At 52.6% G+C, this 230,686-nt stretch carries 204 protein-coding genes, 3 tRNA genes, 3 pseudogenes, 1 riboswitch and 1 other annotated feature (2 of these 212 running past the window's edge); of the genes and pseudogenes, 94 read left to right on the top strand and 116 right to left on the bottom strand.

The window, feature by feature from the left end:
- The 16 genes from murC to leuO form a co-directional block, all read right to left on the bottom strand.
- A protein-coding gene (gene murC / locus HU143_RS18445; RefSeq protein WP_023218408.1) for a UDP-N-acetylmuramate--L-alanine ligase crosses the window boundary here: on the bottom strand, positions 1-532 show its beginning. The gene continues 944 nt to the left of window position 1, outside the view; the window shows 532 of its 1,476 coding nt (coding positions 1-532); it begins with the start codon at positions 530-532; the stop codon falls past the left edge of the window.
- A 118-nt stretch (positions 533-650) separates the two neighbouring features.
- Positions 651-1,718 (bottom strand): undecaprenyldiphospho-muramoylpentapeptide beta-N-acetylglucosaminyltransferase, encoded by a 1,068-nt coding sequence (gene murG, locus HU143_RS18450; RefSeq protein ID WP_000016613.1) that lies wholly within the window; start codon positions 1,716-1,718, stop codon positions 651-653.
- Entirely contained in the window at positions 1,715-2,959 is a 1,245-nt protein-coding gene (gene ftsW, locus HU143_RS18455; RefSeq protein WP_001239803.1) for a cell division protein FtsW, read from the bottom strand. Before ftsW ends, murG begins: the two co-directional genes overlap by 4 nt.
- Positions 2,959-4,275 (bottom strand): UDP-N-acetylmuramoyl-L-alanine--D-glutamate ligase, encoded by a 1,317-nt coding sequence (gene murD / locus HU143_RS18460; RefSeq protein ID WP_023227652.1) that lies wholly within the window; start codon positions 4,273-4,275, stop codon positions 2,959-2,961. Before murD ends, ftsW begins: the two co-directional genes overlap by 1 nt.
- Positions 4,276-4,277: 2 nt before the next feature.
- Positions 4,278-5,360 carry a phospho-N-acetylmuramoyl-pentapeptide-transferase gene (mraY, locus tag HU143_RS18465; protein ID WP_185191063.1) on the bottom strand — a complete coding sequence of 361 codons (1,083 nt, stop codon included), beginning with the start codon at positions 5,358-5,360 and terminating at the stop codon, positions 4,278-4,280.
- Positions 5,354-6,712 carry a UDP-N-acetylmuramoyl-tripeptide--D-alanyl-D-alanine ligase gene (gene murF / locus HU143_RS18470; RefSeq protein WP_000626636.1) on the bottom strand — a complete coding sequence of 453 codons (1,359 nt, stop codon included), beginning with the start codon at positions 6,710-6,712 and terminating at the stop codon, positions 5,354-5,356. Before murF ends, mraY begins: the two co-directional genes overlap by 7 nt.
- The gene (gene murE, locus HU143_RS18475) at positions 6,709-8,196 is read right to left on the bottom strand and encodes a UDP-N-acetylmuramoyl-L-alanyl-D-glutamate--2,6-diaminopimelate ligase (RefSeq protein WP_000775084.1); all 1,488 of its coding nucleotides are present in this window, start codon (positions 8,194-8,196) and stop codon (positions 6,709-6,711) included. Before murE ends, murF begins: the two co-directional genes overlap by 4 nt.
- Positions 8,183-9,949 (bottom strand): peptidoglycan glycosyltransferase FtsI, encoded by a 1,767-nt coding sequence (ftsI, locus tag HU143_RS18480; protein WP_000642235.1) that lies wholly within the window; start codon positions 9,947-9,949, stop codon positions 8,183-8,185. Before ftsI ends, murE begins: the two co-directional genes overlap by 14 nt.
- A 15-nt stretch (positions 9,950-9,964) precedes the next feature.
- Positions 9,965-10,330, bottom strand: a complete 366-nt coding sequence (gene ftsL / locus HU143_RS18485; protein ID WP_000625651.1) for a cell division protein FtsL — start codon at positions 10,328-10,330, stop codon at positions 9,965-9,967.
- Positions 10,327-11,268 carry a 16S rRNA (cytosine(1402)-N(4))-methyltransferase RsmH gene (gene rsmH, locus HU143_RS18490; protein WP_000970429.1) on the bottom strand — a complete coding sequence of 314 codons (942 nt, stop codon included), beginning with the start codon at positions 11,266-11,268 and terminating at the stop codon, positions 10,327-10,329. The genes ftsL and rsmH overlap by 4 nt, the downstream gene beginning before the upstream one ends.
- Position 11,269: 1 nt before the next feature.
- Positions 11,270-11,728, bottom strand: a complete 459-nt coding sequence (mraZ, locus tag HU143_RS18495) for a division/cell wall cluster transcriptional repressor MraZ (RefSeq protein WP_000488294.1) — start codon at positions 11,726-11,728, stop codon at positions 11,270-11,272.
- A 605-nt stretch (positions 11,729-12,333) separates the two neighbouring features.
- On the bottom strand, positions 12,334-13,338 hold the full coding sequence (cra, locus tag HU143_RS18500) for a catabolite repressor/activator (RefSeq protein ID WP_000762406.1): 1,005 nt from the start codon (positions 13,336-13,338) through the stop codon (positions 12,334-12,336).
- Between the two features lie 257 nt (positions 13,339-13,595).
- Positions 13,596-14,582, bottom strand: a complete 987-nt coding sequence (locus tag HU143_RS18505; protein WP_023226548.1) for an IS110 family transposase — start codon at positions 14,580-14,582, stop codon at positions 13,596-13,598.
- 250 nt (positions 14,583-14,832) lie between these two features.
- Positions 14,833-15,324, bottom strand: coding sequence for an acetolactate synthase small subunit (gene ilvN, locus HU143_RS18510; RefSeq protein ID WP_001563086.1), 492 nt, complete (start codon positions 15,322-15,324; stop codon positions 14,833-14,835).
- Positions 15,325-15,326: 2 nt separating this feature from the next.
- Positions 15,327-17,051, bottom strand: coding sequence for an acetolactate synthase 3 large subunit (gene ilvI, locus HU143_RS18515; RefSeq protein WP_000425612.1), 1,725 nt, complete (start codon positions 17,049-17,051; stop codon positions 15,327-15,329).
- 321 nt (positions 17,052-17,372) lie between these two features.
- Positions 17,373-18,317 carry a transcriptional regulator LeuO gene (leuO, locus tag HU143_RS18520; protein WP_001115420.1) on the bottom strand — a complete coding sequence of 315 codons (945 nt, stop codon included), beginning with the start codon at positions 18,315-18,317 and terminating at the stop codon, positions 17,373-17,375.
- A 656-nt stretch (positions 18,318-18,973) separates the two neighbouring features.
- Between leuO and leuL the strand changes: the two genes are divergently transcribed.
- From leuL to leuD, 5 genes are all read left to right on the top strand, one after another.
- Positions 18,974-19,060 carry a leu operon leader peptide gene (gene leuL / locus HU143_RS18525; RefSeq protein WP_001575587.1) on the top strand — a complete coding sequence of 29 codons (87 nt, stop codon included), beginning with the start codon at positions 18,974-18,976 and terminating at the stop codon, positions 19,058-19,060.
- Between the two features lie 87 nt (positions 19,061-19,147).
- The gene (leuA, locus tag HU143_RS18530; protein WP_000082819.1) at positions 19,148-20,719 is read left to right on the top strand and encodes a 2-isopropylmalate synthase; all 1,572 of its coding nucleotides are present in this window, start codon (positions 19,148-19,150) and stop codon (positions 20,717-20,719) included.
- The gene (leuB, locus tag HU143_RS18535; protein WP_000042336.1) at positions 20,719-21,810 is read left to right on the top strand and encodes a 3-isopropylmalate dehydrogenase; all 1,092 of its coding nucleotides are present in this window, start codon (positions 20,719-20,721) and stop codon (positions 21,808-21,810) included. Before leuA ends, leuB begins: the two co-directional genes overlap by 1 nt.
- A gap of 2 nt (positions 21,811-21,812) precedes the next feature.
- Positions 21,813-23,213, top strand: coding sequence for a 3-isopropylmalate dehydratase large subunit (gene leuC, locus HU143_RS18540; RefSeq protein WP_001140629.1), 1,401 nt, complete (start codon positions 21,813-21,815; stop codon positions 23,211-23,213).
- A gap of 10 nt (positions 23,214-23,223) precedes the next feature.
- Positions 23,224-23,829 (top strand): 3-isopropylmalate dehydratase small subunit, encoded by a 606-nt coding sequence (gene leuD / locus HU143_RS18545; RefSeq protein ID WP_000818261.1) that lies wholly within the window; start codon positions 23,224-23,226, stop codon positions 23,827-23,829.
- Between the two features lie 53 nt (positions 23,830-23,882).
- Here the strand turns inward: leuD and HU143_RS18550 are convergent, their stop codons facing one another.
- Together HU143_RS18550 and sgrT are read right to left on the bottom strand one after the other, a co-directional pair.
- A complete protein-coding gene (locus tag HU143_RS18550; RefSeq protein WP_000755258.1) occupies positions 23,883-24,164 on the bottom strand; it encodes a DUF5339 family protein in 282 nt (93 codons plus the stop codon).
- A gap of 319 nt (positions 24,165-24,483) precedes the next feature.
- Positions 24,484-24,606, bottom strand: coding sequence for a glucose uptake inhibitor SgrT (gene sgrT / locus HU143_RS18555; protein WP_001248755.1), 123 nt, complete (start codon positions 24,604-24,606; stop codon positions 24,484-24,486).
- A gap of 92 nt (positions 24,607-24,698) precedes the next feature.
- On the opposite strand from sgrT, the gene sgrR reads away from it, so the two are divergent.
- From sgrR to thiQ, 4 genes are all read left to right on the top strand, one after another.
- On the top strand, positions 24,699-26,357 hold the full coding sequence (gene sgrR / locus HU143_RS18560) for an HTH-type transcriptional regulator SgrR (protein WP_001139044.1): 1,659 nt from the start codon (positions 24,699-24,701) through the stop codon (positions 26,355-26,357).
- Positions 26,358-26,403: 46 nt separating this feature from the next.
- Positions 26,404-26,503, top strand: a riboswitch (TPP riboswitch).
- A gap of 31 nt (positions 26,504-26,534) precedes the next feature.
- The gene (gene thiB, locus HU143_RS18565) at positions 26,535-27,518 is read left to right on the top strand and encodes a thiamine ABC transporter substrate binding subunit (protein ID WP_023227653.1); all 984 of its coding nucleotides are present in this window, start codon (positions 26,535-26,537) and stop codon (positions 27,516-27,518) included.
- Positions 27,494-29,104 carry a thiamine/thiamine pyrophosphate ABC transporter permease ThiP gene (gene thiP, locus HU143_RS18570; RefSeq protein WP_001647644.1) on the top strand — a complete coding sequence of 537 codons (1,611 nt, stop codon included), beginning with the start codon at positions 27,494-27,496 and terminating at the stop codon, positions 29,102-29,104. The genes thiB and thiP overlap by 25 nt, the downstream gene beginning before the upstream one ends.
- A complete protein-coding gene (thiQ, locus tag HU143_RS18575) occupies positions 29,088-29,795 on the top strand; it encodes a thiamine ABC transporter ATP-binding protein ThiQ (RefSeq protein ID WP_023227654.1) in 708 nt (235 codons plus the stop codon). Before thiP ends, thiQ begins: the two co-directional genes overlap by 17 nt.
- Positions 29,796-29,833: 38 nt before the next feature.
- On the opposite strand, the gene HU143_RS18580 is transcribed toward thiQ, so the two are convergent.
- A complete protein-coding gene (locus tag HU143_RS18580) occupies positions 29,834-30,601 on the bottom strand; it encodes a DedA family protein (protein WP_001148367.1) in 768 nt (255 codons plus the stop codon).
- 118 nt (positions 30,602-30,719) lie between these two features.
- Positions 30,720-31,565, bottom strand: a complete 846-nt coding sequence (araC, locus tag HU143_RS18585; protein ID WP_000852387.1) for an arabinose operon transcriptional regulator AraC — start codon at positions 31,563-31,565, stop codon at positions 30,720-30,722.
- A gap of 340 nt (positions 31,566-31,905) precedes the next feature.
- Between araC and araB the strand changes: the two genes are divergently transcribed.
- The 3 genes from araB (at position 31,906) to araD (ending at position 35,964) form a co-directional block, all read left to right on the top strand.
- Entirely contained in the window at positions 31,906-33,615 is a 1,710-nt protein-coding gene (gene araB / locus HU143_RS18590) for a ribulokinase (RefSeq protein WP_023227655.1), read from the top strand.
- Positions 33,616-33,625: 10 nt separating this feature from the next.
- Positions 33,626-35,128, top strand: coding sequence for an L-arabinose isomerase (gene araA, locus HU143_RS18595; protein ID WP_000151693.1), 1,503 nt, complete (start codon positions 33,626-33,628; stop codon positions 35,126-35,128).
- Positions 35,129-35,268: 140 nt separating this feature from the next.
- A complete protein-coding gene (gene araD / locus HU143_RS18600; RefSeq protein ID WP_000888690.1) occupies positions 35,269-35,964 on the top strand; it encodes an L-ribulose-5-phosphate 4-epimerase in 696 nt (231 codons plus the stop codon).
- Positions 35,965-35,969: 5 nt separating this feature from the next.
- On the opposite strand, the gene HU143_RS18605 is transcribed toward araD, so the two are convergent.
- On the bottom strand, positions 35,970-36,389 hold the full coding sequence (locus HU143_RS18605) for a DUF4751 family protein (RefSeq protein WP_024148226.1): 420 nt from the start codon (positions 36,387-36,389) through the stop codon (positions 35,970-35,972).
- A gap of 718 nt (positions 36,390-37,107) precedes the next feature.
- On the opposite strand from HU143_RS18605, the gene HU143_RS18615 reads away from it, so the two are divergent.
- From HU143_RS18615 to rluA, 4 genes are all read left to right on the top strand, one after another.
- Positions 37,108-37,728, top strand: a complete 621-nt coding sequence (locus HU143_RS18615; protein ID WP_000877514.1) for a YdcF family protein — start codon at positions 37,108-37,110, stop codon at positions 37,726-37,728.
- A gap of 43 nt (positions 37,729-37,771) precedes the next feature.
- Positions 37,772-40,123: a DNA polymerase II gene (gene polB, locus HU143_RS18620; RefSeq protein ID WP_023227656.1), complete on the top strand. Its 2,352-nt coding sequence runs from the start codon at positions 37,772-37,774 to the stop codon at positions 40,121-40,123.
- Positions 40,124-40,296: 173 nt separating this feature from the next.
- A complete protein-coding gene (rapA, locus tag HU143_RS18625) occupies positions 40,297-43,203 on the top strand; it encodes an RNA polymerase-associated protein RapA (RefSeq protein WP_001116966.1) in 2,907 nt (968 codons plus the stop codon).
- An 11-nt stretch (positions 43,204-43,214) separates the two neighbouring features.
- The gene (rluA, locus tag HU143_RS18630; protein ID WP_000525198.1) at positions 43,215-43,874 is read left to right on the top strand and encodes a bifunctional tRNA pseudouridine(32) synthase/23S rRNA pseudouridine(746) synthase RluA; all 660 of its coding nucleotides are present in this window, start codon (positions 43,215-43,217) and stop codon (positions 43,872-43,874) included.
- Positions 43,875-43,968: 94 nt separating this feature from the next.
- Here the strand turns inward: rluA and djlA are convergent, their stop codons facing one another.
- Positions 43,969-44,781, bottom strand: coding sequence for a co-chaperone DjlA (gene djlA / locus HU143_RS18635; RefSeq protein WP_001200595.1), 813 nt, complete (start codon positions 44,779-44,781; stop codon positions 43,969-43,971).
- A 253-nt stretch (positions 44,782-45,034) separates the two neighbouring features.
- Between djlA and lptD the strand changes: the two genes are divergently transcribed.
- Genes lptD through apaH form a run of 6 tightly spaced genes read left to right on the top strand, consistent with a single transcriptional unit; the run spans position 45,035 to position 51,775 of the window.
- Positions 45,035-47,389, top strand: a complete 2,355-nt coding sequence (gene lptD / locus HU143_RS18640) for an LPS assembly protein LptD (protein ID WP_023227657.1) — start codon at positions 45,035-45,037, stop codon at positions 47,387-47,389.
- 53 nt (positions 47,390-47,442) lie between these two features.
- The gene (gene surA, locus HU143_RS18645) at positions 47,443-48,729 is read left to right on the top strand and encodes a peptidylprolyl isomerase SurA (protein ID WP_000800482.1); all 1,287 of its coding nucleotides are present in this window, start codon (positions 47,443-47,445) and stop codon (positions 48,727-48,729) included.
- Positions 48,729-49,718 (top strand): 4-hydroxythreonine-4-phosphate dehydrogenase PdxA, encoded by a 990-nt coding sequence (gene pdxA / locus HU143_RS18650; protein ID WP_000092999.1) that lies wholly within the window; start codon positions 48,729-48,731, stop codon positions 49,716-49,718. The genes surA and pdxA overlap by 1 nt, the downstream gene beginning before the upstream one ends.
- Complete coding sequence (rsmA, locus tag HU143_RS18655; RefSeq protein ID WP_001065397.1) at positions 49,715-50,536, top strand: 16S rRNA (adenine(1518)-N(6)/adenine(1519)-N(6))-dimethyltransferase RsmA; 822 nt, start codon at positions 49,715-49,717, stop codon at positions 50,534-50,536. The genes pdxA and rsmA overlap by 4 nt, the downstream gene beginning before the upstream one ends.
- Before the next feature lie 2 nt (positions 50,537-50,538).
- Positions 50,539-50,916 carry a Co2+/Mg2+ efflux protein ApaG gene (apaG, locus tag HU143_RS18660; protein WP_000610894.1) on the top strand — a complete coding sequence of 126 codons (378 nt, stop codon included), beginning with the start codon at positions 50,539-50,541 and terminating at the stop codon, positions 50,914-50,916.
- Between the two features lie 10 nt (positions 50,917-50,926).
- A complete protein-coding gene (gene apaH, locus HU143_RS18665) occupies positions 50,927-51,775 on the top strand; it encodes a bis(5'-nucleosyl)-tetraphosphatase (symmetrical) ApaH (RefSeq protein WP_000257211.1) in 849 nt (282 codons plus the stop codon).
- A 105-nt stretch (positions 51,776-51,880) separates the two neighbouring features.
- On the opposite strand, the gene folA is transcribed toward apaH, so the two are convergent.
- The 3 genes from folA to kefF form a co-directional block, all read right to left on the bottom strand.
- On the bottom strand, positions 51,881-52,360 hold the full coding sequence (gene folA, locus HU143_RS18670; RefSeq protein WP_000624379.1) for a type 3 dihydrofolate reductase: 480 nt from the start codon (positions 52,358-52,360) through the stop codon (positions 51,881-51,883).
- Positions 52,361-52,558: 198 nt separating this feature from the next.
- The gene (kefC, locus tag HU143_RS18675; protein ID WP_023227658.1) at positions 52,559-54,421 is read right to left on the bottom strand and encodes a glutathione-regulated potassium-efflux system protein KefC; all 1,863 of its coding nucleotides are present in this window, start codon (positions 54,419-54,421) and stop codon (positions 52,559-52,561) included.
- Positions 54,414-54,944: a glutathione-regulated potassium-efflux system oxidoreductase KefF gene (gene kefF / locus HU143_RS18680; RefSeq protein ID WP_058679824.1), complete on the bottom strand. Its 531-nt coding sequence runs from the start codon at positions 54,942-54,944 to the stop codon at positions 54,414-54,416. Before kefF ends, kefC begins: the two co-directional genes overlap by 8 nt.
- 121 nt (positions 54,945-55,065) lie before the next feature.
- On the opposite strand from kefF, the pseudogene HU143_RS24855 reads away from it, so the two are divergent.
- Positions 55,066-55,146 (top strand): annotated as a pseudogene (locus HU143_RS24855) (hypothetical protein); the annotation flags it as partial.
- Positions 55,147-55,497: 351 nt separating this feature from the next.
- Here the strand turns inward: HU143_RS24855 and HU143_RS18685 are convergent.
- Complete coding sequence (locus HU143_RS18685) at positions 55,498-57,387, bottom strand: sulfatase-like hydrolase/transferase (protein WP_023227659.1); 1,890 nt, start codon at positions 57,385-57,387, stop codon at positions 55,498-55,500.
- A gap of 896 nt (positions 57,388-58,283) precedes the next feature.
- On the opposite strand from HU143_RS18685, the gene srfN reads away from it, so the two are divergent.
- On the top strand, positions 58,284-58,574 hold the full coding sequence (gene srfN, locus HU143_RS18690; RefSeq protein ID WP_000710533.1) for a DUF1471 family virulence protein SrfN: 291 nt from the start codon (positions 58,284-58,286) through the stop codon (positions 58,572-58,574).
- 223 nt (positions 58,575-58,797) lie between these two features.
- On the opposite strand, the gene HU143_RS18695 is transcribed toward srfN, so the two are convergent.
- The 7 genes from HU143_RS18695 to HU143_RS18725 all read right to left on the bottom strand — a co-directional run bounded on the left by HU143_RS18695 (position 58,798) and on the right by HU143_RS18725 (position 64,667).
- Positions 58,798-59,214 carry a hypothetical protein gene (locus HU143_RS18695; RefSeq protein ID WP_052932291.1) on the bottom strand — a complete coding sequence of 139 codons (417 nt, stop codon included), beginning with the start codon at positions 59,212-59,214 and terminating at the stop codon, positions 58,798-58,800.
- A 299-nt stretch (positions 59,215-59,513) separates the two neighbouring features.
- Positions 59,514-59,744, bottom strand: coding sequence for a YgdI/YgdR family lipoprotein (locus tag HU143_RS18700; protein WP_001172089.1), 231 nt, complete (start codon positions 59,742-59,744; stop codon positions 59,514-59,516).
- Positions 59,745-59,832: 88 nt separating this feature from the next.
- Positions 59,833-61,173 carry an MFS transporter gene (locus HU143_RS18705; RefSeq protein WP_001187057.1) on the bottom strand — a complete coding sequence of 447 codons (1,341 nt, stop codon included), beginning with the start codon at positions 61,171-61,173 and terminating at the stop codon, positions 59,833-59,835.
- A 146-nt stretch (positions 61,174-61,319) separates the two neighbouring features.
- Complete coding sequence (fixX, locus tag HU143_RS18710; protein WP_000203736.1) at positions 61,320-61,607, bottom strand: ferredoxin-like protein FixX; 288 nt, start codon at positions 61,605-61,607, stop codon at positions 61,320-61,322.
- Entirely contained in the window at positions 61,604-62,890 is a 1,287-nt protein-coding gene (locus HU143_RS18715; RefSeq protein ID WP_001287758.1) for an FAD-dependent oxidoreductase, read from the bottom strand. The genes fixX and HU143_RS18715 overlap by 4 nt, the downstream gene beginning before the upstream one ends.
- Before the next feature lie 49 nt (positions 62,891-62,939).
- Complete coding sequence (locus HU143_RS18720) at positions 62,940-63,881, bottom strand: electron transfer flavoprotein subunit alpha/FixB family protein (RefSeq protein ID WP_023227660.1); 942 nt, start codon at positions 63,879-63,881, stop codon at positions 62,940-62,942.
- 15 nt (positions 63,882-63,896) lie between these two features.
- Positions 63,897-64,667: an electron transfer flavoprotein FixA gene (locus HU143_RS18725; protein ID WP_064441818.1), complete on the bottom strand. Its 771-nt coding sequence runs from the start codon at positions 64,665-64,667 to the stop codon at positions 63,897-63,899.
- Between the two features lie 480 nt (positions 64,668-65,147).
- Between HU143_RS18725 and caiT the strand changes: the two genes are divergently transcribed.
- The 6 genes from caiT (at position 65,148) to caiE (ending at position 72,332) form a co-directional block, all read left to right on the top strand.
- Positions 65,148-66,665: an L-carnitine/gamma-butyrobetaine antiporter gene (gene caiT / locus HU143_RS18730; protein WP_000787073.1), complete on the top strand. Its 1,518-nt coding sequence runs from the start codon at positions 65,148-65,150 to the stop codon at positions 66,663-66,665.
- Between the two features lie 34 nt (positions 66,666-66,699).
- Positions 66,700-67,842, top strand: a complete 1,143-nt coding sequence (gene caiA / locus HU143_RS18735) for a crotonobetainyl-CoA dehydrogenase (protein ID WP_000347134.1) — start codon at positions 66,700-66,702, stop codon at positions 67,840-67,842.
- Positions 67,843-67,953: 111 nt separating this feature from the next.
- Positions 67,954-69,171 (top strand): L-carnitine CoA-transferase, encoded by a 1,218-nt coding sequence (gene caiB, locus HU143_RS18740; protein ID WP_023227662.1) that lies wholly within the window; start codon positions 67,954-67,956, stop codon positions 69,169-69,171.
- A 62-nt stretch (positions 69,172-69,233) separates the two neighbouring features.
- Complete coding sequence (gene caiC, locus HU143_RS18745; RefSeq protein ID WP_023227663.1) at positions 69,234-70,787, top strand: crotonobetaine/carnitine-CoA ligase; 1,554 nt, start codon at positions 69,234-69,236, stop codon at positions 70,785-70,787.
- A 53-nt stretch (positions 70,788-70,840) separates the two neighbouring features.
- Positions 70,841-71,626, top strand: coding sequence for a crotonobetainyl-CoA hydratase (caiD, locus tag HU143_RS18750; RefSeq protein ID WP_000004376.1), 786 nt, complete (start codon positions 70,841-70,843; stop codon positions 71,624-71,626).
- A gap of 109 nt (positions 71,627-71,735) precedes the next feature.
- Positions 71,736-72,332 (top strand): carnitine operon protein CaiE, encoded by a 597-nt coding sequence (gene caiE, locus HU143_RS18755; RefSeq protein WP_000122863.1) that lies wholly within the window; start codon positions 71,736-71,738, stop codon positions 72,330-72,332.
- A 77-nt stretch (positions 72,333-72,409) separates the two neighbouring features.
- Here caiE and caiF read toward each other — a convergent pair whose 3' ends face one another.
- The 3 genes from caiF to carA form a co-directional block, all read right to left on the bottom strand.
- Complete coding sequence (gene caiF / locus HU143_RS18760) at positions 72,410-72,805, bottom strand: carnitine metabolism transcriptional regulator CaiF (RefSeq protein WP_000333324.1); 396 nt, start codon at positions 72,803-72,805, stop codon at positions 72,410-72,412.
- 274 nt (positions 72,806-73,079) lie between these two features.
- Positions 73,080-76,307: a carbamoyl-phosphate synthase large subunit gene (gene carB, locus HU143_RS18765; RefSeq protein WP_001126310.1), complete on the bottom strand. Its 3,228-nt coding sequence runs from the start codon at positions 76,305-76,307 to the stop codon at positions 73,080-73,082.
- An 18-nt stretch (positions 76,308-76,325) separates the two neighbouring features.
- Positions 76,326-77,474, bottom strand: a complete 1,149-nt coding sequence (carA, locus tag HU143_RS18770; protein ID WP_000597280.1) for a glutamine-hydrolyzing carbamoyl-phosphate synthase small subunit — start codon at positions 77,472-77,474, stop codon at positions 76,326-76,328.
- Between the two features lie 636 nt (positions 77,475-78,110).
- Here carA and HU143_RS24630 point away from each other — a divergent pair.
- Positions 78,111-78,386, top strand: coding sequence for a hypothetical protein (locus HU143_RS24630; RefSeq protein WP_001748914.1), 276 nt, complete (start codon positions 78,111-78,113; stop codon positions 78,384-78,386).
- 127 nt (positions 78,387-78,513) lie between these two features.
- On the opposite strand, the gene dapB is transcribed toward HU143_RS24630, so the two are convergent.
- The 7 genes from dapB to citC all read right to left on the bottom strand — a co-directional run bounded on the left by dapB (position 78,514) and on the right by citC (position 84,715).
- A complete protein-coding gene (dapB, locus tag HU143_RS18780) occupies positions 78,514-79,335 on the bottom strand; it encodes a 4-hydroxy-tetrahydrodipicolinate reductase (protein ID WP_000544032.1) in 822 nt (273 codons plus the stop codon).
- Positions 79,336-79,514: 179 nt separating this feature from the next.
- On the bottom strand, positions 79,515-80,423 hold the full coding sequence (gene citG, locus HU143_RS18785; RefSeq protein WP_001103238.1) for a triphosphoribosyl-dephospho-CoA synthase CitG: 909 nt from the start codon (positions 80,421-80,423) through the stop codon (positions 79,515-79,517).
- Entirely contained in the window at positions 80,401-80,952 is a 552-nt protein-coding gene (citX, locus tag HU143_RS18790) for a citrate lyase holo-[acyl-carrier protein] synthase (protein WP_000679039.1), read from the bottom strand. The genes citG and citX overlap by 23 nt, the downstream gene beginning before the upstream one ends.
- A complete protein-coding gene (gene citF / locus HU143_RS18795; protein ID WP_000665574.1) occupies positions 80,952-82,472 on the bottom strand; it encodes a citrate lyase subunit alpha in 1,521 nt (506 codons plus the stop codon). Before citF ends, citX begins: the two co-directional genes overlap by 1 nt.
- Positions 82,473-82,482: 10 nt before the next feature.
- Positions 82,483-83,352 (bottom strand): citrate (pro-3S)-lyase subunit beta, encoded by an 870-nt coding sequence (gene citE, locus HU143_RS18800; protein WP_023227665.1) that lies wholly within the window; start codon positions 83,350-83,352, stop codon positions 82,483-82,485.
- Entirely contained in the window at positions 83,349-83,642 is a 294-nt protein-coding gene (gene citD / locus HU143_RS18805) for a citrate lyase acyl carrier protein (protein ID WP_023227666.1), read from the bottom strand. Before citD ends, citE begins: the two co-directional genes overlap by 4 nt.
- Positions 83,643-83,671: 29 nt before the next feature.
- Positions 83,672-84,715 (bottom strand): [citrate (pro-3S)-lyase] ligase, encoded by a 1,044-nt coding sequence (gene citC / locus HU143_RS18810; protein WP_072162115.1) that lies wholly within the window; start codon positions 84,713-84,715, stop codon positions 83,672-83,674.
- Positions 84,716-84,959: 244 nt separating this feature from the next.
- Here citC and citS point away from each other — a divergent pair, with 244 nt between their 5' ends.
- The 6 genes from citS to HU143_RS18840 all read left to right on the top strand — a co-directional run bounded on the left by citS (position 84,960) and on the right by HU143_RS18840 (position 92,242).
- A complete protein-coding gene (citS, locus tag HU143_RS18815; protein WP_000183596.1) occupies positions 84,960-86,300 on the top strand; it encodes a citrate/sodium symporter CitS in 1,341 nt (446 codons plus the stop codon).
- 158 nt (positions 86,301-86,458) lie between these two features.
- Complete coding sequence (locus HU143_RS18820; protein WP_001001155.1) at positions 86,459-86,698, top strand: oxaloacetate decarboxylase subunit gamma; 240 nt, start codon at positions 86,459-86,461, stop codon at positions 86,696-86,698.
- Positions 86,699-86,713: 15 nt separating this feature from the next.
- Entirely contained in the window at positions 86,714-88,483 is a 1,770-nt protein-coding gene (gene oadA, locus HU143_RS18825; protein WP_023227668.1) for a sodium-extruding oxaloacetate decarboxylase subunit alpha, read from the top strand.
- A gap of 15 nt (positions 88,484-88,498) precedes the next feature.
- On the top strand, positions 88,499-89,800 hold the full coding sequence (locus HU143_RS18830; RefSeq protein WP_064441820.1) for an oxalacetate decarboxylase subunit beta: 1,302 nt from the start codon (positions 88,499-88,501) through the stop codon (positions 89,798-89,800).
- Between the two features lie 134 nt (positions 89,801-89,934).
- Complete coding sequence (locus tag HU143_RS18835; RefSeq protein WP_023194337.1) at positions 89,935-91,554, top strand: ATP-binding protein; 1,620 nt, start codon at positions 89,935-89,937, stop codon at positions 91,552-91,554.
- 1 nt (position 91,555) lies between these two features.
- Complete coding sequence (locus HU143_RS18840; protein ID WP_000377415.1) at positions 91,556-92,242, top strand: response regulator; 687 nt, start codon at positions 91,556-91,558, stop codon at positions 92,240-92,242.
- 21 nt (positions 92,243-92,263) lie between these two features.
- On the opposite strand, the gene rihC is transcribed toward HU143_RS18840, so the two are convergent.
- The 8 genes from rihC to HU143_RS18880 form a co-directional block, all read right to left on the bottom strand.
- Complete coding sequence (gene rihC, locus HU143_RS18845) at positions 92,264-93,184, bottom strand: ribonucleoside hydrolase RihC (protein WP_023226871.1); 921 nt, start codon at positions 93,182-93,184, stop codon at positions 92,264-92,266.
- A 15-nt stretch (positions 93,185-93,199) separates the two neighbouring features.
- A complete protein-coding gene (locus HU143_RS18850; protein ID WP_023226872.1) occupies positions 93,200-94,402 on the bottom strand; it encodes an XAC2610-related protein in 1,203 nt (400 codons plus the stop codon).
- Positions 94,403-94,601: 199 nt separating this feature from the next.
- Positions 94,602-95,552, bottom strand: coding sequence for a 4-hydroxy-3-methylbut-2-enyl diphosphate reductase (gene ispH / locus HU143_RS18855; protein WP_001166422.1), 951 nt, complete (start codon positions 95,550-95,552; stop codon positions 94,602-94,604).
- A 2-nt stretch (positions 95,553-95,554) separates the two neighbouring features.
- Positions 95,555-96,004 carry an FKBP-type peptidyl-prolyl cis-trans isomerase gene (gene fkpB, locus HU143_RS18860; RefSeq protein ID WP_000047269.1) on the bottom strand — a complete coding sequence of 150 codons (450 nt, stop codon included), beginning with the start codon at positions 96,002-96,004 and terminating at the stop codon, positions 95,555-95,557.
- A 154-nt stretch (positions 96,005-96,158) separates the two neighbouring features.
- Complete coding sequence (gene lspA / locus HU143_RS18865) at positions 96,159-96,659, bottom strand: signal peptidase II (RefSeq protein WP_000042736.1); 501 nt, start codon at positions 96,657-96,659, stop codon at positions 96,159-96,161.
- Positions 96,659-99,493, bottom strand: a complete 2,835-nt coding sequence (gene ileS / locus HU143_RS18870; RefSeq protein WP_001674865.1) for an isoleucine--tRNA ligase — start codon at positions 99,491-99,493, stop codon at positions 96,659-96,661. Before ileS ends, lspA begins: the two co-directional genes overlap by 1 nt.
- A gap of 44 nt (positions 99,494-99,537) precedes the next feature.
- Positions 99,538-100,476, bottom strand: a complete 939-nt coding sequence (gene ribF, locus HU143_RS18875) for a bifunctional riboflavin kinase/FAD synthetase (protein ID WP_000767318.1) — start codon at positions 100,474-100,476, stop codon at positions 99,538-99,540.
- A gap of 7 nt (positions 100,477-100,483) precedes the next feature.
- The gene (locus HU143_RS18880; RefSeq protein ID WP_001575565.1) at positions 100,484-100,699 is read right to left on the bottom strand and encodes a YaaY family protein; all 216 of its coding nucleotides are present in this window, start codon (positions 100,697-100,699) and stop codon (positions 100,484-100,486) included.
- A 105-nt stretch (positions 100,700-100,804) separates the two neighbouring features.
- Between HU143_RS18880 and rpsT the strand changes: the two genes are divergently transcribed.
- The 3 genes from rpsT to HU143_RS18895 all read left to right on the top strand — a co-directional run bounded on the left by rpsT (position 100,805) and on the right by HU143_RS18895 (position 104,976).
- Positions 100,805-101,068 (top strand): 30S ribosomal protein S20, encoded by a 264-nt coding sequence (gene rpsT / locus HU143_RS18885; protein ID WP_001518655.1) that lies wholly within the window; start codon positions 100,805-100,807, stop codon positions 101,066-101,068.
- 455 nt (positions 101,069-101,523) lie between these two features.
- Positions 101,524-102,897 carry an MFS transporter gene (locus HU143_RS18890; protein ID WP_000099989.1) on the top strand — a complete coding sequence of 458 codons (1,374 nt, stop codon included), beginning with the start codon at positions 101,524-101,526 and terminating at the stop codon, positions 102,895-102,897.
- A 39-nt stretch (positions 102,898-102,936) separates the two neighbouring features.
- Positions 102,937-104,976, top strand: a complete 2,040-nt coding sequence (locus HU143_RS18895; protein ID WP_023226873.1) for a TIM-barrel domain-containing protein — start codon at positions 102,937-102,939, stop codon at positions 104,974-104,976.
- Between the two features lie 54 nt (positions 104,977-105,030).
- Here HU143_RS18895 and nhaR read toward each other — a convergent pair whose 3' ends face one another.
- The 6 genes from nhaR to HU143_RS18925 all read right to left on the bottom strand — a co-directional run bounded on the left by nhaR (position 105,031) and on the right by HU143_RS18925 (position 113,217).
- A complete protein-coding gene (nhaR, locus tag HU143_RS18900; protein WP_000062872.1) occupies positions 105,031-105,930 on the bottom strand; it encodes a transcriptional activator NhaR in 900 nt (299 codons plus the stop codon).
- Between the two features lie 61 nt (positions 105,931-105,991).
- Entirely contained in the window at positions 105,992-107,158 is a 1,167-nt protein-coding gene (gene nhaA, locus HU143_RS18905; protein WP_000681340.1) for a Na+/H+ antiporter NhaA, read from the bottom strand.
- A gap of 162 nt (positions 107,159-107,320) precedes the next feature.
- Positions 107,321-109,036 carry an aryl-sulfate sulfotransferase gene (locus HU143_RS18910; protein WP_023226874.1) on the bottom strand — a complete coding sequence of 572 codons (1,716 nt, stop codon included), beginning with the start codon at positions 109,034-109,036 and terminating at the stop codon, positions 107,321-107,323.
- 117 nt (positions 109,037-109,153) lie between these two features.
- Positions 109,154-110,416 (bottom strand): transposase-like zinc-binding domain-containing protein, encoded by a 1,263-nt coding sequence (locus tag HU143_RS18915; RefSeq protein ID WP_185191064.1) that lies wholly within the window; start codon positions 110,414-110,416, stop codon positions 109,154-109,156.
- An 18-nt stretch (positions 110,417-110,434) separates the two neighbouring features.
- Complete coding sequence (locus HU143_RS18920) at positions 110,435-111,625, bottom strand: anaerobic sulfatase maturase (RefSeq protein WP_000971148.1); 1,191 nt, start codon at positions 111,623-111,625, stop codon at positions 110,435-110,437.
- Between the two features lie 98 nt (positions 111,626-111,723).
- Positions 111,724-113,217, bottom strand: a complete 1,494-nt coding sequence (locus HU143_RS18925) for a sulfatase (RefSeq protein ID WP_020839613.1) — start codon at positions 113,215-113,217, stop codon at positions 111,724-111,726.
- Positions 113,218-113,811: 594 nt separating this feature from the next.
- Here HU143_RS18925 and HU143_RS18930 point away from each other — a divergent pair.
- On the top strand, positions 113,812-114,573 hold the full coding sequence (locus tag HU143_RS18930) for an outer membrane protein OmpK (RefSeq protein ID WP_000791534.1): 762 nt from the start codon (positions 113,812-113,814) through the stop codon (positions 114,571-114,573).
- 98 nt (positions 114,574-114,671) lie between these two features.
- Positions 114,672-116,243 carry a bifunctional metallophosphatase/5'-nucleotidase gene (locus HU143_RS18935; protein ID WP_000262866.1) on the top strand — a complete coding sequence of 524 codons (1,572 nt, stop codon included), beginning with the start codon at positions 114,672-114,674 and terminating at the stop codon, positions 116,241-116,243.
- A gap of 45 nt (positions 116,244-116,288) precedes the next feature.
- On the opposite strand, the gene HU143_RS18940 is transcribed toward HU143_RS18935, so the two are convergent.
- A complete protein-coding gene (locus HU143_RS18940) occupies positions 116,289-118,007 on the bottom strand; it encodes an aryl-sulfate sulfotransferase (RefSeq protein WP_023226876.1) in 1,719 nt (572 codons plus the stop codon).
- A gap of 522 nt (positions 118,008-118,529) precedes the next feature.
- Between HU143_RS18940 and HU143_RS18945 the strand changes: the two genes are divergently transcribed.
- On the top strand, positions 118,530-118,970 hold the full coding sequence (locus tag HU143_RS18945) for a winged helix-turn-helix domain-containing protein (protein ID WP_023226877.1): 441 nt from the start codon (positions 118,530-118,532) through the stop codon (positions 118,968-118,970).
- A gap of 7 nt (positions 118,971-118,977) precedes the next feature.
- Here the strand turns inward: HU143_RS18945 and HU143_RS18950 are convergent.
- Positions 118,978-119,981, bottom strand: a pseudogene (locus tag HU143_RS18950) (LysR family transcriptional regulator).
- A 369-nt stretch (positions 119,982-120,350) separates the two neighbouring features.
- Between HU143_RS18950 and HU143_RS18955 the strand changes: the two are divergent.
- The gene (locus tag HU143_RS18955; RefSeq protein ID WP_001250363.1) at positions 120,351-120,800 is read left to right on the top strand and encodes a winged helix-turn-helix domain-containing protein; all 450 of its coding nucleotides are present in this window, start codon (positions 120,351-120,353) and stop codon (positions 120,798-120,800) included.
- 99 nt (positions 120,801-120,899) lie between these two features.
- Here HU143_RS18955 and HU143_RS18960 read toward each other — a convergent pair whose 3' ends face one another.
- The 12 genes from HU143_RS18960 to HU143_RS19015 form a co-directional block, all read right to left on the bottom strand.
- Positions 120,900-121,187, bottom strand: a complete 288-nt coding sequence (locus HU143_RS18960) for a hypothetical protein (protein ID WP_000839833.1) — start codon at positions 121,185-121,187, stop codon at positions 120,900-120,902.
- Between the two features lie 38 nt (positions 121,188-121,225).
- Positions 121,226-122,071: a DsbA family protein gene (locus tag HU143_RS18965; protein WP_051129330.1), complete on the bottom strand. Its 846-nt coding sequence runs from the start codon at positions 122,069-122,071 to the stop codon at positions 121,226-121,228.
- Between the two features lie 63 nt (positions 122,072-122,134).
- Positions 122,135-122,866 carry a fimbrial chaperone BcfG gene (gene bcfG, locus HU143_RS18970; protein ID WP_017466055.1) on the bottom strand — a complete coding sequence of 244 codons (732 nt, stop codon included), beginning with the start codon at positions 122,864-122,866 and terminating at the stop codon, positions 122,135-122,137.
- Positions 122,832-123,350, bottom strand: coding sequence for a fimbrial protein BcfF (locus HU143_RS18975; RefSeq protein WP_023226881.1), 519 nt, complete (start codon positions 123,348-123,350; stop codon positions 122,832-122,834). Before HU143_RS18975 ends, bcfG begins: the two co-directional genes overlap by 35 nt.
- Positions 123,351-123,365: 15 nt before the next feature.
- Positions 123,366-123,911: a fimbrial protein BcfE gene (locus HU143_RS18980; protein WP_023226882.1), complete on the bottom strand. Its 546-nt coding sequence runs from the start codon at positions 123,909-123,911 to the stop codon at positions 123,366-123,368.
- Positions 123,912-124,919, bottom strand: a complete 1,008-nt coding sequence (locus tag HU143_RS18985) for a fimbrial protein BcfD (protein ID WP_023226883.1) — start codon at positions 124,917-124,919, stop codon at positions 123,912-123,914. It abuts the gene before it with no gap.
- Complete coding sequence (gene bcfC, locus HU143_RS18990; RefSeq protein ID WP_023226884.1) at positions 124,920-127,541, bottom strand: fimbrial usher BcfC; 2,622 nt, start codon at positions 127,539-127,541, stop codon at positions 124,920-124,922.
- Between the two features lie 4 nt (positions 127,542-127,545).
- Positions 127,546-128,232 (bottom strand): fimbrial biogenesis chaperone BcfB, encoded by a 687-nt coding sequence (gene bcfB, locus HU143_RS18995; RefSeq protein WP_000742551.1) that lies wholly within the window; start codon positions 128,230-128,232, stop codon positions 127,546-127,548.
- A gap of 100 nt (positions 128,233-128,332) precedes the next feature.
- On the bottom strand, positions 128,333-128,875 hold the full coding sequence (locus HU143_RS19000) for a fimbrial protein BcfA (protein ID WP_023226885.1): 543 nt from the start codon (positions 128,873-128,875) through the stop codon (positions 128,333-128,335).
- A 428-nt stretch (positions 128,876-129,303) separates the two neighbouring features.
- On the bottom strand, positions 129,304-130,008 hold the full coding sequence (locus tag HU143_RS19005) for a winged helix-turn-helix transcriptional regulator (protein WP_001576712.1): 705 nt from the start codon (positions 130,006-130,008) through the stop codon (positions 129,304-129,306).
- Between the two features lie 280 nt (positions 130,009-130,288).
- Positions 130,289-133,285 (bottom strand): hypothetical protein, encoded by a 2,997-nt coding sequence (locus HU143_RS19010; protein WP_023226886.1) that lies wholly within the window; start codon positions 133,283-133,285, stop codon positions 130,289-130,291.
- A 91-nt stretch (positions 133,286-133,376) separates the two neighbouring features.
- Entirely contained in the window at positions 133,377-135,470 is a 2,094-nt protein-coding gene (locus tag HU143_RS19015; protein WP_023226887.1) for a glycosyl hydrolase family 18 protein, read from the bottom strand.
- 380 nt (positions 135,471-135,850) lie between these two features.
- Here HU143_RS19015 and HU143_RS19020 point away from each other — a divergent pair, with 380 nt between their 5' ends.
- Positions 135,851-136,294 carry a winged helix-turn-helix domain-containing protein gene (locus tag HU143_RS19020; RefSeq protein ID WP_000860682.1) on the top strand — a complete coding sequence of 148 codons (444 nt, stop codon included), beginning with the start codon at positions 135,851-135,853 and terminating at the stop codon, positions 136,292-136,294.
- A gap of 16 nt (positions 136,295-136,310) precedes the next feature.
- Entirely contained in the window at positions 136,311-136,844 is a 534-nt protein-coding gene (locus HU143_RS19025; protein ID WP_001068132.1) for a glycoside hydrolase family 108 protein, read from the top strand.
- A gap of 60 nt (positions 136,845-136,904) precedes the next feature.
- Here HU143_RS19025 and HU143_RS19030 read toward each other — a convergent pair whose 3' ends face one another.
- The 4 genes from HU143_RS19030 to dnaK form a co-directional block, all read right to left on the bottom strand.
- On the bottom strand, positions 136,905-137,249 hold the full coding sequence (locus HU143_RS19030; RefSeq protein WP_000026889.1) for a phage holin family protein: 345 nt from the start codon (positions 137,247-137,249) through the stop codon (positions 136,905-136,907).
- A gap of 126 nt (positions 137,250-137,375) precedes the next feature.
- On the bottom strand, positions 137,376-138,323 hold the full coding sequence (locus HU143_RS19035; protein WP_000534910.1) for a LysR family transcriptional regulator: 948 nt from the start codon (positions 138,321-138,323) through the stop codon (positions 137,376-137,378).
- 280 nt (positions 138,324-138,603) lie between these two features.
- Positions 138,604-139,743 (bottom strand): molecular chaperone DnaJ, encoded by a 1,140-nt coding sequence (dnaJ, locus tag HU143_RS19040; protein WP_195184458.1) that lies wholly within the window; start codon positions 139,741-139,743, stop codon positions 138,604-138,606.
- A gap of 85 nt (positions 139,744-139,828) precedes the next feature.
- On the bottom strand, positions 139,829-141,745 hold the full coding sequence (gene dnaK / locus HU143_RS19045) for a molecular chaperone DnaK (RefSeq protein WP_000516126.1): 1,917 nt from the start codon (positions 141,743-141,745) through the stop codon (positions 139,829-139,831).
- 348 nt (positions 141,746-142,093) lie between these two features.
- Between dnaK and HU143_RS19050 the strand changes: the two genes are divergently transcribed.
- The 3 genes from HU143_RS19050 (at position 142,094) to satP (ending at position 143,963) form a co-directional block, all read left to right on the top strand.
- On the top strand, positions 142,094-142,498 hold the full coding sequence (locus tag HU143_RS19050; RefSeq protein ID WP_001258094.1) for a DUF2541 family protein: 405 nt from the start codon (positions 142,094-142,096) through the stop codon (positions 142,496-142,498).
- A 35-nt stretch (positions 142,499-142,533) separates the two neighbouring features.
- Positions 142,534-143,247, top strand: coding sequence for an acidic protein MsyB (gene msyB, locus HU143_RS19055; protein ID WP_001103477.1), 714 nt, complete (start codon positions 142,534-142,536; stop codon positions 143,245-143,247).
- Between the two features lie 149 nt (positions 143,248-143,396).
- A complete protein-coding gene (gene satP / locus HU143_RS19060) occupies positions 143,397-143,963 on the top strand; it encodes an acetate uptake transporter (RefSeq protein WP_000528525.1) in 567 nt (188 codons plus the stop codon).
- Positions 143,964-144,019: 56 nt separating this feature from the next.
- On the opposite strand, the gene mog is transcribed toward satP, so the two are convergent.
- Entirely contained in the window at positions 144,020-144,610 is a 591-nt protein-coding gene (gene mog, locus HU143_RS19065; protein ID WP_000380373.1) for a molybdopterin adenylyltransferase, read from the bottom strand.
- 110 nt (positions 144,611-144,720) lie between these two features.
- On the bottom strand, positions 144,721-145,674 hold the full coding sequence (tal, locus tag HU143_RS19070) for a transaldolase (protein WP_000130175.1): 954 nt from the start codon (positions 145,672-145,674) through the stop codon (positions 144,721-144,723).
- A 268-nt stretch (positions 145,675-145,942) separates the two neighbouring features.
- Between tal and HU143_RS19075 the strand changes: the two genes are divergently transcribed.
- Positions 145,943-147,373: an alanine/glycine:cation symporter family protein gene (locus tag HU143_RS19075; protein WP_001113816.1), complete on the top strand. Its 1,431-nt coding sequence runs from the start codon at positions 145,943-145,945 to the stop codon at positions 147,371-147,373.
- A gap of 78 nt (positions 147,374-147,451) precedes the next feature.
- On the top strand, positions 147,452-148,225 hold the full coding sequence (gene yaaA / locus HU143_RS19080; protein ID WP_023226889.1) for a peroxide stress protein YaaA: 774 nt from the start codon (positions 147,452-147,454) through the stop codon (positions 148,223-148,225).
- A gap of 93 nt (positions 148,226-148,318) precedes the next feature.
- Here the strand turns inward: yaaA and thrC are convergent, their stop codons facing one another.
- From thrC to yjjY, 6 genes are all read right to left on the bottom strand, one after another.
- On the bottom strand, positions 148,319-149,605 hold the full coding sequence (gene thrC, locus HU143_RS19085) for a threonine synthase (protein WP_000781105.1): 1,287 nt from the start codon (positions 149,603-149,605) through the stop codon (positions 148,319-148,321).
- Between the two features lie 3 nt (positions 149,606-149,608).
- Positions 149,609-150,538 (bottom strand): homoserine kinase, encoded by a 930-nt coding sequence (thrB, locus tag HU143_RS19090; protein WP_000241685.1) that lies wholly within the window; start codon positions 150,536-150,538, stop codon positions 149,609-149,611.
- A 1-nt stretch (position 150,539) separates the two neighbouring features.
- Positions 150,540-153,002, bottom strand: coding sequence for a bifunctional aspartate kinase/homoserine dehydrogenase I (gene thrA / locus HU143_RS19095; RefSeq protein WP_023226890.1), 2,463 nt, complete (start codon positions 153,000-153,002; stop codon positions 150,540-150,542).
- 25 nt (positions 153,003-153,027) lie between these two features.
- Positions 153,028-153,148: a sequence feature (Thr leader region), on the bottom strand.
- A complete protein-coding gene (thrL, locus tag HU143_RS19100) occupies positions 153,084-153,149 on the bottom strand; it encodes a thr operon leader peptide (RefSeq protein WP_001575544.1) in 66 nt (21 codons plus the stop codon). It overlaps the preceding feature by 65 nt.
- 213 nt (positions 153,150-153,362) lie before the next feature.
- Complete coding sequence (locus HU143_RS19105) at positions 153,363-154,049, bottom strand: tRNA/rRNA methyltransferase (RefSeq protein ID WP_001266769.1); 687 nt, start codon at positions 154,047-154,049, stop codon at positions 153,363-153,365.
- Positions 154,050-154,448: 399 nt separating this feature from the next.
- Positions 154,449-154,589, bottom strand: coding sequence for a protein YjjY (gene yjjY, locus HU143_RS19110; protein WP_001541509.1), 141 nt, complete (start codon positions 154,587-154,589; stop codon positions 154,449-154,451).
- A gap of 95 nt (positions 154,590-154,684) precedes the next feature.
- On the opposite strand from yjjY, the gene arcA reads away from it, so the two are divergent.
- The 8 genes from arcA to sthE all read left to right on the top strand — a co-directional run bounded on the left by arcA (position 154,685) and on the right by sthE (position 162,960).
- Complete coding sequence (gene arcA, locus HU143_RS19115) at positions 154,685-155,401, top strand: two-component system response regulator ArcA (protein ID WP_001194359.1); 717 nt, start codon at positions 154,685-154,687, stop codon at positions 155,399-155,401.
- Between the two features lie 266 nt (positions 155,402-155,667).
- Positions 155,668-155,982 carry a hypothetical protein gene (locus tag HU143_RS19120; protein WP_000749515.1) on the top strand — a complete coding sequence of 105 codons (315 nt, stop codon included), beginning with the start codon at positions 155,668-155,670 and terminating at the stop codon, positions 155,980-155,982.
- A 384-nt stretch (positions 155,983-156,366) separates the two neighbouring features.
- Entirely contained in the window at positions 156,367-157,038 is a 672-nt protein-coding gene (locus HU143_RS19125; RefSeq protein ID WP_000811637.1) for a winged helix-turn-helix transcriptional regulator, read from the top strand.
- A gap of 338 nt (positions 157,039-157,376) precedes the next feature.
- Positions 157,377-157,922 (top strand): fimbrial protein, encoded by a 546-nt coding sequence (locus tag HU143_RS19130; RefSeq protein WP_023226891.1) that lies wholly within the window; start codon positions 157,377-157,379, stop codon positions 157,920-157,922.
- Between the two features lie 70 nt (positions 157,923-157,992).
- Entirely contained in the window at positions 157,993-158,676 is a 684-nt protein-coding gene (gene sthA / locus HU143_RS19135; protein ID WP_000680522.1) for a fimbrial biogenesis chaperone SthA, read from the top strand.
- A 45-nt stretch (positions 158,677-158,721) separates the two neighbouring features.
- A complete protein-coding gene (locus tag HU143_RS19140) occupies positions 158,722-161,259 on the top strand; it encodes a fimbrial outer membrane usher protein (protein WP_001160706.1) in 2,538 nt (845 codons plus the stop codon).
- Positions 161,260-161,276: 17 nt separating this feature from the next.
- The gene (locus HU143_RS19145) at positions 161,277-161,834 is read left to right on the top strand and encodes a fimbrial protein (protein WP_001056980.1); all 558 of its coding nucleotides are present in this window, start codon (positions 161,277-161,279) and stop codon (positions 161,832-161,834) included.
- 40 nt (positions 161,835-161,874) lie between these two features.
- Complete coding sequence (gene sthE, locus HU143_RS19150; protein ID WP_021001129.1) at positions 161,875-162,960, top strand: fimbrial major subunit SthE; 1,086 nt, start codon at positions 161,875-161,877, stop codon at positions 162,958-162,960.
- A 57-nt stretch (positions 162,961-163,017) separates the two neighbouring features.
- Here the strand turns inward: sthE and creD are convergent, their stop codons facing one another.
- Genes creD through creA form a run of 4 tightly spaced genes read right to left on the bottom strand, consistent with a single transcriptional unit; the run spans position 163,018 to position 167,024 of the window.
- Positions 163,018-164,367, bottom strand: coding sequence for a cell envelope integrity protein CreD (gene creD, locus HU143_RS19155; RefSeq protein WP_023226892.1), 1,350 nt, complete (start codon positions 164,365-164,367; stop codon positions 163,018-163,020).
- 57 nt (positions 164,368-164,424) lie between these two features.
- The gene (creC, locus tag HU143_RS19160; RefSeq protein ID WP_001219537.1) at positions 164,425-165,849 is read right to left on the bottom strand and encodes a two-component system sensor histidine kinase CreC; all 1,425 of its coding nucleotides are present in this window, start codon (positions 165,847-165,849) and stop codon (positions 164,425-164,427) included.
- Positions 165,849-166,538: a two-component system response regulator CreB gene (creB, locus tag HU143_RS19165; protein ID WP_023226893.1), complete on the bottom strand. Its 690-nt coding sequence runs from the start codon at positions 166,536-166,538 to the stop codon at positions 165,849-165,851. Before creB ends, creC begins: the two co-directional genes overlap by 1 nt.
- A gap of 12 nt (positions 166,539-166,550) precedes the next feature.
- Positions 166,551-167,024: a protein CreA gene (gene creA / locus HU143_RS19170; RefSeq protein ID WP_000875811.1), complete on the bottom strand. Its 474-nt coding sequence runs from the start codon at positions 167,022-167,024 to the stop codon at positions 166,551-166,553.
- Positions 167,025-167,235: 211 nt separating this feature from the next.
- On the opposite strand from creA, the gene robA reads away from it, so the two are divergent.
- Positions 167,236-168,105 carry an MDR efflux pump AcrAB transcriptional activator RobA gene (robA, locus tag HU143_RS19175; RefSeq protein WP_000371685.1) on the top strand — a complete coding sequence of 290 codons (870 nt, stop codon included), beginning with the start codon at positions 167,236-167,238 and terminating at the stop codon, positions 168,103-168,105.
- Here robA and gpmB read toward each other — a convergent pair.
- Positions 168,102-168,749 carry a 2,3-diphosphoglycerate-dependent phosphoglycerate mutase GpmB gene (gene gpmB, locus HU143_RS19180; RefSeq protein ID WP_000942363.1) on the bottom strand — a complete coding sequence of 216 codons (648 nt, stop codon included), beginning with the start codon at positions 168,747-168,749 and terminating at the stop codon, positions 168,102-168,104. The genes robA and gpmB overlap by 4 nt on opposite strands.
- A 48-nt stretch (positions 168,750-168,797) precedes the next feature.
- Here gpmB and yjjX point away from each other — a divergent pair, with 48 nt between their 5' ends.
- Entirely contained in the window at positions 168,798-169,313 is a 516-nt protein-coding gene (gene yjjX, locus HU143_RS19185) for an inosine/xanthosine triphosphatase (protein ID WP_023226894.1), read from the top strand.
- 101 nt (positions 169,314-169,414) lie between these two features.
- Here yjjX and trpR read toward each other — a convergent pair whose 3' ends face one another.
- Positions 169,415-169,741 carry a trp operon repressor gene (trpR, locus tag HU143_RS19190; RefSeq protein WP_000192005.1) on the bottom strand — a complete coding sequence of 109 codons (327 nt, stop codon included), beginning with the start codon at positions 169,739-169,741 and terminating at the stop codon, positions 169,415-169,417.
- Positions 169,742-169,798: 57 nt separating this feature from the next.
- Complete coding sequence (sltY, locus tag HU143_RS19195) at positions 169,799-171,736, bottom strand: murein transglycosylase (protein ID WP_000373272.1); 1,938 nt, start codon at positions 171,734-171,736, stop codon at positions 169,799-169,801.
- A gap of 208 nt (positions 171,737-171,944) precedes the next feature.
- On the opposite strand from sltY, the gene ettA reads away from it, so the two are divergent.
- Positions 171,945-173,612 carry an energy-dependent translational throttle protein EttA gene (gene ettA, locus HU143_RS19200; protein WP_000046770.1) on the top strand — a complete coding sequence of 556 codons (1,668 nt, stop codon included), beginning with the start codon at positions 171,945-171,947 and terminating at the stop codon, positions 173,610-173,612.
- Positions 173,613-173,729: 117 nt separating this feature from the next.
- On the opposite strand, the gene nadR is transcribed toward ettA, so the two are convergent.
- The 3 genes from nadR to serB all read right to left on the bottom strand — a co-directional run bounded on the left by nadR (position 173,730) and on the right by serB (position 177,537).
- A complete protein-coding gene (nadR, locus tag HU143_RS19205; protein WP_001532645.1) occupies positions 173,730-174,962 on the bottom strand; it encodes a multifunctional transcriptional regulator/nicotinamide-nucleotide adenylyltransferase/ribosylnicotinamide kinase NadR in 1,233 nt (410 codons plus the stop codon).
- Positions 174,963-175,102: 140 nt separating this feature from the next.
- Positions 175,103-176,485 (bottom strand): DNA repair protein RadA, encoded by a 1,383-nt coding sequence (radA, locus tag HU143_RS19210; RefSeq protein WP_001029710.1) that lies wholly within the window; start codon positions 176,483-176,485, stop codon positions 175,103-175,105.
- 83 nt (positions 176,486-176,568) lie between these two features.
- The gene (serB, locus tag HU143_RS19215) at positions 176,569-177,537 is read right to left on the bottom strand and encodes a phosphoserine phosphatase (RefSeq protein ID WP_001132983.1); all 969 of its coding nucleotides are present in this window, start codon (positions 177,535-177,537) and stop codon (positions 176,569-176,571) included.
- A 116-nt stretch (positions 177,538-177,653) separates the two neighbouring features.
- Between serB and HU143_RS19220 the strand changes: the two genes are divergently transcribed.
- Positions 177,654-178,298 carry a YtjB family periplasmic protein gene (locus HU143_RS19220; protein ID WP_000090067.1) on the top strand — a complete coding sequence of 215 codons (645 nt, stop codon included), beginning with the start codon at positions 177,654-177,656 and terminating at the stop codon, positions 178,296-178,298.
- Positions 178,299-178,331: 33 nt separating this feature from the next.
- Positions 178,332-179,348, top strand: coding sequence for a lipoate--protein ligase LplA (gene lplA, locus HU143_RS19225; RefSeq protein ID WP_023226895.1), 1,017 nt, complete (start codon positions 178,332-178,334; stop codon positions 179,346-179,348).
- Between the two features lie 4 nt (positions 179,349-179,352).
- Here the strand turns inward: lplA and yjjJ are convergent.
- From yjjJ to deoC, 5 genes and pseudogenes are all read right to left on the bottom strand, one after another.
- Positions 179,353-180,674: pseudogene (gene yjjJ / locus HU143_RS19230) on the bottom strand (type II toxin-antitoxin system HipA family toxin YjjJ).
- 178 nt (positions 180,675-180,852) lie between these two features.
- Entirely contained in the window at positions 180,853-181,572 is a 720-nt protein-coding gene (gene deoD, locus HU143_RS19235) for a purine-nucleoside phosphorylase (protein WP_000224865.1), read from the bottom strand.
- Positions 181,573-181,781: 209 nt separating this feature from the next.
- Positions 181,782-183,005: a phosphopentomutase gene (deoB, locus tag HU143_RS19240; RefSeq protein WP_000816454.1), complete on the bottom strand. Its 1,224-nt coding sequence runs from the start codon at positions 183,003-183,005 to the stop codon at positions 181,782-181,784.
- Between the two features lie 51 nt (positions 183,006-183,056).
- Entirely contained in the window at positions 183,057-184,379 is a 1,323-nt protein-coding gene (gene deoA / locus HU143_RS19245; RefSeq protein WP_000477840.1) for a thymidine phosphorylase, read from the bottom strand.
- A gap of 123 nt (positions 184,380-184,502) precedes the next feature.
- A complete protein-coding gene (gene deoC, locus HU143_RS19250) occupies positions 184,503-185,282 on the bottom strand; it encodes a deoxyribose-phosphate aldolase (RefSeq protein ID WP_001519713.1) in 780 nt (259 codons plus the stop codon).
- 259 nt (positions 185,283-185,541) lie between these two features.
- On the opposite strand from deoC, the gene HU143_RS19255 reads away from it, so the two are divergent.
- Positions 185,542-187,092 carry a YjjI family glycine radical enzyme gene (locus tag HU143_RS19255; protein WP_001111686.1) on the top strand — a complete coding sequence of 517 codons (1,551 nt, stop codon included), beginning with the start codon at positions 185,542-185,544 and terminating at the stop codon, positions 187,090-187,092.
- The gene (locus HU143_RS19260) at positions 187,064-187,927 is read left to right on the top strand and encodes a YjjW family glycine radical enzyme activase (RefSeq protein WP_001064945.1); all 864 of its coding nucleotides are present in this window, start codon (positions 187,064-187,066) and stop codon (positions 187,925-187,927) included. The genes HU143_RS19255 and HU143_RS19260 overlap by 29 nt, the downstream gene beginning before the upstream one ends.
- Before the next feature lie 32 nt (positions 187,928-187,959).
- Here the strand turns inward: HU143_RS19260 and HU143_RS19265 are convergent, their stop codons facing one another.
- The 8 genes from HU143_RS19265 to HU143_RS19300 all read right to left on the bottom strand — a co-directional run bounded on the left by HU143_RS19265 (position 187,960) and on the right by HU143_RS19300 (position 194,444).
- Positions 187,960-188,733 (bottom strand): metal-dependent hydrolase, encoded by a 774-nt coding sequence (locus HU143_RS19265; protein ID WP_023226897.1) that lies wholly within the window; start codon positions 188,731-188,733, stop codon positions 187,960-187,962.
- Entirely contained in the window at positions 188,730-189,803 is a 1,074-nt protein-coding gene (locus HU143_RS19270; protein ID WP_000531545.1) for a patatin-like phospholipase family protein, read from the bottom strand. The genes HU143_RS19265 and HU143_RS19270 overlap by 4 nt, the downstream gene beginning before the upstream one ends.
- 123 nt (positions 189,804-189,926) lie before the next feature.
- Entirely contained in the window at positions 189,927-190,088 is a 162-nt protein-coding gene (locus tag HU143_RS19275; protein ID WP_000490276.1) for a DUF1328 domain-containing protein, read from the bottom strand.
- Positions 190,089-190,216: 128 nt separating this feature from the next.
- Complete coding sequence (gene osmY / locus HU143_RS19280; RefSeq protein ID WP_023226898.1) at positions 190,217-190,834, bottom strand: molecular chaperone OsmY; 618 nt, start codon at positions 190,832-190,834, stop codon at positions 190,217-190,219.
- A gap of 401 nt (positions 190,835-191,235) precedes the next feature.
- On the bottom strand, positions 191,236-192,825 hold the full coding sequence (gene prfC, locus HU143_RS19285) for a peptide chain release factor 3 (RefSeq protein ID WP_000175965.1): 1,590 nt from the start codon (positions 192,823-192,825) through the stop codon (positions 191,236-191,238).
- 91 nt (positions 192,826-192,916) lie between these two features.
- Positions 192,917-193,594 carry a pyrimidine 5'-nucleotidase gene (yjjG, locus tag HU143_RS19290; RefSeq protein ID WP_000870686.1) on the bottom strand — a complete coding sequence of 226 codons (678 nt, stop codon included), beginning with the start codon at positions 193,592-193,594 and terminating at the stop codon, positions 192,917-192,919.
- A gap of 21 nt (positions 193,595-193,615) precedes the next feature.
- Positions 193,616-194,062 carry a ribosomal protein S18-alanine N-acetyltransferase gene (gene rimI, locus HU143_RS19295; protein ID WP_051129195.1) on the bottom strand — a complete coding sequence of 149 codons (447 nt, stop codon included), beginning with the start codon at positions 194,060-194,062 and terminating at the stop codon, positions 193,616-193,618.
- Complete coding sequence (locus HU143_RS19300; RefSeq protein ID WP_000203998.1) at positions 194,007-194,444, bottom strand: DNA polymerase III subunit psi; 438 nt, start codon at positions 194,442-194,444, stop codon at positions 194,007-194,009. Before HU143_RS19300 ends, rimI begins: the two co-directional genes overlap by 56 nt.
- A 102-nt stretch (positions 194,445-194,546) precedes the next feature.
- Here HU143_RS19300 and rsmC point away from each other — a divergent pair, with 102 nt between their 5' ends.
- The 4 genes from rsmC to HU143_RS19320 all read left to right on the top strand — a co-directional run bounded on the left by rsmC (position 194,547) and on the right by HU143_RS19320 (position 196,084).
- Entirely contained in the window at positions 194,547-195,575 is a 1,029-nt protein-coding gene (rsmC, locus tag HU143_RS19305; protein ID WP_023207069.1) for a 16S rRNA (guanine(1207)-N(2))-methyltransferase RsmC, read from the top strand.
- A gap of 190 nt (positions 195,576-195,765) precedes the next feature.
- Positions 195,766-195,852, top strand: a tRNA-Leu gene (locus tag HU143_RS19310).
- 27 nt (positions 195,853-195,879) lie between these two features.
- Positions 195,880-195,966, top strand: a tRNA-Leu gene (locus HU143_RS19315).
- 31 nt (positions 195,967-195,997) lie between these two features.
- Positions 195,998-196,084: transfer RNA gene (locus tag HU143_RS19320), tRNA-Leu, on the top strand.
- 31 nt (positions 196,085-196,115) lie between these two features.
- Here HU143_RS19320 and HU143_RS19325 read toward each other — a convergent pair.
- Entirely contained in the window at positions 196,116-196,352 is a 237-nt protein-coding gene (locus tag HU143_RS19325) for a DUF1435 domain-containing protein (RefSeq protein ID WP_000941878.1), read from the bottom strand.
- A gap of 251 nt (positions 196,353-196,603) precedes the next feature.
- Here HU143_RS19325 and HU143_RS19330 point away from each other — a divergent pair, with 251 nt between their 5' ends.
- The 3 genes from HU143_RS19330 (at position 196,604) to HU143_RS19340 (ending at position 199,186) form a co-directional block, all read left to right on the top strand.
- A complete protein-coding gene (locus HU143_RS19330; protein ID WP_000211212.1) occupies positions 196,604-197,668 on the top strand; it encodes a GGDEF domain-containing protein in 1,065 nt (354 codons plus the stop codon).
- Positions 197,669-197,788: 120 nt separating this feature from the next.
- A complete protein-coding gene (fhuF, locus tag HU143_RS19335) occupies positions 197,789-198,577 on the top strand; it encodes a siderophore-iron reductase FhuF (protein WP_023226899.1) in 789 nt (262 codons plus the stop codon).
- Between the two features lie 150 nt (positions 198,578-198,727).
- Positions 198,728-199,186: a YbaK/EbsC family protein gene (locus HU143_RS19340; RefSeq protein ID WP_000058274.1), complete on the top strand. Its 459-nt coding sequence runs from the start codon at positions 198,728-198,730 to the stop codon at positions 199,184-199,186.
- A gap of 50 nt (positions 199,187-199,236) precedes the next feature.
- Here HU143_RS19340 and bglJ read toward each other — a convergent pair whose 3' ends face one another.
- Complete coding sequence (gene bglJ, locus HU143_RS19345) at positions 199,237-199,911, bottom strand: DNA-binding transcriptional activator BglJ (protein WP_000431546.1); 675 nt, start codon at positions 199,909-199,911, stop codon at positions 199,237-199,239.
- The gene (locus HU143_RS19350; RefSeq protein WP_000936661.1) at positions 199,872-200,597 is read right to left on the bottom strand and encodes a helix-turn-helix transcriptional regulator; all 726 of its coding nucleotides are present in this window, start codon (positions 200,595-200,597) and stop codon (positions 199,872-199,874) included. The genes bglJ and HU143_RS19350 overlap by 40 nt, the downstream gene beginning before the upstream one ends.
- A 712-nt stretch (positions 200,598-201,309) precedes the next feature.
- On the opposite strand from HU143_RS19350, the gene HU143_RS19355 reads away from it, so the two are divergent.
- The 6 genes from HU143_RS19355 to opgB all read left to right on the top strand — a co-directional run bounded on the left by HU143_RS19355 (position 201,310) and on the right by opgB (position 207,015).
- Positions 201,310-202,086: a threonine/serine ThrE exporter family protein gene (locus tag HU143_RS19355; protein ID WP_001747536.1), complete on the top strand. Its 777-nt coding sequence runs from the start codon at positions 201,310-201,312 to the stop codon at positions 202,084-202,086.
- Positions 202,077-202,550 (top strand): threonine/serine exporter, encoded by a 474-nt coding sequence (locus HU143_RS19360; RefSeq protein ID WP_000511329.1) that lies wholly within the window; start codon positions 202,077-202,079, stop codon positions 202,548-202,550. Before HU143_RS19355 ends, HU143_RS19360 begins: the two co-directional genes overlap by 10 nt.
- 92 nt (positions 202,551-202,642) lie before the next feature.
- Positions 202,643-203,182 carry a primosomal protein DnaT gene (dnaT, locus tag HU143_RS19365; protein WP_023226901.1) on the top strand — a complete coding sequence of 180 codons (540 nt, stop codon included), beginning with the start codon at positions 202,643-202,645 and terminating at the stop codon, positions 203,180-203,182.
- 2 nt (positions 203,183-203,184) lie between these two features.
- Positions 203,185-203,922, top strand: a complete 738-nt coding sequence (dnaC, locus tag HU143_RS19370; RefSeq protein ID WP_000799924.1) for a DNA replication protein DnaC — start codon at positions 203,185-203,187, stop codon at positions 203,920-203,922.
- Positions 203,923-203,979: 57 nt separating this feature from the next.
- On the top strand, positions 203,980-204,441 hold the full coding sequence (locus HU143_RS19375; protein ID WP_001090314.1) for a DUF2501 domain-containing protein: 462 nt from the start codon (positions 203,980-203,982) through the stop codon (positions 204,439-204,441).
- Positions 204,442-204,723: 282 nt separating this feature from the next.
- Positions 204,724-207,015, top strand: coding sequence for a phosphatidylglycerol--membrane-oligosaccharide glycerophosphotransferase (gene opgB, locus HU143_RS19380; protein ID WP_001292725.1), 2,292 nt, complete (start codon positions 204,724-204,726; stop codon positions 207,013-207,015).
- Between the two features lie 169 nt (positions 207,016-207,184).
- On the opposite strand, the gene tsr is transcribed toward opgB, so the two are convergent.
- Positions 207,185-208,846, bottom strand: a complete 1,662-nt coding sequence (gene tsr / locus HU143_RS19385; protein WP_023227019.1) for a methyl-accepting chemotaxis protein — start codon at positions 208,844-208,846, stop codon at positions 207,185-207,187.
- 366 nt (positions 208,847-209,212) lie between these two features.
- On the opposite strand from tsr, the gene btsT reads away from it, so the two are divergent.
- The 6 genes from btsT to HU143_RS19415 all read left to right on the top strand — a co-directional run bounded on the left by btsT (position 209,213) and on the right by HU143_RS19415 (position 215,501).
- Positions 209,213-211,363 carry a pyruvate/proton symporter BtsT gene (gene btsT / locus HU143_RS19390; protein WP_023227018.1) on the top strand — a complete coding sequence of 717 codons (2,151 nt, stop codon included), beginning with the start codon at positions 209,213-209,215 and terminating at the stop codon, positions 211,361-211,363.
- Between the two features lie 94 nt (positions 211,364-211,457).
- Entirely contained in the window at positions 211,458-211,661 is a 204-nt protein-coding gene (locus HU143_RS19395) for a YbdD/YjiX family protein (RefSeq protein WP_000460616.1), read from the top strand.
- 10 nt (positions 211,662-211,671) lie between these two features.
- Entirely contained in the window at positions 211,672-212,628 is a 957-nt protein-coding gene (gene yjiA, locus HU143_RS19400; protein WP_023227017.1) for a GTPase, read from the top strand.
- A 37-nt stretch (positions 212,629-212,665) separates the two neighbouring features.
- A complete protein-coding gene (locus HU143_RS19405; RefSeq protein WP_023227016.1) occupies positions 212,666-213,481 on the top strand; it encodes an AraC family transcriptional regulator in 816 nt (271 codons plus the stop codon).
- 47 nt (positions 213,482-213,528) lie between these two features.
- Entirely contained in the window at positions 213,529-214,170 is a 642-nt protein-coding gene (locus HU143_RS19410; RefSeq protein ID WP_000438687.1) for a LysE family translocator, read from the top strand.
- Between the two features lie 410 nt (positions 214,171-214,580).
- Entirely contained in the window at positions 214,581-215,501 is a 921-nt protein-coding gene (locus tag HU143_RS19415) for a DUF5655 domain-containing protein (RefSeq protein ID WP_023227015.1), read from the top strand.
- Positions 215,502-215,577: 76 nt separating this feature from the next.
- Here HU143_RS19415 and yjiS read toward each other — a convergent pair whose 3' ends face one another.
- Positions 215,578-215,742: a DUF1127 domain-containing protein YjiS gene (yjiS, locus tag HU143_RS19420; protein WP_000397918.1), complete on the bottom strand. Its 165-nt coding sequence runs from the start codon at positions 215,740-215,742 to the stop codon at positions 215,578-215,580.
- On the opposite strand from yjiS, the gene HU143_RS19425 reads away from it, so the two are divergent.
- Positions 215,709-215,852, top strand: coding sequence for a hypothetical protein (locus tag HU143_RS19425; protein WP_001581776.1), 144 nt, complete (start codon positions 215,709-215,711; stop codon positions 215,850-215,852). The genes yjiS and HU143_RS19425 overlap by 34 nt on opposite strands.
- A gap of 95 nt (positions 215,853-215,947) precedes the next feature.
- Here HU143_RS19425 and HU143_RS19430 read toward each other — a convergent pair whose 3' ends face one another.
- On the bottom strand, positions 215,948-217,318 hold the full coding sequence (locus HU143_RS19430) for an NAD-dependent succinate-semialdehyde dehydrogenase (RefSeq protein ID WP_023227014.1): 1,371 nt from the start codon (positions 217,316-217,318) through the stop codon (positions 215,948-215,950).
- 180 nt (positions 217,319-217,498) lie between these two features.
- Positions 217,499-218,452 (bottom strand): Rpn family recombination-promoting nuclease/putative transposase, encoded by a 954-nt coding sequence (locus HU143_RS19435; RefSeq protein ID WP_000749994.1) that lies wholly within the window; start codon positions 218,450-218,452, stop codon positions 217,499-217,501.
- A gap of 478 nt (positions 218,453-218,930) precedes the next feature.
- Here HU143_RS19435 and mdtM point away from each other — a divergent pair, with 478 nt between their 5' ends.
- The 7 genes from mdtM to hypT all read left to right on the top strand — a co-directional run bounded on the left by mdtM (position 218,931) and on the right by hypT (position 227,147).
- Positions 218,931-220,172, top strand: a complete 1,242-nt coding sequence (gene mdtM / locus HU143_RS19440; RefSeq protein ID WP_001188918.1) for a multidrug efflux MFS transporter MdtM — start codon at positions 218,931-218,933, stop codon at positions 220,170-220,172.
- A gap of 86 nt (positions 220,173-220,258) precedes the next feature.
- Positions 220,259-221,530: a DUF445 domain-containing protein gene (locus HU143_RS19445; RefSeq protein ID WP_001033033.1), complete on the top strand. Its 1,272-nt coding sequence runs from the start codon at positions 220,259-220,261 to the stop codon at positions 221,528-221,530.
- Positions 221,531-221,749: 219 nt separating this feature from the next.
- Positions 221,750-222,934: an MFS transporter gene (locus tag HU143_RS19450; RefSeq protein WP_023227013.1), complete on the top strand. Its 1,185-nt coding sequence runs from the start codon at positions 221,750-221,752 to the stop codon at positions 222,932-222,934.
- Positions 222,935-223,805: 871 nt separating this feature from the next.
- A complete protein-coding gene (locus HU143_RS19455) occupies positions 223,806-224,477 on the top strand; it encodes a nucleoside recognition domain-containing protein (RefSeq protein ID WP_000068752.1) in 672 nt (223 codons plus the stop codon).
- Positions 224,474-224,935, top strand: coding sequence for a YjiG family protein (locus tag HU143_RS19460; RefSeq protein WP_000211979.1), 462 nt, complete (start codon positions 224,474-224,476; stop codon positions 224,933-224,935). Before HU143_RS19455 ends, HU143_RS19460 begins: the two co-directional genes overlap by 4 nt.
- Positions 224,936-224,947: 12 nt before the next feature.
- Complete coding sequence (gene iadA, locus HU143_RS19465) at positions 224,948-226,120, top strand: beta-aspartyl-peptidase (protein ID WP_023227012.1); 1,173 nt, start codon at positions 224,948-224,950, stop codon at positions 226,118-226,120.
- 118 nt (positions 226,121-226,238) lie between these two features.
- Positions 226,239-227,147, top strand: coding sequence for a hypochlorite stress DNA-binding transcriptional regulator HypT (hypT, locus tag HU143_RS19470; RefSeq protein WP_000383509.1), 909 nt, complete (start codon positions 226,239-226,241; stop codon positions 227,145-227,147).
- A gap of 5 nt (positions 227,148-227,152) precedes the next feature.
- Here the strand turns inward: hypT and HU143_RS19475 are convergent, their stop codons facing one another.
- Together HU143_RS19475 and HU143_RS19480 are read right to left on the bottom strand one after the other, a co-directional pair.
- Positions 227,153-227,887, bottom strand: a complete 735-nt coding sequence (locus HU143_RS19475; RefSeq protein WP_023227011.1) for an aspartate/glutamate racemase family protein — start codon at positions 227,885-227,887, stop codon at positions 227,153-227,155.
- A 238-nt stretch (positions 227,888-228,125) separates the two neighbouring features.
- Entirely contained in the window at positions 228,126-228,656 is a 531-nt protein-coding gene (locus HU143_RS19480; RefSeq protein ID WP_000907671.1) for an Hcp family type VI secretion system effector, read from the bottom strand.
- 717 nt (positions 228,657-229,373) lie between these two features.
- Here HU143_RS19480 and trpS point away from each other — a divergent pair.
- Positions 229,374-230,387: a tryptophan--tRNA ligase gene (gene trpS / locus HU143_RS19485; protein ID WP_023227010.1), complete on the top strand. Its 1,014-nt coding sequence runs from the start codon at positions 229,374-229,376 to the stop codon at positions 230,385-230,387.
- Here the strand turns inward: trpS and uxuR are convergent, their stop codons facing one another.
- Positions 230,388-230,686, bottom strand: partial view of a Uxu operon transcriptional regulator gene (gene uxuR / locus HU143_RS19490; protein ID WP_000841640.1) — the 3' end only. Its footprint extends 475 nt past the window's final position; only the last 299 of its 774 coding nucleotides appear in the window; the start codon falls outside the window, past its right edge; it ends in the stop codon at positions 230,388-230,390. It lies immediately after the preceding gene.

Genomic DNA, 230,686 nt, shown 5'->3' on the forward strand with positions numbered 1-230,686 from the left:
TCTCATCTGCCTCGGCAATCAGGTAACGACTATGGCCCAGACGCGCATGAACGCCTGCGGCTTTCACCAATCCGCCATTCACGAAAGTCGGGTCCAGCCCCGCTTCGGCATAAATACTGGACACCATCGCGGTCGTTGTGGTTTTTCCGTGCGTCCCGGCAATGGCGATGCCGTGGCGAAAACGCATCAGTTCCGCCAGCATTTCCGCACGGCGAATAACCGGAATACGCGCTTCATGCGCCGCGACAATTTCCGGGTTATCCGCGGAAATTGCGCTGGAAACGACGACCACGCTGGCATCACGCACATTTTCCGGACGATGGTTAAAGAAAATCGTCGCCCCCAGGCTCGTCAACTGCTGGGTCACCGGATTCGGCGCTAAATCGGAACCACTGATCTGATACCCTTCATTGGCCAGAACTTCGGCAATACCGCCCATACCAGCACCACCGATGCCGACAAAGTGAATGTGCCGAACGCGACGCATTTCGGGCACGATGGAACGCAGTTTTGCCAGTTGTTGTGTATTCATTCTTTACGCCATTAACTCCAATACCCGCCATACTTCAAATTGCAGATGCGTTGGCTTGCCTGCAACCCAAATTATTGAGGGTAGAAAAACCCTGCGATGCAAAAGGCACCGCCACAAATTATGTCCGGGCAACCCGGCTGACTTCACTGGCGACGCGCTCGGTAGCATCCGGAATGGATACCGCGCGGGCACGCTCCGCCATGGTTAACAACGCCTCGCGCGACCACCCCGCCAGGGTGTCGGCGACAGCCTCTACAGTAAACTGCGGCTGCTCAAAAATCTTAGCTGCGCCGGCGTTTTCTAACGGCAGCGCATTCCAGTACTGCTGCCTGTCTTTATGCTGAAACGGCACGAATATCGCCGGTAACCCGGCGGCGGCGATCTCGCTCACCGTTAAAGCGCCGGAACGGCACACCACCACATCCGCCCACGCATAGGCGGCGGCCATGTCATCGATAAATTCCGTTACCTTATGCTGCGGTTGTCCTGCCCCGGCATATGCCTGCTCTACCGTGAGCTGCGCGCCTTTTCCGCTTTGATGCCAGATTGTAACCGTATCGCCCAGTCTGGCGGCAACCTGCGGCATCGTCTGGTTCAGGACTCGCGCCCCCTGAGAACCGCCGACCACCAACACGCGAATCGGGCCGTCACGACCGGCCAGACGCACCTGCGGCAACGGCAACGCCAGTACGTCGGTACGCACCGGGTTACCCACCACTTCCGCGTTCGGGAACGCACCGGGAAACGCCTGCATCACCGTGGTCGCGATTTTGGCCAGCCACTGATTGGTTAGCCCGGCGATACCGTTTTGCTCATGCAAAACGACCGGAATACCCAATGACCAGGCGGCAAGACCGCCGGGGCCGGAAACATAACCGCCCATTCCCAGCACGACATCCGGCTTAAACCGCTTCATGATCGCCCGCGCCTGCCGCCAGGCGTTAAAAATCCGCAGCGGCGCCGCCAGAAGCGCTTTTACGCCTTTACCGCGCAGACCGGAGATCCGAATAAAGTCAATATCGATGCCATGCTTCGGCACTAAATCCGCTTCCATACGATCGGCGGTACCCAGCCAGCGAACTTGCCAGCCCTGGGCCATTAAATGATGCGCAACGGCCAGTCCCGGGAACACGTGCCCGCCGGTACCGCCCGCCATCACCATTAACCGCTTCGGTTGACCACTCATCGAGAACCTCGTGTAAACGCCTGCGCTTTTTCCAGACGCGTTTCATAATCAATACGTAATAAAAACATAATGGCCGTCGACATAATCAACAGACTCGACCCGCCATAACTGATCAGCGGCAGCGTAAGACCTTTGGTCGGCAGCATCCCCGCGGCCGCGCCAACGTTTACCAGCGCCTGGAAACTAAACCAGATACCGATAGAACACGCTAAAAATCCGGAAAAACGGTGGTCAATCTCCAATGCCTTACGGCCAATCGACATCGCGCGAAAAGCGACGAAGAATACCATTAAAAGCGCCAATACCACACCGATATAACCCAGTTCTTCCCCAATAATGGCGAAGATGAAATCGGTGTGCGCCTCCGGCAAATACTCCAGTTTCTGCACCGAATTCCCCAGCCCTTGCCCCCATATCTCACCGCGACCAAAAGCCATCAGCGACTGCGTCAGCTGATAACCGCTGCCGAACGGATCTTCCCAGGGGTTCCAGAACGAGGTAACGCGACGAATACGATACGGTTCGGCGAGGATTAACAGAATCACCGCCGAGATGCCCATCCCGATAATGGCGATGAACTGCCATAATTTCGCCCCGGCGAGAAACAGCATCGCCAGCGTGGTGACAAACAGTACGACCACCGTCCCGAGGTCAGGCTGCGCCAGCAGTAACACCGCCAGCACCAGAATCACGCCCATTGGTTTTAAAAAGCCGCGCAGGTTATTTCGCACCTCATCAACCTTACGCACCAGATAGTTCGCGAGGTAGCAGAACAGCGACAGCTTGGTAAACTCCGCAGGCTGAATACGCAGCGGCCCCAGCGCAATCCAGCGCGACGCCCCGTTGACCGAGCTCCCGACGACCAGCACGATAAGCAGCATAATGATCGACGCAATCAGCATCGTCGTGCTGTATTTTTGCCAGAAGGTCATGGGCAAACGTAGCGTGACCATCGCCAGACAAAATGCCAGGAAGATATAGAGCGCATCACGTTTGGCAAACAAAAACGGATCGTTCGCCAGGCGCTGCCCGACTGGCATGGAGGCCGACGTCACCATGACAAAACCAATCGCCGCCAGCCCGAAGGTCAGCCATAGCAGCGTGCGGTCATACATGATCAGACTGTCGGCGTCTTTATCGCGCGAAGCCATCACCCAGCCTTTAAGCGCCGCAAACAGCCAGGCCAGGAGGCCAAAGCCTGGTACGCGCGGCATTCTCAGACGGGGGAGAGATAAACGCATCAACCTAACTCCTTCGCCAGACGGGTAAAGACATCGCCCCGTTGCTCAAAATTTTTAAACTGATCGAGGCTGGCGCAGGCGGGCGACAGCAGCACCATATCACCCGGCTGAACGCGCGGCGCCAGCAAACGCATCGCCTCTTCCATCGTCTCAGTCTGTTGGGCGATTTCCGGACGCAGCGCGGCAAGCTGCGCGCCATCGCGCCCAAAGCAATACAGGCGGATACGATCGCCGGTCAGATAGCGCGCCAGCGGAGAAAAGTCTGCCGACTTACCGTCGCCGCCCAGCAGCAGATGCAGCGTACCGTCCACATGCAAACCGTCTAGCGCCGCTTCGGTACTGCCGACATTGGTCGCTTTCGAGTCGTTGATCCAACGTACGCCGTTATGCTCCAACGCCAGCTGGAAGCGATGCGCCAGACCGGTAAATGTCGTCAACGCCTTCAAACTGCTGGCGCGCGGCAGACCTACGGCATCCGCCAGCGCCAGCGCCGCTAACGCATTGGTATAGTTATGCTGCCCGGAAAGCTTCATCTCTTTCACGTTCAGCACCTTCTCGCCTTTGACTCGCAGCCAGGTTTCGCCCTGCTGACGATTAAGGTGATAATCACCCATATTGACGCCAAAGCTGACGCAGCGCTCATCGGCCCCACGAACCGGCATCGTCAACGCATCATCGGCATTCACTACGCACACTTTCGCCTTCTCGTAGACGCGCAGTTTCGCCGCCCGGTACTGTTGCAAACCAAACGGATACCGGTCCATATGATCTTCAGTGACGTTGAGCACCGTTGCCGCCGCCGCTTGCAAACTTGACGTGGTTTCCAGTTGGAAACTGGATAATTCCAGCACGTACAATTCGCGATCGGCATCCAGCAGCATCAGCGCCGGAAGACCGATATTGCCGCCAACGCCGACATTGACGCCCGCCGCCTTCGCCATCTCGCCCACTAAGGTGGTCACGGTGCTTTTGCCATTCGAGCCGGTGATGGCCACAATCGGCGCTTGCGCTTCGCGGCAAAACAGTTCGATATCGCCGACAATTTCCACTCCAGCGCTGGCGGCAGCGCTAAGAGAGGGATGCGCCAGAGCGATGCCAGGGCTGGCGACGATTAAATCCGCCGCTAAGAGCCACTCGTCGTTCAGGCCGCCAACGTGACGCTCAACCTCTTGCGGCAGCTTATCCAGACCCGGCGGCGTCACGCGAGTATCCATCACCCGCGGCGTCACGCCGCGGGCGAGAAAAAAGTCCACGCAAGAGAGTCCGGTTAAGCCCAGACCAATAATGACGACGTTTTTGTCCTGGTAATCAGCCATGATTAACGTACCTTCAGCGTTGCCAGGCCAATCAGCACCAGCATCAGCGAAATAATCCAGAAGCGCACAATCACGCGCGGTTCCGGCCAGCCTTTCAGTTCATAGTGGTGATGGATAGGCGCCATACGGAAAATACGCTGTCCGCGTAGTTTAAAGGAACCCACCTGCAGGATGACCGACAGAGTTTCCACCACAAAGACGCCGCCCATGATCACCAGCAGGAACTCCTGACGCAGCAGCACGGCGATAATGCCCAACGCGCCGCCCAACGCCAGCGATCCGACATCGCCCATAAAAACCTGCGCCGGATAGGTGTTAAACCACAAGAATCCTAATCCCGCGCCGACAATCGCCGTACAGACAATCACCAGCTCGCCCGCATGGCGTAAATACGGAATATGCAGGTAATTGGCGAAGTTCATGTTCCCGGTCGCCCAGGCCACCAGCGCAAAGCCGGCGGCAACGAAGACAGTCGGCATAATCGCCAGACCATCAAGCCCGTCGGTCAGGTTTACGGCGTTACCCGTACCGACGATGACAAAGTAGGACAGCAGAATGTAAAACAGCCCCAATTGCGGCATAACATCTTTAAAGAACGGCACCACCAGTTGGGTCGCGGGCGTGTCTTTCCCGACAAGATAAAGCGCAAAGGCCACGCCGAGCGCGATAACCGACATCCAGAAATATTTCCAGCGCGCAATCAGCCCTTTGGTATCTTTCCGCACCACTTTGCGGTAGTCATCGACAAAACCGATAATGCCGTAGCCGATCAATACCACCAGCACGCACCAGACGTACCGGTTAGACGGGTAAGCCCATAACAGAACGGAAATCACAATCGCCGTCAGGATCATGATGCCGCCCATCGTCGGCGTACCGCGTTTACTGAAGTGCGATTCCGGGCCATCGTTACGTACCACCTGGCCAAAAGAGAGTTTTTGCAGACGAGCGATCATACGCGGGCCCATCCATAAAGAGATGAACAGCGCGGTCAACAGGCTGACGATGGCGCGAAACGTCAGATAAGAAAAGACGTTAAAGCCGGAATAATATTTGACCAAATGCTCGGCCAGCCAAACTAACATGAACCTTTCTCCTGTAACGCATGAACCACATCTTCCATCGCGGCGCTGCGTGATCCTTTCACTAAAATAGTCATCATTGGTTGCTCCTGAAGCAGAGCGTGTAAACGCGCAATGAGCGCGGCTTTATCGGCAAAATGTTCGCCGACGCCGCTGGCGTGGCTGATAGCCTGACTGAGTTTTCCGGTGCTTAACACGCGATCAATACCCGCCGCTTTTGCGGCCTCGCCAACCTGGATGTGGCACGCTTCGCTTTCTGCGCCCAGCTCGGCCATATCGCCTACCACCAGCACACGGTAGCCGGGCATTTCAGAAAGGACCTGCACTGCGGCGGTCATCGAACCGACGTTGGCGTTATAAGCGTCATCCAGTACCAGTTGGTTTTCACTTAGCTGAATCGGGAACAGACGCCCGGGTACGGCTTTTAACGCCGCCAGCCCTGCTTTAATCGCCGTCAGCGTAGCCCCCACCGCCATTGATAAAGCAGCGGCCGCCAGCGCGTTGGCAATATTGTGCCGCCCCGGCAACGGCAGCAGCACATCAATGCTACCCATCGGCGTTTGCAGGGTAAATTCAGTACCGTGTGACGTCACGTGGATATTCGCAGCGGTAAAGTCGCTGTTTGCCGCATTCGGCGAAAAGCGCCACACCTGACGATCGCCAATAATGCTTTGCCAGTTCAGCCAGTCATTATTATCGGCATTCATAATCGCGATACCGTTCTCAGGCAAACCGGTATAGATTTCGCCTTTCGCTTTCGCCACGCCGGCCAACGAGCCGAAACCTTCCAGATGCGCCGCCGCCAGGTTATTGACCAGCGCCGCTTCCGGGCGCGTCAGGCTAACGGTCCAGGCGATTTCTCCCTGGTGATTAGCGCCTAACTCGATTACCGCATAGTCATAATCATGGTTTAAGCGCAGCAGCGTTATCGGCACGCCGATGTCGTTGTTAAAATTGCCTGCGGTATACAAAGTATTTCCGCACTGGCTAAGAATCGCGGCGGTCATCTCTTTGACCGAGGTTTTGCCGGACGAACCGGTTAACGCCACCACCCGCGCCGGTACCTGCATACGTACCCAGGCGGCCAGTTGACCAAATGCCTGACGCGTGTCTTTTACAATCACCTGCGGAAGATCGATATCCAGAGGACGACTGACCAGCAGGGCGCCAGCGCCGTTCGCTTTTGCTTTATCAGCAAAATCATGCGCATCAAAGCGTTCCCCTTTCAGCGCCACGAACAGGCATCCCGGCGTCACTTTCCGTGTGTCGGTAATGACCGTATCGAGCGTGAGATCCGCCCCGCGGTGTTCGGCGCCAAGGACATCGGCAATTTTGCTGAGCGTTACGCTAATCATGCGATCACCCCCAGCAAACGCGCTGCGGTCACGCGGTCTGAATAATCAAGACGCTGCGTGCCGACAATCTGGTAATCCTCGTGCCCTTTACCTGCAATCAGCACGACGTCATTGTCTTTTGCCTGCATAATGGCATTGGTTACCGCCTCAGCGCGGCCTTCCATTACCCTGACCTGCCCGGCGTCCAGCATTCCGGCCAGAATATCGTTGATAATGGCGCGCGGCTCCTCGGTACGCGGGTTATCGTCAGTCACCACGACGATATCCGCGAATTCTTCGGCAATGGCCCCCATGAGTGGGCGCTTACCTTTGTCACGATCCCCGCCACAGCCAAAGACGCACCACAATTTTCCGGCGCAGTGCAGGCGCGCCGCCTGCAACGCTTTTTCCAGCGCATCCGGCGTGTGCGCGTAATCCACCACCACCGTCGGTTTGCCTGGCGCAGTGAACACTTCCATACGCCCGCAAACCGGCTGCAAACGCGCGGCGGTTTTCAGCAAATCCGTTAACGGATAGCCCAGCGCCAGCAGCGTCGCCAATGCCAGCAGTAAGTTGCTGACGTTAAACGCGCCCATCAGGCGGCTTTCGATTTCGCCTTCACCCCAACTTGAAGCAAAACGAATCGTCGCTCCGCGGTCGTGGTACTCCACCGCCTCCGCTTTCAGCCAACGACCGTGACAGTTAGGGTTGATATGCCCTTCCATTGATACCGCGACCGCATCGGGTAGCGATGCCAGCCAGCGGCGTCCAACTTCATCATCGGCGTTGACGATTGCCTGACCGTGATGGTGGGTGGAATAAAGCATCCATTTTGCCGCCTCGTAATGCGCCATATCGCCATGATAGTCGAGATGGTCGCGGCTCAAATTAGTAAACACGGAGGCGGCAAATTTCAGCGCCGCCACGCGATGCTGCACCAGGCCGTGAGAAGAGACTTCCATCGCGCCGAAGGTCGCGCCCTGCGCAACCAGACTGGCCAGCACATGCTGAACATCCACAGCGGAACCGGTTGTGTTCTCCGTCGGGATCACTTTACCCAACAGTCCGTTGCCTACCGTTCCCATCACTGCGCTGGTTTCGCCGAGCAACTGGCTCCACTGCGCCAGTAGTTGGGTGGTGGTGGTCTTGCCATTGGTGCCGGTCACCGCCACCAGACGCATGTTTTCAGATGGCTCATGGTAAAAGCGGCCCGCCAGCGCAGATAAACGCTCATTGAGCTGGCTGAGATAGACAACCGGTACGCCGTGCATTTCGCGAATCTCACCGTCGGTCGCCTCGTCTTTCGCCTCTGCAATAATGGCAGCTACGCCTTGCGCTATCGCCTGCGGGATATATCGACGCCCGTCCGCCTGATGACCCACCACTGCCACAAAGAGATCGCCCGCCGCAGCCACACGGCTGTCGAGCGTCATCTCTCGCAGTTCTCGCGCGGGTAGTCCAGCCACCCACGGAGCAAGAAGGTCGCGCAAATTACGATCTGCCACCTGTTCCCTCGCCTTGATTAATTACGAATTCATTTTTTTCGCCCGTTGCCAGCGCGTCCGGTTCGATGTTCATGGTGCGCAGAACGCCGCCCATGATGGCACCAAATACCGGCGCGGAAACGGCGCCGCCGTAGTATTTACCCGCCTGCGGATCGTTGATGACAACCACCAGCGCGAAGCGCGGCTGACTCGCAGGCGCGACGCCTGCGGTGTAAGCAATGTATTTGTTGATGTAGCGACCGTCCGGCCCCACTTTTTTCGCCGTACCGGTTTTAATCGCGATACGGTAGCCTTTAATTGCCGCCTTCACGCCGCCGCCGCCCGGCAGCGCCACGCTTTCCATCATATGCACCACGGTGCGTACGGTGGATTCAGGGAAGATGCGCTCGCCGGGTACAGGCGGATCAACTTTGGTAATCGACAGCGGGCGATAAATGCCATAGCTGCCGATCGTTGCATAGACTCGCGCTAACTGTAACGGCGTTACCATTAGCCCGTAGCCGAAAGAGAAGGTGGCCCTCTCTATGTCGGACCACCGTTGTTTTTGAGGATATAAGCCACTGCGTTCTCCGACCAACCCCAAATTGGTCGCCTTTCCTAGCCCAAAACGTGAGTAAGTATCTACTAACGCTGAGGACGGCATCGCTAACGCCAGTTTGGATACACCGACGTTACTCGACTTCTGTAGAACCCCAGTCAGGGTTAATTCGCTGTAGCGCGCCACGTCTTTAATTTCGTGGCCGTTAATTCGGTATGGAACGGTATTCAACACCGTATTTTCGTTGACGATACCGCGCTGAAGCGCAGTCATTACCACCATCGGCTTAACCGTAGAACCCGGTTCAAACACGTCGGTGATGGTACGGTTACGCATCGCGTCTTTCGGCGTACCGGCAAGGTTGTTGGGGTTATAGGAAGGGCTATTCGCCATCGCCAGTACTTCACCGGTATTGACATCGACCAGCACCGCGCTACCGGATTCCGCCTTGTTAAACGCCACCGCGTTATTCAGTTCGCGGTAAACCAGCGCCTGTAAGCGTTCATCAATGCTTAACGCCAGGTTGTGCGCTGCCTGACTGTCAGTGGAGGAGATATCCTCAATCACGCGACCATAGCGGTCTTTACGCACAATTCGCTCGCCAGGCTGACCGGTAAGCCACTTATCAAAGCTCTTTTCAACGCCTTCAATCCCCTGACTGTCGACGTTGGTAAAACCGATGAGGTGAGCGGTTACTTCTCCTGACGGGTAGTAGCGGCGTGATTCTTCACGCAAATGAATCCCCGGCAGTTTGAGTTTTTTGATGTAGTCCGCCATGTCAGGATTTACCTGGCGCGCCAGATAAATAAAACGCCCTTTCGGGTTGGCGTTGATACGGGCGGAGAGCTGATCGAGCGGAATATTGAGCGCAGTAGAAAGCGCTTTCCAGCGATCGCCGACGCTGATGCCGCCGGCGTCATGAACTTCTTTCGGGTCGGCCCAGATCGCCTTAACCGGTACGCTGACCGCCAGTGGACGCCCGGAACGGTCGGTAATCATACCACGTGAGGTGGAGACTTCCTGAACACGCAGCGAACGCATATCGCCCTGACGCACCAGCATATCCGGGGCGATAATCTGTAGCCACGCCGCGCGTCCAAGTAAAAAAACCAGCGCCAGTAAAATACAGCCGCACAGCAACGCAAAACGCCAACTGATGAAGTTGGTCTGTTCTTCCTGGCGTTTCGATTTTTGCGTTTTTGCCGCTGCTTTCATGCGTCGCGTTTATCCTTATTTTTGCACTACGATATTTTCTTGGGACGGATCAACATGCTGCATTTGCAGCTTTTCCGTTGCGATCCGCTCTACCCGGCTGTGATCGCCGAGCGCATTTTCTTCAAGGATCAGGTTGCGCCATTCAATATCCAATGCATCGCGCTCCAGAACCAGTTGTTCACGCTGCGCGGTGAGTAAACGAGTATGGTGCGCCGTCGTGACCACCGTCACCGCCGTTAAAATGATGCAAATGAACAAGCAGAGTGGCAGCTTCCCGAACCGCAAAAGATCGTCACCGATCACGCCAGGCAAGGCATGGCGCTCGTTGCTTCCTATCGATCCCTTCACTTTGCTTAGGGCTTCTGTCACTCTGCTGATCATGCGTTCGTCCTCTCTGCGATACGCAGAACTGAACTACGGGCCCGAGGATTTTCAGCTACCTCTTTTTCACCCGGCATCAACTTGCCTAACGCTCGTAACTCACGACCGCCCAGTTTTTTGAGCTGCGCTTCCGTCATCGGTAATCCCGCCGGTACCTGCGGACCGCGGCTTTGCTCACGCATAAAGCGTTTCACAATACGGTCTTCCAGAGAGTGGAAACTGATGATTGAAAGCCGCCCGCCTGGGGCCAGTACGCTGAGCGAGCTTTTTAGCGCCTGCTCTATCTCCTCCAGTTCACTGTTTACCCAGATGCGCACCGCCTGGAAGGTACGGGTCGCGGGATGTTTGAATTTGTCTTTTACCGGGGTCGCCGCCGCAACCACTTCAGCCAGCTCTTTGGTGCGGGTCATCGGCTGTTCGCGATTGCGCTCAACAATGGCGCGAGCAATACGTTTGGCAAAACGCTCCTCGCCGAATGTTTTCAGCACCCAGGCGATATCCGCCTCCTCCGCCGTTTGTAACCACTCGGCGGCAGACTGGCCGCGCGTCGGGTCCATTCGCATATCCAGCGGACCGTCGCGCATAAATGAAAAACCGCGCTCCGCATCGTCAAGCTGCGGAGAAGAGACGCCAAGATCGAGAAGGATCCCGTCAATCTTGCCGGTAAGCTCGCGCTCGGCGACATAATCAGCCAGCGCGGAAAAAGGTCCATGAATGATGGAGAAGCGAGGATCATTAATGGTCTGCGCAACGGCGATCGCCTGCGGATCGCGATCGATCGCCAGCAAGCGCCCCTCTTCGCCCAGTTGCGCGAGGATCAGGCGCGAGTGGCCGCCGCGACCAAATGTGCCATCAATATAGATACCATCCGGACGAATATTCAGCCCATTAACGGCTTCATCCAACAGTACCGTAGTGTGTTTAAAATTTTCCATCATCTTATAGAGACAAGTCCTGCAGCCGCTCCGATAACGTTTCGGTAGCTGACTGTTCAGCGTCGATATCTTCCTTGACCTGTTGATACCAGGTCGTTTCATCCCACAGCTCAAATTTGTTGAACTGTCCAACCAGCATCACTTCTTTCGTCAGTCCGGCATGTTGCCGCAGAACTGGCGCGATCAGTAATCGACCTGCACCATCCATCTGACATTCGCTGGCATGGCCCAACAGTAAACGCTGTACGCGACGTTCTACCGGGTTCATGCTCGACAGACGAGATAACTTTTGCTCAATAATTTCCCATTCAGGCAGGGGGTAAAGCAGCAGGCATGGGTGATGGATGTCAATGGTACATACCATTTGACCGGTAGCGCTCTCGATCAGTTGTTCCCGATAACGGGTCGGCACGGTCAGGCGCCCTTTACTGTCGAGATTGACTAACGTTGCCCCCCGGAACATGCCAGTCTCACCCCTTCTTACCACTTTATCCCACAAATTCCCACTCGAAGGAGTTTACGGAGCGGAGGAAAAGCTTGTCAAGCAAGTCACAACGCTTACCTAAGTAAAAAAGCCAATGTTTACGGCGAATATCTGCGTTGATTAATTTCCACCCAGCGTGCAAGCCAAATTAACGTTATGAATATTTGTAAGAAAAAAACCAAAGACCCACCGCCGTTTAAAACGGACTCAATATAATCCGAGAAAAATATAAAGTGTCAGTTTGCGACGCGAGCGGCATTTTAGGACATATTGCACCGTGTTAACAGTGCCTGTTTAACGTGTGCGGTGCCTGCTATACCAGCGCCTACGAGCGACTGTCGCGCCAAAGACAAAAAGTGGCTGTTAATTCGACGATTTCTTGCCTGCTTGTAACAAAACAATACAAAGGAAAAGACTCGTTACGTCTTAATTAGTGGAATATGGACGATTTCGGACAAAAGAAAGGTAATAAAAAAGAATTTTCGGATAATTTTAAGGAATAATCTTAATTATTTAAGGGATATTTTTACTGATACGCATTTGTTTGACGGCGGCAGAAGAGAGAGTCTTTTACCGCCGGTCCTTTAGCTACGGCTCAGAATGCCGCGACGATACAGGTTTCGCCGAATACGCGTTAAGCCGGGTTTCGGTTTACGCGGTTCATCAAGACTTGCCAGCACAATCTCCAGCACGCGTTCCGCGACATCACGATGACGCTGCGCCACCGCCAGTACCGGGCATTGCAGAAAATCCAGCAGCTCATGATCGCCGAAGGTCGCAATCGCCAAATCCGAGGGCAGTTTTCCATCGCGCCGCAGCGTTACGTCCATCACGCCCTGTAATAGCGCGAATGATGTCGTAAAGAGCGCCTGCGGCATAGGATGCGTTTCCAGCCATTTCTCAAACAACTGCGCGGCGGCTTCGCGCTCATAGCTGTTGGCATATAAGAAATTCACCTCCCGCGGATCGTCTTTCCATGCGGTGCGGAACCCCTGCTCGCGCAGGAAACTGACGGACAACTCCGGCAGCGCGCCCAAATAAAGCACCGTTTCCGCCGGGAATTTACGCAGCTCTTCCGCCAACATCTCGGCATCATCCTGATCGGCGCCGACCACGCTGGTGAAATGTTCGCGATCCAGCGCGCGGTCGAGCGCGACGATGGGGAACGGATCGTTGGCCCAGCGCTGATAGAAGGGATGCTCCGGCGGTAACGAAGTTGAAACAATGATTGCATCCACCTGGCGTTGCAAAAGGTGCTCAATGCAGCGCATTTCGTTATCCGGCTGATCTTCAGAACAGGCGATCAGCAGTTGGTAGCCACGCTGGCGTGCCTGGCGCTCAAGATAGTTTGCGATACGGGTGTAGCTCGTGTTTTCAAGGTCCGGGATCACCAGACCAATGGAACGTGTGCGTCCAGCACGCAGCCCGGCAGCCACAGCGTTAGGATGGTAATTGTGCTCACGCACTACCGCCATGACTTTTTCTACGGTTTTGTCGCTCACGCGGTATTGCTTTGCTTTACCGTTTATAACGTAGCTTGCAGTTGTGCGCGAGACACCGGCCAGCCGAGCGATTTCATCCAGTTTCACAATTGCCCCTTGTGTAAATTGTACAAACCATAACCTTTATGTCGGCATGGGTTAAAATCGTTAACATCTAAGCGCAGTTTGATCACTCCGGCAACCGCTTTTATTCCGGGTTACCACGGATTTCGCAAAAAAAAGCCCAACCGGTGATATTGGGTTGGGCGATAATTCCTGTTGGCTGATATCCGGCAAACCTGCCTGATGGCGCTACGCTTATCGGACCTGGGCCAGATATCAGCCTGCAGCTACCGTCTTGAACGTCAAGCGGTAGCTACATAATTTTCATCCCACGGAAGCCGCGTTTTCAACACGCCGAAGCATAAATGTACCAGTTTGCGCATCACAGCTCCCAGCGCGGCTTTCTTCGCCTTGCCCTTTGCGACCAGCCTTTCATAGATAGCCTTCGCCTGTTTGTTCCAGCGGCTCGCGGTCAGCGCTGCAACGTACAGCTTAGCCCGCACTCCTGACGGTCCTGTTTTTGACATATGTGGTCTGCCACGCACTGAGCTCCCCGACGTTTTCTCTACCGGTGTCAGTCCCAGATAGGCCGCCACCTGTGAGGCGCTTTTGAACGTCCCGTCTTTCAGCAACGCCAGCATCTCCCGCCCGACCTGATCTTTCACTCCCTTGATTGATTTCAGTAACTCGAGATCAGCCTTCAGCCCCGGATCGTTATCCGTATGATCGGTTATCAGCTTCTCTATCCGGGCCAGTTCCTCGTTCAGCCAGCTCTTTGTTCGCTCAAGTGAACGGATGACCTCCTGTGGTGTGGATGTGGAATTCGCTTTTTCCAGCCGGTTCACCGTACGCTGTACATCCTCTCTCAGCGCATCCCGCTGGCGCAGCAATGCCCTCAGCTTACGTACTTCAGGCGAAGGAGGAACCCAGACAGCCGGGGACTTCAGCTCGCCATAACAGGCCAGCACGAAGGCATCGACAGCATCATTCTTGTTGAGGATATCCATCCCGTGGGCAAATTCGCGGACACGACAGGGGTTGGCCATGCAGACGCTGACACCGGCCTCATGCAGGCCATACGCCAGATTTTCATGGTAAATACCCGTCGCTTCCAGTACGACAGTCACGCTTTCAGGAACACATTTTTGTGCGTTCAGCCAGTCGATAACTTTACGGGCAACGGCGGGTTCGTTAGTCAGAACCTTGTGCTTTTTTTTACCGCCGGGGCCGGCAGTAAGCAGACAAAGATCGATTTTATTTTTACTGACATCAATACCGAGAGTACACACAGAACACCTCCTTTCACCTGAGCCAACACGCCATTCCAGCCTTGTACATACGAAGTCAACGCTTCTGGTTACCGTTCGGATTTTGAGTGACGTGAAAGGTGAAACGGGAGGCTTAAGCTACATCGGAAGCTCAGAGTCTTCAGGCCGGATACAAGCTTCTCCCGTTTCAGATAGCTGACAGCTAATCAGCTATCTGTTCAGGATACAAGGCCGGATAAAACGCAACCGCGTCGTCATCCGGCGAATCTGCTCAGCGCATAATCTTATCGCCGCGCGAAAGCCCGACGACGCCTGAACGCGCCACTTCAACAATTTTCGCCACGTCGCGCAGCGAGGCCAGAAAAGCATCCAGTTTATCGCTGGTGCCCGCCAGTTGAACGGTATACAGCGTTGGCGTGACATCAATAATCTGACCACGGAAAATTTCCGTATTACGCTTCACCTCTTCCCGTCCGTAGCCGCTGGCCTGGATTTTCACCAGCATGATTTCCCGCTCAACGTGCGCTCCCTGTCCCAGCTCGCTGACGCGCAGCACATCAACCAGCTTGTGCAGTTGCTTTTCAATTTGCTCAAGCACTTTTTCATCGCCTACCGTCTGGATAGTCATGCGCGACAACGTCGGATCGTCTGTCGGCGCAACGGTCAGGCTTTCAATATTATATCCGCGTTGCGAAAAGAGGCCGATAACCCGCGATAACGCCCCAGATTCGTTTTCCAGTAATACCGATAAAATCCGGCGCATCATCAGGTCCTCTCCGTTTTGCTTAACCACATTTCGTCCATCCCGCCCCCGCGAATCTGCATCGGATAGACATGCTCGCTGCCATCAACGGTGACATCGACGAACACCAGTCGGTTATTACGCACATGCTCAAGGGCTTCGCTGAGTTTACTTTCCAGCTCATCCGGACGGTTAATCTGCAGCCCAACATGGCCATATGCTTCCGCCAGGCGCACAAAATCCGGTAACGACTGCATATAAGACTGAGAATGGCGACCGGAATAAATCATATCCTGCCACTGTTTCACCATCCCCAGGTAACGGTTGTTCAGGTTCAGAACCAGTACCGGCAGTTCATACTGTAAGGCTGTCGACAGCTCCTGAATGTTCATCTGTATACTGCCATCGCCGGTCACGCAGACCACCATTTCTTTCGGCAGGGCCATTTTAACGCCCAGCGCAGCCGGTAGGCCAAAACCCATCGTGCCGAGCCCGCCGGAATTAATCCAGCGACGTGGTTTATCGAACGGGTAATAGAGGGCGGCAAACATCTGGTGTTGTCCTACATCGGACGTCACGTACGCGTCGCCCTTCGTCAGACGCCAGAGGGTTTCAATCACCGCCTGGGGTTTAATACTTTCGCTTTCCGCGTCATATTTCAGGCACTGACGGGCGCGCCAGATCTCTATCTGCTGCCACCAGTCGCGAATATCATCCTGCGGCTGAGACGGCGCATCCTGCGCCAGTAGCTCCAGCATTTGTTCCAGTACCAGGCGGGCATCGCCCACCACCGGGATATCAGCGTTAACCGTTTTGGATATGGACGTCGGGTCAATGTCGATGTGTAATACCGTCGCGTTCGGACAATATTTAGCGAGATTATTCGTCGTGCGGTCGTCAAATCGTACGCCAACAGCGAAAATCACGTCGGCGTTATGCATGGTCATATTGGCTTCATAAGTGCCATGCATTCCCAGCATTCCTAACGACTGGCGATGAGTAGCAGGAAACGCGCCCAGTCCCATTAATGAAGAGACCACCGGCAGGTTAAAGGTTTCAATGATGTGGCGCAGCGGCGCATAGCAGGCCGCGCTTATCGCCCCTCCCCCAACGTAGACCACCGGTTTTTTTGCCGACGCCAGCGTTTGCAAGGCACGCTTGATTTGCCCTTTATGTCCTGATGTTGTGGGATTGTAAGAGCGCATACTGACCGTTTCCGGCCAGGCATACGGCATTTTTTTCGCCGGATTCAAAATATCTTTCGGCAGATCCACGACCACCGGCCCAGGACGTCCGCTTGCCGCCAGCCAGAAGGCCTTTTTAAGCACCTGGGGAATATCTTCCGTCTGTTTGACCAGGAAGCTATGTTTGACCACCGGTCGGGAAATCCCCACCATGTCGCACTCCTGAAAGGCATCATAGCCAATCAATGAGGTGGCGACCTGGCCGGAAAGAATCACCAGCGGAATGGAATCCATATAGGCCGTAGCAATCCCGGTAATCGCATTGGTCGCTCCCGGTCCGGAAGTCACCAGCACCACGCCAACGTCGCCAGTGGCTCGCGCCAGGCCATCCGCCATATGCACCGCGGCCTGCTCATGACGCACCAGCACATGATCGATCCCTCCAACGGTATGTAGCGCATCATAAATATCAAGCACTGCGCCTCCAGGATAGCCGAACACCTGCTTTACGCCTTGATCGATAAGCGATCGGACGACCATCTCGGCTCCAGACAACATCTCCACGGCTTGCCTCCACTTTATACCTGTCATCACGGTTTGACGGACACCTTAACCGCTCGCTATCACGCCTGGCAATTGGGTGGAATGACGTAAAGATGGGGAAGGTTAGAATAATCAGGAGGCAAGAAGAGAAGAAATGGAGAAATACTCCGTCTGAATCACACCAGGTAATAAATAATCGCTTATAAATGCAGACTTACAGCAATTCATCTATTTTTCACAACGACGAAAAGAATCGCTCACCGTTAATTCAGCATAAAATTTTTGATATACGCTAAAAAGCAGAATAAACCAGAATTTGTTTCTGATTTATTCTGCCCGGTTTTATCGCTTACAAACAGAGACTAATAAATCTTCCATCCATTGATGCCCTTTATCACGCCCAGCCGCTTCATGCCAGGAAAGGTAGCATGTCCGGCTATTCAGTTTTAAAGGCAACGGCAATATTTGCAGATCCAGCGACTCCGCAAACTCTTCCGCCAGCCAGCGCGGGGCAATAGCGACCAAATGCGTCTGCGAAACCACGTTCAGAACGCTGATAAGCGCCATGCCCTGATAAGCCACGCTCGACTGTTTATCCGGCGTGTCATACCACGGCTGACTAAATGACGCATAACGATCGAGAGAAACAACCGCATGTTGTTCATTATAAACATCGCCTTCCAGTAGCGGGCCGCTAATACGCGGGTGTTTTCGGCTGGCGACTAAAACCATTTCATCTTTAAATAGCGGTACGCTGGTAAACTCAGGACGACGGAATTCTTCATAACTAATAACGAACTCGGTTTCCTGATAGCGTAACTGATGCTCAGTATTCTGATTCAACGACGCTTTAAAAACGACATGAATATTTGGCGCAATTTTTTCTACACGATTATAAATCTGTGACGTCAGGATATTATCCAGCGGACTGCACACGCAAAGATTGAATACACGTTCGCTGCTGGTCGGCTCAAACCCCGATCCCGGCAATTCATTTTGCACCAATTGCAACGCCTGACGGACTGAACCAAATAACTGAAATGCACGGGCAGTCGGCTGAATTCCTCGTCCATATCGAACAAAAAGTTCGTCATTAAACATAACCTTCAGACGCGCTACGGCGTTACTGACCGCAGGCTGCGACATTCCCAGCGTGTGGGCGGCGCGCGTAATATTCTGCTCTTGCATTACCGCATCGAACACGGTCAATAGGTTCAAATCAACCATGCGAAGCTGTGGTTTGCCCATATCTAAAAGATGCGGCTTTTCGGTTTTGACCTCTGGCATATTTAACTCCACTGTCACGCTTAACTCCCTTTTTCTGGCTGAAGGCAGAAATAATTCCTGAAAATATGATTTACCATGCATATAAAATAAGAAAAAGGGAAAGCGTTAAAATTCGGAAAACATAAAGACGCTGACAGAGACAAATAGAATGCCAGCGCAAGCGTAATGTGTCCTGAGTCACACCATTGCGATTCATAATGTTTAAATTACGCAAGCAATATAACCATAACTATGGCGAATACACAATCATACACCAAGTGAATGATCATTTAAGTTTCAATTAAATGTTTATATTATTAATAGCTAAAAAGTTAACATTAATTTATCAATAACTTTATCCTTATCCATTAAGTAAACAAGGTTATTTGTTAAAATATAAAACAAATCAAAAAGATAAACCAAACCTTTAGCATACCTTTAACAGGCCATTCCCCTAACCAATTTGCAAACAAAAATGCCTAAATATTTCAAACAATGAAAAGTATGAATGTCCACTCGTTCTTTTATCCTTTATTGGACGCGCAGCCCAGCACAATTAGCTAAAGTACGTATCCGGATATCGTCAACAAAATGCAATGGCGACAGAAAATAGAGTTGACATTAAACGGCATATCCAGTACCACTAAAAGCATAACGCATTCGCTGGAGCTGAATTAATGTCACATATCGTTCGTTTCACTGGGCTACTACTACTCAACGCATTTATTGTGCGCGGTAGACCGGTGGGCGGCATTCAACATTAAGTCAGCTCGAAGTCAAACAAAACCCGCGCCGTTGCGCGGGTTTTTTTATGCCTGACGCAAGGCGCCCCTGGAGACAAGGACCACATCATGAGCCAGCAAGTCATTATTTTTGATACGACCTTACGCGACGGCGAACAAGCGTTACAGGCCAGCCTGAGCGCGAAAGAGAAGCTGCAGATTGCCCTGGCCCTTGAGCGCATGGGTGTTGATGTCATGGAAGTAGGCTTCCCGGTCTCTTCTCCGGGTGATTTTGAATCTGTCCAAACCATCGCCCGCACCATCAAAAACAGTCGCGTTTGCGCCCTGGCGCGTTGTGTAGAAAAAGACATCGACGTCGCGGCACAGGCGCTGAAGGTCGCCGACGCGTTTCGCATCCATACTTTTATCGCCACCTCGCCAATGCACATCGCCACCAAGCTGCGCAGCACGCTGGATGAGGTCATCGAACGCGCGGTATACATGGTTAAGCGGGCGCGTAATTACACTGATGACGTAGAGTTCTCCTGCGAGGATGCTGGCCGGACGCCTGTTGACGATCTGGCGCGCGTGGTGGAAGCCGCTATAAACGCCGGCGCGAGAACCATTAATATTCCCGATACCGTGGGCTATACCATGCCGTTTGAGTTCGCGGGAATCATTTCCGGCCTGTATGAACGTGTCCCCAATATCGACAAAGCTATCATCTCCGTTCATACCCACGACGATTTAGGGATAGCAGTAGGCAACTCGCTGGCGGCAGTACATGCGGGCGCGCGTCAAGTTGAAGGCGCGATGAACGGTATCGGAGAACGTGCCGGTAACTGCGCGCTGGAAGAGGTGATCATGGCGATTAAAGTGCGCAAAGACATCATGAACGTACACACCAACATCAATCACCACGAAATCTGGCGCACCAGCCAGACCGTCAGCCAGATCTGTAACATGCCGATCCCGGCCAACAAAGCGATTGTCGGCAGCGGCGCTTTTGCCCACTCTTCCGGCATCCACCAGGATGGCGTCCTCAAGAACCGCGAAAACTATGAAATCATGACGCCAGAGTCCATCGGTCTGAACCAGATACAGCTGAACCTGACCTCCCGCTCTGGCCGTGCCGCCGTGAAACATCGCATGGAAGAGATGGGTTACAAGGACACAGACTACAACATGGATCACCTGTACGACGCGTTCCTGAAGCTGGCGGACAAAAAAGGCCAGGTGTTCGACTATGACCTGGAAGCGCTGGCGTTTATTAATAAACAGCAAGAAGAACCAGAGCATTTCCGTCTGGATTACTTCAGCGTGCAGTCCGGCTCCAGCGATATCGCCACTGCTTCCGTGAAGCTGGCCTGTGGTGAAGAGATCAAGGCCGAAGCGGCGAACGGCAACGGCCCGGTCGACGCCATCTATCAGGCGATTAACCGCATCACTGGCTACGACGTTGAGTTGGTTAAATACGACCTGAACGCCAAAGGCCAGGGCAAAGACGCGCTGGGTCAGGTCGATATCGTCGTGAATCATCATGGTCGCCGCTTCCACGGCGTCGGGCTGGCGACGGATATCGTCGAATCCTCCGCCAAAGCGATGGTGCACGTACTGAACAATATCTGGCGCGCCGCCGAAGTTGAAAAAGAATTGCAACGCAAAGCTCAAAATAAAGAGAACAACAAGGAAACCGTGTAATGTCGAAGAACTATCATATTGCCGTATTGCCGGGCGACGGCATCGGCCCGGAAGTCATGGCGCAAGCCCTGAAAGTTATGGATGCGGTACGCAGCCGTTTTGATATGCGTATCACCACCAGCCGCTATGACGTCGGCGGTATTGCTATCGACAATCATGGTCATCCACTGCCGAAAGCCACCGTTGAAGGGTGTGAGCAGGCGGATGCCATTCTGTTTGGCTCCGTCGGCGGCCCGAAATGGGAAAATTTGCCCCCGGAAAGCCAGCCAGAGCGCGGCGCTCTGCTGCCGCTGCGCAAACATTTCAAATTATTCAGTAACCTGCGTCCGGCGAAACTGTATCAGGGACTGGAAGCATTTTGCCCGTTGCGCGCCGATATCGCCGCTAACGGTTTCGATATCCTGTGCGTGCGCGAGCTGACCGGCGGGATCTATTTCGGACAGCCAAAAGGCCGTGAAGGCAGCGGTCAGTACGAAAAAGCCTTTGATACCGAAGTTTATCACCGCTTTGAGATCGAGCGCATTGCCCGTATCGCCTTTGAATCGGCGCGTAAACGCCGCCGTAAAGTCACCTCTATTGATAAAGCCAACGTACTGCAAAGCTCTATCCTGTGGCGTGAAATCGTCAATGATGTCGCGAAAACGTATCCCGATGTGGAACTCGCGCACATGTATATCGATAACGCCACCATGCAGTTGATTAAAGACCCGTCGCAGTTTGACGTACTGCTGTGCTCTAACCTGTTCGGCGACATTCTGTCCGACGAATGCGCCATGATCACCGGCTCAATGGGGATGTTGCCCTCCGCCAGCCTGAACGAGCAAGGGTTTGGCCTGTATGAACCGGCTGGCGGCTCCGCGCCGGATATCGCCGGGAAAAATATCGCCAACCCAATTGCGCAGATCCTGTCACTGGCGCTGCTGCTGCGCTACAGCCTGGATGCCAACGATGCGGCAACGGCCATTGAACAGGCGATCAATCGCGCATTAGAAGAGGGCGTTCGCACCGGCGATTTAGCCAGGGGCGCTGCCGCAGTCAGTACCGATGAGATGGGCGATATTATCGCCCGCTATGTCGCAGAAGGGGTGTAATCATGGCCAAAACGTTATACGAAAAATTATTTGATGCCCACGTGGTCTTTGAGGCGCCAAACGAAACGCCGCTGCTGTACATCGACCGCCACCTGGTGCATGAAGTCACCTCTCCGCAGGCGTTTGACGGTCTGCGCGCGCACCATCGTCCGGTACGTCAGCCAGGGAAAACCTTCGCTACGATGGATCACAACGTCTCGACGCAGACTAAAGACATTAATGCTTCCGGTGAAATGGCGCGTATCCAGATGCAGGAGCTGATTAAGAACTGTAACGAGTTCGGCGTCGAGCTGTATGACCTGAATCACCCATATCAGGGCATCGTCCATGTGATGGGGCCGGAACAGGGCGTCACCCTGCCGGGCATGACCATCGTCTGCGGCGACTCCCACACCGCCACCCACGGCGCGTTTGGTGCGCTGGCCTTCGGCATCGGCACTTCTGAGGTAGAACATGTACTGGCGACGCAAACCCTGAAACAGGGACGCGCTAAAACCATGAAGATTGAAGTCACGGGCAACGCCGCGCCGGGCATTACCGCCAAAGACATCGTGCTGGCGATCATCGGTAAAACCGGTAGCGCCGGCGGCACCGGACACGTGGTTGAATTTTGCGGCGACGCTATCCGCGCGCTGAGTATGGAAGGCCGCATGACGCTGTGCAATATGGCGATTGAGATGGGCGCCAAAGCCGGTCTGGTCGCCCCGGATGAAACCACTTTCAACTACGTAAAAGGGCGTTTGCACGCGCCGAAGGGCCGCGATTTTGACGAAGCCGTCGAGTACTGGAAAACGCTGAAAACCGATGACGGCGCGACCTTTGATACTGTCGTCGCCCTGCGAGCAGAAGAGATCGCGCCGCAGGTGACCTGGGGCACGAATCCGGGCCAGGTGATTTCCGTCACCGACATCATCCCCGATCCCGCCTCCTTTAGCGATCCGGTTGAGCGCGCCAGCGCCGAAAAAGCGCTGGCTTATATGGGCTTACAGCCGGGCGTACCGTTAACGGACGTTGCTATCGATAAAGTCTTTATCGGCTCTTGTACCAATTCACGCATTGAAGATTTGCGCGCGGCGGCGGAAGTCGCCAAAGGGCGCAAAGTTGCGCCGGGCGTGCAGGCGCTGGTGGTGCCGGGTTCAGGTCCGGTGAAAGCGCAGGCGGAAGCGGAAGGTCTGGACAAGATCTTTATCGAAGCAGGATTTGAATGGCGCTTACCGGGCTGTTCCATGTGCCTGGCCATGAATAACGACCGCCTGAACCCGGGCGAGCGCTGCGCATCCACCAGCAACCGTAACTTTGAAGGCCGTCAGGGCCGCGGGGGGCGCACTCACCTGGTTAGCCCGGCGATGGCCGCCGCTGCCGCCGTTACCGGCCACTTCGCCGATATTCGCAGCATCAAATAAGGAAACTACCATGGCAGAGAAATTTACCCAGCATACCGGCCTGGTTGTCCCACTGGATGCCGCCAACGTCGATACCGATGCAATTATCCCTAAACAGTTTTTGCAGAAGGTTACGCGCACCGGTTTTGGCGCCCATCTGTTTAACGACTGGCGTTTCCTGGACGAAAAGGGCCAACAACCAAATCCGGAATTCGTGCTGAACTTTCCGGAATATCAAGGCGCGTCGATCCTGTTGGCGCGGGAAAACTTTGGCTGCGGCTCTTCACGCGAACACGCGCCGTGGGCGTTGACCGATTACGGTTTTAAAGTGGTGATCGCGCCAAGCTTCGCCGACATCTTCTACGGCAACAGTTTCAATAACCAACTGCTGCCGGTGAAATTAAGCGACGAACAGGTCGATGAGCTGTTCAGCCTGGTGAAAGCCAATCCGGGCATTCATTTTGAAGTGGATCTGGAAGCACAGGTGGTGAAAGCAGGCGATAAGACCTACAGCTTTAAAATCGACGACTTCCGCCGCCACTGCATGTTGAACGGTCTGGACAGCATCGGGCTGACGCTGCAGCACGAAGACGCGATTGCCGAGTACGAAGACAAGCAGCCTGAGTTTATGCGTTGATACCAAAACGACCAGCAATAAGCGATACTCATCGCTTATTGCTGGTATCTATCTTATTTTAATCCCAGAGCCTGTTTAATCTGAACCATTGACGCCAGAGCCTGCTTACACGCAGCATCCTGGTCAGATGCAGCTACAGTTTCCAACTGTTTTTTTGACGCTTCGAGTTGAGGCTTCATCGCGTCAAATTGCTGTTTTGCCTGTTCACTCGTTGCTGCAGCCTGCTCAACCAGGGCATCAATATCATTAAAATATTGCTGACAACTTTCAGCCATTGCCGCGAAAGAGGAGTTGGACATAGCAAAAAGCGCTGCAAGCAAAAAAACCTTTTTCATTATCATTCCTTTGTACTAAACACGTTAAAGCACCATGCGATAACGCGTATAAGATTAGCGATGATAAAAATAAAAAAAAGTCTGTTTCAGTACCATGCAAAATGGCGCTTGTCACGCAACATTACACGTCTTTTACTCGCCCGCTCACCACCTGCGTGACCACAGAGACCGCCGTATAAATCCCGTTGAGGCGCCGTCCCATCGTCGTCATCCAGAAACAGCCGAAATAAAAAAAGCCAGCAGATATTATCTGCTGGCGGGTGATTTTAGGCTATCGCCTACACCAATACTCAGTCACACATGATGTCTGCAATTGGCTTCAATCGGTCGCCTCCCACTGCATCAGTTCCGCGAGCATTTTTAAGCGCTGCGGCGCGCTCAGGCAAGCCAGCCAGGACGTTTTTTCCGTCGCGGCAAAATATCTCAACCAGAACTGGCGCATAGTGACCTCTTCCTCTTGCTTCATCGAAAGATATTATTGGCCTAATATAGGGATAATAAAATTGCTGAGTTTTTCATCGGAGTTCCCCTTTTATGCCCTCAGGTCGCCTGCAACAACAATTTATCCGTCTCTGGCAATGTTGTGACGGTAAAACGCAAGACACCACGCTTAATGAGCTGGCGGATCTGCTGAACTGTTCGCGTCGCCATATGCGTACGCTGCTAAATACGATGCAGGCGCGCGGTTGGCTAACATGGGAAGCTGAGGTTGGACGCGGAAAGCGTTCGCGTCTGACGTTCCTGTATACCGGACTGGCGCTGCAACAGCAGCGGGCGGAAGACCTGCTGGAACAAGATCGAATCGATCAACTGGTACAACTGGTCGGCGATAAAAGCGCTGTCAGGCAAATGCTGATTTCCCATCTGGGACGCAGCTTCCGCCAGGGGCGGCATATTCTGCGGGTTCTTTACTATCGTCCGATGCACAATCTCCTGCCGGGAACCGCATTACGTCGCTCGGAAACTCATATTGCCCGGCAAATTTTCAGTTCGCTCACGCGGGTAAATGAGGAAAACGGGGAACTGGAAGCGGACATTGCGCACCACTGGCAGCAAATTTCCCCTTTACTGTGGCGCTTCTACCTGCGCCCCGGCATTCATTTTCATCATGGCCGCGAGCTGGAGATGGAAGATGTCATCACCTCGCTGACGCGTATCAATACGCTTCCGCTTTACTCGCACATCACAAAGATAGACTCCCCTACCGCGTGGACGCTGGATATTCATCTTTCCCAGCCGGATCGCTGGTTGCCGTGGCTGCTGGGCCAGGTCCCGGCGATGATTTTGCCGCGGGAGTGGGAAACGCTGGCTAATTTCGCCAGCCACCCTATCGGCACCGGGCCTTATGCCGTGCGGCGTAATACGCCAAACCAGCTCAAGATACTCGCCTTTGATGATTACTTCGGCTATCGGGCGTTGATAGACGAAGTGAACGTCTGGGTACTGCCGGATATCAGTGAAGAACCGGCCTGCGGCTTGATGCTGGAAGGGCCGATACAAGGCGGTGAAAAAGCGATAGAAAGCCGACTGGAAGAGGGGTGCTATTACCTGCTATTCGACGCCAGAACGCCGCGCGGCGCGCATCCGCAGGTCAGAGAATGGGTAAGCCACGTCCTCTCCCCCACCAATTTACTCTATCATGCCGATGAACCGCTACAGCAGCTCTGGTTCCCGGCCTATGGGCTTTTACCGCGCTGGCATCACGCCCGTCCAGGCCCGGGCGAAAAACCCGCCGGGCTGGAAACCCTCACGCTGACCTTCTATCGCGAACACATTGAGCACCGGGTTATCGCCCGTATCATGAGCGCGCTTCTGGCTGAACATCAGGTGCATCTGCATATTCAGGAGATCGACTACGATCAATGGCACGCCGGCGAGATCGAAAGCGATATCTGGCTCAATAGCGCTAACTTTACGCTGCCGCTGGATTTCTCGCTGTTCGCGCACCTGTGCGAAGTACCGCTCTTGCAGAACTGCATTCCGCGCGACTGGCAGGACGACGCCGCGCAGTGGCGCGCTGGCGAGATGAACCTGGCGAACTGGTGCCAGCAACTGCTGGCCAACAAAGCGATTGTGCCGCTGATCCACCACTGGCTGATTATCCAGGGACAGCGCAGTATGCGCGGGCTGCGCATGAATACCCTCGGCTGGTTTGATTTTAAATCGGCGTGGTTTGCGCCGCCAGATCCTTAACGCCAGCTCTTGATTGCTGCCCGGCAACAAAATCACTACACTAACGCCGAACTCAACGGGGTGCCGCGCTCATGCGCGCGCTGAGAAAATACCCGTCGAACCTGATCCGGATAATGCCGGCGAAGGGATTTGAGGTTACCTCTCAAGTCCTTTGCCACTCTTTCACTGAGGTGCAAAGTGTTAAAAAAATATCTTCCGCTTTTACTCCTGTGCGCGGCGCCTGCTTTCGCCAAACCCGTTCTCACCGTCTATACCTACGACTCGTTCGCCGCCGACTGGGGGCCAGGCCCGGCGGTGAAAAAAGCGTTTGAAGCCGATTGCAACTGTGAGCTGAAACTGGTGGCGCTGGAGGATGGCGTTTCGCTGCTCAACCGCCTGCGGATGGAGGGGAAGAACAGCAAAGCCGATGTGGTGTTGGGGCTGGACAATAATCTGCTGGAGGCGGCCACGCAAACTAAACTTTTTGCCAAAAGCGGCGTGGCGAATGAGGCGGTCAAGGTGCCCGGCGGCTGGAAAAACGACACATTTGTGCCGTTCGATTACGGCTATTTCGCCTTTGTCTACGATAAAAGCAAGCTGAAAAATCCGCCGAAAAGCCTGAAAGAACTGGTCGAGAACGATCAAAAATGGCGGGTGATTTATCAGGACCCGCGTACCAGTACGCCAGGGCTGGGGCTGTTACTGTGGATGCGCAAAGTCTATGGCGATAACGCGCCGCAGGCCTGGCAAAAACTGGCGGCCAAAACGGTGACGGTGACGAAAGGCTGGAGCGAGGCCTATGGTTTATTTCTGAAAGGTGAAAGCGATTTGGTGCTCAGTTACACCACCTCTCCGGCGTATCACATTATTGAAGAGAAGAAGGACAATTACGCCGCCGCGAACTTCAGCGAAGGCCATTACTTACAGGTAGAGGTCGCGGCGCGTACCGTCGCCAGTAAGCAGCCGGAACTGGCGGAGAAATTCCTCAAATTTATGGTTTCTCCGGCGTTTCAGAACGCCATACCCACCGGCAACTGGATGTACCCGGTAGCGGACGTCGCCCTACCAGCAGGGTTTGAATCATTGGCAAAACCCGCCACAACGCTGGAATTCACGCCGCAACAAGTGGCAGCACAACGCCAGGCATGGATTAGCGAATGGCAACGCGCCGTCAGCCGTTAATTCCCGGCTGGCTGATTCCGGGGCTGTGCGCCGCCGCGCTGATGATAACCGTCTCGCTGGCGGCCTTTCTGGCGCTTTGGCTGAACGCGCCGTCGGGCGCGTGGTCGACAATCTGGCGGGATAGCTACCTGTGGCATGTGGTGCGCTTCTCATTCTGGCAGGCGTTTCTGTCCGCAGTGCTGTCTGTGGTCCCGGCGGTTTTTCTCGCCCGCGCGCTTTATCGACGCCGTTTTCCTGGACGTCTGGCGCTGCTGCGTCTGTGCGCCATGACGCTGATTCTGCCGGTACTGGTTGCCGTGTTCGGTATTCTTAGCGTGTATGGCCGTCAGGGCTGGCTGGCCTCGCTGTGGCAGATGCTGGGGCTTCAGTGGACATTCTCCCCCTACGGCTTGCAGGGCATTTTACTGGCGCACGTCTTTTTTAACCTGCCAATGGCGAGCCGTTTGTTGCTGCAATCGTTGGAAAGCATTCCCGGCGAGCAGCGCCAGCTCGCCGCCCAGCTCGGTATGCGCGGCTGGCATTTTTTCCGTTTTGTCGAATGGCCGTGGCTGCGCCGCCAAATTCCGCCCGTCGCGGCGCTGATTTTTATGCTCTGCTTCGCCAGTTTCGCAACGGTTCTGTCGCTCGGCGGCGGCCCGCAGGCCACCACTATCGAACTGGCTATCTTTCAGGCGCTTAGTTATGACTACGATCCCGCCCGCGCGGCGATGCTGGCATTAATCCAGATGGTCTGCTGCCTGGCGCTGGTACTGCTAAGCCAACGGTTAAGCAAAGCGATTGCGCCGGGGATGACGCTGACGCAGGGCTGGCGCGATCCTGACGATCGTCTCCACAGCCGTCTGACGGACGCCTTATTAATCGTGCTGGCGCTGCTGCTGCTGCTTCCGCCACTGGTCGCCGTGGTGGTCGATGGCGTCAACCGCAGCCTGCCGGAGGTGCTGGCGCAACCCATTCTGTGGCAGGCTGTCTGGACATCGCTACGCATTGCGCTGGCGGCGGGCGTTCTGTGTGTGGTGCTGACCATGATGCTGCTGTGGAGTAGCCGCGAGCTACGCCAACGCCAGCAACTATTCGCCGGACAAACGCTGGAACTCAGCGGGATGTTGATCCTCGCGATGCCGGGGATCGTACTGGCGACAGGCTTCTTTTTACTGCTCAATAACAGCATTGGCTTACCGGAATCCGCCGACGGCATCGTGATTTTCACCAATGCGCTGATGGCAATCCCCTACGCGCTAAAAGTCCTGGAAAACCCAATGCGCGATATTACCGCCCGTTATGGAATGCTGTGCCAGTCATTAGGAATTGAAGGCTGGTCGCGGTTAAAGGTCGTGGAACTGCGGGCGCTGAAACGTCCGCTGGCGCAGGCGCTGGCGTTTGCCTGCGTACTTTCTATCGGTGATTTTGGCGTCGTCGCGCTTTTCGGCAATGACAATTTCCGCACGCTGCCGTTTTATCTGTATCAGCAGATCGGCTCCTACCGCAGCCAGGACGGCGCGGTGACCGCGCTGATACTATTGCTGCTCTGCTTTACGTTATTTACCCTCATAGAGAAACTACCGGGCCGACATGCTAAAACTGATTGATATCACCTGGCTTTACCACCATTTGCCCATGCGCTTTACGCTGTCGGTCTCGCGCGGTGAGCAGGTCGCAATACTCGGGCCCAGCGGTGCCGGGAAAAGTACGTTGCTGAATCTGATTGCCGGCTTTCTCACGCCTGCCAGCGGCACAATGATGATTGAAGGTGAAGATCACACCGCAACGCCTCCTTCGCGTCGTCCCGTCTCCATGCTGTTTCAGGAAAACAATCTGTTCAGCCATCTGAACGTGCAACAAAACATCGGCCTGGGTCTTAATCCGGGATTAAAACTGAACGCGCTTCAGCGGGAGAAAATGCACAACATCGCCCGGCAAATGGGGCTCGATTCACTGCTGGAGCGACTCCCCGGTGAGCTTTCCGGCGGGCAGCGACAACGCGTGGCGCTGGCGCGTTGTCTGGTGCGGGAGCAACCCATATTGCTGCTCGATGAACCGTTCTCTGCGCTCGATCCCGCCCTGCGTCAGGAGATGTTAACCCTGGTCGCCGAGGTCTGCCGTGATAAGCAGCTTACGCTGCTGATGGTTTCCCACAGCGTAGAAGATGCGGCGCGAATTGCGCCCCGGTCAATCGTCGTCGCCGACGGACGCATTGCATGGCAAGGCAAAACAGACGAGCTACTAAGCGGTCAAGCCAGTGCCTCAGCGCTGTTAGGCATCAACCCTCATATTTCGTAGGCCGGATAAGGCGAAGCCGCCATCCGGCAAAGGAATCGCTAGTAACCCACAACTTTGCGCAGAATATCGATATACACCGGCATCAGTGGGTGACGCAATAACGCCACCAGCGCGACCACGCCGATCCCGAGCGTCAACGGCGCCAGATACAGCAAACGGCTGCGGGGGAAATACGCGGTTAAACGATCGACTGCCGCTTTGCCGCTGCGCCACAGCCGCCAGCATAGCCAGCCTCCGACCCACAGCAGCAACGCCGTCGCCAGCAGCAGCCATTTGAAATCTCCGCTCTGCATATCGGAAGGAATATCGATTGCCGCTCCCGCCAGAATGCCCGGCAGGAAATAAAACGGTGGCCACAGCAAACAGCCAATCAAGTTTGGCCCAATAAATTTCGCCACGGGAAGATCCAGCATCCCTGCCACCATCGGCACCAGCGGCCTCGTCGGACCGACAAAACGTCCGACCAGGATCGTGAACATACTGTGCTGATGCAGCGCGTGTTCGGTTTTATCCAGCAGCGACTTGTTTTTTTTCATAAAAGACCAGCGGTGTAGCGGCTTTTTAAAGCGCCACCCCAGCCAGAACGAAATCCAGTCGCCCATCAGACAGCCGATAATACCCACCAGCCAGGCATGCCAAAAATTGAGCTCGCCGCTGCCGATAAGCGCGCCCAGCCCCGCCATCAGTACCGTGCCGGGTAAAATCAACCCCACCAGCGCCAGCGATTCCAGGAAGGCGACCAGCAACACGGCGATGAGCGAATACAGAGTGGATTGGGTGATAAAGTGTTCCAGCAGTGCTTGCATAGTGTGTCCGTCAGCGTGATGAAGCAGGGATTCTGCTTACCCCGTCCCCCTTCGTCAAGCCGTCAATTATCCGAATAGTTACGGCTTATGACATCTTTGTGGACACATCATTCACTTTTTATTCACATCCGGCCCTGAACTCGCTAGGACTTGCCCCGGTGCATTTTTTAAATACCCGCGAAAAATAGAGCTGATCGTCAAATCCAACATTGCGCCCAACGGTCGCTATCGGCATTCGCGTGGTGCTAAGCAGGAGTTTCGCCTGGCTGATACGCTGATCTTCGCGCCAACTCAATACGCTAATGCCTAACTGCTGGCGGAACAGATGCGATAACCGGGAGGGCGACAGGCAGACATGCTGGGCGACGCTGGCGATATCAAAATGGCTGTCCGCCAGATGGTCGCTGATATACTGGCAGGCATCGCGCACACGGCTATCCATCGGCGGATGCAACGACTCATTAATTACCGCCATACGTCTGAGCAACAGCTGCTCCAGCAGATTGATCGCCAGTAGCTCAGAATAGCGGCCTTCCCCTTGCCCGGCGCTGATGATCTGCCCGAACAGTTCGCTGAAATGCGGCTGGCGCGCCTCGTCCGGGCGGAAAAATCCTGTCTGGGCAAAGATTGTCGGCCAGGTCAGCCACTCCTGCCAGTAGGCGCGAGGCCGGAAATAAACCCACTGGTGATACCACTCGCTGGCGTCCGGATGCCGTCCATAGTGATGAATCTCGCCCGGCGGAAACAATAATATATCGCCAGGCCGACAGACAAACTGCTCGCCATTATTATTAATGACGCCCTCTCCGCGGATGGTCAGGTTAAGAATATATCCCTTCATGCCCAACGGACGATCGATAAAAAAATCCAGATATCCATTCGCTTCAATTGGCGTCAGTCCGGCGACCAGATGGGCATTAAATGAATATCCCGGCAATAGCGGATCATTTTGCGTTTCAGCCATGATTTCTCTACCCCCCGATGTTCAGAGAAGAAACAAATTGTCCATATTGACCAGGACGACAGAGCTTCCGTCTCCGCAAGACCTTGCGCTTGATGAAAGCACGTATCAACCCCGCTTGTGAAAAGCGCTTTGTAACAAAAGCGTACAGTTCAGGCGATAAAATTAAGTAACAGAAGTGTCTATAACTATGGCTGGAATGTCCACATTGAATATTTGCACAGCGTCACACTTTGCAAAGCATTAGCATTTTTGTCCATAAGATTAGCGGATCCTGCCTGACGGTTTTTGCCGCGACTCTCTACTGTTTCTCCATACCTGTTTTTCTGGATGGAGTAAGACGATGGCAATTGCAATTGGCCTCGATTTTGGCAGTGATTCAGTGCGCGCTCTGGCAGTGGACTGCGCCACCGGCGACGAGATCGCCACCAGCGTAGAGTGGTATCCGCGCTGGCAAGAAGGCCGTTATTGCGACGGCCCGAACAACCAGTTCCGTCATCATCCGCGCGACTACATGGAGTCAATGGAGGCCGCGCTGAAAGCCGTTCTGGCACAATTAAGCGCCGCGCAACGCGCAAATGTCGTTGGCATTGGCGTTGACAGCACCGGTTCTACGCCAGCGCCGATTGACGCCGACGGTAACGTCCTGGCGCTGCGTCCGGAGTTCGCCGAGAACCCGAATGCGATGTTTGTGCTGTGGAAAGATCACACCGCGGTGGAAGAGGCCGACGAAATCACTCGTCTGTGCCATAAACCAGGTAAGGTCGACTACTCCCGCTATATTGGCGGCATTTACTCCAGCGAATGGTTCTGGGCGAAGATTCTGCACGTCACCCGCCAGGATAGCGCCGTCGCGCAGGCCGCCGTCTCGTGGATTGAACTGTGTGACTGGGTGCCGGCGCTGCTTTCCGGCACCACTCGCCCGCAGGATATCCGCCGTGGCCGCTGCAGCGCCGGGCACAAAACACTGTGGCATGAAAGCTGGGGCGGTCTGCCGCCTGCGAGCTTCTTTGATGAACTCGATCCGTGCATTAACCGTCATCTGCGCTACCCGTTATTTAGCGAAACCTTCACCGCCGATCTGCCCGTGGGCACCCTGTGCGCCGAATGGGCGCAGCGCCTCGGCTTGCCGGAAAGCGTGGTGATTTCCGGCGGCGCGTTCGACTGCCACATGGGCGCGGTCGGCGCGGGCGCACAGCCCAATACGCTGGTAAAAGTCATCGGCACGTCTACCTGCGACATTCTGATTGCGGATAAACAGAGCGTCGGGGATCGCGCCGTGAAAGGCATTTGCGGTCAGGTTGACGGCAGCGTGGTACCGAACTTTATCGGTCTGGAAGCGGGCCAATCTGCTTTCGGCGACATCTACGCCTGGTTTAGCCGCGTGTTGAGCTGGCCGCTGGAACAACTTGCCGCGCAGCACCCGGAACTGAAACCCCAGATTAACGCCAGCCAGAAGCAGCTACTGCCAGCGCTCACCAACGCCTGGGCGAAAAATCCGTCCCTGGATCACCTGCCGGTGGTGCTCGACTGGTTTAACGGTCGCCGCACGCCAAACGCTAATCAGCGTCTGAAAGGCGTCATTACCGATCTCAATCTCGCCACCGACGCGCCAGCGCTGTTTGGCGGTCTGGTCGCCTCGACCGCCTTCGGCGCGCGCGCCATTCAGGAGTGTTTTACCGATCAGGGTATCGCGGTCAATAACGTGATGGCGCTTGGCGGCATCGCCCGTAAAAATCAGGTCATTATGCAGGTCTGCTGCGACGTACTGAATCGTCCGTTGCAGATCGTCGCTTCCGACCAGTGTTGCGCATTAGGCGCCGCTATCTTTGCCGCCGTCGCTGCGAAAGTCCATGCCGATATTCCTGCCGCCCAGCAAAGCATGGCAAGCGCGGTAGAACGCACTCTGCGTCCCCGCCCTGAACAGGCGCAACGCCTCGAACAGTTTTACCGCCGCTACCAGCAGTGGGCGCTAAGCGCAGAACAACATTATCTTCCGACTGCCGCGCCGGCGCCAACGACCCCGGCCAATCAGGCAATCCTGACTCATTAAGGACACGGCAATGACGATTTTTGATAATTATGAAGTATGGTTTGTGATTGGCAGCCAGCATTTGTATGGCGCAGAAACCCTGCGTCAGGTCACCCAACATGCCGAGCATGTGGTCAACGCGCTGAATACCGAAGCCAAACTGCCATGTAAACTGGTATTAAAACCGCTGGGCACCTCGCCGGATGAGATTACCGCTATTTGTCGTGACGCCAATTATGACGATCGCTGCGCAGGGCTGGTGGTCTGGCTGCACACCTTCTCCCCGGCCAAAATGTGGATCAACGGGCTGAGTATCCTTAACAAACCACTACTGCAATTCCATACCCAATTTAACGCCGCCCTGCCGTGGGACAGCATCGATATGGACTTTATGAACCTGAACCAGACTGCGCACGGCGGCCGCGAGTTCGGTTTTATCGGCGCGCGGATGCGCCAGCAGCACGCGGTCGTCACTGGCCACTGGCAGGATAAAGAGGCCCATACGCGTATCGGCGCCTGGATGCGCCAGGCGGTCTCTAAACAGGATACCCGCCAGCTAAAAGTCTGCCGCTTCGGCGACAATATGCGTGAAGTCGCAGTGACTGACGGTGATAAAGTGGCCGCGCAAATCAAATTTGGCTTTTCGGTCAATACCTGGGCGGTCGGCGATCTGGTGCAGGTGGTGAATTCTATCGGCGACGGCGATATCAACGCTCTGATTGACGAGTATGAAAGCAGCTATACCCTGACGCCCGCCACCCAAATCCACGGCGATAAACGCCAGAACGTGCGAGAAGCGGCGCGTATTGAACTCGGTATGAAGCGTTTCCTGGAACAGGGCGGCTTTCACGCCTTTACGACGACATTTGAAGATTTGCACGGCCTGAAACAACTCCCGGGTCTGGCCGTACAGCGTCTGATGCAACAGGGCTACGGCTTTGCGGGCGAAGGCGACTGGAAAACCGCCGCTCTGCTTCGCATTATGAAAGTGATGTCAACCGGTCTGCAGGGCGGCACCTCATTTATGGAGGATTACACCTACCACTTCGAGAAAGGCAACGATCTAGTGCTCGGCTCGCACATGCTGGAGGTGTGTCCGTCCATCGCGGTGGAAGAGAAACCGATCCTCGACGTCCAGCACCTCGGGATTGGCGGCAAGGAAGATCCGGCGCGTTTGATTTTCAATACCCAAACCGGCCCGGCGATCGTCGCCAGCCTGATCGACCTCGGCGATCGTTATCGCCTGCTGGTCAACTGCATTGACACCGTAAAAACGCCGCACTCCCTGCCGAAACTGCCGGTGGCTAACGCGCTGTGGAAGGCGCAGCCGGATCTGCCGACCGCCTCCGAAGCGTGGATTCTGGCTGGCGGCGCGCATCATACCGTCTTCAGCCACGCGCTGGATCTGAACGATATGCGCCAGTTTGCAGAAATACACGATATCGAAATCGCGGTGATTGATAACGATACCCGTCTGCCGGCCTTTAAGGACGCGCTGCGCTGGAACGAGGTGTATTACGGTTTAAAACGCTAAAAGTGGAGTCTGAATGCCCGGTGGCACTGCGTTTACCGGGCCTACGGTCCTGTAGGCCGAATAAGGCATTTGTGTCGCCATCCGGCACACCGTCGCTCGTAGGCCGGATAAGCGAAGCGCCATCCGGCAGGGAGAAAACAATGTTAGAAGATCTCAAACGCCAGGTACTGGAAGCCAATCTGGCGCTGCCAAAACACAACCTGGTCACCCTCACCTGGGGTAACGTCAGCGCCGTCGATCGCGAACGCGGCGTACTGGTGATTAAGCCGTCCGGCGTCGATTATAGCGTCATGACCGCTGAGGATATGGTGGTGGTCAGTCTGGAGACCGGTGAAGTCGTTGAAGGTCATAAGAAACCGTCGTCCGATACGCCAACCCACCGTCTGTTGTACCAGGCATTTCCGACTATCGGCGGCATCGTACACACCCATTCGCGCCACGCGACTATCTGGGCGCAGGCGGGTCAGCCGATTCCGGCGACGGGAACCACCCATGCCGACTATTTCTACGGTACGATTCCCTGCACTCGCAAAATGACCGAGGCGGAAATTAATGGCGAGTATGAATGGGAAACGGGCAATGTCATTGTTGAAGCCTTTGAAAAACAAGGCATTGACGCCGCTCAAATGCCCGGCGTGCTTGTCCATTCGCACGGCCCGTTTGCCTGGGGTAAAAATGCCGAGGATGCAGTGCATAACGCCATCGTGCTGGAAGAAGTGGCCTATATGGGGATCTTCTGCCGCCAGCTTGCGCCGCAGTTGCCCGACATGCAGCAATCCCTGCTGGATAAACACTATCTACGCAAACACGGCGCAAAAGCCTATTACGGGCAGTAATGCCTCTAAAAACGCGTCCCATTGGGGGCGCGTTGATGAGTCTGGTCGGTGATATATTCAGCAAATGCGCTTTGATAGACGTAATGATCAGAACTCACATATTCAATAATATTATCATAATGTCCCTGCCACGCTTTTCCTTCCAGCGCATGGAAGAAAATATAATCTTCGATTGTTGACTGCCAGCGTTGCCCATTTAACAGATAGTTAATAATGGTATCCCGATGTCCGTTTTTTCTGTCGTGTCCTTGCCAGTGAAAAAAAGCATTGCCGTTTTCAATAATCTCGGTACGCCAAATTTGTTCTGTCCATGTTTTATACTCAAAAAATCGACTCACGGTTTTTATGGAAGGGTTAGCGCGTTGAGTATTGACGAAAAGATAACGGTCATTCCCTACCAGACGCGCCTGCATACTCACATTCATAAAAGATCATTCCCGAATACCACAAATTTTGATAAAAACACCCGCACCCGAAAGTCAAAATAAAATTATATTCTAAAATAAAAATTAAATTATGCAGAGAGTTCCCGACGAATTCGCACTGTAATCCATTTTTATTTAACCATAGAGGCCAATTGGAATATTATATTTCTACCTGACGGTGCGGATGTTCCAAATGAAATTGTTACACTTTTCATTAATTAAAACAAACAAAAAATATCGCTTTTTTGTTAATCCGAGAAATAAGTAACAGATTCGAACAAGCGCCTTTCTGAAAAATACTGAATGTATGAAAACAGACTTGACACAAAACGGCTAATACATGGGTAAAAACTGTAAATAAACATGATTCAAAATTAGCAGTTATAGGATAATTATATCTGCTGTCTACACCAGCATCATTATACCCTTCATACTTCGAGTTGCTTATGTGTTGGCTACGGATTACTCGGCCCATCCATGGGCCTTGCCCTGACGGGCCGTCGCACGCGACGTTCAAATCTGCTCCCGGCAGATTTGTCGCTCACCCCAGTCACATAGTTATCTATGCTCCTGGGGCCTCACTCCCTTGCCGCCTTTAAGCAACTCGAATTATTTTGGGTATATATTGATAAATATACGTCAGCAAAAATATCTGACGCTAAAAGCCCTTTTATCGTTAAAATATCCATTACACCCGTCACGGGGAACGAACTCATTCATGAAATATCGCTACATCCTCAGAATCGCGGCAGGCATCATTCTCATTATGGCCATGGTGTTTATCCATAACGCTATCGCTATTTATCAGTTCAGTCAGCAAAACCAGACGCGCGTAGCTGACTGCGCGATTGTCGCAGGAGCAGGCGTTAGCGGAAAAACGCCTTCTCCCGTTTTTCAGGCCAGACTGGATCATGCCATCTGGCTTTACCAACAACACATTGTCCGCGCGTTGGTATTAACCGGCGGCTACGGCGCTGGCGCAACGGTTTCCGACGCGGCGATAGCCCGTCAATACGTTCTGGAAAAAGGCATTCCGGCTAAGGCGATTTTTATTGAAGAGCGCTCTACCGTGACGCGCGAAAATATTCGTTACGCAAAACAGATACTGCGACAACAACAATGGCGCACAGCGTTACTGGTCAGCGATCCGCTGCATATGCTGCGTCTGAAAACTATCGCTCAGGATAATGGTATCGATAGCCGCTCATCACCCACGCGATCCACCCGCTATAAATCCTGGTGGGCGCAAACCCGCTTCTTACTGCGAGAAACTTTTTATTACAGCGGATATCGGCTTTTACGTTATATGCCTGTACAAAATAACAGTATTACCCCCTAAAACAGGTTATAATTAGCGTGAATTTTTTAGACAGGTAATCATCGTGGCGCAGGCAGGTTTCATTTTAACCCGGCACTGGCGGGATACGCCGCAAGGGACGGAGGTCTCTTTCTGGCTGGCGACAGACAACGGCCCTGTGCAGGCGACGCTGGCGCCGCAAGAGTCCGTGGCGTTTATTCCGACCAGCCAGACCTCCCGCGCCGCCTCGCTGCTACAGGCGGAAAAAGACTATCGCCTGACGCCGCTCCAGCTGCGAGACTTTCATCGTCAGCCGGTCTCCGGTCTGTATTGCCGTACTCACCGCCAGCTTATGCGGATGGAGAAACTGCTGCGCGAAAACGGCGTCACCGTTTATGAAGCGGATGTCCGCCCGCCGGAACGTTACCTGATGGAACGTTTTATTACGTCGCCCGTTTGGGTAGACGGCGAGATGCGCAACGGCGTTATCCGCAATGCGCGTCTTAAACCCCACCCCGACTATCGACCGCCGCTAAAATGGGTCTCGCTGGATATCGAAACCACGCGACACGGCGAACTGTATTGCATTGGTCTGGAAGGCTGCGGCCAGCGTACCGTTTATATGCTGGGCCCGGCGAACGGCGATGACCGCCAACTGGACTTCGAGCTTGTGTATGTCGCCAGCCGCCCGCAGTTGCTGGAAAAACTCAACGCCTGGTTTGCCGAGCATGATCCCGACGTCATCATCGGCTGGAACGTGGTGCAGTTCGACCTGCGTATGCTGCAAAAACATGCCGAACGCTACCGTATCCCTTTACGGCTGGGGCGAGACAATAGCGAACTGGAGTGGCGCGAACATGGCTTCAAAAACGGCGTTTTTTTCGCCCAAGCCAGAGGGCGAGTCATTATCGATGGTATCGACGCGCTTAAATCCGCGTTCTGGAATTTTTCGTCTTTTTCGCTGGAAGCCGTCTCGCAGGAACTGCTCGGCGAAGGAAAATCCATTGATAATCCCTGGGATCGTATGGATGAGATCGATCGCCGCTTTGCCCAGGATAAACCCGCCCTCGCCACCTACAACCTGAAAGACTGCGAGCTGGTCACGCGCATTTTCCATAAAACCGAAATCATGCCGTTTTTGTTGGAACGCGCGACGATCAACGGCCTGCCGGTCGATCGCCACGGCGGTTCGGTCGCCGCATTCGGGCATCTTTACTTTCCGCGAATGCACCGCGCCGGCTATGTCGCGCCCAATCTCGGCGAAGTGCCGCCGCTGGCAAGTCCCGGCGGCTACGTAATGGATTCACAACCCGGATTATACGATTCAGTACTGGTGCTGGATTATAAAAGCCTATACCCGTCGATTATCCGCACGTTTTTGATTGATCCCGTCGGGCTGGTCGAAGGCATGGCGCAGCCGGATCAGGAGCACAGTACCGAAGGTTTCCTTGACGCCTGGTTTTCACGAGAAAAGCACTGCCTGCCGGAAATTGTTAGCCAAATCTGGCACGGGCGCGATGAAGCCAAACGTCAGGGCAATAAACCGCTCTCGCAGGCGCTTAAAATCATTATGAACGCCTTTTATGGCGTACTCGGCACCACGGCCTGTCGCTTTTTCGATCCCCGTCTGGCGTCGTCAATCACCATGCGCGGTCATGCGATTATGCGCCAGACCAAAGCGCTGATTGAGGCGCAGGGTTATGACGTGATCTATGGCGATACCGATTCCACTTTCGTCTGGCTCCGGCGCGCGCATTCAGAAGCCGACGCGGCGGAAATCGGGCACAGGCTGGTGCGTCACGTGAACGAATGGTGGGCGCAAACGTTACAACAGCAAAAGTTGACCAGCGCGCTGGAGCTGGAGTTTGAAACCCACTTTTGCCGTTTTCTGATGCCGACCATCCGCGGCGCGGATACTGGCAGTAAAAAACGCTACGCGGGCCTGATTCAGGAAGGCGACAGCCAGCGCATGGTATTTAAAGGTCTGGAAACGGTGCGGACCGACTGGACGCCGCTGGCGCAGCGCTTTCAACAGGAGCTGTATCTGCGTGTTTTTCGCAATGAACCTTATCAAGACTATGTGCGTGAGACTATCGATAAACTGATGGCGGGCGAACTGGACGCACAGCTGGTTTATCGTAAGCGTCTGCGTCGCCCTTTACATGAGTACCAACGTAACATCCCGCCGCACGTTCGCGCCGCCCGGCTGGCGGATGAACAAAACCTGAAGCAGGGTCGTCCGGCACAGTATCAGAATCGCGGCGCCATAAAATATGTCTGGACTGTTAACGGCCCCGAGCCCCTGGATTACCAGCAGTCGCCGCTGGATTACGAACACTATCTTACCCGCCAGCTACAACCCGTGGCGGAAGGAATTCTTCCCTTCGTTGAAGATAATTTTGCTACACTACTGACCGGGCAACTGGGGTTATTTTGACGCGTGACGAAAGCGCCGCCTTCCAGTACCATAGCGCCCTTTCCATTCCTGGACCTAATTAACGCCACTACCACATTAGCCTGGTAGCGGGGTCGTATACTCGCAATTATCCAGTGCTGTCGCCTGGGAATGGCGAGTAATGCCTGCAATTAAAGATATAGAGCCGAACACATATGCCTTTTACACTTGGTCAACGCTGGATCAGCGATACAGAAAGCGAGCTGGGACTTGGAACCGTTGTTGCGATGGATGCGCGAACCGTCACCTTACTTTTCCCGTCCACGGGGGAAAACCGCCTGTATGCGCGCAGTGATTCTCCCGTGACCCGCGTCATGTTCAACCCTGGCGATACGATTACAAGCCATGAAGGCTGGCAGCTACATATCGATGAAGTAAAAGAAGAAAATGGCCTGCTTGTTTATGTCGGCACCCGCCTGGATACCGAAGAGACCAATGTGACGCTGCGCGAAGTTCTGCTCGACAGCAAGTTGGTTTTCAGTAAGCCCCAGGATCGTCTGTTCGCCGGTCAAATCGATCGAATGGATCGGTTCGCGCTGCGCTATCGCGCCCGTAAATTTCAGAGCGAGCAGTACCGGATGCCATACAGCGGCCTGCGCGGCCAGCGGACCAACCTGATCCCGCATCAGCTTAATATCGCTCATGATGTGGGTCGTCGCCACGCGCCGCGCGTACTGCTGGCGGATGAAGTGGGCTTAGGTAAAACCATTGAAGCCGGGATGATTCTGCATCAACAGTTATTATCCGGCGCGGCGGAACGCGTATTGATCATCGTGCCGGAAACCCTGCAACACCAGTGGCTGGTAGAAATGCTGCGCCGTTTCAACCTGCGCTTCGCGCTGTTCGATGACGAACGCTATACCGAAGCGCAGCACGACGCGTATAACCCGTTTGAAACCGAACAACTGGTGATCTGCTCGCTGGATTTCGCCCGCCGTAATAAGCAGCGTCTGGAACATTTGTGCGACGCCGAGTGGGATTTGCTGGTGGTCGACGAAGCGCATCATCTGGTGTGGAGTACCGATGCGCCGAGCCGTGAATATATGGCCATCGAACAGTTAGCTGAACGCGTACCGGGCGTGCTGCTGCTGACCGCCACGCCAGAACAGCTGGGGATGGAAAGCCATTTCGCCCGTCTGCGCCTGCTCGATCCGAACCGTTTCCACGATTTCGAACAGTTTGTCGAAGAACAGAAAAACTACCGTCCTGTCGCCGATGCGGTGGCCATGCTGCTGGCGGGCAATAAACTCAGCAACGACGAACTGAACAGGCTGGGCGATCTGATCGGCGAACAGGATATTGAACCGCTGTTGCAGGCCGCTAATAGCGATCGCGACGACGCGCAGGCCGCCCGTGATGAGCTGGTGTCGATGCTGATGGATCGCCACGGCACCAGCCGCGTTCTGTTCCGCAACACCCGTAACGGCGTCAAGGGGTTCCCGAAACGTGAACTGCATACGGTAAAACTGCCGCTGCCGACCCAGTATCAGACCGCCATTAAGGTCTCCGGCATTATGGGCGCGCGTAAAAGCGCGGAAGATCGCGCCCGCGATATGCTCTATCCGGAACAAATTTATCAGGAGTTCGAAGGCGATACCGGCACCTGGTGGAACTTCGACCCACGCGTTGAGTGGCTGATGGGCTATCTGACCAGCCATCGTTCGCAAAAAGTGCTGGTGATCTGCGCCAAAGCGACCACCGCGTTACAGCTGGAGCAGGTGCTGCGCGAACGCGAAGGCATCCGCGCCGCCGTGTTCCATGAGGGCATGTCTATTATCGAACGCGACCGCGCCGCCGCCTGGTTCGCCGAAGAAGATACCGGCGCGCAGGTGCTGCTATGTTCCGAAATCGGCTCCGAAGGACGTAACTTCCAGTTTGCCAGCAATCTGGTGATGTTCGACTTGCCGTTTAACCCGGATCTGCTGGAACAGCGTATTGGTCGTCTGGATCGTATCGGCCAGGCGCATGATATCCAGATCCACGTCCCGTACCTGGAAAAAACCGCCCAGTCGGTGCTGGTTCGCTGGTATCACGAAGGGCTGGACGCCTTTGAGCACACCTGCCCGACCGGTCGCGCGATTTATGATTCAGCCTACGCCAGTCTGATTAACTATCTGGCCGCGCCTGAAGAAACCGACGGGTTTGACGATCTGATCAAATCCTGCCGCGAGCAACATGAAGCGCTAAAAGCCCAGTTAGAACAGGGCCGCGACCGCCTGCTGGAGATCCACTCCAACGGCGGAGAAAAAGCCCAACAGCTCGCACAAAGCATTGAAGAACAGGACGACGACACCAACCTGATCGCGTTCGCCATGAACCTGTTCGATATCGTCGGCATTAACCAGGACGATCGCGGCGACAACCTGATCGTGCTGACGCCGTCCGACCACATGTTGGTGCCGGATTTCCCCGGCCTGCCGGAAGACGGCTGTACTATCACGTTTGAACGTGACGTAGCCCTGTCTCGCGAAGATGCGCAGTTTATTACCTGGGAACATCCGCTCATCCGTAACGGACTGGATCTGATCCTCTCCGGCGATACCGGCAGCAGCACCATTTCGCTGTTGAAAAATAAAGCGCTGCCAGTCGGCACGCTGCTGGTCGAACTGGTTTACGTCGTGGAAGCGCAGGCGCCGAAACAGCTACAACTGAACCGCTTCCTGCCGCCGACGCCGGTACGTATGCTGTTAGATAAAAACGGCAACAATCTGGCCGCCCAGGTCGAGTTTGAAACCTTCAACCGTCAGCTCAGCGCCGTGAATCGCCACACCGGTAGCAAACTGGTGAACGCCGTGCAACAGGACGTCCACGCCATTTTGCAACTGGGCGAGACGCAGATTGAAAAGTCCGCCAGAGCGCTGATTGATAACGCGCGCCGCGAGGCGGATGAAAAACTGTCCGGGGAACTGTCGCGTCTGGAAGCGCTGCGCGCCGTCAACCCGAACATTCGCGACGACGAACTTGCCGCTATCGACAGCAACCGTCAGCAGGTGCTGGAAAGCCTGAATCAGGCAGGCTGGCGTCTGGACGCGCTGCGTCTTATCGTCGTCACGCACCAATAACGGAGCCGTACATGGGGATGGAAAACTACAATCCGCCGCAGGAACCCTGGCTGGTTATCCTGTATCAGGATGAGCACATTATGGTGGTCAATAAGCCCAGCGGCCTGTTGTCCGTGCCGGGGCGTCTGGAAGCGCACAAAGACAGCATTATGACGCGTATCCAGCGCGACTACCCGCAGGCAGAATCGGTGCATCGTCTGGATATGGCCACCAGCGGCGTGATTGTAGTGGCGCTGACCAAAGCCGCGGAGCGGGAGCTAAAACGCCAGTTCCGCGAACGTGAGCCGAAAAAGCAGTATGTGGCGCGCGTATGGGGTCATCCCTCCCCGGCGGAAGGGCTGGTTGACTTACCGCTCATCTGCGACTGGCCGAACCGGCCAAAGCAGAAAGTGTGTTATGAAACCGGCAAACCGGCGCAAACGGAATATAACGTGGTGGAGTTTGCGGCGGATAATACCGCCCGCGTGGTGCTCAAGCCGATCACCGGACGTTCGCATCAGCTTCGTGTGCATATGCTGGCGTTAGGCCACCCGATTTTAGGCGATCGGTTTTACGCCTCGCCGGAAGCGTTGTCGCTAGCGCCGCGTTTGCAGTTACACGCCGAAATGCTGACCATTACCCATCCCGCTTACGGCACCAGCATGACGTTTAAAGTCCCGGCAGATTTTTAAATTCTGAGCCAATTTATGCCGGGGCGCTTCGCTTGCCCGGCCTACATTCATTAACGTAGGCCGGATAAGGCGCTAGTCGCATCCGGCAATTCAATCACTTGAAGCCTTTCTGTTCTTTGATTAGCTCATACGCTTTCTGAATTTCCTGCGCTTTTTGCTTCGCCATCTCCATCATCTCCGGCGGCAAACCTTTGGCCACCAGCTTATCGGGATGATGCTCGCTCATCAGTTTGCGATAAGCGCGTTTAATGGTGGTTGCATCGTCGGTGGTTTTAACCCCCAGCACATTACAGGCATCTTCCAGCGTCGGGCCGCGCTGCGCCTGCTGCCAGCCGCCGCCGGACTGTTGATGATAACCGCCGCCAAACTGCGCGCCGCCCTGCATCATGCGCAGAAACTGATCGAACTGTACGCGGGAAATACCTAACTCTTCCGCAATCACATACAGCACTTCCCGCTCATTAGGGTGTAGCGAGCCATCGGCAAACGCCGCCTGGATCTGAATTTCCAGAAACATCCGGATCAGATCAAAACGCCCGAAGCAGACGCTACGAAACTGCCGCATCTTTTCACGTAATGGGTAATTATCCGCTTTTCCGACCCGAAAGGCGTTCTGCGCGGCAGTACGTGAATCGCCGTGTAAATTCATACGATCCATCAACTGACTGGCGATATGAATATCCGCTTCCGTCACCCGTCCTTTTGATTTGGTTAAGTGGCCCATCACCTCAAAGGTGGTGGCAAAAAACAGCGCCTGCCGTTCCCGCTGGTTGGCAAACCACGCCATTTTTCGGCTGCGGGCTTTGTCGAACATATGGCCCACCAGCAGACCCAGGACCACGCCCCAAAAGCCGCCGCCCATCATCAGGGCTACGGCGACGCCAATTATCTTTCCCCAGTACTGCATAGACTCCCCAAAACGTTACGCTATCGGTGAGGCTATCTCCCACAAAATAAGGTGCTTTTCTGCGAATGAAGGCTACGGTCAATTGTGGGACATCGCCTATAATTTGCATTATCATACCTGTCATTCAATGCCGTGCCTAACACCACAGACGCTAAACGGCAGGATTAACACTGGCGCAGCGAAGATGAGTAAGTTAGGCTGTGACCGTTTGTCACGCGCAACGCTACCGATGATGGAACAATAAATACAACGTATGAAAAAACGTATTCCCACTCTTCTGGCCACCATGATCGCCAGCGCCCTTTATAGTCATCAGGGGCTGGCAGCCGATCTCGCCTCACAGTGTATGTTGGGCGTGCCGAGCTACGATCGTCCTCTGGTAAAAGGCGATACCAACGATCTGCCGGTTACTATCAATGCCGATAACGCTAAAGGTAACTACCCGGACGATGCCGTTTTTACCGGCAACGTGGACATTATGCAGGGGAATAGCCGCCTGCAAGCGGATGAAGTGCAGCTTCATCAGAAGCAGGCGGAAGGTCAGCCGGAACCTGTACGCACCGTCGATGCGCTGGGTAATGTGCATTATGATGACAATCAGGTCATCCTTAAAGGGCCGAAGGGCTGGGCGAACCTGAACACCAAAGACACGAACGTCTGGGAAGGCGATTACCAGATGGTGGGCCGTCAGGGGCGCGGTAAAGCTGATCTCATGAAGCAGCGCGGCGAAAACCGCTATACCATTCTGGAAAACGGCAGCTTTACCTCCTGTCTGCCTGGCTCCGATACCTGGAGCGTGGTGGGGAGTGAAGTCATCCATGACCGTGAAGAACAGGTTGCGGAGATCTGGAACGCCCGGTTTAAAGTAGGTCCGGTTCCGATCTTTTATAGCCCCTATTTACAGCTACCCGTCGGTGACAAACGTCGCTCAGGTTTCCTGATCCCGAACGCGAAATACACGACCAAGAACTATTTCGAGTTCTACTTACCGTATTACTGGAACATCGCGCCCAATATGGACGCCACCATCACCCCGCACTATATGCACCGCCGCGGCAATATTATGTGGGAGAACGAATTCCGTTATCTCACTCAGGCGGGCGAGGGAGTGATGGAATTAGATTATCTGCCTTCTGATAAAGTCTACGAGGACGAACATCCCAAAGAGGGCGATAAGCACCGCTGGTTATTCTACTGGCAGCACTCAGGCGTGATGGATCAGGTGTGGCGTTTTAACGTCGATTACACCAAAGTCAGCGACTCCAGCTACTTTAATGATTTCGACAGTAAGTACGGTTCCAGTACCGACGGCTACGCAACGCAGAAATTCAGCGTCGGCTACGCCGTACAAAACTTTGACGCTACGGTGTCGACCAAACAATTCCAGGTCTTTAACGATCAAAACACCAGCAGCTATTCAGCGGAGCCGCAGTTAGACGTTAACTACTACCATAACGATCTCGGCCCGTTTGATACCCGGATTTACGGCCAGGCGGTACATTTCGTCAACACCAAAGACAATATGCCGGAAGCGACCCGCGTCCACCTGGAGCCGACCATTAGTCTGCCGCTCTCCAACCGCTGGGGCAGTCTGAACACCGAAGCGAAGCTGATGGCGACGCACTATCAGCAGACGAATCTGGACTGGTACAACGCCAATAACAGCAAAAAACTGGAAGATTCGGTTAACCGCGTCATGCCGCAGTTTAAAGTCGACGGTAAGCTCGTCTTCGAACGCGATATGGCGATGCTGGCGCCGGGGTATACCCAGACGCTGGAACCACGCGTGCAGTACCTGTATGTGCCGTACCGCGACCAGAGCGGCATCTATAACTACGATTCTTCTTTGCTGCAATCCGACTATAACGGCCTGTTCCGCGACCGCACTTATGGCGGTCTCGACCGTATTGCTTCCGCCAACCAGGTCACGACTGGCGTCACAACACGCATTTATGATGATGCCGCCGTTGAACGTTTTAACGTTTCTGTTGGTCAAATCTACTATTTCACGGAGTCTCGCACCGGCGATGACAACATTAAATGGGAGAATGACGACAAAACCGGTTCGCTGGTTTGGGCAGGCGACACTTACTGGCGTATTTCAGAACGCTGGGGGCTGCGTAGCGGAGTGCAGTACGATACCCGTCTGGATAGCGTCGCTACCAGCAGCAGCAGCCTCGAATACCGTCGGGATCAGGATCGTCTGGTACAGTTGAACTACCGCTATGCCAGCCCGGAATATATTCAGGCTACGTTGCCTTCGTATTATTCCACGGCAGAGCAGTATAAAAACGGCATCAACCAGGTGGGCGCGGTGGCAAGTTGGCCGATTGCCGATCGCTGGTCGATTGTCGGCGCGTACTACTTCGATACCAATTCGAGCAAACCTGCAGACCAGATGCTCGGCTTGCAGTACAACTCTTGCTGCTATGCGATCCGCGTCGGATACGAACGTAAGCTGAACGGTTGGGATAACGATAAACAACACGCGATTTATGATAACGCGATTGGCTTCAACATTGAGCTGCGCGGTTTGAGCTCTAACTACGGCCTCGGCACGCAAGAAATGTTGCGTTCGAACATTCTGCCGTACCAAAGCTCTATGTAATCTGATTGATTTACAACATAATCCGCATTGCGGTTAATTGAAATGGAAAAAGTATGAAGAACTGGAAAACGCTGCTTCTCGGTATCGCCATGATCGCGAATACCAGTTTCGCTGCCCCCCAGGTAGTCGATAAAGTCGCAGCCGTCGTCAATAATGGCGTCGTGCTGGAAAGCGACGTTGATGGCTTAATGCAATCAGTCAAACTCAACGCGGGTCAGGCAGGTCAGCAGCTTCCGGACGACGCCACGCTGCGTCACCAGATCCTGGAACGTTTGATTATGGATCAAATTATCCTGCAGATGGGTCAGAAGATGGGGGTGAAGATCACGGATGAGCAGTTGGATCAGGCCATCGCCAACATCGCCAAACAAAACAATATGACGATGGATCAGATGCGCAGCCGTCTGGCTTACGATGGGCTGAACTATTCAACCTACCGTAACCAGATTCGTAAAGAGATGATTATCTCTGAAGTGCGCAACAATGAGGTTCGTCGCCGTATCACCGTTTTGCCGCAAGAAGTTGACGCGCTGGCAAAACAGATTGGCACCCAAAACGATGCCAGCACCGAGCTGAACCTGAGCCATATCCTGATTGCTCTGCCGGAAAACCCAACCTCCGAGCAGGTTAACGACGCGCAGCGCCAGGCGGAAAGCATTGTTGAAGAAGCGCGTAACGGCGCAGATTTCGGCAAACTGGCGATTACCTACTCTGCCGACCAGCAGGCGCTAAAAGGCGGTCAGATGGGCTGGGGCCGTATCCAGGAGCTGCCGGGGATTTTCGCCCAGGCGCTGAGCACCGCGAAGAAAGGCGACATTGTCGGCCCGATTCGCTCCGGCGTCGGCTTCCACATTCTGAAAGTAAACGACCTGCGCGGTCAGAGCCAGAGTATCTCCGTGACCGAAGTTCACGCTCGTCACATTCTGCTTAAGCCGTCGCCTATCATGAACGATCAGCAGGCGCGCCTGAAGCTGGAAGAAATCGCGGCTGACATTAAGAGTGGTAAAACCACATTTGCCGCTGCGGCGAAAGAGTACTCTCAGGACCCGGGCTCCGCTAACCAGGGCGGTGATTTGGGTTGGGCTACGCCAGATATTTTCGATCCGGCGTTCCGCGACGCGCTGACGAAGCTGCATAAAGGCCAAATAAGCGCGCCGGTACACTCCTCTTTCGGCTGGCATCTGATCGAATTGCTGGATACGCGTAAGGTAGACAAAACCGATGCGGCGCAGAAAGATCGCGCTTATCGTATGCTGATGAACCGTAAGTTCTCAGAAGAAGCGGCGACCTGGATGCAAGAACAGCGCGCCAGCGCTTACGTTAAGATTTTGAGTAACTAATGAGCAGTGCGCAACGCGTTGTTATCACTCCCGGCGAACCCGCCGGGATTGGCCCCGATCTTGTCGTCCAACTGGCGCAACGCGCGTGGCCGATTGAACTGGTCGTCTGTGCGGACGGCGCGCTCCTGACGGAGCGGGCCGCCATGCTCGGCCTGCCCCTCTCGCTTCTCCCTTACTCGCCTGATGTCCCCGCTGCGCCGCAGCCCGCGGGAACGCTGACCCTATTGCCGGTCTCGCTGCACGCGCCTGCCATCCCCGGTCAGTTGACGGTAGAAAATGGCCCCTACGTGGTAGAGACGCTGGCGCGAGCGTGTGATGGCTGTCTGAACGGTGAATTTGCCGCGCTGATCACAGGCCCCGTGCACAAAGGCGTGATCAATGACGCCGGCATTCCGTTTACCGGTCATACCGAGTTTTTCGAAGAGCGTTCGCAGGCGAAAAAAGTCGTGATGATGCTGGCAACCGAAGAACTTCGCGTGGCGCTGGCGACCACGCATCTGCCGCTACGGGCGATTGCAGACGCCATCACCCCTGCGCTTTTGCACGAAGTGATTGCTATTTTGCATCACGATTTGCGGACCAAATTTGGTATTGCCGAACCGCGCATTCTTGTCTGTGGCCTGAATCCGCACGCGGGCGAAGGCGGTCATATGGGCACGGAAGAGATAGACACCATCATTCCGGTGCTCGACGAGCTGCGGGCGCAGGGGATGAAACTCAACGGGCCGCTACCTGCTGATACGCTGTTTCAGCCCAAATATCTCGATAATGCCGACGCGGTGCTGGCAATGTACCACGATCAGGGCCTGCCCGTGCTAAAATACCAGGGATTCGGTCGGGGAGTGAATATTACGCTCGGCCTACCTTTTATTCGAACCTCCGTTGACCACGGCACCGCGCTTGAACTGGCGGGCCGAGGAAAAGCGGATGTCGGCAGTTTTATTACGGCGCTTAATCTCGCCATCAAAATGATTGTTAATACCCAATGAATAATCGAGTCCATCAGGGCCATTTAGCCCGTAAACGCTTCGGGCAAAACTTTCTCAACGATCGGTTTGTGATCGACAGTATTGTTTCTGCTATTAATCCGCAAAAAGGCCAGGCGATGGTTGAAATCGGCCCCGGTCTGGCGGCGCTGACGGAGCCGGTCGGCGAACGACTGGATAAGCTCACGGTCATTGAGCTTGACCGCGATCTGGCGGCGCGTTTGCAAACCCATCCGTTCTTAGGGCCGAAGCTGACTATTTATCAGCAGGACGCCATGACCATGAACTTTGGCGAACTGTCTGCGCAGTTGGGCCAACCGCTGCGTGTGTTCGGCAATCTGCCCTATAATATCTCCACCCCGCTGATGTTCCATCTCTTTAGCTATACTGATGCCATTGCCGACATGCACTTTATGTTGCAAAAAGAAGTGGTAAATCGTCTGGTTGCAGGGCCGAACAGCAAAGCGTATGGTCGTTTAAGCGTGATGGCGCAATATTACTGTCAGGTGATCCCGGTGCTTGAAGTGCCGCCATCCGCCTTCACGCCGCCGCCCAAAGTGGACTCCGCCGTGGTGCGTCTGGTTCCACACGCAACAATGCCTTACCCGGTTAAAGATATTCGCGTGTTGAGCCGTATTACCACCGAGGCCTTTAACCAGCGCCGTAAAACGATCCGTAACAGTCTCGGCAATCTTTTTAGCGTTGAGACGTTGACGGAAATGGGTATTGACCCGGCAATGCGCGCGGAAAATATCTCTGTCGCGCAGTACTGCCAGATGGCCAACTATCTGTCGGAAAACGCGCCTTTGAAGGAGAGTTAAACATGATCAATTCGCCCAGAGTGTGTATTCAGGTGCAAAGCGTCTACATTGAGGCGCAATCCTCACCTGACGATGAACGTTACGTTTTTGCCTATACCGTAACCATCCGCAATCTGGGCCGGGCGCCAGTGCAGCTATTGGGCCGCTACTGGCTGATTACCAATGGTCATGGCCGTGAAACTGAAGTCCAGGGCGAAGGTGTGGTTGGCGTCCAGCCGCGCATTGCGCCTGGCGAAGAGTACCAGTACACCAGCGGCGCGGTAATTGAAACGCCGCTGGGCACCATGCAGGGTCATTACGAAATGATCGATGAAAATGGCGACGCCTTTACCATCGACATCCCCGTGTTTCGACTCGCCGTCCCTACACTCATTCACTAAAATTATAACAATGGCAACTTATCTCATCGGCGACGTTCACGGTTGCTACGACGAACTGATCGCCTTATTACAGCAAGTGGAATTTACGCCAGACACAGACACTCTGTGGCTGACTGGCGATTTGGTCGCCCGCGGTCCTGGTTCGCTGGACGTGTTACGCTACGTCAAATCGCTTGGCAATAGCGTGCGTTTGGTGCTGGGGAATCACGATTTACACCTGTTGGCCGTATTCGCCGGGATTAGCCGCAACAAACCTAAAGACCGGCTGACCCCGCTTCTTGAAGCGCCGGACGCCGATGAGCTGTTGAATTGGTTACGCCGTCAGCCGCTGTTGCAGGTAGATGAAGAGAAAAAGCTGGTCATGGCGCATGCGGGTATTACCCCGCAGTGGGATTTGCAGACGGCAAAAGAGTGCGCCCGCGATGTTGAAGCGGTGCTGTCGAGCGACTCGTACCCGTTTTTCCTCGACGCGATGTATGGCGATATGCCGAATAACTGGTCGCCGGAGTTAAGCGGTCTGGCGCGGCTACGCTTTATTACTAATGCCTTTACCCGTATGCGTTACTGCTTTCCTAACGGTCAACTGGATATGTACAGCAAAGCGTCGCCAGAAAATGCCCCTGCGCCGCTGAAGCCGTGGTTCGCCATTCCGGGGCCGGTGAGCGAGGCTTACAGCATTGCGTTCGGGCACTGGGCGTCGCTGGAAGGGAAAGGGACGCCAGAAGGTATTTACGCGCTGGATACCGGCTGCTGCTGGGGCGGGGAGTTGACCTGTTTACGTTGGGAAGATAAACAGTATTTTGTGCAGCCGTCAAACCGCCAGATGGATATGGGCGAAGGCGAAGCGGTCAACGCCTGATAGGTTTATGCCTGATGGCGCTACGCTTATCAGGCCTACATCCGGCTACATCTGGCTCAAGAGTAGGCCGGATAAGGCGTTTCGCCGCCATCCGGCACTACAGCGTTAACGACGTTCCAGAATCTCGAAACAATAGCTGTGAGAATTCTGCGCGTCGGCATCGTGAAACTCACTGAATACCGATTCCCAGTCATCCGGTTCATAATCCGGAAAATGGGTATCGCCTTCGACTTCCGCATCAATATGCGTCAGATAAAGCTTCTGCGCCTTTGGCAGGAACTGCTCGTACACGCGCCCGCCGCCAATGACCATAATTTCCGGCGCATCGCCGCAAGCGGCAATCGCCTCATCGACAGACTTCACCCACTGCACGCGATCGTCGGTGCCTGGCTGGCTGCTGATAACAATATTTTTACGTCCCGGTAAGGGGCGCCCGATGGACTCCCAGGTGTGACGTCCCATGACGACAGGTTTATTTAACGTGTTACGTTTAAACCAGGCGAGATCGGCAGGCAGGTTCCACGGCATGGCGTTTTCCATACCGATGACGCGATCCACCGCTAACGCCGCAATCAGACTGATCATTAATTATTTCCTGATACAAAAAAAATTGCCGCCACTATACGTAAAGCGCAATCTTTCGTCGACTGACGAAAAGAGGATGAGCACGAAAATTTTTCGTTCTGCTGGCGACGCCACTCATTTGATGTGGAGCGCCAGCATTACAGTAGTTCAAAAACAGCCAATTAGCAGTAAAGTTTGCAGAACATCACATTTTTTACTTTAGATTGACGGTTTGACCTCGGGTTCATCAGCGGCCTCCCCGGAATGTTTGCCCTCAGCCGTTCCCTGCCAGCCGTGGCGCTGAATCAACGACAGATGCTCCCGGTCCTCGGTAATAATTTCGCTCAACATCGCGCTGGTACGTTTATAGGCGGCGGCGCGAGATAACGGATCGTTTTCCCCTTTCGCCATCTCTTCCACCATCCGGGTATTAAAATGACGGAACAGATCCGCGCGCTCGCGGGCTTCATAACGCCCCAGCCCCAGCGCTTCCAGCGCCTGTCGTCCGCTTTTGAGCGCGCCTTCGAAGGTTTCACGTTCGGGCATCGCCACACCAGCCTGGCGCAGGCGAATGTAATGATCGACATCACGGGCGCGGGCGATAATCTGCAGATGCGGGAAATGCGACTTCACCAGTTCACTCAGTTGCAAATTGGTTTGCGGATCGTCAATGGCGTTAATCAATACCTCCGCTTTCGCCGCTCCGGCAGATTCCAGTAAATCCATACGCGTCGCGTCGCCATAAAAAACCTTCATGCCGAATTTACGCAGCGTTTCGATATGATCGGGGTCGTGATCGAGCACCACCATCTTCACCCCGCTCGACAGCAGCAGACGCCCGGCTATCTGCCCAAATCGTCCAAACCCGGCCACAATAACCCGCGGTTGCTCTTCGTCGATTTCATCCGCCTCGCGCGCTTCACCCGTCGCGGTCTTCTCCATGCGCGTCAGCAGCACCAGAAAAATCGGCGTAGCCGCCATCGACAGCGCGACCGCCAGCGTCAGCGCTTTTGCCCATTCCGGCTCAAGTACATCCGCCATTTGCGCCGCGCCAAAAACCACAAACGCAAACTCACTTCCCTGGCCTAATAAGACGGCAAACCAGCGACGCTGTTTTGCCGGTACACCCAGCGGCCTCGCGACCAGCCACAGCATGACGACTTTGATTGCCAGAAAACCGGCCAGCAACAGCAGAATGCGCAGCGGATTCTCCACCAGCGTGCCGAAATCAATCGACATGCCGACACCAATAAAGAACAGCCCCAGCAGCAACCCCTTAAAGGGTTCAATATCACTTTCCAGCGCATGACGATATTCCGAACTCGCCAGCAGAACGCCCGCCAGGAACGCGCCCATCGCCATTGACAGCCCAACCTCTTCCAGCAACAGGCCGAAACCAAACACCAGAAATAGCGCCACGGCGCTGAACACTTCCCGCAAACCAGAACGCGCGACAAAGCGCAGCGCCGGGCGCGTAACGTAGCGTCCCAGCAGCACCACCAGCGCCAACGCGCCTGCGACTTTCAACGCCGATAGCGCAAACGCGCCAAGCGTGGTGGATGCGCCGCTGGCGGCCAGCAGCGGGATCATCGCCACCAGCGGGATCGCCGCGATATCCTGGAACAAGAGCACTGCGAATGCGCTACGTCCTACTTGTGAAACGGTCAGGTTACGCTCATTCATTGCCTGCATGGCGATAGCCGTGGACGAAAGCGCCAGCGTCATGCCAATCAGTTCCGCCACCTGCCAACGCAGGCCAAGAAACATGCAGAACAGACCAATCAGTCCGCCGCAGACCACCATTTGTAACGCGCCGCCGCCAAATACCGAGGCGCGCAGCTTCCATAACCGTTGCGGGTCCAGCTCAAGCCCAATAACAAACAACATCAGCACGACGCCGATTTCCGCAAAATGCAGAATAGATTCGGCGTCCGTTACCAGCCGTAGCCCCCAGGGGCCGATAATGCAACCCGCAATCAGATACCCCAGCACCGATCCTAAGCCCAAACGTACCGCAATCGGCACAATCAGCGCCGCCGAACCAAGATAGATCAGCGCCTGCAGTAGAGTATGGCTATCCATGATTCACCTCCTGCCATGCCAGTAAACGCTGTTTATACTGACGCGCCTGCGCCTGTAAGGTGTCGTCATCGCAAATGAACGTGCAGTGCATGGCAAACGGCGGCAGCCATTTGAGGCCACAATAGAGCGCCGTCGCCTGTAGCGGCTGAGAAAGGACGTCAAATCCCGGATGTGAACCGATAGCAAAGTGGTTTTCACCACCGCCGGTCGTTACCGCCCACAGCAGATGTTTACCATGCAATGCCGTACCGCCATGACCGTAAGCCCAGCCGTGGGTGAGGACTTTATCCATCCATAATTTGAGTAAAGGAGGGACGCTGTACCACTGCATCGGATGCTGCCAGACGATAAGACTCGCGCGCAACAGCGCCTCCTGCTCGGCGGCAACGTCAATATTGAAATCGGGATAGAGGTGATAAAGCGAACGTATTTCGACGTTTTCCAGCGTCCCTGCCTGTTCAAGCATCCGCTTATTCGCATGAGAATGATGCGGATACGGATGCGCATAAATAATGAGGATCATGATTAGCCTGTGATGATCTGTTTTTTATTACAAAGTGTAGTGACAAATTCGCCAGGCTAATAGTGAATATTATTGAGCGGCTAACCAGAAAAAATTGAATTAACGCCAGCCAGGAGTTGACGCCATCCTGCTCCCCGAAGATGCCCTCGAAGGGCCGCAGGCGTTTGCGGAAAAGCGCGATCCGGTGTGGAAAGGTCGGTGATGATAGTAGCCTTAAATCGCTGACCAATCGGTTTAAGGCCTTCTTACCGGGCGGCGCTGCGCTAAATTTGCCTGTAATGACTGTAATATCAATCCATTACATGATGATACAGGCCCAATAAGCGCAGCGCCAACAGCATCTGAACCTCCAGACACGCTGGATGCCAGATCGCCGACGAATAAAATAGCCTAATGGGTCAAACACTTAGAGCCTGGCCCAGTAGGCGTAATTGTTGAAGCCAGTTTGGGGCCGACCAGCGCGCAGAAACCGGAGCGTACACGTAGTACGTGAGGATTTTGAGCACTGCCCGGACCCAAAATGGCGAATAAAATAGCCTAATGGGTCAGGCTCTTAATCTTTCGCCATGCGGTTAAATTGCTCAATAGTAAGATCCCACGGCTCACGGGCCGCATCCGGCATAAAACTGCCGTCATCCACGCCAATTTCGTCTTTGATAATTTTATTCAGTTTTTCATTCATCGTAAGAATGAGATCCTGATATTTCTGTTTATCAGCAGCAAGGTTATGGTTCTCATCGGGATCATTTTTAAGATCGTAAAGTTCAAGATCGTTGTACTTAATAAGATCCTCCCAGGTTTCCGGCGTATTATGCTCCCTTAGCGAGAAATAACGCGCAAACTTATAACGGCCATCGTTAATCATCCGCGTCCCTGAACGATGGCTGAAATCAGGATGCAAATGGGATATTTCCTGCTTGATTTGCGCCACCGTTTTTTGTTTATCTCTTTGTAGCGCGATAACACGGTGGAGATAATGGGCATCGGTATACAAGATCATGCCATAGCAATATAAGCTGGCATTTCTCACCGCATTAACCGCAACGCCTTCCGGGTTTTTTAGCAATCCGCTAAAATTAACGCCTTTGCGGTTGCCTAACGCCTGGTGCTGTTTTTCTTCCGGCAAACCGGTCAGCCCAACTAATGTCGGCGCGATATCAAGATGACAGGTCAACGCCTGACATTTCCTATTACCGGGGTACGCCGGGTGGGAAATAATCATCGGTACATGGATCTGTTCTTTATAAACGGAAGCGCCTTTACCGTGCATCTGATGGCTTCCGCCTAATTCGCCATGATCGGCAGTAAATACAACAATCGTTTTATCAGTTAACTTGAGGGCATCAAGTTCATTTAATATCCGGTCAAGGTGAGTATCACAATCGCGGATACAGTTGAAATAGTAGTCAAGCAGTTTACGCCAACGACGATCTTCATCAGGAAACTGCCCTTCCAGCGCAGCGCGCGCCGTCTGGTATTCAAGATGCGCCGGCGGTCTTCCCTGCTCATTGAATGATTGATGCCTGTTTGCCGGCAGCGGATAGTTCGGCCAGCTTGCCTGATAAAGCTCATTTTCCGGCGGCTGCGTGGGCGCCAGGGTATTATCATCCTGATCCAACTCGCCACGCCACTGTACCTTTTCTCCCTCTTTATCGGTATCAATAAACATGACGTCATGAGGATTAACGAGGTTAACGGCCAGGAACCAGGGCTTGTGTTGGTCATTCAATGGCTGCCCCTTGCATCTTAACCAATTTATAGTCTGAGCCGTGGTGGTTGAATCATAAAAATAGCCGCCTTTACTATGGCCTATAATATCGCCGATGCCGTGATAGTCAGCAAAACCATATTTTTCCATAATTTTATGTAATTCTGGTTCAGGAATATCTCCGACATCAATATCTTCATCTTTTTCGTCAGGCAAAGGCTTCTCCAGTTTTTCTGTAAGATGCCACTTACCTTTATAGGCCGTATAGTATCCCAGTTCCCGCATCATATGGCCTGTGGTTCCAAGAGCGGGGTCAAGGTCATAAGGCATCCAGGGTAATCCCAGATTATCAAACATCTTTGTCTGGGGCATATGTAAGCCGGTATACAATACGGAGCGGGAAGGCGTACAGACATTACTGGTATTCTGATGATTACAGAATGTCACCCCCGTTTTCATGAGCCGCTCTCTGCCGGGTACCGGGAAAGGAAACGTAGGAAAAAAACGCTCCTGGTCGGTCACGACTAACAGAATATTATATCCTTCTGGCAATTTTTCCGGGATTTCGCCGGTAAACGGTTTATCCCACGCTGGTTTCGCCTTGACGGCGCATTTTTCATCAGCCTTTACCGCGCCGGATAGCATACCGCCGGCGGCAAGAATACCGGCGCTGGTTAACAGTTTCCTACGCGTAAGATCCGTCTCTTCTGCGGACAGTTTTTTTTTATTACTCATATTATTATACCTGTAGTCAGTAACTTTATCACATATTCATTTATTACTGTACGAGGAAGCGTGGATATGTATCAATGCCTTCCGGGTAAGAATATGTGTTATAAATTGATTTGTATTTCAAATTAGAAATATATTAATAAATAACCATAATTCACTGAAAAATTATTTAGATGAAAAGTTCATTTTTTTATTTTAGAGATACAACTGCAGACATTACTTCATAAAAAAATACATTATTAAACATACTCTATAGCGCTGTGTTCGTGCCTTTTCCCTTCAGCTACGGTGATTACTCTATGCCGCTACAATAAAATCTCCCCGAAAGAAACACTATCAGTAACAGGCCGCGCAACCATAGACATACAACCGGTAATATCACTCTTGTAAATTAAAACATAACTCAATTCTGTTATGTTGCTTATGAATAAAACTAGCGTATTACCGCGTGATTCAATAAAAATTCCGTCATTACCAGAAATAATATAAAAACTATTATTTACAGTGGGTTAAGTTTCTTTTTAGCTGGTAGTGCATTATTTCACATTGACAACAACATAAAGAGGTGACTATAACAAGATATAAGACGGTCACACCAAATAAGGCTATTTTCAGATAATCAACCGAGGTTATTACCCAAAATAATTCGAGTTGCTTAAAGGCGGCAAGGGAGTGAGTCACCAGGAGCATAGATAATTATGTGACTGAGGTGAGCGACAAATCTGCCGGGAGCAGATTTGAACGTCGCGTGCGACGGCCCGTCAGGGCGAGGCCCATGGATGGGCCGGGTAATCCGTAGCCAACCCGTAAGCCACTTGAAGTATGAAGGGGATAAATAATTTCGTTACGGATTACTGATATTGCGCAAACCTTATCATCAATGCAACAGGAACAGAACCATGAAAAAATGCATTATTGCCGCCGCATTACTGGCAACGGTTGCTTCATTCAGCACGCTTGCTGCAGAGCAGGTCTCTAAGCAAGAAATCAGCCACTTCAAACTGGTTAAGGTCGGCACCATAAATGTGTCCCAGAGTGGCGGGCAGATTTCCTCACCCTCTGATCTACGCGAAAAACTGTCAGAATTAGCCGATGCGAAAGGCGGAAAATATTACCATATTATCGCTGCACGTGAGCATGGTCCGAATTTTGAAGCCGTTGCCGAAGTTTATAACGATGCGACGAAATAAAGCTCTGATTGCGCCATAACGAGGGCACAGGCATGAAATAATAAGAGAGCGCCAGCAAGGTGCCATGTTACGTCACAATCCACTCAGGGCCGTCTGGAAACGGATGCTGGCCCTCTTTTTTATCAACAGTTCATCCGGGGCAGGCAAGCCGTTGGAATGTGCGCGCGCAGGCAGTAAGCCCTTCGTGAATAAGACGGTTTTGCGGGCTGTTTTAAGGTAATATTTAGTGCGCTTTTACCTGCCTGAACCAGTAATTTTCCATTTTCGTTATCCATTTCCCCTTTTTATTTTTCGGTATTACGCCAGCCCAAAGTAATTGCAGCTGTCGGTTATAGGTTCCAATAGCGTGTCCACCATACGCCCCTTCAAATGCTATCACCATGGGTCCCTGCCCTTTTACCCCCTCTTGTCCTTCATGGCAATAAAGCGCGTTGCGGTGAGTCACGTCAAGTTCATACCGTACGTTCAGTTTCACACATTTTTCCCCGCAGCCTTCTACTGGCGGCAATATTGTCATGGTATAAGGCGGGTTATCTGCAGTGGTTTTCCATGTTCCGATCAGGTCTTTGCAGGCGTTTATCTCCGTAGCCCCGGAGGCGGCAGAAAATAGCGCGAGCAAATAAAAAGGTATTAGTTTCAGTTTCATTACAGACTCCGGTTCCTTATACCTCATCATTTATACCTAATCATAAGGATAAATGCCTTGCGATATGTTTTTTTCCGGGAAATGTTGAGCCGCTGTTCAGAGAAATGTCGATGAGTGTAACCTCATGTAAGCGGACAGCGCGGTGGGGAAAGCGGGAACACGGGCGAATGGTCTAACGTATTTCGACGTTTTCCGGCGTCCCTGCCTGTTCAGGCATCCGTTTATTCGCATGGGAATAAATGGATGCGCATAAAGAGAGAATATTATTGAGCGGCTAACCAGAAAAAATTGAATTAATTATCCAGCTCGCTCATATTTTTCAGCTGATCGCGGTTAATCTGTTCGGTTTTCCCGGTGGCGGCGTTTTTGTAAGACACCATACCGGTATCGTTATCGACCTCGGGTTTCCCGTCGGTGACAATAGTTTTGCCATCCGTGGTTTCAACCGCCTGGTTAGAAGAGCATCCTGCGACGGTGAATAGTGTTGCTGCGGTAAACAGTGCGGTCATAAGACGTTTTTGCATGGTGTTCTCCCTGCTTTTCAGTTGTTTTAGCATGTGACTGTTAACTGTAGCGTTATTGGCGAAAAGCAGGGAGAAATGCAGAACACTCTTAACGAGGGTTATCCGATGGCGTTCCGCGCAAAGTCATGTTTCCGGTCTGTGTTAGCGTCAAGCCACGAGTTTCCGGGGCAAACATCACCGATACGCCAAGCCCGACTAACGAAATCAACGCGCCAATCAGCATGACGTTATTAATACCGTAACGAGTAATAAAAATCGGTAATGCCCAGGTGGAGACAATGGTTCCGATACGGCTTAATGACATGATGACCCCCACGGCCGAAGCGCGAATATCCGTCGGGAAGAGTTCATTAGGATAAAGCCATTGCAGTATGCCCGGTCCGCCGGAAAAGAAGGCGTATACCGCAAACGCCACCACGACCAGTATGATGCCCAGATTTGACACCAGCCCCAGCAGCGCCAGCGCGATAGTCATCATGGCGAAGCTGCCAATAAGCAGAGGGCGACGGCCAATACTGTTTAGCCAGAACATCGCCGGTATACAGCCCAGCATAAAAAAGAGGCTAATCACCACATTGCCGAGCGCCGCGTTGCGCCCCTGCTCCCAGCCGAGTAATCCGACGATCTGCGGCCCAAAGGTATAGATAGCGAACATCGGGATTACCTGACAGGTCCAGATAGCCGCAACGAACAGTACAAACGGAAAATGACGGCGGTTAAACAGCTGCAGGAAGCGGGTCTCCTGCGGCGGCTCATCGTCAAAGCAGACCGGTTCGCCGAACAGTTTGATCATCATTTGTTCGCACTCTTTTACCCGTCCTTTTCGCAATAGCCAGCGTGGCGATTCCGGCAGGTCAAAACGGCCAATCAAAATGATTAAGCACGGGATAAAGGCGCTGCCAAGCATCCAGCGCCAGCCGCCTTCCATGTCATACAGCCAGTAGCCCACCAGGTTGGCGCAGGTCGCGCCGACGTACCACATCGCGGCGATAAAACCGATGGAGAACGCGCGCTGGCGGGTGTTGGAAAACTCCGTAATCATGGAAGTGGCGATAGGGTAATCCGCGCCGATAACAATGCCAATTAAAACGCGCATCACCAGCAATTCAAGCGGCGTGGAAACAAACATGGTCGCCACGGAGATAACGCCGATAGCGATAATATCAAGCAGGAACATTTTACGCCGCCCGACTTTATCGCAAATATAGCCAAACAACGAGGTGCCGATAAACAGTCCGGCAAGCGTAGCCGCGCCGAGCGCGCCAATCCATTCAGCATCAAGGTGCAATAGCGGCGTCAGTTGTTCCAGCGCCACGCCAATGATCACCAGCACGTAGCCATCAAGGAACGGGCCGCCGCTTCCCCACAGCATAATTCTGCGATGGATGGAGGAGAATTTAAGGTCATCAAAGTTCCTGGGCTGCTGCATGGTGATGTCCTGTTTCAACACGGGCAAAGCGCATCTGTAGGCCGGATAAGGCGTTTCCGCCGCCATCCGGCATTGGCGCCACATGATTGCCGGATGGCGACGCTACCGCATCTTATCCGGCCAACGGGGGCACAACTTCGTACTTATTAGCCGTAGCGGAACTCCACGCCAAACGTCCCGCGCGGGTATTCCCATTTTTCCAGCGCCGTATCAAGGCCGAGGATCCGGCACGTTCCGCACTCCAGGCACCCGGCATAATCAAAACGAACGCTACCGTCGTCCTGCTTTTTATACAGTCCCGCCGGACAGGCCTTAATCAGCACCTCCAGCGCCTGTTTATCAGGATCGGTTTTGAGAATGATGTGCGGGCTGTCTTCATCCACATTGAACTTATTGACGCCCAGTTTGACGTCCACATTGACGGGAGATGTCATAATACGGTCACTCCTTTCAGGCCATCTTTCATCAGGTTGATGAAGCCCACTTTCTTCGCATGGCGCAGGATTTTTTTACGCATCGGCACCGGAGCGGAGCCATCCACGGTGAACAGGTCGCGCGCGATACTGACCGCCATTTCGGGATAAGCGGTAAACATGCGGGGATTATCAAGAAAAGCTGGCAGTTTCTGATACATACGCATATCGCGCATCGGACCTTCGTCCAGATGCTGACGGTATTCATCCAGCGACTGCTTGCTAAAATCGTCACGCTTCATCGCCGAAAGCACCGTCTTCGCCGCCGCTTCGCCTGCGGATATGGCGAGATCCATACCCCGGATGGTAAAGCCGAGGTTCATACACATGCCGGCAGCATCCCCGGCAATCAGTACGCCATCGCCCACCAGTTCAGGCTGCATATTCATTCCCGCCTCGGGTACAACGTGCGCGGCATATTCCACCAGCTTGCCACCGGCGATCAGCGGCGCAACGGCCGGATGCTGTTTGAAATCTTCCAGCATTTGCGGGACCGATTTTTTCGCGTCTTTCAGATGATGAAGTCCACAGACCAGCCCCAGGGAAAGGGTTGTTTCATTCGTATACAGGAAGCCACCGCCCATCAGACCATCGGTCGGCGCCCCAGCAAACAGACAGGCGGCACCTTCGTTGCCCTGTAGCTGAAAACGATCTTCAATGACCGACTTCGGCAATTCGATCAGTTCCTTCACGCCGACAGCAACATGCGATGCCTCAACACGCTTGGCCATGCCCAGCTTTTCAGCCAGCAGAGAATTTACCCCATCAGCGAGGATCACGACTTTGGCTTCCAGAATATCGCCATCGGCTTCCACGCCCACGACTTTGCCATCACGCTGAACGACGTTATCGACGCGAATACCGGTGATCAGTTGCGCCCCCGCCTCTTCGGCCTGCTCCATCAGCCAGGCGTCAAATTTACTGCGCAAAACGGAATAAGAAACTTGCGACGATGCGGCGTCCTCGCCGTTGCAATAATCCATCGTCATCGCCCCTTTGTCGGTCATAAAGGCGAGTTTTTCGTGGGTGATCATGCGTTCAATGGGGGCCTGATCCGCAAAGCCGGGAATGATGCGTTCCAGGCTATGCGCATACAGACGCCCACCGGTGACATTCTTCGCGCCAGCAGAATTGCCACGCTCGATAACCAGCACCTGTGCACCTTCGCGAGCAAGCACCAGCGCCGCAACCGAACCGGCCAGACCTGCACCCACGATGATGGCATCAAAGATATCTTCGGACATACGTACTCCTGTCAGCGGCAGGATACCTTCGTATCCTGCCCGAAATGGTTTATCGCGCTAAGGCAGCCGTCAGCGCAGGCAGGATCTTCAGCGCATCGCCAACGATGCCAAAATCCGCATACTGGAAGATTGGCGCGTTTTTATCTTTGTTGATGGCGAAAATCGTCTGCGCGCCGTTGGCGCCGACCATGTGTTGGATCTGCCCGGAGATCCCCACCGCCAGATACAGTTCAGGTTTGAGCATCAGGTTGGAGATACCGACGTAGCGCTCGTGCTCCATCCACTTCTCGTTTTCCGCCACCGGGCGGGAACAGGCCAGCTCGGCGCCAATCGTCTGGCACAGCGCTTCGGCCAGCGAGATATTCTCTTTGCTGCCGATGCCGCGTCCCACGCTGACCACCAGACGCGCTTTGTCGAGGTCAACGCTGTTGCTCTGACGCGCCTGGGTTGCGGTGCGGGTCACGGCAGTGGCCGGAGCCTGCCACAGCACGGTGTGCATCTCGCCGCTGCGAGAAGCATCCGGTTGTTGTGCGTCAAACGTTCCGCTGCTGAGTGTGATCACGGCAAACGGCGAAGCGATGGTTTCTGCCCCTATCGCCAGACCGCCGTAGACCATATGTTTAACCGCCGCTTTTCCATCCTGCAGGGAGACGTCGCTGGCATCGTTGGAAACCGCAGCCGACAAGCGATAGCCCAGCTTTGCCGCCAACAGCTTGCCCCGACGCGTATTCGGCAGCAGCACCGCGCCGCCCTCGCTATGCTGACGAATAGTCTCAGCCATCGCAGCAGCGTAGTCTTCGATCATGCGGTCTTCTGGTTTGCCGCTGAGCAGCCAGACATGATCCGCGCCCAAATGACATGCTGTCGCGCTGTCCGCTTCGTTCACTACGAACGCGTTAACTTTTTCACCTACAGCCTGCGCGCCACTCATCAGTTCGGGCAGACGAGAAGGGGTATCGCTGAATACCCAGACACTGGAAAATTTGTTCATAACATCCCCTGATAATTAAATGATTTTGCGCAGATTCTCGACAAACGCGGCGATTTGTTCTTCACCGTCACCTTCAATCACCACGCGCTGACGCTCGCGCTGCTTCGGTGCGGCAACCTGTTGTACGGAATACGCGGGTACGCTGTTCAGCCCGATATCCGCAGGCGACCAGACCTGAACCGGTTTTTTCGCCGCGCCAAGAATGGCTTTCATCGAAGGGATTTGTGGGGTGTTAATGTCGGTGGAAACCGCGATCACCGCCGGGAGCGGGATGCTCAGCGTTTCAACTTCATCTTCCAGTTCGCGTTCTACCGTCAATGTGCTGTCGGTAAGAGAGAGGATTTTACTCACGCCGTTAATCGCCGGAATGTTCAGCGCTTCGCCCACCAGCAAACCAACCTGCTGAGCATAAAGATCGGAAGAATCGTCGCCGCAGATAAGTAGATCGAAACCTGATTTTTGCGCGGCGGCGGCCAGCGCGCTGGCAGTTTGTTGCGGCAGCGCCTGCTCAAATTGATCGTCAATCACCACAATCAGTTCATCAGGGCCACGAGAGAGGACATCTTTGCGCCCTTTTGCATTAGTCAGCGCTTTGCCGCCAACGCTCATGGCGACAACCTGAGCGTCTCCCAACTGCTGTTTTAACTGGCAAGCAGCTTCAATTGCATTCAGATCATATTGGCTGATTTTGCTATCCGCTTTGCTGAAATCGAGTGTTCCGTCAGCATTATTAATCGCAATATCCTGCTCATCAGGTACGCATTTGTAGCAAGTAATTATCTTCATTGCATCTCCAGAAATCATGAAGGAAACGTATTTATATCGGCGGTGTTAAATACAGATATCACGCTCTTTAATTCGGAAATAAAACCTTAATCACCAATATTGAAAATGTCACACATTGATATTCGTAACTTTCAATAGTGTTACGCACCTCACCAATATTGAAAGAAATATGCCAAATATGAAAATTTTCAATATTGTTTGCTGGCTCAACAATATTGAACGTCAGATACTTAAAAAAGTTAAAAAACCACAACCAATCAATTGATAAATAAAGCAAAAATCAAAATTTAAACACAAAATAATCAACGCAAAAAAGTGTGACAAAGATAACAGAATCACCCGAAGTGAATACCCATCATGAGTTACTCATTGAGGCGTCCCAGAGGTTAAAAACTTATCAACAAATCATTAATAATAAATAAACAAACGTTCATGGACTGGCACGCTAAATAAATTTCGTTTTCACACTGGAATTCACTTATGAAAAATGAAAAGAAAAAATCGGGAATTGAACCGAAGGTTTTTTTTCCGCCATTAATAATTGTCGGGATACTTTGCTGGCTAACAGTCAGAGATCTTGATGCCGCTAACGTCGTTATTAATGCGGTATTCAGTTATGTCACCAACGTCTGGGGTTGGGCATTTGAATGGTATATGGTCGTTATGCTCTTCGGCTGGTTCTGGCTGGTTTTTGGCCCCTATGCCAAAAAGAGATTAGGTGACGAAAAACCGGAGTTTAGCACCGCCAGCTGGATTTTCATGATGTTCGCCTCCTGTACATCCGCTGCGGTTCTGTTCTGGGGCTCTATTGAGATCTACTACTATATTTCCACCCCGCCGTTCGGCCTGGAACCAAACTCCACCGGCGCGAAAGAGATAGGCCTGGCGTACAGCCTGTTCCACTGGGGGCCGCTACCGTGGGCAACCTATAGCTTCCTTTCCGTGGCCTTCGCCTACTTCTTCTTTGTACGCAAGATGGATGTCATCCGCCCCAGCTCCACGCTGGTACCGCTCGTCGGTGAAAAGCATGCGAAAGGGTTGTTCGGTACCATCGTCGATAACTTCTACCTGGTGGCGCTGATCTTCGCGATGGGCACCAGCCTCGGTCTGGCTACCCCGCTGGTCACCGAGTGTATGCAATGGCTGTTCGGTATTCCGCATACGCTGCAATTGGATGCCATCATCATTACCTGCTGGATCATTCTGAACGCGATTTGCGTGGCCTGCGGCCTGCAAAAAGGGGTCAGAATCGCCAGCGATGTGCGTAGCTACCTGAGCTTCCTGATGCTCGGCTGGGTGTTTATCGTCAGCGGCGCCAGCTTCATCATGAACTACTTCACCGACTCCGTCGGGATGCTGTTAATGCACCTGCCACGGATGCTGTTCTATACCGACGCCATCGGTAAAGGCGGCTTCCCACAGGGCTGGACCGTTTTCTACTGGGCGTGGTGGGTTATTTACGCCATCCAGATGAGTATCTTCCTGGCCCGTATTTCTCGTGGTCGCACCGTACGTGAACTGTGCTTCGGGATGGTGATGGGCCTGACCGCGTCTACCTGGATCCTGTGGACAGTGCTGGGCAGCAACACGCTGCTGCTGATGGATAAAAACATCCTCAACATTCCGCAGTTGATTGAACAACACGGCGTGGCGCGCGCCATTATCGAAACCTGGGCCGCCTTGCCGCTCAGCACCGCCACCATGTGGGGTTTCTTCATCCTCTGCTTTATTGCCACCGTCACGCTGATTAACGCCTGCTCTTACACCCTGGCGATGTCGACCTGTCGTGAAGTTCGCGATGGTGAAGAGCCGCCTCTGTTAGTGCGTATCGGCTGGTCGGTGCTGGTCGGCATCATCGGTATCGTTCTACTGGCGCTGGGTGGTTTGAAGCCGATTCAGACCGCGATTATCGCCGGAGGATGTCCGCTGTTCTTCGTCAACATTATGGTGACGCTGTCCTTTATTAAAGACGCCAAAGTGCACTGGAAAGACAAGTAATTCTTATTAACCCAATTGATCAAGAGGCTGAAAGATGGATTTCAACTTAAATGACGAACAGGAGCTGTTTGTCGCCGGTATTCGCGAACTGATGGCCAGTGAGAACTGGGAAGCTTATTTTGCCGAGTGCGATCGTGACAGCGTCTACCCTGAGCGTTTTGTAAAAGCGCTGGCGGATATGGGTATTGATAGCCTGCTAATCCCGGAAGAACACGGCGGTCTGGAAGCGGGTTTTGTTACCGTCGCCGCCGTCTGGATGGAACTGGGACGTCTTGGCGCGCCAACTTACGTGTTGTACCAATTGCCAGGAGGTTTTAACACTTTCCTGCGTGAAGGGACTCAGGAGCAAATTGATAAAATCATGGCGTTCCGGGGCACCGGTAAGCAGATGTGGAACTCTGCTATCACCGAACCAGGAGCGGGATCGGATGTTGGTAGTCTGAAAACCACTTATACGCGCAAAAATGGTAAGGTTTATCTCAATGGCAGTAAGTGCTTTATCACCAGTAGCGCCTATACCCCGTACATCGTGGTCATGGCGAGAGACGGTGCATCGCCGGATAAACCGGTTTACACCGAGTGGTTTGTGGACATGAGCAAAGCAGGTATCAAGGTCAACAAACTGGAGAAACTCGGTCTGCGCATGGATAGCTGCTGTGAAATCACCTTTGACGACGTTGAACTGGACGAAAAAGACATGTTCGGTCGGGAAGGTAACGGCTTCAACCGCGTGAAAGAAGAGTTTGACCATGAGCGCTTCCTCGTCGCGCTGACCAACTACGGTACCGCAATGTGCGCTTTTGAAGACGCTGCGCGTTACGCTAATCAGCGCGTGCAGTTTGGTGAAGCTATTGGCCGTTTCCAGCTGATTCAGGAGAAGTTTGCGCATATGGCGATCAAACTGAACTCCATGAAAAATATGCTGCTGGAAGCCGCGTGGAAAGCGGATAACGGCACCATTACCTCCGGCGACGCGGCAATGTGCAAATACTTCTGCGCCAACGCCGCGTTTGAAGTGGTAGACACCGCCATGCAGGTACTGGGAGGTGTTGGTATCGCGGGCAACCACCGCATCACGCGTTTCTGGCGTGACCTGCGCGTTGACCGTGTTTCTGGTGGTTCTGATGAAATGCAGATCCTGACGTTGGGTCGTGCGGTACTTAAGCAATACCGCTAATCGATCCCTTGTAGGCCTGATAAGACGCGGGGCGTCGCCATCAGGCAATCATGCCGGATGGCGCTGTGCTTATCCGGCCTACATACCGCAAAAAATGCCAGGAGAAAAATGATGAATCATTTACCAATGCCAACCTTTGGCCCGCTTGCTGGGGTACGCGTTGTTTTTTCAGGAATCGAAATCGCCGGTCCATTCGCCGGACAGATGTTCGCCGAATGGGGCGCCGAGGTTATCTGGATTGAAAACGTCGCATGGGCCGATACCATTCGCGTACAGCCTAACTACCCGCAGCTCTCACGCCGCAACCTGCACGCCCTGTCGCTGAATATTTTCAAAGATGAAGGTCGGGAAGCGTTTCTGAAACTGATGGAAACCACCGATATTTTCATTGAAGCCAGTAAAGGCCCGGCCTTTACCCGCCGTGGTATTACTGATGAAGTGCTGTGGGAACATAACCCGAAACTGGTCATTGCCCACCTTTCCGGCTTCGGCCAGTATGGTACCGAGGAGTACACCAATCTTCCGGCGTATAACACCATCGCGCAGGCATTCAGTGGTTATCTGATCCAAAACGGCGACGTTGATCAGCCGATGCCAGCCTTCCCGTATACCGCCGATTACTTCTCCGGGATGACCGCGACGACAGCCGCGCTGGCGGCCCTGCACAAAGTACGCGAAACGGGTAAAGGTGAAAGCATCGATATCGCTATGTACGAAGTGATGCTGCGCATGGGTCAGTACTTCATGATGGACTACTTCAACGGCGGCGAAATCTGTCCACGTATGACGAAAGGGAAAGACCCCTACTACGCCGGTTGCGGCCTGTATAAATGCGCCGATGGTTACATCGTCATGGAGTTGGTCGGCATCACGCAAATCAACGAGTGTTTTAAAGATATTGGCCTGGCCCACATTCTCGGTACGCCGGAAGTGCCGGAAGGCACACAGCTCATCCATCGCGTGGAATGCCCTTACGGCCCGCTCGTCGAAGAGAAACTGGACGCCTGGCTGGCAACACACACCATCGCCGACGTTCAGGCGCGCTTTGCTGAGCTGAATATCGCCTGTGCGAAGGTGCTCACCATTCCGGAACTGGAAGGTAACCCGCAGTACGTTGCCCGCGAATCGATTACTCAGTGGCAAACAATGGACGGTCGCACCTGTAAAGGGCCGAACATCATGCCGAAATTTAAAAACAACCCGGGGAAAATCTGGCGTGGCATGCCATCACACGGCATGGATACCGCCGCCATTCTGAAAAACATTGGTTATAGCGAAGCAGATATTAAGGAACTGGTCGGCAAAGGCCTGGCCAAAGTTGAGGATTAAACGCGATGCGCTAATCGGTTTTCCGGTTAGCGCTCACGCCTGATTTCAGTGGATAAAGCAATATGGATATCGTTGGCGGACAAAACTTACGTCAGATGTGGGACGACCTGGCCGGGGTGTACGGAGATAAAACGGCGTTAATTTTCGAATCCTGTGAGGGAATCGTTCGGCAGTTTAGCTATGCTTCGCTCAATGAAGAGATTAACCGCACGGCGAACCTTTTTTACTCCTTAGGGATCCGCAAGGGTGATAGGGTCGCGCTGCATCTGGATAACTGTCCGGAATTCATCTTTTGCTGGTTTGGACTGGCAAAAATCGGCGCCATTATGGTGCCGATTAATGCCCGCTTACTGGGCGAAGAAAGCGCCTGGATCCTGCAAAACAGCCAGGTGAGTCTGCTAGTTACCAGCGCCCAGTTTTATCCTATGTACCGTGAAATACGCCAGGACAATAGCACTCCGCTTAATCATATCTGTCTGATTGGCGATCAGCTTCCGGCTGACGACGGCGTGAGCCACTTTTCCCAACTACAAGCACGCCAGTCGGCCACGCTGTGCTATACGCCCGCGTTATCCACTGACGATACGGCGGAAATTCTGTTTACCTCCGGTACCACCTCGCGTCCAAAAGGGGTGGTGATTACCCACTATAACCTGCGCTTTGCAGGCTATTACTCTGCCTGGCAAATCGCCCTGCGCGATGATGACGTGTACATGACGGTGATGCCCGCTTTTCATATCGACTGCCAGTGTACCGCCGCAATGCCAGCCTTTTCCGCCGGCAGCACCTTTGTACTCCTGGAGAAGTACAGCGCCAGGGCATTCTGGGATCAGGTACGTAAATATCAGGCGACGGTGACCGAGTGCATCCCGATGATGATCCGCACGCTGATGGTCCAGCCCGCCGCACCAACGGACAGGCAGCATCACCTGCGCGAAGTGATGTTCTATCTCAATCTATCCGCGCAGGAAAAAGACGCCTTTACCGAACGCTTTGGCGTCAGGCTGCTGACCTCTTATGGTATGACTGAAACCATTGTCGGAATTATTGGCGACCGTCCCGGAGACAAACGACGCTGGCCTTCCATTGGTCGCGTGGGTTTTAGCTATGAAGCTGAAATTCGCGACGATCAAAATCGCCCGCTGCCCGCCGGAGAAATTGGCGAAATCTGTATTAAAGGCATCCCCGGCAAGACTATCTTCAAAGAGTATTACATGCAGCCGGAGGCAACCGCCAGGGCGCTGGAACCAGAGGGCTGGTTACATACCGGTGATTCGGGTTACCAGGATGAGGATGGCTATTTCTATTTTGTCGACAGACGCTGCAACATGATTAAACGCGGCGGGGAAAATGTCTCCTGCGTCGAGCTGGAAAATATTATTTCTGCGCATCCGAAAATTCAGGACATTGTGGTGGTCGGTATTAAAGACGCGATCCGTGATGAGGCCATTAAAGCGTTTATTGTCCTTAATGAAGGTGAAACATTAAGCGAAGCCGAGTTTTTCAGCTTCTGCGAAAACAATATGGCGAAATTCAAGGTTCCCTCTTTTATGGAGATCAGAACCGACCTGCCGCGCAACTGTTCAGGAAAAATAATCAAAAAAAATCTGAAATAAACCTTCCGGCAGGAATCCCTCCCGCCGGGAAACTATTTATCTGGAGATGAACTATGAGTGAGTCATTACATCTGACCCGTAACGGCCCGATCCTGGAAATTACCCTCGACCGACCTAAAGCGAATGCCATTGACGCCAAAACCAGCTTTGCAATGGGTGAAGCTTTTCTTAATTTCCGTGACGATCCGGAATTACGCGTAGCAATCATTACCGGCGGCGGGGAGAAATTCTTTTCTGCTGGCTGGGACTTAAAAGCGGCAGCGGAAGGTGAAGCGCCGGATGCTGATTTTGGTCCCGGCGGCTTTGCTGGTTTAACCGAAATATTTGACCTCGATAAGCCGGTTATCGCCGCGGTGAACGGCTACGCGTTTGGCGGCGGTTTTGAGCTGGCGCTGGCGGCGGACTTTATTGTCTGCGCCGAAAACGCCAGCTTCGCGCTGCCGGAAGCCAAGCTCGGCATCGTGCCTGACAGCGGCGGCGTATTGCGTCTGCCTAAGCTGCTGCCACCGGCTATCGTCAACGAAATGGTAATGACCGGCAGACGAATGAGCGCCGAAGAAGCGCTGCGTTGGGGGATCGTGAACCGCGTTGTCAGCCAGAGCGAACTGATGGATAGCGCGCGCGAACTGGCGCAACAACTGGTCAATAGCGCCCCGCTGGCTATCGCGGCGCTGAAAGAGATTTATCGCGCGACCAGCGAAATGCCGGTAGAAGAAGGCTACCGCTACATCCGCAGCGGCGTGCTGAAGCATTATCCGTCGGTACTGCATTCAGAAGATGCGCTCGAAGGACCGCAGGCATTTGCCGAAAAACGCGATCCGGTGTGGAAAGGTCGTTAATGTGACTATGCCGGATGGCGCTTCGCTTATCCGGCCTACAGCACATGCGCAACCGTAGGCCGGATAAGGTGTTTACACCGCCATCCGGCAAAAAAAGCGAGGTACAACTATGAGCTATTACGCCTTTGAAGGACTGATCCCGGTGGTGCATCCGGACGCGTTTGTCCATCCCAGCGCCGTGCTGATTGGCGATGTCATCGTGGGCGCCGGTGTTTATATTGGCCCACTCGCGTCATTGCGTGGGGATTATGGTCGCCTGATCCTGGAGGCCGGCTCTAATCTGCAGGATGGCTGCATTATGCATGGCTACTGCGATACCGATACCATCGTGCATGAAAACGGCCATATCGGCCACGGCGCTATTTTACATGGCTGCGTGGTGGGACGGGACGCCCTGGTCGGCATGAATAGCGTCATTATGGACGGCGCAGTGATTGGCGAAGAGAGCATTGTCGCCGCCATGAGTTTTGTCAAAGCCGGATTTCAGGGTGAGGCAAGGCAACTGCTGGTGGGATCACCGGCGCGCGTACTACGCCAGGTTACGGACCAGGAGCTGCACTGGAAACGCCTCAATACCAAAGAATATCAGGATCTTGCGATCCGTTGTCGAACGGGGTTATCTGAAACGAAGCCGTTAACGCAGGTCGAAGAAAACCGACCGCGCCTGAAAGGCACGACGGACGTGAAGCCAAAATCAGCACAGTAATTGATGCCGGATGCGCTCACGCTTATCCGGCCTACGCGTCAATTACCGTTTACCCCGCCATCAGGTTAAACAGACAATTAGCGACGCATACTCTTGGAGAGCATCATCTGCCATTTCTGCTCACGGTTTAGCTCTGTGGGGGGAACGGCAGACAGCCGCGGCGCTTTCGCCACGCTCACTTTTCTTTCCTGCAAATTATGATTCAATCGGCGATAGAGTTGAGAGTCGATACTCACGACTTTCACCAGACGCTGGCACTGGCAGCCTCGTCCTGCAATTTGGTTAGGGATCATCTTCACTTCACAAACAATTTCCCCCACTTCTGACAGAATATAGGAGAGCGTATTAATTGCTTTGCAATGTTCAATATCAAATTGACGGGAAATCTCCCTGGCAGTGATCCATCGGTTCTCTGCCATCATCCAGTCAGCAATTAACAAATAAAGCGGTCTTTCAACATATTTTTCACACATAAGCACACCATTTCACAAATTAAAAATCTGGCTACGGCCTGTCCAAACTAATAAAAACTAAGCCATATTAAAATTGTGGATATGCAAGATAGTATGCGACTTAAATATTGATTAGTGTGAGCAATATCGTGCTTATTACATTGAAAATGTGGTTACGGAAACGGACTTCTCCAGGAATGACCTTACGCAAGATAAAAAAAAGGGTTTCTTTACAGAAACCCTTTCAACATTATATTACAGGTCCGGTTAGAGCAATATCCGCCGAACCCTTTGTTTACGACTTTTTGATCTGCGCGTGCATTTCCTGCACCGAGGTTACCTTCTCGGTGGCATCAGCATTGAGCGCCATCGTCGTGGCAAAACCGCCGTTCAGCGTGGTGTCATAATGCACCTTGTACTGCAGCGCGCTGCGGCGAATCACCCTGGAGTCTTCAATCGCCCGGCGACCTGCGGTGGTGTTGATGATGTAGGTGTATTCGCCATTCTTGATACGGTCCTGAATGTGCGGACGACCTTCATGCACCTTGTTCACCAGACGCGGGTTGATACCGGCTTCGCCCAGCACAATCGCCGTACCGTGGGTGGCATCCAGCTCAAAGCCCTGTTTCAGCAGCTTAGCGGCCAGGTCAACTACGCGCTCTTTGTCGCCTTCGCGAACGGAGAGCAGCGCACGGCCCTGTTTCTTCATGGTGGAGTTACTGCCCAGCTGCGCCTTAGCGAACGCTTCCGCGAAGGTACGGCCCACGCCCATCACTTCCCCGGTGGAGCGCATTTCTGGCCCTAACAGCGGGTCAACGCCGGGGAATTTGTTGAACGGCAGCACCACTTCTTTCACCGAGTAGTACGGCGGGATAATTTCTTGGGTCACGCCCTGCTCGGTCAGCGATTTGCCGGCCATCACGCGCGCCGCCACTTTCGCCAGCGGAACGCCGGTGGCTTTGGAGACGAACGGTACGGTACGCGCCGCACGCGGGTTGACTTCAATCAGGTAGACTTCGTTGTCCTTGACCGCAAACTGCACGTTCATCAGGCCGCGCACCTGCAACTCGAAGGCCAGCTTCTGCACCTGCTGGCGCATCACGTCCTGAATTTCCTGGCTCAGCGTGTAGGCCGGCAGGGAACAGGCGGAGTCGCCGGAGTGTACGCCCGCCTGCTCGATGTGTTCCATGATGCCGCCAATCAGCACCATTTCGCCGTCGCAGATAGCGTCCACGTCCACTTCAACCGCGTCATCAAGGAAGCGGTCCAGCAGCACCGGCGCATCGTTAGAGACGCTGACCGCTGTCTGGAAGTAGCGACGCAGATCGGCTTCGTCATAGACAATTTCCATCGCCCGGCCGCCCAGCACGTAAGAAGGACGCACCACCAGCGGGTAGCCGATCTCTTTCGCTTTTTCGACAGCCTGTTCAATGGCGGTGACGGTGGCGTTGGCCGGTTGCTTCAGCTTCAGACGGTCAACCGCGTGCTGGAAGCGCTCGCGGTCTTCCGCGCGGTCGATGGCGTCCGGGCTGGTGCCGATAACCGGCACGCCTGCCGCTTCCAGCGCGCGCGCCAGCTTCAGCGGGGTCTGGCCGCCGTACTGCACGATAACGCCTTTCGGCTTCTCGATGCGCACGATTTCCAGCACGTCTTCCAGCGTCACCGGCTCGAAGTACAGACGGTCGGAAGTGTCGTAGTCGGTGGAGACGGTTTCCGGGTTACAGTTGACCATGATGGTCTCGTAACCGTCTTCGCGCAGCGCCAGCGAGGCGTGTACGCAGCAGTAGTCAAATTCGATACCCTGGCCGATACGGTTCGGGCCGCCGCCGAGGACCATGATTTTATCGCGGTCAACGGACGGGTTCGCTTCGCACTCATCTTCATAAGTGGAGTACATATAGGCGGTGTCGGTGGCGAATTCCGCCGCGCAGGTATCCACGCGTTTGTAAACCGGGTGCAGGTCATACTGGTCACGCAGCTTACGGATTTCCGCTTCGCGTACGCCCGCCAGTTTCGCCAGACGCGCATCGGCAAAACCTTTGCGTTTCAGCTGGCGCAGGAAGTCGGCGTTGAGGCCAGTAATCCCGACTTCAGCCACTTTCTCTTCCAGACGCACCAGTTCTTCAATCTGTACCAGGAACCAGCGGTCAATGTTGGTCAGGTTGAACACACCATCGACGGAGAGGCCTGCACGGAAAGCATCGGCGATGTACCAGATACGATCTGCGCCCGCATCTTTCAGCTCGCGGCGGATTTTGGTCAGCGCTTCCGGGTCGTCGAGGCTGACTTTCGGGTCGAAACCGGTGGCGCCCACTTCCAGGCCACGCAGCGCTTTCTGCAGGGATTCCTGCTGGGTGCGACCAATCGCCATCACTTCCCCGACCGATTTCATCTGGGTGGTCAGACGGTCGTTGGCACCGGCGAATTTCTCAAAGTTAAAGCGCGGAATTTTGGTGACAACATAGTCGATGGACGGCTCGAAGGAGGCCGGCGTACGGCCACCGGTGATGTCGTTCATCAGCTCGTCGAGGGTATACCCCACCGCCAGTTTGGCCGCCACTTTGGCAATCGGGAAACCGGTGGCTTTCGACGCCAGCGCCGAGGAGCGGGATACGCGCGGGTTCATTTCGATAACGATCAGACGACCGTTTTTCGGGTTCACTGCGAACTGGACGTTAGAACCGCCGGTTTCGACGCCGATTTCACGCAGCACCGCCATCGAGGCGTTACGCATGATTTGATATTCTTTGTCGGTCAGAGTCTGCGCGGGCGCCACGGTGATGGAGTCGCCGGTGTGGATACCCATCGCATCGAAGTTTTCGATAGAGCAGACGATGATGCAGTTGTCGTTTTTATCACGCACCACTTCCATCTCGTACTCTTTCCAGCCGATCAGCGATTCATCAATCAGCAGCTCGTTGGTTGGCGAGAGGTCCAGACCGCGTTCGCAGATTTCTTCGAACTCTTCACGGTTGTAAGCGATACCGCCGCCGGTGCCGCCCATGGTAAAGGACGGACGGATGATGCACGGGAAGCCCACGTCAGCGGCAACCGCCAGCGCTTCTTCCATAGTGTGCGCGATACCGGAACGCGCGGTGTCGAGACCAATTTTCTTCATCGCGATATCGAAGCGACGACGGTCTTCGGCTTTATCAATGGCGTCGGCGGTGGCGCCAATCATGGTGACGCCGAACTCTTCGAGCACGCCCTGCCGCTCCAGCTCCAGCGCACAGTTCAGCGCGGTCTGGCCGCCCATGGTCGGCAGCACTGCATCCGGACGCTCTTTTTCAATGATTTTGCGCACCACTTCCCAGTGAATCGGCTCGATGTAGGTGGCATCGGCCATTTCCGGGTCGGTCATGATGGTGGCCGGGTTGGAGTTCACCAGAATGACGCGATAGCCCTCTTCGCGCAGGGCTTTACACGCCTGAGCGCCGGAGTAGTCAAACTCACACGCCTGACCGATAACAATCGGGCCCGCGCCCAGAATCAGGATGCTTTTTATATCTGTACGTTTTGGCATGGCTCTTATTACTCCTGATTATTTCGCGGACTGACGGTATTGCTCAATAAGCTCGATAAAGTGGTCGAACAGCGGCGCCGCATCGTGCGGGCCCGGGCTCGCCTCCGGGTGACCCTGGAAACTGAACGCCGGTTTGTCGGTACGATGAATCCCCTGCAGGGTGCCGTCGAACAGCGACTTGTGGGTCACGCGTAGATTCGCTGGCAGCGAGTCTTCATCCACCGCAAAGCCGTGGTTCTGCGCGGTGATCATCACCACGTTTCTGTCCATATCTTTTACCGGATGGTTGCCGCCGTGATGGCCGAACTTCATCTTAACGGTCTTCGCACCGCTCGCCAGCGCCAGTAGCTGATGACCGAGGCAGATGCCAAATAGCGGAATGTCGGTTTCGAGGAATTTCTGGATAGCAGTAATCGCGTAGTCGCACGGAGCCGGGTCGCCAGGGCCGTTTGACAGGAAGATGCCGTCCGGATTCATTTTCAGCACCTCTTCAGCAGAGGTTTGCGCTGGCACCACCGTCAGGCGGCAGCCGCGGTCCACCAGCATGCGCAGGATGTTGCGCTTGGCGCCGAAATCATAGGCCACCACATGGAACGGCAGGTCATCCTCAGATTTCGCTTCCGGTAAACCGTCTTTCAGCGTCCAGCTACCCTGCGTCCAACGGTAGGTTTCCGCCGTGGTCACTTCTTTCGCCAGATCCATACCGTTAAGTCCAGGAAATGCTTTCGCTTTTTCCAGCGCCAGCTTCGCATCCGGGCTATCGCCTGCAATGATGCAGCCGTTCTGTGCGCCTTTCTCACGCAGCAGACGCGTCAGCTTGCGGGTATCGATATCAGCAATCGCCACGATGTTATGGCGTTTGAGGTAAGAAGAGAGGTCTTCTGTGTTACGGAAGTTGCTGGCAATCAACGGCAGATCGCGAATCACTAAACCTTGCGCATGAACCTGAGAAGATTCTTCATCGGCTTCATTGGTGCCGACATTACCAATATGGGGATAAGTAAGAGTGACGATTTGGCGGGAATAGGAAGGATCAGTGAGGATTTCTTGATAACCGGTCATTGAAGTATTGAAAACGACTTCCCCAACCGCCGAACCTGTTGCCCCTATGGCCCGACCGTGAAACTGGGTTCCGTCTTCCAGAACCAATAGCGCTGACTTAATCAAAACACCCTCCAGAGAATATTCACTCACTTTATTTGCATATTAATTCATTCAGTCAGTATGAAGCAATGCAAATTTGCTTACCCGTGGATTTCTGGCAAACGGCGGCATTCTGAAGTTAAGCCGGATAAAAGTCAACTTAAAGCGGGTATTTTTTATGTTATTTTGCACATTATAAGTAAGTTATTCTGTTTAAGAGGCAAAAAGATCAACTAAGTGACGATAGAAAACGCTTGCGCTTCCTTGAGTTCGCAAAAAACTGGCTGGCATGATAAAAAGTGGACCAAATGGTCAAATTTCACATTAAAACAACAAAAAACAACGATAAAAATTCATTTAATAACCATTAATGCCATTAAATGCATAAAAATTCAAAATAAATAAAATTTACAACAAAAATAATTTAAAAATCAAGTTGTTATGAAAATAAAAAACAAATCAAACACATCAAAAAATCGACAAAAAACAGCAAATTAAGACAATGTAATAAGAATTACAATCGCGATATAAAGATCCAACTTCTTTTTCTTTAAGACTAGCGCATAAGATTGGAACACAACCAGCCTCACTACAGCATAAAAAAGCTAACCCATTGAAGTAAAAGAGATAAAACGCCCCCGAGGAACAGCACTACCCCCGATGGATATCAGTCTTATCAGTCTGGTCGAGGTGCCTTTTGCATACGGTAAGTCACTGCGGCTGAATATGACTAACGTCAGTTCAGGCAGTAATTTTTTCCCGTTGAACGTAATGACCCGTACCGATGCGTCTGAAGGGCCAATTAACCGCATTTATCGTAATGGCAATTACGTCACGCAAATGGATGCCGTTGGCCCGGATGTCTTTAAACGGACTATTCTTAACGCGAAAACAACGGCAGAACATGTCGTGGGCGAAGAAACTGTCGAAACATGAATGGCGAAAGGCGTTATTTATCTGACCGAATAACCGGGGGGCAAAAAAACAAAAGGGCAATAATATATTGCCCTTTGTAATCAATTAATCTTGATTACCACAACCACATCACGAAGGTATTTAGTCGCTATAATACATCCAGCCCCAGCACATCCCGCATGTCAAATAGCCCATTTTTCTTCGTTTTTAGCCATAACGCCGATCGCAACGCGCCATTTGCAAACGTCATGCGGCTGGAAGCTTTATGCGTAATCTCTACGCGCTCGCCGATATCGGCAAACATCGCGGTATGTTCGCCGACGATGTCGCCCGCGCGTACGGTCGCAAAGCCAATCGTGCCCGGTACGCGCTCGCCGGTATAACCTTCACGCGAGTAGACCGCGCAGTCCTTCAGATTTTTATCCAGCGCCCCGGCGATTGCCTCGCCCATTGCCAGCGCCGTACCCGACGGTGCATCCACTTTATGGCGGTGGTGCGCTTCAATAATTTCAATATCGCTATAGTCGCCCATTACCTTCGCGGCTTTCTCCAGCAGCTTGAGCATGACGTTAACGCCGACGCTAAAGTTTGCGGCGAAAACGATCGCAATCTCTTGCGACGCCTCGCGAATGGCCTGTTTACCGGCGTCGTCAAAGCCGGTAGTACCAATCACCATCCCTTTACCATGCTGGCGGCAAAACGCCAGATGCGTCAACGTGCCTTCCGGACGGGTAAAATCGATGAAAACGTCAAAATCATCTTTTACCGCCTCAAGGCTGCTTTGAACGATCACGCCGGACTTTCCCGCCCCCGCCAGTTCGCCAGCATCGCTGCCCAGCAAGGAAGAGCCTTCGCGCTCCAACGCGGCCCCCAGCTGAACACCTTCCATCGCCATGGCGGCCTGGATTAACTGCCGTCCCATGCGGCCACCGGCGCCGGCAATGGCGACGCGGATTTGTGCTTCATGCATAGCTATTCTCTTTTGTAAAAATTGCGTAAACCGTTTTCAGAGTAACCAGCGCGCCCGGAGGCCGCCATCTAAAATCGCCGATAATTAGAAATTAATGATAAACAGGGAGCGATATCAGTAAAAGACATGATTCATCCCGCAGGATGAATCATTGCTGGAGAGAATGAAAGAAGAAAAACTTACTCAGGATAGAGGGAACCGGCAGGAAAATGACTTAAAAACCAGGTCACTGCCAGTAAATCCGCGCTACCGCCAGGGCTTAAGTTACGCAGGATGAGTTCATCATCGAGGGACTGCATCGCTTCAATGCCCCCCTCAACCAATACGCCCCCTTGCCACAACAATTTTTGTGCCTGCTGCTGCACGTAGTAAAGCCCTTCCAGGCCTCCCCGTGACACCAGATTGGTATCATCATTCCACGCCATCAGATGCAACAATGTTTGCAGTAGGGCAAGATGGGTATCGTCATGCTCCTGCACGACCCGGTTAAACACCGGCAAAGCCTGCGTTCTGACGGTTCGAAAACCGCTTTCCGCTTCTCCCCGCGCGCCCGACAGGCCATAACACTGGAAATGGGTTTCACTCTTTGTCAGTTTTCCCGCTTTTTTTGCTGAGAGCTCGTGGGCAACAATATTCCGACTCAGGCGGGCAACCTGGTCGCAGATACGATTTTGCTCCAACGGTTCTCCCCGCGCGAGAAGTCGGCCAATCGCTGCGCTCAGCAGGCCAAAAGCGAAAATCGCCCCGCGATGGGTATTCACACCATTGGTCGCCTGTAGCATATCGTTCTCACAGGCCATCCCCAGCGGACGCAGCATCACCAGGACATTTTCTGCCGCCAGCGCCGCCGTGTTGTTGCCCATGATAAAAAACTTTTCCATCCACGGAGCAATGGCGGTAGTGCTACGTTCAAATGCCGCCAGATCCATATCCCTATGCGCTCCCGAATTACGAATATCGACCAGACCGGGTTTTGGTGTCAGCCTGGCTTCCGTCAGCAGCGCTCTTGCAACCAACCCATTAAGTTCGCCAGCCGCCAGCGATGAGTACGCTGGCGTACGCCGTTCAGTCACAACGCTCACGTTCATAGCATTCAATCCTTCGTGCAATTTCATCCAACAAAAGGTCAAGGGTGTGATGCTTGCCCCGGGCACAGAGATGAGCATCCTGCTGGCATATCAAACATGGCCGGGCAGGATGCCCGAGTTCACGGCGTGATAGCGACTTACCGTCGCTATCAATAATGTCGATGTCCCAAAGCCGCCCTAACGGATGGCTCATCTCTAGTGTCGACATGTGCTGTTTCAACGCCATTGCCGGCGCACAGACCGCTGCCATCCATTCCGGGCCGCTGCGTTCATTTACCTGCATTTCCCAGACGTTGACCCACTCCTTCTGTTCGCAAAGCGCCAGTATTTCGGCAATTGCGTAATCGGCGACACGCCGCCAGACCGCTGAGTTTTTAACGGCGCCCGGTGCAACCAGCGTGAGGGAAATCAACGGTAGCCGATAGCAGTTCAACGCCTGACGCTGCCTGGCGGCACGTTTATCGCGCGCTTGTAGCATCTCCTCCAGCGTAACTGCCTGGCCCTGGTTCAGCAGGTCTGTGCCCTTCATCAGCCTTTAACCTGGCGAATCACGTCAATCACTGAACCGTCGCGATAACGCACCACAGCCACCACCCGATCGGTAAACTCAATCGGCTGCGGTTTGCCCGTCAGTTGCTCGGCGCGCTGTTGCAGTTGTTCGATGGTCGTCAGCGCCACGCCCGCAGCACGCAGGTTATCAAGCAGATCCTGACGCGCAGGATTCACCGCAATACCATGGTCGGTAACCAGCACATCAACACTTGCCCCAGGCGTGACGGTAGTCAGCACTTTTTCCACCACGCATGGGATTCGGCCACGGACCAGCGGTGCGGTAATAATGGTGAGATCGGCCCCTGCTGCCGTATCGCTATGGCCGCCCGATGCGCCACGCAGTACGCCGTTTGAACCGGTCATCACGTTAACGTTGAAATTCACGTCAATTTCCAGCGCGCTCAGCATCACCACATTCAGGCGTTCGCATGCCGCGCCTTTAGAGGCGGGGTTCGCGTATTGATTGGTTGAGATTTCAATATGATGTGGATTCTGCGCCAGTGAACGGGCTGCATCGCCATCGAATGATTGCGTATCCAGCAGCGCTTTGATCAACCCTTTCTCATGCAGATCCACCATGGTGCCGGTGATCCCGCCCAGGCCAAAACTCGCCGTAATGTTGTGGCGACGCATTTTGTCTTCCAGGAAACGGGTGACCGCCAGAGATGCGCCACCGGTGCCGGTTTGCAGCGAGAAACCATCACAAAAATAACCTGAGTGTTCGATCACATTGGCCGCCTGCCGGGCGATCAATAGTTCACGCGGGTTGCTGGACAGACGAATCGCGCCCGCGGTGATTTTTTCCGGATCCCCTACTTCGTCCACCTGTACGATCAAATCAACCTGATCCTGCGCAATACTGGCCGGATAATTGGGGAATTCGACCCACTCTTCGGTCAGGAGCACCACACATTTAGCGTACTGCGCATCAACCTGCGCATATCCCAAAGAGCCGCAGCGTGACTTGCCGCTAAAGCCGTTCGCATTACCAAATTCATCGCAGCACGGCACGCCGAGGAAAGCGACATCAATATTCAGCTCACCGCTCTGAATCAGTTTTACGCGGCCGCCGTGAGAGTGGATCTGTACCGGGTTTTCCATCAGTCCAGCGGAGATCTCTTCCCCTAACTTGCCGCGCAGCCCGGAGGTGTAAATCTGCCGCACCACGCCATTTTTAATGTGTTCGATAAGCGGCCAGTGGGCATCAATTAATGAGCTGGAGGCAAGCGTCAGATCGCGGAATCCCATTTCCGCCAGTTTCGCCATCACCATATTGACGACTTTGTCGCCACCACGAAACGCATGGTGGAAGGATATCGTCATGCCATTTTTAAGCCCGGAACGACGGATAGCCTCTTCAAGCGAGTCACAAATTTTACGCCGACGCTTTTCCGTTTCACTGGCAAGCCACGGGCTGTTCGCTGTTACCCCCTGGTAGGGCTGTAATCCTTCCGGTACGACATATTGCTGGTTGAGCATGGTTACAGTCTCTTTCATGGTTCCTTCCTTAATCACGAATACCGGAAGCCGACAGCGCCACCACTTTGCGCGCGTGGTCGATAATCGGGCCGTCAATCATTTTGCCGTTGAGTGAAACGACGCCCAGACCGCGAGACTCAGCCTCTTCAGCGGCGGCAATCACCTCATACGCATGCTCAACTTCTTTACGTGTCGGAGAATAAGCCTGATGTAACAGCTCAATCTGACGTGGGTTCACTAAGGACTTACCGTTAAAACCAAGCCCTTTCGCCAACTGCACTTCCTTCAGGAAGCCTTCTTCATTATTGATATCCGACCAAACGACATCATAGGCGGCAATACCCGCAACGCGCGCCGCATGCAGCACTGCGCAGCGGGCGTAGAACAGCTCGGTGCCATCGCCCCGGCAGGTGCCCATATCCATCACGTAATCAAATGCCGCCAGCGCAATTGCCACCATGCGCGGGCTGGAGGTGGCGATGTCGACGGCATTGACCACGCCTTTCGCTGATTCGATCGCCGCCATTAGCCTGGTACTGCCGACTTCGCGTCCGCATTCACGTTCGATCCGTTCGATCTGCGCTTCCAGCTCCAGCACATCGTTTTTGCTGTCGGTTTTCGGCAGACGCACGATATCCGCGCCACCACGCACGACGGCTTCAAGATCGGCCAGACCGAACGGCGTGTTCAGTGGATTAATGCGCACCACTTTTTCAACATCCTGATAGAACGGATGTTGAAGCGCGTGATGAACCAAAAGACGGGCGGTATCTTTCTCACGTAATGCTACGGCGTCTTCTAAGTCGAACATCACCGCGTCCGCATCATAGACAAACGAGGTGCTCAACATGGCCGCATTTGCGCCGGGGATAAACAACATACTGCGACGTGGTCTCATAACGCACTCCATTGAATTTCCGTTTGTTCTGCAGCGCGTAACGCCGCCGCCTGCACTCGGGCGCGTAAAATACACTCCAGCGCGCCTTTGTCATCGACGCTAACCAGCGCGTGTTCGACGCCGAGCTTCGCCAGCGTTTCCCGAACCACCTGCTCAATCGCCGCGCCAAACTGCTGCTTCACCAGACTCTCTAGCTCCAGCCGAATTCCTGGCTCGCTGGATGGACCAATCCTGATCATCACATCGCTGGATTCCAGCGTGCCTGCCAGGGCATCTTTAATGATTTTCATTAGTTATGTTCCTTGTTAACGGTGTTACGTCATATGGTTTCAGTGTGTCTGGCGGCATGCCGCTGCAGATATGCCAGGGTGCCAGCAGGCACCAGCGCGCTTATTGCCGGCCAATTACGTTCGCTATACAGTTTTCTGACGCGAGAGGCGGAAATAGCCATGCCGTTTTTCTCCACCCGCGCCAGCTCGACGACCTCAATAACCAGGCCGCTGCGCTTCGGATCGTGTAAAATGTCGTGCATCCGCTGGTTATAGGCACAGGTCAGAGGACAAAACGGCTCACTGCCGACAAAACGATGGGTAATCCCCAGCGCTGGAGCCAGATGTTCACGGAAGAGTTGCAGATCGATCTGGCAATGGCAGTCGTCCACAACCCCTTTTTCTTTGAGGAAATAGCCGGGAAACGTCGCACGCGAGATCATATAAGCGGAGCCGGAATGCAACGTGACGTTGTCAATGCCCGCGATTCCTTGTTCGATCAGCGCCCAACGGTCGGTATAGGAAAAAAATGAAGCATCTTCTTTGACCACAAACAGATGCAGCCAGTCACAGGCTGCCGCTGCTTGCTCCACCAGATAACGGTGGCCCAATGTAAACGGATTGGCGTTCATGACGATGGCGCCGATCGTTTTTCCCGGTTGACGATAAAGCGCCAGTTGGCGACAAAAGCGCGCTAATCGTTCACTGCTGTTCTCCATTAACACCGCCAGCTCACCTGCCTGCGCAATGGGCCAAAACCCCGCGCCAGAAAACAGCAACCGATTTTGCGGCTTAGTGAACAGGAAAAGCTCGCTGCGGTTTAACTCGTAGGCCAATGTAAGCAGCTCAGTCAGCAGTTTGAGGCTGAGCCCTTCCCCTTGTAAAACCGGGGAAACGGCGATGCATTTCAGTACGTTTCCGGCCAGCGAGCCGCATCCAACTATCTCACCCTGCCAATATGCGCATACCGCGATTTCACAATCATCTTCCAGGGCGAGTCCCACGCCCTCCAGAAACATGGCGACCGACTCGCGACGCAATACATCCTTTTGCAAATAAATGCGTTTAAATATTAGATTCACTCTATTCTGCATCCGTCAGCAAATAACGTCGCATATTTCGCCAGCGTTTGTATTACTCGTCTGGAATAGACATCACACTTTCCCCCTTGCTTTTATAAGCTTTATGGTTTTTATTTCCTTAATTAACCAGAGTTAATAAAAATAATTAAATTAATTAAAAACACAACCATTCAGTGAAGATAGTCACATCTCATGGTTCATTGAATTTATTAGTATGCGCGGGTCTTGTTACCCATCAATACACAGGAAAATGTTTATGACCAACATGACCCAGGCTTCGGCGACGGAGAAAAAGGGGGCTGGCGATTTACTCAGATTCAAAATCTTTGGTATGCCGCTACCGCTTTATGCTTTTGCATTAATTACTTTATTACTGTCTCATTTCTATAACGCTATACCGACTGACTTAGTCGGTGGTTTTGCCCTTATGTTTGTGATGGGGGCCATTTTTGGTGAAATCGGCAAACGTTTACCGATCTTCAATAAATATATTGGCGGCGCACCGGTTATGATATTTCTGGTTGCAGCTTATTTTGTCTATGCTGGCATATTTACGCAGAAAGAAATTGATGCGATCAGCAACGTAATGGATAAAAGCAACTTCCTTAACCTGTTTATCGCAGTGTTGATCACAGGCGCGATCCTGTCGGTAAACCGTAAGCTGCTATTAAAATCACTGCTGGGCTATATTCCAACCATCCTCGCCGGGATTGTCGGCGCGTCCCTTTTCGGTATCGTCATTGGTCTGTGCTTCGGTATCCCGGTCGACCGTATCATGATGCTGTACGTTCTGCCGATTATGGGCGGTGGTAACGGCGCGGGCGCCGTGCCTCTGTCTGAAATTTATCACTCGGTTACCGGACGTTCTCGCGAAGAGTATTACTCAACGGCTATTGCTATTCTGACCATTGCGAATATCTTCGCCATTATTTTCGCCGCCCTCCTCGATATGATAGGCAAAAAATACACCTGGCTTAGCGGTGAAGGTGAATTGGTTCGTAAGGCTTCCTTCAAAACCGAAGATGATGAAAAGGCCGGTCAGATTACCCATCGTGAAACGGCGGTTGGCATGGTGCTATCCACCACCTGCTTCCTGCTGGCCTATGTCGTTGCCAAAAAAATTCTGCCAAGCATCGGCGGCGTCTCTATTCACTACTTCGCCTGGATGGTCCTGATTGTTGCTGCGCTGAACGCATCAGGTCTTTGCTCACCGGAGATTAAAGCCGGGGCGAAACGTCTTTCTGACTTCTTCTCCAAACAGCTACTGTGGGTGCTGATGGTCGGTGTGGGTGTTTGCTACACCGATCTGCAAGAGATTATCGATGCCCTGACGTTCGCGAACGTCGTTATCGCCGCAATCATTGTGGTCGGTGCTGTCGTTGGCGCAGCTATCGGGGGCTGGTTGATTGGCTTCTACCCGATTGAATCATCCATTACTGCGGGTCTTTGTATGGCCAACCGCGGCGGCTCCGGCGATCTGGAAGTGCTCTCCGCCTGTAACCGTATGAACCTCATTTCATATGCACAAATTTCCTCTCGTCTGGGCGGCGGTATTGTGCTGGTTATCGCTAGCATCGTGTTCAGCATGATGGTGTAAAAAAACGCACGGCGGTGTCTTTGCCGCAAACGACCTGGAGAAAAGTAGAGGCCAAAGCCAGAGGTGGCCAAGGGAAATCCACTCTACTCCTTAGCCGGATTCACCAGGAAGGTTGTCGTCAAGGCCACCGTCGTGCCTCTCATTATGGAAAATGATTCATGAATGAAGCTGTATTACTGGGTGAAGGTTTCACCCTGATGTTTTTAGGGATGGGGTTCGTACTGAGCTTTCTGTTCCTGCTGATCTTTGCCATTCGCGGCATGTCTGCCGTGATTACTCGCTTCTTCCCGGAACCCGTCGCCGCGCCCGCACCGCGCGCCGTTCCCGTCGTGGACGACTTCACCCGCTTAAAGCCGGTGATTGCCGCCGCCATTCACCATCACCGCCTTAACGCTTAATTCCCGGAGGGATCCATGACTATTGCCATTACCGACGTCGTCCTGCGTGACGCACACCAGTCTCTGTTCGCCACCCGCCTGCGCCTTGACGATATGCTGCCGATTGCCGCCGCGCTTGATGACGTGGGCTACGGGTCGCTGGAGTGCTGGGGCGGCGCCACCTTTGACGCCTGTATCCGTTTCCTCGGCGAAGACCCGTGGCTGCGCCTGCGCGAACTCAAAAAAGCCATGCCCAAAACCCCGTTGCAGATGCTGCTGCGCGGCCAGAACCTGCTCGGCTACCGCCACTACGCCGATGATGTGGTGGAGCGCTTCGTTGAGCGGGCGGTGAAAAACGGCATGGACGTGTTCCGCGTCTTCGATGCCATGAACGACCCGCGCAATATGAAAGCCGCCCTGCAGGCGGTGCGCAGCCACGGCGCGCACGCCCAGGGCACGCTCTCGTACACCACCAGCCCGGCGCACACCCTGCAGACCTGGCTGGATTTAACGGAGCAACTGCTGGAAACCGGCGTTGACTCGATTGCCATCAAGGATATGTCCGGCATTCTTACACCGATGGCGGCGTATGAGCTGGTTAGTGAGATTAAAAAACGTTTTGAGGTGCGCCTGCATCTGCACTGCCATGCCACCACCGGCATGGCAGAAATGGCGCTGCTGAAAGCCATCGAAGCGGGCGTCGACGGCGTGGACACGGCGATTTCCTCCATGAGCGCCACCTACGGCCACCCGGCCACCGAAGCGCTGGTGGCGACGTTGGCAGGTACTGAGCACGACACCGGGCTGGATATCCTGAAGCTGGAAAATATCGCCGCGTACTTCCGCGAGGTGCGCAAAAAGTACCACGCCTTTGAAGGCCAGCTGAAAGGCTACGACAGCCGCATCCTTGTGGCGCAGGTGCCGGGCGGAATGCTCACTAACCTCGAAAGCCAGCTGAAGCAGCAGAACGCGGCGGACAAACTCGACCAGGTGCTGGCGGAAATCCCCCGCGTGCGCGAGGACCTCGGCTTTATCCCGCTGGTGACCCCGACCTCGCAGATTGTCGGCACCCAGGCGGTGCTCAACGTCCTGACCGGCGAACGCTACAAAACCATCGCCAAAGAAACCGCCGGCATTCTGAAAGGCGAATACGGCCACACCCCGGTGCCGGTTAACGCCGCGCTACAGGCCCGCGTGCTGGAAGGGAGCGCTCCGGTAACCTGCCGTCCGGCGGATTTACTCAAACCGGAACTGGCTGAACTGGAAGCGGACGTCAGGCGCCAGGCGCAGGAGAAGGGCATTCAGCTTGCGGGAAACGCCATCGACGACGTGCTCACCGTGGCGCTGTTCCCGCAAATCGGCCTCAAATTCCTTGAGAACCGCCATAACCCGGCGGCGTTTGAGCCGGTACCGCAGGCGGAAGCCGCGCAGCCGGTGGCAAAAGCAGAGAAGCCTGCAGCTTCCGGTATCTACACCGTGGAAGTGGAAGGCAAAGCCTTTGTGGTGAAGGTCAGCGACGGTGGCGATATCAGCCAGCTCACTGCTGCCACCCCGTCTTCCGCACCGGTTCAGGCAGCCGCCCCGGCGGGCGCCGGCACCCCGGTCACCGCCCCGCTGGCGGGGAATATCTGGAAGGTGATTGCCGCTGAAGGCCAGACGGTGGCCGAAGGTGATGTGCTGCTGATTCTGGAAGCCATGAAAATGGAAACCGAAATCCGCGCCGCGCAGGCCGGGACGGTACGCGGTATCGCGGTGAAGTCCGGCGATGCGGTCTCCGTCGGCGACACCCTGATGACGCTGGCGTAAGGACGAGGAGCGGAAATGGAAAGTCTGAACGCCCTGCTTCAGGGCATGGGGCTGATGCACCTTGGCGCAGGCCAGGCCATCATGCTGCTGGTGAGCCTGCTGCTGCTGTGGCTGGCGATAGCGAAGAAGTTCGAGCCGCTGCTGCTGCTGCCGATTGGCTTCGGCGGGCTGCTCTCCAACATCCCGGAAGCGGGTATGGCGCTGACCGCGCTGGAAAGCCTGCTGGCGCATCACGACGCCGGGCAGCTGGCGGTGATTGCCGCGAAGCTGAACTGCGCGCCGGACGTGCACGCCATTAAAGAGGCATTAGCGCTGGCGCTGCCGTCGGTGCAGAGCCAGATGGAGAACCTGGCGGTGGACATGGGCTACACGCCGGGGGTGCTGGCGCTGTTCTATAAAGTGGCGATTGGCTCCGGTGTCGCGCCGCTGGTCATCTTTATGGGCGTGGGCGCGATGACCGACTTCGGCCCGCTGCTGGCGAATCCGCGCACCCTGCTGCTCGGCGCGGCGGCGCAGTTCGGCATCTTCGCCACCGTGCTGGGGGCGCTGACGCTGAACTACTTCGGCCTGATTGCCTTCACCCTGCCGCAGGCGGCGGCCATCGGCATTATCGGCGGCGCGGACGGCCCGACGGCGATTTATCTGTCGGGCAAGCTGGCGCCGGAGCTGCTGGGGGCCATTGCGGTGGCGGCGTACTCGTATATGGCGCTGGTGCCGTTAATCCAGCCGCCGATTATGCGCGCGCTGACCAGCGAGAAAGAGCGGAAAATCCGCATGGTGCAGCTGCGCACGGTGAGTAAGCGGGAAAAAATCCTCTTCCCGGTGGTGTTGCTCATGCTGGTGGCGCTGCTGCTGCCGGACGCCGCGCCGCTGCTGGGGATGTTCTGCTTTGGCAACCTGATGCGTGAAAGCGGCGTGGTGGAGCGTCTGAGCGACACGGTGCAGAACGGGCTGATTAATATCGTGACCATCTTCCTCGGGCTGTCGGTGGGCGCCAAGCTGGTCGCGGATAAGTTCCTGCAGCCGCAGACGCTGGGCATTCTGCTGCTGGGGGTGATTGCGTTCGGGATTGGGACGGCGGCCGGGGTGCTGATGGCGAAGCTGCTGAACCTGTGCAGTAAGAACAAAATCAACCCGCTTATCGGTTCGGCGGGGGTGTCGGCAGTGCCGATGGCGGCACGCGTATCGAACAAAGTGGGGCTGGAATCAGACCCGCAGAACTTCCTGCTGATGCACGCGATGGGCCCGAACGTGGCGGGGGTTATCGGTTCGGCCATTGCGGCGGGCGTGATGCTGAAATACGTGCTGGCGATGTAATAGTGGATGGGATACGCATGTCGTATCCCATTTTCATCCAAATTTTTTCTGAAAGAAAAGTAAGTATGAACTGGTTCAGGTTCCGGTGATGCCGAATGCAAGAAAATACCGTAATTAAATATTTAAATACCAATATGTTTATACGGGAAATTACACGCTGGTTTGCCAGACGCTCGTTTCAAAACCGGATATTTCTACTGATCCTGTTTACATCCACCATCGTGATGCTGGCAATCACCTGGTATCTGACCGATATCACGAAAGAACGCCTGCATTATCAGGTGGGCCAACGTGCGCTTATTCAGGCAATGCAAATATCCGCTATGCCAGAATTAGTTGAAGCCGTAGAGGCGCATGATTTGTCACGCATCAAAGCGCTGATTGACCCAATGCGCTCGTTTTCGGATGCGACTTACATTACCGTTGGCAACGAAAAAGGTCAGCGACTGTATCACGTCAACCCGGATGAGATCGGCAAATATATGGAGGGCGGCGATAGCGACGACGCGCTGTATAACGCTAAAAGCTACGTATCGGTGCGCAAAGGTTCATTAGGCTCTTCCCTACGTGGTAAATCCCCGATTCAGGACAGTACCGGTAAAGTCATCGGTATTGTTTCCGTCGGCTATACTCTGGAACAGTTGGAGAGCTGGCTTAACTTACAAATCAGCTCGTTGCTGTTCCCGATGGCGTTACTGCTGCTGGTACTGTTGTACTGTGCCCGCCGCTTCTCGCTGCATATTAAAAAGCAGATGCTTAACATGGAGCCGCAGCAGCTTTCACAACTATTAATTCAGCAAAGCGTGTTGTTTGAGTCGGTATTTGAAGGGTTGATCGCCATTGACTCCCATCACCGTATTACCGCCATTAACCAAACGGCTCGCCGCTTACTGAATCTGAGCCAACCGGAGTCTGAACTCATTGGCTATGCAATCCACCATGTCGTGTTGCCGGAGGCCTTCTTTTACGATGCGCCGCAAAAAAACAAAAAAGATGAGATCGTCACCTTTAACCAAATGAAAGTCATCGCCAGTCGCATGGCGGTCATTATTGACAACCAGCCTCAGGGCTGGGTTATTAGCTTTCGCAACAAAGACGATATCAATACACTCAGCCTGCAGTTAAGTCAGGTGCGGCAATACGCCGATAACCTGCGCGCCGTGCAGCATGAGCATCGCAACCTTATTTCCACCATTGCCGGACTGCTGTTCCTGAAGCGCTACGATAATGCGCTGGCGCTGATTCAGCAGCAGTCGGAAAGCCACCAAAAAGTACTCGATTTTATTTCCCATAATTTCCGCGACCACCACCTTGCGGGGCTATTAATCGGTAAATATTATCGGGCAAAAGAGCTGGGGCTGGAGCTGATTTTCGATCCTTCAAGCTTTGTTGAACACCTGCCGTCATCGCTCTCGCATAATGAATGGATTTCGATTGTTGGCAATTTATTGGACAACGCCTATAACGCCACCCTGCTCAATCGCGAAGGCTCGCGACAGATTGAGTGCCTGATCAACAGCGAAGGTAATGAAGTCATTATTGAAGTTGCCGATCAGGGATGTGGTATTGACGAAAATATCCGCCAGCATATTTTCGAGCGTGGAGTGACCACCCACAACAACGGCGATCACGGAATTGGATTATGGTTGGTGCACAGCTACGTCAAGCAGGCCAATGGCGACATTATCGTCGATAACAATAATCCTTTTGGCACCATTTTTACCCTCTATATCCCTTTTACCAGAGAAGAATAACATGGATAGCATTACGACACTCATCGTTGAAGACGAACCGATGCTAGCGGAAATCCTGGTGGACACCATCAAGCTTTTTCCCCAGTTTTCAATCGTCGGCATCGCAGACAAACTGGAAAGTGCAAAGAAGCAAATACGCCTCTATCAACCACAGTTAATTCTATTGGATAATTTTTTACCCGATGGCAAAGGGATCGATTTAATTCGTCATACCATCAGCACCAACTACACGGGGCGAATTATTTTCATTACCGCCGACAATCATATGGATACCATCAGCGATGCCTTACGCATGGGCGTATTCGATTATCTGATTAAGCCGGTACATTATCAGCGCCTGCAGCATACCCTGGAGCGGTTCACCCGTTACCGCAGTTCGTTACGTTCCAGTGAGCAGGCAAACCAGACGCACGTTGATGCCTTATTTAATATCCAGGCCAAAGAACAAACCGCAGAACCGAATAGCGGACTGCGGGGAATTGATGAAAACACCTTCAACCGGGTACGACAAATATTCGCCGACCCGCAGGCAGTACATACAGCAGACACTCTGGCGCAAATTCTGGGCAGCAGTAAAACCACTGCCCGACGCTATCTGGAACAAGGCGTGAAAAATAACTTTCTCGAAGCGGAGATCAGCTACGGGAAAGTGGGCAGGCCGGAGAGACTCTATCGCGGCAAAGTATGAGATTATGGCGCCAACATGTAATTACGGCGCATAGGCAAACACCTCAGCCACCCACTGACGAAAACCGTCCACATCCAGCGCCAGCGCCACCTGCGCGTTGGCGGGCTGCCCCAGACGCCCTTCAATATCCACCACCGTGGTACCGGCGGTATATTCCCCCTGCGTTTCTACGGCCACAAAACAGGATTGCAGGGTAAAAAGCTCCGGACGCACCAGCCAGGCGATCGCGCAGAGATCGTGCATCCGGACGCCAGTGCGCATACTACCGCTGCGATAATGGTTGAACAGGCTGTGCAACATCTTACCGGTGCGATTCAGCGCGGGCAGTTTACTCAGAAAATCTGGCGAGAGCATTGCCTGATTTGTAACGTCCAGCCCACACATCACAATCTCAATGCCGCTACGAAATACGTGGGCGGCGGCTTCCGGATCGACAGCAATGTTAAATTCAGCATTAGGCGTAAAATTGCCGCGCCCTGCGGAACCGCCCATCAACACCAGACGGCGAATGTTACACGCGCACTCCGGATAGTGCATCAGTAGCAACGCAATATTGGTCAATGGCCCAATCGCCACTAATGTCATGGGCTCCGGGGCGTTCATCAACACATCCCGGATAGCGATAAACGCAGGCTTCGCCAACGGTTGGCGCTGATGGTCGACAAAATCATAGCCTTCCATGCCGGATTCGCCGTGGACGTATGCCGCATCGCGTAACGGACGCAGCAGCGGCGTCGCGGCCCCCTGGGCAAGTGGGATATCGCTGTTCCAGAAATGCAGAAGCTGCAACGCATTACGGGTCGTTTTTTCAACGGAAACATTGCCAGCGACGGTGGTTATCAGTTGCAGATCAAGCTCGGGGGCAAACAGCGCAGCGGCAATCGCAGCCGCGTCATCAATGCCCGGATCGGTATCAAGAATAATGTGTAGGGATGCTGTCATTAATGCTCTCCTGACCTATTGTTTTATATCTTCATACTCAGCGCGACTGATACAGGCATCAGGCACATCGTCATCCGTCACCAGACGCGGACTTAGCTTATCACCTTCGATAAACGGAACTAATGGGCAAAAACGCCCTGGCGATGCTTTGTTTTCCTGCCACTGAATCTCAAGCGATTCGGGCTCAGCGCCGGGTTTTTCTGCCTGAATCACGGTACGAACATTACCGGTTAGCCAAAAAGATTGACACGTCCCATCAAGGCTAAGAGGCGGCGTCAAATGACCATTTTTACGTACTAGCGGATAAATAATACGCCCATCAGCGTAGGAAGGTGTCATGTAGCAGTTATACATTTTGCCTTTACTTATCACAGGCTGAAAGTAGCTTTCACCGCGATCGATCAGTTCAATCGTTTTTCCTTTCCAGCGATACACATTGACGCCATGGCTGCAGCAACCGCCGCGCCAATAGCTGACAATCTGTTTATGTTCAGCATCGATCTCTGGTGAAGTGATTTCCTGATAAGACGCTGGCGCATCAACATAACGCTGTTTGGCGGGGTCATAGAGCCATGTTTGTACTGGAGCATCCGGCCCAGCAAGTAACTCTGTTACAATCGATAGATCCGGGTAGCCATCAAAATTGACATCCCCCCATTGAGGCATAAACGGGCTACAAGTGCCCACCGAGGCGGTATCTAAGGTCTGTATGAGTTTACCATCACGGTATAATTTTATCGCCGAAATGGCCGGCGTATTGCCGCAATCAATCTCTTTGGAAGGGTCGTAACCCCCTGCATCGTTCGTGTTCGTGACCAGCACAATATCAGGGGAGTTTTTAGGTTTGTAATAGATAAGGGCAACAGGAAAATGTCGTTTTTTATCTGCGGACGTCCATTCGCCTTTAATCTCACTGCTGGAGATTTCCGCATTCCAGTAACCCGAAAGCGCCTTTACGCGTTCTTCAAGATGCACCTCTTTATCCTGGAGTGAGCCGCGTAGAACAATCACTGCCTTGTGCTGATTGCAAGGTTCATAGCAGTAATACCCATTAAGAGAGTTACCAAATCGCGTGATATTAACGTTTACCGGTTTCCCCGCGATAGTCCCGGTATAGTTTCGCTCCCAGGCAGGTAGCTCCAGCACCGTGGCGCTTGTTGCGTCCATCCAAAAGCCGATGGCGAGTAACGTTGGCAATCCATATTTTATTTTGCCCATTTCCCTTATCCCTGTAGGCATTACAACCAAAAAACCAGCAACGATTGTGCTGGTTTTTCAGATGAATAGCAAAAAGGTGGGGCATTAGCAACGGATGACGACTACGCCTTATTCTTCCTGTCGCACATTGAATATCAAAAGAAATTCTTAAGATCTGGTCAACGTAGCGTCATCAGGCAGATTTCTGAATTATGAAATCTTATTCGACCTCACGAACATCCACACGCAGCTCTTTCGGCACTTCGAAAACAATATTTTCTTCGCGCCCCTCAAGCGTGACGGCTTCGCCGCCGCCAAACTCGCGCAGACGCGCAATAACATTCTGCACCAGAATATCCGGCGCGGAAGCGCCAGCAGTGACGCCGACGCAGGCGGCTTCTTTCACCCACGCCTCCTGGATATCCGCCGCATCGTCGATAAGAAACGCGGTTCTTCCCATCCGTTGGGCCAGTTCCGCCAATCGGTTAGAGTTAGAAGAGTTTTTCGAGCCAACCACCAGCACCACGTCAGCCTGCTCCGCCAGCGCCCGCACCGCTTCCTGACGATTAGTAGTGGCATAGCAAATATCGTCTTTGCGCGGGCCGACGATTTTCGGAAAGCGTTTACGCAGCGCATCAATCACATCGGACGTATCGTCCACGGAAAGCGTGGTTTGCGTCATGAAGGAGAGCTTGCCTTCATTTTTGACATTCAGCGTCCAGACGTCCTCTGGCGACTCCACCAGGTACATCCCCCCTTCCGGGTTGCTGTACTGACCCATGGTGCCTTCCACTTCCGGGTGCCCGGCGTGGCCGATGAGAATAGATTCTTCACCGCGACGGCTGGCGCGCGCCACTTCCATATGGACTTTCGTCACCAGCGGGCAGGTGGCGTCAAAAACGGTAAGATCGCGGCTTTTCGCCTCGTTACGCACCGCCTGGGAAACCCCATGAGCGGAGAAGATCAGAATGGCGCCATCCGGCACTTCGCTAATTTGCTCTATAAAGATCGCCCCGCGCTTGCGCAGGCTGTCCACTACATAGCGGTTATGCACGACTTCGTGCCGAACGTAAATTGGCGCGCCGTAAATGGCGAGCGCATTTTCAACAATGCTGATAGCGCGGTCTACCCCGGCGCAAAAACCGCGTGGGTTGGCCAACAGGATCTGCATGTTTATGCCTCCAGCGCCGGATCGATTTCCAGCACTTCAATATCAAAGTGAACGGTATGCCCGGCCAGCGGATGGTTAAAATCAACGGTAATCGAGTCGCCGTTGATTTCGCGAATCACGCCAGGCATTTCGCTGCCATCCATTGCGGTAAAAAGCATAATCGCCCCGACTTCCGGTTCGCCCGCCGCCATAAACTCACGGCGCGAGAAATACTGGATCAAGTCCGGACTGGGGACGCCAAACGCGGCGTCAGGCTCCAGCGAAAACGCTTTCTTTTCCCCTTCTTTCAACCCCAGAAGCTGCTGCTCCAGACCTTCGGAAAGCGAGGTATCGCCAAGACGGAACAGGGCTGGCTTGCCGTTATTGCGGGTAGATTCCGCCGTTGAGCCATCATCCAGTTTCAGGGTGAAGTGAACGAGGATCGCGCTGTTGCTCTGTACGGATTTAGACATGCAAATTGCTCACGTGTTTTGCCCGGAGGCACAAAGAACGATAAAACCGTAGGCCGGATAAGGTGTTTTCACCGCCATCCGACACCACGTTTGCCTGATGGCGCTGCGCTTATCAGGCCTACAAAACCGGATAAGCGCCACCCGGTATTTACGCTTATGCCTGTTCTTTCGCTGTCGGCTTCGGCAAAAAGCCTTCCAGTACAATCAGCGCCGCGCCGATACAGATCGCGCTATCGGCAAGGTTGAACGTCGCGAAATGCCAGTCGCCGACGTAAAAATCGATCATATCGACAACAAAGCCGTGCCACAGGCGGTCGAACAGGTTACCCAGCGCGCCGCCGATGATTAACGCATAAGCGATGTTATTCAGCTTCTGCGTCGCTTTCGAGCGATACATCATCACCAAAAGAATTACGCAGATCCCTATCGCAATCCCGGCAAAGAACCAGCGCTGCCAGCCGCCGCTATCCGCCAGGAAGCTAAAAGCCGCGCCGTAGTTACGCGCATAATGCAGATTAAGCGACGGGAACAGCCCTACCGTATCCCCCAGAGCGAAATTCTGGAGGATCAGGTATTTGCTGCCCAAATCGATAATCAGCACGACTACTACCAGCCATAGCCAGCGTAGTCCTGTTGAACAGAGTGGTTTACTCATCAGGCAAATTTACGTTGTTCGCCATTACCGGCGATGTTGCTGACACAGCGTCCGCAGATATCTGCATGTTCCGCCACCTTGCCGACATCAGTAGTGTAGTGCCAGCAGCGCGGACACTTATCACCCTCGGCACGCGTTACCACTGCCTGAACTGTCGTATTACCAGCATTGTACTGAATATTTTCATCATCAATACCCCCCGCTTGCTCAGAAATCACGAACTGGGAAGTAATGAAGATAAATCTGACCTCTTCACCCAACAGTTTCAGCTTCTTGATCGTACCGTTAGCATCGTCAGCATATTTCAGCGTCACTTTTGCTTCCAGGTTCGATTTGATGCCATTGGCTTTCTGATTTTCCAACTCTTTGTTGACCTGGTCCTTGATATAGCGGACATCGTCCCAGAATGCGTCATTAAATTCTTCATTCTCTTCCAGGCCAAACAACCCGTCGTACCATTCGCCGGTGAAGACATATTTTTCACGCTCGCCCGGCAGGTAGCCCCAGATTTCATCAGCCGTGAAGGACATGATCGGCGCCATCCAGCGAACCAGCGCTTCTGCGATATGATACAGCGCAGTCTGGCAGCTACGACGCGCGACGCTATCAGCCTTCGCGGTGTACTGGCGGTCTTTGATGATGTCGAGGTAGAACGAACCCATTTCAACGGAGCAGAAGCGCATCAGGCGCTGTACCACTTCATGGAAGTCGTAAGCTTCGTATGCCTTCAGAATCTCTTGCTGCGCCGTTTTCGCGCAGCCCACCGCCCACCTGTCCAGCACCACCATCTCTTCCGGTTTGACCATATCGGTGGCCGGATTGAAGCCATTAAGGTTCGCCAGCAGGAAGCGCGCGGTATTACGGATACGGCGATAGCTGTCGGCAGCACGTTTCAGGATTTCGTCAGAGACCGCCATTTCGCCGGTATAGTCAGTAGACGCTACCCACAGACGCAGGATATCCGCGCCCAGTTTATTCATCACATCCTGCGGCGACACGGTGTTACCGATGGACTTGGACATCTTGCGCCCCTGACCATCGACGGTGAAGCCGTGAGTCAGTACCTGGCGGTATGGCGCTTTGCCTTTCATCGCCACGCTAATCATCAGGGAGGACATAAACCAGCCGCGATGCTGGTCAGACCCTTCCAGATACATATCGGCAGCATGACCGGCGAATTCCGGACGTGCATCAACCACGGAGTAACTGGTGGAACCGGAATCAAACCAAACGTCCAACGTATCCGGAACTTTCTCGTATTGATCAGCATCTTCGCCGAGGATCTCTTTCGGGTCGAGATCCCACCACGCCTGGATACCGTCAACTTCGACGCGTTTCGCTACCTCTTCCATCGCCGCCAGAGTACGCTCAATCGGCAGCAGCTCCTGCGTTTCTTTATGCACGAACAGCGACATCGGTACGCCCCAGGTACGCTGACGTGAGATACACCAGTCAGGACGGTTAGCGACCATTGATTCAATACGCGCCTGACCCCAGTCCGGGATCCACTGAACGCCTTTGATCTCTTTCAGCGACTGTTGACGAAGCCCTTCTTTATCCATGCTGACGAACCACTGCGGGGTCGCGCGGAAAATGATCGGCGTTTTGTGACGCCAACAGCACGGATAGCTGTGCTGCATTTTTTCGACATGCAGTAGCGCGCCTTTTTCTTTCAGCAGTTCAATAACGATATCGTTCGCTTTGAAGACGTTAACACCGTCAAGCGTTGGATATGTGCCTGGCAGGTAAGCGCCGTCCGGCCCAACCGGGTTAGCGGTTTCCAGGCCATACTTTTGACCGATCACGTAGTCATCCGGGCCGTGACCAGGGGCGGTATGTACCGCGCCGGTACCGGCGTCCAGGGTGACGTGATCGCCGAGGATCGCCGGCACGTCAAAGCCCATAAACGGATGGGTAAAGCGCAGCAGTTCCAGCTCCGCGCCTTTAACGGTGCCGAGAATGGTGTATTCAGCCGCGCCAATACGCTGCATGACGCTTTCAACCAGATCTTTCGCCAGAATCACCGCCTGGCCGTCAATCTGCACCAGCGCATAATCAAAGTCCGGCGCCAGGGAGATGGCGCGGTTAGCCGGTAGTGTCCACGGCGTGGTGGTCCAGATAACCAGCGACACAGGGCCGCTCACGCCCGGCAGACCGAACTTCGCTTTCACCGCATCCTGATCGACGGCGCGGAACGCCACGTCGATAGACGGTGAAGTTTTGTCGTAATATTCAACTTCCGCTTCCGCCAGCGCGGAACGGCAGTCAACGCACCAGTGCACCGGCTTAGCGCCTTTGTGCAGATGACCGTTTTTGATAATTCTGCCCAGCGCGCGGATGATGTTGGCTTCGGTTTTGAAGTCCATGGTCAGGTACGGATGCGACCAGTCGCCCAACACGCCCAGACGAATGAAGTCTTTACGCTGGCCGTCAACCTGCGTAGCGGCATATTCGCGGCACTTGGCGCGGAATTCGGCGGCAGTGAATTTCTCGCCCGGCTTACCGAACTCCTGCTCGACTTTCAGCTCGATAGGCAGACCGTGACAGTCCCAGCCCGGCACGTAAGGCGAGTCAAATCCCGACAGCCCTTTGGACTTCACGATAATGTCTTTCAGAATCTTGTTAACTGAGTGACCAATATGAATGCTGCCATTCGCATATGGAGGGCCATCATGCAGAATGAAGGTTTTTTTGCCTTTTTTGGCCGCACGAATGATGCCGTACAGATCATCATCGGTCCAACGCGCCAGCATTCCCGGTTCACGCTTAGCGAGGTCGCCGCGCATCGGGAACCCTGTTTCCGGCAAATTCAGGGTCGATTTATAGTCACTCATCAGATTCTCGGTTCCGTATTTCGGTTTGATAAACACCGTCAGGGTTACACCTGCCCGGCTAGCCCAAAAAACTTGCGGGCCGTTAACTCATCGCGTGCGATTTGCGCTTTTAGCTCATCAAGCGACGCAAATCGCTGCTCATTACGTATCTTTTTACGCAGTATTACATCTATATGGCGACCGTAGAGGTCCATTACAACGTCCAGCAGATGCACTTCCAGTTGTTGACGCACGCCAGCCACCGTTGGACGAGTGCCAATGTTCGCTACGCCGGGTAACGGCTTATCGCCAAGCCCGGTGACTTCCACCGCATAGACCCCTTTGACCGGGGAGACCTGACGGCGCAGCGGTAAGTTCGCCGTCGGGAAGCCAATGGTACGTCCCAGCTCGTCGCCATGAACGACACGCCCGGAAATAGTAAAGGGATGTCCCAGCAGACTTTCGGCAAGCGCCAGGTTATCTTCCGCCAGCGCCTGTCTCACTGCGGTACTACTGATACGCACGCCGCCTTCACAAAAGGTTTGGGTGCTGGAAACCGCAAAACCATACTCCACCCCCGCCTTCTGTAATAACAAGAAATCGCCCGCACGGCTAGCACCAAAGCGGAAATCATCGCCGACGGCAAGAAATTGCACGCCAAGTCGCTCCACCAGCAGTTCGCTGATAAACGTTTGCGCCGTCAAAGCGGCAAAGCGGCGATCGAATTTCACGCACAGCACATAGTCCACGCCGCACTGCGCAAGGTAATGCAGTTTTTCACGCAGGCGCGTCAGGCGGGCGGGCGCTTTATCCGTCGCGAACAGCTCCTGCGGCTGCGGTTCGAAAATCATGACCACCACCGGCAGACCGCGTCTGCGTCCTTCTTCCTGCAAACCCTGCAGTAGAGCGCGATGCCCCCGATGTACGCCGTCGAAATTACCAATGGTCAGCACACACCCATGCGGGGCCTGACTGAGATTATGTATGCCGCGTATCAGCTTCATGTCTGACTCAAAACAGTGAAAATCGCAAGAGTATACCTTGTACAGCGGTCAAGGTTAACCGACGATTGCCCTGATGAAACATAAAGAAGATGCTTTTCATCGCCATGCGGCAAACTCCGCCCCAAAACCCGCCGCTTAATGCAATTTTTCTCATGGAAAGGCTGTATTCACAGCACGCAAGCTGGTAGAATCCTGCGCCATCACTACGCAACGAGTGCTGCAATTTAAACGGCGCTTATTTGCACAAATCCATTGACAAAAGAAGGCTAAAAGGGCATATTCCTCGGCCTTTGAATTGTCCATATAGAACACATTTGGGAGTTGGACCTTGGCTAATATCAAATCAGCTAAGAAGCGCGCCGTTCAGTCTGAAAAGGCTCGTAAGCACAACGCAAGCCGTCGCTCTATGATGCGTACTTTCATCAAGAAAGTATACGCAGCTATCGAAGCTGGCGACAAAGCTGCTGCACTGAAAGCATTTAACGAAATGCAACCGATCGTGGACCGTCAGGCTGCTAAAGGTCTGATCCACAAAAACAAAGCTGCACGTCATAAAGCTAACCTGACTGCACAGATCAACAAACTGGCTTAATCGCCTGCTTGTTATCAGCTTTGTAGAAAAACCCGCGTAAAGCGGGTTTTTTTATGCCTGCTATCTGCCGTTTTGCTCGTCAACCGCTGGCGCTGACCTCACTCGTTCACGCTCTTCCTGACCAGCCTATTTTTTCAGCTACCCCTCCCTTAGTCACGTAATACTTGAAAGTTATTTTCTTTCACTGTTTTCCTTTTCTTATTTCATTACTGAAAAAACTGTGACCACCTTAGCAAATAAAAACATCGCTCATTCAAAAACTAATAAACGCAATCCTGATGTAAGATTTAATAATTGATTGATGCCGTCGGGTTAACTACTTTTCATGTACACCTTACTTACTCATTTTAATCTGAGGTTAAATTCAAAAACGACATAAAAATAATATTCAAAACTTGCTTAGAAAGTAGAGGTTGTTTTTCTGGGCGTATCGTACCAATATCGGAGTTATCATTATGAGTTCTGTCATTGAGGATACCCAGCCTTCCGGGTCAGCATCATTGTCTTTACTACAGCGTATTAGCTACGGCTCTTTGGATGTGGCGGGTAATCTGCTGTACTGCTTCGGTTCAACGTACATTTTATATTTCTACACAGACGTTGCGGGCATTAGCCTTGCCGTAGCAGGCGTTATCCTGCTGCTGGCGCGTATTATCGATGGCATAGACGCCCCCATATGGGGGATCATCATCGATAAAACGCGTTCACGCTACGGTAAATGTCGTCCCTGGTTTTTATGGTTACCGCTGCCTTTTGCGGTATTCAGCGCGCTGTCATTTTGGTCTCCTGATATCAGTATGACAGGAAAAGCCATCTATGCAGCAATATCTTATATGATTGCCAGCATTCTATTTACCGGACTTAATACACCACTCAGTGCAATATTACCCCTGATGACCTTATCTCCCAAAGAAAGACTGGTTTTAAATTCCTGGCGAATGACCGGTGGGCAAATTGGGGTTTTATTAATGAACGCGACCGCCTTGCCGTTAGTCGCTTTTTTAGGTAACGGTGATGATCACGCTGGTTTTATTTATACAGCAATTACGTTTGCCATTATATCCTGCGCGCTAACGCTCTTTGCGTTTAAAAACATTCGTGAAATGGATACGGATAAAATACAGCATGAACCTAAGTTGCCGATGAAAAAAAGTTTCGCGGCGATGAAAGGTAACTGGCCGTGGATCCTGATGGTGCTGGCTAATCTGATCTTCTGGATTGCCCTACAGCAGCGCAACACGACCATTGTCTATTATCTGACCTACAACCTCGACCGTAAAGATCTGGTACCGCTGATTAACAGCCTGGCGACGATTCAGATCCTGTTTATCATCGCTATCCCCTTCTTTAGCAAATACCTGGCTAAAACCTGGATATGGGTAGGCGGTCTGCTGGTCGCCACGTTTGGCGGCGTCATGATGTGGCTGGCAGCGGACAACATTACTTTCCTCATCGCCGCCTGGATACTCGGCAATATCGGCAGCGGTATCGCCTGCTCAATGCCATTTGCCATGCTGGGCTTCGCCGTCGATTTCGGCGCCTGGAAGACCGGTATTAAGGCTACCGGCATTCTTATCGCCTTCGGCAGCACCTTCTGCATCAAGATGGGTAGTGGCCTCGGCACCGCTTTCGCCGCCTGGATCATGAACAGTTTTGGCTATGTCCCCAACCATGCCCAGAGTGCTGCGGGTCTGGAGGGCATTATCTGGGCCTTTATCTGGGCACCCGCCCTACTCTTCGCGCTCGCAGCGATCCCACTACTTTTCTTTCGCAAATACGAAGCGATGGAAGAGAAGATTCGCCACGATCTGGAAACCGTCAACTCATAACGTTCTTTACCTTCACCCTCGAATATGGGAGGCACCACCATGCCATTTATGCAACAAGACCCACGTCGTCTGGTCTGGCAGCAAAACGATCGCTATTTATGGATTGAACCCTGGGGCGAGAACAGCCTGCGCGTACGCAGCGGCCGTCATCTGCCGGTAATGAGAAATGAAGACTGGGCATTGACTGAGCCAGTCGCAGAAAGCCAGTGCCACATTGATTATGAGCACCACCAGGCAACGCTGACCAACGGCAAAATTATCGCTATCGTCAATCAAAAAGGACAGGTTACCTTTTACCGCCATCCACACAAACCCCTGTTGCAGGAGTTCTGGCGCCTGCGGGGCGAAATTGGCGAGGATGAATCATCTCACGGCCAGTACGTCAGCGCACTCAACCTTGAGGGACGCGAGTTCCGCCCGATTCAGGGTGGGAAATATTCACTGAAAGCCCGCTTCGAAGCCACCGAAGGGGAAAAAATTTATGGCATGGGGCAGTATCAACAGGCCAACCTGGATCTCAAAGGATGCGTGCTTGAGCTGGCGCAACGCAACTCCCAGGCCTCAGTACCGTTTATGCTCTCCAGTCTGGGCTACGGATTTTTATGGAACAACCCGGCAGTCGGACGCGTAACCTTTGCCCAAAACGTTACCGAATGGGAAGCGCAGGTCAGCGAACAGCTGGACTACTGGATCACGGCTGGCGATACCCCGGCAGAAATTAGCCGGGCTTACGCGCTGGCTACCGGCACGCCGCCGATGATGCCGGACTACGCCATGGGCTTCTGGCAGTGCAAACTCCGTTATCGTACGCAGGAAGAGCTGCTGGAGGTCGCCCGCGAATATAAGCGCCGCAATCTACCTATCTCGGTGATCGTTATCGACTTCTTTCACTGGCCGAATCAGGGTGACTGGATGTTCGATGCGCGCGACTGGCCCGATCCTGACGCCATGATTGCCGAGCTGAAATCGCTGGGAATTGAGCTGATGGTCTCCGTCTGGCCGACGGTGGATAACCGTACCGAAAGCTATCGGGAGATGCGCGAAAACGGCTGGCTGGTACAAACGGAACGTGGCTTGCCGATCAATATGGATTTCCTCGGCAATACCACTTACTTTGATGCGACTCATCCGGGCGCGCGCGACTACGTCTGGGGCAAAGCCAAACGCAACTATTACGATAAAGGCGTGAAGTTATTCTGGTTAGATGAAGCCGAACCTGAGTTCAGCGTTTACGACTACGACAACTATCGCTACCATGCCGGGCCGGTACTGGAAGTGGGCAATATCTACCCACGTATGTACGCTAAAACCTTTTTTGACGGCATGAAAGCCGATGGCGAAGACCAGGTTATCAACCTGCTACGCTGCGCCTGGGCCGGCAGTCAGAAGTTCGGCGCGCTGGTCTGGTCAGGGGATATTCACTCCTCGTTTAGATCGCTGCGCAACCAGTTTGCCGCCGGACTCAATATGGGAATCGCGGGGATACCGTGGTGGACGACGGATATCGGCGGTTTTCATGGCGGTAATATTCACGACCCGAAATTCCATGAATTGCTGATTCGCTGGTTCCAGTGGGGCGTCTTTAGCCCGGTGATGCGTCTGCACGGCAACCGCGATCCGCAGATTTTACCCGCGCAACCGTATCGGGATGGCATTGCTCAATGCCCTACAGGTGCGCCGAACGAGGTCTGGAGCTACGGTGAGGAAGTATGCGAGGTACTGACAGGTTGCCTGGCGTTGCGAGAAAAACTCAAGCCCTATATCAAAGCGCTGATGGAGGAAACCCATAAGCACAATACGCCAGTGATGCGCCCCCTGTTCTTTGAATTCCCCGAACAGGAAACAAGTTGGACAATCACCGACCAGTATTGTTTTGGTCCTGACCTGCTGATCGCCCCCGTCATGCATGAAGGTATGCGCGAACGTGATGTCTGGCTACCAGAAGGGGAAACATGGACGGATCTTGCGACTGGTGAAAGCTATTCAGGAGGGCAGACGCTGCATTACGCTACGCCACTGAACAGAATTCCGGTGTTTATCCGCGAAGGTGGGCAGTACCGTAGCCTGCTGAATTTGTAGAATGATTCCGGCTGCGGGTTAGTACCGCAGCCGGAAGTATTACGGTAGGTATGTCTACTGTAGCTTAAACAATGCCGAGTAGTCCGCATTGCAAATACGCTGCACCGCCGGATGCTGGATCATTCTCTCGGCAAAAATCGCATGATATTCTTCCATGACATTCTCCACGCGCCCAATCTCTATTACCGACTCATCGGCATAAAAATCCAGCGAATAAAGGCTCGGCGCCACAAAAATCGCATCATGCGTCGCGCCAAACGCCTTCATTAAGGCCGCGTCATCAAATTCACCGAGGATCTCAACCTGTAGCCCCTGCGAATTAAACCAGTTCAACAACTTACGCCCCAGCATCGAGCGACGTCCCGGCACCAGCAACCGTCGCTCTTCCAGGCAGGCAGGGAACGCTTTTTCAGGAAGCGGATTCGTACACCAGAAACTGACGCTGCATTCGCCGATTTTGACTGAGAATAGACCCTCCTGCTGCGTGGAATCTATCGGGCAGTCGGAGATAATCATATCCAGCTTGTGCTGGCTGAGCTGTTCGAGCAACATTTCGTGCGTGGACTCGAAGCAACGCAGATGTATGGGTTCGTCTACCACCACCGCCGCATCCAGAACGCTGCTGACCAGACGCTTGGATAAAGCATCGGCGACGCCGACATCAAACAACAGGTTTGATTCTTTGCGGTAATTGACGATATCCAGCATCTCCTGGCTTAGCGTAAACATTTTGTCCGCATAGCGAAAAACCAGCTCGCCCAGTTCGCTGGGCTCAAGACCGCGTCCCTTACGTTTAAATAGCTTCCCCTGTAAACGCTCTTCCAGGGCTTTAATTTGACCAGTAATGGTTTGCGGCGTCAGAAAAAGCGCCTCTGCGGCACCCACGACAGAACCTTCTTTATAGACATGCCAGAAGTAATAAAGATGGTTGTAGTTAATATGAGACATGCTCATTCCTCTCCCTGTTCAATGTCGCAAGGGAGCGATACATCGCTCCCCCTTTCCTTCGTACTGGTTATGCCGGCGCGTTCAAACGCGCGCGCAACCAGCTATACCCCACCACTGCGGAGAGCAATGAACCAATCAAAATGCCCAATTTCGCCCAGTTAATAAGTTCCGGATCGACATTGCCAAATGCCAGGCTGGCGATAAAGATGGACATCGTAAAGCCAATGCCACACAAAATGCCGACCGCCATGATTTGCTGATAAGTGGTCCCCTGCGGCAGATGCGCCAGCTTGAAACGCAGCGCCAGCCAGCAAAACAGGCTAATCCCCAGCGGCTTACCAATCAGCAGACCGGCAATAATTCCCAACGGCAGCATGGAGGTCAGACCGTCAATCGTGACGCCCTGAAGAGAAACACCGGCATTCGCAAAAGCGAAGAGCGGCAGGATCAGGTACGCGACCCACGGGTGCAGAACATGCTCCAGACGCTTGGCCGGCGAGCGACCGTGTTTTTCTTTCAGTGGAATAAAGAAACCGACAATGACGCCTGCCAGCGTCGCGTGAACGCCGGACTTCAGTACCGCCGTCCACAGCACTGCCCCGACCAGAATATATACCCCAGTCCGTCTGACGCCGCACAGGTTCAGCAGCGCCAGCACGGCAATCGCGAACGCCGCCACGCCCAGCGAGACGATAGAAAGATCGCTGGTATAAAACAGTGCGATAATAACGATGGCGCCGAGATCATCGATGATCGCCAGCGCCATCAGGAAAATTTTCAGCGCCAGCGGAACCCGGCTGCCCAACAGCGCCAGCACGCCCAGCGCAAAGGCGATATCCGTCGCGGCAGGAATAGCCCAGCCCTCGCGAGTGACCGGATCGGAGTAGTTAAAGGCCAGATAGAGCAATGCCGGTACAATCATCCCGCCGATGGCGGCAATCACCGGAAAAGCGGCCTGGCGCAGACTGGCTAACGAGCCTTGCATCAGTTCGCGCTTAACTTCCAGGCCAATCAACAGGAAAAACACGGCCATCAGCGCATCGTTGATCCACAACAGCATGTTTTTGTTGATCTCAAGCGCCCCAACCCGTAGCTGAACCGGCGTCTCCAGAAAATCATGATACCATCCACTGGTCGCGCCCATATTGGCCATCAGCATAGCCAGCGCAGCGGCGATGATGAGAATGATGCCCCCAGAGGCATCGCTGCTAAAAAATCGGTGCAGATGTTTCACTTTTTATTCTCTCAATCAGGTGAATTCTTCGGATCTACTATCTTACCTCGCCTGACTCATCGTTAAAATTAGATTATATATGATGAATAGCTCGTTTTTTACGAAATGAAGTCCGACTTACGCCGGACCTTTTTAGTGCAGTCAGTCATTGATGATAGACCGCTACGCGTACAGATCCATTTTATACACCCGGAAACTGGTAATATCGTAGCGATAGCCTTCCCCGTTCGTTTCCGCGTTTTTGTAGTAACCTGACGTCATAGTCACTTCAAAAAGCACGGTTTTCTCCGTAGGCGCAATCTCCTGTAAAATTAGCAGCCCCATCGCCTCGCTGCCCGCCTGCGGATCGATAATATCGCTCTCGCCAGGCTGGCAAGAGATGGCGCGGCCATTTTCATCAAATGTGCAGTCAGCAAAATGCACCACAATATTGCCATTCTGCTGGATCGCTTTCGCGCTAACGCAGCTACTGTAGCCACGCGCGCCCAGCTCCTTGCCGTATTCAAATGGCCGCATAACGGTCATCTCATTCATATTCACCACGAAATGGACAATGCGGCTGTAGTTATCCGGCGGTAACAGGCTTTTGCTGTCATCACGCGAACGGTAGTTACCGTTATCAAATACCATAAACTCCACTATACCCGGCGTATTATTGGCGATTTCAACGACGTTATGCTGGCCCCACGTCCAAAAGTCACGGTCGGCCGCGTCGATATCCTCCTGTTTGCTAAAGTCATAAAGCGCCACACCTTCACTGTCGACCGGGGTTAAAAGATAAGGCTGATAAGCGTCGTCCCAGTCTTCATGCGTTGACAAAATAAAGCGTAACGCTTGCGTTTGCAGATCGACGCCAAACACCGCGCTCTGATGACGCCCGGACGCAATTAACAACTGATTCGTCTCATTCACGTAACTCTGGTTTATATGCAGCCAGTCTTTAACCGTCGGGTCTTCTCCCGGCGCCGTACCTGAAGGACGGGAAACCCGCGTCGTATCCAGCACCTTCGCCATATCGTAGTAAGCCGTCTCCAGTCCGGTAGTCAGATCGACAACCGATACGCCGTCTTCATTGGTTTTCAAATCGTCGGGCCGACCCGAGGTATATTCAGAGGGCGCAACAATGGTATTGCTGTCCCACGGCCAGATAGAATGGTGAAATTGATTATCGAGATTATAGAATGTGTGAAGACGCCCCATCATGTCGAACTCATACATATCCAGATAGGTATTTTTCGCTTCTGAAGTAGTGAGGAAATGGCCATTATCAATTCGAACAAAATTATAAGACGGATAATCCTGAGTAACGTACCAGCGCACCAGACCATTCTGATCTAATGCGTAATTATAGCGATCGAAATGCGTAATAAAATAAAACCCTGGCGCCATCTTGTCCGCATCGGTAGCAGGTTGCGTCACGTTGATAATCGGAAAACCTAATACGACCTCTGCGGAATCTACCGGCGGTAGCGGCTGTGTGGTGAGCGTATAGACGGCAAGTGGCGTATCTGCCTGAGAAAAGACAATATGGTTTTCAGTCTCCGCTACCAGCCCCAGAACCGGCAACAGATTTGCGCCTGCCGTAAGGGTGTAAAGATGTTCTATCGGCATCGCCGTTTTTGCCGCATCCTGGACCGTGACCATGATCTCAGCCGGTTCCAGACTCCAGACGCCGGCATAGGCGCTTAAAGGCGCCGTGCCGTAAGGGTCTAACAACATGAGCGCATTTTCTACCGTATTCTCTTGCGTGACCTGCGCAAGGCAATTTTCATAAATAGCGGTATGGTTAAGCACCATTTCATTATTGATATCGATACCCTGATTAATCGCCGGACGCGGCGCAGGAAGGACAACAGATGTTGCAGTCAACGTATTCATGATAAATCTCCAGTGTATTAATCTCATCGCCCCTCATGGGACCACGAAAATTAATACTCTGGATTTTTATGCCGACCGAATAAAATGCCGTAAAAACAGCTCATTACACCTTTTATTTTAGCAATTTATTTCACGTGAAGCGTTATATTCAAATTTTAGGTAATCCAGTACGGCAACAACATTGCCTGGAGACATCCGGTTAAGATGCGGCAGGAAGGGATGGTTGTGAACATAACGAATAAACGCCGTCGCGCTATTTAACGTCGCATGGCGTAACAAACTCACCTTTTTATTTCCTGTGAGATTGCATACCGCCATCGCATAATCCCGTGTGGAAAATGTACGCCAGACGTTGTTGCGAATTCCGCCGCTCAAAAACAACCGCGGAGGGAGATCGCGTTTGGGCGGCGTAACGCCTCTTTCACGCACAAACGAAATATGGCAGCGCCCCTGACGAAGATAGCTAAAATTCGCCATCATACAGCCGCCCAGAATGAAGCATTCGTGATCGAGATAATGCTGGACATTCAGGGAACGCTCATCCGTCAACGCCTGAACCAACTCAAAATGTCGATAAGCAGGTAATACGGGTTTTACTAACATCCCCGGATCGTTTTTATATAAAACGGCGGGGCCGTAATCCACATCAAATAATACATTGCGGCGCATGGTCAGCGCCTCTTTTCGCTGCACCAGATGCGCCAGCGTGCCGGACGGAAGTCGTTCTTCGTAATCAGAATGATATTGATAATCCGCTTCCACCGGTTGGGCGGAGTAATTCGTTGAGATCGCGACGACCTTACCGCTCTCCTCTTCCGCCGTCACCAGCACGTATAAGCTGCTGTCGCCGCCGTTAAATTTCACACGAAACGCCCGCGTGCTCATAGCGATGTCAAACGCGGGAAACACAAAATCGCGTTCCGCTTGATTAGCGCGACGGGACAGTTTTTGTAATTCGCGGCTAAAACCCGTGCTGTCTATCGCCAGCGCCGCGCGTATTTCAACTAGCGACGCTCCTTCGCCAATCAACGTGGCAAGGTTCTCTTGTCTGGCGTCGCTTCTGATAGCGGTATAGGAGATGAACGTTTTATTACACTGGCGGCAATACATACGCCGTTCACCTTTAGTGGAAAAGCCATATTTTTTCAGCGACGTCCCGCCACAATGCGGACAGGACTTCACCAGACCTTTCCAGGGTTGATTCGCCGCCTGGCGAAAAAGATTAAGCGATCTGGCTGAGATAATGGGGAACAAAAAGCCGCACGCTCGACAGAGAACATTTTTCCCTTGCGGTAGATAGTCTGGACTCCCCAGAATCCCCAGATTTTTGCAGCCTGACGTTTTGCAAGCATCGACATTAATGTGAGAAAACATATTCACTCCCTGCGAATACTACCTTCAAACAAATATTGACTTTATTTCTGCAGGTGAGATGCCTTTTTCATACAGGGTTCGCATGGCACTCATCGCCGTCGCGGTATGCGAGAAAAAAGCCTGATAACCTGCACACAGATAGTTATGATTGGTTGCGCCTGACGCGGAGGGTAAAAAACGATGTTTCGGACAGCCGCCATAGCAGGCGAACTTCCATTGACAGCGATGGCACTCCTGCGCCATTGAACGCTGTTTATCGCTGCCGAACTGGCGATTTTGTTCGCCTTGATTCATTTGACGCAGCGTCTTCTGGTGGATATTCCCCAGTTTAAATTGCGGATATACGAAGTGATCGCAGTTATAAACATCGCCGTTCATTTCCATCGCAAACGCGCTGCCGCAGGTGGGAGCAAAAACGCAAACCTGCGGCGGCAGGCCGCACCAGGCCGCCAGCGTCTGTTCAAATAGCTGGATGCCGATATCGCCGATATCCTCACGGATCCAGATATCAAATACCGCATTCAGAAACTGACCAAATTGCAGGCTATCGACCGACCACGGCGTCATCGCGATATGTTTATCCTGCGGCTGCGCCAGCCCATTTTCCCCACAGCGTTCAACTAAAGGGATAAATTGCATATAGCGGCTACCAATGCTTTTCAGGTAGCGATAGACCTGAACAGGATGATGCATATTGGTACGGTTAACCACCGTGAGGGTATTAAATTCTACGTCGTGCTGCGCCAGACAACGCACCGCATTTTCTACTTTTTCATGCGTCGGCTTTCCGGAGCGCGTCACTCGCCATTCATCGTGTAACGCGGCATCGCCATCAATAGAGACGCCAACCAGAAAATCATGCTCCCGGAAGAAGGTCGCCCAGTCATCGTTGATCAGGATGCCGTTGGTCTGGAAGGTATTGACGATGGTTTTGCCGCCACAATAGCGCTGCTGAAATTCAACGGCTTTACGATAAAACGGGATGCCCATTAATGTGGGTTCCCCGCCCTGCCACGCAAAAATGACCTCATCAATATCCTGTGCGGCAATCTGCTGCCTGATGAAGAGTTCGAGGGTCTCTTCCGACATTTTGTAATGGTTTTTTCGATCCGGATAGAGCTTTTCTTTCTCCAGATAAAAACAGTACTTACAGTCAAGGTTACACACCGATCCGGTTGGTTTAACCATGACCTGACAACTTTTCCCAAACATCATTACCTTCCCTGAAATAAAAGAACCTGATCCGGCACAGAGTGACCGGATCAGGTGGGCATAGCCCTAAGTGGCATACTTAATTTTTTATAATTATTCCATTAGCCCCAGGTGACAGGCGTCGGCTTATCGCCACGGGCTTTCATCAGCGAATCGTTATCAATATCCTTTTTATACTTCAGGAACTTACCGTAAAGCTGTTTCTCAATCTGCGGCTGTTTACCAATTTGATTGAGCGTCTCGAAACGATCGGTTTTCAGGTTATAGAGATATTTGGGTTTATTCTGGCGATCGATGATCATCTTCCAGTCGCCGTCGCGGATCGCCCACTCATCCGTCGGATCGTCCTGGAACGGCATATCGATACCGAAGATCAGCGGTTTCTGGCGTTTTAACGTCTTGTCCTGCAGTAGCGGAACTAAAGACTGACCGTCGTAGGTACGATCGGTCGGGAGTTTAAAGTCCATCATGTTGGCCAGCGTCGGCAACCAGTCAAGACCATATACCGGCGTGTCCGTTACCATTCCCTGTGGAATATGCTTGCCGTATTTGATGATTGCCGGTACGCGAATGCCGCCTTCCCACAGGTTGTCTTTACGTCCGCGCAGACCGTCGGTTTCCCCGGCCAGGTTCAGCTCGTACACCTTACGCGCTTCGCGCGTGACAGGGCCGTTGTCGCTGGTAAAGATGACGATAGTGTTATCTTCCTCGCCCATCGCCTTAATTTTATCCAGCACTTTACCGACCTGCTCATCCATATAGCTGATATTGGCGTAATATTCGCCGGTACCGCGCCACGGTTTGTCTGCCCAGTCACCGTAGAACAGATCCGGATGCTGCTTCTGGTAGTCGGTCATGTACTGCGAATACATATCAAGGTATTTTTTCGGCGACGCCAGCGGGCTATGGACTTCGGTAAAGGCGACATATAAGAAAAACGGATTATCGTCTTTTTTATTATCCAGCCAGTTCACCACTTCAGAGCTCACAAACTCGCCGCTCATCTTATCTGCGCGGCCAATATGTTGGCCATTACGAATCCACCCCGTAGGATGCACCACGCCATAGCGCGGGCGCTCCTTGGCGTTGTCCAGCGTAGCATCGGTGACAAATCCCGCCGGATTAACAAACGTATAGTCAAAGCCCATGTCTTTCGCCTGCGGCTGATCGGTGCGATCGCCGCCCGCATTCAGGTGTAATTTCCCCATCATCGCCGTATCGTAGCCCTGCTGTTTTAGCAGATTGGCGATAGTCAGTTCATTACGCCCCAGCGCAACATCTTTGCCTTCCGGTATCCAGGAACGGATTCCGGTACGGAACGGCATACGACCGGTTAACAGGCCCGCGCGGGAAGGAGAACACAGAGGCGCTGGCGCATAATAGTCGGTAAACTTCACCCCCTCCTGCGCCAATTTGTCTATGTTAGGTGTTTTAACGATGCGGTGCCCGTAGGTGGCGAGATCGCCATACCCTAAATCATCCGCCAGAATAATGACTAAGTTAGGACGCTTTGCGGTTGCCGCTTGCGCGGTTGATAATACGCTTCCAGCGCATAGCGCCAACCCTATCATACTGGCAACGACTGTTCTTTTCATTTCAACTCCTTTGAGTTATCGCACGGTCTGATTACGATATATTTGCCGATAGACCCGGCTGCGGAATACAGCCTGAATTAATTGCACTATATATATTCGATTTGTCTTATATTTCTTCCATTAACATCGTTTTATCGTAGAAAATTATTCACACTCATTATAATATTAATACCATAAATATATTTCGTGCTAAAGAAAACACGCCTGAAGCAGTCTATAAAAAAAGAAATCGCGAACGAGTGATGCAGATCTCAAATATGGCCCATATGTCAGAACCGCTATTGTGATGTCAATATATGTTGCTGTTTGAACGGTAACACCCTCATTTAATGGCAGTAAGTTGTCTTTGCGAGAGATTATTCCCATTCGAAGTTTCATTAATTTCATGCTATCCGGTGTGACTTTTACAACAGAGACATAAACTATAAATCAAATAGTTATCACGTAATAAACAACATTATCTGACACGAATATTTGACGATTATATGTCGCTGATATTTTTGAGACATCTATCACCTACGTATAAAAAGACACTCCTTAGAATTCGCTTCTTTACACAACATTTCACTGTGTTTTTACCTCATGGAGTTGAGCATGAAAAATAAGAAATATATTAATAGTCTACTCGCCGCATGTGTTCTTTTCTCTTGCTTTAATGGCCAGGCAGCGGAGTTGAAACGCGTATACGGTAAACTTAGCTTCGGATATGGCGACTGGAATAAAGGCTTTGTCAATGTCGATCGCGGCGAAGTGTGGAAAGCGGTAGCCGATTTCGGCGCCGTGTTTGACAGGGGCGAATTTGCATCATTTTATGAAATGAACGTGCTCAACCATCCGGTAGAAGGCCGTAACCATGTTACCCAATTTCTGGGACATTATAGGGTGGTAGAAGGCTCTAACTTTACCGCAATGATGAAACTCTATATGTCGATGGAGAATAAATTCGGTGATGAATTAAACATGATGTACGGGGTAGGTTATCTGGGTTTAACCAGCCCATCAGGCTTTATTAAGCCCTATTTCGCTGTTCATAACTTATCGAACGATTATACCTCTAAAAAGTATGGACAGGCGACAGGCTTTAACGGTTATGTTCTCGGTTGGGTCGCGGCTTATAACTTCGATATGTTTAATGAAAAGTTCGTCATTTCAAACTGGAACGAAGTTGAAATGGATCGTAATGATGCCTACGCCGAACAACAGGGTGGGACGACCGGCCTGAACGGCGCGGTAACGTTTACATGGAAATTTATGCCGCGATGGACCGCCTCCGTCTCTTACCGTTACTTCAATAATAAATTGGGGTATGACGGCTACGGCGACCGTATGAATTACCTGATCGGCTTCGAGTTTTAATAATTAATAAACTTGATGAATATTACTTAATTTCCCCGGTTTGTAGTCGTGAATGACACGACTACAGGCATTGTTTTTCTTTAATGTAGCGTAAATGGATGGTTTATATGAACAAAAAGTTTTCGATATCCCTACTGTCGCTGTGCATTGGTTTGTCTTCAGCCATTTCCTTTTCAGCCGATGCGCGTGACATCACAATTTATTATACAAACGATTTACATGCCCATGTAACCCCAGAAATTATCCCCTATGTATCCAAGACACGTCCGGTAGGCGGCTTTGCGCCCATCTCGAAAATTGTCAAAGATGCAAAAGCGAAAGAGAAAGATGTCTTTTTCTTTGATGCTGGCGACTATTTCACCGGACCTTTTATCAGTACGCTGACCAAAGGCGAGGCTATTATTGATATTTTAAATACCATGCCTTACGACGCCGTCTCTGTCGGTAACCATGAATTTGACCATGGCCATGAGAATCTGGTTAAACAACTCAGCAAATTGCAATTCCCGGTATTGTTGGATAATGTTTTTTACAGCGGCACAGATACGCCATTAATTAAAGAACCGTATACCATCGTGGAAAAAGATGGATTCAAGATCGGCGTCATCGGTATGCACGGCGTTTCCGCATTCTATGAAGCGATTGCTGCAGGCGTGCGTGAAGGCGTTGACTGCCGCGATCCGATTCCTTATGTGAAAAAACAGCTGGAAGAGTTAAAAGGGAAAGTTGACCTGACCGTGCTGCTCGCCCACGAAGGCGTGCCGGGTATGCAGTCCAGCGCGGGCGAGGCTGATGTCGCACGCGCGCTGAAAACCGACGTTGATATGGCGAAATCACTGGAAGGCTATGGACTTAACGTCCTGATTACCGGCCATGCGCATAAAGGTACGCCAGAACCGATTAAAGTGGGCGATACTCTTGTCGTTTCCACGGATGCGTACACCATCGAATTAGGTAAACTGGTACTTGACTGGAACCCGGAAACCAAAAAAGTGGACAGCTACAATGGTAAGTTGATCACCATGTATGCGGATACTTATAAGCCAGATCCGGTCACGCAGGCCAAAATTGACGAATGGGATAACAAGGTTAAGAAAATTACCGATGAGGTGGTCGCGCACTCTCCGGAAGTGCTGACCCGTTCTTACGGTGAATCCGCGCCAACCGGCAACTTAATCACCGATGCCCTGATGGCTACCGTTCCTGGCGCCGACGCTTCCTTCTATAATGCTGGCGGCATCCGTACCGAATTGCCTAAAGGTAATATCACCTATGGTGATGTGCTGAGTATGTATCCGTTCACCAACGATGTCATGAGCATGGAAATCAGCGGTAAGGACCTGAAATCCATCATGTCACACGCTGCCGATCTGAAAAACGGTATGCTGCACGTATCGAAAACCGTCCAGTTTAAATATGACAGCACCAAACCGCTGGGCCAGCGTATTGTTGAATTTGATATCAAAGGCAAACCGGTAGAAGACAATAAACTCTATACCGTCGCGCTGGATTCCTTTATCGGTAAAGGTGGTGGCGGATTTACCTTCACTAAAGGTAAAAATATCAAATATATAGGGATACAAACCGCACCAGCGTTGGTTAACTATATGAAGCAGGTTAACAATATTCAACCTGACCACACCATGCGCGTGGATGATATTAGCAAATAAGCCATAATGTTATGCGGTCGATAACCGGCCGCATAACATACTTAGTTATGCAAACAGCGGCATTTTGTATACCCGAAATGCAGAAATATCATAACGATAATTCGTGCCATTCGTCTCTTCGTTCTTGAAATAGCCCGACGTCACCATCGCTTCGAATAAGACCTCTTTCGTCTCTTTATTGATTTCTTGTAATACCAGTCGACCTAACGCCTGTTGCCCTTCATCCGGATCGACAAGATCGCTGGAACCTGGTTGCGCGGTAATGGTATGTTCAAACTCATCAACCGTCGTCGCGCCGAAGTGAATAACCAGGTGACCATTAGTCAATAAATGCTTAGCGCTCACAAAACTGCTATAGCCCCGGTTCCCGACTTCCGTTTTACCATACTCATACGGACGCGTTACGGTCATCGTATTTAGGTTTATTTTAAACTGCACCACCCGGCTGAAGTTATCGAGCGGCAACAGACTTTTCGCATCTTCGCGTGAACGATAGTTACCATTATCAAAGACCATAAACTCCAGGATACCAGGCTCATCATTTGGAATTTCAACAATATTATGCTGCCCCCAGGTCCAGAAATTCTTATCTGCCGCATCAATCCCTCCCGGCGAGGTAAGATCGTACAGCGGGACACCATCATCATCGACAGGGGTTAATAAGTATTGCTTGAATTCGTCAGACCAATCCTCATGGTTCGCCATAATAAAGCGCAGTTCGCCGGAATCCACATTTACGCCAAAAATCGCGCTCTGATGCCGACCGGAACAAATCAGCAAATTGTTGGGTTCATTAATATAGCTTTGGTTGATATGCAGCCAGTCATCCATTGATACGTCCTGACCTGGCGCGCTTCCGGAAGGACGCGGCGATCTGGAATAATCCATCACATACAGCATATCGTAATAGGCGACTTCAAGTCCGGTAGATAAGTTAATAATAGAAACGCCATCTTTCCCGGTTGAGTAACCATCTGGCCGTCCATTGCTATATTCTGAAGGCGCAACTGCCAGATTGTTCTCAATGGGAAGAATGGAGTGATGGAACTCATTGTCGAGAAGATAAACCGTATAAACCCGTCCCATAATGTCAAATTCATACATATTCAGACAATGGTTTATTCCCTGTGACGTCGCCAGGAAATGGCCGTTATCCATTCTGACAAAATTATAAGATGGGATATCCTGACTGACATACCACCGGACAATCCCGTTATGATCAAAAGCCAGATTATACCGATCAAAATAAGTAGAGAAATAAAGCCCTTCCTCCATCAGCGAGGCCTGCTGCGCAGGACAGGAGACGCTAATAATGGGGAAGCCGAGGCTCACGTTAGCCGAATCCGTGGGCGGTAATGCGTCTGTCATTACTGTATATTGCCCGACAATTTGCGAGGCAAGGCGTAGGGTAATCTGATTATTCACCGCGGATACCATCCCACACACAGGAATAAGGTTAGCGCCCGGATGTACATCATATTGATAACGCACTTCCTCTGTCGTCGCTTCGCTATCAACAACATTGATCTCAAGCGCGGCAGCTTCATCCATCCAAACCCCCAGATAGAGACTCAACGGGGCGGTCCCGTAGGGATTTACGGTGACAATGGCCTTGTCACAGGTATTAGATTGCGTGATCTCCGCTAATCGTTGTTCATATATGGCGTTATGGTTTAACACCAGTGCGTTATTGGTATCGATTTTCTGGTTAATCGGCTCACGCGGTGCGGGCAAGTTAACCATTGACGAATTTTTCTTATTCATACGTTTCTCCTTATTAATTCAGATATAGACAACGAGCGGCCACAACAAGCCAGCCCGTTGCTTAGCAAATAACCCTACGTCAACAAGAGAAATCGGTTTAATAATTTAAAATAAAATATCCATAAAATAACACCCAGACTAAAACTATTCTTTATCGTCCGAAGATTTTATTTCCCTGGCGCTACTATAAAAGCATAACAATTATGTAGCATTAATGCATTGTGACCAATAGCCTATACCTTTTTTATGGTTGGCATAGGCCTTGCGCCATAATTCAAATTATTTTATGTCAACAATAAATCAATCAAAGCATATCAATCTACTGATAAAAATTAACACTACTATCATTTTATTTTTAGAGCGACTAAAAATAAAATTTTAGTTTTTCTAAAAAACCATCATTTTTGTGACACGATACGATTTTCTCTGGAAAAAAGACGCTATTACAATCACACCAGTTGATCCACAAATTTAATATGCATATTATTATCGCTACCCCAATTAAACCCATTAAATAACATCATGACTATTTATTTAATTAACAGCACGCACACTTACAATGATAAGACCAATGAGCTAAAAAACATAAAAACGGGAAAGATGATAAAAATTGCCGCAATGCGCATAAAATGTCTGGAATATATGCTGAATCATGCACAACAAGAGATTATTTATAAAAAACAACTCTCTAATGAACTTTGGGGGGAAAGAAGTCAATTTATCAGCGACGCCAACCTGACCCAGATATTATATCTACTGCGGCGCGACCTTAAAGGCTTTGGCCTGAGCCAGTTTTTTTCCACGGTGCCTCGAACTGGTATTAAAGTAGATGCTAACATTATTATCAGCAATGAAAACAAAAGCTGCCTCCCCTCTTCTTTAAAAAAAGAAGAGTATAAATATATGGCATTATTTTTCGCTTTACTGACCATGGTCATAATGGTTATTTATTTAATACGATAATTTGATATTAAGCCGACAAATCGCATAAGGATGTGCTTCCTTCAACCAAAGCGTCAGGCTGCTTTTCCTGGCTAAAAAGAAAGGTCGACTGAAATGTTGATATCAGTTTTTTGACATTTTTATAATGGGTGCTGTTTGTAGCCAGATAAGCATAAACGGGTAACGTACGAAAAATCATTTCATCAGGCATACGTAGTATTTTTATATTATAACGCCGCACATCTCTAAAATAAGTAGCAATCTTTCCTGGCAAAATCGCAACCATATCGCTTTTTTCAACAACACCGATAACTCCAAATAGTGAATCACTATAATAACCTATTTCCCTGCGCCCCGCATAAGGCGTACTGCTCTTGAATAAATCAATGCTATCAGCGGTGAAAGAAGAGAACATATCTGAATGATAGACAGCATGTCTGGCAGCATAAAAATTATATAAAGAAATTTTTTCAAGCCCAACCAATGGACTTTTTTCACCACAAACACAAACAAAATCAGATAAATTATCAATAAGATAACTTTCGATCATCTCATTCTTAATTTCCAGAATTCCCATGATGACATCCGCATAGCCATGCGTCAGCATGGAGGCTGGTGAGTATTCCCCTGTTTTTTAATCGCATAGTGTTTAATAATATATCGATTCATCAACACAGTATCCAGCAATGCTGGAAAATAGTAATTTTCAGTGATATCACTTCCCAGAACAATGAGTTCATTACTCTCCTGAGCATCTGTTTTATCGCACAGTGTGCTTTCTATAGATTCAATTGCCTGGCGAAATACCTGGTGAAGCGATTTACCTTTGCTGGACGGAACTAATCCTTTGCGGGTTCTGATAAATAACTCTTCGCCATAAAGATTTTGTAAACGAAGAAGAGCCTGAGAGATCGCCGCAGGCGTGACATCCAGTTTCCTCGCCGCCCTGGTTGCATTTCCTTCAGTAATAACCGTATCGAACACTTTGATCAGATTGTAGTCAATTTTTTTAGCATTTTTTATTGGCCGCATATAGGTTATCCTGGCTGGTATAATCTGGCACCATCATTTAAGGCGCAGATTAACCTTGCACCACACTTATTTCAATAAGTAAATCATTTCCTCTATCTGTTTGTTATTAAATTATAATTTTATTGATATCATTTCAGCCTGTGTGAAATAAAAACACATGATGCTATTTTATAAAAAACATCAAAAACATCTGGCACACTTTATAAAAAAGTAAAAAAACATAATATTATCCTATTTAATCACAAATGATTCTCTTATTTCTTTGCGGTTCTCTACGCTTATCCGTACTGATGTAAGGAGTACTTTACCGCCAGTGAACACACTGACAGTGTGAAACGTACCTTATGAATATCAAAACGGAGTGAATTCATGAGACAATATACTATTAATAACGAATTTATTTATAATGAGTCGTTAAGAGAAATAATATCATTACATGATAAAAAAGTGCTAAAGGTGACGCTAATGCGTGCGCGTTGTTTAAGCTATCTTTTTGAAAATGCCTACAAGAAACTGATTACGCGGGAGATGATTTCACACGCAGTTTGGGGAGAGCGAAGTCAATTTGTTAGCGATGCTAATTTGACGCAACTTCTTTATCTGCTGCGACGAGATTTACAACAAATCGGGCTTTTCGAACTGTTTGTTACGCTCCCCAGGCAGGGGATAAAAATCGATGAAAGATTTATCATTGACGCTGCTGACATACCGCCACAAGCTATTCAATATCATACTCACCGATGTAATAAAATTATATCCATTGGTATTCCCACTCTTTTTTTATTGATCGTGCTTTTCTTTTTAGCGCCGTTTATCTGAAGATAAAGTCTGTAGACCGTGTCCCGGGAAGGTGAGAACATTTTTCATAATATCCTCACACGACACTGACGGGACACCATCTGCGGTCTGCTACGCGGTTCAGTCATAGACAATGCGTAGCACTGTTAATTGCTTATCTTCATCCAAATAATCTCGTTTTACCGTTGCATGAGGAGACGATATCGGCGTGATAATATTCTCGACAATAATATAACGTTCAACTCCCTCTTTATTATGGCATTGAATTTCTAAGGTTCCCACGTCATTCCAGCAGCCTGCCTCAACAACCGATCCCATAAAATGAATCTGAGCGGTCGGTTTCGCTGTCCCTTCATGAACGATAAAGGAAAGTAAAATCACCGGTATGACGCAACGCATAGACTTCATTTTACTTTCACTCCTGTGCGTTCTCCTCTGAGCGAATATCACCCCTTCGCTTTCTGAATCGCCATTTGCAACATATCCTGAGTCGTGCTTCCCGGGATCACGGTCACCCGTTTTACATCACCGTTTTGCGTCTGAGGCATGACGACAAAAGCAGGCGTGCCGCTAAAGTCCATATGCTGCGCCAGTGCCTGGTTAGTGAGGAGCGCATCATGTACTGCACCGCTGCTTTGCGCTTCTTTTACGGCGGCCAGCTGCGTCGGCGTTAGATAATGTTGCGCCAGGGTGTAGACATCGTGTTCCGTTAACGCGCCTTCCACCTTCCCTGTGGCATAAAGCGCATTATGCCAGTCGAGATATTTCGCCCCGCCCTGTGTAAGCCATACCTTTTCGCCGACTCTGGCCGCCAGTCCGGATACCGGCCAGCGGGAGGAAAAAATAGGAAACTCTTTGAAAATAAACCGGGTATCCGGGTTCGCCTTAATCAGGTTTTCGACCACAGGCGCCATTTTGCTGCACCACGAGCACTGGTAATCAAAGAACATCACCACCGCCGCTTTTGCCTCGTTGGGCCCAACGGAAGGACTGCTGCTACTGAGCAACTCAGCACGATACTGTAATGCCAGTTGAACATACGCCTGTTGTTGCGCAATCTGCTGACGCTGATGCAACGTCTCGCTGGCGGCGACCAAAAATTCCGGATGTTCGGCCAAATACGTTGCCACCACCTCTCCCACTTTATCCGGATGACTGACGATGTAGGCTTCCGCCATCGGGCCAATTTGCGACGTCGGGGCAGAATCGGCGGCGATTGCCGAGGCGGATACGGCAACGCCTGCCAACGTCAACATCGCCAATCGGGAAAGTTTTAACGCGTGATAATACATAATAAAAGTCTCGTTCGATAAGTTCGGAAAGCCTCCCGCTATCGGGAGACGCCTGAAAAAAAGTTAATGAATACGCGTCAGATCCACGGTTTGCGCTGGCATTACCCGCCCATAGTCATTAATACTTTGCCAGCGCACAGTGCAGCGAACCGTGTGCCGGCACCAGTCCGTTTGACGCGTTGCAAAGGGAGCCACGACCCCGGCGTTGTCCTGGGCGCGCTCGTTAGCGCGTAATAAAAAGAGCGTAACGTAATAGGGTGTCGGATTGCGTACCGTCGCGCCATCGGGGGTAAGCGACCAGATCAGATGCCGGTAGGCCTGCTGCGGATTGCCGGCGAGTCCCTCAGGGCGATAGAGCAATTTTAAAGCCGAACGAAACGCCATTTGTACACGGTTCGCTTCCGGTTTACCGGAGGGAATAGCGGCGATACTCAAGGTAAACAGACTTTCCCTGTCGGCGGGTAGCGGTCCACCGGTATAAACCACCCGCATTGAGTTTTCCTGGCGCGCTGAAAGCATAAATAATGGCGGCGTGACCACGAAGGGCATGATATTCCCTTCGTTTTTGGTTCCTGGCCAGCGGCCGCCTGGTAAAATATGCGTATCAATTAACCAGGACGCTTCTGAATGGTTACTTACCGGTACGCTTAATGCCGGGGCGCCCGCATGATAGATAAAGCGAGTGCCGCCAATTACCACGCCAGCCTGCGCCCATGATATGGGAAGCAAGCACCAATATATCGCGCAGCGTAAAAAGAACTTATTCATAGGCAAGAATGAAGGTTGCGGAGGCATTGGCGTCCCCGGGCGTTACCGTGCCGCCATCGGCAAGATAACGCGCGTAAAATTGCAGATGCGCCGACGCCTGGCCCGGACTGAGCGTCACCACATCACTCTCCTGCCCCAGTGGGATTAAAGTTTTATTTTGATCATAAAGCGCAACCCCAATGCCTGAAGCGTCGCTTTCCCCTGCGGTAAGCGCCAATAAATCCGTATTACGGCTATCCCCTGCACCGCTAAAACTGACCGTTACGCCGCTGGCAGTGCTGCCGCAGTTCTGTAAATCGATAGCAAAAGGTTGCCAGGCGGAACCGTCGCCCGCGCGATAAAACTGCCGTTGAGAAACCGCGCCCATCGCCACGTTAATATTTTCCGAGCCTGGAGAGAGCGAACACGTATTGTCCGTGATGGTTCCGGAAACATAGACCCGGCCATCGTGCGCCTGGACGCCGGATGCCGCCAGCAGCATCCCGATGCCGTACAGGATATCGTTACGCATAATTACGATGGCTCCTCATTCATACTGCATATCGAAATACATGACCGCCGTCGCGTTCCCGGACGTGACCGTCGGCCGGGTCGATTTATAGCGAATATAAAAAGACAGCGTGTTGCGTCCGGCTTTCAACGGATAGACCACCGAGTCGGCATTATTGATACTGATGGTATCCTGATCATCATTCAGAATTTCCACCCCAACCCCGCTTGCTAACATGTTTCCGCTTCCCATCCCGGTGTCGGTTATCGCCAGTAGCGCGGGATTGTCCGGATCGGGTTCGCCGGTAAACCAGATCTTCGCCCCGGCAATTCCTCGGGAACAATTTTTGAGGTTGATATTAAAGGGCTTAAATTTTGTCGTTGTTCCTGTCGAAGGAAAGTCGCCAACCGCAAACTGTCCTAAATCAATACTTTGACTGAGGCTGGAGATATCTATGTCGCAGGTTTGCGCCACAATAGTGCCGGTAAATTCGAGGTTATAAGCGAGGTCGTCAGCGCTGGCATTGATTTGTGGACACAGCATTAGTCCCATGACAAAAAGAGCGCAGTGTGATCTGTTCATTTAGTCAAAGTCCACTCGCAGGCTGGCCAGGGCGGTAAACGCCCCTTCCGCTGGCGTTTCACCTGTTGTACTCACCGGGTAGGCCTGCAATGTGATGTTAGCGCGTCCGGCGCTATCGGTGGTAAAAGGCGCGACGCTCTGTACATCATTGGGGATAAGCGCGTTTCCTTCATCGGTTTCGACCACTACACCGACATCGGCATTATCCGAAGCGATAGCCTGGGGAAAGTGGCTATCCGGCGTAGCGATAAGACGCATTGTTAAATTGACCTGCGAATCCAGGCCGCTGCACTTTACCGGTACGCTGAATTTTTTCGCTCGTACCCCCTCCGGCTTTTGGCCTGCATGGTTGAAATTGCCGCTGTATAATGCGCCGAAATTCACCAGAATCGTTTGTCCGGCGTTGATTTCGCAGCTTTGCGGTACGGTCACCGTTCCACTATAAAGAATGCTGTACACGACATCTGTCAGCGGATCGCCTGCGGCGGTCATGACATAAACATTGAACATAGTCTTAGGACTAATATTCACCGTGCCGACGAACGGTTTAACAATTTTGAGCTGAAACTCCAGATTTGAGTCACGAACGTAAAACGGTTGACCCGCTTTCACATTTTCATCATATCCCATCAGGACATTGTTCATTGGCGGATAGATATCGCCCGCCGAAGAATCCTCAATTCGCATTCCGCCTTCAAGGTAGTCCGGGTCCAGCTTTAAATATTTCCAGTTACCGCTCGTTTCTACGACCGGATATGGCGACACATAGGAGCGATAAGTCTGGCTATAGGTCGACGCGCCGGCGGGACACACCGCCTGTACATTAACTTCCTGGCTTTTTTCCAGTTGAACCGTCTTTCCCACCTGGTTTTGTTCTGCCGTCAGAGTGGTCGTTAAATCGTAATTAATACTGGAAGGTACACCGTTAACGTTTTTACACACGTCTGCGAAGGCGTACTGCGATACGACACTTCCCGCCAGCAGAGCAAATAAAAGAGGTATTTTCATTTAATGACACTCCGCATGTTGTCGACTCAGAATCTGACGGGAGGAAGAGAGATGATAGGACGCGACGCACTGTTGATCCGGTAGGTTCCCCCAGCGAACGTGCAGAACGCCTTGCGCTGACAACCCGGAAAGATAGACCTCCCCGGCCTCGTCAACAATCGCCTCCGCATGGCGATCATTCACCGTCACCGTTGCGCCAAAGGGTACAGGCTTACCGTTATGATTCAGCGTTACCAGGGCACGCGCGCCGACTCGCGCTTTAAATCTGGCCAGAACCAGCGCGCCTTCGGTCGGCACAACGCGAGTCACCGCGTCATCAATATCGACATCATCAGCCATGGCGTTAACGTCCAGCGCCATACGGTTTTGGCGATATGTCGTCGCATACGGCACCACCGCATAGCCACGCGCGTCCGTATGAATACCCGGCTGGTCGACAACGCCGACGTTGGCTGCGCCCGGCGCGGCAATCAAAATATTGGTATTGCCTAACGGCTGGCTTAGCGTCACTCCATGCGCGTGCGCCACCAGGCCGCCGCTCAGGCCATAATTCACCTGCTGGTAATCGCCGTTATCGCTAACGTTATAGCCAATGTTGGCATTGCCTTTCGCGCCATCGTATTCCAGGCTGGCGGCGCCGCTTTCGCCAATACCGTGATTCTGATAGCCTTGCTGTATGTTGTAACTAAGATTGTTTTCGTCCAGTAGTGTGCCGCTAAGGCCCGCATTCTGCGTAACGTTATGCTGTTTGTCCGTACTGGTGCTAAAGGTAGCGTAAACATTGTGATGGTGCGTGACCTCATCATCGTGTTGCAGCCATTGACTTAGCGGCACCGAGATATTCAGGGCGAAAATTTGATCGCGCTCCGCATCGCCTGCGGATTTGTTATTGTTGTAAGAAACGCTCCATGCAATACCCGCCAGCGTATCGCTGTATCCCACCTGCAACAAAGAATCCTTTTCATCAGTGTGCCAGTAACTTTGCTGGCTGCCGGTAATAAAAAGCGATCCCAACCCGCCTAGCTGTTGATTGATATCGAGTTGTACTTTCCCCCTCCTGGTGTAATAAAGGTTGTAATAATCCGCCCATTCCGGCCTGCTTTTATCGCTGTCAGTCCGATTGTCATCGTCATAGCCGCTCATCCGTTTCCACGTGGTATCATCCAACGTGTAAAAGCCCGAGGTTGAATAGCGATAGCCCATAAGCTGTAAATTGGTTCCTGACTGTGCAAGCGATTTGGCATACAGGAAACGCAGCGATTGCCCCTGGTAGGTGTTATTATCCGCCAGCGTACTGGTAGCCTGGGTGACATCCAGCGACACCGCGCCCCAGTCGCCCAGATTTGCGCCGCTGCCGATCGCCAGCGCGTGATAATGACTGGAAAGTTGTGTTCCGCCATACAGCGTAAAACCATGCGGTAACCCCCATATCAAGGTCGCCTGACTGAATTTCACCTTCTCTTTTTGACTACTCTCGCTGCGATACTCCGCCACCGTCGCCGCATACTTCAACCGCCCTTCTCGTTGTAGAATCGGCACGGCGGAATAGGGCACGTTATAGCGATTAATAGAACCGTCGGACTCTTTGACTTCCACAGTCAAATCGCCGCTGGCGGCGGTAGGATAGAGATCATTAATAGTAAATGCCCCGGGCGGCACATAGCGCTGATTGATGATGTAGCCGTTTTGCCGAATGGTCACTTGCGCGTTGCTTCTGGCAATGCCGTGAATGGTCGGCGCGAAGCCCTTCATGCTGTCTGGCAACATATTGTCGTCAGACGCCAGTTGTAGCCCGCGAAAAGGAAGGCTGTCGAATAATGCGGAGGGGGTATAACTATCGCCTGCCGTCAGTTCTCCCTGCAAAAAGACCACATCACGTTCCAGATAAGTACTGATGTGCTGCCAGTCGCTGTCGCTATTCTGATCGCCGCTATTCGCGTTCCATGTGGAGTAGTCGCGTAACCGCCAGGCCCCCAGATTAAGGCCGCTATTCAATCCAAGAAAATAGCTGTTCTCCGCACTGCCGCCAGGGCTCCGATCCTGACTATTCGCGCCGGTAAAGGTGTAATTCAATAGCAACGCGTTAATACCTTCATCCCAGTATTTCGGTGGGATATAGCCTCTGGCGCTGGCAACCATCGCCGCCTGCGGGATGCTAATGTCGAGACGTTGCTGCGCAAAATCAAAGCGGGTCCGGGCGGCCGGTATCGCACTGGCGAGATCCGGGCAACTTCCCGCCGCCGCCTTCGCCAACAGTGGAAATGCCCCGGTGTTTACCCCCATATTTTTAAGCATTTCAGGCGTCAGGCAGGCTCGTAATCCGCTGTCATCGGTGGGCGCGCTTTTTCCCGTCGTCTTCACCGCCTGGAAGGCAATGTCTCTGGTCGCGAGAAACGTATTGTTCAGGTAAACGTCAACGCGATACATTCCCGCCGCCTGGGCATTACGGGAAAAGGTCGATAAGTCGGCCACCGCAGACGGGTCGTCAGACAGAAATGCCGGGTTGAAATAGTTTTCCGCCCACCCCGGCGCAGGCGCCAGTGCGATAGCCAACGCCAGCGGGGTTAATACGGGTTTAGCTACGCTGGAGTAATATCGCGTCATGAAAAGCTGATTACGCATAACATCATGAAGCTGGACAAACGCGTGCTGGCGTCGTTGCGCCAAAATCGTTTACCGTGCGCAAAGATACCTGGCCAGGCGTCGCCGGGAGAGTGATCGCGCCTTTCGGCGGTACCATAGTATTCGGCAGTTTTTTCCCCGCGCTGTACAGTTCAACCATCGAAACGTAGTACGGCGAAGGGTTAGTAATCGTTAGCTGGCCGCGCTCGTTACGGCAGCGAAGCGTCGACGGGGCATGAGCTGGCGCCTCCGCCAGATTTTTCGGGCGAATAAATAGCTTAATCACGCTTTGCGTCGCAATTTGCAGGGAGTTGCCGGTCAGTTTATTTTTATCGACAGAGGGTATCGCTTTACTGTTTAAATAAAACACGCTTTCGCGATCGGTCGGTAATGACGGCCCGACATACATAATACGTAATATATTTTCTTTTTTAGGCTGGATCACAAAGAGAGGCGGCGTAATGATAAAATCCGTCGAGCGTGAACCATCGGCATTGGCGACCCATGACTGGATTAAAAAAACATTGCTGGCAGAAGAATTAATAATCGGCAAGGAGGTTTGCTTACTTCCCTGCGGATAAATCACCCTGGTCGCGCCCAGCGCAATGCCTCCCGCCTGCGCGGCAAACGACAGGCCGGCCGCCGACAGTAGTAGCAATAATCGAAGGAAAATCGGTACGTTTTTTTTCATCTGTGTAATATCCTGATGCCGTCGGTTTGTTACGCGCAGTGACGCGCGTAACGCCCCTTTCTCGCCTCCCAACAGACGAGAAAAAAATCCCGATAAGGAATCAGGAATAAACCATGCTAAATGTCGCCGTCGCGGTAACATTACCGGCAGTCGCCGTACCGGTAGCGATATAATCCACGCTAAGCGGAATAACGTTTTCGCCATCGTTCAAAGTAACAGTACTGGACGATTCACCGATATTCAGCGCCTGGCCATCCGGTCCATAAAGTTGTAGTGCCACATTCGTCGCCGAACCTGCCCCAGCGGTATTCGCCAGCGACCCCGGCTGGTTTGCGTCCTGCTGGCCATTAAAAATCACCGCCGCATTCTGGCTGGTCTGAGTATCGCAGTCTTCCAGTTTAATGGTGAAATCTTCTTTTTGATTCGCCGCCATACCGGCCTCGGTTAATTTACTGGCGCGAACCTGGCCTAATGTCACGGTCTGATCGACAGAGCCAGCGGAAACAGAACAGGCGGCGTCAACGACCTGTCCGACAAAATTTACCGTACCGCCAGTGACGGTTGTAGTATCCGCTTGCGCGGTGGACAACATTCCGCCAAAGGCAATGGCAGAGACCATTAATGCTAGTACAGGCTTTTTCATTCAAGCTCCTTTTAAATATAAAAATGAGGGTAATCAGATTTTTTAACGAAACGGCTGCTGATATTTCTTCACAGCAATATCACGACTTTTTCTTATGCGAAAAAAGTGTCTTCTTGTTCTGATATAAATGTCAGAAGCAATAAAACAGCCACTCAACGTCGTGAGTTTATCTTTACGTTATAATGAGATAACGATGTTATTAATTATTAACAAGCCAACGGCAAGTTGCAATCATCGACATTTGGTTTTAAAGGACTAGATATAACCTGTTGTTTTATATTAACTTTACACCAGTCATTCGGTCTATCCTCTTTAGCCATGTTGACTTTTTAAAAATAACCTGCGTAACAGCTTTCAATAAAACATTCTATTAACGATACCAGGCAAATTCAGTCGAGATATGTAAATATATCGTTGCGTATAGTGCATTAATACGCCACTGGCAGTTTTCCGAGCGCCGCCAGCCGCCCATTATCAATATGGATATACCCGCCTTTTTTTAGTTCAGACAGAATCTTCATAGTCCGACTGCGCGATATCCCGGTACGCCGTTGAATAAAATTCAATACGATAATGTTTTCCCGGTAGGCCTGTGGATAAGCCCAGATTTCAATCAGCAGCGCCCGAACTTTCAGATAAGAATCGACGCCGACTAATTCACGATCGCGCGCGCTCATCACCATCAGACGGTAAGCCAGACAACGGGCCACGTCGTGCCACAAATCGCATTCATCGGCGATTTTTATAAAATCCGGCAGGCGAACAAATCTACCGGTACAAACCGTTTCTGCGAGCAAAAAGTGTTCCGGGCGCGCGGGAACGTTATAGGTAGCGCCATAGCTGTCAACCATACCCACGACCGATGGCGCAAACGATGAAGATATATGGAGTCGGTTGTCATCACGACAGAAAGAAACAATTCCTGACTCCAGTAATACAATGTAGTGTTCATCATTGGCCTGTAAATAAAACTCATCGCCGATACCCAGCGTAAACGGTTGACCAAATGGCAACAAGGCCGAAAATAAGGCATCAATCGCCGCGTGAGGTTTAGCCTGCTGAGAAAAAAGAAAAGAGTGTAATAAATTCTCATTATTATCTTTAGCAAAAGCGTCGTTCATCATTTTTTTCATTAACGGTTGTCTACTCAATGTAGCGCCACAGTATAACCTCTCAAAAAGTACTTAAATTAATAATAAATAACATCGCTATGCAGTATTTCTGTATTCACAACGCACTAATACGCAATATTTTTAAGATTAAGACGATTCTTAATACAAATTGATTACAGAAAATTAATAACGAATTACGCATAAAGAATGAGAGGTCAGGGGGCGCAGGAAAAGAGATTCGAAAGAACGCGCCTTCGAATCTCAAACTAATAGTCCAGATTAATGCAAATAAGCAGTGATATTATCTAAAATAGCGAGGGGCAGCATAATACTCTACCATTTTATCCGCCAGCCAGCCGCCGTCTTCACCGTTAGAATGGATTGTCGTAATACTGATAGTAGAACCACCGCCCCATAAGATCGAAAAGACGTTAAAGTCCGGTAGATTCAGCGCCTGCATCTGGCCCCAGTCATACCCTTTATCTTTACGTAAAAAGTCGCCGACGGTCGGGACGCCGTAAGTCGCGCTATTTAAGGCCGTATTGAGTAGCTGCAAAGAGAGCGTGTCAGGATCGCTGCCAATGCGGGCGTCACCCATAAAAAAGGTTCCGCCGGATGCAAAGTGCGCAGCGCTGATTTTGCTGACGCCCTCTTCTACTGTAGGCATATGGCCGCCAGGGATTTGCCACAGCATGGCGGGCGTCAGCAGCGCTTTCGTCACCTGTTTTACCATCGCCAGGTAATTAAGCCAGCATGTCGCATTCCAGCCATAGTGGGCAAGCGCATCAGGACTGAAACAGTCACGCTCAAATTTATCAAACGCAATAAAGTCCGGCGCATATTCTCCGCTATAAACGCCCAGTTCATGAATAAATCCGGCGATCGCCTGCCCTTCAGCTACCGGATCAGCGGTATCGCGAAGCACCCAGTCCGCCGTTCCTGTCGCCCAGACATTCGTCTGCCAGCCAAAAGCCACATCCTGGGCAAACTGACGAACAAGATAGTTCACCGCCTGAATATAACCGTAGAGATCGTCGCTAAACGTCGGCAACGAAGGCGCGATAAAGCCAGCCATCGCCGGTAATGCTTGTATCGCCGCCGCCAGTTGGGCATTCACCGGCACACTGTTTTTTTGCCGTACTACGGTGTAGCCATACGGTCCTTGCTGTAGCGCACCCAGAAAATCCGGGTTAAGCACAAAGGTGGCCGGGACAGGATGCGTCTCATCTTTGTATGACTGCGCCGCCAGGCACTGGGTAATAAAGTTACCAAAATGGTTACGTAGCTTTTGCACATCCTGTAAATCCGCCAGCGCGCTACCGCCGCTGGCATTCGCGGTATAAATGACCATTACCGGCATGACGCTACGCCCGGCTTCTTTTTCTATCTGGCGCACCAGCGCAACGGTTTTATGGATCGGTAACGTCGCGTAATCCAGAAAACCATCCCCGTTCACGTCAACCTCCGCGGCCGGAACCGGATCGCCGCCGCCGTCAAAACCATCGTATTTAAACAACGCGCTAAACGGTATATCGCGATAAAGAGAAACCGTCTCTGGCGCGTTAACCGTCACGCCGCCATGAGCAAGGTAATCAGGCCAACCTTTTACCTGTAGCGTCACGCCGGGCAGAAACTCCAGCGCCACATGGTTGACCTTTTGCAACAACCGTAGCGGCCCGGCCTGTTCACAACGCCACGGCACGCTGTCGATGAAAATATCGTCCGTCTGAACATCATACAGCCCGGGCGCAAAGCGTAATGCCAACGTCTGCCGATCGCTGCCGCTCTCCAGCATTAATGAGTATTGATATTTACCGCTACTGAACAGATAACGCTGCGGCGCGACGCCATCTGGCAGACCCAGTATAGTGGCATCCACCGTCACGAAACTCGCCGTGTCGAGCGCTGACTGTTGGTAAGCGACAGCAACCTCGGCAACCTGCGCCGAAGCAGGGATAAAACCCGTAAGCTGTATGGGTGCCGCTATAAAGCGGTTATTAATCATCGCAGGCTGCAGATTGACCGTATAATGATGCCCCGCCAGTAGCCGGGTGATTAACTGCGGTTGGTTGGCGATCAGCGTGACGGTACGCTCATCCGCTTGCGTAACATCGGCGATCTCAACGGTCAATTTCGCATTACCAAGCGCAGGGGCGTCAATCATCAGACGCGCGCTGGCATAACGGACAATCGGCAGACAGGATACCTGGACCTGCGCGGCGGCATCGCCGGATTGCGGCGTAACGGTAAAAGAGGACTCGACTGGCGCGATTTGCATCTCATCATTCGCCAGTACCGGTACGGTAAGCCGATACGTTCCTGCGCTAAGATCGCCTATTGTCAGAACCTCGCCCCACTCACCGACAAAGCGCCGGGTTTCGCCGGCAGGAAACAGCAGCTCAATCACCGGTTTGAGCGCCACGGTCTGCGTCATGGCAGGAAAATGAACGCAAATTTTTCCCTGACGGGCAGGATCATGAGCCAACGTCGCGTTCAAATCGCTGATGGCAACTGGCGTCTGCGTGGCGGCCAGATAGCACTGTAATTCGGCGGTATCCCCCGCCGCCAGCATCAGCGCGCCGTCATGATTAATGGTGATGGTATTCTTCTCGATGGGCCATCCCCCATCGCTGGCCAGCGTCACGGCCTGATTCCCCAGCATTGTTCCCTGAAACGGACTGTAGGGATCGGGGTGCGCGCTGGCCGTAAAATTCAGTTGAAGCTGATTGAGATCTACCGCCTGGGCGTAGAGGTTGGTCAGCGTAAAGGTGACGCGTTGATACCAACTTGCGGTATTCAACTCGCTAACGTTAAGCGTAATGCCGTGTTCCTGAAGGTCATTGTCCTTTTCCGGCACATCGGGTTCGGCGGGTTGTTCGTCTGCGGCGGGTATCGCTGGCGTCTCCTGATCGGATGGGGTTGCAGACTCTGCGTCTTCGGATGACGATGACGCCAGAGTCAAGGTGATGGCGGACATTTTTACCGGCACCTGCGTCGCCGCGAGGCTGAAAGAGAGCGTCCCGCGTTCGCCCGGCTGAAGAAGTAATGCATCGCTGTTATTAATGATGATGTTGTTAGTTTCCAGCGTGCCATACGAACTCTCATTCAGCGTAAGCGGCAGGTTCCCTTTGAGCGTACCGCCGCTATTTCCCCATGGATCGATGTGCCCGGAAGCCGTGAATGATATTGCGGCATGGTTCATATCGACCGCATTACCGCTCTCATTGATGAAAGTTAAGGTGATTTTTTGATACCAGCTGTTGACGTCAAATGCGCTGGCGTGAATGGAAATGGTCATGGTCTACTCTTCCTCTGTCCCTGGTGGAGAAAAGCCCCGGTAAACCGGGGCTTGAATCATGAAGCCCAATACATCGGCTTAATACCGTGTATTAGTAAGCGCCAAGATCGGTCCATGCACCGCCGACACCGCAGTTCAGGTCAGGCTGGTTGCCCATAGACCACCATTTCACCTGATAGTTATGGCCTTTCCAGCTAACGATTTCGAAAGAACCCCAGTTTGCGCCATAAACGGTAGAAGCATCCCACTGCGCGTAAGGTGACGTTTTGTCATCTGCTGGCGTATCATCCTCAGCCGGCGTGGTATCTTCTTCCTCGTCCGGTACAGGAACGATAATCTCTTCTTCCGGTTCCGGTTGAACCTGAGATAGCGCAGGCACAGCCGTCAGAACAAAGCGCTGTTGAGAGGACGGTTCGTTGTAGCAGTCGCGTACAAACAGGGTGAACTGAAAGGCTGTTTTTTCGCTAACTTCCGGTACTACAACCTCAATGATTTCTGCCGTTTTGTCTGCCACATCGATTTGAGAAGGCACGCCCCAGCTAAAGGACAGCTCATCGTTATCTTCATCAGAAGAACCTGCGCCAGACAGCTGTACCGTAGATCCGCCTACAACCATCAGTTCAATCGCCGCTTTCGGCGCGTGGTTGACCTTCTGCGCGTCGTCGCTGTCGCTCTGCTCGTCATCTTTTTCTACATTGATACCTTCAAAGTAGAACGGTTCCATATCGATAACTTCAGATTCGATTTCATAACCCAGACCTTCACGCACGGCGTTAACCAGCACGCCGTTGTCCTGATCGATAGTCCAGGTAAACACGCCGCCCAGGCCCAGTTTCGCTGCATATTCGCCTTTTGCTTTGACGGTACGCGGCGTATCCAGGGATAAAAACAGTTTGGATTCCGGGCTATACAGGTAGTCAGCGTCAGCGACCTGGTCGGTGTAAACGTTGAAACCGTTACGGCCTTTCTGGTTTTCCAGATCCAGGTAGCTATAAATGACGTCATACCATTCGCTGGTGCCGGATTCGAAGGAACCGGTAGTATCGCCTGAACCTGGGTTGTAAGAACCTTTCAGCGGCGACAGGGATTCAATTTCTACCTGACGAGCGTTACGGGTATAGCCGGCATAACCGATGTTGATACGGTCAGCGGAGAAACCTTCCGCCAGCAGGTGATCAACGATAGTTTCGACAGCCCAGCCGCCCTCTTCCAGCGCTTTGCGGTTGGTGTGGTGGCCCAGCGTTTCCGCCCACGGCGTACCGAAGAAGTCATAGGTCATCAGGTTGATGCCGTACAGGCCGGCAGCCATCAGATCTTTTACTTTCGCATAGTCAAAAATAGTAGTGACAGCAGAAGCGGCAATAGAGATCTTCACATTGCTCAGACCAGCGGAATCCAGCTGTTTACGCAGTTCGGCAATCAGCAGCGCGTAGTTAGCGCCATCTTCCGGACCAAACGGGTTGCCCGCCCCTTCATTGTTCGGGTATTCCCAGTCAATATCCACTTCGCTGAACATCGGGAACTGTTTGAACAGTTTCACCACGCCTTTGGCGAAGATTTTACGAGAAGAGTCAGAAGCGGCGGTTTCGTGGAACCCGTTACTCATGCTCCAGCCGCCGATACTCATGGAGAGCGCCAGCGTGTGACCTGCGGCTTTCGCTTTTGCCTGCATATCACGCAGCGCGCCCAGCAGACCCTTGGCGTTAGACTGAGTTACAGTCTTCGGATCCACATCCCAGCCGCTGACATCAAAGCCGAGGTTGATATAAGACTGGAAGTCGCCCCATGGGTCGAGGAAGGTCGGCTCATATTTCACTTTGCCGCACAGCGCTGCCGCTTCTGCTACGACATCGCGGTCTTCTGTATCAATTTTTCTGAAACCGGTGATGCCAACAAAGCCAAAAATCAGTTTGTCATAAGCCGTCGGTGAAACTTTGGTTAAATCATAACCACGGCCCGGTTGGGACATATTGCCTTGCAGACGGCTGTCATACTGTGACCAGTCGGTGTAATAACCAAATACCTTCGGTTTAGTCGTGGAATTTTTATATTTATTGTATACCGGTTTCGCAACACGAGCGGAAGTATAGCTTATTTTATCATCGCTTGTTGCAGGGTCAAAACCATTCGCTGCATGGGTAGTTTCAGTAATCGTATCGCCTTGAATCAGTTTGCTTGTAGCCATTTTCAAATTTCCTTTTACGTTTCAAAATTGTCGCAGCTCGTTCTGCGGGGTCCATAATCGTTACAGGCATAAAAAATAGCTAATCACAAAACATCATCTTTTTAGATGATATAAAAATCATAAAAATGAGGTTAACAACACCGTCTAACGAAGAGAAAACAATACCTCTCAGCGCCCGCTTACTCCGTTCTGGTGAGAACATAGTAAATATCATTTATCATGTAATTAAATATCATTTAATTACAATGAAATAATGTGATTACACTCGCTATAGACAATGACAATACAATAAAACCAGTGACATTTATTGGATTAAGACATTTCTCATACAATATAGTCACCACAGACAACCAGGATGTACATTTCTAAAGGAAGACGTTATGAAAACTTATATCATTAATAGCAATTGCATTTACAATGAAGGTAAATATGAACTGAGGACGGTCTCAAATTCACAGGTTATTAAAATGACTGCGATGAGAGCCAAATGTCTCAGTTTCATCATCGAGAATGCTCATCTGGAGATTATCGAGCGACAAAAAATAACCACTGCGTTATGGGGAAGTCGAAGCCATTATGTTAATGATGCAAATCTAACGCAGATTCTCTATTTAATCAGACGTGACCTTAAAGCGCTTGGTATTAACGATCTTTTTATTACCATTCCAAGACAAGGCCTCAAAGTTAATAGTGATATCACCATTATCGCGACGGATAGCGAAACAAAGGGAAGAAAAAAACAGATTGTACGGCAAACCATCGCTGCCCTGACGACCGTATTTTCAGTAACGTTAGGTTCTCTCATGTATCTGCATATTCACTAAGCGAAGGAAAGGGAAGATGAATCCAATTATAGATGGAATTATTGCGCTTGAAGGCGGTTACGTATTTAACCCTAAAGATAAAGGCGGCGCCACCCATTGGGGCATTACCGAAGCCACGGCGCGAGCGCATGGCTATGCTGGCGATATGCGGGATCTGACCCACGCTGAAGCCTACGCGATTCTCGAAGAGGATTACTGGATAAAACCAGGTTTTGACGTCATCTCGACGCTATCGTGGCCAGTCTCCTTCGAGCTGTGCGATGCGGCAGTCAACATAGGCGCTTACCACCCCAGCGCGTGGCTGCAACGCTGGTTGAACGTCTTTAATCACGAAGGTAAACGCTACCCGGATATTCATGTGGATGGCAATATTGGCCCGCGGACGCTTGCCGCTCTCGAACATTATTTGGCCTGGCGAGGCCAGGAAGGGGAAGCCGTTTTGGTGAAAGCCCTCAATTGCAGTCAGGGCACGTACTACTTAAACGTTGCTGAGAAAAACCACAATAACGAACAATTTATTTATGGCTGGATCAAGAATAGAGTGACCTAGACCAGGCTGAAAAAAGACGCGTAAAAGGCTCACGGATGAGCCTGATACTGCAAATGATAATTAATCTGAATTATTACCTTCGATAATTTTTTTAATCCGCCGCCCAAGAATCTTTAAGATCGGACTCGCGAAAACACCGCCTAAGCCTGCCGCCAACAGAACAATGTTGAAACTGCATTCTTTTTCGATCGCAATCGCGCTTAACAAGAAACTGGTGAAGCAGGAAATCACGATCTGCGTTAAGCAATATTTAATACTTTCATGAGAACTATTATATTCTGTCTTATCTTTGCGTAAAAGATAGCTGACAAAGCCTCCCCACGCGCCAATCGAAATAATAGTGAGTAAGATCTCTAGCTCCAATAGCACAACTTCCGTTGTCGACACATGGTTGGGAATAGACATTTTAACACTCCGAAATCATTATAAATGAATAATTAACACAAGGAGTGTAAGCGCCCTGTCAGAAGGGTAAAAATCAAAGCACATCATTTAAAACCATATTAAATCAAAGCGTAAAAATGAGGTGTATTAGCGACGGAAGGAGGAAAGCGTTTGTAACATACTTACCATCTCATTAATCGTCGATATATTTCTACTATTTTTATTCCAGGATGCATAGACCTGAACTGACTTCAAAGCCAGTTCGGGCGGAGGCTGAATAAATTTAATGTCATATTTACGATGATTTTTATAAAAAAGCGCTAATTTCAAAGGCATCAATGCAATCAATGAGGTTCGTTCGATCATGCTCATCAAACCGCTAATCGAATCACTGCGATAGCCGACAATACGCCTGCCAGTATAGTAAAGCTCATCCTTAAATAACTCGCTATCATGATATATCACTGAAGCCCCCATCCCCGGCTGATATAACGCATGACGCGAAGAATAAAAATGATGTAGCGACAGTTGTGAGAGGGTACTCAGCATGTGTTTACTGCTACAGATACAAACAAATGATTTAAAACTATCAATAATTTGATTCTCTATGCCGGACTCCAGCAAAGGTTCGGCACTAATCAACAGATCGCCTTGCGCAGTAAACAGAAGTTCGCTGATATGCTCCCGACTCATATTTCTGACAGTGAAATGATTTATCAAAATACGGTCAAATATATCGCTGTTATAGAGCTGAGAAAGATAATAGCTTTCAACAATATCACTGCCTAATAACGTTATCTGGAACGCTTCATCTTTTTTGCTATTACAGAGAAATGTGTCATCCACCAGTTTCATCACCTGACTGAAATTTTGGTGAATGTCGACAGCCTTAGCTGTGGGGATGAGCCCGCCTTTCCCTCTGCTAAACAGTTCTTCCGGGTAATAACTCTGCAGGCGCTTTAACGCCAGAGAAACGGCAGCCGGTGTAATGCCTAACTTTTTTGCCGCCATAGCCGCATTTCCTGACAAAATAACAGCGTCAAGAATTTTGATTAAATTATAATCAAAGCTCTTGTTGGCACCTTTCGATCCCATTCGCTGTCTGCCTCCGGAAACTAAAAAAAGCAATATAGATAATACTCAAGATAAATCAATTCACAGCATCTAAAAAAGCAATCATTAATGTCATCACATCACGTTTTTTTAAAGAATAAGCGTATACAAAACTGCTGATTAACATCAATTTGTTTATCAGTAAAAACAAAATATCAACAAATGAGAGGATACGATGCGTTTAACAGAAGCCTGGGCGCGTACAGGCAGAAAAAAGCCCGGATATACACCCGGGCTGAAGAAAAATACAACGGGAAAAAGATTAGCGAGTCAATTCGTCAAAGAATTTTTTCACGCCGTCAAAGAAGCTTTTTGAACGCGGGCTGTTTTTCTCTCCCGTCGGGCCGCCAAAACTTTCCTGAAGATCTTTTAGCAATTGCTTCTGTTTTTCGCTCAGACCGACCGGCGTTTCAACCACCACACGGCACAGCAAATCACCCTGCGCGCCACCGCGTACGGACTTCACGCCTTTGCCGCGCATACGGAACAGCTTGCCCGTTTGTGTTTCGCTCGGTACTTTCAGCATCACGCGACCATCTAACGTCGGCACTTCAATTTCACCGCCCAGCGCCGCCATCGCAAAGTTGATCGGCACTTCGCAATAAAGATTATTGCCTTCACGCTCGAAAATAGGGTGTTGTTTCACCTGGACCTGAACATACAAGTCGCCTGCCGGTGCGCCATGCTCGCCCGCTTCGCCCTCGCCTGCCAAACGAATACGATCGCCGGTATCCACGCCCGCCGGGATTTTAACGGACAGAGTTTTACTCTTTTCAACACGCCCATGACCGTGACATTTATGGCACGGATCTTTGATCAGCGTACCGCGTCCCTGACAGTGTGGGCAGGTCTGCTGTACAGCAAAGAATCCCTGGCGCATCTGTACCTGACCAGAACCATGACAGGTCGGACAGGTTTGCGGTTGCGTGCCAGCTTTCGCGCCGCTGCCGTGGCAAACGTCGCACTCCTCCAGCGTCGGAATACGGATCTCTTTGGTCACGCCACGCACCGCTTCTTCCAGGGTGAGATCCATATTATAACGCAAATCAGCCCCACGCGCCGCACGTTGGCGACCACGCCCGCCGCCAAAGATATCGCCAAAAACGTCACCAAAGATATCACTGAAATCAGCGCCGCCATTAAAGCCGCCGCCAAATCCGCCGCCCATACCGCCTTGTTCAAACGCGGCGTGACCATACTGATCGTAGGCTGCGCGTTTTTGCGCATCGGTCAGCACTTCATAGGCTTCTTTAATCTCTTTAAATTTAGCTTCGGCCTCTTTATCACCCTGATTGCGGTCCGGATGATATTTCATGGCCAGGCGCTTATACGCCTTTTTGATTTCACGCTCTTCCGCTGTTTTGGAAACGCCTAAAATCTCGTAGTAATCTCTTTTCGCCATCTCTTTTTATCTGCCCTTAACATGCATACACGGGCGGAGAGGAAACCTCTTCGCCCGTGCCAGTAATTACCCGTTCAAAGGGCGATTATTTTTTATCTTTTACTTCTTCAAACTCAGCGTCGACAACGTCGTCATCTTTCGCGTTGTTTGCAGAAGCGTCAGCGGAGCCAGCCTGCTGCTGCGCATGTTGCTGCTGAGCGATTTCCATCAGTTTCTGGGAAACCTGCGCCAGTTCCTGCATTTTCGCTTCGATAGCGGCTTTATCTTCGCCTTTCAGGGCAGTTTCCAGCGCGCTCAGGGCAGACTCGATAGCGGTTTTGTCATCAGCCGGCAGTTTATCGCCTGCTTCTTCAACCTGCTTACGGGTGCTGTGCAGCAGATGGTCGCCCTGGTTACGGGTCTGAACCAGCTCTTCGAACTTACGGTCAGATTCAGCGTTCGCTTCTGCATCGCGAACCATTTTCTGAATTTCTTCCTCGTTCAGACCAGAAGACGCCTTGATGGTGATCTTCTGCTCTTTACCGCTATTTTTGTCTTTCGCGGAGACGTGCAGGATACCGTCAGCATCGATATCGAAGGTGACTTCGATCTGCGGCATACCGCGCGGCGCCGGGTTGATGCCATCCAGGTTGAACTGACCCAGAGATTTGTTATCAGACGCACGTTTACGCTCACCCTGCAGCACATGGATGGTTACCGCAGACTGGTTGTCTTCCGCAGTAGAGAACACCTGGCTGTGCTTGGTCGGGATGGTGGTGTTTTTGGTGATAAGCGGAGTCATCACGCCACCCATCGTTTCGATACCCAGAGACAGCGGGGTAACGTCCAGCAGCAGTACGTCTTTCACATCACCGGTCAACACGCCGCCCTGTACCGCTGCGCCGATAGCCACAGCTTCGTCCGGGTTAACGTCTTTACGCGGCTCTTTACCAAAGAATTCAGCCACTTTTTTCTGCACCATTGGCATACGGGTCTGACCGCCGACGAGGATCACGTCGTTGATATCAGACACGGACAGGCCAGCGTCCTGCAGTGCGACTTTCAGCGGCTCGATAGAACGGTTCACCAGATCTTCAACCAGGCTTTCCAGTTTCGCACGAGTCACTTTGATGTTCATGTGTTTCGGACCGGTGGCATCTGCGGTAATGTACGGCAGGTTCACGTCGGTCTGCTGCGCAGAAGACAGCTCGATTTTGGCTTTTTCTGCGGCTTCTTTCAGGCGCTGCATTGCCAGCGGATCGTTACGCAGGTCAATGCCCTGATCTTTCTTAAACTCGTCAACGAGGTAGTTGATCAGGCGGGTATCGAAGTCTTCACCACCCAGGTGGGTATCACCGTTGGTTGCCAGAACTTCAAAGGTTTTTTCGCCATCAACTTCGTCGATTTCGATAATAGAGATATCGAAAGTACCACCACCGAGGTCGTAAACCGCGATAGTACGGTTGCCGACTTCTTTATCCAGACCGTAAGCCAGCGCTGCGGCAGTTGGTTCGTTGATGATACGTTTAACTTCCAGCCCCGCGATTCGACCAGCATCTTTGGTTGCCTGACGCTGCGCATCGTTAAAGTAAGCCGGTACGGTGATAACCGCTTCAGTTACCGGTTCGCCCAGATAATCTTCAGCCGTTTTCTTCATTTTCTTCAGCACTTCGGCAGAAATCTGCGGCGGCGCCATTTTCTGACCTTTCACATCAAGCCATGCGTCGCCGTTGTCGGCGCCGATGATTTTGTACGGCATGATAGAAACGTCACGTTGAACTTCTTCGTCCTGGAAGCGGCGGCCAATCAGGCGTTTAATCGCAAACAGGGTGTTTTGCGGGTTTGTCACTGCCTGACGTTTAGCCGGCTGACCAACCAGAGTTTCACCATCCTGGGTATAAGCAATGATAGAAGGCGTAGTGCGATCGCCCTCGGCGTTCTCCAGCACGCGTGCCTGCGTTCCATCCATAATCGCTACACAAGAGTTGGTAGTACCCAGGTCGATACCAATAATTTTACCCATCTAAACGTCTCCACTAAAAATTCGGTCATCATGTGGTTGTGAATCTGTAATAAGGGCGAAACGTGCGGTTTCAACTACCCTGAATCGTTTTTTTTCAGACTCACCACTGCGGTTGACTACAAGATGGGGTCGTAACCCACGTCATCAAGGGGGAGATGAAAAAATTTTTTATTGACGAGAGGGCGCGATGGAAAACCAGACAGATAAATATTCATGAAATAAATTAAAAAACGAATATCATTCACAGAAAAATTGTAATAAAAAGAAAAGATTACAAAACTGAATCGTTGCCATGAGCAGAGTATGATAGACGGTAATTGCTTATTGAACCCGTCAAAGAGAAATTTCATGCGATCTGTGTTAACGATTTCCGTCGGCCTGCTTTTCGGCCTGGCGTTAAGTAGCGTCGCGCACGCGAACGACCATAAAATACTGGGTGTTATTGCCATGCCCAGAAATGAAACGAACGATCTCACGCTGAAAATTCCCGTCTGCCGCATCGTGAAGCGCATTCAACTCACGGCGGATCACGGCGACATCGAACTTAGCGGCGCATCCGTCTATTTTAAAACTGCGCGTAGCGCCAGCCAAAGCCTGAACGTCCCTTCCTCAATCAAAGAGGGCCAGACAACAGGCTGGATCAATATTAATAGCGATAACGACAACAAACGCTGCGTATCAAAGATTACCTTCTCAGGCCATACGGTAAATTCTTCCGATATGGCGAGACTTAAAGTCATTGGCGACGATTAATCGCTGTTATTTCTATTCCAAAAGCCAGACTGAAAATGAACGTCACCTATTTACACGACGAGGATTTAGACTTTCTTCAGCATTGTAGCGAAGAACAACTCGCCGATTTCGCCCGTTTGCTGACGCATAACGAAAAGGGCAAGGCTCGCTTGTCGAGCGTCCTTAGTCATAACGAACTGTTCAAAGCGATGGAAGGTCACCCGGAGCAACACCGCCGTAACTGGCAGCTCATTGCCGGCGAGTTTCAGCATTACGGCGGCGACAGTATCGCCAACAAATTGCGCGGACACGGAAAACAGTACCGCGCAATTCTGCTGGATGTCGCAAAACGGCTAAAACTCAAAGCAGATAAAAGCATGTCGACGTTTGAAATAGAACAGCAACTGCTGGAGCATTTTTTACGTCATACCTGGCAGAAGATGGACGCGGCGCATAAGCAGGAATTTCTGCAAGCCGTAGACGCCAAAGTTTCTGAACTGGAAGAACTGCTGCCGCTGCTCATGAAAGATCGCAGTCTGGCAAAAGGGGTCTCCCACCTGCTTTCCACCCAGCTTACCCGCATTTTGCGTACCCATGCCGCAATGAGCATCCTGGGCCACGGATTGCTGCGCGGCGCAGGTCTTGGCGGCCCGGTCGGCGCGGCATTAAACGGCGTCAAAGCGATGAGCGGCAGCGCGTATCGCGTGACTATTCCGGCGGTCTTGCAAATAGCCTGCCTGCGACGAATGATGGCAGCCGTTCAGGCGTGAATGCCCTCACTGGGGGAAATATTTTCTTTTCCCCCTTATTAGATCATAGACAGTCCTCTTCCCCCTGATTATTATGCCGCGCCCCGAATACGGAACTCGTTATTCTGGGAAACTATTTCACCATTCAATTATGATGATTTTGAGGAATTATGGGCAACACTAAGTTGGCTAATCCGGCACCGCTGGGCCTGATGGGCTTCGGCATGACCACCATTCTGCTTAACCTGCACAATGCCGGTTTTTTCGCCCTGGACGGTATTATTCTGGCGATGGGGATTTTCTACGGCGGTATCGCGCAAATTTTTGCCGGTCTGCTGGAGTACAAAAAAGGCAATACCTTTGGTTTAACGGCCTTTACCTCTTACGGTTCGTTCTGGCTGACGCTGGTCGCTATCCTGCTGATGCCGAAAATGGGTCTGACGGATGCGCCTGACGCTCAGCTACTCGGCGCTTATTTAGGTCTGTGGGGCGTGTTCACGCTGTTTATGTTCTTCGGTACGCTGAAAGCCGCCCGCGCGCTGCAATTTGTTTTCCTGAGCCTGACCGTACTGTTCGCTCTGCTGGCGGTCGGCAATATCACCGGTAACGAAGCCATTATCCATATCGCAGGCTGGGTTGGTCTGGTTTGCGGCGCCAGCGCTATTTATCTGGCGATGGGTGAAGTGCTAAACGAGCAATTTGGCCGCACTATTCTGCCAATCGGCGAGGCGCACTAAATCTCTTTTATTCCTCCCGCACCGGGAGGAATAACCCTACTATCAGTATTTTCCGGTCAGGACGACATATTCTCACGTCTGGCGCTCTTTGGACGGAAAGCGGCAACCACTTCCGGCGCGGTTTCGACATACGGCCCGTCAAGCAGCTGTATGCAATACGGCACGCTCGCAAAAATGCCCGGCACGCTAACGCTGCCATCGTCCGCTTTTACGCCTTCCAGCGTTTCTTTGATCGATTTTGGCTGTCCAGGCAGATTAAGAATTAACGCCTGTTTACGGATAACGCCCACCTGGCGGGAAAGAATGGCGGTCGGCACAAAGCGCAGGCTGATCTGGCGCATCTGTTCGCCAAAACCTGGCATTTCACGGTCAGCGATGGCAAGGGTCGCGTCCGGCGTGACGTCGCGACGTGCCGGACCGGTACCGCCAGTGGTCAGCACCAGATGACAGCTCATCTCATCAACCAGTTCACACAACGTTTGCTCGATAATTTCCTGTTCATCAGGAATTAAGCGCCGCTGAACCTCGAAAGGCGTGGTCAGCGCAGAAGCGAGCCACTCCTCAAGCGCAGGAATGCCTTTATCCTGGTAAACGCCGCTTGAAGCGCGGTCGGAGATAGAAACTAAGCCAATACGTAAGGTATCCATGATTATTCCGTTTAAACAGTCTCGTTAAACAGAATGATACACTGCGAAGGGAAGGACAGACAGGTTTCAGAAGAGGTAGCGTGACCCATATCAGGGCCACGCGTTAATGATTACAGCAGATCGCCGATCATTTTTTCCAGTTTTTCCTGGTCTACCGCAAACTTACGGATACCATCCGCCAGTTTGTCAACCGCCATGGGGTCCTGGTGATGCTGCCACAGGAACTCGGCTTCGGTAATGCGTTCCGGGCGCGCTTTGACTTCGCCGGAGAAAGAGAGCTTACGCTCAATCGCCCCTTCGCTTTCCGCCAGTTCTTTCAGCAATGCCGGTGCGATAGTCAGGCGGTCGCAGCCCGCCAGCTCCAGAATTTCGCCTACGTTACGGAAGCTTGCGCCCATAACGACGGTTTCGTAACCATGCTGTTTGTAGTACTCGTAGATTTCCGTTACGGAAACCACGCCCGGATCTTCAGCTGGCGCATAGTCTTTCTTGTCGGTATTGGCTTTATACCAGTCAAGAATACGACCTACGAACGGCGAGATCAGGTAGACGCCCGCTTCGGCGCACGCACGCGCCTGCGCGAAGGAGAACAGCAGCGTCAGGTTACAGTTGATGCCTTCTTTTTCCAGCTGTTCGGCTGCGCGAATGCCCTGCCAGGTGGACGCCAGCTTGATCAGGATACGATCGTTGCTGATACCCGCATCATTGTAGAGTTTAATGATACGTTTTGCTTTGGCGATAGACGCTTCAGTGTCATAAGACAGACGCGCGTCAACTTCGGTAGAAATACGCCCCGGCACCAGCTTCAGGATTTCCAGGCCAATATTCACCGCCAGCTTATCGGTCGCGTCAACAACCTGCTGCGCGCGGTCGCTGCTCTGCTGCTTCGCCCAGGCGACAGCATCGTCAATCAGCTTACGATATTCCGGGATTTGCGCTGCGTTAAGAATGAGAGAAGGGTTAGTTGTAGCATCCTGCGGCTGGTACAGCTTCATTGCCGCGATATCTCCGGTATCAGCCACTACGGTGGTGAACTGACGAAGGGAGGTCAATTTGTCCGTCATGATAGAGTTTCTCTTTAAACAGCTTGTTAGGGGATGTAACCGGTCTACCCTGATGATAACACGACGCACTCACAGCGCAACCGCCTACATGCACCTGGCTGCCCTTGTGAACTGTTTGCGTATCTGCCGACGGTTGATGCGCAATTAAAGGATACCGCCGTATTTATGGTAAACTGCCGTTAATATTAGTCTGACAAGGTCATCTACATCATGGGTCACGCTTATACAGGATCATCAAAGCGTGACGGCATCAACAAGAGGGACGTTAATGCCTGAGTTTTTCAGTTTTATTAACGAAATACTCTGGGGCTCGGTAATGATTTACCTGCTGCTCGGCGCAGGATGTTGGTTTACCTGGCGTACCGGATTCATTCAATTTCGTTATATTCGCCAATTTAGCCGCAGTCTGAAAGGCAGCCTTAGCCCGCAGCCAGGCGGCCTGACGTCATTTCAGGCACTGTGTACCAGCCTCGCGGCGCGGATTGGCAGCGGTAATCTGGCCGGCGTGGCGCTGGCTATCGCCGCAGGCGGTCCCGGCGCGGTATTCTGGATGTGGGTCTCGGCCATCATTGGCATGGCGACCTCCTTCGCCGAGTGTTCGCTTGCCCAGCTTTATAAAGAACGTGACCCGACAGGCCAGTTCCGCGGCGGCCCGGCGTGGTATATGGCGCGTGGGCTGGGAATGCGCTGGATGGGCGTGGTTTTCGCCCTCTTTCTGCTCGTCGCCTACGGGTTGATTTTTAATAGCGTGCAGGCGAATGCCGTCTCACGCGCGCTCCATTTCGCCTTCAACATTCCGCCGCTTATCTCCGGCATTGCTCTGGCGTTCTGTGCCCTGTTAATTATCATTCGCGGCATCAAAGGCGTCGCCCGTCTGATGCAATGGCTGATTCCCCTCATCGCGTTATTGTGGGTCGCCGGCAGCGTATTCATTTGCCTCTGGCATATTGAGCAAATGCCTGGCGTTATCGCCTCGATAGTCAAAAGCGCATTTGGCTGGCAGGAAGCCGCGGCAGGCGCAGCCGGATATACGCTCACCCAGGCTATTACCAGCGGTTTTCAGCGTGGGATGTTCTCTAATGAAGCGGGAATGGGGTCAACGCCTAATGCGGCCGCAGCGGCAACGTCGTATCCACCTCATCCTGTCGCGCAGGGGATTGTGCAAATGATTGGCGTATTCAGCGACACCATTATCATCTGTACCGCCAGCGCGATGATTATCCTGCTGGCGGGGAATCACGCGTCCCATTCGTCAACAGAAGGCATTCAGCTTCTCCAACATGCAATGGTTTCGTTGACCGGTGAATGGGGCGCCAGTTTTGTCGCGCTTATCGTCATTCTGTTCGCGTTCAGTTCTATCGTCGCCAACTATATTTACGCCGAGAACAATCTGTTTTTTCTGCGGTTACATAACGCAAAGGCCATCTGGCTATTACGCCTTGCGACGCTTGGCATGGTCATCGCCGGTACGCTCATCAGTTTTCCGCTGATATGGCAGCTCGCTGACATGATCATGGCCTGTATGGCTATTACCAATCTGACGGCGATTTTGTTGCTCTCACCGGTGGTGTATACCCTCGCCGGCGATTATCTGCGACAACGGAAACTGGGCGTAAGACCGCAGTTCGATCCGCGGCGCTTCCCGGATATCGAACCACAACTGGCGCCAGATACCTGGGATGCGGCATCGCGCGATTAAGCCGACAATCGCAACCATCGGTCAACTCTGCGGCGTTTTTTTGCTAAAGTCGCAGAAAATTCCCTGCAAGGACTGGATATGCTGATTCTGATTTCACCTGCAAAAACGCTTGATTATCAAAGCCCGCTGGCCACGACCCGCTATACCCAGCCGGAGCTATTGGATCACAGCCAGCAGCTTATTCAACAGGCCCGCCAGCTTTCGGCGCCGCAAATTTCCAGGCTGATGGGAATTAGCGACAAACTGGCGGATCTCAACGCCACGCGTTTTCATGACTGGCAGCCTCATTTTACGCCGGATAATGCACGCCAGGCGATTCTGGCGTTCAAAGGCGATGTTTATACCGGCCTACAGGCGGAAACGTTCAACGACGCGGATTTTGATTTTGCTCAACAACATCTGCGTATGCTCTCTGGCTTGTATGGCGTATTGCGCCCGCTGGATTTAATGCAGCCTTATCGTCTGGAGATGGGGATTCGCCTGGAGAATCCGCGCGGCAAAGATCTTTATCAATTCTGGGGCGATATCATTACCGATAAGCTCAACGAAGCGCTTGAAGCGCAGGGCGATCGGGTGGTGGTGAATCTGGCCTCTGAGGAATATTTTAAATCGGTGAAGCCGAAGAAACTGAATGCCGAACTGATTAAGCCCGTGTTCCTTGATGAGAAAAACGGCAAGTTTAAGGTGGTAAGCTTCTACGCCAAAAAAGCGCGCGGACTGATGAGCCGTTTTATTATTGAAAACCGCTTAACGAAGCCGGAACAGCTTATCGCGTTTGACCGTGAAGGGTATTTCTTTGATGAAGAAACCTCCACACAAGACGAGCTGGTCTTTAAACGCTACGAGCGGTAACGGCATCGCCGGATGGCGGTTACGCCTTATCCGGCCTACAAATCGACACCACCCCATAGGCCCGGTAAGCGACAGCGCCACCGGGCGCAATGGTTACTGGCGGGTCATCATCAGCTTACGCAGGGCGGCAAAATCCGCAGGCAGATGATGTGAAAGCAGCGGCAGGTCGGCGCGTTCGGCGAGCGCTTCAGGCAAGGCCAGAGTTTCTCCCAGAATGGACTCCACGCTTTCTTTAAACTTCGCCGGATGCGCCGTTCCGAGAAACAAGCCATACTCGCCAGGGTTTAACTGGTCGCGTAATGCCCGATACGCTACCGCCGCATGAGGTTCCGAGATATAACCTTTCGCTTTCAGCTCGCGCATCGTCTGTTGTGTCGTAGTGTCATCCACCGCCGCATAGCCCAGCTCAGTCAGACGCCAGATTTTACGGCGGAATAGCTCCTCCACGCGCGGCCAGTTATTCGGCTGGCTGACATCCATCGCATTCGACAGGGTCGCCTGCGTCGCTTTCGGCGCCCACTTTCCGTCATGCAGAAAACGCGGCACCGTGTCGTTGACGTTGGTGGCGGCGATAAAACGTTTCACCGGTAGGCCTAACGACTTCGCCAGCAGCCCTGCCGTCAAATCGCCAAAGTTGCCGCTGGGGACGGAGATCACCAGTTGGTTACGCGCCCCCTGCGGCAGTTGCGCCACGGCTTCAAAGTAGTAGCAAATTTGCGCCAACAGGCGGCTGATATTAATCGAATTAGCCGAATTCAGCCCCAGCGCCGTTTTCAGTTCTTCGTCATCAAATGCCTGTTTCACCAGCGCCTGGCAAGCGTCGAAATCGCCGTCGATCGCCACGGTTTCAATGTTGCCGCCCAGCGTACAGAACAGTTTTTCCTGCAACGGACTGATTTTACCGCGCGGGTAGAGAATGACGACCCGCACATTTTCCAGGCCATAGAACGCGTGAGCCACCGCCGCGCCGGTATCGCCTGACGTTGCAGTCAGAATCGTCACCGGTTTGTCGCCGCTGATATGCGTCAGCATTTGCGCCATAAAACGCCCGCCGAAGTCTTTAAAGGCCAGCGTCGGACCATGGAACAGCTCCAGGCAGCCGACATCGCTTTCTACCTGCGCTACCGGCGCCGGGAAAGCAAACGCCGCGCGGACGCGCTCTTCCAGAATTTGCTGCGGTATTTCATCGCCAATAAATGCCGAGAGGATCTTTGCGCTACGGCTGACAAAGTCCTGGTTGAGCATCTCATCAATTTCCGTCAGGCTAAACTCCGGCAGATCGTGCGGAAAAAAAAGTCCCTGCTGTTTGCCCAGCCCTTGCGTGACGGCCTGCGCAAAGCTGACCTGCTCATTATGGTCTTTCAGATTATAGAGTTTCATTGATTATCCCACTACTCGTGCGCCCGCCGTATCCAGCCGGCAAATATGAACGAAGCCTTCCTGATTTTGCAGATAATGTTTGCTCAGCCAGTCCGCGACGCGCTGCGCCGTCTCCGGTTTATCGCATAGCGCAAACAGCGTCGGCCCCGATCCTGAAATCCCGCTCGCCAGCGCGCCGATCTCCGACACCGCCTGCCGCGCCTGGCTAAAGCCCGGCAGTAAACGCGCGCGGTATGGTTCGGCAATAACATCTTTCATCAGCGCGGCGGCAAGCTGCGGCTGCCGCGAGTAACAGGCGTGAATAAAACCGGCCAGATGCCGTCCATGCGCAATGCAATCCTGACGGCGATACTGCGCAGGCAAAATGGCCCGTGCTTCTGCGGTGGAAACTTTAATGCCCGGATAAGCCAGTACCCATAGCCACTCATCAAAGCCCGGCACCTGCTGACTAATAATGCCGTTTTCTTCAATCATCAGCTGCATACCGCCAAGAAAACACGGCGCGACGTTATCGTAATGGATGCTGCCGGAGATACGGCCTTCCAGCTCGCCCATCAGCGCCAACAGACGCGTGTCGTTTAACGGTTTGCCGCAGTGCTCATTCATCGCGACCAGCGCGGCGACGACGGAACAGGCGCTGGACCCTAACCCGGAACCAATCGGCATATTTTTTTCCAGCGTCATCGCCACCGGGATGGTTTTCCCCAATGCCTGGCAAAAACGTTCCCAGCACTGATAAACAATATTTTCACGCGGCTCCGGCGGCAGTTTATCGGCAAATCGCCCCAGGTTATGCAGACGGAAATGGTCCGCTGCTTCAACGGATACCACATCGCCCAGCAACGTGCCGTCAACGGGTGTGACGGCTGCGCCCAACACGTCGAAACCGACGCTCATGTTCGCGCTGGAAGCCGGGGCATACACTTTCACCATGTTAAACTCCTAACTTCCATGAGAGGGTCCGTAACAGATCGGCAAACACGCCCGCCGCCGTCACATCATTGCCTGCGCCGTAGCCGCGCAGCACCAACGGCAAGGGCTGATAATAGTGGCTGTAGAACGCCAGCGCGTTTTCACCGTTTTTCACTTTGAAGAGCGGATCGTTACCATCAACTTCGGCAATCTTCACGCGGCACACGCCATCCTCTTCGATATTGCCCACATAGCGCAATACCTTACCTTCATCACGAGCTTTCGCCACACGGGCGGCAAACGCGTCGTCAAGCTGCGGCAGATGCGCCATAAAGGCGGTCACATCGCCGGAGGCGTCAAACTCGTCCGGCAACACCGGTTCAATCACGATATCGGAAAGCTCCAGCTCGCGACCCGTCTCGCGGGCGAGGATCAACAGTTTACGCGCCACATCCATACCGGAAAGATCGTCGCGCGGATCGGGTTCGGTATAGCCCATCTCGCGCGCCAGCGCGGTCGCCTGTGAGAGACTCATCCCCTCTTCCAGTTTACCGAAAATAAAAGAGAGCGACCCGGAAAGAATGCCGGAAAATTTTTGCAGTTCATCACCCGCATTCAGCAGGTTTTGCAGGTTTTCGATTACCGGCAAACCGGCGCCGACGTTGGTGTCATACAAGAATTTGCGCCGTGATTGCGCGGCGGCGAAACGTAGCTGATGGTAGTAGTCCATCGACGAGGTGTTCGCTTTCTTGTTTGGCGTCACCACATGGAATCCTTCACGCAGGAAGTCGGCATACTGGTCGGCCACCGCCTGACTGGAGGTACAATCAACAATCACCGGATTGAGTAGATGATATTCTTTCACCAGGCGAATTAAGCGTCCCAGATTGAACGGCGCGTTCGCTTGCGCCAGTTCCGCCTGCCAGTTGTCCAGATTCAGGCCATGCACATTGGTTAGCAACGCCTTTGAGTTCGCCACGCCGCACACGCGTAGATCGATGTGCTTGTTCTTCAGCCAGGTTTGCTGACGTTTAAGCTGTTCCAGTAGCGCGCCGCCGACGCCGCCGACGCCAATGACAAACACTTCAATCACCTGATCGGTATTGAACAGCATCTGGTGCGTTACCCGCACGCCGGTGGTGGCATCGTCGTTATTCACCACCACAGAAATGGAACGCTCAGAAGATCCCTGAGCGATCGCCACGATATTGATATTAGCCCGCGCCAGCGCGGCGAAGAATTTCGCTGAAATGCCGCGTAGCGTGCGCATACCGTCGCCGACAACAGAGATAATCGCCAACCGCTCCGTAACCGCCAGCGGCTCCAGCAGCCCCTCTTTCAGCTCCAGATAGAACTCATCCTGCATCGCACGGCGGGCACGCGCGCAGTCACTCTGCGGCACACAGAAGCTGATGCTGTACTCAGAGGAGGACTGGGTAATGAGCACCACCGAGATCCCGGCGCGAGACATGGCGGCGAAAACACGCGCCGCCATCCCAATCATCCCTTTCATTCCAGGGCCGGAGACGCTAAACATCGCCATGTTGTTAAGGTTAGAGATCCCTTTGACCGGCAGATTATCATCGTCGCTGGACGCGCCGATCAGCGTTCCTGGCGCCTGCGGATTACCGGTATTTTTAATCAGACAGGGGATCTGGAACTGGGCGATGGGCGTAATGGTGCGAGGGTGAAGAACTTTGGCGCCGAAGTAAGAGAGTTCCATCGCTTCCTGGTAGGACATCGATTTCAGCAGCCTGGCGTCCGGCACCTGGCGCGGGTCACAGGTATACACGCCATCGACGTCAGTCCAGATTTCACAGCAGTCAGCGCGTAAACAGGCGGCCAGCACGGCGGCAGAGTAGTCAGAGCCATTACGCCCCAGCACCACCAGTTCACCCTTTTCATTACCGGCAGTAAAGCCCGCCATCAGGATCATGTGATCGGCCGGGATCTGGCTGGCGGCGATACGGCGAGTCGATTCCGCGATATCGACGGTAGATTCAAGGTAATGGCCCACCGCCAGCAGTTTTTCTACCGGATCGACCACCGTGACGCGATGTCCACGCGCCTCCAGGAGTCCCGCCATAATCGCGATCGACATTTTTTCGCCACGGCAAATCAGCGCGGCGTTGATGCTATCCGGGCACTGACCCAGCAGGCTGATACCATGCAGAACATGTTTGATCTGAGCGAATTCTTGTTCGACAACCATTTTCAACCGTGCAAGCGGGAATCCCGGCTGCGCGCTGGCAAGTCCTGCGAGCAGGTCAGAAAAAATACGTTCGGCATCGCTGATATTCGGCAAAGCATCCTGGCCGCCGATAGTTTTTTCAATCATCGCCACCAGATGGTTGGTAATTTTCGCGGGGGCGGAAAGTACGGTCGCTACCTGCCCTTGCCTGGCATTGCTTTCCAGAATATCGGCAACACGCAGAAAACGTTCTGCATTTGCCACTGATGTACCGCCGAACTTCAACACTCGCATGGTTGTTACCTCGTGATCTCTGGTCGAAAAAAAAGCCCGCACTGTTCAGGTGCGGGCTTTTTTCTGTGTTTCCTGTACGCGTCAGCCCGCACCGTTACCTGTGGTAATGGTGATGGTGGTAATGGTGGTGGTGCTGATGCGGTTCATGGATGTTGTGTACTCTGTCATTTTTATTTGTCTGTCTTGTATTCCTATATTGGTTAAAGTATCTGCCCGCCTAAGTCAATAAATTTTTAAATTGATCACATTCCGAAATTTGTTCATGTGCTGCTGGCGATATATTTATTTTCAACCAATTCCCCCTGTTATGATCTCTTGAAACCAGACGTAATCTCTTATTATTTTAAAAATTACAGCACGTTATTTTGTTAGTTTTTTTTCAATATCATGAACCAAACGGTGCAACATTACCGTATCTCGCTGTCCCAGCAGGCCGATTCGCTGTTGTAGCCAGTCGGTTAATTTGTGGTCATCGGCCGCCTCCAGAGTCGTTAACAGACGTAAAAGGCGCGCGCGTAACGCCTGTAACTGCGATTCATCAGCAATATCAACGGATTCAGTGGTCTGTTGCATTAAACCTGCTAATTGATAGCAATACACCATGACCGCCTGCCCCAGATTGAGCGAAGGGTAATCCGCCGCCATCGGCACGCCGGTCAGTACATCCGCCAGCGCCAGCTCGTCGTTGGTCAGACCGGAATCCTCACGGCCAAAAACCAGCGCGGCATGACGCATCCAGCGTGATTTTTCCTGTAATAAGGGAACCAGTTCAGCGGGCGAAGCGTAGTAATGAAATTTTGCCCGGCTGCGGGCTGTCGTCGCGACGGTAAAATCCACATCGTGGAGCGCGTCGGCAAGGGTGTGGAAAACCTCAATATTATCAATAATATCTCCAGATCCATGTGCGACCCAACGGGTGGCGGGCTCCAGGTGCGCCTGGCTGTCGACAATACGCAGGTCAGTAAATCCCATGGTCTTCATAGCCCGGGCGGCTGCGCCGATATTTTCCGCTCTGGCGGGAGCGACAAGAACGATTGTTACACGCATTTCATTACTCTTTTTGACTAATTTACAGGAAATTAGCTGGCGTTTGTAAGCATATTACGCTTCGCAAATTTACAAAATTTTAACGGATATCACTGAAAAAGCATTTTTGATTTCGTAAAAGACGCTACACTATTGCGTATCTGTACTATTGCTGTTTATGTTAACAGAACATCGTTATCCTGCTGTTTATTTAGGATAATTTAATTTAAAATAGATCCTGTTCTTTGGATTCATCACATTTATTAGTTGGCTTACGTAACTAGTTGGAATATTGCAAATTTGTGATGAAAGCTAGCATTTAGCTACGATGATTTCATCAAACTGTTAACGTGCTACAATTGAACTTGATATATGTCAACGAAGCGTAGTTTTATTAGGTGTCCGGTACGTCTTAGCCTGTTATGTTGCTGTTAAAATGGTTAGGATGACAGCCGTTTTTGACACTGTCGGGTCCAGAGGGAAAGTACCCACGACCAAGCTAATGATGTTGTTGACGTTGATGGAAAGTGCATCAAGAACGCAATTACGTACTTTAGTCATGTTACGCCGATCATGTTAATTTGCGACATGCATCAGGCAGGTCAGGGACTTTTGTACTTCCTGTTTCGATTTAGTTGGCAATTTAGGTAGCAAACATGCAGACCCCGCACATTCTTATCGTTGAAGACGAGTTGGTAACACGCAACACGTTGAAAAGTATTTTCGAAGCGGAAGGCTATGATGTATTCGAAGCGACAGATGGCGCGGAAATGCATCAGATCCTCTCTGAATATGACATCAACCTGGTGATCATGGATATCAATCTGCCAGGGAAAAACGGTCTCCTGTTAGCGCGTGAACTGCGTGAACAGGCTAACGTTGCGCTGATGTTCCTGACGGGCCGCGATAACGAAGTCGACAAAATTCTCGGCCTCGAAATCGGCGCGGATGATTACATCACCAAACCGTTTAACCCACGCGAATTGACCATCCGTGCCCGCAACCTGCTGTCCCGTACCATGAACTTGGGTACCGTCAGCGAAGAGCGTCGTAGCGTTGAAAGCTACAAGTTCAACGGTTGGGAACTGGATATCAACAGTCGTTCACTGATCGGCCCGGACGGCGAGCAGTATAAACTACCGCGCAGCGAGTTCCGCGCGATGCTTCACTTCTGCGAAAACCCTGGCAAAATTCAGTCACGCGCAGAGCTGTTGAAGAAAATGACCGGGCGTGAGCTGAAGCCGCATGACCGTACTGTTGACGTTACCATTCGTCGTATTCGTAAGCATTTCGAATCCACGCCGGATACGCCGGAAATCATCGCCACCATTCACGGCGAAGGTTATCGCTTCTGCGGCGACCTGCAGGATTAATTCGGCCCAGGCGCCAAACCGTAAAAACAGCCGGTAAGTTATTCTTACTGGCTGTTTCTTATGCCCCCCTTCTGCTAAGCGGCCTCGCTTTCCCTCCTGACCTGCCGTTATGACGTACTCTTTTACATAAAAATTGTCGTATAGCGCTGTTTATCTCAGCTTGCGAAAGTTAAGGTAGTTTGTGTATTTACATTAAAGAGTAATATACGGGATTTGTTAGTCCCCAAAAAATAAGGGGATGCTCACAGGACGTGAGGTTTCAAAGGATGAAAAAATCACCATTATGCTGCTACCTGTTTTGTGCAGCGATGTCAGCTTCATCAGCCGCGCTGGCTGCTACCGCGCCGGTCTCCGCAGGCGTTATTCATTTCAAAGGCCAGATTGTCGAATATGGTTGTAATCTTGCGCCTCACGATCGCAATATCGAGGTATCATGTTTGCGGAATAATATCCCCCATTTGCAGACAGTCGCCACACCGTCTGGAAACGCTATTTCGTTGATGAATGGAATCGCCACGGTACGGCACGTGTCGTTAAAAGATCATCCGGAGATTCAAAGTTTGATCGTCCAGTACCGCTAACCGCTTATGGCTCCCGCCGGGAGGAGTTCCGGCAGGCGGCGATTTCGCTCAGTAAAACGCCGCCCGCCTGCATTTTGTACTTTTCTCTCATTCGTATCCTCCAACAGCGATGTTCATCGCTTCGCTATCCTGTACGCTCTACGCGCTCGTTAAGCACGGTACCTATGATAGCTGTCATAAAATGATTGCAAATAAAATCATCACATTTACTATGGTTAACCTTACAAACAGCGTTGTCGCTCATGTATTGATAAGGTGAATACATTGACTTAAATATTCTTGTTGGCTATTTTAATTTACTTAATTATAATTTTAAGTGAATATTAAATTTATGTTTACCTTTTAATAGTCAACCACTTTATCAGCCATAATAATGGGGAAGATATGAAGCAGTTAAACGGCGGGAATGTGTATCGTCCCACAGGGAAAGAAAAAAACCTGCAAGCCATTTTAAATATTCATCGGCACGTTATTCAAAACATCTCCCCTGTCACTATTACGGCCGGTAAAACACTGGATATCAAGATTGATAATCAATCCCACATCCTGTTAATCACTAAAGGCACTATTAAAGTATGTCGGCGTATCGACAGCATTGTAATGGGCTGCGGTGTCTCACCAATGATTTTAGGCCTTGTAGATGCCTATGCTGACTTATACCAGTTAGAAGAGAATTCAGACGTCTTTTTTATCGCCGAAACCACCTGTGAATATTATCCTGTCCCAGTAAAAGATTTTGTGGAAATAGCTGATGAAAAGCATCTCTGGCGTGACATTTCGAACATCCTGATGTACCGCATTGCTTTCATGACTAACCGTGACAGAAACCTTATCGGGCAGGACGCCTATAGCCAGATAAAAGCGCTGTTACTTGAACTGTGGTCGTATCCTGAAAGCTCACGATTTGAGATCAACGCACAGAACTTCATACAGCAGAGAACCGGGCTTTCACGCAGCCGTATCATGCAGGTACTTTCAGAACTAAAAGCGGGGGACTATATAAAAATACTGCATGGAAGACTGTTAGAGCTTCGAAACCTGCCGGTTTCATTTTAAACGGACAAGCGTCGTATATTCTTAAAAATAAAGCAATATAGAGTTAAATAAATCCTCCAGGAAATAATAACTATTATCAAAAAAGAGATCTTGCTCTATAAATCCAGTCATCAACCATACTTCTTTAGTGGTATTTTATTAAACTTTGTTACCGGGTCCGAAACTGGACTGCCGTTCAATATTGCATCAGAATTTTTATTGAGTTCATAGTTGATATACGTAGAATAGCCGCCTGCTTATCTACAGAACAGAAAGAAGCGCATACAGAGTAAAATATAATATTTTATTTTATATAGCTATCTTTATTTTTCAGCGAATAGAATCAGGCAACAATTAATATGTTTAATAAGAAAATTATCATCCTGGCAATGTTAACTGCCGTAGCATCCACACCGGTATTTGCCCAGAACACGATTACGTTCAATGGCAAAATTTACGATCAGGCGTGTACGGTTCAGGTTAATGGCTCTACGGATACCACCATTAATTTGGGTAATTACAGCAAAGAACGCATCGCGGAAAAAGGCGCCACAACCGATTACGTGCCGTTTACCGTAAGCCTGGTTAGCTGCCCGGAAGCAGGGACTGGCGTACCAACCCAGGCCATGTTCCGCTTCCACGGCGCAACAGATGATTCCAACCCAACGTACTTCAAAAACGCGGACGAAGGATCGGAAACGGGCGCCGCGGGTGTCGGTATTTCTATTCAGAACGCTTCACATAGCGATGTAACAGATAACACGGATGATGCCGCAGTAAACCTGCCAACCGACGGCTCGACAGCAGACTTTACCTATTACGCCGCCATGGCAAACGATGGTTCCGCAACCGTAACCGGTGGAGATGTTAGCACTCAGGTTACGTATACCGTTTCGTATCAGTAAGGCATTCTCATCCTGATGTGGACAGGCAGGATGCCAGTCCATAGCGTAAAACATCTTTACAGAGTAAAAAATGAAACACATAAAGAAATCCGTGTTGGTCGTATTACTGACAAGCCATGTTGCCCATGCCAGCATTGTTGTTGGCGGAACCCGACTGGTTTTCGACGGCAATAATGATGAGTCGTCAATCAATGTAGAGAATAAAGACAGCAAAGCGAATCTTGTTCAGTCATGGTTATCGGTTGCCGATCCCCAGGTCACAAATAAGCAGGCGTTTATTATCACCCCGCCTCTTTTTCGCCTTGATGCCGGGCAAAAGAACAGTATTCGGGTTATTCGCTCTGGCGCCCCCCTACCTGCAGATCGGGAGTCTATGTACTGGCTCAATATTAAGGGTATTCCTTCTATTGATGATAATGCCTCCGCGAACCGCGTGGAAATCTCCATTAATACCCAAATAAAGCTTATATATCGACCGCCAGCATTAACAAAATCGACGCCTGATAGCCAGAGCCAACAATTAAAATGGCAGACGGCAGGTGATGTTATTACCGTAAATAACCCCACTCCCTATTATATGAACTTTGCCAGTGTGACGCTTAACAGCCATGAAGTGAAATCAGCGACTTTCGTTCCGCCAAAATCATCAGCGTCATTTAAATTGGGTTCTACTGCCGCCCCTCATGGCACGGTAACGTGGCGATTAATCAGCGATTATGGGATGAGTTTAGAGCCGCATTCCGGTTCATTCTAGCCATTAACGACTTCATTTTACTTTTACCCTTTCAGGACTTTTACTGTGCAATTCTCCAGAGTAGAGCCCCGTTCTCAATTAGCGTTATCGTTTCTCTTTATATGCTGTTCCATAAAACCAGCGTTAGCGCATGATCATTTTAATCCATTATCGTTGGAAAATGATGAACCGGGCGTGGAGAATGTCGATCTATCGGTTTTCGAAAAGGGGGGGCAGGCAGAAGGCACCTATAATGTTGATATTTATATTAATAACACCAGTGTTGAAACAAAAAATATTGCCTTTAAAAATAAAAAATCAGCAGATAATAAGCTCTCCCTACAGCCGTGTCTTAGCGTTGAACAACTCAAGCAGTGGGGCGTAAAAACAGAAAACTTCCCCGAGCTTAAAAATGACCCAAACGGGTGTACCGATCTTAGTCTGCTGGCTGGCGCTGTAGCAAAGTTTAATGTCATCGGTAACCGGCTGGATTTAGCGATCCCTCAAATCGCGTTGATCGCCGACCCGCGAGAATTCGTCCCTACCAGCGAATGGGATGAAGGCATTAATGCTTTTTTGCTGAACTACAGTTTTACCGGATCGCAGGATCACGATATTGATGAAAACCGGACGGAAAATAGCGAATACGCTAACCTGCGCCCTGGTATTAACATTGGCGCATGGCGTTTTCGTAACTACTCAACCTGGAATCATGATAGCGATGGGCAAAATAGCTGGGATTCTGCCTACACCTATGTTTCTCGCGATATCGAATTTTTAAAAGGACAGCTGATCGCCGGGGAAAATAACACGCCCGCGGACGTCTTTGACAGTATTTCATTTAAGGGCGTACAGATCTCTTCTGATGACGATATGTTGCCGGACAGTATGAAAGGGTTCGCCCCGGTCATTCGCGGGGTGGCCAAAAGCAGCGCGCAGGTAACCGTTGAACAAAACGGTTATACCATCTACAAAACTAACGTTCCGGCGGGTCCATTCGCCATCAACGATCTTTATCCAACCGGCGGTTCGGGCGACCTGTACGTCACCATCAAAGAATCCGATGGTTCTGAACAGCATTTCATTGTGCCCTACGCCAGCGTTCCGGTATTACAGCGTGAAGGCCACCTGAAATACGACCTGACGGTAGGCCGCACGCGTTCATCAGATACGCATTCCGCGCAACAGAACTTCGCTGAACTGACGGCCTTATACGGATTAGCAGGCGGCATAACCGCCTATGGCGGAATAGAGAGTACGCTGAGCAATGATGTTTATCATGCGGCGCTCATCGGGACAGGCTTAAACCTTGGCGATCTGGGCGCATTGTCTTTAGACGTCACCAACTCATGGTCAAAAATTAAAGCAGGCGATGTGGTTAGCGATACGCTTACCGGGCAATCCTGGCGTATTCGTTACAGCAAAGATATTCAGTCAACAGGCACCAATTTCACTGTCGCCGGCTACCGTTATTCGACCAAAGATTACTACGCTCTTGAGGATGTGCTGGATACCTATAGCGATAATAGTCACTATGATCATGTACGTAATCGCACCGACCTGTCGTTATCGCAAGACATTATCTACGGTTCCATTTCACTCACTTTATATAATGAAGATTACTGGAATGACACTCATACCACATCATTAGGTATTGGCTATAACAACACATGGCATAACGTAAGCTATGGCATTAACTATTCTTATACGCTGAACGCCGATAATTCTCAGGATGAAGACGACGATACGGAAGACAGTAATGACCAGCAAATTTCAATCAATATTAGTATTCCGTTAGATGCCTTTATGCCGTCAACGTATGCCACCTACAATATGAACTCCGCGAAAGACGGCGATACCACGCATACTGTCGGTTTAAACGGAACAGCGCTGGCACAGAAAAATCTCTCATGGAGCGTTCAGGAAGGTTATTCCTCTCAAGAGAAAGCCACCAGCGGTAATGTGAGCGCAACCTATAACGGGACGTATGCGGATATTAACGGCGGATATAGCTACGATAATCATATGCGTCGCCTGAATTATGGCGTTCAGGGCGGCGTACTGTTACATCGAAATGGCCTGACACTATCCCAGCCAATGGACGACACCATCATATTGGTTAAAGCCCCTGGCGCAGCGGGTGTCCCCGTGAATAACGAAACGGGCGTGGACACCGATTTTCGGGGGTATGCCGTCGTACCTTATGCTTCGCCTTACCATCGTAATGAAGTGTCTTTAGATACGACTGGCATTAGAAAAAATATTGAGCTCATTGATACCAGTAAAACACTGGTGCCTACCCGTGGCGCGGTGGTCAGGGCTGAATATAAAACCAATATTGGTTACAAGGCATTGATGGTATTAACCCGCATAAACAATCTGCCTGTTCCTTTTGGCGCGACCGTCTCGTCTTTAACAAAACCAGACAATCACAGCAGTTTTGTTGGTGATGCGGGGCAAGCCTGGTTAACCGGACTGGAAAAACAAGGGCGGTTATTAGTGAAGTGGGGGCCAACAGCAGCAGACCAGTGTCAGGTCTCTTATCGTATACCGAGCTCCCCCTCCGCTTCTGGCGTAGAAATCTTACACGAGCAATGCCAGTGATTCTGGTGGGATAAAAGATGAATATGAACAGATTTGCTGCATTAGCCGCCCTGTTAACGTTTACGGGTCTGGCATTATGGTCGCCCTCGATCAGCGCGGCATACAATACCGCAGATGCCGTAGACATTAACGTTACGGGATTAATTTATGCCGATCCGTGTACCGTTACGGTACCTGACACGATCTCTCTTGGACAATATGCCCGGGCGGATATCGCCGTGGCCGGTGGCAATACCGCCACCATTCCTTTCACCATAAAAATGACGAATTGCCCGGCAACGACCACAAAAGCCGCGATTTCATTTAACGGCGTACCTTATCCCGATCCGAATTATGCTTCTGCGATTTATGCAAACAGCGCGGCCAATCCGGCGCAGGATTTAGGATTACAGCTTTTTAACCTGGACGGTAAAAGTCTGGTCAATCTGGCCAACAACGTCACTTACACGGTGGATATCAACAGTAATACCCATGAAGCCAATTTGCCTGTCGCCGCAAGGATGTATACCCCGTATGGAAAAGTCACGGCAGGGGATTTCACGTCCGTTGTGACGATCACTATCGCATGGCAATAACATCTTTCTATTTCACCTGATATAAAAGCAGGAATTTTTCATGAGAAGGTTATATCTGGCGCTTATTCTGCTGTTCGCGTATTCCGGTCATGGTTACGCCTCCTGTAAACGTTCCGGAAATGAAGGCGCGATCACTATCACCCCGCCGTCGCAGCTTGTGGTGGATAGCCACGCCTATACCGCAGGCGAAGTGTTGTGGCAATCGGGCTGGGTTTCCACCTCCGAAGTCACAATGGATGGCTGTAGTCGCGATTATAAGGTCGGTTTTTTATATGAACCCGGTAGCGCGCAGTCAAATGCATCAGCGACAATCAATGCGAATGACGGGAACAACACGCCGGTATTTAGCACCGGGATTTCCGGCGTGGGCATTGCGATTAAAACCCAAACGAATGCTGGCCCTTACGATAATGTCATGCCAATCGATAATACCTACCATAATGGCGATGGCAATAAAACACACCATGCGATGGCTCCCGCCTACAATGTTGAACTGGTCGCCTTAGGCGGTCCGATCACCTCCGGTACCGCGACATTCCAAAGCCCACTGGCGCGCGTATCTTTTCGCGATAGCGCAACGGAAGACTCCGGCGGCGATATCCTGACCCATCTGTATTTGGGGAATACGCAATTGATTATGAAAGCGATGGGATGTCGGGTAGAAACACCTGCCATCACCGTTGATTTAGGCAGCGTCAATTTAGGCAGTTTCGCTAACAGTCAAACTGCGGGCACAGGCGAGCAGGATATCTTATTGACCTGCGAACAAGGCACCGCTATCTCCGCATCGTTAAGCGCCCAACCGGCCAGCGGAAATAACCCTGATAATTCAGTCATCCAGTTGAGCAATGCGAGCGCGCCAACCAGCGCAACCGGCGTTGGCGTACAGTTGGGTATTCAGGCGCCGGACGCCGGTTTCTTTACCGACAGTTTGCCAATTAATCAAAAAATTGATCTCTTTACTCACACGATTACCACCAATGCCGATGGCAGCCAGACGGTTAACGGCGGAACCATGAATATGTCGACCACCCTGAAAATTAGCGCGCGCTACTATAAAACCGCCGCCACGGTAACGGCCGGGCAAGCGAATGCCACGGCAACATTAAACCTGACCTATAACTAACGGCATCACATTTTCTGGCGCTGCGCGGGAAAACGTTAACGCGCGCGCCCGTTAGATTTATTTCCACAAACGTAATTCGTCATCTTGTACTGGCGGTAATGACTTACGTTGCTGACAAGAGAGCGAATACCAGTCCAGATGGCGCGTCAGGAACATCACGCCGCCAAGCGCCAGTAGCAGAACGCCGGTACCCAGAAGCAACGAGCTATCTTCCGAACGCAGCAATCCCCACATCACGCCATCCAGCGCCAATAACGCTAACGTAAACAGCACGCTATTGCGCCATCCTTTCAGCACCGCCTGCAAATAAACGCTATTCATCAACGCGCCCACCAGGCTGGCGGCGATCCAGGCTGGCGTGAAACCGATATGTTCCGACAGTGCCAGCAATAGCAGGTAGAACATCACCAGCGATAACCCCACCAGCAGATACTGCATCGGGTGTAACCGCTGCCCCGTCAGGGTTTCGAAGACAAAGAAAGCCATAAACGTTAGCGTAATCAACAAAATGGCATATTTCGTCGCTCTGTCCGTCAGTTGATACTGATCGGCTGGCGTCGATACAGCGACGCTAAACGCTGGTAAGTTGTCCCAATCCACCTTTTGCGCATCAGCAAACTGTTCGCCGAGATTCGTGGCAAACCGGCTGGTTTGCCACTGGGCCTGAAATCCTGAACCGCTGATTTCGCGTTTACCGGGAAGAAAATCCCCCACAAAATTTGGGTGCGGCCAGTTGCTGGTCAGGGTCATTTCACTGCTACGCCCGACGGGAACCAGTGAAAAGCTGCCGGTTCCGCTTAAATTTAGCGACATCGCCAACGTCAGGTTGCGCGTCGCCCACTGACTGTCCGGCAGCGGGATATGAATGCCCTCTCTACTTTCCGGTAAGCCGGTCCCCGGTTCTACAGTGAGCGTTTCACCATTCACCTGCGGCGCTTTTACTGCGCTGATACCGCGCGCATCGCCGACGCCCACGACGATAAAGGGCTTTCCAAGGGTAATGTTCGGTCTGTTCAGCTCATGCAGACGGGCCACATCAAACTCCGCCTTTATCGCCATATCGGTATGCCACACCTGCCCCTGATAAATACCTATTTTTCGCGCTTCAACGTTTTGATTGCCTTCAACCAATAGCGACTCCGGCAGCCAAAAATAGAGATAGCTGCGCTTATACTGGACCTCTTTCTCCTCTTCCAGCACGGTATAAAGCTCTGTCACCGGAATCGCCACCAGCGGGCCGACAACCTTTTGTGGGCCGCTGGTACTCTGACGAATAGCATTCTCCACATGGCTTCGATAATCAGCACGCTCCACGATGGTGTGCCGTACCATCATCAGGGGAATTAACAGCAGGATCATGGCGCCGCCTAACGTAATCATTTTCCACAACAGGGGGGATTTCAACATAGCGTTCTCCTTTGCAATGCCAGCAGTGTAAGAACGCGATGTGGGGAGAATTTGAAGTTATGTGAAGTGACGGTGAAGTGTCAACGAGGCCAGCACGCCGCCTTCGGGACGATTGCACAACGTCACCTCACCGTTGAGGAGCCGCGCCGCCTCGCTGACAAACGCCAGCCCAAGCCCGCTGCTTTTACGCCCGTTTTCACGGGGCAACGAATAGAATCGGTCGAAAATGCGCGGCAGCGCAAAATCAGGAATACCACAGCCGGAATCCGTCACCTGCAGGATCGCTTTCTCCCCCATCGGCTGAGCGCTTAATGTGATAACGCCATTTTCAGGCGTAAAGTCGATGGCATTGTCCAACACATTGCCCAACGCCTGCGCCAGAAGCTCCGCGTCGGCGACGACAACCAGCGAGGAAGGCCGTAGAGTAAGCGTGATCTTTTTTGCCGCCAACTGAATACTGCGCGCCTCGCTAAGCTGCGTAAATAGCTCATCAACAGCAACCGGCGCGAGAGGGATATCCTGTCGGTTTTCCAGCCGCGCCTGGCGCAGCAGGGTTTCTACCAGCGCCTGCATTCGCGTATTTTGCGCCAGTATATTCTCTGTAAAGCGGGTAACCACATCCGCGGGCGGTCCTTCACGCAGAATCTCCGCCGCGCCGCGTATCGCCGCCAGCGGACTTTTCAGCTCATGAGTCAACGCATACACGTACTGCTCAATCTCATTCTTGCCTTCCAGCTTAATGCGCATACTCTCCAGCGCCTGCGCCAGTTTACGCAGCTCGCTGCTGCCTAATGCAGGTAACGCAAGCGGGCGGTTTTCGGTGACGGAATCCGCATAGCGCGTCAACCGGGCGATGGAGCGGTTAATCCACCAGACCATCCCCGCGCCAATCGCCAGCGCAATTCCCAGTAAAACGGCGCTGGCCCACAGAATGCGCCGTTCGCTGCGCTTAATCACCGGCGCCATTGCCGCATTCGGTTTCCCGACAGTCAGGACGCCGATAATCCGTCCATCGCTGATTATCGGCGCGGCTACGTACATCACGGTGCTATTGGGATCGGCAGAATCTTTTGCCGTGCTGCGGGCGCCATACTGTCCGCGCAGCGTAAGCCAGACGTCATTCCAGCGAGAATAATCCTGTCCCACCGCTTTGTTTTCCGAATCAAACAACACCTTCCCCTGCGCATCCGTCATATAGACATGGTATTCATTGCGCACTTTGACGATCCCGCTGATATTGGCGCGAAACGGGCGATGTTGCAGTTGGGCGAATGCTTTCGCCAACTGGCCGTCAGTCGGGTTGCCGGAAAGGAGATCGTCGCGGGCCAGCGCCGCCAGCAGCGTCGCGGTGTCAATCAGCGTCCCTTCCGTCGCGCGGCGGACGCCCGGCTTTATCTCCTGAACGAAGATAGACAGCACAAACACGGCGGCGACGGCGACAATAAGAAAGTAGCCCAGCAGCAAACGCATTCCGATGCGCATCAGACGCTCCTCAGGCTGTATCCCATTCCACGATGCGTGTTAATTGGCGAGAGATCCGGGTTGATCGCGCGTAGCTTAGCGCGCAGGGTTTTGATGTGTGTATCGACCGTCCGATCGAAGGTCTCCTGGGCATCAGACCAGACAATATCCATCAATTGCTGGCGCGAGTACACGCGCTCCGGCGACAGCAGCAGGGTTTTAAGAAGCAGAAACTCATAACGCGTCAGCGAGAGCGGCGTCCCAAACCAGGCGATCTGCGCCGCCGGTTCATTGAGTTCAAAATGTCCGGTACGCACCACCGGCGACGGCACAGCAAACTTTTTCACCCGGCGCAGCAGCGTGCGCACGCGGGCGCTCACTTCGCGCGGCGAGAACGGCTTGGCGACATAATCATCTGCGCCGATCTCCAGACCAAGCAATCGATCCACTTCATCGCTGCGGGCAGTCAGGAAAAGAATCGGCAGCGCAGGATGGCGTTCCAGCAACTGCCGACACAGCTCAAAGCCGCTGATATCCGGTAGTCCCACATCGAGAATCACCGCATCCGGCCGTTGCTGACGCGCTTTTTCCAGCGCGGGCAGCCCGCGAGCGAATAGCTCAACGGTAAACCCTTCCAGTTGCAGGGTGTAGATGAGCGTATCGGCGATTCCCTGTTCATCCTCGACTAACCAGACCTGCGGTTGCTGCATACTCTTTCCCTGTTATTGTCGCCACGGCATGACCGGCACCGCGCTGATGGCGTTCTTCGGCGACCCGTCGACTACTTTGTCGGAGTAGGCCAGATACGCCAGCGTGTTGCGTTTCTCATCATAGAAACGCACGACCTGCAATGACTTAAATATCAATGAGGTGCGTTTTTTGAAAACTACCTCTCCCTGCGCCTTGCCGTTCTTAATTTTGTCGCTCAGTTCAATAGGCCCGACCTGCTGACAAGAGATGGCGGCGTCAGACGTATCTTCCGCCAGCCCCAATCCGCCTTTTATGCCGCCCGTTTTCGCCCGGCTAACATAGCACGTCACGTTTTTGACATCAGGATCGTCAAAAGCTTCCACCACGATTTTATGGTCAGGGCCGAACATTTTAAATACCGTATCGACTGAACCAATTTGTTCCGCGCGGGCGCTCTGCCCCAGCAGCAACAAAATTGAGAAAAGTACTAAGCTCTTGTATTTCATATTGTTACCATTCATAAAAGTTACATTGCGTAATTATTAGACATTCTAAAATAAAATGGTTATAGATCACAGGATTAGAATAATTACCTGTCACGTTGCCTAAAAAAAGCATTTAAGCTCAAAAAAAACACTGAATGCTAAAAGAACAAAAAATGCTATTATCCTCTTACCTGATATCGGGTGCTCGTTGTTGAAAGGATGGGGATATTTTATGGATCAGGCTGGCATAATTCGCGACCTGTTAATCTGGCTGGAAGGTCATCTGGATCAGCCGCTGTCACTTGACAATGTGGCGGCAAAAGCAGGCTATTCCAAGTGGCACCTGCAGAGAATGTTTAAGGACGTGACGGGCCACGCCATTGGCGCTTACATCCGCGCCCGTCGTTTATCGAAATCAGCAGTAGCGCTGCGTTTGACCGCGCGTCCAATTCTGGATATTGCTCTTCAGTACCGCTTCGATTCTCAGCAAACCTTTACGCGCGCCTTTAAGAAACAGTTTTCCCAGACGCCAGCGCTGTATCGTCGCTCCTCGGAATGGAGCGCCTTTGGCATTCGCCCGCCATTACGGCTGGGCGAGTTTACCGTGCCGGAACATCAGTTCGTTACGCTGGAAGATACGCCGCTCCTTGGCGTCACGCAGAGCTATTCCTGCTCGCTGGAACAGATTTCCGACTTCCGCCACGAAATGCGCGTGCAGTTCTGGCATGATTTCCTCGGTCATTCGCCAACTATTCCGCCAGTGCTTTATGGGCTTAATGAAACGCGCCCCAGCATGGAGAAAGACGATGAGCAGGAAGTATTCTATACCACCGCACTGCCGCAAGAGCAGGCCGATGGCTATGTTCAGTCGGCGCATCCTGTGCTGTTGCAGGGCGGTGAATACGTCATGTTCACCTATGAAGGGTTAGGAACCGGCGTGCAGGATTTTATCCTGACCGTTTACGGCACCTGTATGCCAATGCTGAATCTGACCCGTCGTAAAGGACAGGATATAGAGCGATACTACCCGTCAGAAGATACCAAAACCGGCGATCGCCCTATCAACCTGCGCTGCGAATTTCTGATCCCGATTCGTCGTTAACGCTGTAGCTCATCCAATGCAGGGGCGTCCAGATGCGAAACGTCCCCTGCGGTTTCTACCACCCACCCAGACGCCAGCCACTGACTTTCCTGGTAATCGATGCGGGAAATAGAGCAGTTGCGCAAACGTAACCGGCGTTCCGCCCAGGCGGGTAGTCCCAGGATAGTACTGACCAGACAGCCCAACGCGATACCGTGACTGACCAATAAAGGTCGGCTGCCCTGCGGTAGCTCCAGACAGGACGCCAGCGCGGCATGAACGCGATCGCTCAACTCCTGCATCGATTCCCCACCAGGAATGCGGCCATCCTGCGTGCCGTTGACCAACTGACGACGCCAGCCCTCTTCTTCTTCCGTCAGCGAATCGATCTGGCGCTTTTCCAGCACGCCCATATCCAGCTCGCGCAGGCGGGAGTCAAAGGTGATATCACACCCGCACGCCTGGGCGATAATCTCCGCCGTGCGTTTTGTGCGGCCTAAATCGCTGCTGATGATATGGGTGATGCCGAGGCTGCGGGCGCGTTCTCCTACCTGCATGGCCTGCTGCTCGCCTTTTGCCGTCAGGGGACTGTCCGATTGGCCCTGAATACGTCGCTCGGCGTTCCACTGCGTTTCACCGTGGCGAACAAGGTATACCTGTAACATGTTTTTTTTCCGTTATACTGCGATAAATTTTTAAAACTGAGCTTAATTATGCACCAGGTTATCTCTGCGACCACCAATCCTGCCAAAATTCAGGCAATTCTAAAGGCATTTGAAGAGATTTTCGGCGAAGGATCGTGCCATATTACGCCCGTCGCCGTCGAGAGCGGCGTACCGGAGCAGCCCTTCGGAAGCGAGGAAACGCGTGCTGGCGCACGAAATCGCGTGGGTAATGCGCGACTCCTGCATCCACAAGCTGATTTCTGGGTAGCCATTGAAGCCGGAATTGACGATGACGCCACCTTCAGTTGGGTGGTGATTGATAACGGCGTTCAGCGCGGTGAAGCGCGATCGGCCACGCTGCCGCTGCCCGCCGTCATTCTCGACAGAGTCCGCCAGGGAGAAGCGCTTGGCCCAGTGATGTCGCAGTACACAGGTATTGACGAGATTGGCCGCAAAGAGGGCGCCATTGGCGTATTTACCGCCGGAAAATTAACGCGCTCCAGCGTTTACCACCAGGCGGTAATCCTGGCGTTAAGCCCGTTTCATAACGCGGTGTATCGATAATTATTTGCGCTATGTTGTAGGCCTGATAAGCACAGCGCAATCAGGCATTTCGCGGCGATATTGCCGGATGGCCGCTTCGCCTTATCCGGCCTACGAGCAAATCAGGCGCTTTTCAGCAGTATCTGCTCAAGCCAATGACGCAGTTCAACCGGCGCGGATTTCAGGCTGTTTGACCCGCGCGTGATGGTGGCGATGCCCGCCCCCAGCTCGGTTTTCAACTCGCGCTGGCTCATTTCGCCACGCAGCAACTCCTCAATAATGCGCACGCGCGTTCCCAGCGCTTCACGCTCGTCCGGCGTAAGCATCAGTTGTAATAAAGGCAGATGCAGATCCTCTGCATATGCCTGACGGAGTAACTCCACAAAACGAAGCCACTCCTGATTACGTTGTTCGGCGATAGCCGATGAATAAGGGGAATGCTGGGTCATGTTATGCCGCCGTTTGTACTGTTACACGAGTACAAATGATAACATAACCCGTCAGCATTAATACCGTCGCTGCCACTCAGAGTCGCTCATTAAGGCCTCTTTCTGCCCCATAAAGTGGCGATAGTAAGCGTCATAGGCCAGAACGTTTTTCACGTAGCCGCGCGTTTCCGAAAAGGGAATGCTTTCGACAAACGCTACGGCATCGATACGCCCGGCGCTATTGCCAAGCCAGGTGCGCACGCGCCCCGGCCCGGCGTTATACGCCGCCGATGCGAAAATACGGTTATTACCAAACTGCTGATAGACATACTGCAAATAGCTGGTGCCAATATTGATGTTGGTCTCCGGCTCCAGCAGTTGGCCGGGGCCGCGGTAGTCCGGAATCGAAAACATTTTCACCGTATGGGTGGCCGTTCCCGGCATAATCTGCATTAAGCCGCTGGCCCCTACCGGCGATTTTACTTTCGGGTTCCAGGCGCTCTCCTGGCGGGCAATCGCCATGGCATAGCTTTGTGAGATATCTTTTCCGCGGGTATAGCGGGTAAAAAGATCGTTATACGCCAGCGGGAAACGCTCCTCCAGATGATCCCACAGTTTTCCGGCGATCGTCGCCTGTACGCTCAGATCCCACCAGTGCTGGTTAAACGCATAGCGCGCCAGCTGCGCCTGTTCAGATTTACTACGGCTTTTTACCAGATTCGCCCATTCGCTGCGCGCCGTGTTATCCAGGTTCCAGTACATCAGCTCCCGTACACGCGCCATCTCCGGCCCCTGCGTCAACGCGCTGTTTACGTTGGCGGGCGCTTTATCGATTTTAAGCGTGTACTCTTCGCCTAAACGCTGCGCTGCGACCATCGGATAAAAACCGCGCTTCTGCATTAAAGCATGAAGGATCTCTTTCGCTTCGGCGTCACGACCGCGCTCCAGCAATAAATCCGCCTGCCAGTAACGCCACTCGTCTTTCTCTTTCGCCTCCATCGGCAGTCGGGCAAGCCAGGTATTGAGACCGCGACGATCGCCCATCCCCAGCGCCATACGCACGCGCCGCTCGATAAGCGACGTCGATTGCGAGCGCATAATCGCGTCATCGCGCCATTTCGCCTGCGCATCGGTCACATCGTTGCCCATCAGTCGCCAGGCAACGATATCGCGCAGCGCCTGCGTTTGTTCCTCATTAAGTTTCTGCGCCTGTACCAGCGAGGGGATCATCAGACGCGCATTTTCCGCGTCCTGGCGGGCGACGCTGGCAAACGCGACTTCCGCCATCTGGCGGGTAAAATCGGTGGCGCCGGTGGTGCGTGCGAAGGTCAACACGTTATTAGGGTCATTAGCGAGGGTAATGATCGCTGAGGCGATCGTTTGATATTCCGCCGGCATCTGTCCGGCCAGCACCGTAACCAGACCCGTATTTCCGGCTTTCATCGCCAGCCGAATACGTTCCAGGTACGCCAGCGGGTCTTGCTTGCCGGAGGCCCGCCAGACGCTGAACAGTTTATCGCAGGCATTCGGCTGACTTTTGCCGGTCAGCCAAAGGTCTTTCGCGCCCTGCCAGGCCGCTTCCGTTTGCCCGGTGCTCCATTTCGCGTAGTAATAGTTACATTGCGCTTCCGTGGTGCCGGGTTTCTCCGGGCTAAACGCCAGCAAGCCGCGCCAGTCTTCACGACGCGCCAGCTCATTGACGAAGCGTGATTGCAGCGTACGCGCAGGCGGAAGCGTAGGATTGGCGCGCACAAACTGCGTGACAGCAATCGCCGGTTGGTTCATCAAATCGTCGGTGATCTTACGGTATTCCAGATACGGGTAGAGCGGATAATCTTTCAGACCCGGCATCATCTGCTCTACCACATCCATCTGGCGGTTGTCCCAGGCCTGCTTAATCTGCGCATAGCGGTTACGCTGCTCTTCCAGTGAGTCGGCCCGCGCGAGGTGACAAAAGGTCAGCAGGCATACGCTGGCGGCGACGAGACGCCAGACAAATGGTTTGGCTCTATCCACAAGCACTTCCTCAATTGTTATCTAATGCAGCATCATGCCGCGTAATGAATTTATGCTAACCAGTCATAGCCATTTGCGCCACGTTACGGACACTTTTTTACTTTTATTGCGAGTGCGATCTGCTGGCTGGGCTTAGGCAGGGAAAAAGGCTACACTTCGCCTTTGAAATCTATTCACCATCACGATAAACATAGAGGCGAAGTCCAACGTGGCTCAATTCGTTTATACCATGCATCGTGTCGGCAAAGTGGTTCCGCCGAAACGTCATATTCTGAAAAACATCTCGCTGAGCTTCTTCCCTGGCGCCAAAATCGGCGTGCTGGGCCTTAACGGCGCCGGTAAGTCTACCCTGCTGCGCATCATGGCGGGTCTCGATAAAGATATCGAGGGCGAAGCGCGCCCACAGCCCGGTATTAAGATTGGCTACCTGCCGCAGGAACCTCAGCTAAACCCGGAACACACGGTACGCGAGTCGATTGAAGAGGCCGTTTCGGAAGTGGTTAACGCCCTCAAACGTCTGGATGAAGTGTACGCGCTGTATGCCGATCCGGATGCCGACTTCGACAAGCTGGCCGCAGAGCAGGGCCGGCTTGAAGAGATTATCCAGGCGCACGACGGTCATAATCTGAACGTGCAGCTTGAGCGCGCTGCTGACGCTCTGCGTCTGCCGGACTGGGATGCCAAAGTCGAAAAACTGTCCGGCGGCGAGCGCCGTCGCGTGGCGCTGTGCCGTCTGTTGCTGGAAAAGCCGGACATGCTGCTGCTCGACGAACCCACCAACCACCTGGATGCCGAATCTGTTGCGTGGCTGGAACGTTTCCTGCACGACTTCGAAGGTACCGTCGTGGCGATTACCCACGACCGTTACTTCCTCGATAACGTCGCCGGCTGGATTCTGGAACTTGACCGCGGCGAAGGTATTCCGTGGGAAGGCAACTACTCCTCCTGGCTGGAGCAGAAAGATCAGCGTCTGGCGCAGGAAGCGTCTGCCGAAGCGGCGCGCCGTAAATCCATTGAGAAAGAGCTGGAGTGGGTGCGTCAGGGCGCGAAAGGCCGTCAGTCGAAAGGTAAGGCGCGTCTGGCTCGCTTTGAAGAACTGAATAGCGTTGAGTATCAGAAACGTAACGAAACCAACGAACTGTTTATTCCACCAGGACCGCGCCTGGGCGACAAAGTCATTGAAGTCAGCAACCTGCGTAAATCCTACGGCGACCGCGTACTGATCGACGACCTGAGCTTCTCGGTACCGAAAGGCGCTATCGTCGGGATCATCGGGCCAAACGGCGCGGGTAAATCGACCCTGTTCCGCATGATGTCCGGTCAGGAGCAGCCTGATAGCGGCACCATTACGCTGGGTGAAACCGTCAAGCTGGCCTCGGTCGATCAGTTCCGCGACGCGATGGACAACAGCAAAACCGTCTGGGAAGAAGTGTCCGGCGGGCTGGATATCATGAAGATCGGCAATACCGAAATGCCAAGCCGCGCCTATGTAGGCCGCTTCAACTTCAAAGGCGTCGATCAGGGCAAACGCGTTGGCGAACTGTCCGGCGGTGAGCGTGGTCGTTTGCATCTGGCGAAGCTGCTGCAGGTGGGCGGCAACGTCCTGCTGCTCGACGAACCGACAAACGACCTGGATATCGAAACCCTGCGCGCGCTGGAAAACGCCCTGCTGGAGTTCCCTGGCTGCGCGATGGTTATCTCGCACGACCGTTGGTTCCTTGACCGTATCGCCACCCACATTCTGGATTATCAGGATGAAGGTAAGGTGGAATTCTTCGAAGGCAACTTTACCGAATACGAAGAGTACAAGAAACGCACGCTGGGCGCTGAGGCGCTGGAGCCGAAGCGTATCAAGTACAAGCGTATTGCCAAATAAACGTCTGAATGCCGGGTGGCGCTTGCGCTTACCCGGCCTACAAACCCAGCGATTCCAATACGTTGTGAAACTGTAGGCCTGATAAGACACGGTAAGCGTCGCATCAGGCATTGGTTCTTATCCCTGCTCGCCCATCATCTCTTTCACCAGTTCCACACAGCGCAAAAAGCGGCCATCGTAATCAGCCTCTTTAACGTGAACGAACTCAATGTTGTTTTCTTTCAGCATCTCGACCAGCAGGTTCTGGAACGCTTTGCGATCCACTGAACTGCCCAGGCTTCGCAGTCCGTCAGCTATCCACGGCGTATTATTCTCCAGCAAAATCACCAGGTCGAAGCGATACTCGTCGATCAGCGCCTGGACAAAGGGATGCTCGCGCCCTTCGTATTTTTTGCAAAATGCCTGGGTGGTGACGAAATCGGTATCGATAAACGCCACTTTATTCGCATATTTCACTGCGAAATCAATATATTGCGCATGGCCCAGCGCAATTTTATCGTAGTCGGAATACTGTAACGCCATCTCATCGCCGCCCAGATGCGAAAAAACATAGTCGCGGCCATATTCCCAGGCGCTGGTGGTATTAAAAATATTGGCGAGCTTATTGACCAGCGTAGACTTGCCGCTTGATTCCCCGCCCAGAATCGCGACGGTACGCACGAAAAACGGCTTCACTTCGGTAGGAATATATTCCCAGTAACGAAACGGATTTTCGCGGATTTGCGCCCCGCTGATATTCATAAACGTGCGTTCAGGATCGACCAGCACCGTCTCAATCCCTAAATGCTCAAGGTACTGCGGCGCATCAGCCTCTTCGGAAGTGTAGATCCAGCTCGGCTGTATTCCCTTCTCTGCCATAAACGCTTTAATGCCGTTGCTCCAGACGTCCCAGCCATGCGGATAAGGCTCCATCCCCTCTTCATTAAAGGCGTGGATGCGAATATTTTTTTGGTATTTGAAGGTTTGCAATAACCAGCGCAGGCGATCCGACACGGTGGGCTGCTGCGACATGGCGCTATCCTCAAACAGTCCGCGGTCGCGCGTATCGTCATATCCCATAATGATGTGCAACTCATCCACCTGGCTACAGGCGCGCTGGATCAAGTAGATGTGTCCGGTATGCAATGGATAAAATTTACCGAACACCACGCCAATGTTTTTCTGTCGGCGGGGAAACTCCAGCCCGAGAAAACGGTGTAGCGCCTCCAGTTTTTGCGCGCTGGGGCTTTTGATTTTGGCGTTAAGTAACTGACTCAGATACCCCTTGGTCATACCGCTGGCGTCAGCCACCTGTTGCAGAGTGCAACCTTGCTGCTTAATCGCGGTTTTGAGATAGTCGAACGATGACACAAGAGCCTCCTGCTGGAAAAATCGCATAACACTGCCTGATAGCGCTTCGCTTATCAGGCCTACAACATCAATCCGTAGGCCGGATAAGACGCATTGCATCGCCATCCGGCAAATTATACAACATCACTACATACAGAGAATTATAAGTCGTCAAACACGCTTAACGCATCTGCGAGCTTTTTAACACCGAACACCTGCATTCCTTCCGGCGGCTTTTTCGGTACGTTGGCGGCAGGCACAATCGCCCGACGAAAACCGTGTTTCGCCGCCTCGGAAATACGCTCCTGCCCGCTCGGCACCGGACGAATCTCGCCTGCCAGCCCCACTTCGCCAAACACCACCAGATCCTGCGGCAACGGCCTGTCACGCAGGCTGGAGACCATCGCCAGCAGTAAAGCCAGATCCGCGCTGGTTTCGGTGACTTTCACTCCGCCGACCACGTTAACGAAGACGTCCTGATCCGACATTTGCAGACCGCCGTGTCGGTGTAGCACCGCCAGCAGGATTGCCAGACGGTTTTGTTCCAGACCGACCGCCACGCGTCTGGGGTTCGCCATCATCGAGTGATCGACCAGCGCCTGAATCTCCACCAGCAACGGTCGCGTGCCTTCCCAGACGACCATCACTGAACTGCCGGAAGTGACCTCATCGCCGCGGCTTAAAAAGATGGCGGACGGATTGCTCACTTCGCGCAACCCCTGTTCGGTCATGGCGAAGACGCCCAGCTCATTGACTGCGCCAAAGCGGTTTTTGTGGCTGCGCAGCGTGCGGAAACGAGAATCGGCGTCGCCGTCGAGCAATACTGAGCAATCGATACAGTGTTCCAGCACTTTCGGCCCCGCCAGCGACCCGTCTTTGGTGACGTGGCCGACCATCACGATCGCCACGCCGCGCGTTTTGGCGAAGCGCGTCAGGTAGGCTGCCGTTTCGCGGACCTGGGCGACGCTGCCCGGCGACGACTGGATGTCCGCCATATGCATCACCTGTATGGAGTCGATCACCATCAGTTTCGGCTGTTCTTCTTCGGCAATCAGGCAGATCTGCTCGATGCTGGTTTCGGAGAGCATATTCAGATTAGCGGTCGGCAGGCCGAGACGGTGCGCGCGCATCGCCACCTGCTGTAGCGACTCTTCGCCGGTGACGTACAGCGTTTTCATCTGCTCGGCGAGCTTGCACAGCGTTTGCAGCAGCAACGTCGATTTGCCCGCGCCAGGATTACCGCCAATCAAAATGGCGCTGCCGGGTACCACCCCGCCGCCCAGCACGCGGTCAAACTCTTTAAAACCGGTAGAAAAGCGCGGCAGTTCCTCAAGACTGATGTCAGACAGTTTCTGCACTTTTGATACGCCCGCACTGCCGGCGTATCCGCTCAGACGTTCGTTACGCGCCACCGTCGGCGACGCGGCAAGGCGCACCTCAGTAATGGTGTTCCAGGCATGACAGGCGCTGCACTGCCCCTGCCAGCGTGGGTAATCGGCACCACATTCATTACAAACAAAGGCGCGTTTGGGAGCTTTTGCCACGTTTTACCTCTTTCGTTAACGCTGTTGCCGGATGGCGCTGGCGCTTATCCGGCCTACGGTCGCCTTGCCATTGGGCAGGTTAATCATTTCTGGTTCATGCTGCCGGAGAGAATGCAAAACACGCCCATCAGGTCAGCGTGGCGGATCGTAATCTCCGTCTTTTCGTTTACTTTTGGCTTGGCATGGAAGGCAATACCTAACCCTGCCGCTTTGATCATGGGCAGATCGTTAGCACCATCGCCAATCGCCACCGTCTGCGCCAGCGGGATGTCATGCTCTTGCGCCAGACGAAGCAAGGTATTGGCTTTATACTCAGCATCCACAATATCGCCGATAACGTGGCCGGTAAATTTACCGTCCATGATCTCCAGCTCATTGGCGACTGCCGCCGTCAGACGTAGCTGGTCACGCAGATAGTCGGCGAAGAAAGTGAAGCCGCCGGAGGCGATAGCGATTTTCCAGCCAAGCGCTTCCAGTTTTAGCACCAACTGCGTTAATCCTGGCATTAGCGGCAGATTCCCGCGCACCTGGCGCAAAATATCGGCATCCGCGCCTTTCAGCGTCGCCACGCGGCTGCGCAGGCTGGCGGTAAAATCAAGCTCGCCGCGCATCGCGCGCTCCGTCACTTCAGCCACCTTCTCACCGGTACCGGCCAGCTTCGCGATTTCATCGATACACTCAATCTGGATCGCCGTGGAATCCATATCCATGACCAGCAGCCCCGGTGTGCGCAGATGCGGAATTTTACCCAGCGGCGCGACATCCAGCTGCGCCTCATGCGCCAGCCGCGTCGCACGCGGCGTCAGCGACCCCGCCAGACGAATGACCTGATAATCCTCCACGCACCAGGCGGCGACAATCACCATTGCGGCGCCCAGTTTGGTCTGATATTGAGTTAAACGCTGCTTATCCAGCCCGCGCCCATACAACAGCCAACCGCTGCGGCCTGCATGGTAATCCAGAGGCATCACCTCGTCGCCGCTTAAAGAAAGAGGCAAACCAGGCCATAAAGAGACATCTTCAGGCAGATCGCACCAGGTAATGTTAGGCATTAAAGCTCCTGTAAATCGTTCAGGCCGGTAACCGCCCCGCGGAAAATAACGCATGAGGCTACCTTGTAACCATCGCTTCTGGCAACATTAAGCCTCAAATTTTCAGCAGGTGGAATATGGCTCGCGCAAAACTGAAATTTCGGCTGCATCGTGCAGTCATTGTATTGTTCTGTCTCACACTGCTCGTCGCGCTCATGCAGGGCGCGTCCTGGTTTAGTCAAAACCACCAGCGACAGCGCAATCCGCAGTTGGAAGAGCTGGCCCGCACGCTGGCGCGCCAGGTGACGCTCAACATCGCCCCGCTGATGCGCAGCGAAACACCGGATGAAAATCGCATCAACGCCGTGCTGCGTCAGCTCACGCAAGAGAGCCGAATTCTGGATGCCGGCGTCTATGATGAACAGGGCGATCTTATTACTCGCGCTGGTGAAAGCGTCAACGTGCGCGACAGGCTGGCGCTGGATGGCAAAAAAGCGGGCAGCTATTTTAACCAACAAATTGTCGAGCCTATCCAGGGGAAAAACGGCCCATTGGGCTACCTGCGTCTGACGCTGGATACCCACACGCTGGCCACCGAAGCAAAGCAGGTCGATAACACCACCAACATTCTACGTCTGATGCTGCTACTCTCGCTGGCGATAGGCGTGGTGCTGACGCGCACCTTGCTACAAGGTAAACGCACCCGCTGGCAGCAGTCGCCCTTCCTGCTAACGGCCAGCAAGCCTGTTCCGGAAGAGGAAGAACGTGAGGAAAAAGAGTAAAATGACGGCTTAATAAAGGTAAGGAAAACCACTATGACAACATTACGCCTGCTTATTTCTGACTCTTACGATCCCTGGTTTAACCTGGCGGTCGAGGAGTGCATTTTCCGCCAGATGCCCGCCACCCAGCGCGTGCTGTTCCTGTGGCGCAACGCGGATACGGTGGTCATTGGACGCGCGCAAAACCCGTGGAAAGAGTGTAATACGCGGCGTATGGAAGAAGATAATGTCCGTCTGGCCCGCCGTAGCAGCGGCGGCGGCGCGGTATTCCATGACCTCGGTAATACCTGCTTTACCTTTATGGCCGGTAAACCGGAATACGATAAAACCATCTCCACCCATATTGTGCTCGCGGCGCTGAATTCGCTGGGGGTCATGGCCGATGCTTCGGGACGCAACGATCTGGTCGTAAAAATGCCGGACGGCGATCGCAAAGTCTCCGGTTCAGCCTATCGCGAAACCAAAGATCGCGGTTTCCATCACGGTACGCTGCTGTTGAACGCCGACCTCAGCCGCCTGGCGAACTATCTGAATCCCGATAAAAAGAAACTTGCGGCGAAAGGGATTACCTCCGTTCGCTCCCGCGTGACCAATCTTACCGAGCTAATACCGGGTATCACACATGAACAGGTCTGCCAGGCGGTCACTGAAGCCTTTTTCGCCCATTACGGCGAACGCGTCGACGCGGAAGTGATTTCACCGGATAAAACGCCGGATCTGCCGAATTTTGCCGAAACCTTTGCGCGCCAGAGCAGTTGGGAGTGGAATTTCGGCCAGGCACCGGCGTTCAGCCATCTGCTGGACGAACGTTTCACCTGGGGCGGCGTCGAGTTGCATTTTGACGTCGAGAAAGGTGTGATTACCCGCGCACAGGTGTTTACCGATAGCCTGAACCCGGCACCGCTGGAAGCGCTGGCCGAGCGGCTGCAAGGGTGTTTGTACCGCGCGGATGTGCTGCAACAGGCCTGCGAATCTTTAATTGCTGAATTCCCGGCTCAGAAAGGTGAGCTGCGGGAACTGGCTGCGTGGATGGCTCAAGCTGTACGCTAAGCGTCTACGCCAGCCGCCCGATGGTCTGCGCGGCTAACTTCAATTTTCCCACCATCGCGCGGGCAATCTCCTGAAAGCCCGCGCTGATGCGTTTATCATCAGCGACCAGCACCCAAAAGCGCTCGGCCAACGGCAAGGCAAATTCCCACGCTTTCTTATCGATTGTGGCCTCCACACGAATGTCGACAGGCGCGTAGCGCAACATGCCCGATGCCGCCGGAGCGTAAGCCATCGGCAACATATCATAGACAGGCGCGAGCGCCATCGGGGCATCGGAGTAATAAAACGAGAGGTTACCCGCATGCATATCGCTGTTGGCGATAAGCCGACCAAACGCCCAAATTTTCTCAATTTGCTGATGGGCAACAGCATCTATAATGCCCTGCCCGGCAAGCCGATGCGTGACCACCGGCCAGATGCCTGGCGAAGATGCATACTCGCCTTGCAACGCCTCCAGGGAAACAATTTGCCGACGACCACGTATCCCGGTGCAGTCGAAGCGAATGCTTTCCAGAAAGACCTGTCCTCCCTCGCTGCAAATAGCCGTGGCTAAGCTGGCGTTGATGCTGGCGGCAGAAAGCACGGCTAATGCGATGGACTCGGCAATCAAGAGGTCGCTCCAGCGTTCAGAAACGGCGTTCCTTTCACGCGCACTGAATTTCACCAGTACGTTCTGATTGCCCCATCTTGTTTCTGCAAAACAGGCAAATTTAGGCTGCTCACCACCAGCTGAAGAGCCAATGACCTCACCTGCGAGCGCGTCTTCCACCAGCTGCTGATAGCGATTGAGTTTTTCGGACTGCGTAATCGCCGTCGCATCCGGCGCGGTCACCCAACGCTGGTAATTCTCCTCACCCACGATCCAGCCGCCCGCATTTTCACCCTGATACGCCCGCAGCGCATACAGGACTTCATCCTCTTGCCACAACCGGATGTCATCAGGCAGATGCGCATACCCAGCCACGGCCCTTCCCCAAGCTCGCCCAAGGAATCCCTGTGGCCTAAGATCGGTCAGATACCATGGCAGGCTGTCAAACCATTGCCATTCACCTGTATCAAGCGCAACCAGGCAACTCCCCTGAGGCCAACACGGATAAAGAACGCCAAACTTAGCGGCCTGTCCTTGTGCATTGACCTGCCAGAGGGGAAAGGCCGCAACGCCGCGAACAGGCCGAACAAGCGCGTAGCACGAGCTTTACCAAACTGGATGACGTCCTGATGCGCGGAAACCAGACGAGAGAACGTCGCCTGACTAACGGCCAGCGATGATCTTAATTCAGCGGCGGAACTCGGCCCCTGTAAGAGCAAATCGGTTAATGCGCTCATAGATGAATAGATTAATGAATAGATACTTGAATTGATTTAAGGACACAGCCCTTTGATTGTCAATACAAACAAAGAAAGAGCGAGAGGAAAGATGAATAGATTATCAGAAGAGAGTGGATATAACGCTGGCATTACCCGGACCAGGCCTTGACGCACCTCGTCCGGGTCGATTTGCTGCTTACTCCTGGTCGCCCAGCAGTACGGATTCCAGCGCGATTTTGATCATGTCGTTGAAGGTCGTCTGACGTTCAGCGGCAGTGGTCTGCTCGTGGGTACGGATGTGGTCGGACACGGTGCAGATAGTCAGCGCTTTCGCGCCAAACTCAGCCGCAACGCCGTAGATGCCCGCCGCTTCCATCTCCACGCCCAGTACGCCGTATTTTTCCATCACGTCGAACATTTCGCCGTCCGGAGAATAGAACAGGTCTGCGGAGAACAGGTTGCCCACGCGCGCGTCTACGCCCAGCGCTTTTGCCGCGTCAACCGCGTTACGCACCATGTCGAAGTCAGCGATAGCCGCGAAGTCATGATCTTTAAAACGGATACGGTTCACTTTGGAGTCAGTGCAGGCGCCCATACCGATCACCACGTCGCGCAGTTTGACGTCCATGCGCACAGCGCCGCAGGAGCCGACGCGAATGATTTTCTTCACGCCGAAATCGGTGATCAGCTCTTTGGTGTAGATGGAGCAGGATGGGATACCCATACCGTGGCCCATCACGGAGATCTTACGGCCTTTGTAAGTCCCGGTGAAACCTAACATGCCGCGAACGTTGTTCACTTCGCGGACATCTTCGAGGAAAGTCTCAGCAATGTGTTTCGCACGCAGCGGGTCGCCCGGCATCAATACGACGTCAGCGAAATCACCCATTTCTGCATTAATATGTGGAGTTGCCATCTTCAGTTCCCTTTAAATTTGTTGTTATTGCCTGATGGCGGCTACGCCTTATCAGGCCTACAAAACGTCTGTAAAAACAGTGAAATACCCTAAGGATTTCGCGTTGTAGGAAGGCGACGAATTCGTGAATCCCTGGGAGCATAGATAAACTATGTGACCGGGGTGAGCGAATGAAGTCAACGCATCTACAGCACGAAAGACAACGGGTATCACAGCATGTTTTTACCGTAGTCCATCGGCGATGTACCAAAGTAGGTCGCCAGCGTCTGGCCGATATCCGCAAAGGTTTCACGGTGACCTAAAGAGCCCGGTTTGACTTTCGGACCGTAGATCAGCACCGGAATGTGCTCACGGGTATGGTCAGTACCGGTCCAGCTCGGGTCACAGCCGTGGTCAGCGGTCAGGATCAGAATGTCATCTTCACCCACCAGCTCCATCAGCTCCGGCAGACGGCGGTCAAACAGCTCCAGACCTGCGGCGTAGCCCGCGATGTCGCGACGGTGGCCCCAGGAAGAGTCGAAGTCGACGAAGTTAGTGAAAACGATGGTTTTATCGCCCGCTTCTTTCATCTCTTTGAGGGTCGCGTCGAACAGCGCGTCCAGACCGGTCGCTTTCACTTTCTTAGTGATGCCGCAGTTGGCGTAGATGTCGGCAATCTTACCGACGGACACCACGTGGCCCTGTTTTTCATCGACCAGTTTCTGCAGCACGGTCGGCGCTGGCGGTTCTACGGCCAGGTCGTGACGGTTGCCGGTACGCTGGAAGTTACCGGCCTTGTCGCCGATAAACGGACGCGCGATCACGCGGCCAATGTTGTAGCCGCCTTCGGTCAGCTCTTCACGGGCGATTTCGCACAGCTCGTAGAGTTTATCCAGGCCAAAGGTCTCTTCGTGGCAGGCAATCTGGAACACGGAATCAGCGGAGGTGTAAAAAATCGGCTTGCCGGTTTTCATGTGCTCTTCGCCGAGCTGGTCCAGAATGACCGTACCGGAAGAGTGGCAGTTACCGAGATAGCCCGGCAGGTTGGCGCGTTTCACCAGCTTATCCAGCAGTTCCTGCGGGAAGCTGTTTTCGTGATCGCTGAAATAGCCCCAGTCGAACAGTACCGGCACGCCGGCGATTTCCCAGTGGCCGGACGGCGTATCTTTGCCGGAGGACAGTTCGTGCGCCCATGCGTATGCGCCAATAACGTCCGCGTTGCCGTCCATGCCGGCGGCAATTTTACCGGTAGAGCCTTCATGCGCTTTCACCAGCCCCAGACGAGTCAGGTTAGGCAGATTCAACGGGCCTTTACGGCCATTGTCAGCTTCGCCTTTGGCGCAAGCTTCTGCGATGTGGCCCAGAGTGTCGGAACCTACGTCGCCAAAACGATCCGCGTCTTCAGTAGCGCCGATGCCGAATGAGTCCAGCACCATAATAAATGCACGTTTCATATCTTCTCCGTACTTAGTGCTTCAAAAATAATTGATCAGATCAGTATACAACTATTCAGTAATTCGACGATAGACCGAAGGTGTGCTTGCTGGCGCTTTATCGTCAAGGATAATTGCCGCTTTGACGGCCTTCGCCGCTTCCTGCCAACTGGTTTCGTCTTTGGCATGAATCACCGCCAGCGGGCGCTGCCCGTCGATGCTGTCGCCCAGACGGGCCATGTCGGTAAAGCCAACGCTGTAATCAATGGTATCTGACGCCTGACGACGGCCGCCGCCCATCGAGACGACCGCCATCCCCAGCGCACGCGTATCCATTGCGCTGATAAACCCTTCGGTATCAGCATATACCGCTTTGCTCAACATGGCGGTCGGCAAGTATTTATCGTAGTTCTCAACGAAATCGCTTGGCCCTTTCTGCGCGGCCACCATACGACCAAAGACTTCTGCCGCTTTACCGTTATCCAGCACCGCCTGTAATTTCGCACGCGCTTCGGCGTCGTCTTTCGCCAGCTGGCCGGAGATCAGCATCTCCACGCATAGCGCCATAGTGACGTCAAACAAGCGCGGATTGCGGTATTCACCGGTCAGGAACTGCACGGCTTCACGCACTTCCACCGCGTTACCGGCGCTCGAAGCCAGCACCTGGTTCATATCGGTTAACAACGCCGTAGTGCGAACTCCCGCGCCGTTTGCCACGCCGACAATCGCTTCAGCAAGGGCTTCAGAAAGCTCATAAGTCGGCATAAACGCGCCGCTGCCGACTTTTACGTCCATTACCAGCGCATCCAGCCCTTCGGCCAGTTTCTTGGCGAGGATGGAACCGGTGATCAGCGGAATAGAGTCCACCGTCGCGGTAATATCGCGGGTGGCGTAAAAACGTTTGTCCGCCGGTGCAAGCGAGCTGGTTTGCCCAATAATCGCCACACCCACGTCTTGAATGATTTCGCGGAAACGGTTGTCGTCCGGGAAGATATCGAAGCCCGGGATCGCTTCCAGTTTGTCGAGCGTACCGCCGGTATGTCCGAGGCCGCGACCGGAGATCATCGGCACATAACCGCCGCAGGCCGCTACCATTGGCCCCAACATCAGAGACGTCACGTCCCCTACGCCGCCGGTCGAATGCTTATCGACAATCGGGCCATTGAGATTCAGGCTTTTCCAGTCAAGGACAGTACCGGAATCCCGCATCGCCATGGTCAGCGAAACACGCTCCGGCATGGTCATATCGTGGAAGAAGATGGTCATCGCCAGGGCGGCAATCTGCCCTTCAGAGATAGTATTGTCACGAATACCATTGATAAAGAAACGAATTTCTTCGTCACTCAACGCATGACCATCACGCTTTTTACGAATAATTTCTTGTGCGAGAAACACGGTACCCTCCTGAGGGAAAAGAGTAGAAGGCTTACATCGCCGGATGGCGGCTAACGCCTTATCCGGCCTACAGGCCTGGATTTGTAGGCCGGATAAGCGCAGCGCCATCCGGCAAATCAGAGCTTAGTAGCTGCTGGCGCTCTTACCGTCGCCGTGACCCAGCGCTTTCAGCAGGCTTGCCAGCAGGCTGGATGCGCCAAAGCGGTAGTGACGAGAATCTGCCCAGTCAGCGCCAAACAGTTCGTCTGCAATCGCGAGGAATTTCTGCGCGTCTTCCGCCGTACGTACGCCGCCCGCCGGTTTGAAGCCAACGGTTTTGGAAACGCCCATGTCGCGGATCACTTCCATCATGATGCGCGCGCTTTCCGGCGTAGCGTTTACCGGCACTTTACCGGTAGAGGTTTTGATGAAATCCGCACCGGCTTTAATGGAGATTTCAGAGGCTTTACGAATCAGCGCCTCTTCTTTCAGCTCGCCGGTTTCGATAATCACTTTCAGCAATACGTTCGCTGCGGCACAAGCGTCTTTACAGGCTTTTACCAGGTCAAAACCCACCTGCTCGTTACCGGCGATCAACGCGCGGTACGGGAATACCACGTCCACTTCGTCAGCGCCGTAGGCGATCGCCGCACGGGTTTCCGCCAGCGCAATATCGATGTCATCATTGCCATGCGGGAAGTTAGTCACCGTTGCAATGCGGATGTCCGGCGTACCTTGTTCTTTCAGAGTTTTACGCGCAATCGGGATAAAACGCGGGTAAATACAAATCGCCGCCGTATTCCCGACCGGGGTTTTTGCCTGATGACACAACGCGATCACTTTTTCATTGGTGTCGTCATCGTTCAGAGTGGTCAGATCCATCAGTTTGAGCGCACGCAGGCTGCTTGCTTTTAAATCAGTCATGACATTCTCCAACGGCATTGCCGTATAAACTTTCACCTTGCGAGTCTGTTAATATTCTAACATTCACTCGCGTTTACACTTCGATATACATCACAGTTAATGAAAACTACGTACAAATTTGCATTACTGTAATGAGATCTGAATCAAATTATCCCGCCGTCACCGCCTGTTCTTCGAGCGATAAGCGCATCAGGATCAAAGTCGGTTTGCCGCCGTTTTCTACAATAGCGCATCGTCCCGGCATAAAGAGGAAACGAAGATGCCTGCCTCATGCGAAACTGCGCTCCAGCAGCGTTGCCAGCAAATTGTGACCAGCCCGGTGCTCACGCCTGAACAAAAACGCCATTTTCTGGCGCTGGAAGCTGAAAACGCCCTGCCTTATCCCACCCTGCCGGAAGATGCCCGCCAGGCGCTGGATGAAGGCGTCATTTGCGATATGTTTGAGGGGCACGCCCCCTTCAAACCGCGCTACGTGTTGCCCGATTACGCCCGATTTCTGGCTAACGGTTCACAGTGGCTGGAACTGGAAGGCGCGAAAGATCTGGATGATGCGTTATCCCTACTCACCATTCTGTATCATCACGTTCCTTCCGTGACGTCCATGCCGGTTTATCTCGGCCAGCTTGATGCGTTGCTGCAACCGTATGTTAGAATTCTAACACAAGATGCGATCGATATTCGAATAAAACGTTTCTGGCGTTATCTCGACAGAACGCTGCCAGACGCCTTTATGCATGCCAATATTGGCCCTGCCGATACGCCTGTCACACGAGCGATTTTGCGCGCCGATGCCGAGCTAAAGCAGGTGGCGCCTAACCTGACGTTTATCTACGATGCGGAAATTACGCCGGACGATCTGCTGCTGGAGGTCGCCAAAAACATTTGCGAATGCAGTAAGCCACACATTTCCAACGGCCCTGTAAATGATAAAATTTTCACAAAAGGCCATTATGGCATCGTCAGTTGTTATAACTCGCTACCGCTTGGCGGCGGCGGCAGTACGCTGGTACGTCTCAACCTGAAAGCCGTGGCAGAACGCAGTACGTCTGTCGATGACTTCTTTTCACGCACGCTACCGCACTACTGCCGACAGCAGATCGCCATCATTAATTCACGATGTGAATTCCTCTATGAAAAGTCACATTTCTTTGAGAATAGCTTTCTTGTACAGGAAGGTTTGATCGATCCCGAACGTTTTGCGCCGATGTTCGGTATGTACGGGCTGGCGGAAGCCGTGAACCTGCTGTGCGAAAACGCGGGCCTGAACGCCCGTTATGGCAAAAATGAAACGGCGAACGAGCTGGGCTACCGTATCAGCGCCCAACTGGCGGATTTCGTCGAAAATACGCCAGTGAAGTATGGCTGGAAGCAACGGGCGCTGCTCCATGCCCAGTCTGGCATCAGTTCCGATATCGGCACTACGCCGGGCGCGCGTCTGCCGTATGGCGATGAACCGGACCCTATCACCCATTTGCAAACCGTCGCGCCGCACCATGCCTTTTATCATGCCGGGATCAGCGACATTCTGACGCTGGACGAAACCATCAAGCGCAATCCGCAGGCGCTGGTTCAGCTTTGTCTTGGCGCGTTCAAAGCCGGGATGCGGGAATTTACCGCCAATGTCAGCGGCAACGATCTGGTGCGCGTCACCGGTTATATGGTGCGCCTGTCGGATCTGGCGAAATTTCGCGCCGAAGGCTCGCGCACGAACACCACCTGGCTGGGAGAAGAAGCCGCACGTAATACCCGCATCCTGGAACGACAGCCACGCGTAGTCAGCCATGAACAACAGATGCGCTTTAGTCAGTAAGATCATTGCGTTTTCCTGCGTCGATGGGCCAGGCAGCCGCCTGGCATTATTCTTACAGGGCTGCAATTTGCGCTGCAAGAATTGCCATAACCCGTGGACGATGGGACGCTGTAACGACTGCGGGGAATGCGTATCGCAGTGCCCGCACCACGCCCTCAGCGTTGATGGCGGGAAAGTGGTATGGCGGTCGGACGTCTGCGAGCAGTGCGATACCTGCCTGAAAATGTGCCCACAGCAGGCAACGCCAATGGCGCAGACCATGAGCGTTGACGATGTGCTGCGTCATATTCGTAAAGCATCGCTGTTTATTGAAGGTATTACCGTCAGCGGCGGAGAGGCGACCACGCAATTACCGTTTATTGTGGCGCTATTTACAGCGATCAAAGCCGATCCGCAGTTACAACGGCTGACCTGCCTGGTGGACAGTAATGGTCAGTTAAGCGAGACCGGCTGGCAAAAACTACTGCCGGTTTGCGACGGCGTAATGCTCGATCTGAAAGCCTGGAAGAGCGAGTGTCATCACCGTCTGACCGGACGTGATAACACGCATATTAAGCACAGTATCCGCTTTCTTGCTGCGCGGGGAAAACTGGCGGAGCTGCGGTTGCTGGTTATCCCGGGTCAGGTGGACTATGCGGCGCATATCGATTCACTGGCGGCGTTTATTACTTCGCTGGGCGAGGTTCCGGTGCGTCTGAATGCCTTTCATGCGCATGGCGTCTATGGCGAAGCGAAAGCCTGGCCAGGCGCGACGCCGCAAGAGGTGGAACGGCTGGCTGACGGATTGCGCGCGCGTGGGGTGGCGAAGCTGATTTTGCCGGCGCTATATTTGTAAGCGTCGCCTGCCGGACGGCGGCTGCGATGCCATCAGAGCCGAAACAAGGCAATGGTATTGCGATACAGCGCATCGGCTATCACCTCTGCGGGCTCCGGGCGTAATTCGCAGAGCGCATCAAATACGCGCGCCGCCTGCTCCGGGCGATTCGGCTGCCCCTGAAACCCTTTTAGCGGCATATCCGGCGCATCGGTCTCCAGCAACAGCGCGTCCAGCGGCAACCGCGCCATAACATCACGGGTTTTACTGGCGCGCGGGTAGGTGATGGTGCCACCGACGCCGATTTTATAGCCCAGTTGCACAAAACGTTCGGCCTGTTGCAGACTGCCGGCAAAACCATGCACCACGCCGGTTCGCGGCAAACTCTGGCGCTTTAAGCGCATCGCCAGTTTGTCATGCGTGCGCCGCGAGTGCAGGATCACCGGCAGATCGTAGCGTTTTGCCAGTTGCAGTTGCGCGTCTAAAAATCGCTCTTGCCTGGCGAACTGCGGATCGTCGCGATAAAGATCGAGACCGATCTCGCCTACCGCCACAACGTTCTGTTGTTGCGCCAGTGCCTGTTGCAGCTTATCAGGATCGTCATCGGCATGACGCTCAATCACAATGGGGTGCAATCCCAGCGCAGCATAAAGCGACGGAAAACGCGCCGCCAGCGCCAGCACGCGGGGAAAGTGCGCCGCCTCGGTCGCCGGCACGATGATTTTTTCAACGCCCGCCTCATAGGCACGCTGAATACTGGCACGCTCATCGCCCGTAAAGGGCGGGAAATCAAAATGACAGTGTGTATCAATAAAGCGCCAGCTCACGCCAGATCCTCGTCGGTAAAGGTGGTGTCGTTTGCCTGCGGCGCGCTAATGACCTCCGCCACATGCGTATCATTGGCCACCGGCGCCGGAGGCACGACCACCGTTTCCGGCACGGCAATCCGCGACGTATGGCGCAGGAGAGGCGGCGTTGCGGCGAGCAATTTACCAACGGTGGCAAGGAAATAACGCCCGCATAATCGCCCGGTTTTGTAATCCTCACGCAGCGCCGGGATACGGCTGCCCAGCGCCATGCTGTGCAGCGGTTTCGGTGGATAAATTTCAATGATCCGCAGCTTACCCGGCGGCTTTTCAATAAATTGTTGGATCGCGCTGTAGGACGTTTCATGATGCTGCACCAGGTTGACCAACGGCTGTAGACTGCTCTCTCCCAGCCAGCGCTCCATACGCTTAAACCACTGCGGCGTGTAATACATTTGCGAGGGTACGGTGCGGATCACCACAATGGTTTTCGCCCCCCGCTTTGCCGCCTCCTGAACCGGAATGGCGTCGCTAATGCCACCGTCCAGATAGTTGATGCCCTCTAACGTAACGCCGGTACGGTAGAAACCCGGTATGGCGCTGGAGGCGCGAATGATATCAAGCCAGTTTTGTTTTGTCGGCGAGAAATAGCCCGGCGTGTAATCATCCCCCCGGCAAGCGCACATATAAAAGGATTTTCCGCTGTCGAACAGGCGCGCTGCGGTATCCATCTGCAGCGGCATCCGGGCGGCGGTGGATTCCACCAGCCAGTCGAGGTCGATAAGGTTTCCTCCGCGTACAAATCGCAGCGGATCAAAAAATTCGCGCCTGGTGGTATAGCGCATAATGACTTTGCGCCCGTAGCCGGGCTGGTTGCAGAGATACGCCGAGAGATTTTGCGCACCGGCTGATGTGCCGAAGTAGAGATGGAAAGGATTAAACTGCGCACGCATAAACTCATCCAGCACGCCTGCGGTAAAGATACCCCGCTGCCCCCCGCCCTCACAGACCAGCGCCATACGGCCTGGCCGGAACGGTGTTAATGATAACGGCGCAATATTGCCGAGCGTAACCGGTATTCGCTGGCCCACCTCTGCCTTCCTGTTTTTCATTTTTTTCCAGGCTGACAAGGTAACGCAAAACGTTAACGGCTAAAACCGTAAAAGCCAGTCCGCTGGACTGGCTTGATAGCAATATATCTTTACAGATGCCTGCTAGGGTCGTTTACGGCCCATGAACAGGCTGACCAGGAAGAGCACGATCCCGACGACGAAGACGATTTTCGCCGCGCCGGCAGCCGTACCAGCCAGTCCACCAAAACCCAATGCGGCGGCAATTAACGCGATAACCAGAAATATAATGCCCCAACGAAACATAAGCCTCTCCTTTACCATAGTTAATGTCGACCGCTAAATATGAGCGCTCAGGCTACTCATTCGCGATATTTTTAGTGTGGTGCACATTACGCCTCCCGACAAACGTCGGGAGGACGAATTACGACTAATTACTGAACTTTCAGATCGTTTTTAACACTTTTTACGCCATCAACGGCTTTCGCGATGCTTTCAGCGCGGTTGCTTTGTTCCTGAGTTTCAACAGTACCGGAGAGCTGTACGACGCCATCGGTCGTTTCTACTTTCACTTTACGGGAAGGGACGAGATCGTCCGCCAGCAACTTGGCTTTGACTTCACTGGTCGTGGCCGTATCGCCGGCATAGCCTTTCACGGAACCTTCTTTATTGTCGCGAACGTGAAGTTTGTCGCTAACGGAGGTCACGCCTTCTACGCCTTTCGCCACTTTCACGGCGGCTTCAGCCTGCGCCTGGCTTTCTACAAAGCCGCTCAGGGTGACGACTTTCTGATTGGTTTCGACAGAAATATCGGTGCTTTTAATATTGTCATGGTCTACCAGCGCAGCTTTTACTTTCGCAGTGATGGCGCTGTCATCCATGAAGTTACCGACTTTATTCATAGAGCTATCGACTTTTTGCCCTGCGGTTTCGGTTCCGCTTTGCGCCTTGTCCGTTGTTGCGTTTTCTGCAAAGGCAGAACCTGTCGCAACAGCAGAGGTCAACATTACGGCCAGCAGAGTTTTAGAAATCTTCAGTCTTGTCATAGTCATCGATTTTGTCCTGTATAGTTTGCTCGTAATTTGAGCTCAGGCAACACGAGGTTGCATTGCTGAATGCGGTGAAACTCACCGGTTTCTGAAGTCAATGACTGGCATCACATTCGTGAATTTGTAACGACGCGTCGCCTGCCACCCTTCCGTTTCAGTTATTAATATCGTGACTGAAACAAATCTCAGCTTTAAGCTCTCATATTCACGCATTGAACAGGCATTAAAGCCGACATTTATGTCATCACTTTGTTAAATATAGATCACAATTTTAAAATCGCTTGTCGGTGCGTATAAAAAACAGGCAGATCGGAGAAAAAACGCGGGATTTAAGAACATTCCGTAAGCGGTTAAAAAGGCAGGGAAAGTACGAAGGCGCGGCGGATGCCGCGCCCGGAAAGGGATCAGTGTTCGCGCGTTTTACGGAACTGAACGTCAGGGTAACGTTCCTGGGTCAGGTTCAGGTTAACCATTGTTGGGGCGATGTAGGTGAGGTTGTCGCCGCCATCCAGCGCCAGTTGCGTTTCATTCTTACGCTTGAACTCTTCGAATTTCTTCGCATCGGCGCTTTCCACCCAGCGCGCCGTCGCCACGTTGACGGATTCATAAATCGCCTCAACGTTGTATTCGCTTTTCAGGCGCGCGACAACAACGTCAAACTGCAAAACGCCCACGGCGCCGACAATCAGATCGTTGTTGGAGATGGGACGGAATACCTGCACCGCCCCCTCTTCAGAAAGCTGCACCAGCCCTTTCAGTAGCTGCTTCTGCTTGAGCGGATCTTTCAGGCGAATACGACGGAACAGTTCCGGCGCAAAGTTCGGGATACCGGTAAACTTCATCATCTCGCCCTGGGTGAAGGTATCGCCGATCTGAATGGTGCCGTGGTTATGCAGACCCAAAATATCGCCCGGGTACGCTTCTTCAACGTGCGAACGGTCGCCCGCCATAAAAGTTAACGCGTCGGAAATCACCACATCTTTGCCGGTACGGACCTGGCGTAGCTTCATGCCCTTCTCATACTTACCGGAAACCACGCGCATAAACGCCACGCGGTCGCGGTGTTTCGGGTCCATATTGGCCTGAATTTTAAAGACAAAACCGGTGAACTTCTCTTCCGAGGCTTCCACTGTGCGGGTATCGGTTTGACGCGGCATCGGCGCGGGCGCCCACGCCACTAAACCATCCAGCATATGGTCAACGCCAAAGTTACCCAGCGCGGTACCGAAAAATACCGGGGTAATTTCCCCTGCCAGGAACAGCTCTTCATCAAACTCGTTAGACGCGCCCTGCACCAGTTCCAGCTCGTCGCGCAGCTGCTGCGCCAGATCTTCACCGACGGCAGCGTCCAGATCCGGGTTATTCAGCCCTTTAACGATGCGCACTTCCTGAATGGTGTGGCCCTTACCGGTCTGATACAGATAAGTTTCATCTTTATAAAGGTGATAAACGCCCTTAAACAGCTTGCCGCAGCCAATCGGCCAGGTGATCGGCGCGCAGCCGATTTTCAGCTCGTTCTCGACTTCATCCAGCAGCTCCATCGGGTCGCGGATGTCACGGTCGAGTTTGTTCATAAAGGTCAGGATCGGCGTATCGCGCAGACGGGTAACTTCCATCAGCTTACGGGTCCTGTCCTCAACGCCTTTCGCGGCGTCGATCACCATCAGACAACAGTCCACCGCCGTCAGAGTACGGTAGGTATCTTCGGAGAAGTCTTCGTGCCCCGGGGTGTCCAGCAGGTTCACCAGACAGTCGTGATACGGGAACTGCATCACCGAGGTGGTGATGGAGATACCACGCTGTTTTTCCATCTCCATCCAGTCAGATTTTGCATGTTGGCTGGAGCCACGGCCTTTTACCGTACCGGCGGTCTGAATCGCCTGTCCGAACAGCAACACTTTTTCGGTAATGGTGGTTTTACCGGCGTCCGGGTGAGAAATAATGGCAAAAGTGCGGCGTTTGGCCACCTCTTGCAAATAAGGAGACAACGTCATAGTCAAATCTTCTTGAGTAAGCGCGGCGTTTGACCACGCATGTTGAATACGAAAAATGCGGCTATTTTACCCATCAACCTGGGGGAGGCAATCAGTGTTTACACAGGAGCTGCTCCAGTTCGCTTAATGACGCCACAGTCCAGGTTGGATGAATACCCGCGGGCTGCTCGCGATGATGCGCGTTAAGCCAGCAGGTCGACAGTCCGGCGTTAATGCCGCCAAGAATATCGGACTCCGCGGTATCGCCAACCATTAATACGCGCGAGCGGTCAGGATTCCCCGCCTGCTCCAGGGCGTAGTTAAAGATTTTCGGATCGGGCTTCGCGACGCCAACCTGCTCGGAAATCACCAGCAGATCGAAATACTCGCGCAGCCCGGTGCGCTCCAGACGAGTTTGTTGTAGCGCGGTAAAACCATTAGTAATAATACCGATTTTAGCCTGCCCGCGAATCGCATTAAGTAGCGAAACGGCGCCCGGCAAAGGAGAACAGATCTCCGCCATCGCACTAATAAAAGCGTCATTCAGCAGTCCCGGCGCAACGTTTAGCCGTTCAGCCCAACTTTGAAAGCGCGCGTGCTGCAATTGTAATGAGGTAATCGCGCCGTTCTGATAATCCACCCATAGCGGCTTATTCACGGCCTGGTAATCCTGGAAATCCTCAGCGGTAAAGGTGACGCTATAGTCAAGGAACATCCGCTGTAAGCCGGTGAAAGAATCAAACGTAAACAGCGTTTCATCGGCATCAAAGAAAATCCAGTCCCACTTCATCATTACACCTTGCCTCTTTTATTACATGCTTATCGGTAACGCCATGATGATGGCGTCCTCATGCCCTTGTGCCGTGGGATAGTAATTGCGGCGAATCGTCGCCTCGTTAAACCCCAGACTTTCATACAGCGCGATGGCGGCAGCGTTAGAGGCGCGTACCTCCAGCCATAACGTTACAACACCGCGTTTTTCCAGTTCATCAATCAGATGCTCAAGCAGCATACGCCCCAGCCCCCGACGCTGAAAATCCGGATCGACGGCGATATTGAACAGCGTCGCTTCGTCCAGCACCACCTGTGTAATGGCAAACGCGGCCATTCTGTCATCAGCGGTCAGCTTAAGGTTGAGATACCGTTCGCCCTGGTTGCCGAAAAACGTTTTTTCGCTCCACGGAAACGCATGAGCGCGTTGCTCAATCTGCCAGGCTGCGAGGAGATCGGTCGTGCTGAGGATAGAAATCGTGTTCATGTTCGCAGATTTGTTGCCATAGTGCGGCGCGTGCCGCCGGGTTTGCCCGGAGTTCATTAAACGCCGGCGTCGTGACCTGAGCGCCTTCGAGTTGGAGCGGCGCGTCAGTTCCTAACCGCCAGCTATTACAACGGCTGCCCTGCGGCAGCATGGCGACGCGCTCAGGCGTCAGCGGTAAAACCTGATCGGGACTCACGGTCAACGCGCGTAAGATATCGCGCATTAGCGGCTCGTTCAGCGCGGGTAATTCCTCTGCAACCACGATCAGACGAACGTGCGCGGGAAGGGAAATCGCAATCTCGCCCTGTAGCGCGCCAGGACGTCGCAGCGCCCACTGCGTAATACCCAGTTGCTGTAACTGCCAGTCTCGTCGGGATGTCATAGCGAAACGCTCCTGTAATCAGGGGCGCAAATATAGCAAATCTGTCGAATCTCCGCCATCAAACTACTATAATCGCCGCCAGTCTGAATTAAGGAGCATTCCATGTCTGCTTTTACCCCGGCAAGTGAAGTCTTGCTGCGCCACAGTGATGATTTCGAACAAAGCCGTATTCTTTTTGCCGGAGATTTGCAGGATGACCTGCCCGCGCGCTTTGAATGCGCCGCCAGCCGCGCGCATACGCAACAGTTTCACCACTGGCAGGCGTTAAGCCGCCAGATGGGCGATAACGTCCGTTTTAGCCTGGTCGCGCAAGCCAGCGATGTCGCTGACTGCGATACGCTGATCTACTACTGGCCGAAAAATAAACCCGAAGCGCAGTTCCAGTTGATGAATATTTTGTCGCTGATGCCGGTGGGCGTCGATGTTTTCGTCGTGGGAGAAAACCGTAGCGGCGTGCGTAGCGCCGAACCGATGCTGGCGGACTATGCGCCGCTGAACAAAGTAGATAGCGCGCGACGTTGCGGCCTTTACCATGGTCGTCTGGAAAAGCAGCCGCAGTTTAGTCTCGAATCCTGGTGGGCCGAGTACAACATCGACGGGCTGACCATCAAAACGTTGCCGGGCGTATTCAGCCGCGACGGACTGGATGTTGGTAGCCAACTGCTGCTGTCTACGCTGACGCCGCACACCAAAGGTAAAGTGCTGGATGTCGGCTGCGGCGCTGGCGTGCTTTCCGCCGCGCTGGCCAGCCATTCGCCGAAAGTGCGCCTGACGCTGTGTGACGTCAGCGCTCCGGCGGTGGAAGCCAGCCGCGCCACGCTTGCCGCTAATGGTCTTGAAGGCGAGGTATTCGCCAGCAACGTCTTTTCGGAAGTCAAAGGACGTTTTGACATGATCATCTCCAACCCGCCGTTCCACGACGGAATGCAAACCAGCCTCGATGCGGCGCAAACGCTCATTCGCGGCGCAGTGCGCCATCTGAACAGCGGCGGAGAGTTACGCATCGTGGCGAACGCCTTTCTGCCCTATCCTAAGATTCTGGATGAGACTTTTGGCTTCCATGAAGTCATCGCTCAAACCGGGCGCTTTAAGGTTTATCGTACCGTGATGACCCGTCAGGCGAAGAAATAGTTGGCCTGATAAGCGCAGCGCCATCTGGTTGCATGTGCCGGATGGCGACGCAAAGCGTCTTATCCAACCTACGTCTCGCGTCCATTTTTGCAGCAATCAATCTATCCCATGCAATTAACTATTGACGAATAGCTGAAAACCACTAGAATGCGCCTCCGTGGTAGTGATTCTTTTCAAGAATCGATGGTATGCGAAGGTGGCGGAATTGGTAGACGCGCTAGCTTCAGGTGTTAGTGTCCTTACGGACGTGGGGGTTCAAGTCCCCCCCCTCGCACCAAAACCACGTTGATATTGCTCGCACTGGGCGAAGGTGGCGGAATTGGTAGACGCGCTAGCTTCAGGTGTTAGTGTTCTTACGGACGTGGGGGTTCAAGTCCCCCCCCTCGCACCAACGAGGCGATATCAAAAAGTAAGATAACTGTGCGAAGGTGGCGGAATTGGTAGACGCGCTAGCTTCAGGTGTTAGTGTCCTTACGGACGTGGGGGTTCAAGTCCCCCCCCTCGCACCAATTATCTTATCCTTCCTTTGTCTCTTCATTTTCATCCCTGATTCCAGTTCATCATTGCCAACATCATGCCGCCAATAAGCGCTATACACGATGGCAGCAGTACAAAATGCCGTAATTGTTTGTGATACAACATCAGCGCAGACAGTAGCAATCCTGATACAATCAACAGCTTCAGCGCATAAGCTGACAGGCCGATAAACGCCAGTCCAACAATAATCACTCCAGGCAATAACACGCCCCATCCGCTGCCTAACGTCCGCTGCAACATGGTTTCACCTCTGGAATTGATAATGATAACCAATATCATATGATATGTTTTCTCATTTGTCAGCCAGGGAGAAAGCTAAAAGAGATGAGTTTTACTTAACGGTTGATGACACGTATTCAGTAAGGTGATAAATTGTCCGACTGTTAACGTAAAAACAACAACACCTCGCTTTAGGCGACCTTTTCTCATACGTTATTTTCATGTTGGCGCCCGATTCCGTGTATATCACCGATAAATAACGACAATTACCCATGACAACACCATCCTGGCGGTCGCTTCGTATTAAGAAGTATCAGTTTTCTTTACGTCTTTTCTTGTTTCTCAACGCCGTGTCGGCGCTATTTACTCTCGTTTTCCCCCTTTATCAGATCAATGTATTTTGCACGCCAATGATCGGGATAGTTGTCCTGAGCGTATTACTGTTGATATGGCATGGGAAATATGGACAAAAAAGAATTAATCTCCCCTTTATCTCCCTACTCTTTGGGGGAATATGGGCGGCGCATATTGCGCTAAAGTATCCGGCGTTAGGCCATTATGATTTCTCTTTTTTACTGATTTCCCTGCTTAGCGTTCTGTTTATCGGCTCGATAGCCTTTGCCGCGAATATCGTCGCGTTTACGCTCTATTCGCTACCGCCAGTCGCGGTCTGCCTGTGGCTGAACGGTAATGAACAAGGTTTGCGAATTCTCTATTTGCTGGCCCTGCCAATGGTGGGAATCGCTATTCAACATGTTATCCAGAAACGCTACGATAATTTTGCCCAACAGCTCATGTTTAAGCTGCTGTCCGAGCGGGAAACCCTCAATGGCCTGAGTATGCTTGATCCATTAACCGGCTTATATAACCGCCGTGGCCTGCAAAATCGGCTGGATACGTTACAGGCGCCGGGCAGCCATGAACACTACGTTCTGCTACTGGATATCGATCATTTCAAAGCGTATAACGATCACTACGGTCATATGATGGGCGATCAGGCGTTAATCCGCGTCTCAGCGGCAATTCGGGACGCCGTGCGATCGCGCGATGTCGTCTGCCGTTTTGGCGGGGAAGAATTTCTGGTGTTGCTGACCACCGCCGAACCACAGCAAGCCCGCGCTACCGCAGAACGTATCCGACAGGAAGTATACGATCTTAAAATCCCGCATATGTTTAACGAAAGCGTCGCCACCAATGTCACTGTCAGTATCGGCATTGCGCCCCTGACGGATCGCAATATCGGAGACGCTATCGAAAAAGCGGATAAAGCGCTCTACGAAGCCAAGCATCTTGGACGTAACCACATTCTGGTCAGCGACGACATGCGCGCCCTATGAATCCTGTTGGCGTAATCGTGCTACGCCAACAGCGTTAACCATAAACCGCTTGCCATCGTTTATCGCTATCGATAGGATTAGCAATCATTATCATTTAGATTAATATCATTAAACTGCGCTATGGCCTACCGTTCCGCACCGATTGCTGACGATATTATCTGGCGAGCCGCTCCCCAGCCGGAAGACGCCTCGCTGGCGGACGCAGTACGCGAGACGATCGCCTCTACCCGTAAGCACCTGTTGGACTTCATCCGGCTGGATGAAACGCCGCCGCCAACGGCGATGACTCTTGCCCAGTGGACGCGCCCCGCGACGTTTCGTTCATTGCTGGCCGCCTATTCCGATCACATCTATCGGCACACGCCAGGCCTGCCACGTGAAAATAAGCCGTTACTCTCCCTGTGGGCGCAATGGTATATCGGGCTGATGGCGCCGCCGCTGATGCTGGCATTACTGACGCAAGCGCGCGCTATCGATGTCTCGGCAGAACATATTCACGTTGAATTTCATGAAACCGGGCGCGCCGCGTGTTTCTGGCTTGACGTGCATCAGGATAACCTGGCAACGGAGCGTTCCCCGGAAGAACGAATGGAAACGCTGTTAGTCTCCGCACTACAGCCGGTCATTCAGGCGCTGGAGGCGACTGGCGACATCAACGCGAAACTTATCTGGAGCAATACCGGTTATTTAATCAACTGGTATCTGACTGAGATGAAACCGCTGCTTGGCGAAGCCCTGCTGGCAACGCTACGCCAGCGCTGTTTTTTTGAAAAGCAGCTATCCGACGGTCAGGATAACCCGCTGTGGCGGACCGTCGTAATGCGCGACGGTCTTCTGGTACGCAGAACCTGCTGCCAACGTTACCGCTTACCTGACGTACAGCAGTGCGGCGACTGCACGCTAAAGTAAACCGCTTTACGTTGCCTTCAGTTATCGTCACGGCTTACTGCTGCTGGCCTGTCACATTATTATATTTACAGCGGCGCTCTCCGTATGCCAAATTACGTTTTGCCATTTTTGGGTCTACCGTGGCTATTGGTAAGGTCTCAGGAGAGAAGAATGAGTCTGCAATCTGTACGGCAATTTCTGGCCGATCATGCTCCCGATATTGAAATTATCGAATTAAATCAAAGTACAGCGACTGTCGAGCTGGCAGCCAAAGCGCACAACGTAGAGCCAGGGCAGATAGCTAAAACGCTCTCGCTTAAAGTAAAAGACACCATTATCCTGGTGGTCGCGAAAGGCGATGCCCGCCTGGATAATAAGAAGCTTAAAACCACTTTCGGCGCAAAAGCCCGTATGTTGAGCAGCGATGAAGTGGTCAATGCAACCGGACATCCTGTCGGCGGCGTATGTCCCTTTGGGCTGGAGCACCCGCTGCCCGTTTATTGCGACATCTCTCTGAAGGGGTATGACGAAGTATTGCCTGCCGCAGGCGCCACGCACAGCGCGGTACGTATCACGCCGGAAAGAATGGCTGAACTGACATCGGCGACCTGGGTAGACGTGTGCCAATAACGCGCCTGGCCCCCGGATTCCCCGAACAAGCACGGCGCATCCGGCGCGGGCTATACCCGATGCTGGAGCGCGGTAGCATCTCCGGCGCGCAGATATAACAGAATATCCGCCGCATCGAGTAACCCGGCATCAGAACTCACGCCCAGCTTGGACATCACATTAAACTTATGCGCCCGGATAGTCTTAATGTTACGTTCTAACTGGACGGCAATTTGCGGCATTGAGTAGCCGTTCGACATGAAACGCAGAATCTCCCGCTCGGTTGGACTAAGCATACAATTCTGGTGAAGTTCCCAAAGATTGTCTGTACGCTCCGTTGTCCGCCGGGCGCTATTAAGCGATGTAAATAAGGCATCCTGTAAAACATCCAACGGCGACGCTTTGCTGATGACCCCATCCAGCGGCAGCGGGGATAGCGCGCTGATTAAGCGGGCTTCAGCATCATCATCGGCAATCACCAGACGCCGCATATGGGGATAATTTATCGCCAGTTCCGTCAGGCTGGATAATCCTGTCCGGCGTTCAGTTCTTAACGCAGAAAGAGAAAAAATAACGGCAGAAAACGGCGTCTTTAGCGCAGCCTTATAAAACGCGGATGGTTTTGAAAAAATATGAAGCGTATGTCGGCAATCCGGCATTGCATCAAATAGCCCTTTAATACCAATGGTGCTCATCACGCATTTTTCTACGAGCGCAACATTTCTCTTGCTGATTCTGTTTTCCATTCCATGGTTTCTCCATATACCGAAGGTAGGTTCAATTCTCTGGCTCCCTGAGAACTGTTTATCCATGCATACATCTCTGCATTACTGTGTATTGATAAGCGTCGCATGGCGCTATTTTTTTGGGCGCTAATTGTTTTATTACTTTTTTTAAGTAACGCTGCAATTTGGTTAATGCCCCACCCTTTTCCTAAAAGGCGTAATACTTTTCGTTCAGACAGCGTAAGGACAATCGGCCTGTCGTGAGCCTGCTGAATTTCAGACGGTACCTGAGGCGATAATAACGTTTTGCTTATTCTTTCTGAGCGAGCGTTTCCCGCATGGATAACGCTAATAAGATTCTCGATTGGCTCTTCGTCTGAAAGCAAGGTGCTGACGGGGCCCATCAGGAGATCAACCGCATGTGGATAGCAGGATTTAGAAACCAGAAATACCCAATGTATGTCGCGATATTGCGAGATTAAGCTATAAAAATATTCGCAGACAGCACGGGGAGAGGCATTGTTAACTGCTAAATCAGCAATAACTAAATTACTTCGGCGTAGCTGTAGCAGCGTTAGCTCTTCTATCGTACGGCAATACGCCAGTTTATAATCGGGGAAATTACCTGTTATAGCCCCTTTAAGGCCTTCCTGTATAAGAGGGGTTTTACTGATAATAAGTCCATTTTTGCAGCATCCTGGCAGCATAATTCCTCCGCACCCACGCCGCCCCCTTTCATTGCTCCATTAATAAAAACACTATTAACAATGATCGCAAAGAAATATAGGCCGAGTGGATTAATTATCCTTGTTTTATTTTTAAATATCTAACATTGATTGCGCTACAATCCACATAGCACAAAAACATGAAATCACTATCGCATAGTTACTCATAAAACCAGAAGCAAGACAATTAAATTAACTAAATTTGCACATTAGCAATTCTAACGAAAACGCATCATATTAATAAATTTAAAATATGAGTTCGCCCTTCATTCATATTGCTGAGTCCTAAAACAAAAGCCCAACAATACTGTCTACCATCCATAAAACCCATGTAATATCTGCGAATTACACTAAGTCATGCCTATTTTTACGCCCGCTGCTCACGCCATTGTGGTTAAACCATTAATGCATATCGTTGATAAAATTCACCACATCATTGATTCAAAAATGAGCGGCCAGGCTGGCATAATGCCTCTATTCTGGAAACGGACATACGAGAACCGTCGCCCATAAGGATATCCTGCCTGTGACGAAGCGCACGTCTCAGGAAGCTTATGCGTTGCGTCTGGCGGTTGACGTTTTTATCAACAAGAAATTGATCTTAACCAACGCCATCATGCCTGCGCTTCGTGTTAAAAAGAAAGCCTCTGTCATAGTGGCGGCGCATAGAATGTCTTTTCGGACAGGACGAGTCATGCAAGAAGAGCAATCAATTCAACGAGCAGTAACACGGTTATGTATTCAATGCGGGCTGCTTTTATTGCAGCACGGGGCGGAAAGCGCACTGGTTGATGAGCTTTCCACCCGACTCGGTTTGGCGCTCGGTATGGATAGCGTCGAAAGCGCGATCTCCTCTAACGCCATTGTACTGACGACCATTAAAGACGGACAATGTCTGACATCGACACGTAAAAACCAGGATCGCGGCATTAATATGCACGTCGTCACGGAGGTTCAGCATATCGTTATCCTCGCGGAACATCGTCTGCTGGATTACAAAGGCGTGGAAAAACGCTTTAGCCAGCTCCGCCCGCTGCGTTATCCACGCTGGCTGGTGGCGTTTATGGTCGGTCTCTCCTGCTCCTGCTTTTGTAAGCTGAATAATGGCGGCTGGGATGGCGCGGTTATCACCTTTTTCGCCAGCATGATAGCCATGTATATCCGCCAGATGCTGGCGCAGCGGCATTTACATCCGCAGATCAATTTTTGCATCACCGCCTTTGTCGCTACCACGATTTCCGGGCTGATGCTCACCCTTCCCGCCTTTAGCCAGACGCCCACTATCGCCATGGCGGCGAGCGTACTGCTACTGGTGCCGGGCTTTCCGCTGATTAATTCCGTCGCAGATATGTTTAAAGGACATATTAATACCGGGCTGGCGCGCTGGGCTATCGCCAGCCTGTTGACACTGGCCACCTGTGTGGGCGTAGTGATGTCAATGACAATATGGGGGCTACGAGGATGGGTATAATCGACTTTTTACTGGCGCTAATGCAGGACATGATCTTGTCTGCGATCCCCGCCGTCGGGTTTGCGATGGTCTTTAATGTTCCCCACCGGGCGCTTCCGTGGTGCGCGCTACTGGGGGCGCTGGGTCATGGCTCGCGTATGCTGATGATGAGCGCTGGCTTTAATATCGAATGGTCGACGTTTATGGCTTCGCTGCTGGTCGGCAGTATTGGTATTCAGTGGTCACGCTGGTATCTCGCTCACCCTAAAGTGTTTACCGTCGCGGCCGTGATCCCGATGTTTCCGGGGATTTCCGCCTATACCGCGATGATTTCCGCAGTAAAAATTAGCCATCTGGGCTATAGCGAACCGATGATGATTACGCTGCTAACCAATTTTCTGAAAGCCTCTTCCATTGTTGGCGCGCTCTCAATTGGCCTCTCTGTACCGGGATTATGGCTGTACCGCAAACGCCCCCGCGTGTGAATGGTGGAACGCCTCCTGCTGTTCTTACAGGTCTGTGTGGTACTATAAAAACAGTCGCCCTTCTCGGTTGTTGTTCCATATTGAGAAACATTATGTCTTCCAGAATCTTAACGTCGGACGTCATCGGTATTGACGCCCTTTTACACGATCATCATGCTGTGCTGGCGAAGTCAACGGGCGGCGCAGTGGCGGTATTCGCTAATAATGCGCCTGCCTTTTATGCCGTGACGCCTGCACGCATGGCTGAACTGCTGGCGCTTGAAAAAAAGTTATCACGTCCGGGAAGCGATGTGGCGTTAGACGCACAATTTTACGAAGAACCCGAAGCCGCCCCCGTTGCGATTCCCTGCGGAAAATTCGCCATGTATCCCGCCTGGCAACCGGATGCGGATTTTCAGCGTCAGGCTGCCCTTTGGGGCGTGGCGCTTCGGGAGCCGGTCACCGCAGAAGAGCTGGCGGCGTTTATCGCCTACTGGCAGGCGGAAGGTAAGGTTTTTCACCATATCCAGTGGCAGCAAAAGCTGGCGCGCAGCGTGCAAATCAGCCGTTCCAGCAATGGCGGAATGCCGCAGCGCGACATCAATAGCGTCAGCGAACCTGACAATCATATTCCACCAGGTTTTAGGGGGTAACGATGAAAAATGTTGGCGACCTGATGCAGCGTCTACAAAAAATGATGCCTGCGCATATTACGCCGGCGTTTAAAACGGGCGAAGAATTGCTGGCGTGGCAGAAAGAGCAGGGCGAGATCCGGGCGGCAGCGCTGGCGCGGGAAAACCGGGCGATGAAAATGCAGCGCACCTTTAACCGTTCCGGCATTCGACCACTACATCAGAACTGTTCGTTTGATAACTATCGGGTTGAGTGCGACGGACAAATGAACGCGTTAAGCAAAGCCCGACAGTACGTTGATGAGTTTGACGGCAATATCGCCAGCTTTGTCTTTTCCGGCAAGCCTGGAACCGGTAAAAACCATCTCGCCGCGGCTATTTGTAACGAGCTGCTGCTGCGCGGAAAGTCGGTACTGATTATCACCGTAGCGGATATTATGTCAGCGATGAAAGACACGTTCAGCAATCGGGAAACCAGCGAAGAGCAGTTGCTTAACGATCTGAGTAACGTTGATCTGTTGGTGATCGACGAGATCGGCGTGCAGACCGAATCCCGCTATGAAAAAGTGATCATCAATCAAATTGTCGATCGTCGTTCCTCGTCAAAACGTCCCACCGGCATGTTGACGAACAGCAATATGGAAGAGATGACGAAAATGCTTGGCGAACGCGTCATGGACCGTATGCGTCTCGGCAACAGTTTATGGGTTAATTTTACCTGGGACAGTTACCGCAGCCGGGTGACGGGTAAAGAGTATTAAATTGCAACGTGCGCCAGGGCGATACGACGCCTGACTGGCATAACACAGGTGATTACCATGAATACAGCGAAACATGTTCTGTGCTGCGCGGCGATCGCCAGCGTACTGATTTCCACCAGCGGTATTGCCGCCAGTCAGTTAAGCGCTCAGGGCGCGAACGCACAGCAGGGCGGGATGTCGCTTTCTGCGCTAACCGGTCTGCTCAGCAGAGGCGCCCAGTCGCTCAGCGCCGATAATATGAATAATGCCGCCGGTATTTTGCAGTACTGCGCCAAACAGAAACTGGCGTCCGCTACCAACGTGGAAAACGTTAAAAATCAGATTCTGAACAAGTTGGGGTTGGATACCACACAGCAGGAGCAGGACACTAACTACCTGAACGGCCTGCAAGGGTTGCTCAAGACGAAGGACGGCCAGCAGTTGAACCTCAATAATATCGGCAGTACGCCGCTGGCGGAAAAGGTGAAAACCAAAGCTTGCGATCTGGTGTTGCAGCAAGGGCTGAATTTCCTCTCCTGACTGCGTTTTTCTGACCGTGCGCCACGCCGGGACGCCCTGATAAAAGCCGTGTTTTGGCCCTTTACCCGCCAACACGGCATTAACCCGATTTTTCTCTTCGTCTTTTCCTGTTATTAACCGCTATGGCAGGAAGTGATGCCGATCAAAAAACCAACTTTCTAAACTCATTCTAAATAACAGCGCCGTGTAAAGTTATTAGAATTGCAGCAATGTGACATCGCTATTACATTGTTAGAAATTTTTTCCTGCCAGCGATAAGCCTGGTTTATTGAGGATCGTCAGTTGTCCGAGTTGCTCTCTGTCGCTCTGTTTCTCGCCTCTGTGCTGATATATGCCTGGAAGGCGGGCCGTAACACCTGGTGGTTTGCCGCCACTCTCACGGTGCTGGGACTTTTTGTCATTCTGAATATTACCCTGTATGCCAGCGACTATTTTACCGGCGACGGGATCAATGACGCAGTGCTTTATACGCTCACGAATAGTCTGACGGGAGCGGGAGTCGGCAAATATATTCTGCCGGGAATCGGTATTGCCCTGGCGTTAGTGGCGGTATTTGGCGCGCTGGGATGGGTACTACGCCGCCGCCGTCACCATCCTCATCACGTCGGTTACAGCCTGCTGGCGTTACTGCTGGCGTTGGGTTCGGTCGACGCCAGCCCGGCGTTTCGCCAGATTACCGAACTGGTAAAATCACAAATGCGCGATGGCGATCCGGATTTTGCCGTTTATTATAAAGAACCAGCAAAAACCATTCCTAATCCGAAGCTCAATCTGGTCTATATCTACGGCGAGAGCCTGGAACGGACCTATTTTGATAATGACGCGTTCCCCAATCTCACGCCAGAGTTGGGCGCGCTGAAAAATGAGGGGCTGGATTTCAGCCATACCATGCAACTGCCTGGAACGGATTACACCATCGCCGGGATGGTGGCTTCCCAGTGTGGTATTCCGCTGTTTGCGCCGTTTGAGGGCAATGCGTCCGCGTCGGTTTCCAGCTTCTTCCCGCAGAATATCTGCCTCGGCGATATTCTGAAAAACTCCGGCTACCAGAACTATTTCGTGCAGGGCGCTAACCTGCGTTTTGCCGGGAAAGACGTGTTCCTGAAATCACACGGATTTGATCATCTGTACGGCGCTGAAGAGCTAAAAACGGTGGTGGCGGACCCGTCTTATCGTAACGACTGGGGCTTCTACGACGATACGGTGCTTGATGAGGCATGGAAGAAATTTGAAGCGCTTTCCCGCTCAGGCCAGCGGTTTTCGCTGTTTACGCTGACCGTAGATACTCACCACCCGGACGGGTTTATCTCACGCACCTGCAACCGCAAACGCTACGATTACGACGGCAAGCCCAACCAGTCCTTTAGCGCCGTAAGTTGCAGCCAGGAAAACATCGCCGAGTTTATCAACAAAATCAAAGCGTCACCGTGGTTTAAAGATACCGTTATCGTCGTCTCTTCCGACCATCTGGCGATGAACAATACGGCCTGGAAATACCTGAATAAGCAAGATCGCAACAATCTGTTTTTCATTCTGCGCGGCGATAAACCACAGCAGGAGACGCTGGCGGTCAAACGCAACACGATGGACAACGGCGCAACGGTGCTGGATATTCTCGGCGGCGATAATTTTATCGGTCTGGGACGTAGCAGCCTTTCCGGGCAGTCGCTGTCGGAAGTGTTCCTGAATGTAAAAGAGAAAGTGCTGGCGATGAAACCGGATATCATTCGCCTGTGGAATTTCCCGAAAGAGATAAAAGATTTTACCGTCGATCGGGACAAAAACATGATCGCGTTTTCCGGGAGCCACTTCCGCCTGCCGTTACTACTGCGCGTATCGGATAAGCGCGTCGAGCCGTTACCGGAAAGTGAATACTCCGCTCCGCTACGGTTCCAGTTGGCCGACTTCGCCCCGCGCGATAATTTCGTTTGGATCGATCGCTGCTACAAAATGGCGCAGCTATGGGCGCCAGCGCTGGCGCTCTCCACCGACTGGTGCGTCTCGCAGGGGCAGCTTGGCGGGCAGCAAACCGTACAGCATGTCGATAAAGCGCAGTGGCAGGGTAAGACGGCGTTTAAAGACACGATGATCGATATGGAACGCTATAAAGGCAACGTCGATACCTTAAAGATTGTCGATAACGATATTCGTTATAAAGCCGATAGCTTTATCTTTAATGTGGCGGGCGCGCCGGAGGAGGTGAAGCAGTTTAGCGGCATTTCCCGGCCAGAGTCCTGGGGCCGCTGGTCAAATGCGCAGTTGGGCGATGAGGTTAAAATCGAATATAAAGCGCCGCTGCCGAAAAAGTTTGATCTGGTGATCACCGCCAAAGCCTTCGGCGACAACGCGAATCGGCCGATTCCGGTACGCGTAGGCAACGAAGAACAGACGCTGGTGCTGGGTCACGATGTGTCCACTATCACGCTGCATTTCAACAACCCGACGGACGCGAATACCTTAGTCATTGCGCCGCCCGCTCCCGTCTCCACCAACGAAGGTAATATTTTGGGCCATTCGCCGCGCAAATTGGGGATTGGCATGGTGGAGATCAAAGTGGTGAATGTTGAGGGTTAAAAGAGAATGTCATATATGCCGGGTGGCGGCTGCGCCTTACCCGGCCTACACATCATCTTTATCCATAAACTGGCGCGTAGGCCTGATAAGCGAAGCGCCATCAGGCAAAAGTGTGAACATCTCATCCGGCCTACGGTCGTCTGTAGGCCGACTGTTCACCACTACGCCCTTAAAATGTTTCCCAATTATCGCTGCCGTCGGCCACTGCGGCCTTTGGTGACGACACGGCTGCCGGGGTTTTTACCGCAGCCACATCACGCGCACGCTGCTGTTGCTGTTGAATACGGAACACCGCGACGGCCTGGGTCAGACGGCTGGCTTGCTCTTCCAGCGCCGCAGCCGCGGCGGCGGACTCTTCCACCAGCGAGGCGTTCTGCTGCGTTACGCGATCCATCTCCGCTACCGCCAGGCCCACCTGGTCGATACCACGGCTTTGCTCGTCAGACGCCGAGGCAATCTCGCCCATGATATCGGTCACGCGGGTCACTGCATTGACGATCTCATCCATGGTTTCACCGGCGCTTTCGACCAGCGTCGAACCTACATCAACACGGCTCACGGAATCCTCAATCAGACTCTTGATCTCCCGTGCCGCCTGCGCGCTACGCTGGGCCAGATTACGGACTTCACCGGCCACCACCGCGAACCCGCGTCCCTGCTCGCCTGCGCGCGCCGCTTCTACCGCCGCATTCAGCGCCAGAATATTGGTCTGGAAAGCAATACCGTCGATTACGCTGATAATATCGGCGATTTTCTGCGAACTGGAGGCGATATCGCGCATTGTTTGTACGACGTTATCCACTACTTTGCCGCCTTTTTGCGCTGTCTCTGACGCACTCAGCGCCAGATGGCTGGCCTGACGGGCGTTTTCGGCGTTCTGTTTCACGGTGGCGGTCAGTTGTTCCATACTGGCGGCGGTCTCTTCCAGAGACGCTGCCTGCTGCTCAGTACGGGAAGAGAGATCGTTGTTACCCATCGCAATCTCGCTGGCACCGCTATAGATTGCATTCGCGCCGTTACGTACATCGCCCACGGTACGCATCAGTTCACTTTGCATATGACGCAGGTTTTCAGCCAACTGCCCCATTTCGTTGGAGCCTTCCACGTCGATACGCTTCACCAGATCGCCGCTGGCGATATGACGAATGCTTTCAATCAGACGATTCATCGGGGCGATAAGCGACAGTTTGATGCCGAACCAAACGGCGATAATGACCACCAGAACGGCAATCAGCACACTGACCAGTACCCACATCGCCTGGTTGTAGGAACTGTTGTTATCCTCAACAGCAATATCGTACAGACGATCGTTTTGCTGCATATAGGCCATGTACTGCTTCTCAAAAGCGTCCTGATAGCTTTGAGTCGGTTGATCAAAAAACTCGTTAATCTTACCCGCGCCAAGAAGCTGAATAAGCTCCGCCAACGCGCCGTGGTAGATATCATAGGTTCGTTTGATCTCAAGGAAAGCCGCTTCACTCTGACGTGGATCGCGCGGTAACGACTCATACTGCGCCCAGTTTTTTTCGGTGAGCTTCAGCGTATTGGTCGCCCCCTGCATCAGTTCAGCGACAGTTGCGCCGCTGCCAATATTGCTCTGGTCCATCATCCAGCGGATACCCGCGCGATTCAGGGTATTACGCGTTTGCAACAGCTCCACCCAGGTTGCATTCAGGGCAGACTGCTGCTGACGAATGGTTTGCAATACGGTGAAGTTTTCTTTGTCATTCTTCAGCGAGTTGAAGAACAGCCCGCCGGATGTCAGTTGTAAAAGGCCAAATAGCGCCAATACCAGCAGTAAGCTGGTAACAATTTTAATTCGCTTTAACATGTTTTCTCTTTCCGCTAGACAGATACAGAATTTTCGGCCTGGAAAGGGAAAACTTTATGGGATGCGCGCCATTAATATCACGATTAGCTCAGTTAAGTCGTTATGACGCCCCGCGCAACAAGGATCGTCCCATTTTATATCGTGATCTCAATCACATAAAATAGCCCACGCCCTCCTCTGCGAAACCGCTTACCGGTACGTCCGACCGCTTAAACCGCCATACAACCACTCACTGATTTACCTAACTTTACGCGCGCGATGATCTGGCAAGATCCTCTCAGCATAGCAGTCAATCTACCTCCTCAAACACGAACTCAATATCCACCCAGCTTCGGCTGATAATTAAACTTACAACCAGGTTTTACTATGGATACGAAAAAGATATTCAAGCACATACCCTGGGTGATTCTCGGAATCATCGGTGCTTTCTGCCTCTCGGTCGTTGCCCTACGTCGGGGTGAACACGTGAGCGCCCTGTGGATCGTGGTCGCTTCCGTTTCCGTCTATCTGGTGGCTTACCGCTACTACAGCCTGTATATCGCCCAGAAGGTCATGAAACTCGACCCGACGCGCGCGACGCCGGCGGTTATCAATAACGACGGCCTGAACTACGTGCCGACTAACCGCTACGTGCTGTTTGGTCACCACTTCGCCGCCATCGCCGGCGCAGGTCCGCTGGTCGGGCCGGTATTGGCCGCGCAGATGGGCTATCTGCCGGGGACGCTGTGGCTGCTGGCGGGCGTGGTGCTCGCGGGCGCAGTGCAGGACTTTATGGTGCTGTTCATCTCTTCCCGCCGTAACGGCGCCTCTCTTGGCGAGATGATCAAAGAAGAGATGGGTACCGTTCCAGGCACCATCGCGCTGTTCGGCTGCTTCTTAATTATGATCATCATCCTCGCGGTGCTGGCATTAATCGTGGTTAAAGCGCTGGCCGAAAGCCCGTGGGGCGTCTTCACCGTCTGCTCAACGGTGCCGATTGCGCTGTTTATGGGCATCTACATGCGCTTCCTGCGTCCGGGACGCGTAGGCGAAGTCTCCGTTATTGGTATCGTGCTGCTGGTGGCGTCTATTTACTTCGGCGGCGTGATTGCCCACGACCCGTACTGGGGCCCGGCGCTGACCTTTAAAGACACCACCATTACCTTCGCGCTGATCGGCTACGCCTTTGTTTCCGCGCTGCTGCCGGTATGGCTGATCCTCGCCCCGCGCGACTATCTCGCTACCTTCCTGAAAATCGGCGTGATCGTCGGTCTGGCGCTGGGGATTGTGATCCTCAACCCGGAACTGAAAATGCCGGCATTGACGCAATACGTCGACGGTACCGGCCCGCTGTGGAAAGGCGCTCTGTTCCCGTTCCTGTTCATCACCATCGCCTGTGGCGCCGTCTCTGGCTTCCACGCGCTCATCTCTTCCGGTACCACGCCGAAACTGCTGGCCTGTGAGACCGATGCGCGTTTTATCGGCTACGGCGCGATGCTGATGGAGTCCTTTGTTGCGGTGATGGCGCTGGTGGCGGCCTCGATCATTGAACCGGGTCTCTACTTCGCGATGAACACCCCGCCGGCAGGTCTGGGCATTACCATGCCAAACCTGCACGAGATGGGCGGCGAGAACGCGCCGCTGATTATGGCGCAGTTGAAAGACGTTACCGCACATGCAGCGGCGACCGTCAGCTCCTGGGGCTTTGTGATTTCCCCGGAACAAATCCTGCAAACTGCGAAAGATATCGGTGAACCGTCAGTATTGAACCGCGCAGGCGGCGCGCCAACGCTGGCAGTAGGTATCGCGCATGTGTTCCACAAAGTCCTGCCGATGGCGGATATGGGCTTCTGGTATCACTTCGGTATTCTGTTCGAAGCACTGTTTATCCTGACCGCACTGGATGCGGGTACCCGTTCTGGCCGCTTTATGTTGCAGGATTTGCTGGGTAACTTCGTCCCGTTCCTGAAAAAAACCGATTCTCTGGTCGCGGGTATCATCGGTACCGCAGGCTGCGTCGGTTTGTGGGGCTATCTGCTGTATCAGGGCGTGGTCGACCCGCTGGGCGGAGTGAAGAGCCTGTGGCCGCTGTTCGGTATCTCTAACCAGATGCTGGCCGCCGTGGCGCTGGTGTTGAGCACCGTGGTACTGATCAAAATGCAGCGCACCAAATACATCTGGGTGACGGTGATCCCGGCGGTATGGCTGCTGATCTGCACCACCTGGGCACTGGGCCTGAAACTGTTCAGCGCCAACCCACAGATGGAAGGTTTCTTCTACATGGCAAGCCTGTATAAAGAGAAGATTGCCAACGGCACCAACCTGACCGCGCAGCAGATTGCCAACATGAACCATATCGTGGTGAACAACTACACTAACGCTGGTTTGAGTATTCTGTTCCTGGTGGTGGTGTACAGTATTATCTTCTACGGTTTCACCACCTGGATGAAGGTACGCAACAGCGATAAACGTACCGATAAAGAAACCCCGTATGTGCCCGTGCCGGAAGGCGGCGTGAAGATCTCTTCACACCACTAAAACTGATGCCGGGTAGCGCACAGCGATCCCGGCTAGTGTAGGCCGGATAAGGCGCAAGCCGCCATCCGGCTTTATTCATTAACAGGACGGCAGAATGTTTGATACTTTAGGTCAGGCAAAAAAATATCTCGGCCAGGCGGCAAAAATGTTGATTGGTATTCCGGACTACGACAACTATGTCGAGCACATGAAAACCAACCATCCCGACAAGCCGTACATGACCTATGAAGAGTTCTTCCGCGAACGTCAGCAAGCACGTTACGGCGGCGATGGCAAAGGCGGTATGCGCTGTTGTTAATGGAGAGACTATGACCCCGATTGCAGTTACCCTACTTACCGGTTTTCTTGGTGCCGGCAAAACCACCCTACTACGCCATATCCTCAACGAACAACATGGTTTTAAAATCGCCGTTATCGAAAACGAATTTGGCGAAGTCTCCGTTGACGATCAACTGATTGGCGATCGCGCCACACAGATCAAAACCCTGACTAACGGCTGCATCTGCTGTACCCGCTCCAACGAGCTGGAAGATGCGCTATTAGACCTGCTCGACAGCCGCGACCGCGGCGATATTGCTTTCGACCGCCTGGTGATTGAATGCACCGGCATGGCTGACCCCGGCCCGATTATTCAGACCTTTTTCTCCCATGAAGTATTGTGCGAACGCTACCTGTTAGACGGCGTGATTGCGCTGGTCGACGCGGTGCACGCTAACGAGCAGATGAACCAGTTCACCATCGCCCAGTCGCAGATAGGCTACGCCGACCGTATCCTGCTGACCAAAACCGACGTGGCAGGCGACAGCGAGAAACTGCGCGAGCGGCTGGCGCGTATCAACGCCCGCGCCCCGGTTTACACCGTGGTACACGGCGATATTGACCTGAGTCAGTTGTTTAATACCAGCGGCTTTATGCTGGAAGAGAACGTGCTGGCAAGCCAACCGCGTTTCCACTTTATTGCCGATAAACAGAACGATGTGTCGTCAATTGTGGTGGAACTGGATTATCCGGTGGATATCAGCGAGGTTTCGCGGGTGATGGAAAACCTGCTGCTGGAATCAGCGGATAAACTGCTGCGTTACAAAGGGATGCTGTGGATCGACGGCGAACCCAACCGCCTGCTGTTCCAGGGCGTGCAGCGTCTCTACAGCGCCGACTGGGACAGACCGTGGGGCGACGAAACGCCGCACAGCACGCTGGTATTTATCGGGATCCAGTTACCGGAAGACGAGATTAGAACGGCATTTGCGGGGTTAAGGAAGTAAACGGGCGCAGAAAAGCCGGGACCGCACAGGAGATTGTATGCCCCTTATCCGAGATATTCACCAACGCTTCTGGCGTCTGCCACAACTGCCGTGGCTGGAACTACGTACCACCAGTGAAAGCCGTCAGGCCTATAAGCGCCACAGCCACCCGCAACTGTCGCTGGGCGCAATCATCGCCGGAGAAACCCGCTGCATCAGTAACGGGCAAGAGTATCTGTTACGCCCCGGCGAGCTGATCCTGATCCCCCCGCAATCTCCACACAGTTGTAACCCGCTCCACGAGCGACCACGCAGCTATCATATGCTGTATCTCGATGCGGACTGGTGCCTGACGCAGCTCCCCCATTTGCCGGCGGATAGCCGCCTGCATACCACGCAGCCACAGTTGCAGAACCCGCAGCTTTTCCAGCTTTATCAGCAAATTGTGACGTCTATTACTCAGCAACAAACCGCCGGACTTCCGGCGCTTATTATCCACCTGTTGCGCGCCCTGCCGCTACAAAGCGCCGATGACGAACCGCCATGCGCCATCAGCCGCCAGTTGGTTGCCCGCTTAGTCAGCAACCTTCAGGAACCGCCGACGCTGGACACACTGGCGCAGGAGTTTGCGCTCCGTAAGGAGACTCTGATTCGCACTTTTAAGCAGGATACAGGCCTGACTCCTGTCAGCTTTACCAATATGGCCCGCATTGAATATGCCCGGCACCGATTGCGCGCCGGGGACGATATTGCCGATGTTGCCTATCAGACCGGTTTCGCCGATCAAAGTCATTTCCACAAAACCTTCGTCAGCTACACGGCGGCAACGCCGCGTCAGTACGCGCAGAACAGATCAATATCCGACAATAAATAGCGCATCCGCAGGTATAGGCTGACCTCAGTATCATCACTGAGGTTACTATGGAACAGGTTACAACGTTATTTCCTCCGGCGTTTCCCGCACTGGCGCTGGCGCATTTTATGGCGCTGCTCAGCCCGGGCCCGGACTTCTTTTTGCTGGTCGGTTACGCCGTACGCTATCGGCTGCGCGGCAGCGTCGGACTGTGCCTCGGCATTGCGGCGGGAAATGGGCTCTATATTCTGCTGGTGGTGATTGGGTCAGGGCTACTACGTCAGACGCCGCTGCTCTTTACCATCATCGAACTATTGGGTGCCGCCTACCTGCTATGGGTGGGCCGTCAACTGTTGAAAAGCCGCGCCGGGCCGCTGGAGTGGCGGTACGCCGCATCGGCATGTCCGTCACTGGCAAAACAACTATTACTGGGGCTAGGTTCATCGCTGTTGAATCCGAAAAATGCTCTGTTTTATCTGGCGCTAATGACCGCCCTGCTGGGCCCAAACGTGACCGTTACACAGCAGGCCATATGTGGAATCTGGATGACCAGCGTAGTGTTACTCTGGGATCTGCTGCTGATAACGCTTATCGCCCTGCCGCAAATTCAACGTCGCTTGGGTAATCTTGTCTGGAAAATTGAACGCGCCGCCGGCGGCATTCTGATCGCCTTTGGCTGCTGGATTGTATGGCAGTTCATTACAAGTTAAATCGATGAGGGGCAGCTTTATACGGTGGTCAACGTTGCCCGGGCAGATGAACAGGGTCTGCATCATTCGAACCCTTTCCTTCTTATAATGCCGATGCCGCCATAAATTAACCTGCCCCCAGAAACCAATAAAGCGACTAAATAGCCGCTTTATTCTCATCACCAAATATAATATCACCTCTCATCCAGCGGCTTATTTTCATTGATTTTCAGCTGGACTTTCCTTCTGTAAGACGCGCAAATTGCTGTAACAGCGTCGGATGGCGCTAACGCTTATCCGACCTACGGCCCGCTGCCCGGTAACTACCTGCTGTCGGGCTTATAACATATCTCACCTCCAAAAGCCCGATTTCCGCTTTTATCTCTTTTCACATAACGTATGATAGTGCGCAGAAAATTCAGGAGGGATCCATGAGCGATATCCAGCTTTTCCGCCTCGGTGGCGGGAAAGTACAAGAACTGCCGGGCAAAGCCGCAGCCATTGAAAAAGATCTGCAAATGCTGATCGAATCCCATATGGAAACATTCCTTGGCGTCCGCTTTCTCGAGACCGAATACCGTACGGGTAAAACCCATCGTGGGCGAATTGATTCCCTCGGCCTCGACGAAAATAACTGCCCGGTGATTATTGAATATAAACGCCACAGCAATGAAAACGTCATTAACCAGGGTCTGTTTTATCTCGACTGGCTGCTCGATCATAAAGCGGAATTTCAGTTGCTGGTGATGGAGAAAATAAGTAAAACCGCGGCCAAAGCCATTGACTGGTCCGGCACACGGTTAATCTGTATTGCCGCCGATTTTAATAAATACGACGAACATGCCGTTCAGCAAATCAATCGCAATATCAACCTGATTCGTTACAAGCTTTTTGCCGACAACCTGTTAATGCTGGAACTGGTTAACGCCGTGGTCGAAAATAGCCCTCAGCACATCATCGCGAACGGTTCCGTCAGCAGCGGTAAACGCCATACCCGCACGCAGCGCGAACAGCTCTCTTTGGCCTCTCCCGCGCTGCTTTCATTATATGAACAGCTAAAAAGCTATGTGCTCTCACTCAGTGATGAGGTTCAGTTTAAAGAGCTTAAGCTCTATGACGCCTTCCACCTCATTCGTAACTTTCTGTGCGTGGCCGTTTATCCCGTGACCGACCCACACCTACGCCTGTGGCTGAAAATTAATCCACAGCATATCCAGCTTGAAGAAGGGTTCAGTCGGGACGTCACGCATATTGGCCACTGGGGAACCGGCGACGTCGAATTGATTGTGCGTAACGAACACGATCTGGATAAAGCTAAACTGCTGATCGAGAAAGCCTGGCAGGAAAATTAGCGTTCCAGGATATCCGCCTACTGGAGAGGTTAAGATAAGATTATCCAGCCTTTCCAGTTTTACTGACTCTTATCTGTTATTCCACATCCTTCCTTTCCAACCCAATATCCCTTAACTGCTCGTCACTCATTCGTCGCAGCGCCTGACAGGCCCGCTTACGCAGCCACCACCTTTTTAGCGCCCGTCTGAGCTGCACATAGCCAATGAATGGTTGTCTGGGGCGGTTCTCGTAAAATTCCATACCAGCCTCCGCATAGAACAGAAAATGCGGGCATCATGAATGTCTGTACAAACAATATCGGGATCAAAAGCACGGTTAGTGCAACGTGGATAAATAAGGAGGGCGATTGAGGGTGTTTTGTTCGCTTATTTCGTTCTGATTTAAGATCCGCGTCCTTCACAGCAAAAAAGCCAGGCCCCTCCCGATTTCAGAGGGGCAACAGGGATTAGCGGCGCACCACTACCAGCTTCTGGTTCACAAACTCCTTAATCCCCAGATCCGATAGCTCGCGTCCGAAGCCCGAACGCTTAACGCCGCCGAAAGGCAGCTCCGCTGCGGTGTCGGTCAGCCAGTTGATATAAACCATCCCGGTTTCAATCCGGGAGGCCATGCGTTTAGCACGCTCAATATCCTGACTAAACACCGCGCCGCCCAGGCCGTAGTGGGAATCGTTGGCGAGTTTTACCGCCTCGTCATCGTCTTTCACCACATACATCTGCGCCACCGGGCCGAAGAACTCTTCAAAGTACGCCGGGTTGTCACGCGTAATATTGGTCAGAATCGTCGGCTCAAAGAAGTTGCCTTTGCTTTCCAGCGGCTTGCCGCCAACGTGCAGCGTCGCGCCATTTTTCACCGCTTCCTCGACCTGTCTGGTCAGTGTTTCCAGCGCATCTTTCGACGACAGCGGTCCCAGTTCGGTAGAAGCGTCCATCTGATCCCCCACCTTCACCTTCCTGAACGCCTCGGTGAACTGGCTGAGGAATTGATCGGCGATTTTCTCATGCAGGATAAAGCGCTTCGCCGCCGTACATACCTGCCCCGCATTAGTGAGCCGTGCCTGCACGCCAATTTTCACCGCTTTCTCAAGATCGGCATCGTCCAGCACGACGAACACATCGTTCCCGCCCAGTTCCAGCGTCGATTTTTTAATGTGCTTCGCCGCCTGTGCCGCCACGGCGCTCCCCGCTTTTTCAGATCCGGTCAGCGCCGCGCCCTGCACGCGCGGGTCGGCGATGATATTCGCCACCTGATCGGAGGAAATAAACAGGTTGGTCCATGCGCCTTCCGGCGCGCCGGCTTCACGCACCAGCTGGGCAAATGTCTCGGCGCAGTGCGGTACGATGCTGGCATGTTTCGCCAGCACCAGGTTACCAGCGGCCAGGTTCGGCGCCAGCACACGCATCAACTGATAGTACGGGAAGTTCCACGGCTCAACAGCCATGATGACGCCAATCGGATGATGTTCTACCCACGCGTCGCCAAACTCGGTTTTATAAGGCACCGGGGCAAGAAACTGCTTCGCGTTATCCGCATAATAGCGAGCGATCTGCGCGCACAGTTTGACTTCGCCACGGCTCTGCTCGATGAGCTTGCCCATCTCCTGGCTGGCGATTTTTGCCAGTTCTTCAACACGGCTGTCGATCAAGTCAGCCAGCTTATGCAATACCGGCAGACGTTGGTCAATCTCTCCCCTGGACCAGTCGGAGTGATAGAGCGCGTCAGCTTTTTGCAGCGCGGCTTCAATATCCGCGTCCGTGTGCGGGGGATACTCTTTAATGAGCTGATTATTGGCAGGATTCACTGTCTGGTAAGCCATATCACATGTCTCCTTGTTATCGTCATTAAGGCAGCCGTAAATGCCGCTCAGAACAATAAGGGTAGTAGAGATGGCTGGCGCTATCGGTAAAGTTCGGTATATTCGTGCGGTTATCAGCGATAATTATAGAGAGCGTTGCCCGGCGGGCACCGGGCCTGCAACATTCAGACTGGAACCGCGTTAGTGGCTAACATCCTGAAGCTCTTCAGCCGTAAGGCCGGTGAACCGCTGGACAGTCTCGCGGTCAAGTCCGTCCGCCAGCATCTGTCTGGCGATACGCAATGCGGCAACATGCTGACCTTTTTCCAGCCCTTTTTCTAATCCTTCCTCCAGACCGACCTGTCTCCCTTGCCGTTCCCCTTTTCTGCGATCCGCTGCGCGGATCCTCTCTATCAGCGTCATCAGTCTCTCCTTAGTGTGCGGGACATGCCCTACCACATCACGAATAAACGTGGTGAAACGAGGCGTATGTCCGTGCTGAATCATAAGATAATTAAACAGCGCTTTAAGCTGCCTGTCATTAGCGCAACCAGTAACTAACAGCGAAGCAATCCGTTCAACCAGTCCCAGCAGGTCCCGCTGGCGGATATGTTTTTGGATGAGCTCCAGCAGCGCAATGCGGCGGTGCTGCATAATGTCATCATCCGATACCACCGTAATATCGACCAGCGGAAAGGCAGCGGCATAGAGTCTTCTTGCCACTTCCGGGTTCGCAAACTCATCCAGCCAGCACAGCGAAAAAGGATACGGGCTATCAACACCGTGATAAAACAGCATCGGCACCACCAGCGGAAGATGCTTATGCCCCGCATCCAGATGCTGTTGCATTGCCGCCATCGCATACCGCATCAGCCGAAACGCCATATGCGCATCCGGCGTACTCTGATGTTCAATCACGACATAGATATAACCGTCGCCCTCGCGCGTTTTCAGCGACCAAAGCACATCGGAATAATAGGCTCGCAGATTTTTTTCAATAAAGCTGCCGGGCTCCAGCTTTAGCGTCCGCAGATCGCAAAGCTGGCGTAACGACACCGGCAGATGAATCTCCATAAAATCGCGGGCGGTTTCCGGGTGGCGCAAAAAGGTTTTAAACACCGCATCATGCGGTGTTGAGGTCGTCGATTTTTTCATGGCGCTCCGTCATCCCAAACCAGGATGCTGCGACTCTACCTCCTGAAAATTCCTTTCTCATCCGTACCTTTTCAGCATTGCGAGGCGCGACGAAAGATAAATCCTGTTATCTGTAATGCACATGCATTTTCGGAACTGAACACGCAAAATACCAGCCTGCGCGCCCTGCCTTTATCTTTATTAACCAGACAAACTCTTTTGATTAACATCAAAATTTAATTACACTTAATGTGTATATTTTCCGTGCAACGTAAATTTCCCGAGGTGTGATGTGCTGATTGTTATCTGTAATCGCCACACGTTCTGACAAGATTCAGAACGCGTCTCTTCCTGTCTGTGTTTTCACCGGCAGCGTTTTTGATTACATGAAATTCAGTACATCCGCAGCCGCTGTTTCTATCGCCTGCCTGACGTCACGATGACGGTATTGAGTTTCGCTGTCCCATCATGGGGTTCTCCGACATGGAGCGCATTTTTTATGCAACGGATTATTCAGTTTTTCTCCCAACGCGCCACAACGTTATTTTTCCCGATGGCGCTGATTTTGTACGATTTTGCCGCCTATCTGACGACGGATCTGATTCAGCCTGGCATCATTAACGTCGTGCGCGATTTTAATGCTGACGTCAGTCTTGCGCCGGCCTCGGTCAGTCTCTATCTGGCGGGCGGAATGGCGTTGCAATGGCTTCTGGGGCCGCTATCCGACAGGATTGGCCGCCGGCCAGTGCTGATTGCAGGGGCATTAATTTTTACTCTCGCCTGCGCGGCAACGCTGTTGACGACCTCAATGACGCAGTTTCTGGTTGCCCGTTTTGTGCAGGGCACCAGCATTTGCTTTATCGCAACGGTCGGCTACGTCACGGTACAGGAGGCCTTCGGTCAAACCAAAGCCATTAAACTGATGGCGATTATTACCTCCATTGTTTTGGTCGCGCCGGTTATCGGCCCGCTCTCCGGCGCCGCGCTGATGCATTTCGTTCACTGGAAGGTGCTGTTCGGTATTATTGCGGTGATGGGACTGTTGGCGTTGTGCGGCCTGCTGCTGGCGATGCCAGAAACGGTTCAACGCGGCGCGGTGCCGTTCAGCGCGGTGAGCGTACTGCGCGATTTTCGTAATGTGTTTCGCAACCCGATTTTTCTCACCGGGGCGGCGACGCTGTCGTTGAGCTACATCCCGATGATGAGCTGGGTGGCGGTGTCACCGGTGATCCTGATCGATGCCGGCGGGATGAGTACTTCGCAATTCGCCTGGGCGCAGGTGCCCGTATTCGGCGCGGTGATCGTGGCCAATATGATCGTTGTGCGCCTGGTGAAAGATCCAACCCGACCGCGTTTTATCTGGCGCGCCGTACCAATCCAGTTAAGCGGGCTGGCGACATTGCTCCTCGGTAATCTTCTTCTGCCGCACGTCTGGCTTTGGTCTGTGCTGGGCACCAGCCTGTACGCGTTCGGCATTGGAATGATTTTCCCGACGCTGTTTCGCTTCACGCTTTTTTCCAACAACTTGCCAAAAGGGACGGTTTCAGCCTCGCTGAACATGGTGATTCTGACGGTGATGGCGGTGTCGGTCGAAGTCGGCCGCTGGCTGTGGTTTCACGGCGGGAGACTGCCGTTTCACCTGCTGGCAGCGGTGGCCGGGGTGATTGTGGTCTTTACCCTGGCGACACTATTACAGCGCGTGCGCCAGCATGAGGCGGCAGAACTGGCCGCTGAGAAGTAAACACTCTGCCGGATAGAGGCTTATCCGGCACAGGATAATCTGATGTTTTTTGCACGTTCCTGCCGTCTGGCTCTATCCTTAACCCTATGAATAAAATCGCCGAACTCAAACGCGCCAAACGCCTGGCGCTCTCACTGTTGCTGATAGCCGCCGCGACGTTTGTGACCACGCTTTTCCTGCCGCCCAGTTTTTGGGTGCTGGGCGTAAAAGCTATTGCCGAAGCGGCGATGGTTGGCGCGCTGGCGGACTGGTTTGCCGTGGTGGCGCTGTTTCGCCGCATTCCCATTCCGTTTATTTCACGACATACGGCGATTATTCCCCGTAATAAAGACCGAATCGGCGAAAATCTTGGGCAATTTGTGCAGGAGAAGTTCCTTGATACGCAGTCGCTGATCGCGCTAATCCGCCGCCATGAACCCGCGCTGCTTATCGGAAACTGGTTCAGCCAGCCGGACAACGCCAGCCGGGTCGGGCAGCATCTGCTGCAAATTATGAGCGGCTTTCTGGAACTAACCGATGACGCCCGTATTCAGCGGCTGCTCAAGCGAGCGGTACATAAGGCGATTGATAAAGTGGATCTTTCCGGCACCAGCGCCCTGATGCTGGAAAGCATGACCAAAAACGATCGTCACCAGGTGTTACTCGATACGCTGATCGCCCAGCTTATCGCCCTGTTACAGCGTGACAGCTCCCGAACATTTATCGCCAGACAGATCATACGCTGGCTGGAGACCGAACATCCGTTAAAAGCGAAGATTCTGCCGACCGAATGGCTGGGAGAACACAGCGCTGAACTGGTCTCCGACGCGGTGAATTCTCTGCTGGATGATATCAGTCACGACCGCGCACATCAGATTCGTCATGCCTTCGATCGCGCGACGTATAAGCTGATCGATAAACTTAAACATGATCCGGAAATGGCTGCTCGGGCAGAAAACATTAAAAGTTACCTGAAGGAAGATGAGGCGTTTAACCGCTATCTCGGCGAGATCTGGGCGGATCTGCGCCAGTGGTTAAAAACAGATATCAACGCCGAAGACTCAAAGGTGAAGCAGCGCATCGCTCATGCCGGACAATGGTTTGGCGAGACGCTGATCGCCGACGACGCATTACGCGCCTCGCTTAACGGTCATCTGGAGCAGGCCGCGCACCGCGTCGCGCCGGAATTCGCCGCCTTCCTGACGCGCCACATCAGCGATACCGTAAAAGGCTGGGATGCGCGCGATATGTCGCAGCAGATTGAGCTTAATATCGGTAAAGATTTGCAGTTTATCCGCGTGAACGGCACGCTGGTCGGCGGCGCTATTGGTCTGGTGTTATATTTACTGTCGCAAATACCGGCACTGCTCAGTATCTAAGAAGGGGAAGGCGCAATTCTCGTTCAGATTAACTGCCAAACCCCGCACGTGGGAGGCATTAATTTAATGCCATTTCCCACCGATGCCCCTCTTCTCAATCCGTTATTCGCCTGCGCTTCACTTTCTTTTCTTGCAAATTTGAAACATTAATTTTACTTTTTATTATCATTTACAACAACAATCCGGCATTCCTGCCTTACTTTAGCAAAGAGAAAAACCATGGTTCATGCTCAGAGCGCTTCACCTCGCCATCCCATTTTTACGGCGCTTTTCGGTATGATGGTATTGACGCTGGGGATGGGAGTTGGCCGCTTTCTGTATACGCCCATGCTGCCGGTAATGCTGGCGGAAAAGCAGCTAACGTTTAACCAACTCTCCTGGATTGCCAGCGCCAATTATGCAGGGTACCTGGCGGGAAGCTTACTGTTTTCCTTTGGCCTTTTTCATCTCCCCTCTCGTCTACGCCCCATGCTGCTGGCTTCGGCGGTCGCCACCGGTATTCTTATTCTGGCCATGGCGATATTTACCCAACCCGCAATCGTCATGTTGGTGCGCTTCCTGGCAGGCGTCGCGAGTGCGGGAATGATGATTTTTGGATCAATGATTGTGTTGCATCATACCCGCCATCCGTTTGTGATCGCCGCGCTCTTTTCCGGCGTCGGGGCCGGGATTGCACTGGGCAACGAATATGTCATTGGCGGTTTACATTATGCGCTTTCGGCCCATTCGCTATGGCTGGGGGCCGGGGCGCTCGCCGGTATATTGCTATTAATCGTGGCAATGTTGATTCCCCCCCGCGCTCATGCGCTGCCGCCTGCGCCCTTAGCAAGAATCGAAAATCAGCCTATGCCCTGGTGGCAACTGGCGCTGTTGTACGGTTTCGCCGGATTCGGCTACATCATTGTCGCTACCTATTTGCCGCTGATGGCGAAAAGCGCGGGCTCTCCGCTACTCACGGCGCACCTTTGGTCGTTAGTCGGCCTGGCGATCATTCCCGGCTGCTTCGGCTGGCTGTGGGCGGCAAAACATTGGGGCGTCCTGCCATGCCTGACCGCGAATCTGTTGATCCAGAGCGCCTGCGTGCTGCTGTCTCTCGCCAGCAACTCGTTGTTGCTGTTAATACTGAGCAGTATTGGTTTTGGCGCCACGTTTATGGGCACAACCTCGCTGGTGATGCCGCTTGCCCGACAGCTCAGCGCGCCGGGCAATATTAATTTATTAGGCCTGGTGACGCTAACGTATGGTATTGGGCAAATTCTCGGTCCGCTCGCCGCCAGTCTGTCAGGCAATGGCGCGTCGGCAATTATCAACGCCACGCTTTGCGGCGCCGCGGCGCTCTTTTTTGCCGCGCTGATCAGCGCCGCGCAGCAGATAAAACAAAAACGGTTTGTGATACGTGAATAAGCGGTAGAGTAAACCCGCGCTATCCGCACCGGGTTGTATCTTTAACGCTATTCGCGGCGCAATGCGGATCTGTTTTTAATAGCACATCCTCAACACGTTATTTCAAGGTAAAGATGCCACTAAAAACTATACTTATTCTATGGTTTTTAGTGCTATCAATCTGCCTATTATTTTATATACCCTTCCTACTTCAAGTGGCTTATGTGTTGGCTACGGATTACTCGGCCCATCTATGGGCCTCGCCCTGACGAGCCGTTGCTCACCCCAGTCACATCGTTATCTATGCTCCTGGGGACTCACTCCCTTGCCGCCTTTAAGCAACTCGAATTATTTTGGCTATATATTCCATTATGATGATTATCGTTCCCTCTCAAATCATCACAATTATAAATAAATCACATTATGAAATTAATTCGATTATTCGTTTTTTATTACCTGCCCGCAGGATTCTTAGGGCGCAAGCTGACCCATCAGCGGCCACTGACCTGACCGTGACCATTCCTCTTAAGGCGTGAAAAATTACAGTAAAAAAGTAAAATTTAGGTTAAAAAATCCTATTTTTTAACAACGATAATTAAGTGGCGTGAAATTGACTAACGTCAAATTTATTTCCCCTTTTTCCTGCTCCCGGCTCCGGCCTGCGCCAACACCTGTTTCTTTGCTTTTTTACCTCGCGTTATACCGTCCACGGTTCCCCGCGCCTCCGGCAGTAGCGAGGATGGTGATTTTTCGCGCTGCTATGCAAGAAACGCATAGCACGATACATACTTGCATTTTGTCCTTACCCTTATGGCTGATAAGGTCTTTCTGTTTCGGGCTTTTTGGCCTGTGGCTACAACCAACACATCATCAAAAAAATTCGGGGATCGCTATGGCGCAACAAGTGGACGGGGCGGCCATGCCGCTTGATACAGAAAAGGTCGGGATAAAGGGATATCTGGCGTTTTTTCTCACCATTATTTTCTTTTCCGGCGTATTTTCCGGAAGCGAAGGCTGGTGGCGCGTTTTTGATTTTACCGTACTCAACGGGTCATTCGGACATGTGACCGGTACGCAGACCTTTCGTGGCGCGGGCGGAACGGGCGCGAAAGATGGCTTCCTTTTTGCGCTGGAGCTGGCACCGTCGGTTATCCTTTCTCTGGGTATCATCGCGATTACGGATGGACTGGGCGGTCTGCGGGCGGCGCAGCAACTGATGACGCCCATCCTGAAACCGTTGCTTGGCATTCCTGGCATTTGCTCACTGGCGCTGATCGCCAACCTGCAAAATACCGACGCCGCGGCGGGTATGACCAAAGAACTGGCGCAGGAAGGCGAAATCACTGAACGCGATAAAGTGATTTTTGCCGCCTGGCAGACCAGCGGCAGCGCTATTATCACCAACTATTTCTCCTCCGGCGTTGCGGTATTCGCCTTTCTGGGGACGTCAGTCATCATTCCGCTGGTGGTCATTCTGCTATTCAAATTTATCGGCGCAAACCTTTTGCGCGTCTGGATTAACATCGAAGAACGCCGTCACCCTGCGCAAGGAGCCCAATCATGACGACTCAGGTACGTAAGAATGTCATGGATATGTTTATCGATGGCGCACGCCGCGGTTTTACCATCGCCACGACCAACCTGTTACCCAATGTGGTCATGGCATTTGTCATTATTCAGGCGCTGAAAATTACCGGTCTGCTCGACTGGGTAGGCCATATCTGCCAGCCCGTGATGGCGTTGTGGGGGCTTCCCGGCGAAGCGGCTACGGTGCTTCTGGCTTCGCTGATGAGTATGGGCGGCGCCGTTGGCGTGGCGGCCAGTCTGGCTACCGCCGGCGCGCTAAGCGGCCACGATGTTACCGTGCTACTGCCAGCCATTTACCTGATGGGAAACCCGGTACAGAATGTCGGCCGCTGTCTCGGTACCGCCGAAGTCAACGCCAAATATTACCCACATATTATCGCAGTCTGCGCCATCAATGCGCTGCTGTCGATCTGGGTCATGCAGCTTATTGTTTAATAAGGAGTTATCATGCCTGATTTATCCGCCGCGGAGTTTACCTTGTTACAGGGTGCGCACCTGTTTGCGCCAGAAGACCGGGGCATCTGCGATGTTCTACTCGCGAATGGCAAAATTATTGCCGTCGGCGCTGACATCCCCGGCGATATCGTACCGGACTGTGCGGTGATTAATCTTAGCGGCCGTATGCTGTGCCCGGGCTTTATCGACCAACACGTTCATCTGATCGGCGGCGGCGGCGAAGCGGGGCCGACGACGCGGACGCCGGAAGTCTCTCTGAGCCGCCTGACGGAAGCCGGGATAACAACGGTCGTCGGCCTGCTTGGCACCGACTCCGTCAGCCGTCATCCCGCGTCGCTGTTAGCCAAAACGCGAGCGCTAAATGAGGAGGGGATCACCGCCTGGATGCTCACGGGCGCTTATCACGTTCCGTCGCCGACCATTACTGGCTCGGTAGAAAAAGACGTCGCGCTGATCGATCGCGTCATTGGCGTGAAATGCGCAGTCTCCGACCACCGTTCCGCCGCGCCCGGCGGGAATCAACTCGCCAGCATGGCCGCTGAATCACGCGTTGGCGGCCTGCTGGGCGGTAAACCCGGTGTCAGCGTTTTTCATATGGGCAGCAGCAAAAAAGGGTTACAGCCGCTGTATGACATCCTGGAAAACAGCGACGTGCCGATCGGTAAACTGCTGCCTACCCACGTCAACCGTAGCGAATCTCTTTTCGAGCAGGCGCTGGCGTTTGCGCTTAAAGGCGGCGTGATCGACATTACCACCAGTATCCCGGATCCCGTCGCGCCGGCGGAGGGCATTGCCAGAGCGGTAAAAGCCGGCGTCCCGCTTTCCCGGGTGACGCTCAGTTCAGACGGTAACGGCAGCCAGCCGCTATTTGACGCTGCCGGAAATCTGACGGGCATCGGCGTCGCGGGCTTCGAAAGTTTGCTGGAGACGTTGCAGACGCTGGTTAATCACTACGGATTCAGCCTGACCGATGCTCTGCGTCCGCTGACGACCAGCGTAGCCGCCTTCCTCAGTCTGGACGGCAAAGGCGAAATCCGTCCCGGTAACGATGCGGATCTGCTTGTCTTTAGCGAAGATTTACGCATTGAGCAGGTGTATGCGCGCGGCAAACGCATGGTCAATGAGGGGAAAGCCTGCGTAAAAGGTACCTTTGAACCGGCGTAATTCCTGCTAGTTTCAGGCTGCCCCATCGCGGCATTCTGAAAGAGGACGGGATAAGCGGTTGTCAGCCGCCCGAATGGACGTAGAATGCCCCTTCGGGCGGCTGACAGGATAACGGTAAATGGATGTAACTGGAGCAGGTTTGCACAATATTGAGACAAAATGGCTATATGATTTTCTGACGCTGGAAAAGTGCCGCAATTTCTCTCAGGCCGCCATTATCCGCAACGTATCGCAACCCGCTTTTAGCCGGCGGATTCGCGCCCTGGAACATGCCGTGGGCGTTGAACTGTTTAACCGACAGGTCTCGCCGCTACAGCTTTCCGAACAGGGTAAAATCTTTCACTCCCAGGTTCGCCACCTGTTACAGCAACTGGAAAGTAATCTGACCGAACTGCGCGGCGGCAGCGATTATACGCTGCGTAAAATCAAGATTGCCGCCGCCCACTCGCTCTCCCTCGGCCTGTTGCCGACTATCGTTAAGCAGATGCCGACGCAGTTTACCTACGCCGTTGAGGCGATAGATGTCGACCAGGCGGTGGATATGTTACGTGAGGGGCAAAGCGATTTTATCTTTTCTTATCACGATGAAAATCTGCAACAAGCGCCGTTTGATAACATCCGCCTGTTTGAGTCGAGGTTGTTTCCGGTTTGCGCCAACAATGGCCGGGGCGAGCCGCGCTATACGCTTGAGCAGCCGCACTTTCCCCTGCTTAATTACAGTCAGAACTCCTATATGGGCCGGCTGATAAATCGTACTCTGACTCGCCATGCTGAACTGAGTTTCAGTACATTTTTCGTCTCTTCGATGAGTGAATTGTTAAAACAGGTTGCGATGGACGGCTGCGGAATCGCCTGGTTGCCCGAGTATGCTATCCGTCAGGAGATTACCGACGGACGCCTGATAGTGCTTGATGCCGACGAACTGGTTATCCCGATCCAGGCTTATGCTTATCGCATGAATACCCGCATGAGTCAGGTAGCCGAAACATTTTGGCGCGACCTGCGTGGGCTTCAGGCCGCGCTGTAAACACATCAGGCGGTAAGGCGTTGTTCCCCGGCCAAAGAGGCGCGGGTGTCTGGCCAGGACTCATACCAACGAATCGCCGCGCGCACCAGCGACGCTGTGGAATCAATCATCGGGCACGCTATCGCGCGTTCATGTCCGGCCACAATAAGCGGAATTTCGGTACACCCCATAATAATTGCCTGAGCGCCACGGGCAATAAGGCTATCGATTTGCGGCAGCAGCAGCGCTTGCGCCGCAGTTTTATCACCACGTTTAAGCGTATAAATAGCCTGCATTACCAACGCCTGCCCCGCGTCTTCTGGCTGAATTAACGTCAGCCCCCGCGCCAGCGCTTTCTTTTGATATAACCCGGTCGCCAGCGTCGCATTGGTCGCCAGCAGACCAACGTGCCGCGCCGATGGCGGAATATCCCCCAGGGTAGCGTCCAGGATGCTGATCATTCGCGCTTTCGCGACGTTCTGTAAATCATCAAACCAATAATGCGCAGTGTTGCATGGGATAACGATACACTCTGCCCCGGCGTCTTCCAGCATATGCAGATAACGCTCCAGATAACGGTATGGCGAAGGCCCGCCGGATAACAGACATGCTGTACGATCGGGAATATCAGGGATAGAGCTGACAATGAGCGGGATGTGTTGTTGATCACAACTGGCATGTCGCAATTCAACAAATTTTTCCAACATATCCGCCGTTGCCGCAGGTCCCATCCCCCCCAGTATCCCAATGGTGTGTTTCATCGCTTTTCCCGCTTATTTACGTCAAGGTCAGAAACACACTATCAACTTGATGTGTATATAAAAAATGCCGTTTTATTAGCGGCTATGCGTAAAAATCATAACGGGTGTAAGGGCCACGCGTTATCGCCTTTTCAGGCAATCGATTGGTTACATGAGCGCTCATCGACCTTCGCAAGCCGCTAAATGCCATTTCGCTATACAGCATCGCCCACTGCGAGTCCGCAAACTTGTTTTGTCCTCATCGCCACAGCGCCTGTCGGTGAAGGGGCCGCCGTGTTTTGCTTTTCGACGCTAATGCGGGAATATCCCAGCGAATATGGCTATAAACCAAATCCACGGTCTCCGTGGCGCTGCCTTCGGCGTCGCCATGATTGCTCATGCGTGAAATTCGCACATTAGTGAGCGTATAAATAATAAATGGCAGCATTGCGCCCTTATCACGACGGCATAATGTCAGCACGCCTTCTTTCACCGTTTTCCCGTTACAATAGTGCTCATAGAGGCCAGGCGTAGCAAGATCGACAGGCTTTGTCAGCGTCAATCCTCCAATATATGTCCCTCTCGCTTCGCCGGACTCCCGTTTCGTCGGGTTGTGGTTGTAAGCAATAAGTTTTATTTGGTTTTCAAAACCTTTGATCCGGCTTTCGCCTTCAATACCGTCCAGTTTTAAATAGATGGCGTCCATCCCCCCTCCGTGATTATCATGCGGCAAAGCAGGCTGACAAGGACGGAACGCCAACAATGAAAGAACGTTCCATTTTCCAGCCATTTCGTTGGTGTCTCTGTATACCAGATTAAATACCGACAATCTGCTATAACTGGATTCTTGCTAAATACCTTCTGCCATCAACAATCCATTTTACAATAGCGCTACTGACCTGAAATCTATTACGCCTGGCATTCAAGCATCGTTTCCTGAATAACCATAGCCGCTATAAGAACCATATCAAAAAAGAAATATCAATATCATTTCTTATTTTTATCCGAGAAATTACTTAATTCCACAGAATCGGAATATAGACAATTCTTATTCCTTTTCACATCAATGGGTTTTTTAGACTTTTGTCATATCGAAAACAACCATTCCAATAGAACATATTTACTATGTGAATATATTTAATGTTTTTATCGCGCACAGTGTTATCACAGTAATAAATGATTTGCATCAAAAATGCGCCTTTCAGCGCCACGTATTTTTGGGCAGCAAATTATAAAATCGCGTTTCAAAGTCAGTAACATGTTCTCTGTTCAGGCGATATGACTTTATGCCCGGACGACACGCCAGCCGCTTTACCCTTACGTTTAGTCGTGATACGTTAGATCACATGAACACGAAACGATCCAACGCTACGCAACGTCATCTCCGCTGGTGGCTGCCTTCCTGAAGGCGGCACGGATCACTATCCCTTTTTAAGTAGCCGCCGAAAGGCGGCTACTGCGTTTCGGGACGTCTTTCGGCTTTACAGTAAGCATAAAGGAGTCCTTAATGAGCACCCTTCCCATCATTCTGACTGGCGATCGCCCCACCGGCTCGTTGCACCTCGGCCATTATGTCGGTTCACTGCGCCAGCGCGTCGCGCTACAGCAGGATCACCAACAGTATGTCCTGATTGCCGACCTGCAGGGACTCACCGATAACGGCAGTAATCCGCAAAAAATCCGCGATAATATTCCGCAAGTGTTAGCTGACTATCTGGCCGTCGGCATCGATCCCGCGCTAACGACGATCTGCCTGCAATCCGCGTTACCCGCCCTCGCTGAATTAACGGTGCTGTATATGAATATTGTTACCGTCGCCCGGGTGGAGCGTAATCCTACGGTAAAAAATGAGATTGCCCAAAAAGGCTTTACCCGTTCCCTGCCGGTCGGGTTCATGGCGTATCCCATTAGCCAGGCGGCAGATATCACCGCCTTTAAGGCCGAAATGGTACCGGTTGGCGACGACCAATTGCCCATGATTGAGCAAACGAATGAGATCGTTCATAAGATGAATAGTCTTTTCTCCTCGCCGGTATTGCGACCCTGTCAGGCGCTCCTGAGCGATACGGGTCGTCTGCCCGGCATTGACGGCAGCGCCAAGATGTCGAAATCGCTCGGCAATACCCTGCTTCTTTCCGCCAGCGAAGAGACCATCCACCGTGCGGTCAGCGCGATGTACACCGATCCCAATCATTTAAAAATTAGCGATCCGGGAAAAATAGAAGGTAACGTCGTCTTTACGTGGCTGGATGCGTTCCATCCGGATAAAGCCAAAGTCGCGGCGATGAAAGCACATTATCAACAAGGCGGATTAGGCGATCGTGTCTGTAAAAATGAGCTGGAGACCTGCCTGCAAGAACTGATCGCGCCAATACGCGAACGACGGGCAACCTTTATTGCGGATAAGGGAATGCTAATGGAATTGCTGAAAAAAGGTAGCGAGCGGGCGCATGAGGTCACTCAAAAGACGCTACAGGAAGTAAAACGTGGACTGGGTCTGCCCACGCTATTCCAGGTATAATCAGGCATCAACGTTGTCCAGCGGCCATGACTCAAACAGATAGCCATCAAAGTAGATGTCATCAACATTGGAAAACTCCAGCAGACGCTGCTTCACGTTTTCCAGGTGCTGCCACATCGCCAGCTTCGCTGCGCGGGCGTCTTTCTTAATTAACGCCGCGAGGATCTGCTTATGATCGACCAGCCACTCCTTACGGTAAAGCGTATCGCCCAGATGGCTATGAAGCTGGAGCCACATCGGATTATTTTCACGCCATTGCCAGGACTGACGGAAGAGCTCTACCAACATACTGTTATGGG

This window comes from Salmonella sp. SJTUF14076, from assembly GCF_015534835.1.
GTDB classification, from domain to species: domain Bacteria; phylum Pseudomonadota; class Gammaproteobacteria; order Enterobacterales; family Enterobacteriaceae; genus Salmonella; species Salmonella enterica.

Bases quoted from the DNA above. Each gene is read 5' to 3' on its own strand.
- murG (WP_000016613.1), bottom strand. From the start codon at position 1,718: ATGAGTGGTCAACCGAAGCGGTTAATGGTGATGGCGGGCGGTACCGGC.
- ftsW (WP_001239803.1), bottom strand. From the start codon at position 2,959: ATGCGTTTATCTCTCCCCCGTCTGAGAATGCCGCGCGTACCAGGCTTT.
- murD (WP_023227652.1), bottom strand. From the start codon at position 4,275: ATGGCTGATTACCAGGACAAAAACGTCGTCATTATTGGTCTGGGCTTA.
- mraY (WP_185191063.1), bottom strand. From the start codon at position 5,360: ATGTTAGTTTGGCTGGCCGAGCATTTGGTCAAATATTATTCCGGCTTT.
- murF (WP_000626636.1), bottom strand. From the start codon at position 6,712: ATGATTAGCGTAACGCTCAGCAAAATTGCCGATGTCCTTGGCGCCGAA.
- ftsI (WP_000642235.1), bottom strand. From the start codon at position 9,949: ATGAAAGCAGCGGCAAAAACGCAAAAATCGAAACGCCAGGAAGAACAG.
- ftsL (WP_000625651.1), bottom strand. From the start codon at position 10,330: ATGATCAGCAGAGTGACAGAAGCCCTAAGCAAAGTGAAGGGATCGATA.
- rsmH (WP_000970429.1), bottom strand. From the start codon at position 11,268: ATGATGGAAAATTTTAAACACACTACGGTACTGTTGGATGAAGCCGTT.
- mraZ (WP_000488294.1), bottom strand. From the start codon at position 11,728: ATGTTCCGGGGGGCAACGTTAGTCAATCTCGACAGTAAAGGGCGCCTG.
- ilvN (WP_001563086.1), bottom strand. From the start codon at position 15,324: ATGCGCCGGATTTTATCGGTATTACTGGAAAACGAATCTGGGGCGTTA.
- leuO (WP_001115420.1), bottom strand. From the start codon at position 18,317: ATGCCAGAGGTCAAAACCGAAAAGCCGCATCTTTTAGATATGGGCAAA.
- leuL (WP_001575587.1), top strand. From the start codon at position 18,974: ATGTCACATATCGTTCGTTTCACTGGGCTACTACTACTCAACGCATTT.
- leuA (WP_000082819.1), top strand. From the start codon at position 19,148: ATGAGCCAGCAAGTCATTATTTTTGATACGACCTTACGCGACGGCGAA.
- leuB (WP_000042336.1), top strand. From the start codon at position 20,719: ATGTCGAAGAACTATCATATTGCCGTATTGCCGGGCGACGGCATCGGC.
- leuC (WP_001140629.1), top strand. From the start codon at position 21,813: ATGGCCAAAACGTTATACGAAAAATTATTTGATGCCCACGTGGTCTTT.
- leuD (WP_000818261.1), top strand. From the start codon at position 23,224: ATGGCAGAGAAATTTACCCAGCATACCGGCCTGGTTGTCCCACTGGAT.
- HU143_RS18550 (WP_000755258.1), bottom strand. From the start codon at position 24,164: ATGAAAAAGGTTTTTTTGCTTGCAGCGCTTTTTGCTATGTCCAACTCC.
- sgrT (WP_001248755.1), bottom strand. From the start codon at position 24,606: ATGCGCCAGTTCTGGTTGAGATATTTTGCCGCGACGGAAAAAACGTCC.
- sgrR (WP_001139044.1), top strand. From the start codon at position 24,699: ATGCCCTCAGGTCGCCTGCAACAACAATTTATCCGTCTCTGGCAATGT.
- thiP (WP_001647644.1), top strand. From the start codon at position 27,494: ATGGCAACGCGCCGTCAGCCGTTAATTCCCGGCTGGCTGATTCCGGGG.
- thiQ (WP_023227654.1), top strand. From the start codon at position 29,088: ATGCTAAAACTGATTGATATCACCTGGCTTTACCACCATTTGCCCATG.
- HU143_RS18580 (WP_001148367.1), bottom strand. From the start codon at position 30,601: ATGCAAGCACTGCTGGAACACTTTATCACCCAATCCACTCTGTATTCG.
- araC (WP_000852387.1), bottom strand. From the start codon at position 31,565: ATGGCTGAAACGCAAAATGATCCGCTATTGCCGGGATATTCATTTAAT.
- araB (WP_023227655.1), top strand. From the start codon at position 31,906: ATGGCAATTGCAATTGGCCTCGATTTTGGCAGTGATTCAGTGCGCGCT.
- araA (WP_000151693.1), top strand. From the start codon at position 33,626: ATGACGATTTTTGATAATTATGAAGTATGGTTTGTGATTGGCAGCCAG.
- araD (WP_000888690.1), top strand. From the start codon at position 35,269: ATGTTAGAAGATCTCAAACGCCAGGTACTGGAAGCCAATCTGGCGCTG.
- HU143_RS18605 (WP_024148226.1), bottom strand. From the start codon at position 36,389: ATGAATGTGAGTATGCAGGCGCGTCTGGTAGGGAATGACCGTTATCTT.
- HU143_RS18615 (WP_000877514.1), top strand. From the start codon at position 37,108: ATGAAATATCGCTACATCCTCAGAATCGCGGCAGGCATCATTCTCATT.
- rapA (WP_001116966.1), top strand. From the start codon at position 40,297: ATGCCTTTTACACTTGGTCAACGCTGGATCAGCGATACAGAAAGCGAG.
- rluA (WP_000525198.1), top strand. From the start codon at position 43,215: ATGGGGATGGAAAACTACAATCCGCCGCAGGAACCCTGGCTGGTTATC.
- djlA (WP_001200595.1), bottom strand. From the start codon at position 44,781: ATGCAGTACTGGGGAAAGATAATTGGCGTCGCCGTAGCCCTGATGATG.
- lptD (WP_023227657.1), top strand. From the start codon at position 45,035: ATGAAAAAACGTATTCCCACTCTTCTGGCCACCATGATCGCCAGCGCC.
- surA (WP_000800482.1), top strand. From the start codon at position 47,443: ATGAAGAACTGGAAAACGCTGCTTCTCGGTATCGCCATGATCGCGAAT.
- pdxA (WP_000092999.1), top strand. From the start codon at position 48,729: ATGAGCAGTGCGCAACGCGTTGTTATCACTCCCGGCGAACCCGCCGGG.
- rsmA (WP_001065397.1), top strand. From the start codon at position 49,715: ATGAATAATCGAGTCCATCAGGGCCATTTAGCCCGTAAACGCTTCGGG.
- apaG (WP_000610894.1), top strand. From the start codon at position 50,539: ATGATCAATTCGCCCAGAGTGTGTATTCAGGTGCAAAGCGTCTACATT.
- apaH (WP_000257211.1), top strand. From the start codon at position 50,927: ATGGCAACTTATCTCATCGGCGACGTTCACGGTTGCTACGACGAACTG.
- folA (WP_000624379.1), bottom strand. From the start codon at position 52,360: ATGATCAGTCTGATTGCGGCGTTAGCGGTGGATCGCGTCATCGGTATG.
- kefC (WP_023227658.1), bottom strand. From the start codon at position 54,421: ATGGATAGCCATACTCTACTGCAGGCGCTGATCTATCTTGGTTCGGCG.
- kefF (WP_058679824.1), bottom strand. From the start codon at position 54,944: ATGATCCTCATTATTTATGCGCATCCGTATCCGCATCATTCTCATGCG.
- HU143_RS18685 (WP_023227659.1), bottom strand. From the start codon at position 57,387: ATGAGTAATAAAAAAAAACTGTCCGCAGAAGAGACGGATCTTACGCGT.
- srfN (WP_000710533.1), top strand. From the start codon at position 58,284: ATGAAAAAATGCATTATTGCCGCCGCATTACTGGCAACGGTTGCTTCA.
- HU143_RS18700 (WP_001172089.1), bottom strand. From the start codon at position 59,744: ATGCAAAAACGTCTTATGACCGCACTGTTTACCGCAGCAACACTATTC.
- HU143_RS18705 (WP_001187057.1), bottom strand. From the start codon at position 61,173: ATGCAGCAGCCCAGGAACTTTGATGACCTTAAATTCTCCTCCATCCAT.
- fixX (WP_000203736.1), bottom strand. From the start codon at position 61,607: ATGACATCTCCCGTCAATGTGGACGTCAAACTGGGCGTCAATAAGTTC.
- HU143_RS18715 (WP_001287758.1), bottom strand. From the start codon at position 62,890: ATGTCCGAAGATATCTTTGATGCCATCATCGTGGGTGCAGGTCTGGCC.
- HU143_RS18720 (WP_023227660.1), bottom strand. From the start codon at position 63,881: ATGAACAAATTTTCCAGTGTCTGGGTATTCAGCGATACCCCTTCTCGT.
- HU143_RS18725 (WP_064441818.1), bottom strand. From the start codon at position 64,667: ATGAAGATAATTACTTGCTACAAATGCGTACCTGATGAGCAGGATATT.
- caiT (WP_000787073.1), top strand. From the start codon at position 65,148: ATGAAAAATGAAAAGAAAAAATCGGGAATTGAACCGAAGGTTTTTTTT.
- caiA (WP_000347134.1), top strand. From the start codon at position 66,700: ATGGATTTCAACTTAAATGACGAACAGGAGCTGTTTGTCGCCGGTATT.
- caiB (WP_023227662.1), top strand. From the start codon at position 67,954: ATGAATCATTTACCAATGCCAACCTTTGGCCCGCTTGCTGGGGTACGC.
- caiC (WP_023227663.1), top strand. From the start codon at position 69,234: ATGGATATCGTTGGCGGACAAAACTTACGTCAGATGTGGGACGACCTG.
- caiD (WP_000004376.1), top strand. From the start codon at position 70,841: ATGAGTGAGTCATTACATCTGACCCGTAACGGCCCGATCCTGGAAATT.
- caiE (WP_000122863.1), top strand. From the start codon at position 71,736: ATGAGCTATTACGCCTTTGAAGGACTGATCCCGGTGGTGCATCCGGAC.
- caiF (WP_000333324.1), bottom strand. From the start codon at position 72,805: ATGTGTGAAAAATATGTTGAAAGACCGCTTTATTTGTTAATTGCTGAC.
- carB (WP_001126310.1), bottom strand. From the start codon at position 76,307: ATGCCAAAACGTACAGATATAAAAAGCATCCTGATTCTGGGCGCGGGC.
- HU143_RS24630 (WP_001748914.1), top strand. From the start codon at position 78,111: ATGGATATCAGTCTTATCAGTCTGGTCGAGGTGCCTTTTGCATACGGT.
- dapB (WP_000544032.1), bottom strand. From the start codon at position 79,335: ATGCATGAAGCACAAATCCGCGTCGCCATTGCCGGCGCCGGTGGCCGC.
- citG (WP_001103238.1), bottom strand. From the start codon at position 80,423: ATGAACGTGAGCGTTGTGACTGAACGGCGTACGCCAGCGTACTCATCG.
- citX (WP_000679039.1), bottom strand. From the start codon at position 80,952: ATGAAGGGCACAGACCTGCTGAACCAGGGCCAGGCAGTTACGCTGGAG.
- citF (WP_000665574.1), bottom strand. From the start codon at position 82,472: ATGAAAGAGACTGTAACCATGCTCAACCAGCAATATGTCGTACCGGAA.
- citE (WP_023227665.1), bottom strand. From the start codon at position 83,352: ATGAGACCACGTCGCAGTATGTTGTTTATCCCCGGCGCAAATGCGGCC.
- citD (WP_023227666.1), bottom strand. From the start codon at position 83,642: ATGAAAATCATTAAAGATGCCCTGGCAGGCACGCTGGAATCCAGCGAT.
- citC (WP_072162115.1), bottom strand. From the start codon at position 84,715: ATGCAGAATAGAGTGAATCTAATATTTAAACGCATTTATTTGCAAAAG.
- citS (WP_000183596.1), top strand. From the start codon at position 84,960: ATGACCAACATGACCCAGGCTTCGGCGACGGAGAAAAAGGGGGCTGGC.
- HU143_RS18820 (WP_001001155.1), top strand. From the start codon at position 86,459: ATGAATGAAGCTGTATTACTGGGTGAAGGTTTCACCCTGATGTTTTTA.
- oadA (WP_023227668.1), top strand. From the start codon at position 86,714: ATGACTATTGCCATTACCGACGTCGTCCTGCGTGACGCACACCAGTCT.
- HU143_RS18830 (WP_064441820.1), top strand. From the start codon at position 88,499: ATGGAAAGTCTGAACGCCCTGCTTCAGGGCATGGGGCTGATGCACCTT.
- HU143_RS18835 (WP_023194337.1), top strand. From the start codon at position 89,935: ATGTTTATACGGGAAATTACACGCTGGTTTGCCAGACGCTCGTTTCAA.
- HU143_RS18840 (WP_000377415.1), top strand. From the start codon at position 91,556: ATGGATAGCATTACGACACTCATCGTTGAAGACGAACCGATGCTAGCG.
- rihC (WP_023226871.1), bottom strand. From the start codon at position 93,184: ATGACAGCATCCCTACACATTATTCTTGATACCGATCCGGGCATTGAT.
- HU143_RS18850 (WP_023226872.1), bottom strand. From the start codon at position 94,402: ATGGGCAAAATAAAATATGGATTGCCAACGTTACTCGCCATCGGCTTT.
- ispH (WP_001166422.1), bottom strand. From the start codon at position 95,552: ATGCAGATCCTGTTGGCCAACCCACGCGGTTTTTGCGCCGGGGTAGAC.
- fkpB (WP_000047269.1), bottom strand. From the start codon at position 96,004: ATGTCTAAATCCGTACAGAGCAACAGCGCGATCCTCGTTCACTTCACC.
- lspA (WP_000042736.1), bottom strand. From the start codon at position 96,659: ATGAGTAAACCACTCTGTTCAACAGGACTACGCTGGCTATGGCTGGTA.
- ileS (WP_001674865.1), bottom strand. From the start codon at position 99,493: ATGAGTGACTATAAATCGACCCTGAATTTGCCGGAAACAGGGTTCCCG.
- ribF (WP_000767318.1), bottom strand. From the start codon at position 100,476: ATGAAGCTGATACGCGGCATACATAATCTCAGTCAGGCCCCGCATGGG.
- HU143_RS18890 (WP_000099989.1), top strand. From the start codon at position 101,524: ATGAGTTCTGTCATTGAGGATACCCAGCCTTCCGGGTCAGCATCATTG.
- HU143_RS18895 (WP_023226873.1), top strand. From the start codon at position 102,937: ATGCCATTTATGCAACAAGACCCACGTCGTCTGGTCTGGCAGCAAAAC.
- nhaR (WP_000062872.1), bottom strand. From the start codon at position 105,930: ATGAGCATGTCTCATATTAACTACAACCATCTTTATTACTTCTGGCAT.
- HU143_RS18910 (WP_023226874.1), bottom strand. From the start codon at position 109,036: ATGAATACGTTGACTGCAACATCTGTTGTCCTTCCTGCGCCGCGTCCG.
- HU143_RS18920 (WP_000971148.1), bottom strand. From the start codon at position 111,625: ATGATGTTTGGGAAAAGTTGTCAGGTCATGGTTAAACCAACCGGATCG.
- HU143_RS18925 (WP_020839613.1), bottom strand. From the start codon at position 113,217: ATGAAAAGAACAGTCGTTGCCAGTATGATAGGGTTGGCGCTATGCGCT.
- HU143_RS18930 (WP_000791534.1), top strand. From the start codon at position 113,812: ATGAAAAATAAGAAATATATTAATAGTCTACTCGCCGCATGTGTTCTT.
- HU143_RS18935 (WP_000262866.1), top strand. From the start codon at position 114,672: ATGGTTTATATGAACAAAAAGTTTTCGATATCCCTACTGTCGCTGTGC.
- HU143_RS18940 (WP_023226876.1), bottom strand. From the start codon at position 118,007: ATGAATAAGAAAAATTCGTCAATGGTTAACTTGCCCGCACCGCGTGAG.
- HU143_RS18945 (WP_023226877.1), top strand. From the start codon at position 118,530: ATGACTATTTATTTAATTAACAGCACGCACACTTACAATGATAAGACC.
- HU143_RS18955 (WP_001250363.1), top strand. From the start codon at position 120,351: ATGAGACAATATACTATTAATAACGAATTTATTTATAATGAGTCGTTA.
- HU143_RS18960 (WP_000839833.1), bottom strand. From the start codon at position 121,187: ATGAAGTCTATGCGTTGCGTCATACCGGTGATTTTACTTTCCTTTATC.
- HU143_RS18965 (WP_051129330.1), bottom strand. From the start codon at position 122,071: ATGTATTATCACGCGTTAAAACTTTCCCGATTGGCGATGTTGACGTTG.
- bcfG (WP_017466055.1), bottom strand. From the start codon at position 122,866: ATGCCTCCGCAACCTTCATTCTTGCCTATGAATAAGTTCTTTTTACGC.
- HU143_RS18975 (WP_023226881.1), bottom strand. From the start codon at position 123,350: ATGCGTAACGATATCCTGTACGGCATCGGGATGCTGCTGGCGGCATCC.
- HU143_RS18980 (WP_023226882.1), bottom strand. From the start codon at position 123,911: ATGAACAGATCACACTGCGCTCTTTTTGTCATGGGACTAATGCTGTGT.
- HU143_RS18985 (WP_023226883.1), bottom strand. From the start codon at position 124,919: ATGAAAATACCTCTTTTATTTGCTCTGCTGGCGGGAAGTGTCGTATCG.
- bcfC (WP_023226884.1), bottom strand. From the start codon at position 127,541: ATGCGTAATCAGCTTTTCATGACGCGATATTACTCCAGCGTAGCTAAA.
- bcfB (WP_000742551.1), bottom strand. From the start codon at position 128,232: ATGAAAAAAAACGTACCGATTTTCCTTCGATTATTGCTACTACTGTCG.
- HU143_RS19000 (WP_023226885.1), bottom strand. From the start codon at position 128,875: ATGAAAAAGCCTGTACTAGCATTAATGGTCTCTGCCATTGCCTTTGGC.
- HU143_RS19005 (WP_001576712.1), bottom strand. From the start codon at position 130,008: ATGAAAAAAATGATGAACGACGCTTTTGCTAAAGATAATAATGAGAAT.
- HU143_RS19010 (WP_023226886.1), bottom strand. From the start codon at position 133,285: ATGACCATTTCCATTCACGCCAGCGCATTTGACGTCAACAGCTGGTAT.
- HU143_RS19015 (WP_023226887.1), bottom strand. From the start codon at position 135,470: ATGGCTACAAGCAAACTGATTCAAGGCGATACGATTACTGAAACTACC.
- HU143_RS19020 (WP_000860682.1), top strand. From the start codon at position 135,851: ATGAAAACTTATATCATTAATAGCAATTGCATTTACAATGAAGGTAAA.
- HU143_RS19025 (WP_001068132.1), top strand. From the start codon at position 136,311: ATGAATCCAATTATAGATGGAATTATTGCGCTTGAAGGCGGTTACGTA.
- HU143_RS19030 (WP_000026889.1), bottom strand. From the start codon at position 137,249: ATGTCTATTCCCAACCATGTGTCGACAACGGAAGTTGTGCTATTGGAG.
- HU143_RS19035 (WP_000534910.1), bottom strand. From the start codon at position 138,323: ATGGGATCGAAAGGTGCCAACAAGAGCTTTGATTATAATTTAATCAAA.
- dnaJ (WP_195184458.1), bottom strand. From the start codon at position 139,743: ATGGCGAAAAGAGATTACTACGAGATTTTAGGCGTTTCCAAAACAGCG.
- dnaK (WP_000516126.1), bottom strand. From the start codon at position 141,745: ATGGGTAAAATTATTGGTATCGACCTGGGTACTACCAACTCTTGTGTA.
- HU143_RS19050 (WP_001258094.1), top strand. From the start codon at position 142,094: ATGCGATCTGTGTTAACGATTTCCGTCGGCCTGCTTTTCGGCCTGGCG.
- msyB (WP_001103477.1), top strand. From the start codon at position 142,534: ATGAACGTCACCTATTTACACGACGAGGATTTAGACTTTCTTCAGCAT.
- satP (WP_000528525.1), top strand. From the start codon at position 143,397: ATGGGCAACACTAAGTTGGCTAATCCGGCACCGCTGGGCCTGATGGGC.
- mog (WP_000380373.1), bottom strand. From the start codon at position 144,610: ATGGATACCTTACGTATTGGCTTAGTTTCTATCTCCGACCGCGCTTCA.
- tal (WP_000130175.1), bottom strand. From the start codon at position 145,674: ATGACGGACAAATTGACCTCCCTTCGTCAGTTCACCACCGTAGTGGCT.
- HU143_RS19075 (WP_001113816.1), top strand. From the start codon at position 145,943: ATGCCTGAGTTTTTCAGTTTTATTAACGAAATACTCTGGGGCTCGGTA.
- yaaA (WP_023226889.1), top strand. From the start codon at position 147,452: ATGCTGATTCTGATTTCACCTGCAAAAACGCTTGATTATCAAAGCCCG.
- thrC (WP_000781105.1), bottom strand. From the start codon at position 149,605: ATGAAACTCTATAATCTGAAAGACCATAATGAGCAGGTCAGCTTTGCG.
- thrB (WP_000241685.1), bottom strand. From the start codon at position 150,538: ATGGTGAAAGTGTATGCCCCGGCTTCCAGCGCGAACATGAGCGTCGGT.
- thrA (WP_023226890.1), bottom strand. From the start codon at position 153,002: ATGCGAGTGTTGAAGTTCGGCGGTACATCAGTGGCAAATGCAGAACGT.
- HU143_RS19105 (WP_001266769.1), bottom strand. From the start codon at position 154,049: ATGCGTGTAACAATCGTTCTTGTCGCTCCCGCCAGAGCGGAAAATATC.
- yjjY (WP_001541509.1), bottom strand. From the start codon at position 154,589: ATGACTAAAGTACGTAATTGCGTTCTTGATGCACTTTCCATCAACGTC.
- arcA (WP_001194359.1), top strand. From the start codon at position 154,685: ATGCAGACCCCGCACATTCTTATCGTTGAAGACGAGTTGGTAACACGC.
- HU143_RS19120 (WP_000749515.1), top strand. From the start codon at position 155,668: ATGAAAAAATCACCATTATGCTGCTACCTGTTTTGTGCAGCGATGTCA.
- HU143_RS19125 (WP_000811637.1), top strand. From the start codon at position 156,367: ATGAAGCAGTTAAACGGCGGGAATGTGTATCGTCCCACAGGGAAAGAA.
- HU143_RS19130 (WP_023226891.1), top strand. From the start codon at position 157,377: ATGTTTAATAAGAAAATTATCATCCTGGCAATGTTAACTGCCGTAGCA.
- sthA (WP_000680522.1), top strand. From the start codon at position 157,993: ATGAAACACATAAAGAAATCCGTGTTGGTCGTATTACTGACAAGCCAT.
- HU143_RS19145 (WP_001056980.1), top strand. From the start codon at position 161,277: ATGAATATGAACAGATTTGCTGCATTAGCCGCCCTGTTAACGTTTACG.
- sthE (WP_021001129.1), top strand. From the start codon at position 161,875: ATGAGAAGGTTATATCTGGCGCTTATTCTGCTGTTCGCGTATTCCGGT.
- creD (WP_023226892.1), bottom strand. From the start codon at position 164,367: ATGTTGAAATCCCCCCTGTTGTGGAAAATGATTACGTTAGGCGGCGCC.
- creC (WP_001219537.1), bottom strand. From the start codon at position 165,849: ATGCGCATCGGAATGCGTTTGCTGCTGGGCTACTTTCTTATTGTCGCC.
- creB (WP_023226893.1), bottom strand. From the start codon at position 166,538: ATGCAGCAACCGCAGGTCTGGTTAGTCGAGGATGAACAGGGAATCGCC.
- creA (WP_000875811.1), bottom strand. From the start codon at position 167,024: ATGAAATACAAGAGCTTAGTACTTTTCTCAATTTTGTTGCTGCTGGGG.
- robA (WP_000371685.1), top strand. From the start codon at position 167,236: ATGGATCAGGCTGGCATAATTCGCGACCTGTTAATCTGGCTGGAAGGT.
- gpmB (WP_000942363.1), bottom strand. From the start codon at position 168,749: ATGTTACAGGTATACCTTGTTCGCCACGGTGAAACGCAGTGGAACGCC.
- yjjX (WP_023226894.1), top strand. From the start codon at position 168,798: ATGCACCAGGTTATCTCTGCGACCACCAATCCTGCCAAAATTCAGGCA.
- trpR (WP_000192005.1), bottom strand. From the start codon at position 169,741: ATGACCCAGCATTCCCCTTATTCATCGGCTATCGCCGAACAACGTAAT.
- serB (WP_001132983.1), bottom strand. From the start codon at position 177,537: ATGCCTAACATTACCTGGTGCGATCTGCCTGAAGATGTCTCTTTATGG.
- HU143_RS19220 (WP_000090067.1), top strand. From the start codon at position 177,654: ATGGCTCGCGCAAAACTGAAATTTCGGCTGCATCGTGCAGTCATTGTA.
- lplA (WP_023226895.1), top strand. From the start codon at position 178,332: ATGACAACATTACGCCTGCTTATTTCTGACTCTTACGATCCCTGGTTT.
- deoD (WP_000224865.1), bottom strand. From the start codon at position 181,572: ATGGCAACTCCACATATTAATGCAGAAATGGGTGATTTCGCTGACGTC.
- deoB (WP_000816454.1), bottom strand. From the start codon at position 183,005: ATGAAACGTGCATTTATTATGGTGCTGGACTCATTCGGCATCGGCGCT.
- deoC (WP_001519713.1), bottom strand. From the start codon at position 185,282: ATGACTGATTTAAAAGCAAGCAGCCTGCGTGCGCTCAAACTGATGGAT.
- HU143_RS19255 (WP_001111686.1), top strand. From the start codon at position 185,542: ATGCCTGCCTCATGCGAAACTGCGCTCCAGCAGCGTTGCCAGCAAATT.
- HU143_RS19260 (WP_001064945.1), top strand. From the start codon at position 187,064: ATGAACAACAGATGCGCTTTAGTCAGTAAGATCATTGCGTTTTCCTGC.
- HU143_RS19275 (WP_000490276.1), bottom strand. From the start codon at position 190,088: ATGTTTCGTTGGGGCATTATATTTCTGGTTATCGCGTTAATTGCCGCC.
- osmY (WP_023226898.1), bottom strand. From the start codon at position 190,834: ATGACTATGACAAGACTGAAGATTTCTAAAACTCTGCTGGCCGTAATG.
- prfC (WP_000175965.1), bottom strand. From the start codon at position 192,825: ATGACGTTGTCTCCTTATTTGCAAGAGGTGGCCAAACGCCGCACTTTT.
- yjjG (WP_000870686.1), bottom strand. From the start codon at position 193,594: ATGAAGTGGGACTGGATTTTCTTTGATGCCGATGAAACGCTGTTTACG.
- rimI (WP_051129195.1), bottom strand. From the start codon at position 194,062: ATGAACACGATTTCTATCCTCAGCACGACCGATCTCCTCGCAGCCTGG.
- HU143_RS19300 (WP_000203998.1), bottom strand. From the start codon at position 194,444: ATGACATCCCGACGAGACTGGCAGTTACAGCAACTGGGTATTACGCAG.
- rsmC (WP_023207069.1), top strand. From the start codon at position 194,547: ATGTCTGCTTTTACCCCGGCAAGTGAAGTCTTGCTGCGCCACAGTGAT.
- HU143_RS19325 (WP_000941878.1), bottom strand. From the start codon at position 196,352: ATGTTGCAGCGGACGTTAGGCAGCGGATGGGGCGTGTTATTGCCTGGA.
- HU143_RS19330 (WP_000211212.1), top strand. From the start codon at position 196,604: ATGACAACACCATCCTGGCGGTCGCTTCGTATTAAGAAGTATCAGTTT.
- fhuF (WP_023226899.1), top strand. From the start codon at position 197,789: ATGGCCTACCGTTCCGCACCGATTGCTGACGATATTATCTGGCGAGCC.
- HU143_RS19340 (WP_000058274.1), top strand. From the start codon at position 198,728: ATGAGTCTGCAATCTGTACGGCAATTTCTGGCCGATCATGCTCCCGAT.
- bglJ (WP_000431546.1), bottom strand. From the start codon at position 199,911: ATGGAAAACAGAATCAGCAAGAGAAATGTTGCGCTCGTAGAAAAATGC.
- HU143_RS19350 (WP_000936661.1), bottom strand. From the start codon at position 200,597: ATGCTGCCAGGATGCTGCAAAAATGGACTTATTATCAGTAAAACCCCT.
- HU143_RS19355 (WP_001747536.1), top strand. From the start codon at position 201,310: ATGCAAGAAGAGCAATCAATTCAACGAGCAGTAACACGGTTATGTATT.
- HU143_RS19360 (WP_000511329.1), top strand. From the start codon at position 202,077: ATGGGTATAATCGACTTTTTACTGGCGCTAATGCAGGACATGATCTTG.
- dnaT (WP_023226901.1), top strand. From the start codon at position 202,643: ATGTCTTCCAGAATCTTAACGTCGGACGTCATCGGTATTGACGCCCTT.
- dnaC (WP_000799924.1), top strand. From the start codon at position 203,185: ATGAAAAATGTTGGCGACCTGATGCAGCGTCTACAAAAAATGATGCCT.
- HU143_RS19375 (WP_001090314.1), top strand. From the start codon at position 203,980: ATGAATACAGCGAAACATGTTCTGTGCTGCGCGGCGATCGCCAGCGTA.
- tsr (WP_023227019.1), bottom strand. From the start codon at position 208,846: ATGTTAAAGCGAATTAAAATTGTTACCAGCTTACTGCTGGTATTGGCG.
- btsT (WP_023227018.1), top strand. From the start codon at position 209,213: ATGGATACGAAAAAGATATTCAAGCACATACCCTGGGTGATTCTCGGA.
- HU143_RS19395 (WP_000460616.1), top strand. From the start codon at position 211,458: ATGTTTGATACTTTAGGTCAGGCAAAAAAATATCTCGGCCAGGCGGCA.
- yjiA (WP_023227017.1), top strand. From the start codon at position 211,672: ATGACCCCGATTGCAGTTACCCTACTTACCGGTTTTCTTGGTGCCGGC.
- HU143_RS19405 (WP_023227016.1), top strand. From the start codon at position 212,666: ATGCCCCTTATCCGAGATATTCACCAACGCTTCTGGCGTCTGCCACAA.
- HU143_RS19410 (WP_000438687.1), top strand. From the start codon at position 213,529: ATGGAACAGGTTACAACGTTATTTCCTCCGGCGTTTCCCGCACTGGCG.
- HU143_RS19415 (WP_023227015.1), top strand. From the start codon at position 214,581: ATGAGCGATATCCAGCTTTTCCGCCTCGGTGGCGGGAAAGTACAAGAA.
- HU143_RS19425 (WP_001581776.1), top strand. From the start codon at position 215,709: ATGGTTGTCTGGGGCGGTTCTCGTAAAATTCCATACCAGCCTCCGCAT.
- yjiS (WP_000397918.1), bottom strand. From the start codon at position 215,742: ATGGAATTTTACGAGAACCGCCCCAGACAACCATTCATTGGCTATGTG.
- HU143_RS19430 (WP_023227014.1), bottom strand. From the start codon at position 217,318: ATGGCTTACCAGACAGTGAATCCTGCCAATAATCAGCTCATTAAAGAG.
- HU143_RS19435 (WP_000749994.1), bottom strand. From the start codon at position 218,452: ATGAAAAAATCGACGACCTCAACACCGCATGATGCGGTGTTTAAAACC.
- mdtM (WP_001188918.1), top strand. From the start codon at position 218,931: ATGCAACGGATTATTCAGTTTTTCTCCCAACGCGCCACAACGTTATTT.
- HU143_RS19445 (WP_001033033.1), top strand. From the start codon at position 220,259: ATGAATAAAATCGCCGAACTCAAACGCGCCAAACGCCTGGCGCTCTCA.
- HU143_RS19450 (WP_023227013.1), top strand. From the start codon at position 221,750: ATGGTTCATGCTCAGAGCGCTTCACCTCGCCATCCCATTTTTACGGCG.
- HU143_RS19455 (WP_000068752.1), top strand. From the start codon at position 223,806: ATGGCGCAACAAGTGGACGGGGCGGCCATGCCGCTTGATACAGAAAAG.
- HU143_RS19460 (WP_000211979.1), top strand. From the start codon at position 224,474: ATGACGACTCAGGTACGTAAGAATGTCATGGATATGTTTATCGATGGC.
- iadA (WP_023227012.1), top strand. From the start codon at position 224,948: ATGCCTGATTTATCCGCCGCGGAGTTTACCTTGTTACAGGGTGCGCAC.
- hypT (WP_000383509.1), top strand. From the start codon at position 226,239: ATGGATGTAACTGGAGCAGGTTTGCACAATATTGAGACAAAATGGCTA.
- HU143_RS19475 (WP_023227011.1), bottom strand. From the start codon at position 227,887: ATGAAACACACCATTGGGATACTGGGGGGGATGGGACCTGCGGCAACG.
- HU143_RS19480 (WP_000907671.1), bottom strand. From the start codon at position 228,656: ATGGCTGGAAAATGGAACGTTCTTTCATTGTTGGCGTTCCGTCCTTGT.
- trpS (WP_023227010.1), top strand. From the start codon at position 229,374: ATGAGCACCCTTCCCATCATTCTGACTGGCGATCGCCCCACCGGCTCG.